The following is a 230686-nucleotide window of genomic DNA, read 5'->3' as shown; positions in this document are numbered from 1 at the left end:
TGGTGGCTGGTGGCTGGTGGCTGGTGGCCGGTGGCCGGGAACGGCCAGCGGGCGAGGCGGTTTGGGCGCAGGTGAGCCGGTGGCCAGTGGCGACGCGGCGGCCAGCGGGCTGCGCACCCGTCAGCGGGCTAGACGGTCGCCGACGGGCTAGGCACCCGCCGGTGGGCTGGGCTGTCGCCGGCGGGCTGGGCGGTTGTCGGCGGGCTGGGCGGTTGTCGGCCGGCTAGGCGGTCGCCAGCGAACTGGGCGGTGAGTGCGGTTGGGTCGAGGGTTGGGAGGCGGCGGATGGCGTTGCGGCACGCGGTGCTGGCGGTGCTGCTCGGTGGTGAGCTGAGCGGCTATCAGCTGGCCAAGGTGTTCGACACCGGGGTGTCCAACTTCTGGTTCGCGTCGCCGCAGCAGCTGTACACCGAGCTGACCAAGCTGGAGCAGGCCGGGTTGGTCGACGGTCGGCTGGTGATCCAGGTGAACCGGCCCAACAAGCGTGTGTACACCGTCACCGAGGACGGGGTGGCGGAGCTCGACCGGTTCGCGGCGGCGGACGCCAAGCCGGCGGTCATCCGGGACGACCTGTTGGTCAAGGTGCACGCGGTGGATCCGTCCAGGGCCCGGGCCGTGGTGGCGCGGATCGAGGAGCGGGCGGTGCAGGCCGCGGCCAAGGCCGAGTTGTTCGACGAAACGCTGCGAAACCTGCGCGGCGACCTCGACGAGGAGACGTTCCTGGCGACCGCCGAGCGCATCGGCCCCTACCTGACGTGCCTGCGCGGCAAGCGGTTCGAGGAGGAGAACCTGGACTGGTGCCGGCGCAGCGCCGACCTGATTCGGGCCCGGTGGGGTGCGGAGATGCGCGAGGAGTGAGGGCCGGAAGGTGACCAGGCACGCCGGCGGGAAGGCGTTGTGCCGGAACGTGCGCGGGGCGCACTGGTCGGAAGGCATTAGGCCCGAAGATTCGTGAGGCGCACTGGCGGAAGGCGTTGCGCCGCGAGGTGTGGGCCGCACCGGTGAGAGGCGTTGGGCCGGATGCTGTGTGGGATGCGCAGGCGGCCAGGCGTTGGGCCGAGGGTGTCTGGGGTGCCGAAATGCGCAAGGAGTGACGGCTGGAGGGTGACCGGACACGCCCGTCGGGAAGGCGTTGGGTCGGAAGGTGTGTGGGGCGCACCGTCGGGAAGGCGTTGGGTCGGAAGGTGTGTGGGGCGCACCGTCGGGAAGGCATTGGGCCCGGAGGCCAGTGCGGGTGTGGCGGGGAGACCGGCATGCGGGAGCCTGGAAAGCGATGGGGCCGCTGGCGAACATGCCGGCGGCCCCATCGGTGAGCTGGGCTCAGATCATCGCGGGGCGCTCCCACTTCTCGCCGAGGACGTGTTCGGCGAGGAAGGCGAGGACGGTCTCGTACCAGACCTTGGAATTGCCGGGGGTGAGGATCCAGTGGTTCTCGGTGGGGTAGTACAGGAACTTCGCGGGCACGCCGTGGCGGACCAAGTCGAAGTACAGGCGGATGCCCTCGCCGATGGGGACGCGGTAGTCCTTGTCGCCGTGGATGACGAGCATGGGCGTCCGGATGTCGGCGACGCGCAGGTGGGGTGAGTTGTCGAGGATGCGCTGGGTGGACTTGAGCGGGTCGGTCATCTCCCGCATCCAGTAGTACGACGCGTCGGTGGTGCCGGTGAAGGCATCCAGGTTCCACAGCGAAGCGTGGGTGACGATGGCGTCGAACCGCTCGGTCTGGGTGGCGATCCAGTTGGCCATGTAGCCGCCGAAGGAACCACCCATGGCGGCGGTGCGGCCCTCGTCGATGTCGGGGCGTTCGACGGTGACGTCGGTGATGGCCATGAGGTCGGTGTACGGCGCATTGCCCCACGAGCCCCAGCCGACCTGGATCATGTCCCGGCCGTAGCCGGTGGACAGCGCCGGGTCGGGGAGCAGGACGGCGTAGCCGCGGGCGACCATGACCCACGGGTTCCACCGCCAGGACCAGCCGTTCCAGCTCATCATGGGACCGCCGTGGACCCACAGCAGCAGCGGCGCGGGGGAGTCGGCGGAAGCGCCGGCGGGCAGGGCGAGCCAGGCGCGGACGGTGCGGCCGTCGGCGACGGTGGTGGAAACCTCGGCGAGGGTGCCGGGCAGCGACTCGATGACGCCGGGGGCGGGCAGGGCGACGGGGTCCTGCTCGGCGGCAACGGGGTCGAGCCGGACGGGCTGCGGCGGGTGGGCGATGGAATCCCGAAGGGCGTACAGCGCGGAGCCGTCGGCGGCGACGGACAGGTCGCTGTAGTGCCCCTCGCCGGTGAGCCGGGTGACCTCGCCCGACGCCAGGTCGAGCCGCCACACGGGGCGTCGGCCGGAGCGGTTGGAGAGGAAGTAGACGGCGGAGCCGTCGGGCGCGACGACGAACTCCTCGGGCCAGTCGGGGAAGCCGGGCAGGATCTCCCGCACGGCGCCGTCGGCGAGGGAGATCAGCACGAGCTCGACGTGCGGGCAGTCCTGCTCGGTGGACTCGGTGCCGCGAACGGCCACGACGCCGGAGGAGTCGGGCAGGAACACGGCGTGCGAGTAGCTGTGGCCGGCGTCGAGGGTGCGGTCGGCGGCCAGCTCGCGGTCGCCGGTGCCGTCGGTGCGCACGACGCGCAGGGTCTCGCGTTCCCCGTACGACGGGGCGAGCTCCACGTCGGCGCCGTAGACGACCCACTGGCCGTCGGGGCTGACGGCGGCGCCGCCGACCGGGTACGGCAGGTCGCGGGTGAGCTCGACGACGTCGGTGACCCGCTGCTCGCCGGTCACCGCTGGCGCGGACACCAGCCGGGGCCGGTCGGGCCCCAGGTCGTGGTCCCAGTACCGGACGGGGTAGGCCTCGTGCAGGATCGCGGTCACGCCGGCGTCCTCACGGGCCTTGCGGCGCTCCTTGTCCTCGTCGCCGACGGCCGCGCCGTACAGGGCACTGGTGGTGACGACGAGGGTGCCGGCGTCGCGGGCGACGGACACGCCGGCGACGCCACCGGGCGGGGCGTAGACCTGCCGCGCCTCGCCGCTGGGCGGCAGCAGCCACAGCGCGGCGGTCTCCTTGTCGTCGCCGGGCTTGGACTCGGCGTTGGCCCGCGTGGTCACGAACAGCACGGAGCCGTCGGGCGTGAACACGGGCGCGGACTCGCCCTTGGCGGCCCGGGTGAGCCGCCGCGCGGCCCGCGAGCCGGCGGGGTCGATCTCCCACAGCGCGGACTGCCAGCTCTTGCCGTCGGGCGCGAGCTCGGAGACGGTGGCGACCAGGCGCGTGCCGTCCGGGGACAGCGCGAGCGAGCCGATCCGCGGCAGCTTGGCCACCGCGTCCAGGTCGGTGAAGTCGGTCATGGTTCAGTCCCCCCGGCCCGCGGTGGCGAACGCCCACGCGTCGCCGACGATCGACGTCAGGTCCTCGCGCTTGGGCTGCCAGCCCAGCTCCTGCCGGGCCCGCTCGCTGGACGCGACCAGCACGGCCGGGTCGCCGGCGCGCCGCGGCGCGACCTCGGCCGGGATCTCGTGCCCGGTGACCTGCCGGCAGGTGTCGATGACCTGCTTGACGGAGAAGCCGAAGCCACTGCCCAGGTTGTAGATGGCGTGCCGGCCGGGCTTGGCGTTCTCCATGGCAAGCAGGTGCGCCTCGGCCAGGTCCAGCACGTGGATGTAGTCGCGGACGCAGGTGCCGTCCTCGGTCGGCCAGTCGTCGCCGAACATCTGCACCTTCTCGCGCTGGCCCAGGGCGACCTGGAGCACGATCGGGATCAGGTGCGTCTCGACGGTGTGCCGCTCGCCGAACTTCCCGTACGCCCCGGCCACGTTGAAGTAGCGCAGGCTCACGCCGGCCAGACCGTGCGCGGTGGCGAACGACGTGATGGCGTAGTCGATGGCGAGCTTGCTGGCGCCGTAGGTGTTGGTGGGCCGGGTCGGCGCGGTCTCGACGATCGGCACCTGCTCGGGCTCGCCGTAGGTGGCGGCGGTGGAGGAGAACACCAACCGCTGGGTGCCGTTGTCCCGCATGGCCTCCAGCAGCCGCAGCGAGGTGACCACGTTGCCCTGCCAGTACTTGGCGGGGTCCTGCATGGATTCGCCGACCAGCGACTTGGCCGCGCAGTGCAGCACGCCGTCGAAGCCCTCGGCCAGCAGCGGCCCGGCCACCTCGGCGATGTCGCCCTCGACGAAGCGCACTCCCTCCGGGACGGCGTCGGCGTGCCCGGTGGACAGGTCGTCCACCACGACCACCTCGTGGCCGGCCTCCACCAGCCGCGCGGCGCTCACACTTCCGACATAGCCAGCTCCGCCGGTGACGACCAGCTTCACGCGTCTCAGCCTCTCGATGTGTGGTTGTACTACTACGGGTTGGGGATCTACTCGTCCCGGCCGGCGCCCGGCGACGGCACGCCGACGAACAGCCGGGGCGGGGTCAGCGACCGCGCGGCGTAGGCGTCCAGCGCCGCCTGCTCGACGGCGGCGCGGTCGCCGGCGCGGACCAGGGCGATCGCCGAGCCGCCGAAGCCGCCGCCGATCATCCGGGCGCCCAGTGCGCCGGCGGCGAGCGCGGCGTCCACGGCGACGTCGAGCTCCAGGCACGACACCTGGTAGTCGTCGCGCAGGCTGACGTGCGAGGCGGTCAGTTCGGGGCCGATCTCGTCCAGCCGACCGGCCTTGAGCTTGGCCACCACGGACAGCACCCGGGCGTTCTCGGTGACGACGTGCCGCACCAGCGGCCGCAGCTCCTCGGGCAGCCGGGCCAGCGAGCCGTCCAGGTCCTCGACGTCCCGCAGGGACTCCAGGCCGAGCAGCTCGGCGGCCCGCTCGCAGCCGCGGCGGCGGTCGCCGTAGCCGGACTCGACCAGCGAGTGCTTGGCCCGGGTGTCGATGACCAGGACCTCCAGGCCGGCGGCATCGGCGTTGAACGGCACCTGCTCGGACTCGCCGGAGCGCACGTCCAGGAACAGCACGTGGCCGGCGACGCAGCACAGCGACGCGGTCTGGTCCAGCAGACCGGTCATGGCGCCGACGAACTCGTTCTCGGTGCGCTGGACCAGCCGGGCGATCTCCGGCCGGGTCGGCGACCCGGGCTGGTCGACCTCGCGGCCGGCCAGGCCCAGCAGCGCCAGCGCGGTGGCGCACTCCAGCGCGTGCGACGAGGACAGGCCGGCGCCGGTCGGCACGTTGCCGGAGACGACCAGGTCCGCGCCGGACAGCTCGACGCCGTGCTCCTGCAGCGCCCAGGCGACGCCGGCGGGGTAGGCGGCCCAGCCGCTGATCCGGCCGGGTGTCAGCTCGGCGATGACCACCGGGTCGGCGGTCTGGAGCTGGCCGTCGTCGCCGAGGGTGGACACCGTCAGCACGCCGTCGGTGCGCGGGGACGCGGCGACCGCGGCCCGGTGCGGCAGCGCGAAGGGCGCGACGAAGCCGTTGTTGTAGTCGGTGTGCTCGCCGATCAGGTTGACCCGGCCGGGCGCCGACCAGATCGCCTTGGGGGCCTGGCCGTGCAGCTCGGTGAACGCCTTCTCAGCTTTTTCGACCGGCGTCACCGCGCGGTGACCAGGACGGCGTGGGCGACGGCGGCGTCGATCTTGGCCACGGCGCCGAGGCCGTGCACCTCGATGACCGCGGCGGCGGCGGGGCCGCCCTGCACCTGCACGGTGTTGCCCGGGATCAGGCCGACCGTCTTCAACTCCGCCATCAGCTCCTCGTCGATCTGCACGTGCTCGGCGATGCGGCGGACCTCGACCGAGCCGCCGCCGCGCCGGGCCACCTCGTCCACCCGGACCAGTCCGGGCTCGGGTGACGGCGCGGGCTTGCCGCCCTCGCCCAGCTTGTCCAGCCCCGGGATGGGGTTGCCGTAGGGGGAGGTCGTGGGGTGGCCGAGCAGCGCCACCAGCTTGCGTTCGACGGCCTCGCTCATCACGTGCTCCCAGCGGCACGCCTCGGCGTGCACCTGTTCCCACTCCAGGCCGATCACGTCCACCAGCAGGCGCTCGGCCAGCCGGTGCTTGCGCATCACGGCGATGGCCAGCTCGCGGCCGGCGTCGGTGAGCTCGAGGTGGCGGTCGCCGGCGACGACGAGCAGGCCGTCGCGCTCCATGCGGGCCACGGTCTGGCTCACGGTGGGGCCGCTCTGCGCGAGCCGCTCGGCGATGCGGGCCCGCAGCGGGACCACGCCCTCTTCCTCGAGTTCGTAGATGGTGCGCAGGTACATCTCGGTGGTGTCGATGAGGTCGTTCACCAAGACTCCAATCGGCGGAGGCTGCGGCCTGCAGGCCGGGCAGGAGCCGATCCGATGGTAACTGGCCGCGGGCACGGCCGGGACTGTCGGTGGCTGCATCGGGTGTGCTCGGGTCGCGCGGTGGGGCGGCGGTCGGGCCTGGTCATCTGCCGCCTCCTGTCCGCTTGTCGGGCGTGGGCGCGCCCCCGTCGTCCGGGGTCGCGAGTGCGCCACAGCCGTTCCCGCACGTTTGTAACCAATGTTAGTAGGTAGCACTGACAACATCGGTGGCGTATCCGGCGCGTGACCTGGCCGTGGCGCACCGCGACCGGGCAGGATGGCGGGGTGCGCGCCTTGATCACCCCCACCGAGCTGGCCGGCCTCGCCGAGACGCCCGTGCTGCTGGACGTGCGCTGGCGGCTGGTCGGGCCGCCCGGCGTCGAGGACTACCGGGCCGGGCACCTGCCCGGCGCCGTGTTCGTGGACCTGGACCGCGACCTGGCGGCCGAGCCGGGCGCCGGCGGCCGGCACCCGCTGCCGACGCCGGAGAGCCTGCGGGCGGCGCTGCGGGCCGCCGGCGTGCGGCGAAATCACCCGGTCGTGGTGTACGACGCCGGCGACGGCTCGGTCGCGGCCCGGGCGTGGTGGCTGCTGCGCTGGGTCGGCCACGATCAGGTGGCGGTGCTCGACGGCGGCTACGCGGCGTGGACGGCGGAGGGCCGGCCGGTCAGCACCGAGGTCCCGACGCCGGAGCCGGGCGACATCGAGGTCGTGCCGGGGCACATGTCCGTGCTGGACGCCGACGAGGCGGCGGAGTTGGCCCGCGCCGGCGTGCTGCTGGACGCCCGCGCGCCGGAGCGGTACCGCGGCGACGTGGAGCCGGTCGATCCGCGGGCCGGGCACATCCCGGGCGCGGTCAACGCCCCGTTCACGGATCACATCGGACCGGACGGCCGCTGGCGCACGCCGGAGGAGCTGGCGAAGCGGTTCGCCGACCTGGGCGTGGAGGCCGGCAAGGTCGGCGCGTACTGCGGGTCGGGCGTGACGGCGTCGTCGGTGGTGCTGGCGCTGGAGGTGGCGGGTCTCGGTCAGGCGCCGCTGTACGCAGGCTCCTGGTCGCACTGGTGCACGGACCCGGAGCGCCCCGTGGAAACTGGTTGATAGTGCCTTTGCCGTGCCTTTGCCGCGCGTTCCGCGCGGGGCGAGGTCGCTCTGATCCGGTGCCTCGCCCTTGCTGGATTTCGAGCGCCGCATCGGCTCGGTGGTCGGTGCGTCGGGTGGCGGCGCTCGAAATCCAGCAACCGTGCGAAGCACCGGCGCGACCTCGCACCGAAACCGGTTGACCACCTCCGCACTATGAGGGTGTGAGCGGCTACAAGCGATTTCGACGCCCCTCGGTGACCCGGGGGCGTTGAGTCGCGCGTTCTGACGGGGTGCCGAGGGGGCTCGCGGCCACCTCCCAGCTCACGTCAGGACCCGAAGCCATGAACCTCATGACCGCCGACCAGGTGCGGGCGGCGCTGGCCGTCCGCGACCTCACCGACCCCCACCAGGGCCCGCACGCGATGCAGCTGCTGCTCGCCGAGATCGAGCAGCACGTGTCGGAGTGGGCCGGGCTGCCGGTGCGCCGGCACCGCGCGAACCCCGTGGTGCCGGTCGCCGACAACTACGACCGCCTCGGCTACCCGGCCGACGCCGCCGCCCGTGACGAGCGGTACTCCCGTTACCTCAGGCCGGATCTGATGCTCCGCGCGCACACGACCGCGATGATCCCGCCGCTGCTCGAGAACCTCGACGGCGACGCGCTGCTGAGCTGTCCCGGCCTGTGCTACCGGCGGGACGCCATCGACCGCCAGCATGTCGGTCAACCGCACCAACTCGACCTCTGGCTCGTCCGGGAAGGCTTGTCCGACAACGACTTGCGCGAGCTCGCCGAAACAGTCGCACGAGCGGCCGTGCCCGGCGCGACCACCACCCTGCTGCCGTCCGAGCATCCGTACACGGTGCGGGGCAAGGAAATCATCGTCGACGGCGTGGAGGTCGGCGAGTGCGGACTGGCCAGGCCGGACCTCTGCCACGGGCTGGCGATGGGCCTCGGCCTGGACCGGCTTCTCATGCTGCGCAAGGGAATCGACGACATCCGGCTGCTGCGCTCGGCCGAGCCGCGCATCGCGAGCCAGCTGCTGGACCTCCAGCCCTATCGGCCGGTGTCGATGAAGCCGCCGATCCGCCGCGACCTGTCGGTGGCGGTGGCCGCCGACATGGACGCCGAGCAGCTCGGCGCGGCGGTGCGGGAGGCGCTCGGCGCGGACGCGCACGTCGTAGAGGAGATCCAGGTGCTGGCCGAGACCGCGGGCGAGCTGCTGCCGCCGGTCGCCCGGGACCGGCTGGGCCTGCGCACCGGGGAGAAGAACGTGCTGCTCCGGGTGGTGCTGCGTGACCTGGAGCGGACGCTGACCGACGCCCGTGCGAACGCGCTGCGGGACGCCGTGCACCGGGCGGTGCACGGCGACCGCTGAGGGGGTGGCGCCGGCGGGCGCGGGCCCGCCGGCGCCGTCGGACTAGTCGCCGGACTGCTCCTGTGACCGTTCACGCAGGGCGAGCGGCGCGCCGGCCAGGTCTTCCTCGTTGCAGAGCAGCTTGACGTCGTAGTACGGCGCGCTGGGCGTGTCGTCGTAGTCCAGGTGGATGGCGATCACGTCGATCGGCTCGCCGAGCCACTCCTGCGCCTGCCGCAGCCAGGCCGCGGCCCGTTCCAATGCGGTTGGCAGATCGTCGTCCCGGAACTCGACGGGACGGTAGGGGACCCCTTGCACCTGGTCCTTCTGATCATTCGGGCGGGGCAGGTCGACACCGACGCCGGAGTCATCGAGATCCAGGCGGATCAGTTCCTCACTCACCCCTCAAGAGTCCACCAGGCAGGCACACCCGGGCAACCCCGGCGTCCAGCGCCTACCTTGGTCGTCATGGGCAAGCTTGCCGGAGTCGTGTGGGACGACACGCTGCTGGGCTACGACATGGGGGCCGACCACCCGCTCAACCCCGTCCGCCTGGACCTGACCATGGGCCTGGCGCGGGCGCTGGGCGTGCTGGAGGGGGTCGAGCCGATCCGGCCGGCGCCGGCCACCGAGCAGGAGGTGTTACGGGTTCACTCGGCCGAGTACATCGCCGCGGTGAAGGCGGCGCCGGAGTCGCCGCTGGGCGTCGGGCACGGCCTAGGGACCATGGACAACCCGGTGTTCCCGCACATGCACGAGGCGGCCAGCCTGGTGCTGGGCTCCTCGCTGGCCGCGGCCGAGCTGCTGCTGGCCGGGGAGACGGACCGCGTGGTCAACATCGGCGGCGGGCTGCATCACGCGATGCGCGACGAGGCAGCCGGCTTCTGCGTGTACAACGACTGCGTGGCGGCGATCGACCGGCTGCTGGACCGTGGCGTGGAGCGCGTGGCCTACGTCGACACGGACGTGCATCACGGCGACGGCGTGCAGGTGGCGTTCTACGACGACCCACGGGTGCTGACGATTTCCCTGCACCAACACCCGGCGACGCTGTGGCCCGGCACCGGTTACGCCCGCGAGCTGGGCGTCGGCGACGCGTACGGCACGTCCGTGAACCTGCCGCTGCCCCCGGGCACCACCGATGAGCACTGGCTGCGCGCGTTCCACGCCGTGGTGCCGTCGCTGCTGCGCGCCTTCCAGCCGCAGGCGCTGGTGACACAGTGCGGTGTGGACACGCACCGGGATGACCCGCTGGCGCACCTCGGGTTGACCGTTGACGGCCACCGCGCGATCTACCAGGCGCTGCGTGAGCTCGCCGTCGAGCACGGCGGCCGCTGGCTGGCCGTGGGCGGTGGCGGCTACCAGCTGCGGCGCGTGGTGCCGCGCTCGTGGACGCACCTGCTCGCCACGGCGCTGGACCGCGACATACCCGTACGCACGGAGCTGCCGAGCGACTGGGCGCAGCGCCTCGGCGTGCCGGACATGACCGACGGCGGCGGCACGTCGTTCCTGCCGTGGTCGGGCGGTGGCGGCGACCCCGTCGACATGGCGGTGCTGGGCACGCGCCGCGCTGTGTTCCCGTTGCACGGGCTCGACCCCGATGACCCGAGAGACTGAACGATGGACCCGTACGACTACCCCGGGCACTGGGAAGCCGACGTGGTGCTGTCCGACGGCGGCACCGTCCACCTGAGACCGATCACGCCGGACGACGCGGATCGGCTGGTGGCGTTCCACGGCCGGCTGTCCGAGCGCACGCGCTACTTCCGCTACTTCGGGCCGTATCCGCGGATGCCCCAGCGCGACCTGGAGCGGTTCACCACGGTCGACCACTGCGACCGCGTGGCGTTCGTGGCGCTGCTGGGCCACGACATCGTCGCCGTGGGCCGCTACGACCGGCTGGGCGAGGGCGACTCGGCGGAGGTCGCGTTCGTGGTGGCCGACGCGCACCAGGGCCGCGGGCTGGGCTCGATCCTGCTGGAGCACCTGGCCGCGGCGGCGCGGGAGAGCGGCCTGACGCGGTTCGTCGCCGAGGTACTGGCGGAGAACAGCCAGATGGTGCGCGTGTTCCGGGACGCCGGCTACCAGATCGCGCGCTCGTTCGACGAGGGGACGCTGCACCTGGAGTTCGCCATCGACCCGACCGAGCAGTCCGTGGCGGTGGCGCGCGCCCGTGAGCAGGCGGCGGAGGCGCGCAGCGTGCGCAACCTGCTCACGCCGCGGTCGGTGGCGCTGATCGGGGCGTCCACCGACCACGCCAAGATCGGGCACGCGGTGCTGACGAACCTGCTGGTGGCCGACTTCGCGGGGCCGGTGTACCCGGTCAACCCCGAGCACCGGTCGGTGCGGGGCGTGCGCGCGTACCCGTCGGTGCTGGACATTCCCGACGACGTGGATCTCGCCATCGTGGCGATCCCTGCCGCGGTCATCGACGAGGTGCTGGACGCGTGCCTCGCCAAGGGCGTGAAGACGCTGGTGGTGGTGTCGGCGGGCATGGGCCGCGACAGCGAGCGCCGACTCGTGGCGGAGGCCCGCGCGCACGGCATGCGGGTGGTGGGGCCGAACGCGCTCGGCGTCGTCAACACCGATCCCGAGGTCCGGTTGAACGCGACGCTCGCGCCGAAGCTGCCGGGCCGTGGCCGTACGGGCTTCTTCTGCCAGTCCGGCGCCCTGGGCACGGCGATTCTCGCCACGGCGGCGGCGCGTGGCCTCGGGTTGTCGACGTTCGTGTCGGCGGGCAACCGCGCCGACGTCTCCGGAAACGACCTGTTGCAGTACTGGGCGGACGACCCGGCGACCGACGTTGTGTTGCTGTACCTGGAATCCTTCGGCAACCCGCGCAAGTTCGCGCGGCTGGCGCGGCGGTTGGGGCGCAGCAAGCCGATCGTGGCCGTGAAGACCGGGCGGCACGCGGTGAATCCGGGGCTGGCGGTGTCGGTGCAGGTCGACGAGGCCAGCGTGCAGCAGCTGTTCGAGCAGACGGGCGTGATCCGCGTCGAGACGCTGGGGCAGTTGTTCGACACGGCGCTGCTGCTGGCGCACCAGCCGCTGCCGACGGGGCCGCGGGTGGCGGTCGTCGGCAACTCGACGGCGATCGGTCTGCTGGCCGCGGATGCCTTGCTGGCGCAGGGATTGGAGCTCGCGCGCGAGCCGGTGGACGTCGGGGCCCACGCCGGTCCGGAGGTGTTCGCCGAGGCGGTCCGGTCGACGGCGCAGTGCGAGGACGTCGACGCGCTGGTGGTCGTGTTCGTGCCGCCGATCGCCGTGCCGGCCGGCGCCTACGCCTCCGCGCTGCGCGAGGCCGGCGTCGAGAAGCCGATGGTGTCAACGTTTCTCGCCGTCGAGGGCGTGCCGGACGAGCTGGCGGTGCCGGGCCCGGACGGGTCGCCGCAGCGCGGTTCCGTGCCGTCGTACCCGAGCCCGGAGCGTGCGGTCTCCGCGTTGGCACGGGCGACCCGGTACGCGCAGTGGCGGTCACGGCCGCGCGGCGAGTTCGTACGGCCCGAGGGCATCGACGGCGAGCGGGCGCGCGAGCTGGTGCTGAAGACGTCCAGCGACGAGGACGTCGTTGCGCTGTTGGCCTGCTACGGCATCGAGGTGGTGCCGTTCCGAACTGTGTCCACTGTGGACGACGCGGTGTCGGCGTGTGCGGAGCTGGGCTACCCGGTGGTGCTGAAGTCGACCAGCGAGCAGCTGCGGCACCGTACGGATTTCCTTGGCGTACGGCTGGATCTGGGCAGCGAGGAGGCGGTGCGCTCCGCGTACCGCGATCTGCTGGAAGTCTCCGGGTCCAGCGAGATGTACGTGCAGCAGATGGCCCCCAAGGGCGTGTCGTGCCAGCTGGGGCTCCAGGACGACCCGTCGTTCGGCACGCTGGTGAGCTTCGGCCTCGGCGGCGTGGTCAGCGACCTGCTCGGCGACCGCGCGTACCGGTCCGTGCCGATGACCGACCAGGACGCGGCGGCGTTGGTGCGGGCGCCGAAGGCGGCGCCGCTGCTGGCCGGCTACCGCGGCGGGCATCCCGCCGACCTGTCCGCGCTGGAAGACCTGGCGCTGCGGCTGTCCGCGCTCGCCGAGGATCTGCCCGAGGTGCGGCGGTTGGTGCTGGAACCGGTGCTGGCCTCGGCGGCGGGGGCGTTCGTGAGCTCCGCGCGGATCACGGTCGGCGAGCCACCGTCGCAACCGGACGCCGGACCGCGCCGGCTGCGGCCGCTCGCCACGGACTGACTAAGCTCGAACCGTGTCCACGCCGCCACACCGCGCGGGGGAACCGGTCCGTGCGGGGATTCCGGAGCACGGCCGGGTGCCGCGGTACTACGCCGTCAAGGCGCGGCTGCTGACGCTGATCGAGGAACTCGGCGATGGCGTCGCGCTGCCGTCCGAACGTGAGCTGGCGGAACGGTTCGAGGTGTCCCGTGTGACGTTCCGGCAGGCGGTCAGCGAGCTCGTGCTGGAGGGGCGGCTGGTGCGCCGGCAGGGGGCCGGCACGTTCGTCGCCCCGCCGAAGCTGGTGCAGCCGCTGGCGCTGGTCAGCTACACGGAGGGCATGCGCAGCCAGGGCGTGGAGCCGAGCCGGTACCTGATCACCGGCGAGCACCTCGCCGCCGACGACCGGCTGGCCGCCGACCTCGGCATCGCGCCGGCCGACCCGGTGCTGCACATCGAGCGGGTGCTGCTGGCCGATTCGGAGCGGATCGGGCTGGAATCGACCTATCTGTCGGCTCGTCGTTTTCCCGATCTGTTGTCCGTCTTCGATCCGGCCACGTCGTTGTACGCGTATTTGACACGGCAGCTGGGTATCGTGCTCGCGCACGCCGAGGAACGGGTGGAGACGGTGCTCGCCACCCCGCGGGAAGCGCTGCTCATCGGCACCAATCCCGCGGTGCCGATGCTGTTGCTGCACCGTGTGACCAGGGACGATGCCGGCGTGCCGGTCGAACGCGTCCGTTCTCTCTATCGTGGTGACCGTTTCAGCTTCGTAACACAGCTCAATCTGTGACGTTGTTTCCCTAAGGTGGTTGGAAAGACCGTCAGGGGAGCATTGTGAGCAGAACGAGGACAACCGCGCCGGCGCGCGCGCCGCGGCGGCCGAAGAACTGGAAACCGGTCGGTACTCGCGCGATCGTGGCCTCCGCGCTGATCGCGCTCGTGCTCGTCACCGACATCGTCGAGACCGTCGCCGACGTGAACGGCATGACCGCGCTCGACGACGTGGTGCTGTGGGTCAACGCCGGCGCGCTGGTGGCCGCCGCCGTCGCGTTCATCGTGTGGCTGTGGCGGGCCCGGGCCAACGCCGAGCTGCTGGTCGGCCCGCACGGGCAGCGGCTCACCCGGGAGTGGGTGATCGGCGCCTGGTTCTGCCCGGTGGTCAACTTCTGGTTCCCGTACCAGGTCGTGGTCGACGTGTGGCGGGCCAGCGCGCACGGCCGGGACGGCCGCGAGGGCGTGGTCGTGTGGTGGTGGACGACCTTCGCGCTGTCCTGGGTGTTCACCCGGTTCATCTCGTTCGCAGGCATCGTCGACCCGACGCCGCTGATCGCCGCCTGTGTGCTCAACCTCGCCGCCGGCGTGCTCGCGCTGCTGGTCGTCCGCCGCATCACCGACTGGCAGGCGCTCGAGGTCTCGGCTCGGTAACCCGGGTGAGAACGTGACTGTTCGTCTGTACTGTCCCGCTCCGGGTCGGGGTGTGTCACCCGAAGGGGGAAGTGCAGATGGAGCAGAACCGTGGCATGCCGCCGCTCGGCGTGCCGATGCCGGGCGAGTACCGGTATTACGGCGACATGCGCCCGCGGCCGGTCGGCGGACTGGCGATCGCGGCGTCCGTGCTGGTGGGTCTCGCGGCCTTGTTCACCCTGCTGGAGTTGATCGCTGCCCTGGAAGGGGCCGTCCGACAGTCGGTGCTGTTGTCGGCGGGTTTCCTGTCCACGCTGCTCGCCGCGGGTGTGGTGTTCATCGTGTGGCTGTGGCGGGTGCGGTCGAACGTGGAGGCGATCGCCGGTCCGCAGACACAGCGGCTGGGCAAGGGGTGGGCCATCGGCTGCTGGGTGTGCCCGATCGTCAACTTCTGGTTCCCGTACCAGTACGTCGTGGACGTGTGGCGGGCCAGCAAGCCGAGCGACGGCTCCGGCGACGGTCTGGTGCTGGCCTGGTGGCTGACGTTCCTGGCCGCCGGCGTCGTCGGCCAGTTCCGGCGGAGCGACACCGACAGCGTGGCGGCCATCGCGGCCGGTTTGCTGCTCGTCGCCGCCGCGGTGTTCGCGGTGCTGGTGATCCGCCGGATCACCGAATGGCAGACGCGGGCCGCCGCTTGACGGAACCGTTCCTCCCCTGTGCCCGTCCCATCGGCACAGGGGAGGGGCTCCCATGGGCATACCGATTCCCGGGTGGCAGCAGCCGCCCTTCGTGGCCATCACCACGCAGGTGTTCATCGGGCTGACCGCCCTGCCGGATGTGCTGTACGAGATCCAGTACGCCACGGTGCCGGACAGCCCCTCGCCTTGGCACAACCGTGTGGTGTGGGCGGGCATGGCCGCCGTGACCTTCATGGCGTGGCTGTGGTCCGCTCGGAGACGGTCGGCCGGGCACGGTCGGCATCGGCGGGCCTTGGCGTGGGCGTTCGGCGCCTGGCTGGTGCCGGGGATCAACCTGGTATGGCCGTACCAGCTCGTCGCGGACGTGTGGCAGGCGGCCGGGTTCGGCCGGCCGACGATCGTGCGCTGGTGGTGGGCGACGTTCCTGTTCTCGTTCGTCCTCGGCCCGGCGGTGCTGTGGAATCTGCCGGTGCGCTGGCCGGTGCTGCTCTGTGCGGTGGCCGAAGCGGTGGCGGCGGTCCTCGCGGTCGTCATCGTCCGGCGGATCACCGCGGAGCTGTCGAGGTGGCTGCCCAATACTTAAGCCTTGACTTGAGTGTTGGGTGGGTGAATACTCAAGTGTGTGCTTAACGATGAGCTGGATCGGGTGTTCCAGGCGCTGGCCGACCCGACCCGGCGCGGGCTGGTCGACCGGCTGACCCGCGGCCCGGCGACGGTGAGCGAGCTGGCGGCGCCGCTGCCGATCACGCTCGCGGCGGTCGTGCAGCACCTCCAGGTGCTGGAGGCGTGTGGACTGGTCCGCACGGAGAAGGTCGGCCGCGTCCGCTCCTGCCAGGTCGACCCGGCGGGGCTGCGGGCGGCGGAGCAGTGGCTGCACGAGCGCCGCACGGCCTGGGAGCGATGGCTGGACCGGCTCGCCGAGGTACTGGACGAGGAGGGAACGACATGACCACGAAGCACTCGACGTTCACCATCGACCGGAACTACCCGCAGCCGCCCGGCAAGGTGTTCGCGGCCTTCGCCGACCCGGCGATGAAGGCCCGCTGGCTGACGGCCCCCGGCCATCACCACGAGCTGGATTTCCGGGTCGGCGGCAAGGAAGTCGCCAGCGGCGGACAGTTGCGGTTCGAGGCGACGTACCGGGACATCGTGCCCGGCGAGCGGATCGTCTACTGCGCGACCCTGCACGACGGCGACAAGCTGTCGACGGTCTCGCAGACGACCGTGGAGTTCGTCGCCGACGGCGACGGGACCCGGCTGGTGCTCACCGAGCAGGGTGCGTACCTGGACGACATGGAGCAGCCGCAGTGGCGCGAGCAGGGCACGAACAGCCAGCTCGACACGCTGGCGGAGGTGCTGTCATGACGCCCGAGGAGATCATCAAGGACCGGGTGCGGGCCGTCACCGAGAAGGACGCGCAGGCCCTGGCCGCGCCGCACGCCGAAGACGTCGTGCTGTTCGACGTGCTGGGTCCGTTGCACGCCAAGGGAAACGACGCCGAGGACGAGCGCGTCCGGTCCTGGCTCGGCGGCTACGACGGCCCGATCGACTACGAGATCACGGATCTGCGCGTGGTCTCCGGCGACGACGTGGCGTTCGCGCACTACCTGGTGCACCTCGCCGGCACGCTGCACAGCGGCGGCATCGTCGACATGTGGACCAGGGCGACCGTGTGCTTCGAGCGGCGCGACGGCGACTGGGTGATCACCCACGAGCACAACTCGGCCCCGCTGCCGATGTGACAGCGGGGCCGAGCCGAGGAAACTACTTGCCGAAGCCGGCGCGACGCAGCGCGTCCGCCATCGAACCGCTGGCCGGGCGCTCCTCGCGCCGCTGACCGCCACCGCCGCCGCGCTTGCCGCCACCACGGTTCTGGTCCTGCCGGCGCTGACCGCCGCCCTGCTGGCCACCCTTGGCCTGGGCGCCGCCGCCGCGCTCCGGCTCATCCTCCAGACGCAGCGTCAGCGAGATCCGCTTGCGCGGGATGTCGACGTCCAGCACCTTCACCCGCACCACGTCGCCGGACTTCACCACGTCCCGCGGGTCCTTGACGAAGGTTCGCGACATCGCCGAGACGTGCACGAGGCCGTCCTGGTGCACGCCGACGTCGATGAACGCGCCGAACGCCGCCACGTTGGTGACGACGCCCTCCAGCACCATGCCCGGCTTCAGGTCGGCGATCTTCTCGACGCCGTCGGCGAAGGTCGCCGTCTTGAACGCCGGTCGCGGGTCCCGGCCCGGCTTCTCCAGCTCCTTGAGGATGTCCGTGACGGTCGGCAGGCCGAACTTGTCGTCCACGAACTCCGCCGGCCTGATCGCCTTCAGCTTGGCCGAGTTGCCGATGAGCTCGGTCAGCGCCAGCTGGTTGGCGGTCAGGATGCGCCGCACCACCGGGTAGGCCTCGGGGTGCACGCTGGAGGAGTCGAGCGGGTCGTCGCCGCCGGGGATGCGCAGGAAGCCCGCGCACTGCTCGAACGCCTTGGGCCCCAGGCGCGGCACGCCCTTGAGCGCCTCGCGGCTGCGGAACGGGCCGTTGGCCTCGCGGTGCTGCACGATGTTCTCGGCCAGGCCGGCGCCGATGCCGGAGACCCGGGTCAGCAGCGGGGCGGAGGCGGTGTTCAGGTCGACGCCGACCGCGTTCACGCAGTCCTCGACCACCGCGTCCAGCGACCGCGACAGCTTGGTCTCGGCCAGGTCGTGCTGGTACTGGCCGACGCCGATGGACTTCGGGTCGATCTTGACGAGCTCGGCCAGCGGGTCCTGGAGCCGCCGCGCGATGGAGACCGCGCCGCGCAGCGACACGTCCATGTCGGGCAGCTCGGCCGAGGCGAACGCGGAGGCGGAGTACACCGACGCGCCGGCCTCGGAGACGACGATCTTGGTGAGCTTGAGCTCGGGCCGCAGCTTGATCAGGTCGGCGGCCAGCTTGTCGGTCTCGCGGGACGCGGTGCCGTTGCCGATGGAGATCAGCTCGACGTTGTGCTCGGCGCACAGCTTGCCCAGCGTCGCCAGCGACTCGTCCCAGCGGTTGGCCGGCTGGTGCGGGTAGATCGCGGTGGTGGCGACGACCTTGCCGGTGGCGTCCACGACCGCGACCTTGACGCCGGTGCGGAAGCCCGGGTCCAGGCCCATGGTGGCGCGGGTGCCGGCGGGCGCGGCCAGCAGCAGGTCGCGCAGGTTGGCCGCGAACACGCGCACGGCCTCGTCCTCGGCGTCGGCGCGCAGCCGGGCCCGCAGGTCCACGCCGAGGTGCACGAGGATGCGGGTGCGCCAGGCCCAGCGCACGGTGTCGGCCAGCCACTTGTCGGCCGGGCGGCCCTGGTTGTCGATGCCGAACCGGGAGGCGATGCGCACCTCGTAGTCGGACGGCTGGCCCTCGACCGGCTCCTCCGGCTCGAGGGTCAGGTCCAGCACCTCTTCCTTCTCGCCGCGGAACATGGCCAGGATGCGGTGCGAGGGGAGCTTGGTGAACGGCTCGGCGAAGTCGAAGTAGTCGCTGAACTTGGCGCCGGCTTCCTGCTGGCCGTCGCGGACCTTGGCGACCAGGCTGCCGCGGGTCCACATCTGTTCGCGCAGCGCGCCGATCAGGTCGGCGTCCTCGCCGAAGCGCTCGACCAGGATGGCCCGCGCGCCCTCCAGCGCGGCGGCCGCGTCGGCGACGCCCTTCTCGGCGTCCACGTAGCCGGCGGCGGTGGCCTGCGGGTCCAGCGTCGGGTCGGCGAGCAGGCCGTCGGCCAGCGGCTCGAGGCCGGCCTCGCGGGCGATCTGCGCCTTGGTGCGCCGCTTCGGCTTGTACGGCAGGTAGATGTCCTCGAGCCGCGCCTTGGAGTCGGCGGCCATGATCTGCTCGCGCAGGGCGTCGTCGAGCTTGCCCTGCTCGGCGATGGACTCGAGGATGGCGGTCCGGCGCTCCTCCAGCTCGCGCAGGTAGCGCAGCCGCTCCTCCAGCGTGCGCAGCTGGGCGTCGTCCAGTCCGTCGGTTGCTTCCTTGCGGTAGCGGGCGACGAACGGCACCGTCGCACCGCCGTCGAGCAGGCCGACGGCCGCGGTCACCTGCCCGTCCCGCACGCCGAGCTCGTCGGCGATCCTCTGCTCAATGGACATCACGACGACGATTCTGCCGCCTTGGTGTGGTCGCCTGTGCGGCGGCCTTTGATAACGAACTGATAACTGCTCTAGTCCATGGTACGGTCGGGTCGTGCGAGTGCTGGTCGTAGGCGGAGGCGTGCTCGGGACGATGCACGCATGGCAGGCCGTGTCACGCGGCCACGACGTGGTCCAGGTCGAGCGGGAACAGCAGGCCAGGGGCGCGTCCGTGCGGAACTTCGGGTTGGTCTGGGTGGGCGGCCGCGCCCCGGGCGAGGAGTTGGCGACTGCGCGGCGGGCGCGCGAGCTGTGGGAGGAGATCGGACGGCAGGTCGGCGGCATCGGCTTCCGTGCCAACGGTTCCCTCACTGCGCTGCGTACGCCGGCGGAGGTGGCCGTCGCCGAGGAGGTCGTCGCGCGGCCCGACGCGGCCGACCGTGGCCTCAAGTTCCTCACGCCCGACGAGGTGCGCGCCGTGAACCCCGCTCTGAGCGGGGCGATGGTTGCGGCGCTGCACTGCGAGCGCGACGCCGCCGTGGAGCCGCGCGTGGCACAACCCGCGTTGCGGCAACACCTTCTCGCCACCGGCCGCTACACCTGGCTGCCCGGGCGGGAGGTGCGGACGTTGCTGCCTCATGGCGTACGGGATGACCACGGCGACGTGCACGAGGCGGATCTGGTGCTGTTGTGCACTGGTGCCGCGCTGGGCGGCCTGGTGCGCGAGGTCGCGGGCGAGGTGCCCGTGCGACGGGTGCGGTTGCAGATGATGCAGACCGATCCGTTGGCGGAGCGGCTGACGACGTCCGTCGCCGACGGCGACAGCTTCCGCTACTACCCGGCCTACCGCGGCGACGCCCTCGACGCGCTCAACCGGAACCAGCCGCAGCCGGCCGTGGCGGCCGAGCACAAGATGCAGCTGCTGATGGTGCAGCGGCTCGACGGCTCGCTCACCATCGGCGACACCCACGAGTACGACGAGCCCTTCACCTTCGACGTCGACTCCGCGCCGTACGAGCACCTCGTCGAGGTGGCGGAATCCCTGCTGGGGCGGCCGCTGCCGCCGATCCGGCGGCGCTGGGCCGGCGTGTACGCCCAGCACACCGATCCGGCGGCGGTCGTGCACCGCGACCGGATCGCCGACAACGCCTGGCTGGTCACCGGACCCGGTGGCCGCGGCATGACCTGCTCGCCGGCGATCGCCGAGCGCACCGCGACGGAGGCTGGACTGTGACGATCACGTTGGCAGTGCTGGACATGGCCGGCACCACGGTGGCCGACGACGGTCTGGTGGAGCGCGCGTTCACCGACGCCATCGGTGCGGTCGGCGTGTCAGAGCGGGACGACCGGTTCCCGGCGATGCTGGACCACGTGCGCCGCACCATGGGCCAGTCCAAGATCGTCGTGTTCCGGGCCCTGCTGCCGGAAGCCGAGGCGCGGCAGGCCAATGCCGCCTTCGAGGCGGCGTACGGGCGGCTGGTGAAGGCCGGCCACTGCGAGCCGGTCCCCGGCGCCGAGCAGGCGATCAAGGACCTGCGCGCGGCCGGCGTCAAGGTCGCGCTGACCACCGGCTTCGCCCGGCCCACCCAGGACGCCATCATCGCCGCGCTGGGCTGGCAGGACCTCGCCGACATCGCCCTGACCCCGGCCGACGCCGGTCGCGGCCGGCCGTTCCCGGACATGGTGCTCACGGCCGTGCTGCGCCTCGGCGTCGACGACGTGCGCGAGGTGGCGGTCGTCGGCGACACGCCGTCGGACGTGGTCAGCGGCCTGCGCGCGGGCGCGTCCGTCGCCGCCGGCGTGCTCACCGGCGCGGGCGTCGCCGCCGACTTCGAGGCCGTCGGCGCCACCCACGTCCTGGAGTCCGTCCGCGACCTTCCGTCCCTGCTCACGCGGCTGTAGACGAGATGTAATCGCTCCCGCCTACCGTTGGATCCGTCACCACACGCGGTTCCGGTCAGGGGGGTTCGGAGCCGTGGCGGCGTCGGTGCCGACGGGATGGAGGGAGCCTGTCGGCGGCCGAGCCGGTTTGTCCGGGGAAGGACGCCTTACCCGCTGAAGGCGTCCTTCCCCGCACCGGAAACGGCTAGCCTGATCGTGTGCAGGGGGACGCGCCGACAACCGCGCGGCTGGAACGGATCCTGGCCCGCGCCGCGGAAGTGGTGATCGTCGAGGCGGGGCCGGACTCGCTCGACCGGCCCGAGGCCGCGCGGCTGGTCGTGTCCGGCGCGGAAATCGCCGACCTGGCGCGGGTGCTGGCCGTCGTGGACGGCGGCATCGGCGACCGATGCCGCTGCCTCGGCTGGCCGACGATCCTGGTCAACGGTGCGGACGGGAGCCGGATCGCCCAGTGGGCCCTGCACCACCAGCAGAATCTGGGCGGGCTGGGGTCGTGCGACGCCGAGTTGCGTGACGGCCCGGCGCTCACCGAGTGGCTGGCCGAGCGCGGCCTGACCGGGTCACGCGAGGTCGCGCGGCTGCTGGCCGAGCAGGAGGCGGAACGCGAGGCTCGTCGGGCCAGGTGGCTGGCGGCCGGGCCGAAGAAGCTGTTGTGGGCCGCTGACCTCACGTCGCGACGGGAGTTCGGCGCGGAGGAGCGGCTCGTCGCGCTGGTCGCCCGGCTGTACCCGGAACCGGTCGAGCGCATCCGGATGTTGTTGGCGTGGGCCGGCTTCCCGCCTCGGCAGGGCGACAGCGGCAGGCCGTGGCACGAACTCGCGCCGCAGCGGATGCTGCTGGCCGAGCCCGTCGAGTCGATCTTCGCTGCGCTGGCCGCCGAGCCGCCGACCGCGGCCCACCTCGACGGGGCGGCGGAGCTGTTCACCGATCTGGCGTGGAAGCACGAGATCCCCGAACCGCTGCGGTCCCGGCTCGTCGCGCACGTCGAGGCGTCCGGGAGCAAGCCGATGAAGTTCCGCATGCGCCACGGCTACGGCGCCGGAGTCACACCGCCTTGATCAGCGGGACCAGCACCTGATCGACGATCTCGGCGATGACCTCGTCGCCGATGGGGGCGCCGCAGCTGAGGAAGTGGTCCCGCATGAGGGCCGGCCCGACGGAGGCGATGCGCGGCGTCAGGGCGGTGGTCCGCGCCTCGCCGCGGGCGACGGCGCGGCGGATGAGCGCCAGCATCAGCTGGTTGCGGTGCTCGATGAAGCGGTCCCGGTGCATCTTCATCGTCTCCCGCTGGACGTCGAGGTCGGCCAGCATGGACCGGGCGGCGGCGCCGACCGGGCTGTTCAGGGCGTGGGCCATGGAGGTGAGCGCGGCGAGCAGGTCGCCGCGCAGCTCGCCGGTGTCGGCGAGGTCCTCGACGCTGGGGAAGACGTTCACGACGGCGTCGAGCATGAGCTCGGCCCGGCCGGGCCAGCGCCGGTACAGCGACGCCTTGCTGGTGCGGGCCCGCTCGGCGATCCGTTCCATGGTCAGCCGCTGGTAGCCGACCTCGACCAGCTCGTCCAGCGCGGCCTCGAAGATCGCGCGGTTGAGCTCGTCGCCGCGCCGTCGCGGCCCCTTGCGGTGATCCACGCCACCCATCCGTCTCGTTAGAGTCCGTTGCGTTCTCTAACGCCCGAGACTACCGTCGATATAGAAAACGCTTCGTTCTCTATGGGGGAGTTCTCGTGCGTGTTCTCGTAGTGTCGGCCCCCGGTGTGGGCCATGTCTTCCCGATGGTCCCGCTGACCTGGGCCTTACGCGCGTCCGGACACGACGTCCTGGTCGCGACCTCCAGTGACGCGCTGGCGGTGGCCGACGCCGGCCTGCCCGTCACCGACGCGCTGCCGGGTGTGGACATCCGGCAGCAGATGATGAAGATGAGGGAGGAGAACCCGGCCTACTTCCAGGAGCTTCTCAGCCGCCGCATCACCGACGTCCGCGAGATGGGCGCGTTCATGCCGGTGCTGAGCCGGCCGCTGCTGCCGGGCGTGCTGGCGGTGGCCGAGCGGTTCCGGCCGGACGTGATCGTGCAGGGCCTGCTCGGCGGCGTCGGCCTGATCGCCGCGGCCAAGCTGGGAACCCCGTGGGTCGGCCACGGCTTCGGCATGATCCGCGGCGACGGCGTGCCGGAGGCGTTCCGCGAGCACATGGCCGCCGAGTTCGAGGAGCACGGCGTCGAGCTGCCGGAGCGCCGCGCGTACGTCGACGTGGCCCCGCCGAGCATGCTCGCCGGCGAGCCCGAGGGCTGGTCCATGCGCTACGTCCCGTACAACGGCGGCGGCGTCGAGCCGGAGTGGCTGGGCGAGGTCGGCGACCGGCCGCGTGTCGCGGTCACGCTCGGCACGGTGGCGCCGCAGATGAACGGCCTCGGCCCGGTGGAGCGGGTCATCGAGGCGGCCCCGGACGTCGACGCCGACTTCGTGGTGGCGCTCGGCGACAAGGTCGACGTCAGCGGCCTGGGCACCCTGCCGTCCAACGTCCACGTGGCCGGCTGGATCCCGCTGAACTCGTTGCTGGCGACCAGTTCGCTGCTGATCCACCACGGCGGCGCCGGCACCGCGATGACGCCGCTGGCGATGGGCGTGCCGCAGCTGGTCGCGCCGAGCGGCGCGGACCGCTACGTCAACGCCGGCGCGGTGCACAACCGCGGCGTCGGCCTCCAGGTCGAGGAGGAGGAGCTGGACGCGAGGGTGATCCGACAGGTGCTGGAGGAGGACAAGTTCCGCACCAACGCGGCCGAGGTCGCCGCCGAGATCGCGGCCATGCCGTCGCCGGTGGACGTGGCCGCTCAGGTGGAGAAGTTCGTTCGGGGTTGAACCGAACGCCCGCGGCGCTCGTGTCACCGGCACTTGACCCAACGGCACGGGGGTGCGCGGGACATGTGTGAACGGCCGACACCGGGCAGGGTGGTCCCGGTCAGCACGCCACACGACGGAAAAGTGTGGCTGGTCACCGGATATCAGGACGTGCGCGCCGGACTTTCCGATCCACGGCTGAGCCGGGACACCCGTCCGGCGGGCCACCTGATCGACGGCGGCGACCTGGACGGCCAGGCGCTGCGCGAGCTGCCGATGGAGTTGGCGGATTCGTTGCTGAGCAACGAATCCGCCGATCGGCTGCGGCGGCGCGCGGCCGCCGTGTTCACCGCCGAACGGGTGGAGGCCCTGCGGCCGCGGGTGACCGAGCTGGCCGCCGGGCTGCTCGCGCCGCTGCGCCGGCAGCGGTCGGTGGACCTCGTCGCCGAGGTCGCCCGGCCGCTGCCGGCGTTGTTGCTGTGCGGGCTGTTGGGGTTGCCGGTGGAGGACAAACTCCGGTCGTGGCCGGAGATTCTGCTCGCTGTGCACGGTCGGGCGGGTATTTCCCTGCCGGCGTACGTGAAATCCGTCGCCGACAGCGACCTGGTCGCGGCGCTGGCCGCCGACGCGACCGCCGACGAGGTGCTGAACCTGGTGTCGATGCTGGTGATCGGCGGCGTTGACGTCGCCGGCGGGCAGTTGGCCAACGCCATGTCGGCGCTGCTGGAGAATTCCGGCCAGGTGGCGCTGGCCCGCCGCGAGCCGGCGATGGTGCCGGACCTGGTGGCCGATCTCGTCGGCGGCAGCGATCCCTTGCACGTAGGGGCTTTCCGGTACACCACTGCGGCGGTTCGGTTGGGTGGCACGGTGATTCCGGCCGGCGAGGTGGTGATGCTCGCCGGTACCGACTGCCCGTCCGAGCGGCGGGAGGCCGGCACGGTCGGGCACGGCATGCAGTACCGGATCGGCACGCTGCTCGGGCGGCTGATCGCCGAGACCGTGCTGGAGTTGCTGCTGGTGGACTTTCCCGAGGTGCGGCTGGCGGTGCCGGTGGAGCAGGTGGAGTGGCACTTCACCCGGCTCGCGCGGGCGGTGGAGAGCCTGCCGGTGGTGGTCGGGTCGATTTGATCATGGACCCCGTTGTGAGCAGCCCCCAGATCAATCCAAGCAGGGAACCCTGACAGTTCTCAGATAGTGGTCAGCCTGGGGCGGGCGGAGGTTGCCCAGTCGGCGAAGGTGTGCCAGCCGACCTCGGGGTGATCGGCGCGCAGCCGGCTGATGTCGACGTCCATGCCCACGCGCTCGAAGTACTCGAACATCGCGGCCAGGTCGGCGGAGTACTGCGCGACGTCGGCGACGCTGGCGGCGTCGTACTCGACGGCGCGGCCGATGACGGAGCCGAGGGTGCGGGCGATCTCCTTGCCGGTGCGCTCGTCGGACGCGATGTCGACGCGGCGGCGGAGGAACTCCTCGCGGCGGCCGATGACCAGCGCGGCGAACGCGCCGATGTCGGCGGCGGCGATCAGCTTGAGCGGGGTGCCGGGGGACAGCGGCAGCGAGTAGCGGCCCTGCCGGAGCGACCGGAGCGACCAGCCGCCGGCGATGTTGTCCATGAACGCGGCCGGCGCGATGACCGTCCAGCCGTCGGTGGCCTCGGCGAGATGCCGCTCGATGACCCACTTGCTGTCGAAGTGCGGGATGCCGGTGCCCCGGTCGGCGTTGGTGGCCGAGGTGAACACGATGTGCCCGACGCCGGCCCGCACGGCGGCGTCGACGGCGTCGATGCCCTGGCGGATCTCGGTGTCGAGGTCGGTGCCGAACGGCGTGGTGACCAGGAAGACCGAGTCGACGCCGGCGAAGGCGCGGTCCAGCGAGGACGGGTCGTCGAAGTCGGCGGCGACGACCTCGGCGCCGGGGATGTCGGCGGTCTCGGGGCGGCGGGTCAGGGCGCGGACACGGTGGCCGGCGGCGAGCAGCGCGCGGGCGGTCGCGCCGCCCTGCGTGCCGGTGGCGCCGGTGACCGCGACGGTGAGCGGTGAAGGTTTCATGCGCAAAGCTTGACTGTGAAAACGTTCCTCGGTCAAGCGTATTTCCGGCACGGTCACAGCTGTTGTTCATGTGACGCGTCTACGGTCCGCGCGTGTTGACCATCGCGGTGCTGGCGTTGCTGCTCGGCGCCTGTCTGCTCATCGCCGCCCTGACCTCGCTGCTGCTCAAGGCCGGCGGCACCGGTCAGCGCCGGCTCGTCGCGCGCACGCCGGTGACCCCGCTCGGTCGACTACGCGGCGGCATGTCCCGGGTCGCGGCCGTCGGCGCCACCGCGTACGGACCCGAGGGCCCGGTGACGGCCCCGGTCAGCGGCGAGCAGTGCGTGTGGTTCCGGGTGCGGCTGATCCGGTCGCCGTCCCGGCACAAGGACGAGGTCGGCGGCGAGGACGTCCTGCTCGAACGCCTCGCGCGCACGACCCCCGCGCTGACCGACGCCTCCGGGACCGTGCCGATCGACCCGCGCATCCTGACGGAGCCGCCGAACCTGGACGATCCGGTGGTCACCGAGCAGACCATGCGCCTGCTGAGCCGGGATTCCGCCGCCGAGTGGGCGTCGCTCATCCCGGCCAACCTGATCGAGGACAAGCGGAGCCACGAGACGCTGCAACTGTGGGAAACCCGCCTCCCGGCGGGGAAACAGGCCTACCTGCTGGCTCGAACGCGTCGCGGCCCGATCCTCGAACCGGGAACCTTCACCGTCTTCACCACCGACGACGCCGAGACGGTCCGTGGCCGCCGACAGGAGCGGGTCGCGTCGGCCACGCACCTCGTCCGCTTCCTCGGCGTCTCCGGGCTGGTGATCACCGCGCTGTCGGTCGGGGCGCTGTTCCTGCTGGTGTGAGGTGCAACTGTTGACAGTGGAAGTGTTCCGGCGTCAACTCTTGTCATGGCCGAGACCGACCCGCTGCTGGCGTGGCTGTACGTGCAACAAGGCGTGAAGGCGGTGGAGGAAGCGCTCAGTGCCACCATGGAGGAGCACTGCGGCTGCACCCTCAGCGAGCACTCGGCGCTCTACCGGCTGAAGTCCGCCGAGCAGGGGCGGCTGACCATGGCGGAGCTGTCCGAGCTGCTGTCGATCAGCCCCAGCGGCGTCACGCGGCTCGTCGACCGGCTGGTGCGACGGGGCTGGGTGGCGCGCCACCAGCCGCCGGACAACCGCCGGACGGTGTGGGCGGTGCTCACCGACGAGGGTCTTCGGGTGCTCACCGGCACCACGATGGTCGTCTACTGGCAGGCGGTGAACGAGCACTTCGAGTCCACCATGGACCCCGACGACATCGCCGCCGCGGCCCGCATCGGCCGGAAGATGCTGGAGGCCCACGGCCGCTGGGACGCCAAGCGGTTCGCGCCCGGCTCGCCGTGAGCCAGGTACCGTCGCGACCATGAGACGGTACGTCGCGCTGGGGGACAGCCTCACCGAGGGCATCGGCGACTTCGCCGCCGACGGCAGCCCGCGCGGCTGGGCCGACCGGTTCGCGCAGGGGCTCGCGACCCGGCGCGGCGAGTTGGAGTACGCGAATCTCGCCGTCCGAGGCATGACCACCGCGCAGGTGCTCGCCACCCAGTTACGGCCGGCGGTCGCCCTCGCGCCGGACCTGGCCAGCGTGATCGTCGGCATGAACGACCTGCTGCGGCCCCGGTTCGACGCCGGCGGCATCCGGCGGGACCTCGGTGCCATCTACCGAGACCTGGCGGCGACCGGCGCGGTCGTGCTGACGGCGACGCTGCCGGAGCCCGGGCTGGGCGTGCCGCTGCCGGCGCGGATGCGGGCCAGCTTCGTGCGCCGCGGCCGGCGTCTCAACGACGCCATCCGGCACGCCGCCGCCGAGCACGGCGTCCGCTGCCTCGACCTCGCGGCGTCGACGCCGACCGACCCGGCGATCTGGAGCTCCGACCGCCTGCACCCGAGTGCGCACGGGCATCAGCTGATCGCCGACGAGTTCCTGGCGTTCCTGCACGGTCTGCCGTCCGGTGTGGACGGTCGCGGGCCGGCGGCGGTGGCGGTGAAGCCGGTCGAGCAGGTGCGCTGGGTCGCCAGCCACGTCGGGCCGTGGCTGTGGCGGCGGATGACCAGCCGCGCGCCGGGCGAGGGCGTCTCGGCCAAGTTCCCCGCGTACCAGCTGCTCAGGGCCTGAACCCCAGAGAAGTCTGTGAGTTTTCGTCCGGGTCGCCGCGCGCCCGCTACTCTGTTCGCATCACGCATACGTGTGCGGAATGCGAACGGTGACAATCGGGAGGGACCTGTGACTTCCATCGAGGCATCCGAACGCAGCTGGGTGCTGCCGCTGTGCTGGTCGGCCGTCCTGCTGGACGGCTTCGACCTGGTCGTGCTCGGCACGGTCCTGCCGGTGCTGCTGGCCGGCCACGTCTGGGGCCTGGCGGCCGCGGACGCGGCCTTCGTCTCGACGATCGGCCTGGTCGGCATGACGATCGGGGCGCTGGCGCTGGGAACGGTGACCGAGGTGCTCGGCCGCCGCCGGGCGATGATCGTGTCCGTCACGGTGTTCTCGGTGTGCACGCTGCTGTGCGCGTTCGCGCCGTCGGTGGCCCTGTTCGGGCTGCTGCGCCTGCTCGCCGGCCTTGGTCTCGGCGGCTGCCTGCCGACGGCGATCACGCTGGTGAGCGAGCACTACGCGCGAACCGGCCGCCCCAGCACGGCGACGACCACGGTCATGACCGGCTATCACGTCGGTGCGATGGCCACCGCCCTGCTGGGCATCGCGCTGATCCCGTGGCTGGGCTGGCAGGCGATGTTCGTGGTCGGCGCGCTGCCGGCGATCGTGTTGGTGCCGCTGATGATCCGCCACCTGCCGGACTCGGCCGCGCCGGTCGCGAACCGGAGCTCGTCGATCAAGGACGCGCTGGCGGTGCTGTTCCGCGGCCGCATGATCTGGGTGACAGTCGCCTTCTGGATCACCTCCTTCATGGGACTGATCCTCGTCTACGGCCTGAACACCTGGCTGCCGGAGATCATGAGGCAGGCCGGCTACCCCCTCGGCGCGGCGCTGGGCCTGCTGCTGACGCTGAACTTCGGCGGCGTGGCCGGGCTGCTGGTGGCCGGCATGGTCGCGGACCGCGTCGGCATCAAGCCGGCCGCGCTGGGCTGGTTCGTCGCGGCGGCCGCGCTGCTGGCGCTGCTCAGCATCAAGCTGCCGGGATTCGCCTTGTATGTGGCGGTTTTCCTGTCCGGCGCGTTCGTGTTCAGCGCTCAGGTCCTGGTGTACGCCTACACCACGCGCGCGTATCCGGCCGACGCACGGGCTACCGGACTGGGCTGGACGGCCGGCATCGGACGGATCGGGGCCATCTGCGGACCGCTGCTCGGCGGCCTGCTGCTGACCGCCGGAATCGTCTATCCGTGGGGTTTCTACGCCTTCGCGGTGGTCGCCGCGCTCGCGGCGGTCGGCGTCGCGGCGCTCAACGCGGTCAGCCGCACCGATGCGACGACAGGTGCAGTCAAGCAACAGCAGTGAGTGCAAACACGTTGCTCTTCCACGGGTTCGCCTGCGATCTTGCCGTGTGACCGCCGCCACGGTTTTGACAGAACAGGCCAACCCCCTTGGAGAGCACGATGCTGCGTGGTCTGGTCCTGGTCACGGCGGCGGCTTCGGCCATCGCCGTGACCACAGCCGGTCCCACGGCGGCCGCACCGGCGCCGCCGACCCCCACTCCCACAGGCACTTCCGCATTAGGCGACGCGCTGAGGAGAACGACGCCGCCGACGGCCCAGCCGCCCAATGCCGTCCTCGTCGTCACCAACGGCACCGCGAAGTTCGGCGCGCACGTGGCCGACACGGGTCTGCCCAACACGGTTCGCGTGCCTGTCACCGGTGACGCGCAGAAGGCCGCCGACCAGATCCGCAACCAGCCGGGCGTCACCTTCGCCGAACCGGACCGCGCGGTGGGCAGCATGGCCACCGGCGCCGCACCGCTGCCGAACTGGGCCGGCACGCAGCCGGTCCAGGGTCCCGGCAACTACGGCGTCAGCTCGTCGTTGCAGAGCTACCTCAACGCCAACGGCGTCAACGCGATGGGCGCGTACGACATCCTCGCCGGCCGCGGCCAACTGCCCGGCGCCGGCGAGATCATCACCAACGTCTGCGTCGGCGACCTCAACGACCAGACCACCGTCGTCAAGGACGGCCAGCGCTACCTGGACATCCCGTCCATGCCGCTGATCCCCACCTACGTCGACGGCGACGGCGGGCTGAACCCGCTGGGCACCACCGCGAACCAGGACCCCAGCCTGGACGAGGTGCTGATGGACTTCGGTGTGATGGCCCCGCTGCCGCACGACAAGCAGCGGCCGGAGGCGCTCGGCAGCGGCCCGACCGACCTGCTCGGCATCGCCCCTGGCGCGCAGTACCGGCTGGTGGAGCCGCAGCAGGCGTCCACAGACGGCATCGCCGAGGCGCTGCTGGCGGCGGCCCGGCAGAACCCGCGGCCCAGCGTCATCAACGCCAGCCTGGGCTTCGGCACCGACCAGTTCGGCTTCCCGGGCCGGTACTTCGAGGACGACCCGATCATGCAGTCGGTGGTCGCGACGATCGTCCGCGACTACCACATCGTCGTCACCATCTCGGCCAACGACGGCACGCGGCTGTTCACGCCGGCCGCGGTCGGCCCGGACGGCGGCGCGACGCCGACCGACCTGACCCGCACCGCGTCCGACTCGACCGAGATCAACGACGACGCGACGACCACCATCCCCAGCAAGGTGGTGGACAGCGGGGCGATCGCCGTCGGCGGCACCACCCTCGACGACACCCTGTCGCAGCCGTCCGCTCCGAACGGGACGTATGCGACGACCCGCACCAACGGCGGCGCCCTGTACGCCACCGGGTTCGGCGACCGGATCGACGTTTCCGCGCCCGGTGACGGCATCGCCGTCTTCGAGCACACGAACGGCGGTGGGCCGCAGGCCGTGACGCCGGTGCTCAACGGCGGGACCTCGGCGTCCGCGCCGGAGGTGGCGGCGGCCGCGGCGGTCGTGTTGCAGGCCGCTCGTCTCGCCGGCAAGAGGCTCGACCCGGCCGATGTGCGCAAGATCCTCCAGAAGACCGGCCGTCCGGTGGCGACGCCGCCCCAGATCGACCGGCAGCTAAACATCGGTAACCAGATCGACGTCACCGCGGCGGTGAACTCCCTGCTGCCGCAGCAGAAGCCGACGATCCAGCGGATCTCGGTCGCGCACCGCGTGACCTTCGCCGACCTCGGCGGGGCGTTCATGGAGTCGTCCGACCCGAACCGGATCGACCTCCAGACCAACGGCACCGGCGAGGGCCTCGTCGGCCCAGTGACCATCGGCGCGGACGTCACCGGCCTGCCGAACGGCCGCAAGCTCGACTACGTGCTCACGGTCAACGGCAAGCAGTTCCACGCCGACAGGCCGGCGGTGCGGGTCACCCCGACCCAGCTGCTCCAGGCCGCGGGTCTGCCGGTGGTCTCGACGACCGATCGGAACGTGGACCTGACCTTCGACGTTCGCGACGGCCACAAAACCCTTGCCACGGCCAAGAAGACGCTGGCCATCGGCCCCACCGACGGCACCTACGCCGAGGCGGCGGCGCCGACCGCGCCGGCCACCGCCAAGGCGGGCGCGCCGGTCACCGTGCACTACGACCTGACCGGTGTCCGCAACGCGAAGTCGCCGCAGCTGGTGGTGTCCACGGTCGGCCACTGGAACCCGATCACCGGCCCGATCTTCTCGGCGGCGTACAAGGTTCCGCTCACCGGCGCCTCGGGCGATGTCACCATCCCGGCCAACGCCTTCGACGGCGGCGGTGGCCTCTACGGCGTCGGCATCATCCAGGACTCGACGGGAATCCGCCCGATCTACGGTGAATTCGGCACCATCCGGATCGACGGCGGCACCGCCGATCGCCGTGCGGCCGCGCCCACCTTCAACGACAACGTGCACACGCTGACGGTCACCCGCGCCAACCCGGCGTTCACGGTGAACTACGACGTGCGCAACATTCCCGGCGCGAGCGGCGCGGAGCTGGAGTTCTCCGCACCGGCGCCGTCGTTGTTCAAGTCCCTCAACACGGTCGCCAACGCCAACGGCACCCAGCCCGACAACGACGGCGTGGACGGCGCCTCGACGCTGGTGCGGAAACTGCCGTCCCGCAACGGCTCCGTGCACCTGGACGCCACCAAGATCGGCATCGGCTCGTCGGATTCCTACGACGTCCGGGTCATCGCGCTCGGCCGCGACGGCAAACCGGTGGGCCAGGCCGGCCCGACCTCGTTCCTGGAGTACGACGACGGCCTCGCCCCGGACAACAGCGCGGTGGTCGACTTCGCCGCGCAGGGGGCGGATTCCGTTGTGGTGACGGACGACGGCAACGGCAACCAGACCGTTCGCCGCTACGACCCGAGCACCGGCACCTACGGCACGGTGCTCACCACCGGCAGCGGTTTCCGGCTCGTGGGCGTGGATCCGTCCTCGCACCGGGTCGCAGTCCTGCACGGCGCCAATGTCGAGATCTACGACGTGCAGGCGGCGAAGCCCGTGGGCACGGCGGCGCTCGGCGACTACACGGCGATCGGCGGTCGCGTCGACACGACGAAACACCGTGCGGCGATTCTCCTGCACCACAACGGGGACAACGCCGACGCCGTGGTGGCGGTCGACCTCGTCACCGCGACCGCCGGGCAGCCGATCGCCGCCGACAACGGCGTCGCCAAGGGCACCTACCTGCTGATCGACGTGAACCAGAAGACCGGCCAGGTGTTCGTCGGCAAGGCCGGCGGCGGGCTGATCTGCTTCGCCGGCGGCGCCGGCCTGGTCGCCCGCGTCGACCTGGACGCGGCGACGGTCACTCCCGCCAAGCAGGCCGACGGCTGCGCCGGCGCGCTGGCCGTCGACGACGACACCGTGTACCAGCTGTCGTACCGGTCGTTCAGCGTCAACATCAACGGCACCGCCAACATCATCCCGCTCAACGGCGACACCCTCGTCCCGAGCACGGCCATGGCGGTGCGGCAGCAGCTGCCGCTGACGCTGTCGGTCGACGGCGTGCACCACCTCGCCCTGGTGGCGTTCCAGACGCCGCCCGTGGTGCCGCAGTTCGGCGCGGTCGGCGGTCTGCTGTTCGACAACAACGCCACCAGCCAGCTGGCGGTCGTCGACCTGACCACCGGCAGGACCGTCGGCACGGTGCGGGGCATGGACTTCTCCACCGGCCTCGTCGGCCCGGGACCGAGCCGGGGCGTGCAGCTGGATCCGGCCACCCGGACCGGCTGGACGTTCTCACCCGACGCCCACCAGGTGCAGCAGTTCTCGTACTGACACAACAGAAAGGGCCGGGCTCCGCGGAGCCCGGCCCTTCCCTCATCCCTCAACCTCAGCAAGCACCGTTGTCGGTCCACACGTTCTGGCTGTTGGCGCCCGGGACGTCGCCCTGGGTCCACCACTTCGCCGTCCACTTGTGGCCGTTGTAGGAAACGGTCGAGCCGCCCGTGTACGCCGTGCCGGACTGCCACGCGGCCGGGCAGGTGCCGCCGCCCGGCGGAGTCGTGCCGCCGCCGCAGGCGCCGTTGTCGGTCCACACGCCCTGGCTGTTGTTGCCGGGGATGTCGCCCTGGGTCCACCACTTGGCGGTCCACTGGTGGCCGTTGTAGGACACGACCGCGCCGCCGTTGTACGGGGTGGAGGCGTTCCACGCGGCGGCCGTGCAGCTACCGGGCGGGGTGGTCGTCGTCGTGGTGGTCGTGGTGGTCGTAGTAGTGGTGGTGGTCGTGGTCGTCGGCGGGGCCCCGCAGCTCGGCGTGCCGGCGCCCAGGCCGTTCACCACCGCGTTGAACAGCGTCGACGACGGGTCGAGGTCGTAGAGCGAGAACATCATCGCGCCGGCCAGGCCGTTGCAGTGGATGTAGTCGGTGCGAGCCTTGATCGACTGCGGCGACGAGCCGCCGTAGAAGTTGGTGCCGTCGTAGAACCAGGCCGACTGCGTGGTCGAGTCGAAGAACGTGTCGGCCGCGTTGTCCACGATCCCGGACAGTTCCTTGTACATCGCCACACCGGGCACGTTGCCGGACAGCGTCTTGCCCGCCGACGGCCCGGACGCGCTCTGGTACAGGCCGTGGTTGGAGCCGGCCGGCACGCCCGTCCAGCCCCGGTAGTAGAACGGGATGCCCAGGGTCAGCTTGTTCGCCGGGAAGCCGCCCGGGATGCCGTACGCGCTGTCGCCCTGGGTGTAGGCCTTGATCACGTTGTCGATGGTGTACTTCTCGGTGCCCGGCGGGATCGTGCCGGACGGGTCGCCCGCCGAGGGGTACAGCGGGTCCTGGAAGTTCGTCGGACCGGTGGCGTCCCACGCGCCGTGCATGTCGTAGGTCATCGCGTCCGCGAAGTCCATGTACTGACCGATCTTGTCGGTCTGGATCTTCGCGATCTTGTCCTGGCCGCCGGGCAGGGCCGCGGACAGCGAGTAGTGCTTGCCCAGCGCGTCCAACTCGGTGCGGAACTCCGACAGCAGCGAGGTGAAGTTCGCGGTGTCGTTCGGGCTGGTGTGGTTGCCCAGGTGCCCGCCGGTCGAGGCCGGGTACTCCCAGTCGATGTCGAAGCCGTCGAAGATGCCGGCCGCGGTGCCCGCGCCGCCGTAGCCGCCCTGCGAGGGCAGGTTGCCCTTGATGAACATGTCGATGCAGGAGCTGACGAACTTCTTGCGGGACGCGTCGGAGGCCGCCACGTCCGAGAAGTACTTCGAGTAGGTCCAGCCGCCCAGCGACAGCACGACCTTCAGGTTCGGGTGCTTCTTCTTCAGCTCCTGGAGCTGGTGGAAGTTGCCGACGATCGGCATGCCGAACGCGTCCGCGGTGCCGTCGACGCTGATGTCCGAGCCGAACGACTTCTGGTAGTCGGCGAACGAGTCGCCGGCGCCGTCACCGGCGTTCGGGTCGTTCTCGCCGGCCGGGTCCGGGTCGCTGGCCTTGGTCGCCTCGAAGCACGTCCCGTTGGCCGGGTCGATGTTCTCGAAGTCGTAGATCAGGTAGTCGAGGTTGTTGGCGATCGAGTCGACGTTCTTGAGGTAGTAGGCGTTCTGGTAGATCGACCACTGGTCGTAGTACGCCACGCGCAGGCCGCCGCTGGAGGCCGCGGCGGTCGCCGCCGCCGGGGTGACCGCCACCGTCTGGGGCTGCTGCTGGGCCGCGCCCGCGCCGACAGCGGTGATGCTGCCGACGACGACCGTCGCGGCCGCCGCCGCGATCAGAGCCGTTCTCGCCGATAACTTCATGTGCAGGGGCCTTCCGGATTCAGGGGGTGGAAGGGAGACGTTGGTGCTCGCCGGCGGGCCGGGTTCGGGGTCACCGACCCGCCGGCGAAAGCGTGGTCAGCAGGAGCCGTTGTCCGTCCAGACGTTCTGGCTGTTGGCGCCGGGGACGTCGCCCTGGGTCCACCACTTGGCGGTCCACTTGTGGCCGTTGTAGGAGACGACCGCGCCGCCGTTGTACGCGGTCGAGGCGTTCCACGCGGCCACGGTGCAGGTGCCGCCGCCGGGAGGATTCGTGGTGGTGGTTCCGCCGCCACCACCGGTGCACGCCCCGTTGTCGGTCCACACGCCCTGGCTGTTGTTGCCGGGGATGTCGCCCTGGGTCCACCACTTGGCGGTCCACTGGTGGCCGTTGTAGGACACCACGGCGCCGCCGTTGTACGGGGTGGAGGCGTTCCACGCCGCCGCCGTGCAGCTACCGCCGCCCGGAGGTGTGGTGGTCGTCGTCGTGGGCGGCGGGGACTGCGGCGGGGTCGCGCCGGCGAACTGGGCGGTGAACTTGGTGAAGTCCCAGTCGTTCTGCGTGACGTTGCTGCAGATGCCGTTGTCGGTGCTCGAGCCGCACTGCCGGTCGCGGTTGACCGACCAGAAGGTGAACCGGCCCAGGCCGTGGCTGGTCGCGTAGCTCAGAACGGTCTGGAAGTCGGACTGGTAGAACATCTCCGACGAATCGGACTTGCCGTTCATGCCGGAGAAGCCCTCATGGGCGTAGGCGGTCGTGCTGTCCCACCCCAGGTGGCTCTCCAGCAGCCCGTGGAACGCCTCCAGCGCGGACACCTGCGAGGAGCCGCCGGCGAAGCCGCCGTCGAACGGCATGATGGAGAAGTTGTTGGGGGAGAAGCCGATCGACTTGGCCTGGTCCAGCAGCTGGGTGCCGAACCAGCCGGTGCCGGCGGAGGTGCCGGGCATCGTCACCGAGACGAACAGGCCGGGGTTGTTCGTCTGCAGCGTCTTGGCCGCGCCGAGTTCGTTGGCGATCGCCGCGCTGTTCTCGTACTCCGGCTCCTCGAGGTCGAAGTCGATGGCGTGCAGCGAGTACTTGTCGATCACCTGCTGGTAGGCCGCGGCGGTGGCCGCCACGCTGCCGCAGTTCTGGCCCAGCTTGGTGCCGCCGTAGCCGCCGACCGACACGGAGACGTCACCGCCGGCGCCGCGGATCTTGCTGATCACGCCGGCGACCGCGGTGTCCGAGGAGACCGCGGAGGTGCCGTCCCAGGTGGGGCTGCAGCCGCCGCCGTTGGGGGCCAGGATGAAGGCGAGCTGGAACGCCTTCTGCCCGGTCGCCGCCATCACCACGGTGGGGTCCGGCGGGTTGTTGCTCTGGGGCATGAGGTACGGCGCCGAGGCGTACCAGTTGTTCGATAGAGCGTTGGAGCTCAGTGCGGCGGCGGAAGCAGCCGTCTGGACCTGAGCCGTGCTGGCGTTCGCGGCTATGGCCGCGCCCGCGGCGACACCCGCCACGGCCACCGCCGCCAACGCAGTCGCGGCGAGTCTGGCTCGCTGCATACGTCCTCCTCGTCGAAGGCACTGCATGTCATCTTTCGCCGGGCCCGGTGTTCAGAAATGTGGACTAGACCATTGAAGGTGTCAAGGTTTTGGCCTAGACCAATACGTGGACCGTGATCCGGCTACTCCGAACGGCCGCCGACGATGGTCGTAAAACGCCGCGGGCCCGCCGTTCGGCGAGCCCGCGGTATTGCCGATGTATCTCAGAGGTAGACCGTGAGCAGACGTGACGCGTGCGGGGCGAGCGTCGCCGAGAAGGTTTTCCACGCCGGTCCGAGATTCTTGTGCGTCCAGACGTCCCGGACGAATCCGAGGCTGCGGTGGGGCGTCAGATCGCTCCAGTTCGCCGTGACCGTCGCCGGTGTCTCGCCGAGGTTGAACAGCGCGACGGTGTAGCTGCCGTTGTGGTTGTCGGCCACCCACACCTGCTGCTTGGTCGCCTGCGAGACCGGGTGCGCCGGGTGGCCCGACTGGTCGACCCGGATCACCTCGTCATTGGTGATCATCTTGACGTCGTCGGGCACCAGCTTGGTCAGGTCGGTGCCCAGCAGCAGCGGCGAGGACTCGATCGCCCACAGCGTCATCACCGACTGCTTCTCGTCGGCGCTCAGCCCGTCGGTCTCGCCGTTGCCGATCTCCAGCGAGTCCAGGTCGTTCCAGTGACCTGGGCCGGCGAACGGCACCCACTTCGGCGCGTCGTCGAAGCGCAGCGACGCCCGCACCGCCCAGTTGGTCAGGCCGACGCAGTGCTTGTAGCACTCGATGTCGCCCTCGATGCGCCAGCCGTTGCTGTACTTCTGCCACACGGCGGCGTTGTCGAAGCTCAGCGAGTTGGACAGCTCCAGGTGGATCGGCCGGCGCGTGCGGTCCAGCGCCTGCCGCCACTGCTGCATGTCGACGCGGTTGTCGGTGGCCACGCGGCCGCCGCCGGGGCCGACGAAGTCCATCTTGATGTAGTCGACTCCCCACGACGCCAGCAGGTCCGCCTGCGACTGCACGTAGGCGGCGGCGCCCGGCTTGGTGAAGTCGAGCTTGCCCGAGCCGTCCGCGGCGGTGTTGCCGGGCAGCGTCGGGTCGACGACATCATTGACGTGGTACGGGGTTCCCTTGATCGGCGAGTTCGCGTCGAGGGCCGCCTTGGGAATGCCCGGCACCATGTAGATGCCGAACTTCAGCCCCAGCTTGTGCACGTACTGGGCGACCGCCGCCATGCCGTTCGGGAACTTGGTGGTGTTCCACGTGCTCCGGCCGTACTCGTCCACCCCGGCGGTCCAGCCGGCGTCGATGTTGACGTACTGGTAGCCGTGGCCGCGGAGCTGGTCGTGCATCACCTTGGCCTGCGCCTCGATGATCGATTCGGAGATGGTGCCGCGCAGCGAGCTCCAGCTGCTCCAGCCCATCGGCGGTGTTCTCGCGATGGTCACGGGGTGGTGTTGGTCCGCGTCCTCGGAATTCGACGCTGCCGTCGCCTGGCCGCCGGTCGCGAGCAGGGCGGCCGCGGCCGTGAGCAGTGCGGCACCGATCCGCCACCTGGTCATGCGCGCTCCTTTGTCGAGGGTGCCCGGCGGCGGACGGGTCATCGGGTGAATCCTGCGCCTTCATCGTTGTTTCGGCAAGATGTACGCGGTTTCATCCGATGTCTAGCCCGGCTGGCAGACTGCCGCCATGCGTATCGACCGGCTGGACCACCTCGTGCTGACGGTCGCCGACCTCGCGGCCACCGTCGACTTCTACACCCGGGTGCTGGGCATGGAGCTGGTCACGTTCGGCGACGGCCGGCGGGCCCTCGCCTTCGGCCCGCACAAGATCAACCTGCACCTGGCCGGGCGCGAGTTCGAGCCGAAGGCCGAGCGCCCGGAGCCGGGCTCGGCGGATTTGTGTCTGGTGGTGGCGGATCCGCTGCTCGACGTGGTTGAACACCTGGAGGCGTGCGGGGTTCCGATCGAGCAGGGACCGGTGTCCCGGACCGGCGCCCTCGGCCCGATCGTCAGCATCTACGTCCGCGACCCCGACCGGAATCTGATCGAGCTCTGCAACTACGTCGCGTGATTGCGTATTGACAGCCTGCCTACGCTGGGCCCTGTTCCGAATGAAACGATTCAACGCGGAATCGGGAGCCCTGCATGCGACTGCACCGCCGCGAGTTACCCCTGATCGCCGCCCTGGTCCTGGTGGCCGGCCTGGCCCCGCCGGCCGCCGCGGCCCCCTCATGGCAGCGTTACGTCGTCGGCCCGACCAGCCCGGACGTGCATCCCGTGCGGGTGCTGTCCAGCACCGGCGACGTGACCAACCCCGCCGGCCTGCTCGGCACGGGCGTCACCGTGCTGCGCCGGCCCACCCCGCCGGCCAAAACCGCCTGGCCGGCCGGCACGACGGCGACTGCCTCCAGCTCGCACGCCCCCAACAACGGCAACGACGGCAACCCCCGCACCTACGACGCCGCCAACGCCATCGACGGCAACACCGACACGTTCTGGAACGACGACACCATCGCCGCCTACCCGGACGTCCTGACCCTGACCACACCGTCGGCGGTCACCGAACCCGGCATCACGTTGCAGTTCAACGCAGACGGCGTGCCGCAGGACTTCACCGTGCAGAGCGCCGACGGCGCCACGCTCGCCACCGTCACCGGGAACACCCAGCTCCAACTGGCCGTCGCGTTCCCACAACCGGTGACCACGAACCAGTTCCGGATCACCGTCACCCGTGACCAGTCCACCGGCAAGGGCGAGTTCACCCGGATCAACGAGGTCTGGCCGGGGCTGGTGGCCGATCCCGTGGCGCCGTCCGTCGTCGTGGACTTCGGCAAGGTCGTCGTGGGCTACCCGAAGCTGGCCTTTGCCAACGCCTCCGCCAACCATCCCGGCGTCCGGCTGGCGTTCTCCGAGACCACGCAGTACCTGAGCGACCGGTCCGACTTCACGCGCTCCGACTTCGCCGGCGGGCCGGGCACCGACCAGCACGCCGTGCCGACCGGGGCCAGCACGTGGACGGACACCAAGGGCTGCCTCGCCGACGGCCGGGTCTGCGCCGACGGCCTGCACGGCTTCCGGTACGTCAGGATCAGCCTCGACGCGCTGCCCGGCGACGCCCCCGACGCCGAGCCCAGCGGCGAGGTCGACATCTCCGGCGTCTCGCTGGACTTCACCGGCTACATCGGCGCGTACACCGGCTGGTTCGAGTCCTCCGACCCGCAGCTCAACCAGTACTGGTACGACGCCGCGTACACCAACGAGCTGGTGATCGACACCTTCCGCCCGACGGACATCGAGCCGCGCGGCGCCGACAGCCCGACCCTGGACGGCAAGCTGGTGCTGCACGACGGCGCCAAGCGCGACCGCGATCCGTACGTCGGCGACATCGCGGTGTCCGGCCGCACTACCTACCTCACGCACGACGTCGCCGTCGCCGCCCGTGACGTGCTCGCCGACCTCGCCGACCACCAGCGTTCCGACGGCTGGATCCCGCCGGCGTCGATCAACGGCTACACGCTCCCGCTGTTCGACTATCCACTGTGGTGGGTCAACGCGAGCTGGGACTACGTCCTCTACACCGGCGACACCGCCTATGGCGCCCGCTACTACACGAACTTGGTCAAGGCGATCGACGGCTGGTACCCGTCGGTCACCGACTCGCGCGGCCTGCTGTCCCGGCCGAGTGGCTACGGCGACTACGCGTTCCTGCCCCGGGACGGCGAGGTCACGTACTACAACGCGCTCTATGTGCAGGCCCTGAAGGACGCGGCACAACTGGCGAAGTCGTTGGGGCACAACGCCGACGCCACGCGCTGGGGGCAGCGGGCGACCGCGGTGTCGGCGGCGGTCAACGCCAACCTCTGGGACGGCACCGCCTACGTCGACGCCGCCGGCACTTCCCGGCACGGCCAGGACGGCAACGGCATCGCGATCGTCGCCGGCGTGGCCCCGGCGGCCCGGGCCTCGCAGTCGCTGAACTACCTGGCGCAGAAGACCGCGCTGCCGTACGGGAACTCGTTCATGGACGACGACACGCTCGTCGGCGATGGGTCGCAGCGGGTGTACGCCTTCACCTCGTACCCCGAGATCGAGGCCAGATTCCTCACCGGGCAGGCGAATTCGGCGATCGACGAGATCAAGCGGCTGTACGGCTGGATGGCCGGCCACGACCCCGGGCCGACCGACTGGGAGGGCATCGGCGCTGGCGGCTCGCTCTACGAGGGCGCCTACACCTCCGCCGCGCACGGCTGGTCGACCGGCGTGCTGCCGGCGCTGACCAACGACCTGCTCGGCGCGTCGCCGACCAGCCCGGGCTTCGCGACCTGGACCGTCGCGCCGCATCCGGGCTCCGTGGCGTGGGCGCGCGGCCAGTTGCCCACGCCGCACGGACCGCTCGGCGTCAGCTGGCAGCAGTCCGGAGGGTCGATCACCCTGACCGTCACCGCGCCGCCCGGCACGCACGGCACCGTTCAGCTGGGCGGCCACACGTTCACCGTGGGCGGCGGCAGCCGGACGCTCACCGTCCGGTGAGATCAGGCCGCCAGCGCGGTCCGCAACAGGGACTCGCTGGCGGCCATCCACACCGGGCTCGGGAAACCGCCGTGCCGGAAGGCGAACCACCCCAGCGTGCGCAGCACGTTGTGCGCCGAGTACGCCCACAGCAGCTCTGGCTCCATGATCCGGCGCAGGTGCCGGCGCAGCGCGGTCGACGCCCGGGTCTGGTCGGTGCCGATGCGCAGCGCGAACCACAGCGTCACCAGGTCGGCGCGCCGGTCGCCGGGCCGCCAGCCGTCCCAGTCGATCACGCCGGACAGGCCGCCGGCGTGGAAGAGCATGTTGCCGAGCCCGAAGTCGCCGTGCACGACGTCGTCGGCGGGCAGCCGGGTCAGGTCGAGCCGGCAGGCCTGGCGCTCGATGCCGGCGACGAGGTCGGCCGCTCGTGGCGAATACGCCACCAGGGCCCGCTTTCGTGGCGTCCAGTGACCGGGGTCGGCGAGGTCCCGCAGGATCTGCTCGCCCCACGGCAGCGTGGCACCCGGCGAGGACAGCCCGCGCGCGGCGCCGGCGTGCAGGTCGACCAGCTCGATGAGCTGCTCCAACTGGTCCTCGTCCAGCTCGTCGGACGGCGAGCCCGGCAGCTTCTCCTGGACGTAGAAGGCGATCCCGTCGAGCCGGTCGGCGGCGATCACCCGCGGCGCCGGGTAGCGCAGCGACCGCAGGCGGGCGGTCACCTCGCCGACGTTGTGCGGCCACTGGTGCGGATGCCATGTCCACTTGACCACGTACCGGCCGCGGCCGGCGACGGTCGCCTCGACCGCCCCGTGCTCGCCGGACAGTGGCTTGACTCTGCTGAAGCCGAGTCCGCACGCCTCGGCGATCACCGGCAGGGCGCGGTCGGCATCGGTGCCGCCTCTCATGGGCGCACAGTGTCTCGGAAAAAGCTGAATCGGTCCACCTCCCGGGTTCGGGGTTCCCGGAAGGTGGACCGACGTGGCGGACTTCAGGACGCGGGAGTCCAGTAGTCGCCGGCCATCACGATGTAGACGAGCAGCTTGATCGTCTCGCCGTAGTAGGTGTCGCCGTAGGGGTTGGTGGCCAGGAAGTTCCACAGCGAGTCGGTCCAGGCCTGGTCGCCGGCGGCCATCGCGGCCACGCCCACCGGGTCGTTGGCGCACTCGCACTGGTCGCCGGTGTTGGTCGGGGTGCCGTCCAGCTTGGTGTGCGGGTAGATCTTGGCCGGGTTGCCGCCGGCCTTCGCCTTGTAGCTGTTGGACTCCTTGGTGGCGATGGCCTTGGCCACCGAGCCGCCGTAGACCAGCGCGTCGGTGCCCATGTGCCACGGCACGCGGACCGAGTTGTAGCCGACGATGTTGTCCGGCTGGTCCTCCTGGTAGTTGGCCGGCGCCGGCTTCGGGCTGGTGGTGTTGGCGTTGACCACGAAGTCCGACAGCAGGCCGGCGTTCGGCGAGTAGGCCGCGGTGAACTCGTTGATCACGGCCTCGGTGCGGGTGACGACCTTGTTCCAGTCGTGGGCGGTGTCGTAGGCCGCGAACGCGCGCAGGTGGTCCAGCATGAAGTCGGACGGCCGGGTGTCGTTGGTGGGGCCGTCGTCCTCGCACTTGAGGTGGCCGTCGGAGGCGACGTTGGCCGCGTAGAACTTGGCCAGCCAGTCCTTGGCCGCGGCGGTGTAGCCGCCCCACTGCTTGTCCGCCAGGATCAGGCCGTAGCCGACGTCCAGGTCACCGTCGGTGGCCCCGTCCGGGGTGCCGGAGTCGGCGTACTTGCAGCTGCTGCCGTCGATCTTCCACTCCATCATGCCCTGGCTGTCGCGGTGCGTCTGCACGACCTTCCACAGGCCGTCGAACTCGGCCTTGGCGTTGGCGTCGTAGCCGGCCATCAGCGGCACGATGTTCATGCCGTAGCCCTGGGCCTCGGACACCGTGCCCTTGTTGGGCGCGTCGCCGGTGGCGTAGATCAGGTAGCCGCCGCAGGCCGCCCGCAGGTAGGTCTTCTTCCACGAGTCGTACTGCTTCTTGACCGCCGCGTCCCGGTCGGCCGCGCTGGCCGACGGCATGACACCCGTCTTGTACGTGACGTGCGTGGGAAAGGGGTGGCTCTCGCCGGCGGCTGCGGCGGGAGTAGCCGTGGAGACCAGCACGGACAGGGAAATCGTCGCGGCAGCGGCGGCCACCGCCACCAGCCGACCGGATCGATCGCGCATCGCTCGCTCCTGTTAGGAAAGTTTCTTAACTAAACGGCGGCGTCAACAGAGTGACGTCCGGTTCGACCGGTGTCAAGGGAGGTCTAGACCTCTTTTCCGCGACCGCCCGGACGGACGATTCGGTCGAACGGGGCGTGAACCGTTGCGGCGTGCGATCGCGTGATGTCGACTGTGAGTAGCCGGGAGAACGGAACGCGCATGACCGCAGTCTCGCGACGCCGCCTGCTGGGCGCGGCCGGGGCGTCGGCGCTGGCCGCGGTCCTGCCGCCGAACCTGCGCCGGGCGCTGGCCGCCGAGCCCGTCAACCCCGGCAGCCTCCGCGACATCAAGCACATCGTCGTGCTCACCCAGGAGAACCGGTCGTTCGACCACTACTTCGGCACCATGCCGGGCGTGCGGGGATTCGACGACCCGCACGCGCTCACGCTGTCCACGGGTCGTTCCGTGTTCCACCAGCCCGATGTCAAGCACCCGGACGGCTACCTGCTGCCGTTCCACCTGGACACCCGGACCACCAGCGCGCAGGCGATCCCGTCCACCAGCCATGCCTTCACCGTGCAGCACGCCGCGGTCAACGGCGGCAAGATGGACAACTGGCTGCCGGCGCACCGCGCCGCCGACGGCGACGCCCACGGCCCGTACACGATGGGCTACTACACCGAGGACGACATCCCGTTCCAGTGGGCGCTGGCCCGCAACTTCACACTCTGCGACGCCTACTTCTGCTCAGTGCTGGGGCCCACCTGGCCCAACCGGCTGTACCTGTGGACCGGCACCGTCGACCCGGGCGGGCGGCACGGCGGCCCGATCGTCAGCAACATCGTGCCGTCGCCGTACACGTGGACCACCTACCCGGAGCGGCTGACCGCTGCCGGCGTCAGCTGGCACGTGTACCAGCAGGAGGACGACTACGGATGCAACCCGCTGGAGTACTTCAGGGCCTATCAGGACGCCCGCCCGAACTCCCCGCTGCACCAACACGGTCTGGCCATCGGGCCGGCCGACCAGTTCGAGTACGACGCCCTGCACGACCGGCTGCCCACCGTGTCGTGGATCGTGCCTTCGTCGCCGCAATGCGAGCACCCGGACTACATTCCCGCTGCCGGCGCGGACTTCGTCGCCGGCAAGCTGGATGCCATCGCGGCCAACCCGGACGTGTGGGCGAAGACCGTGGTTGTGTTGAACTACGACGAGAACGACGGCCTGTTCGACCATGTGCCGCCGCCCATGCCGCCCGCCGGCACGCCCGACGAGTTCGTCGACGGCATGTCCATCGGCGCCGGCATTCGCGTGCCGTGCACCATCGTCTCGCCGTGGACGCGCGGCGGGTACGTCGCCACCGAGCCGTTCGACCACACGTCCGTGCTGCGGCTGATGGAGACGATCACCGGCGTGCGGGAGCCCAACATCAGCGCCTGGCGGCGCAAGACCTTCGGCGACCTCACGTCCGCACTGGGCTTCGGTTCCGGCGCGTTGCCTTCTTTGCCCCCGACCAAGGCGCCGTTGTGGCAGGCGGAGTGGGGGATCGCCCACCTGCCGCCGGTCAAGATCCCCGGCGCCGAGCAGACGCCGCCGCATCAGGGCGTGCGCAGCCGTATCGAGGAGACCCTCACCTCGCACGCCTCCGACTTTCCCGCCGGCGTTGGCGGCAGCAGCTTCCCCGGCACGCAGCTGTTGGCGCGCAACAAGGTCGCCGGCGAGTTCGCGCCCACCGCCAAGAGGGTTTACGTCGCCGGGGTCGTCGCCTGCACCGTGTCCGTCATCGACTCCCGCACCGGTAATCTGATGTCCACTGTGGTCGGTCCGGCCAACCCGTACGGCATCGCCACGCCGGACGGGCAGGCGTTGTACATCACCGAATCCGGCAAGAGCAGGGTGTCCGTGTTCGACGTCACCGCCGGCCGCGTCATCGGCTCCATCCCCGTCGGCCTGTTCCCGCACGGCATCGCCGCCTCGCCGGACGGTCGGCTGCTCTACGTCGCCAACACCGGCCCGAACACCGGTGCCGGTGGCTCCAACTCCGTGTCGGTGATCGACGTCGGCACCAAGTCCGTGGTCGGCTCCGTCACCGTCGGCCTTGCGCCGCAGTCGGTGTCCGTCAGTCCCGACAGCTCGACCGTGTACGTGTCGTGCCAGGACGGGTTGTGGGTCGTCGACGCCGCCAGCCGCCGCGTACGGGCCTCGCTACCGGCTCTGGCCAAGGCTCACGGCGTCACCGCGTGTCCCGGCGGCCGGCATGTCTACGTCGCCAATTCCGGTCAGGACACCGTGTCCATTGTGGATGTAGGTAGCCACGAGGTGAGCGCCACCGTGCCCGTCGGCCGTTCGCCGTGGCACATCGCCTTCCGTTCCGACGGCGAGTTCGCCTACGTCACCAACGCCAACTCCGACACCGTGTCCGTGATCGACACCTCGCGGCGGTCGGTGACCGCCACCGTCCCGGTTGGACACATCCCGACCGGGATCACCGTCACCGAGCACCAGATCTGGGTCTCCAACAACGCGTCCAGCACCGTCAGCAAGATCGACGCCGGCTCGCTCAGGGTGGTCGCCACCACCGACCTCGGCCTGAGCACGGTGCCGGCGGGGGTTGTGGTGGCCTGAGATGATGTGTTGGTGCGAGCCGACATCGTCCTGGTGCGTCATGCCGTTCCCGTGTACCCGTATCCGGGCGGTCCCGACGACTATCACCGTCCGCTGACCGATGCCGGCCTTGCACAGGCCTCCGCCCTCGTCGACGAACTCGCCGCGCTGCGGCCGGATCTGATCGCCTCCAGCCCGTACCTGCGCGCGGTTCAGACGATCGAGCCCCTGGCCCGGGCGCTGGACCTGCCCGTGCACACCGATCATGAGCTGCGGGAATGGGATTCCGGCATCGGGCCGACGCCCGACTACGTCCGCTACTACGAGGAAAGCTGGGCCGACCCCGACTTCGCCCGCCCCGGCGCCGAATCCCTGAACCAGCTCACCACCCGTGCCCTCAAGGCCCTCGCCGAGTTCCGCGGCACCGTCGTGATCGGCAGCCACGGCACCTTCATCTCCCGGGTCCTCGCCGGACTCGGCCTCGCCGTGGACTGGCCCTTCAGCCGGGACATGCCGTCACCCGCGGTCTACCGCATCTGCGACCAGGGGATCGCCGGCCCAGGAATCTGAGCCGGCGACCCGGTCACCCCTTCACGCAGATGACCTGCTTCAGCTTGGCCACGATCTCGACCAGGTCGGACTGGTTCGCGATCACCTCGTTGATGTCCTTGTATGCCGACGGAATCTCGTCGATGACGCCGGAGTCCTTGCGGCACTCCACGCCCTTGGTCTGCTCGACGAGGTCCGAGCGCTTGAACATCTTGCGGGCCTTGTTCCGGGACATCCGGCGGCCGGCGCCGTGCGACGCCGACTCGAAGGACTCCGGGTTGCCCAGGCCGCGCACGATGTACGAGCCGGTGCCCATGGAACCCGGGATGATGCCCAGGTCCCCGTTGCCGGCCCGGATCGCGCCCTTGCGGGTCACCAGCACGTCCTCGCCGAAGTGCTTCTCCTCCGCCACGTAGTTGTGGTGGCAGCTGATCGGCTCGTCGAACCGGATGTGCCGGTACCGCTTGCGCAGCACGTCGCTGATCAGGCGCAGCATGACGGCGCGGTTGCGCCGCGCATAGTCCTGCGCCCAGTACAGGTCGTGCCGGTAGGCGGCCATCTCCGGCGTGCCGGCGAGGAACACCGCCAGCTCCGGGTCCGGCAGCTCGTCGTTGTGGGTCAGCCCGCGCGCCACCCCGATGTGGTGCTGCGCCAGCTCGTTGCCGATGTTGCGGGAGCCGGAGTGCAGCATCACCCAGACCCGCTTGGACGTGTCCAGGCAGATCTCGATGAAGTGGTTGCCGCCGCCGAGCGTGCCGATCTGGTTGACGGCCTTGTCCGCGCGGGCCTTCACCGCCGGGGTCAGGTCCTCGAACCGGGCCCAGAACTGCTTCCAGTCGCCCGCGTCGCGGTCGTCGAACGCCGCGTCGCGGTGCGCGCCGAAGCCGACCGGCACCGCCTTCTCGATCTCGGAGCGGATGCCGCCGAGGTCGCCGGGCAGGTCGTTCGCGGTCAGCGAGGTCCGGACCGCGGTCATGCCGCAGCCGATGTCCACGCCGACCGCGGCCGGCGACACCGCGTCCTTCATCGCGATGACCGAGCCGACGGTCGCGCCCTTGCCGAGGTGGACGTCGGGCATGACGGCGACGTGCTTGACCACCCACGGCAGCGACGAGATGTTGCGCAGCTGCTGCAACGCGGCGGGTTCGACCTCGTCGACCCGCGTCCACATCTTGATGTCCACGTGCTTCCCGGGCACGGTCGTGATCGCCATGCGGCAAGGCTAGGACGGGAGCCGCCCGAACACGATCGAGTTATCGCGCGGCGGAGCCCTGCGACCTGGGTCACACTTCCGGTGTTCACCCTGCGTCCGAACGCCGTCGCGGTACGTTCTGGCCGATCGACTGCTCTGACCGCATCCCGAACGGAACTGGAGCGTTCTTCTTGTTGACCACCAAGACTTTACGGCGCGGCAGCCTGGGGGCGGCGGCCACCACACTGCTGGGTGTGCTGCTCGCCGTCGCGCCCTCGAGCGCGTCGGCCGCGCCCGTCGGCCTGGCCGCCGAGTTCGCCTCGGCAGCGCACGAATTCGGTGTGCCCGAGCCGATTCTGCTCGCCGTGTCGTACAACATGACCAACTGGCAGCCCAGCGCCGCGCCGAACGAGGCCGGCGGCGTGGGCCCGATGGGCCTGATCAGCGAGGTCGGCTCGGCGGAATCGGGCAAGGGAAGCCAGGCTCACACGGCCACCGTGCGGTCGACGACCAGCCCGCTGGTCACCAGGGCCGCCGACGCGCTGCACACCAGCGCCGCTGCCGTTTTGACCGATCCCGCCCAGAACATCCGCGCCGCGGCCGCCGTGCTGGCCGCCGACGCCAAGTCGGCCGGTGGCACGCTCCCCACCGATACCTCCGCCTGGTATCCGGCGCTGGTCCGTTATGCCCAGGACAGCGGCACCAGCAGCAGCGCCGCCGGCTCGCAGGCGTTCGCCGACGACGTCTTCCGCACCCTGCGCACCGGCGTCGCGGCCAAGGCCGGTTCGCCGCTGTCGCTGCCGGCCGACCGGTCCATTCCGGTGACCCCCAAGCGGGCCAACGCGTCCACGCCGACGGCGAACTGCCCGTCCGACCTCGACTGCCGGTTCGTGCCGGCGGCGTACGACTGGTCCTCCGCCGACCATTCGGACCCGAACAATTACGGCAACTACGACCCGGCCGACCGACCCGCCGACGGCGACGGCATTCAGTACATCGTCATCCACGACACCGAGACCTCGTACGACAACGCCATCGCCGTGTTCCAGAACCCGGGCTGGTTCGCCTCCGCCAACTACGTGATCCGGGCGTCCGATGGTCAGGTCACGCAGATGGTGCGCAACCAGGACGTGAGCTGGGATGTCAACAACTGGACGATGAACCAGCACTCCATCAGCATCGAGCACGAGGGCGTCGCCGCCCAGGGCTCCTCGTACACGCCGCAGGAGTACCAGGCGTCGGCCAAGCTCGTGCGCTATCTCGCTGCCGAGTACAACATTCCGCTGGACCGGCAGCACATCATCGGGCACGACGAGGTTCCCGGTGAGCTCACCGCCAGCCAGGCCAAACAGCACTGGGACCCGGGGCCGTTCTGGAACTGGCAGCACTACATGGGCCTGCTCGACGCGCCGGCCCAAGCCGCCCGGGTGTCCGTCGGCAGCGTCGTCACCGTCAACCCCGACTTCGCCTCCAACCAGCCGCCCGTGACCACCTGCGACAGCTCCGGCACGTGCACGCCTCTGCCCGCACAGGGAGCCAACTTCGTCTACCTGCGGACCGGGCCGAGCGCCACCGCCCCGCTCATCGGCGATCCACTCCTGCACCCCGGCGGCGGGCCCGGCACCATGCAGGCCAGTGACTGGTCCGACAAGGCCGTCAGCGGGCGGCAGTACGTCGTCGCCGGCCAGCAGGGTGACTGGACCGCCATCTGGTACGACGGCCAGAAGGCGTGGTTCTCCAACCCTCACGGCGTCAACACCCTGCCCGCCTGCGCCGCCACCGTGCACGCCCCCGCCGGCGTCAGCACCGTCAACCTCTACGGCCGCGCCTTCCCCCAGGCGTCCGAGTACCCCGCCTCGATCCCGTTCGACCAGGGCTGGGCCCCCACGCCTCTGACCGGCTGGACGCTGCCCGCCGGCCAGTCCTACACCGTCCTGGGCACCGAGCAGGCCAGCAACTACTTCGCCCGCTTCGACCCCGCGGGCGTGGCCGGCAACCACACCCTGGTCACCGGCGCCGACCAGTACCTGCTGATCGACTTCAACCACCGCTACGTGATGGTGAAGGCCAGCGACGTCGTCCAGACGCCGGCCAGCTGAACCGTAGGTGACCGTGGCCGGCGACGCTGGCCACGGCCACCTTGTTCAGATCACTCGGCCAGGCCGGCATCTCGCAGATCTGTCAACGCGGCGAGAAAGTTCCTGAACTGGGCGGATCGCTTGGGCGCCACCGCCACGATGCTGTCGAACGGAGTGGCGTTGAAGCGGTCCACGAAGATCTGCACGATCGGGTCCAGCTGATCGATGGGCGTGTTCTCGAAGCTGGCCCGGCGCAGCAGGAACTGGGTTTCCGGATCCCGCTTGATGAGATGCCCCGGAACCATGTACAGGTCGACGTCGCTGAACTCGGCATTGGTGATGTCGAGAGCCCAGTCGACCTTTTCGTAGTAGGCCACCGCCCCGCTGGCAAAGGCCTCCTTGGCATCCCAGGAAAGGGACGGGTTGGCCGGTGTGGTGATTATCGGTCCGACCCGTCCCTTCAGTGTCACGCGGTTGAAGACGCACGCCTCCAGCTGTGTCGCCCGGTTCGTCGCAAGGTTGTCGACCGTGAGCCGCTCGAGGCAGATCCCGTGCGCAGAGCAGTTCGTCAGCTTGATGTCCGACAAACTGGCGTCTCGTACGACGATCCGGCCGTAGCTCGGGTCCTCGAACTGGGCGAGGGCGCAGCCGGTGAAGACTGCCCCCGCCAGCTCGAAGTCGGAGAAAACGGTCGCCCTGTTGACGATTTTCTGGGCGGTGATGCTGTGTCGTGCGGCCTTTGCCATCGTGCGCTCCGGGCTACTTGAATATGTCGTTCAGCTTCGCTTTCGGAATCGACGGATAGTCGATGATCTGACTCCTGTGGGTAATGTACGGGCGCTGGAGATGGCCGTTGACCGAGCTTTGACTGCCACCCGTGACATCAACGGGGAATTCCCCGTCGCCTGTGCTGATATGGAAGTCGGGGACCGACTGACCGGGCATGGACGTGCCCAAGTGGGTGATGTTCGGATCTGACAACACCGCCGGGTCGCTCGCGACCGCGTTCTCGATGTTGCTGCCGACGAACATCGATCGCAGCCAAGGCAGGGCCCGCCCGACGGCGAGCTGACCAGGAGTCAATGAGTTCCGAATGTCCTGTGCACTCCTCGAAGCCGCGCGGCCAACAGCGGACGTCAGTGTGTCATAGCTGGCCTTCGCTTCGGGGGCCAGGTCGTCCGCACCGCAGTTGTGGACGAGCACCGGCGCCGCGCCGGCAACCACGTAATAGGTGTGGAGACCGTCGATGGTGAGGTCGTAGGTGGTCTCGGTCTGGTGGTAGGCCCGGACCGAGGTGACCTCGGCGGCGCCGCCGTCGGCGGTTTGGAGTCGGTCGCCGGGGTGGAGGTCGACGGCGTCGACGAAGGCGGCCTGGGTGGTGTCGTAGAAGGGGTGGTGGAAGGTCGTGGTCAGAGTGGACGAGGTGTCGGCGGAGGCCGGGGCGGCGGACCCGAGCACGGCCGCGGTGGCGACAGCGAGGCCGGCGGCGGCCTTGCCGAGCTTGGTGGCCAGCTTCTTGATGGTCAGATTGACGAAGTCGTGGTCGGTCTGGGTGACGATGACCTTCTGCACGGTGTGCGTCTGGAGCGTTGTGTCACCCGGCACGGAGTCAGCGACCTTGTCCCCGACCTGCACCTGACTGATGGACTTGCTGGTGCCATCGCCCATAAGCACCTTGGTGCCCGGGACGAAGCTGTGGCAGGTGGTGTTGTCGCTCTTGCCGACGGCTTCGCCGGCCGCGCCGGCGATGCCACCGATCAAGCCGCCCCACAGGGCGCCGGAGCCGACGGCGGAGGCAGCACCGGACAACGAGCAGCCATCCTGGGAGGAACCGCAAGACATGCCGTAGCCGACGGCGGAGGTGATGGCGCCGGAAGCGGCGCCGGAGCCTAGGCCGACGAGGGCGGAGGCGGCGACCTTGGGCATGACGTCTTCGAGCGCGGTGGCCACCAGCTTGCCACCGAGGGGGCCGGCGAGACCGGCACCCAGGGCACCGCCGAGGGCGCCGAGGCCGACGGCTTCGACGGCGCCGCCGAGCGAGCAGGAGTGGCTCGCATGGCAGTCCATCGCGTAGGACACGGCGTTGCCGGCGGCGCCGGCCAACGCGGCGCAGCCGATGGCGCCGACGCCACCGGTGGCCACGGTGCAGGCCAGACCGACGCCGATGCCGACGGCGATGCCGGCGATGGTCGAGGCGTGAGCCTTGACGAAGTTGGTCGCGGTGGCGACGGCCTTCTTGGCTACGGATGCCACGGCCTTGGCGGCTGAGGTGACGGCGTTGCCGACGGCCTTGGCGGCTGTCTTCACTGCGGCCACGACATGGTGCACTGCTGTGGATACGGCGTGATAAGCGGTTTTCACCACGTGTACGGCGGCGTGGTAGACGACGCGGGCTACGCGGACGACGCGTTGGACGACACGGGCGGCGGCGCGGGCTACGGCGTGGTAAGCGTCGGCGACGGCGTGGACCACGACCTGCACGGCGTGCACGACGGGCTGGACGACGTGGACGGCGACGTAGTGGGTGACGGCCTGCACGACATGGGTGACGGCGTGGAAGGCGCTGGACACGAAGTCGGAGAACCAGCCGTGGCCGGACGGGTCGGTGCGGGTCAGCGGGTCGTCGTCGACGTAGGCGAACGGGTTCGCGGCGGCCGAGTTGGGCATGGGGTCGGGGGAGGCGGTGTCCCGGTTCATGAACTGGCCGGTCTGGGGTGAGTACCAGCGTGCGGCCATGTTCACCTTGCCGGTGGACGTGTCGGTCCAGCCGGACTGGAAGCCCAGACGCCCGGCCTGGTTGGACGTGGACGTCACGTTGCCCAGCGGGTCGTAGGTCGTCGAACCCGACAGCGACGTGCCGTTGGCGGTGAAGTCACCGACGACATCGGTGTGCTGATCGACGAACGCCAGGGTCGAGACGCCGCCCCCGCCGATGCCGACCAGGCCGCCGGACGGGTCGTAGCTGTAGGTGCTCACGCCGTCCGACGACGGAGTGTTGGTCATGCCGGAGTAGGAGAACGTGGTGCCGGTGTCGGTTAACGCCCGGCCGAGGGCGTCATAGGTGTAGGACTGGTTGTTCTGCGACGTCATCTGGCCGAAAGCGTCCGAAGTGGACCGTTGCGTGCCGGACGTGTTGGTCTGCGAGGACATGGTGCCCCGCGCGGTGTACGTGTACGAGTTGACGCCGTCGGAAGTCAGCTGGTCCCGGGCGTCATAGGTATAGACGTTCGACCCGACCTGCGTCCGGTTACCCGACGCGTCGTAGGCGTAGTTGACTGTGGACGAACCGTTGTTCCACGACGTCAGCCGGTTGGCCTGGTCATAGGTGTAGGTGTTGGCGGCCGCCCCGGCGAAACCGGTGGTCGTCTTGGAGGTCAGGTTCCCGTTGAGGTCGTAGCCGTAGCCGATCGACGCGACCGTCGCGCCGCCGGAGGTCTTCAGCGTGTCGCTGGCCAGGCGGTGCAACCCGTCGTAGCCGAAGGTGCGCTGATTGCCCGACCCGTACTTGACCTGGTTGACCTGGTCGAGCGAGTTGTAGCCGTAGGTCAGCTGGGTACCGGTGATGGAGTCCTGGATCGTGGACAGCCGATCGGCGGAGTCGTAGCCGTAGCTGCTGGTGCCCGACGCGTCGGTACGGGTGGTCATCAACCCGTCGGCGTTGTACCCGAACGACGACGAGCCGGCCGAGCCGCTAGCAGTCAGCAACTCGTCGCGGTCGTTGTAGGTGAACGTCTCATTCGACGCCGGCACGCTCGTGCCGATCGCGCTGGTGGCGGCGGAGGTCATCCGGCCCACCGAGTCATAACCGAAGGTGCGGGCGGCGGTCTGCCCATCCGCCCCGGACCCGTTCTGCGTCAGCAGGTTGCCGACCGCGTCGTAGGTGGCGGTGATCGTCACCCCACCCGGTTGGGTCTGCGACACCGGCTCGCCGTCGGCGTCATATGCGGTGGTGAACGTGGAATCGGCGGCGGTGCTGTAGGTCGCGGTAGTCGGTTCGATCACCGATTCCTTGAGGTTCCACGGGGTATACGTGTAGATCGTCGCGTTGCCACGGCCGTCGGTGAACCGGGTCCGGTTGCCGGCGGTGTCGTAGCCGAACGACGTGGTGATCGAGGAGGTCGCCGACGTCGGCTGCACTTCCTGGGTCACCGCACCGGTGGCGTCGTGCGTGAACCGGCTCGTGTGGCCCAACGCATCGGTGGTCGAGAGCTGGAAACCGTTGTCGTCGAAGGTCGCTGACGAGGTGGCCAGGACGGCCCCGCTCGGGTCCTTCTGCGCCACCGACACCGGGTTGCCCGAGGTGTCGTAGGTGGTGGCGGTGGACGAGCCGTCGGCCAGCGTTGTCGACGTCTTACGGCCCAGGAAGTCGTACGAGGACCGGGTGATGTTGCCGGCAGGGTCGGTGATCGACGTCTTCTCGCCCAGCGCGTCATACCCGTACTGGGTATTGGCCCCGCTCTGGGTGGTGGTCGACGCCAGGAACGCGTTGCCCGGCGAGCCGGCGTAGGAGTTCGTGGTGGTCGAAGTGATCGTGGACGGGTAGCGCTCCAGGGTGGTGGAGGTGATCTGGCGGCCCAGGTAGTCGTAGGTGGCCTGGGTCTGCGCGCCGGCCTGGTCGGTCACCGACAGCTTGTCGCCGTTGGTGTCGTACACGGTGTCGATGTTGTTGCCGGCCGGGTCAGTGGTGCGGACCTGGTCGCCGAGTTGGTCGTACACGTACTTGGTGACCCGGCTGAGCGGGTCCGACACCTGCACCAGGTTGCCGAGTTTGTCGTATGTCTTGACGGTGACCGCGGTGATCGGCGAGCCGCCGGGCGGGGTGTAGTTCGGCTGCGTGATCGACACCGGTCGGCCCGCCGCGTCGTACACCGTAGTGCTGACGTTGCCGTTCGGGTCGTCCCGCTCCGTCGCCTCGCCGAAGGTGTTATACCCGGTCATCGTCACCGGGTGCACCTGCGTGGCAGTGCCGCCGTTGTGTTCCACCGACACGACCGGTGAGGTGGTGACGGCCAGGTGGCCGGCCTCGTCGTAGGAGTAGTTGGTGGTGTTGCCGTCGGGGTCGGTGGCCGAGGTCGGCAGCCCCCGCTGGTCCAGCGTCCGCGTCATGGTGATCGCGTGCGAGGAGGCGGTGGTGCCGCCGGTCTGGCTGGCGGCCAGCGTGGAGATCTCCGCCGGCGTCAGAACCCGCTGGTACACCTGGACATTGCCGATCGAGCCCGGGAAGTAGTCGGCCGGGCCGGCGTTGTACTGGCCACGTCCGATGGTCAGCGGGCCGTTGGCCTTGTACGGGGTCGTGACGGTCGCGGTGCCGGCCAGGACCCCGTTGACGTACAACGACAACTGGCCGTTGGCGGCGGTGTAGGTGCCGACAAGGTGAGTCCAGGTGTTCAATGCCGGCGCGGCGGTGTCGTGTGCCCGGATGCCCGTGGCGTTGTTGACGTCGGCGTTGACCTTGGCGAAGGCCCAGGCGTTGTCGGTCGCGCTGTACTGGAGGAAGAAGCCCGAGCACTGGGTGGCGTCCTGGCCGACCACGGTGGCGAACTTGCCGGTGGAGCTCAGGTTCGCCCACGCAGACACGGTGAAGTTGCCGGTGGTGTCGAGCACCGGGCCATTGGTGGTGACGGTGGAGTTGGTGCCGTTGAACGTGCCGGCGCCGTTGGCCCAGCTGACGTTCGCGGCGGCCGCGGTGCCGCCGTTGCCGGACGAGTCCGGCACCGTCGCGCCGGTGGTCTGGTTGAGCTGCCACCAGCCGGCGGGACGGCCGGCGCCGTCGGTGAACAGGCTCTGCGAGGTCGGATTGCCCATCGGGTCATAGGTCGCGGTGGTGGTGCGCACCGCCCCGGTGGAGTCCGACATCGTGGTGACGGCCGGCTTGTCGTCCGGCGTGTAGGAGACGGTCGTCGTCCGGTTCAACCCACCCGGGTCCGTCACGGTCTGCGTGGTGCGGTCGGCGGCGTCCACAGTGGACGTCTCGACGGTGGCGAGGTTGTTGGTGACCTTCTTGATCTGGTTGCCGGCGGCGTCGTAGAAGTCCTGCTCCTCGATGAACGAGTTGGCGCCGGTCGGGTCGGTCCTGGTCTCCGTCGCCTTGAGACCGTTGTCGAAGTACGTGTACGACCTCTTGTTGCCCATGGAGTCCGTCTCGGACGCCACCCGGCCGGTCGGGTCGTAAGCGGTGGACTTCTCCACCAGCGGCGCCGCGGCATGCGGGTTGAGCGGGCTGCCGGTGTACTGGATCGACTGGGTCAGCTCGTGGCCGTCGGCGTCGTAGGTGAAGTCGGTCTCCGCCCCGTTCGGGTCCGTGTCCGATGCCTTGTGGCCATAGGCGTCGTAGGTGAACGTCGTGGTGTTCCCGCTGGGATCGGTGGAGGAAGCAAGCTCCCCCAACGTGTTGTACGTCGACGTCGACGTCCGCGAGGCGTCACCGCCGGTGCCGTCCGCCACGGTCTGCGAGGTGATGTTGCCGTCGGCGTCGTACACGCTGGTGGTGGTCGCGTTGTGCGTCGCGCCGGTGATCCGGTCGGTCACCACCGGATCGGCCTGTGACGTCACGTGATCCTGACCGTCGTAGCCGTAGGTGGTGACCAGGCCGTTCGGGTAGGAGTCCGAAACCTCGGTCTTGGTCGCCACCCGGCCCACGCCGTCGTAGGTGAACTTGGTGACCAGACCCTCCGCGTTCTGGGTCTGCTGAACGTCCCCACTGGTCGCGTACGTGATCGTGTTCTGGGTGCCGCCCGGCGAGGTCGTCACGGTCGGCAGACCGATAGCCGTGTACGCGATGGATGTGGTGCGCCCATTGGGGAAACCGGGAACCGGCGGCGTCGTGATGCTGGTCCGGTTGCCCTTCGCGTCATAGCCGTACGACGTGAGGTACGTGTTGTCAGTGGCGCTCGACGACCGTCCATCCCGGACGGTCAGCATCACGTCGTTGCGGGCATCCGGCGACAGCGTCTTGGTGGTGTCGTCAGGGAAGTAGGTGAAGTACGCAGTCGAGCAGATGCCGGCGGCCTGGTTCTGGCACGTCGTCTGCGACACCGTGTTGCCGCGCACGTCGTGGCCGGTCGTGTTGACCACGCCGTTCGGGTCGGTGACCGTGTTGAGGAAGCCGGCCGAGTCGTAGCCGTAACTGGTCTTGTTGCCCAGCCCGTCGGTCTCGGACACCTTGCGGTTGCCGTTGATCAGGTCGTACTGGTACGTCAGGGTCTTGCCGCCCGGGTCGGTGATCTTCACCGTGGAAACCGGCAGCAGGCCCTGGGAGTTCTTCGCCGCGTTGAAGTGCTGGGCGACCTGGGCCGAGGACAGCGCCGTCCGGTAGAACACCGCGTCCGCGATGGAACCCTTGAAGTACACCGGATTGTTGGCCGGCAGGCCGTTCCAGCCGAGACCGGGCGCGCCGGCGCCGAGGTAGGCGTAGTTGTAGCCGGTCATCGTGAGCGGCGAGGTCGTCTTGGTCTGCGCCGCGTCACCGTCGAGGTAGAGCGACTGGCTCGACGACGACGCCGAGATCACCGCGTGGTGCCAACCGCCGTCCGTCACCGTCTTCGACGACACCAGCTGCGGCGCGCCGCCGCTGGTGTAGAAGTTGCCGTACAGCTTGCCGTCGGTGCCGACCCACAGAATCGGTGTGCAGGCGGTGGCGTTGCACGGGCCGAGCTGGTTGGCGTTCGCGCCGACCAGGATTCCGCCGCCGGTGGTGGTGGAGAACCACAGCTCCGCCGACAGGTTCTGGGACGACGAGGACACGGTGTCGGCGGGCAGTTGTGCGTACGAGCTGGTGCCGTTGAAGGCGGCCGCGGTGGCGTCCTGGAACGGGCCGGTCGAGCCGAGGGTCGCGGCGTTGTAGGTGGCGGCCCCGTACTTCACCTCGCTGACCGCTTGTGCCGCACCGACATTGTCGCCGAGCCGGTAGTACGCGAGCGGGCCCGCGCCGAGCACCGCCGACCGGTAGACCTGGCTGGAGCCGGTCACCGTAGGGGCGCCGACCTTCCACACGCCGCCGTTCTCGTCGGTCAGCTGCTGCACCGCGCCGCTCACCGGGTCGTACGTGACCTGGGCGTGCACATTGCCCGACGGCCGGGTGACCGACGTCAGCAGCGTCGAGGCGTGCAGGCCCGCCTGGTACAGCTGCGGGTGGTAGACGCTGGACACCGGCTTGTCCCACAGGGCCACATCGGCGATGGAGCCGTTGAAGTAGCTGGCGTACCCGGTGTTGCTGGTGCTGGACTGGTGCGACTCGTCCGGCCAGGTGCCGCCGAGGAAGCCGGTGCCGATGTACCGGTAGAAGTTGGCCATCAGCGGGATGTTCGCGACCCGGTAGTCGACGAAGACGCCGTCCAGGTACAGGCCCTGGCTGTTGCCGGACTCCTGGAGCACCACGTGGTGCCACTGGTTGTCGTTGACCGCGGCCTTGGACACCATGGGTGTGCCGCCGCCGTACCAGAACTCGGCATTGAGCTTGCCGTCCGAGCCGACGTACAGCGCCGGCACGTAGTCACCGAGCGTGGTGTTGTTGGTGATGGCACTGCCGCTGTACGAGTACAGGACTCCGTTGGTGGCCGAGGTCTTGAACCACATGGAGATCGCGGAGCCGTTCCAGCCGCTGGACAGGGAGGTCGGCAGCTGGACGTAGGAGGAGGTGCCGTTGAACCCGGCCGACGTCGCCGTGGATCCCACCAGCGCTCCGGGCTGGCCGAGGGCGACGTTGTTGTAGGTGCCGTTGTCGTTGCCCTCGTTGGCGTGGATCGCGCTCACCGCGGTCGCCGCGCCCGGCTGCTCACCCAGCGGCCACAGCGAATGCGGCCCGATGTCCAGCGCCGTGGCCATGTACTGAGACGTGCTCTGGTAGCCGTAGGTCGTGCATGCGGTGCCGGCGCCCGGCGCGCACACGCTGGCCAGGTTGTCGCCGGTGTAGTTGTACGTCCAGGTCAGCGCCGTCGAGGACTGGCCGGCGGTGACCGGGTCGGTGACGACCGTCGCCACGTGCGCGGTGCTGGCGCCGGACGGCGTGGACCACGTGAAGTGCAGTGCCCGGCCCGATGTCGCCGAGGTGGCTGTGGTGATGTGCCCGCCTGCCCAGGTGAAGTTCTGCGCGCGGCCGTTGGCGTCGGTGATCGAGCTGATCCCGAAACCGCCCGTGCTCAGCGCCTGGCCGAACGTGTAGACCGTGTCGTTCTTGTCGGTCAGCGTGTAGCCGGTCTTGTTCGGCAACGCCCGCAACACCGCGAACCGGCCCTGCGGGGAGCTGAACGAACCGTCGGTGTTCAGGCCGAACCCGACCTCGGAACCGTCCGGATAGCTGATGACGGTGCTCACCAGGACCGGGTTGTTGTTGAAGTCGGTGGTGGTCAGCTCGGTCGCCTTGGCGTCGAACACGCTGGACCACCCCGCGCCGAAAGCCCCGCCGGTGCGGGGATCGCGGGAGTTGTAGTCACGGGTGACCGCCAGCGCCGGACCCGCGCTCTGCACCTCCGCGTCGGTGGCGCTGGTGGTGTAGTTGCCGATGCCCGGGTCGAAGCCGTGGTCGCCGTTGTTCTGCGACAGCGACGAGGTGACCACCGGCTGCGGCACCTGGATCGAGAGCGCCGTCCACGCCGACCAGTCCGACCACGCCTGCCCGTCCGACGTCGCGACCGTCCAGTAGTAGGTCTGCCCGAACTGCAGTTTGCCCGCCGGCACCTGCCAGCTCGCGCCGCCATGGACCGTGCCGGAGTCGATGACGGTCGTGTTGTTGGCGTCCACGACCTGGAAGTCGAAGTCCATCAGCGTGGAAATGGTGTGATCCGGGTCGTGCGCGGTGGCCTCCAGCCACGGCGTGGTCGTCGCGGCGAAGCCGTTGTTGGGCGGGTACACGGTGTCGATCTGCGGCGGCACGTTGCCGGCGGTGGTGACCGTCAGGTACGGCGCCTCCGGCCCCATGTTCGAGGACGCGAACTCCTTGCGCTGATTGGGGTCCGTGTAGCTCGCGGGCACGATCGCCACGCCGTAGTCGGGCTGACTGCCGTTGGACCAGGCGTTGAGCGCGTCGGTGGTCAGCGGGATGGTCACCCAGTCGCCGCGCGAGCGGTCGCCCTGCGGATTGGTGCAGGCGTTCGGCACGTTCGGCGCGACCGCGCCCATCACGTTCGCGCCGCCCGGCCCCGGGTACGTCACGGTGGTCGGAGTCCAGGGCTGCACCAGGTTGACGATGTTGACGGTGGTCGGCGTGCAGTTGGCGGCGTAGGTGTCGAACAGCGACAGGCTGGCCGACGTGACCTGGACGTGCTGGTTGTCGATGTCCTTGGGCATGGCCAGGAACGCCAGCGCGGAGTCGGCGCCGCCGTTGGTGGAGCCGACCTTGAGGGTCTGCTCCATCGAGTGGTCGCCCGGGCTGTCCTTCTGGACGTAGGTCGAGGTCGGGTTCAGGGTGAAGGTCGGGTCGACCGTCACCGGGAACACGCGCTTGCCGTCGGCGAGCCAGTTCTTGTCCAGGCTGACCTTCAGCGCCGGCACACCGTCCACGGTGGCCAGTTCGTAGCTGACGGCGTCGGTGGTGGCGTGCTTGGAGTCGAAGGCGTAGCCGTGCGGGACCCGCTCCCGCACGGCGCCGGCGGAGTCGACCAGATCGACCGAGCCGTCGGCGGCGAGCTTGGGGGTGAGGCCGGTGAGCTTGAGCGGGAACGTCCAGGTCGTCGGCGCGTGAGCATCCCGCAGGACGATGGATTCCTTGACGCCCGTGGCATTCGGCGCCAGTTGGAGGTCCGTGCTGGGCAGGATCGAGCCGTAGGTGACGTTCGAGCCGGACACCTTCGGGGTCACCGGGGCCGCGCCCTGCACCGAGTAGGCCACCGAGTGCGAGCCGTCCACGGCGAGGGAGGTGAGCGTCGGATCGGTTGCGGTGGGGGCGAAGTCGACCTTGGCGGAGTTGGCCTTCTCGTGCCAGCGGCCGTCCGCGCCGTGCTCGACGGTGGTGTCGATCGGCTGCCATGCCCCGGCGGCGTCCTGGTAGTTGACCGGCGTCTGGCTGTACTTCCGGGTGACGGTGCCGTCGGTGTTCTGGAAGTAGTTCATCGTCGCCGACGACTTCGCCGCGATGCGGACGCTGGTCGCGGCGTCGAATCCGGACGCGACGCGCTGGCTGGACCCGGGGCCGGTACGCGGCCGCGGCGGCCGGGGTTGGTACGGCGGGAGCTCACCGGCGCCCTTGCCGCGCGGATTGCCCGCCCCACCCGAGGCGTGTGTGGAAGCCGCGGACGCCGTGTGGCTGAGGCCGGCGGCGCTGCCGCCGGCCTGCTGCGGCAGCTTTCCCCAGTTCGGCGTGGTCAGCCACGCGCCGAGATCGGGGAACGCCGGCAGGTGCAGCGCCGGCAGGGCCAACTGCTCGGCCGAGGCGTTCTGGGTCGAGAAACCCAGTGCCATCAGCGTCAACGTCGTGACTGCCGCCAGTCTGCGGACACGCGTGGATACACGCAACGTAAAGCCCCCCTTACACACGCCAAACGAGCGTGAGATCTAGTTAAAGACAGCGCACCCCTCGCTGAAAACAACCAGTTGTGTCGGCGAAATCACGTAACGTTCACCGTGACCGGATCTATGGAACGAATGGGATGAAATGGCCTTCCCGCCGTTCTTGACACCGTCACGGACCGCGCTCACTGTGATCGGCATGAGTGACAGTGACGTGGCTCTCATTCGCACCCAGCGGCGGCGTGCCGCGATCGCGAGCACGATCGGGACGTCGATCGAGTGGTACGACTTCTTCCTCTACAACACGGCGGCGGCGCTGATCTTCCCGAAGCTGTTCTTCCCCAGCAGCAACCCGTTCGCCGGTCAGTTGGCGGCGTTCGGCGTGCAGTTCGTGGGATTCGCGGCGCGGCCGATCGGCGCGGCGCTGTTCGGCCACTTCGGGGATCGGATCGGCCGCCGGGGAACGCTGATCGGCACGCTGCTGACGATGGGTGTCGCCACCGCGCTGATCGGCTGCCTGCCGACCAACGCCTCGATCGGCGTGACGGCGGCCGTGCTGCTGACCATCCTGCGCATCGCGCAGGGCATCGGCGTGGGCGGCGAGTGGGGCGGCTCGGTGCTGCTCGCCATGGAGTGGGGTGACCAGCGCAAACGCGGCCTGATGGCCAGCATGCCGCAGCTGGGCGTGCCCATCGGGCTGTTGCTGTCCACGGGTGTGGTGCGGCTGGTGTCGGACTGGTCCGGCGCCGGGTTCCTGGTGTGGGCGTGGCGGATCCCGTTCCTGCTCAGCGTCGCGCTGATCGGCATCGGCCTGTACGTCCGGCTGCGGGTGCTGGAGTCGCCGCAGTTCGAGGCGGTGGTACACCGGGATGCCGTTGTGCGCCAACCGGTCTGGCGCGCGATCGTGGAGCACCCGCGGGAGATCCTCAGCTCGGCGTTCGTGCGGATGGCCGAGCAGGCCCCGTTCTATCTGTTCACCGTGTTCGTGCTGACCTACGGCACCAAGCAGCTCAAGCTGAACCAGGACGACCTGCTCGGCTACACGATGATCGCCGCGGCTGCCGGCGTGGTCTGCGTGCCGCTGTTCGGCTGGCTGTCCGACCGCATCGGCCGCAAGCTCATGTACGGCATCGGGATCGTCTGCGTCGGCCTCTACGCGTTCCCGTACTTCGGCCTGCTGGACACGAAAGCCGCCGGCCTGGTGGCGCTCGGCATCGTGATCTCCCTTGTGCTGCACGCCATGCAGTACGGGCCGCAGGCCGCGCTGATCGCGGAGTCGTTCGGCACCAACGTCCGCTACTCCGGCGCCGGCATCGGCTACCAGCTGGCCTCGGTGATCGCCGGCGGCCCCGCGCCGCTGATCGCCACCGCCATCCTGGCCGCCACGGCGTCCAGCACCTGGATCAGCGTGTACATCATGGGCTGCGCGGTGTTGGCCCTGTTGGCGCTCGTGGCATTGCCGCAGCGGGTGCCGGCGGAGGAGCCGCAGACGGTGTGATGCGCGAGGCCGCCGCCGGTGCCTGGACCGCCGCCGCATGTCGATCGAGTCTTTCCATCGATCGACATGCGGCAAGGGAAGGCACCGGCCTCGTGGGCGGCCTCGCCCCGCGCGGAACGCGCGGAAACTACGCTGTACCCAGGACCCCGTCGAAGCGGCGGGGGATGCCGAGCGGGTTGCCGGCCTGGAGCTCCGGCGGGAGGAGCTCCTCGGGCCAGCTCTGGTACGTCACCGGCACGAGCCACCGCCGGATCGCCGTCGACCCGACGGAGGTGTGCAGCGCGTTGGTGGTCGCCGGCCACGGGCCGCCGTGCTGCATGCCCCACGCCACGGCGACACCGGTCGGCCAGGCGTTGAAGATCAGCCGCCCGGCGACCGCCTGCAGTGCGGCCCCGATGCGACCGACCAGAGCGTGCTCGTCGGCGCCGGCGTGCACGGTGGCGGTCAGCGAGCCCGGCAGCTGGGGCAGAACCTCCAGCAGCTCCTCGGGATCGGTGTACGTGACGACCACGCCCGCCGGCCCGAAGTGCTCCTCGGTCAGCGTCCCGAGGTTGGCGGCGAAGGTCTTCAGCTCGGTGGTGAACAGCTTCGGCGCGACGCTGTAGCCCTGCTCCGGATCCGTGCCGGTGGCCGCCAGCTCGACGAGGTCGCTGCCGGCCAGTGAGTCCACGCCGGACCGGTAGCCCTGCTGCATCCGCTCGTTGAGCATCGGGCCGCCGGACGAGGCGGACACCGCTGCCGTCAACGCGTCCACCATCGACGCCGGCGCGAACGTCAGCCCCGGGTTGGTGCAGAACTGGCCCACGCCAAGGGTGAGCGACCCGGCGAAGCCGGCGGCGGTCTCCTCGGTGGCCGCGCCCGGCAGGATCACGGTGGGGTTGACGCTACCCAACTCGCCGTAGAACGGGATCGGGTCCGGCCGGCCGTTGGCCAGGTCGTACAGGGCCCGCCCGCCGCCGGTGGACCCGGTGAACCCGACCGCCTTGACCGACGGGTGCTGCACGAGCCGAGGACCGGCCTCCAGCCCGTGCACGATGCCGAAAACGCCGTCCGGCAAGGAGGCCGCCACGATCCGGGCGGTCTCCGCCGACGTCGTCGGGTGCGACGGGTGCGCCTTGACGATCACCGGCGAGCCGGCGGCCAGCGCGGACGCGGTGTCGCCGCCGGCGACCGAGAACGCGAACGGGAAGTTGCTGGCCGCGAACACGCCGACGACGCCGATCGGCCGCAGGATGCGGCGCAGCTCGGGCCGCGGCGGCACGGTGGTGGCGTCCGCGGTGTCGAGGGTGGCTTCGAGGTAGCTGCCCTCGCGCAGCACGGAGGCGAACAGCCGCAACTGGTTCGTGGTGCGCTTCAGCTCGCCGGACAGCCGCCCCTCGCCGAGCGCCGTCTCACTGTCCGCAATGGACACGAGCTCCGACGACGAGGCGTCCAGCGCGTCCGCGACCCGCTCCAGCGCCTCCGCCCGCACGGCGGAAGTCGTTGCGGACCAACCGGATGCTGCGGCCTTGGCGACGATGGCGTCCAGCTCGGCGTCCGAAGTGGACGGTATGGCCGAGCCGACGGGTTCCCCGGTGCGAGGGTTGTAGCCCTGCACAGCGGTCATTGAACAGCCTCCTTGACGGCGGTGTCCCAGGCGGAAGTGACCCAGACACCGCCAACGTAGTTCAGCTCGGGGCCGTCCGCGGCGGGCATGCCCTGCTCCGCGATGATCTCCTCGGCGAACTGCTCCGAGTTGTCCTCCGACTGATATCCCAACGCCTTGGCCTCGTCCAGGGATACCCAGCGGCGGGTGTTGTCGGACACACCCCAGATCACCCGGAAGCCGGGCGAAGGCGTGGCCAGGCAAGCCTCGAGGATGCGGGCGCAGTCGCCCGGCGACAGCCAGGTGGACAGCATGCGGACGTCGCGCGGCTTCTCGAAGCAGGAGCCGATCCGGACGGCGATCACGTCCAGGCCGTAGCGGTCGGAGTACAGCGCCCCCAACGCCTCCACGGCGACCTTGCTGACGCCGTAGTACGTGTCGGGGCGCGGGAACGCGTAGTCGGGCGTGTCCTCGGCGCCGCGCCGGTGGAAGCCGGCCGCGTGGTTGGAACTGGCCAGGATCACCCGCTTCACGCCGTTGCGGCGCGCGGCTTCCAGCACCGTGTGGGTGCCGTCGATGTTGACCGCCAGGATGTCCTTCCACGGCTGTTCGAGGCTGTGCCCGCCCAGGTGGATGACGGCGTCGACGCCGGCGCAGGCGGCGTCCATCGCCGCCTGGTCGGTCACCGAGCCGGTGAGCAGCTCGACGCGCTCACCCTCGCCGGCGGCCGGCAGCTCGCCGATGTCCAGCAGCCGAAGGACCCGGTCGGCGGCGGCGAGTCTCGGCCGCATCAGCGTGCCCACGCCGCCGGCGGCGCCAGTGATCAGGATGCGTTCGGTCACGGGCTGTGGCCTCCATCTTGCAAACGTTTACAATTGCTTCAGAACGGTACTCAGCGACCGAACTGACGCAAGACCTCGGTGATGGTCCGGGCGGCGGCGAGCAGCGCCCCGACGACCTGGCGCTCGTGGTCGGCGTCCAGCCGGCCGAGCGGCACCGAACAGCTCATCGCGTCGATGACCGGGTTGCGGTAGGGGAGCGCGACTGCGAAACAGCCCAGGCCGGGGGTGTTCTCCTCGCGCTCGTGCGCGTAGCCCTCGGCGTGGAAGGCGGCCAGCTGCGCGTGCAGCTCGCCGCGGTCGGTGATGGTGTTCGGGGTCAGCGCGTCCAGCTTCTCCGGCAGCAGCGCGTCCACCTCGGCCCGGCTGCGCTCGGCCAGCAGGGCCTTGCCCAGCGACGTGGCGTGCGCGGGCAGCCGGCGGCCGACGCGGGAGACGACCCGCAGGTGGTGCTCCGACTCGCGGCTGGCCAGGTAGACGACGTCCGCGCCGTCCAGTCGGGCCAGGTGCACGGTCTCGTTGATCTGCTGGCGCACCTGCTCCATCACTCGGATGGCCGTGCGGACGACCGGGTCGTGGTCCAGGTACGAGGTGCCGACCAGCAGCGCCCGCACGCCGATGCCGTAGCTGCCGCGCTGCGGGTCCACCTCCACCCAGCCGCGGCTGACCAGCGTCTGGAGCAGCATGTACAGGCTGGACTTGGGGTAGCTGAGCTCCTTGTGCAGCTCGGTGAGCGTGAGCTGGCGCTCCGAGCGGGACATGACCTCGAGCAGCTCGACGGTTCTGTCCGCGGATTTCACCGCCGCCGGCCTGGTCGGGGCCGTGCTGTCGACTGCCTCTGACATCTGATCGGCCTCCAGGACCTTGACACACGGTGGTTCTGATTCTTACAGTCCGTGCCAACGTTCACAAGTACGACCGGCATTCAGATACGTGAACCGCGAGGAGAGGGTCAATGGCAGCCCCGATCTCCAGGCAGACGGCCCCGGCGGCCGCGCCCGGGATCGCGGACGTCAGCCATGGCCACCCACCGCGGTGGACACCCTGGTGACGGTCGCGACAGGCGTGGGCTCGACGGCTAACGGCGGCGGTGTCGTTGAGTCCCACAAGCCCGCGAGGCGGTGCCCGACGCACCGCCTCGCGGGTACCCCCCGAGGGGTCCGGGGCAGACCGCGTCCTGGCGTGTAAACGTTTTCGCGAGCAACGATCGTCACGGATGTCGTCACAGGGCGCAGAGAGGTCTGGAATGCAACTCGATGGAGTGCTGTTCTTCCCGGTGACCCCGTTCACCCCGGACGGGGAGGTCGCGGAGGACGTGCTGGCCGAGCACGTCAAGCACGGCGTCGCCGCCGGCCCCGGCGGTGTGTTCGTGGCCTGCGGCACCGGCGAGTTCCACGCCCTGGAGCCCGAGGAGTTCGAGCGCGCGGTGCGCGTCGCCGTCGAGGCCACCGCCGGCCGCGTGCCGGTGTTCGCCGGCGCCGGCGGCTCCGTTCCGCTGGCCCGCCGGTTCGCCGCCGCCGCCCAGCGCGCCGGCGCGGACGGCATCCTGCTGCTGCCCCCGTACCTGGTCGGCTGCCCGGCGCCGGGCGTGGCCCGCTACGTCACCGAGGTCGCCGCCTCCACCGAGCTGCCGGTGATCGTCTACCAGCGCAACAACGCCGTCTTCACGCCCGAGGCCGCGGTCGAGGTGGCGAAGCTGCCCAACGTGATCGGCTTCAAGGACGGCATCGGCGACCTGGACCTGATGCAGCGCATCGTGCTGTCGGTGCGGGAGCACGTCGACAAGCCCTTCCAGTTCTTCAACGGCCTGCCCACGGCCGAGATGACCCAGCCGGCCTACCGGGGCATCGGCGTCGAGCTCTACAGCTCCGCGGTGTTCTGCTTCGCGCCGGAGATCTCGCTCGCCTTCTACAACGCCGTCTCCACCGGCGACACCGAGAAGGTCAACGCGCTCCTGCACGGCTTCTACAAGCCGCTGGTGGAGCTGCGGGACAAGGTGCCCGGCTACGCGGTGTCACTGGTCAAGGCGGCCGTCGTGCGCGGCGGCCTGGACGTGGGCGGCGTGCGGCCGCCGCTGCTGGACCCGACCGAGGAGCACCTGGCCGAGCTGGACCGGATCATCGACGCGGGCCGGAAGCTGATCGCCTGATGAAGATCACCGAGATCGTCCTGACCCCGATCGCGTTCCGCGACCCGCCGCTGCTGAACTCCGTCGGCGTGCACGAGCCGCTGGCGCTGCGCACGATCGTCGAGATCCACACCGACGAGGGGGTCAGCGGCCTCGGCGAGACCTACGGCGACGCCGGGCACCTGGAGCGCACCCGCAAGGTCGTGCCCGCGCTGGTCGGCCTGGACGTCTACGACCTCAACGGCCTGCACGCGGCGGTCGCCGGCGCGCTGGGCGGCGTGGTCGGCTCCGACCAGCACGGCCTGACCGGGCAGATGACCGGCATCGGCACCGTGGACCGGGTCTTCTCCCCGTTCGAGGTGGCGTGCCTGGACATCCAGGGCAAGCACCAGGGCCGCCCGGTGGTGGACCTGTTGGGCGGCAAGGTGCGCGACGCCGTCCCGTACAGCGCGTACCTGTTCTACAAGTGGGCTGGTCATCCTGTCACCGGAGACCTGCTTGCAGGGTCGAGCAATGTCACTGTGCCGGACCAGTGGGGCGAAGCGCTGGACCCGGCGGGAATCGTCGCCCAGGCCCGGAAACTGATCGACGAGTACGGCTTCGGCTCCATCAAGCTCAAGGGCGGCGTCTTTCCTCCGGAGGAGGAGATGGAGGCCATCCGGGCGCTGCGAACGGCGTTCCCGAACCACCCGCTGCGGCTGGACCCGAACGCGGTGTGGACGCCGGACACATCGGTGAAGGTCGCCGAGCAGCTCGACGGCGTGCTGGAGTATCTGGAGGACCCGACCTCCAGCATCGAGGGCATGGCCGAGGTGGCCGCCCGCGTGGACATTCCCTTGGCCACCAACATGTGTGTCGTCTCCTTCGACCACCTGCCGCCGGCGGTCCGGCAGAACGCCATCCAGGTGCTGCTGTCCGACCACCACTACTGGGGCGGCCTGACCCGGTCCCGGAGCCTCGCGCTGCTGTGCGAGACGTTCGGCATCGGGCTGTCCATGCACTCCAACTCGCACCTGGGCATCAGCCTGGCCGCGATGACGCATCTGGCCGCCGCCACCCCGAATCTGCGCTACGCCTGCGACACGCACTATCCGTGGAACAGCGAGGACGACATCGTCAAGCCGGGCGCACTGTCCTTCGTGGACGGCGCGGTGCCCGTGCCGAGCGGGCCCGGCCTGGGGGTCGAGCTCGATCGGGACGCGCTCGCCGTGGCGCATCAACGTTTCCTGGACACCGACATCCGCTCCCGTGACGACACGGGCTACATGCGGCGGGTCGAGCCGTCGTACGAGAGGAAGAACCCCCGGTGGTGACCACGCTCGCCCACGCCTACTCGTGGGACCTGATCGGCGACGACGCCGCGGCGGAGCGGATCGCCGGACTCGGCGTCGGCGCGGTCGCCCTGGCGGCGTCGTACCACACCACCCGGGCCGCCACCCCGCTGCACCCGCGGCACCGGATGGTCGACGCCCGGCACGCGGCGCTGTACGTCCCGGTGCGAACGGAAGCGTGGCAGGGCAAGCGACTCGTGCCGGCCGAACCGTCCTGGGTGGACAGCGGCTCGTTCGGTGCGGCGGCGGAACGGCTGCGTGCGGTCGGGTTGCCGGTGCACGCCTGGACCGTGCTGTCGCACTCCAGCCGGCTCGGCGACGCCAATCCGGATCTGGTTGTGCAGAACGCCTTCGGCGACCGCTACCCGTACGCACTGTGTCCGGCGCAGCAGGACGTCGTCGAGTACTGCGAAACTCTGGTCGACGAGATCGTCCAGAGTGGACCGTTGGACGGCGTCGTGCTGGAGGCCTGTGGGCCGCTGGGCTTCGTGCACGGTGGGCACCATGAGAAGACCGACGGCACCGACTGGTCGCCGGTCCAGCAGCAGCTGCTGTCCCTGTGCTTCTGCACCGCCTGCATCGGCCTCTACGGCGACGCCGGCATCGATGTGGTGGCCTTCCGGCAGGCCGTGAAGGCCGGTGTCGACGGCAGGGCCGACAGCGTCCGCGCGGCGCTGGGGGAGCACCTCGCCGACACCGTTTCCGGTGTCCGCACCGGGCTTTCCCGTGGCCTGCGACAGCTTCTCGTCGCCAAGATCAGGGCGACGCTGCCGGACGCGAAGATCGTCGCGCACGCGGCGGCCGACGAGTGGGCCACCGGCCCGTTCGCCACCGTCGCCGGCGGTGTCGACGCCGACGTGGACACCTGTACGTTCACCGCGTGGCCGGGGCCGGACGTGGCCCTGCCCGTGCTGAAGGCGCTCCAGGGCATCACCGACAAGGCGCTCGCCGCCTACGTCCTCGCGCTGCCGCCGCGCCCCGTCGACGGCGCGGCGTTGGCCGCCGAGTGGCAGCAGTACCTCGACGCCGGCGCGTCCGAGCTGCACGTGTACCACCCCGGGCTGGCCTCCCAGGGCCGCCTGGACGCGATCCGGGACGCACTCGGGCTTTTGGCGCCGCCTTCGGCGTCGCGGCTCGGCCCCTCCTAAGCCGGCGCCTCGCCCCCGACCGTGCGAAGCGCCGGCGGGGCCTCGCGCGGTTGTGACTCCCCGATGGCCGCCGATACTGCTCGGCGGCCATCGGGCGTCGTACACTTGCTCACCTGGGAGGTGACCACATGTCCGCTTCGGTCTCGTTCGACCCCCTCGTCGAGCTCGCCGGCATGTGGACGACGGAGCTGGCCGAGCGCTACCTCCCCGATCCCGGGCTGTTGCCGAGCAAGTACGAGTGCGTTGACGGGAACCTGATCTTGAGCCCGTACGAGGCCGGCCCGAACGTGTACGCCGCGGACGAGTTACGCGGCCTGTTCAAGGGGCCGGCCCGGGCCGTCGGCCTGCGCGTGTACACCACCGTCAACCTCCAGATGACCGCGCAGCGATGGATCCAGCCCGACTTCACGGTGATGCGCTCGCCGGTCGTGGGCACCTGGGCCCAGGCCGCCGACGCCGTCGTGGTCGGCGAGTTCGTGTCGCCCTCGTCGCGGCAGCGCGACCGCCTGGACAAGCCCGCGATGTGCGCCCGCGAGGGCATCCCGTACTACCTGCGCGGCGAGGTCGACCTGCGCACCGAGACCGCCACCCTGTGGTTCTTCCGCCTCGCCGACGGCGAGTACCAGGAGGTCGCGGTCGCGCACACCGGCGGCCTGTTCGAGATCGCCGAGCCGTTCCCGGTCTCGTTCGACCCGATCCAGCTGCTGGATCTCTAAACGGTCGCCCGGAGCTTCAGCGCCCGCTGCTGGGTGATGAAGCGCTGGATGCCCAGCGTCACCGCCAGGTAGAGCACGATCGTCGACGAACCGAGGCCGGCCGGCGCGCCCTGGCGCTCGGACAGGTAGTCGATGCCGAAGTGCAGGCCCACCGCGACGAGCCAGAGCACCAGCGTCAGCCACGTGCCCTGCCGCCACACGTCGTTCTCCGTGATCCACAACTTCGTCGTATACGCCCGAAGCGTGCCGAAAACGGCCCCCGACACCAGGCCCGCGGCCAGCAGCACCAGCACGATGCCGCCCAGCGACGTCTTCGACAGCACCGGATACGCCTGGAAGATACCGATCACCAGCAGGATCACGGTGAGCCGCAGGGCCCCGTCCTCCCGGACCCGCCGCGGCTGGAGCTGCCGCCACAGCAGCAGCGCCAGCACCACCACACCGACGGCCACATTCAGCAGTACCGACTGGTTCACGCCCGGATCATCGTCTCGGCCGGCCCGCGGCGCCATCCGATATGGGCGATGCAACCCGTCACGGTGGTCGCTCCGTCCCCACGGCATGAAGGGACTGACGACAGTGGTCGGCGTGGGCGCGCTGGTGTTGGCGTTGAGCGCCTGCGGCCAGACCCAGACGACGACACTGCCCGGCAGTGCTCCCACCAACGGCATCGCCCCCGCCGGTCAGGGCGGCAGCCTCCGCGACGTGCCGGCCGCCCAGGTCGACACGTCCAAGCTGCCCCAGGGGTACCCCGCGCGGGTCCAGTTGGACGACAACGGGGCCGTGCTGACTGTCCAGGGCGAGGAGGGCGGGTGCGAGCACACGAGCGCGCAGCCGACCGCTCAGGACGCGACCGCCGTGCATGTCCTGATCACGCGCGCCCTCGCCGGCGCCGACCAGGTCTGCACCAAGGAGCTGCGGCTCACCCAGCTGACCGTGCAGCTGGACAAGCCGCTCGCCGACCGCAAGGTTGTGCTGGAACAGAGGACGGTGCGGTCATGACGAAGCCAATCTCCGGGCGCCCGGCCGGCTTGCCCCAGCCGGCTGGGCGCCGCCCCTACCGCTGGCTGAGAGCGGCCGCGCTGGCGGCCGGCGCGCTCGCGCTGGCCGCGTGCGGGACGACGACGCCGACGAACGCCGCCCAGACCGGCGCCTCGACGCCGAGCTCGTCGCCTGCGACCAGCTCATCGTCACCGTCGCCGTCCGCTCCCGTGACGTCCACGGTGCGGCCGCCCGCTTCGAACCCGCCGCCGCCCACCTCGTCCGCGCCGCCCGTGCAGGCCACCGGCCAGCCCGTGCCGCCGGACCAGGTCAACTACGCCGCGGCGTCGGAGAACACGCCGCAGACCGTGTGGGAGCAGAACGGCGGCCGGACGCTGGTGCTGATGGCCGAGGAGGGCGGCTGTGTGAAGGTGGACGCCCAGGTGCCCAAGCAGACCGCCGACGAGGTCGACGTCGTGCTGCTCAGCGTGGCCGAGACGCACCGGGTCTGCCCGCTGTACGTCCGGAACGTCCCGGTCGCCGCGTACCTCGACGCACCCCTGGGCAATCGGAAGCTTGTTGTCTCGACCCAGACCGGCACGCAACATTAGGAGCGCCGCCGCCGAATACCACGTGTGGTCCCTGTCCGTCGGCAGGGGTCGGACAGGGACCACACGTGGCCCCTCGGCGGAAGGCTGGCGATGACTGCGCGTCTGATCGGATGCCTGCTGGTGTGCGGCATGGCCCTGGCCGCCGCCTTCCGCCCCGTCTCCTCCGTCGGCGAAGCCGTCGTGCTGGCCGCGCTGCTCCTGCCGTACCTCGGCGCCTTCCTCTACGGCAGAACGCACATCTCCGCCGTCGCCATGGGATTCGCCGCCGGCCTGCTGTGGCTCGACCTGGTCGTGATCCTGCCGCCGGTGCCCGATTCCATCGGCCTGGCCGTCGTTTTCACCGCCGCCGGCGCGGCCGGCACCGCCGCGATCACCCGCCGGCCCGCGCTGGCCCTGCACACCGCCGCCGCGGCCGCGGTGACCATCACCGCCCTGGCCTGGCTGCTGCTCACCCGCGGCCCGGCCCGCTTCGTGCCGCTGCACCCCGGCCCGCATCCCTTGGCGCAGAACAGGATCGAGGTTCCGGACCACTACTACTGGCTGTTGCTGATCGGCTCCGTGCTGTCGATCGGGCTCGTCGTCGCCACCCGCAGGGCCGCCGCCACCTCGTCCAAGAGCCTGGTCGGCAGCTCCACCTCGTAGCGGTCGGCCAGCACGGTCCAGCACCGGCGTCCCAACTCGAACGCCGCCGGCAGCGCGCGGCGAACGTCCTCCGCCGACGTGGTCGACGCCCGCAGCGCCCGCACGATCTCGGGCGGCAGCTCCCACTCAGCCCGCCGCGACGGCGTGAGCCAGTGTTCCGTTGCCCCATGGGCAAGACGGGCCATCCACACCAGGTGCCGCTGCACGTGTCCGAGGGCGTCCCAGGCGCGCAGCAGCTCGCCCCGGGACGTCAGATGGTGGGCCAGCACCAGCCAGTTCACGAACGGATCGCAGTACCGCGCAACGGCTTCGGGGCCTTCGACCGGTTCGTACCGCTGCGGCAGCGCCGCCAGCACGGGCGCCAGGGCTCCGCGCCGGTCCACCACGACCATCCGGTCCACCGCCGCGCCCCGCGCCGGCCACTCCGCCACGGCGGCGATGTCGGCGGTGGTGGCGAAGTGGAACTCGCCGCGGATCAGGCCCGGGAAGAAGACCACGTACGTGCCGAACTCGTTGACCAGCCCGTGGCTGATCGGCGCGATCGTCCCGCACCACCGGGCCGGGTCGACCTCGGCCCGTCGTGCCGGCGTGAAGAACAGCCAGAACTCGACGTCGCTGTGCTCGTCGGCCTCGTCCGCGGCGAACGAGCCGTACATCAGGGCGGCGTCCAGCCCTTCGTCGGCCAGGCACGCCGCGCGCACCCGTGCGATCAGCTCTTCCTGCACATTCCCCCCAACCGCGGCCGGGGCATCGCGCCCCGGCCGCGGAACCGCCTAGCGGCGGAACGAGATCTGGAGCGTCGGCGCGGAGGTCTCGGAGAAGAAGTCGTTGCCCTTGTCGTCCACCACGATGAAGGCGGGGAAGTCCTCGACCTCGATCTTCCAGACGGCTTCCATGCCCAGCTCCGGGTACTCCAGGACCTCGACCTTGCGGATGCAGTCCTTGGCCAGCCGGGCCGCCGGGCCGCCGATGGAGCCCAGGTAGAAGCCGCCGTGCGCCTGGCACGCGTCGGTGACCTGCTTGGAGCGGTTGCCCTTGGCCAGCATCACCAGCGAGCCGCCGGCCGCCTGGAACTGCTCGACGTAGGAGTCCATCCGGCCGGCCGTGGTGGGGCCGAAGGAGCCGGAGGCGTAGCCCTCCGGGGTCTTGGCCGGGCCCGCGTAGTAGACGGGGTGGTCGCGCAGGTACTGCGGCATCGGCTCGCCCGCGTCCAGCCGCTCCTTGATCTTGGCGTGGGCGATGTCGCGGGCCACCACCAGCGGGCCGGTCAGCGACAGCCGGGTCTTCACCGGCAGCGCGGCCAGCGTGCGGCGGATCTCGTCCATCGGCTGGTTGAGGTCGATGCGCACGACGTCGTCGGACAGCTGCTCGTCGTGCACCTCGGGCAGGAACTGGGCCGGGTCGCGCTCCAGCTGCTCCAGGAACACGCCCTCCGCGGTGATCTTCGCCTTGGCCTGGCGGTCGGCCGAGCAGGACACCGCGATGCCGACCGGGCAGGACGCGCCGTGCCGGGGCAGCCGGATCACGCGCACGTCGTGGCAGAAGTACTTGCCGCCGAACTGCGCGCCGATGCCGAACTCGCGGGTCATGGCCAGCACCTGCTGCTCCAGGTCGGTGTCCCGGAACGCGCGGCCCTCCGCGGAGCCCTCCGTCGGCAGGTTGTCCAGGTAGCGGGCCGAGGCCAGCTTCGCGACCTTGAGGTTGTACTCGGCCGAGGTGCCGCCGACGACGATCGCCAGGTGGTACGGCGGGCAGGCGGCGGTGCCCAGGGAGCGCAGCTTCTCGTCCAGGAAGCGGGCCAGCCGCGTCGGGTTCAGCAGCGCCTTCGTCTCCTGGTACAGGAAGGTCTTGTTGGCGCTGCCGCCGCCCTTGGCCATGAACAGGAACTCGTAGACCGGTTCCTGGCCCGGCTTGTGGTAGAGCTCGACCTGGGCCGGCAGGTTGGTGCCGGTGTTCTTCTCGTCCCAGAACGTCACCGGCGACATCTGCGAGTAGCGCAGGTTCAGCTGCTGGTAGGCGTCGTACACGCCCTCGGCCAGCGCCGCCTCGTCGTCACCGCCCGTGAGCACGGTCTCGGTGCGCTTGCCGATGACGATCGCCGTGCCCGTGTCCTGGCACATCGGCAGCACCCCGCCCGCGGACACACACGCGTTGCGCAGCAGATCGGTGGCCACGAACCGGTCGTTCCCGCTGGCCTCCGGGTCGTCGATGATCGCCCGCAGCTGCGCCAGGTGGCTCGTCCGCAGCAGGTGCTGGATGTCCTTGATCGCCTCACGTGCCAGCAGCTTCAGCGCCGCCGGCTCCACTTCGAGGAACTTCCGCCCCGCCACCTCCGTCACCCGGACCCCGTCCGGGCTGACCAGTCGGTACTCGGTGGCGGTGTCCTTGCCCAGCGGCAGCGGATCGACGTAGTGGAACGAGGTGGTGGACACGTTCGCGGGCTCCCTTGCACGCAACTCGGGTAACCCCTCACACGGTACTGCCGCCCAGCTCCACCCCCACGCCGTCCCCACTGTGACGCCGCACATCACACCCCAGCGAGACCCTCACCCCGCCCTACGCCCCCAGCCCCGGACAGCGCGAGGCCCCGCCGACGCTTCGCCCGGTTGCTGGATTTCGATCGCCCGCCACCCGACGCGCCCCACCACTCGGCCGATGCGGGCGATCGAAATCCAGCAAGGGCGAGGCATCGGCTCAGAAGGGGCCGAGCCGCGCGCGCCAGCGCGCCAAAAATACCGAGAGGCCGGGGTGGCCCCCGGCCACCCCGACCTCCCGCCGGGTGCGATCACGGACCTTCGGTCATCCGATGGTTCGCATCGCGAAGCTTTGTTGTGCGGAGAACTGTGCCGTGACACAGATCACAAGTCAAGACGTCTGTTCGGGCTAGACACCCTGGACGTCCGTCGCCGGTCAGCTCGCGTAGGCCCGCAGCCGCTCCGCCCGGTCGCCCTGGCGCAGCTTGGACATGACCTCCCGCTCGATCTGCCGCACCCGCTCCCGGGACAGCCCGAAGCGCTTGCCGATCTGGTCGAGGGTGCGGGGCTGACCGTCCTCCAGCCCGTAGCGCAGCCGGATCACCGACTGCTCCCGCTCGTCCAGCGTGGCCAGCACCCGCCGCAGGTCGTCGGACAGCAGCCCGGAGATGACGGCGCTCTCCGCGTCGGTGGCCTCGGCGTCCTCGATGAAGTCGCCGAGCGGGGCGTCCTCGTCGGTGCCGACCGGCATGTCCAGGCTCACCGGGTCGCGCGAGTGGTCGAGCAGGTCGGCGATCTTCCCCTCGGGGATGCCGGACTCGCGCGCCAGCTCCTCGTGGGTGGCCTCGCGGCCGAGCTGCTGGTGCAGGTCCCGCTTGATCCGGGCCAGCTTGTTGACCTGCTCGACGAGGTGGACGGGCAGCCGGATGGTGCGGCCCTGGTCGGCCATGCCGCGGGTGATGGCCTGCCGGATCCACCACGTGGCGTACGTGGAGAACTTGAAGCCCTTGGTGTAGTCGAATTTCTCGACGGCCCTGATCAGGCCGAGGTTGCCCTCCTGGATGAGGTCCAGCAGCGGCATGCCGCGGCCGGTGTAGCGCTTGGCCAGCGACACCACCAGCCGCAGGTTGGCCTCGAGCAGGTGGTTCTTGGCCCGCAGGCCGTCCCGCACCAGCTCGGTGAGCTCGGCCTTGCGGGTGGCGTCGAGCACCCGCGCGGTCTCCAGCATGTGCCGGGCGAAGACGCCGGCCTCGATGCGCTTGGCCAGGCCGACCTCCTGCTCGGCGGTGAGCAGCTTGGTCTTGCCGATGCCGTTCAGGTACACGCGCACCAGGTCGGCGGCGGGCCCCTGGGCGTCGAGATCTGCCTCGGGGCCGACCTCATGGGTGATGGTCTGTGGGACGGTCACGGTGCTCCCTCCCCGGTCGCGGGCTGGTGTGTTGTCGCGTCACACACCGGCGCTGCGCTGCGCGGCGAGCCTTTCGGGCGAGGCACCCGGGTCGGGAATGCCTTGCGCTTGCTGGCTGGACACTTGGGAAAACGCGAGCGATGGCGAAATCGTTCCCGTCTTCTCACACACCATGACGTCCCCAACGGCGAAGCGGTTGCCCTGAGAACCTGAGGTTTCCCTGAGAGAGGGCCACCTCCACCCGTTCAGCCCGCGACCGTCCCGGTGAAACGTGAAGTCCATGTTGGACGACTGAACCGAATCGGTCGTCCATACGTTTCCCAGGCGAGGAATCCGGGAATCATCACACTTCGACAAGGACCGTGAACGGGCCGTCGTTCACGCTTTCCACCGCCATGTCGGCGCCGAACCGTCCGGTGGCCACGGTGGCTCCCCGCGCGCGCAGCGCGGCGACGACCGCCTCCACCAACGGCTCGGCGACCGGACCCGGCGCGGCCTTCGTCCACGTTGGACGGCGGCCCTTGCGGGTGTCGCCGTACAACGTGAACTGGCTCACCACGAGCAGCGGAGCCCCTGTGCTGGCACAGGATTGCTCGTCGTGGAGTATCCGCAGCTCGTGCACCTTCCGGGCCATAGTGTCGGCCTGTTCGCGACCGTCCTCATGGGTGACGCCGAGCAGCACCAGCACCCCGGATTCCTTGATCTCACCGACGACTTCGTCGCCGACGGTGACGCTCGCCCTTGTCACCCGCATGACAACTGCCCTCACGCCGGAACCACCATTCCGTGCCGCACAAGGTCGCGCACGATCGGCAACGCCGCGACGACGAGGTCGTCGACCGACTGGCCGTGCCCGTACGCCAACAGGTGCAAGAGGTCACCGAGCGGCAGCGCCCCGCGACAGCCGGCGAGCAGCGCGGCCGCGAGCTCGTCGACCTCGTGCTGCCAGCCGGGTCCGTCGGTGCGGTGCAGCCGGCGCACGACCGCCTGCCAGCCCTCGTCGCCCGGCTCGGACACCTCCTCCAGCATCACGGTCGGCGGCACCAGGAACCGCGTCGCCAGCAGTTGCTCGGCGGACCCGTGCTCCCGCAACCAACTCACTCGATCCAGCCACGCCGCCGCCTCCGGCCCCAGCGGGTCGTCGAAGGCGTGCCGCAGGTCCTCACAGACGATCTCCGGGTGCAACGACGAGCTGCGACGCAGCGTGACGAAGCCGAAGCCGACACCGAGAACGTCGTTGGCCTCGAACCAGTCCAGCCACGCGGCGGCCTTCGCCCGCCCCTCCTCGGAGCGCGGGTCGATGCCGGCGTCCCGCAGCCAGGTGCCCACGTACAGCGTCGGTTCGGCCACATCGCGCTGCACGAACCACGCGTCCACGCCGCCGCGCGGCAGCCAGGAGGCGACCCGGTCGGTCCAGTCCTCGCCCTTGCGGTGCACCCACGACGCGAGCAGTTGGCCCACGCCGCCCTCGTTCAGGAACGCCGGCAACTGCCGTACCACCAGGGCACTCGCGTCGTCGCCGGCGAGCCCGGAGTCGCGGTAGGTGTAGTCGACGCGGGCCGGCCCGACGACGAACGGGGGATTGCACACGACCTGGTCGAAGCGGCGACCGGCGACCGGCTGGAACCACTCGCCGCGGGCCAGCTCCACGTCCAGCTCGTTGAGCCGAAACGTCGCGGAGGCAAGGGAAATCGCCCGTTCGGACAGATCGGTGGCGGTGATGCGCCGCGCGTGGCGGGCGGCGTGCAGCGCCTGGACACCGCAGCCGGTGCCCAGATCCAGCAGCGTCCCGACGGGTCGCCGCGCCGTTGCGCGAGCAAGGCTCAGAGACGCATGTCCGACGCCGAGCACGTGGTCCGGCCCGACGGGTGCGCCGCGCAGATCGGAGTCCTGGTCCGACACCACCCACCAGGAGCCCTGATCGTCTCCGTACGGTCGAACGTCCAGGTTCGCGCGAAGGTTCCCGTCGACCTCGCGCAGGAGCCCCGCGTCGACTGCCTCGGCCACGGACAGCGCCCCGAGCGCGGCCGCCGTTTCCGCGGCGGAAACGCCGTCGCCGAGCAGGAACAGCCGGATCAGGGTGCCGAGCGGACCGGCGTCGGCGCTGGCCCGCCGGGCGGGCTCGGGCTCGCCGCGGCCGAGCGCCGCGTGCGCCGGCGCGCCCAGCAGATCGACGACCGCGTCCGGCTCGTAGCGGGCCTCGCGGAAGGCGTCCCGCAGCTGGTCACAGAACTTGTCAGAAAACACGACCGGAATGTTTGCACGCCCTTGACGGCGTCTAGCATCTACGGGAGGAGGTGGTGTCGTGAAGGGCTCTGACCGGGACGACACACCGGTTCTGATCACGGCGGCCCAGCCCTCGTACGCCGAGGAGTCCCGGGCCCGCAGGCGCAAGTACACGGTCATGATGCTGATGCGGGTGCCGTGCCTGGTGCTGGCGGTGGTCTTCATCAACGTGTGGTGGCTGGCGCTGTTCTTCCTGGTGCTGTCGATCCCGCTGCCGTGGGTGGCCGTGCTGATCGCCAACGACCGGCCGCCACGCAAGGCGGAGGAGATCAACCGCTACAACGCGGAGAAGGCCGCCCGCCGGGCGCTGGCCCGCGAGGTGTCGCCGGACCAGGCCCCGCCGGACGACCCCGAGCCGCCGCGAGCCATCGAAGGCTAGAACTGGGCCGATTACCCCTGGGGTTGCGCCCCGACGTGGGACACGGCCTTCGAGCCGGCGGCGACGCCGGCTCGAAGCACGTCCAGGGGCGGCTTGCCGCTCAGCCACGCCGCCAGCAGGCCGGCGTCGAACGCGTCGCCGGCGCCGGTCGAGTCCACGCACTCCGCCGCCACCGCCGGCACGTCCCAGCGGCCGACCCGGTCGATCCAGCTCGCGCCGTCCGGGCCCGTCGTCACCGCGACCGCGCCGACGGCGTCCAGCAGCCCCGCCGCGGACGCCGGATCCCGCGACCCGGTCAGCGCCGCCAGCTCGTCGGCGTTCGGCAGCAACAGGTCCACACCTTTGACCATGGCCAGGAACGTCGCCGCCCCCTGCGCCGTGATGTGCAGAGCCGCCTGCGGGTCCACCGACGTCGTCAGCCCCGCCCCGCGCGCCGCCGCCAGCATCTCCAGCCCCGCGTCCCGCGACACCGGATCCAGCAGCACGTAGCCGGACAGGTGGAGATGACTGGCCGTCTCCAGCAGGTTCACGGTCAAATCCGCGCCCGCCAGTCGCGCGTTCGCGCCCCGGTCCGCCAGCATGCTGCGCTGTCCATCGCCGTCGACCAGCACGACCACGCAGCACGTCGGCGCCGCCGGGTCGATCGCCAGCGCGCACCGCACGCCGGCCGCCGTCAGCTCCGCCCGCACCTGCCGGCCCGCCATGTCGTCGCCGACCCGCCCGACCAGGACCGTGTCGACGCCGCACGCCGCCAGCCACGCCGCCGTGTTCGCCCCCGCACCGCCGACCGCCAGCGCGATGTCCGCCCGCGAGTCGCCGGCCGACACGATCGGGGAGTGGTGCCGGGCGACGACGTCCATCGCGGCGTCGCCCACCACGATGACCGTCATCGCGTCAGCTCCACGGCGACTTCCGCCGCCAGCTTCGCGTTCGACAGCACCAGCTGCTCGTTGGTGTCCAGGCTCACCCCGCCGCTGGCCGCGTGGAAGTGCTCCAGCAGCACCGGTGTCACGTCCTTGCCCCGCACGTCACGCTCCGCCAGCAGCCGCAGGCCGTCGGCCAGTAGCCGGTCGTGCAGCTCCCGGTCCATCTCGAACTCCACCGGCACCGGATTGGCCAGCAGCACCCCCGCCTGGCCCGGCGCGTACGCCCGGTGCGCCGCCACCGCCGCGGCCGCCTGCTTCGGGTCGTCCACCCGCCACGGCACGTCGAACTCCGATTCCCGCAGGTAGAACGCCGGGAACCGGTCCGTGCGGTAGCCCAGCACCGGCACCGAGCTCGTCTCCAGCAGCTCCAGCGTCGCGCCGATGTCCAGCACCGACTTCACGCCCGAGCACACCACCAGCACCGGCGTCTCCGCCAGGACGCCCAGGTCCGCCGACACGTCCCAGCTGTCCGCCGCCCCCCGGTGCACGCCGCCCAGGCCGCCCGTCGCGAACACCCCCACGCCGGCCCGCGCCGCGATCGAGGCCGTGCCCGCCACCGTCGTCGCCCCGTCCCGGCCCAGCGCGATCGCCGGCCCCAGATCCCGCCGCGACAGCTTCACCAGGCCGGCCGCCGGGTCGCACACCCGGTCCAGCTGCCGGTCGTCCAGGCCCACGACCGGCCGTCCGTCCAGCACCGCGATCGTCGCCGGCACCGCCCCGGCGTCCCGGACCACCTGCTCCACCCGGGCCGCGACCTCGCGGTTGCGGCCCGGCGGCAGCCCGTGGGCCAGGATCGTGCTCTCCAGCGCCACCACGGCCCGGCCCTCGGCGATCGCAGCGGCCACCTCCGGACTTACCTGTGGGTCGCTGACCTGCGGTTGTGTACCCATCGTCTCCCGTTCCTGCGTCCTGCGTGTATCAGGCATCATGAACGAGTGAGCCCGATGACCCAGACGCTGCCCGACACCGACACCCGGCCCGAGGGCACCGACACCACCGGCGACGACACGCCGAAGATGTTCCACTACGTGCGCAAGGACAAGATCGCCGAGAGCGCCGTGATGGGCACGCACGTGGTCGCGCTGTGCGGCGAGGTGTTCCCGGTCACGAAGTCCCCGAAGCCCGGCTCCCCGGTCTGCCCCGAGTGCAAGCGCATCTTCGAGGCAATGCCCCAGTAACCCCCCCGCCTTCCCTCGCCCCCCCAATGCAGGGAAGGACGCCTTACCCTCGCCCAATGCAGGTAAGGCGTCCTTCCCTGCATTGGTTGGGGCCACAGTCGGCGGCTACTTGCTCTGGCGCTCCGGTGAGGGGCGCTGGAGCTGCTCGGTGTCGTTGACGTCGGCGGGCGACGGGGCCTGCCACTTCCCGGTGGTCCCATCTGAGCCGTTGATCTTCGACTCCAGCTCCTGGGCCTCCGGCTGGGCCGCCAGCCAGGCCTTGGCCTGCTCGCCGGCGCGGATCTGCACGGCGGCGCGCTCCAGCTCCAGCCGCCGCCATCGTCGCCGCTGCCGCCGGGTCATCTTCGCCGGCCAGAACTCCTCGATGGCGCTGTTGAAGTGCGCGCCGACGATGATCGCCATGCCGAGGAAGAACGTGAACAACAGGAACGCGATCGGCGTGGCCAGCGCGCCGTAGGTGTAGCCGGTGGTGGTGATCCACCCGATGTACAGCCGCAGGCCCACGCTGGACAGCAGGAACAACACCATCGCCAGCCCCGCGCCGGGCAGCCCCCGGTGCCACGGCAGCTTCCGCGGCAGCGCCACCTTGTACAGCGTGGTCAGCGCCAGCACCAGCAGCACGGCCATGACCGGGTAGTAGAAGATGCTGAGCAGCTCCTGCACCACCGGCCGCCACTGGCTGGGCATCACGGCCGCCAGCAGATCCGGCCCCAGCGCCAGCAGCGGCAGCCCGATCACCGCCAGCACCAGCCCGACGACGTACATGAACAGCGCGAAGATCCGCTGCCACACCGGGTGCCGCACGTCGTGCTGCCCGTACGCCGCGGTGATCGCGTCCACGAACGAGGCCATCGCCGACGAGCCGGCCCACAGCGAGATCAGGAAGCCGATGGAGGCGACCTCGGTGTGCGCGCCGGTGAGAATGCTCACCACCGTCGGGGCGATGATTTGATCAACGACGTTCGGACTGAATATGGTGTGGCAGAACGAAAGGATCTTGGTCTGAACGGCGGTCACAATCTGTGGCCCGAACCAGTCGCCGACGAAGCTCAGGCACCCGAGCAGACCCAGCAGCAGCGGCGGCAGCGACAGCGTCTGCCAGAACGCGGCCTCGGCGGCCTCCGAGAAGATGTCGCCGTACCAGGCCTTGCCGACCGTGCGCACGACCAGCCGCCACGGCCCCCGCTTGACGGGTGCGACCGCGCCGGTGTCCTGCTCAGGCTGCTGACCCATGGCACCCCAAAGCATGGGGCATCAGGAGATCTTTGGCTGGACTGCCCCCCGAAACGTCACCTCGTGGCCATCCGCACACCGCGTCCGCGGGTGCGCGCGCAGCCGATTCGGTAAGCTGCGGGCAGCCCTCAGGGAACCCCACCGTGAGGGCATTCGCACGTCATCGGCAGGTTGTCGCAGCTAGGGAGGGTGAACGGCGTTGACGGACACCCTCAACCCGACGACAACCGCCGCACGGCCGCTGCGTGCCTGGCAGCGCCGCGCGCTGACCCGGTACCTGACGACCAAGCCGCAGGACTTCCTCGCGGTCGCCACCCCCGGCGCCGGCAAGACCACCTTCGGCCTGCGGGTCGCCGCCGAGCTGCTGGCCGACCGCACGATCGAGCGGGTCACGATCGTCACGCCGACGGAGCACCTCAAGCACCAGTGGGCCAAGGCGGCCGCCGAGGCCGGCATCGCGATCGACTCGAACTTCCGCAACGGCGCCGGCCAGACCTCCAACGACTACAACGGCGTCGCCGTCACCTACGCCCAGGTCGCCGCCCACCCCACGCTGCACCGCGTCCGCACGGAGAACCGCAAGACGCTGGTGATCCTGGACGAGGTGCACCACGGTGGCGACGCCAAGTCGTGGGGCGACGCGATCCGCGAGGCCTTCACGCCGGCGGTGCGCCGGCTGGCGCTGACCGGCACCCCGTTCCGCAGCGACGACAGCCCGATCCCGTTCGTCAACTACGAGCCCGACGGCGCCGGCCAGATGCGCAGCCGCGCGGATCACTCGTACGGGTACGCGGACGCGCTGCGCGACGGGGTGGTGCGGCCGGTGTTGTTCCTGGCCTACTCGGGCGAGGCGAGCTGGCGGACCGGCGCCGGCGAGGAATTCACCGCCCGACTGGGTGAACCGCTGACCCAGGAGCAGACCGCCCGCGCCTGGCGCACCGCGCTGGACCCGACCGGCGAGTGGATGCCGTCCGTGATCAGCGCCGCCGACCAGCGGCTGAACCAGGTGCGCCAGTCGATCCCGGACGCCGGCGCCATGGTGCTGGCCTCCGACCAGGAGTCGGCCAAGGCGTACGCGGCGATCATCAAGCAGCTCACCGGCGAGGAGCCGACGACCGTCCTGTCCGACGACCCCAAGGCCACCGGCAAGATCGCCGAGTACTCCGCCGGCCAGTCGCGCTGGCTGGTGGCGGTCCGGATGGTCAGTGAGGGCGTCGACGTGCCGCGGCTGGCCGTCGGCGTGTACGCGACGAGCTCCTCCACCCCGCTGTTCTTCGCGCAGGCGATCGGCCGCTTCGTGCGGTCCCGGCGGCCCGGCGAGACCGCGAGCGTGTTCCTGCCCAGCGTGCCGGTGCTGCTCCAGCTGGCCAGCGAGCTGGAGGCCGAGCGCGACCACGTGCTGGGCAAGCCGCACCGTGAGAACGACGGCTGGGACGACGAGCTGCTCAAGGACGCCAACCGGACCAAGGACGAGGACGGCGAGGAGGAGAAGGGCTACACCTCGCTGGGCGCCTCCGCCGAGCTGGACCAGCTGATCTTCGACGGCAACTCGTTCGGCACGGCGGCCGCGGTCGGCACCGCCGAGGAGCAGGACTACCTGGGCCTGCCCGGCCTGCTGGAGCCCGACCAGGTGCGGCAGCTGTTGCGGCAGCGGCAGGCCAAGCAGCTGGCCGACGTGTCGGCCCGCAAGGCCGCCGAGTCCGAGCCGGCGGCCCCGCAGCAGCCGGCCCGCGCGCGCACCACCCAGGAGCGGCTGGCCGAGCTGCGGCGCGAGCTGAACACCCTGGTGTCGATGCACCACCACCGGACCAAGAAGCCGCACGGCAAGATCCACAGCGAGCTGCGCGCCTACTGCGGCGGCCCGCCCACGGCGATGGCGTCGGTGGAACAACTAGAGGAACGCATCGCGACTCTGCGGTCCTGGTGACCGAGAGCGTGTAACCGACACGCGTGCGTGTGGTCCAGTGCACGCACCCGTATGGTCGCAGGGGCGCTTGGTAGCGCTCTCATACCTGTCCGTGATCGCGGCCGTGAACCTTTCGCCGCAGGCCCTGCGGCCAACGGTGCTGACCGTGCGGCGGAGTTCACTCCGATTTAGTCACAACGCGTAGTTGACAGGCGGCTGTTCGGTGTAGCGGCGTCCTTGTGGTTACCGGGTCGTTGCCGCATCGTGTCGCCAGAACCGAACTTAATCGCTTCAGTCACCTTCCGGCGGGGGTCCCGGGGGCATATGTTCTGCGCCACAACATTTTCGCGGGCTCTTGGAGTGACCCGCGCCACGATGAAGGGAACAGCCGGATGCGCAGCAGAACTCTCGCCGTGCTCGCCGCGAGCACCGGGCTCGCACTGGCGGTCACCGCGTGTGGAGCCAACAGCTCGAACAGCGGCTCCGGCGGCTCGTCGAGCAGCAACTCGGCCGGCAACGGCGCGAAGGTCGGCGTGATCCTGCCGGAGACCACCACCTCCGCCCGCTGGGAGGGCTTCGACCACCCGCTGCTGGAGAAGAAGCTCAAGGACCAGGGCTTCGACCCGATCATCCAGAACGCGCAGGGTGACGACCAGAAGGTCTCGCAGCTGGCCGACTCGATGCTCAGCCAGGGCGTCAAGGTGCTGATCCTGGCCTCCACCACCGGTGACGTGGGTGCCGCGGTGGAGAAGAAGGCCGCCGCCGCCGGCGTCCCGGTCATCGACTACGACCGCCTCAACGCGGGCGGCAGCGCCGACTACTACGTCTCGTTCGACAACGTGAAGGTCGGCACCCTCCAGGGCCAGGCCCTCGCGGACTCGCTCAAGGGCAAGCAGGGCGCGCAGGTCATCGAGATCGAGGGCGCGGCGACCGACAACAACGCGCTGCTCTTCTACCAGGGCCAGCAGCAGGTGCTGAAGCCGCTGTACGACGCCGGCACGCTGAAGCTCGTCAAGTCCCAGTACACCGACAAGTGGGACAACCAGACCGGTGGCACCAACTTCGAGAACTTCCTGACCGCCAACGGCGGCAAGGTCGACGGCGTGCTCGCGGCCAACGACGGCCTGGCCGGCGCGGTCATCGCCGTGCTGAAGAAGAACGGCCTCAACGGCAAGGTCCCGGTCACCGGCCAGGACGCCACCGCCGACGGCCTCAAGGCCATCCTGCGCGGCGACCAGTACATGACCGTGTTCAAGCCGATCGAGCAGGAGGCGGACGCCGCCGCGAAGCTCGCCACCGCGCTGCTGAAGAACAGCAAGTCCGACGCCGACAAGATCGCCACGCAGAAGGTCACGGACCCGAAGACCAAGCGTGAGGTCTCGTCCCTGCTGCTCGACCCGCAGTCCATCACCAAGGACAAGGTCAAGGACGTCATCTCGGCCGGCGCGGTCGCCAAGGCCGACGTCTGCACCGGCGACGTGGCTCCGCTCTGCGCGGCCGCTGGCATCAACTGATCGCCTGACGGCGCTTCCGAAGGCCGCCGCCGCGACCGACCCGGACCCCCGACCCGGGCCGGCCGCGGCGGCTTCCCATGCCCGACAACCCCCGCCGCCGACGGGACGGGCAGTGACAGTCTGGAGTACATCCCCATGACCGAGCCGATCCTCGAACTGCGCGGGATCAACAAGAGCTTCGGGCCCGTCCACGTCCTGCACGACGTGGACCTCGTGGTCCGGCCCGGCGAGGTGACCGCGCTCGTCGGCGACAACGGCGCCGGCAAGTCCACGGTGGTCAAGTGCATCGCGGGCATCCACGGCATCGACTCCGGCGAGGTTCTCTTCAACGGCGAGCCGGTGCACATCAACGGCCCGAGCGAGGCCGCCGCGCTGGGCATCGAGGTCGTCTACCAGGACCTCGCGCTGTGCGACAACCTCGACATCGTCCAGAACATGTTCCTGGGCCGCGAGCGCGGCAACTACGGCCTGCTCGACGAGTCGGACATGGAGCAGGCCGCCCGCGAGACGCTGGCGTCGCTGTCGGTCCGCACGGTCAAGTCGGTGCGCACGCTCGTCGCGTCGCTGTCCGGCGGCCAGCGGCAGACCGTCGCCATCGCCAAGGCCGTGCTGTGGAACAGCAAGGTCGTGCTGCTCGACGAGCCGACCGCCGCGCTGGGCGTGGCCCAGACCCGCCAGGTGCTCGACCTGGTGCGCCGGCTGGCCGACCAGGGCCTCGGCGTAGTGCTGATCAGCCACAACATGAACGACGTCTTCGAGGTCGCGGACACCATCTCGACCCTCTACCTGGGCCGCATGGTCGCCCAGCTGCCGACCAAGGACCTGACCAACACCCAGGTCGTCGAGCTGATCACCGCCGGCCGGTCCGGCGACATCGGCCTGGCCAAGCCCGAAGTCGCCACGGTCTGAACTGCAAGGGATCGCTTCCAATGACTGACACACCTGCCGCCGCCCCGCCGTCGGACCCCAAGCCCTCCAGCGACACGCCCGCCGAGGCCGTCAAGACCGCGGACAAGCAGGACGCCGCCATCGCCGACTTCGGCATCGACACCACCAGCCGGTCCACGGGCCAGGCCCTGCGCGACTACGTCGACCGCGTCCGCGGCGGCGAGCTGGGCTCGCTGCCGGCGCTGGCCGGCCTGATCGTGCTGGTCATCGTGTTCGCCGTCGCGTCGGACACGTTCCTCACCATGAACAACCTCTCCAACCTGCTCGCGCAGGCCGCCGGCATCACCATCATCGCGATGGGCCTGGTGTTCGTGCTGCTGCTCGGAGAGATCGACCTGTCCGCCGGCACCGCGTCCGGTGTGGCCGCCTCCGTCATGGCGCTGCACCTGGTCAAGGCCGGCAATCTCCAGGGCGGCATGGGCGACACCGTCTACTACGCCTTCATCGTCGGCGGCGTGCTGGCCATCGGCGTCGCCGTGTGGCAGCGGATCTGGCTCGGCGCCGCGCTGTCCGCGGTCGCGGTGCTGCTGCTCCTGAGCGGCGTGCCGGCCAACCCGTGGGTCGAGATGCTGCTCGCGATCTGCGTCGGCTCCGTCATCGGCTGCCTCACCGGCGTGCTGATCTCCAAGGTCGGCATCCCGTCCTTCGTCGTGACCCTCGCGCTGTTCCTGGCCTGGGGCGGCGTGATCCTGAAGCTGATCGGCGACGGCGGCACGCTGTCCATCAGCAACGACCCGGTGCTGTTCGGCGTGGCCAACAACAACCTGAACATCCTGGGCAGCTGGATCCTGTTCCTGATCTTCGCCGGCGGCTACGCCGCGGTCGTGCTGTCCCGCCACGCCGGCCGGGTCCGTCGCGGCCTGGTCGCCCAGCCGACGGTGCTGATCATGGCCAAGGTCGGCGCGGTGGTCGTGCTCGGCGCGGCGGCCACCTACCTGCTCACGCTGAACCGCTCGCCCAACCCGGACCGGATCACCATCGAGGGCGTGCCCTACGTGGTGCCGATCGTGCTGGTGCTGCTGGTGATCGGCACCTTCGTGCTGGACCGCACCAAGTACGGCCGGCACATCTACGCCGTCGGCGGCAGCGCCGAGGCGGCGCGGCGCGCCGGCATCAACGTGCCCAAGATCCGGATGAGCGTCTTCGTGATCGCCTCCACGGTCTCGGCCGTCGGCGCCATCGTCTACTCGTCCAAGGTCGGCTCCGTCGACCCGAACGCCGGTGGCGGCAACACGCTGCTGTTCGCCGTCGGCGCCGCGGTCATCGGCGGCACGTCGCTGTTCGGCGGCAAGGGCCGGCTGTCCAACGCCATCATCGGTGGTTTCGTGATCACGATCGTCAGCAACGGCCTGGGCCTGATCGGCGCGCCCGCGGCCGTGGTCAGCATCGTCACCGGTGCCGTCCTGCTGCTGGCCGCCAGCGTCGACGCGCTGTCGCGCCGGCGGGCCAAGGCGACCGGTCACTAGCAGCTCCACAGGGGCACGAGGGGGTGTGCGGTGAGCGGTCCGCCAACCGCGGGTACACGTCCCGACGAGGTCCGCAGGCACAACCGGACCGCCCTGCTGCGCAGGCTGCACGTCGGCGGGCCGTGCACCAGGGCGGAACTGGCCGCCGAGCTGGGGCTGAACCGGAGCACGATCAAGGCTCTGGTCGACGGCCTGGCCGACGCGGGTGTGGTGGTCGAGCAGGTCTCGGCCAAGCGCACCGGCGCCGGCCGGCCGTCCCTGCTGGTGCTGCCGCAGCCGCGGTCGCTGTGGGTGCTCGCCGTCGACGTCGGCGTCGAGCAGACCACCGTGGCGGCCGTCGGCTTCGGCGGCGAGGTGCTGGGCACGCGGGGCTGGACCCTGCCCCGGGGCGCCGGCACGCCGGACGACCTGCTGGCCAAGATCGGCACCGCCTGCCGGCGGCTGGCCGAGCGCATCGGCTCCGAGCCGGTCGGCGTCGGGGTGTCCGTGCCCGGCGTCGTCCGGCGCGACGGGTACGTGCACGAGGCGCCCAACCTGCACTGGGAGGGCGTGCCGGTGGGGGAGCGGCTGTCCGCCGCCCTGCACCGGCCGGTCCTGGTCGGCAACGACGCCGAGCTCGGCGCGCTGGCCGAGCACACGCGCGGCATCGCCAGCGACACCGCCGACATGGTGTTCGTGTCGGTGGACGTCGGCGTGGGCGGCGGGGTCATCTCCGAGCGGGCCGCGCTGCGCGGCAGCGGCGGCTACGTCGGCGAGCTGGGGCACATGGTGGTGCGGCCCGGCGGCCGGCCCTGCTACTGCGGGTGCCGGGGCTGCTGGGAGACCGAGATCGGCGAGGACGCCCTGTGCCGGGCCCTGGGACTGCCCGAGGGCTCGCCGCGGGAGGCCGTCGTCGGCGAGCTGCGGGCACTGGCCGGCGAGCCGCAGGCGGCGCTGAGCCGGCTGCGGGAGTTCACCGACTGGCTGGGCATCGGACTGATCAACATCGTCAACCTGCTCGGGCCGCAGCTGGTCGTGCTCGGCGACCTGCTGGCCGCGCTGCCGGAGGCCGTCGTCGACGAGGCCGCCGAGACCGTGCGGGAGCTCAGCCTGGTCAGCCGGGCCGTCGGCGGCATCCGGATCGTGGCCTCCCCGCTCGGCAAGGAAGCCAAGATCATCGGCGCCGCCGAGCTCGCCTTCCAGCAGGCCCTGGCCGGCTGACCCCGGCGTGATGCAGGGAAGGACGCCTTCCCTGCATCCAGCGAGGGTAAGGCGTCCTTCCCTGCGTCACTGACGTCGTTCGGGTAGTAGAGAGGCGCGGGCCCACACCTGGCCCGCGCCTCTGCTCGTCTATGAAGGTGGACTTCGTCTGCCCCTGAGCCCCGTGCCAATTGCCTTCGGGGGGCTCAGCCCTGCTGGATCTCGGCCGAGAGCTCACGCAGCTTGGCGCTGTGCTCGCGGGCGTGGTGTCCGCAGAAGAGGAGCTCGCCTCCGGACGGGAGAATGGCGCGTACCTGAGCGGCTGCGCCGCACCGGTCGCAGCGGTCGACAGCGGTCAGCTCGGGGCGGGTGAGCAAGGTCGTCATGGAAATCTCCCTCCGTCCCGGCACCAGATGCTTCCGGTGCCTACTCCAGCTGCGACCACCTACCTCCGGGTCGCCGCCCGTCGGCATCTGGTGCTCGCTGCCATCACTGTTGCAGACGCTCGGCGCCTCGGCGGTGTTCCCGACCGTCGTGGCGACTCCCGTCACGTGAGATGTACCCGGATGCAGCAAAGCCACACTCCGTGACATCCCACCCTGTCGATGGTCCGTGGCCGGAGCCGTCGACAGGTGCCGAGTCGGTTACGTTTTGTCGTCGGATCGGGTCCGACCTGACGCTGCGCAACGAACTCAGGTACTCAAGCTACGTCAGAGAACCACGACCGAGTTCGTATCACCACCCCAGTTGTGGGATGAGTCACAACACGGAGCGTGAGATTCGCTTCTGGCGAACAAGCCCCCGGCACCCGGTTTCGGCCCCCGTGAGCCTCCCGGCGGCCCTCACGCGATCGCCGACCCGCCGATCGCGTCACGGGCGTCCCACGGGCCAACTGAGGGCCACGAACGACCATCGGCGAGGTGAACACCCCACCTCTTGTCGATCACGGCCGCCGAAAACCGACGGCGCCCCGCCGGCCGGAAGGCCGAACGGGGCGCCGCGGGTAGCTCTGCGGAGACCGTCAGTCCAGGTAGTCCCGCAGGACCTGGGACCGGGACGGGTGACGGAGCTTGGACATGGTCTTCGACTCGATCTGGCGGATCCGCTCGCGGGTCACGCCGTAGACCTGGCCGATCTCGTCCAGGGTGCGGGGCTGGCCGTCGGTGAGGCCGAAGCGCAGCCGCACCACGCCCGCCTCCCGCTCGGACAGCGTCGCCAGCACCGACTGGAGCTGGTCCTGGAGCAGCGTGAACGACACCGCGTCCACGGCCACCACGGCCTCGGAGTCCTCGATGAAGTCGCCGAGCTGGCTGTCGCCCTCGTCGCCGATGGTCTGGTCCAGCGAGATGGGCTCCCGGGCGTACTGCTGGATCTCCAGCACCTTCTCCGGGGTGATGTCCATCTCCTTGGCCAGCTCCTCCGGCGTCGGCTCGCGGCCGAGGTCCTGGAGCAGCTCGCGCTGGATGCGGCCGAGCTTGTTGATCACTTCGACCATGTGCACCGGGATGCGGATGGTGCGGGCCTGGTCGGCCATGGCGCGGGTGATGGCCTGCCGGATCCACCAGGTGGCGTACGTGGAGAACTTGTAGCCCTTGGTGTAGTCGAACTTCTCCACCGCGCGGATCAGACCCAGGTTGCCCTCCTGGATCAGGTCCAGGAACGCCATGCCGCGGCCGGTGTAGCGCTTGGCCAGCGACACCACCAGGCGGAGGTTGGCCTCCAGCAGGTGGTTCTTGGCCCGCTCGCCGTCGCGCACGATCCAGCGCAGGTCCCGGCGCATCTGCGGGGCCAGCTTCTCGGTCTCGTCCTCGGCCTTGCGCACACGCTCGGCGGCGTAGAGCCCGGCCTCGATCCGCTTGGCCAGCTCCACCTCCTCCTCGGCGTTGAGCAGCGCCACCTTGCCGATCTGCTTGAGGTAGGCGCGAACCGAGTCGGCGGAGGCGGTCAGCTCGGCGTCCTTGCGGGCCTGCCGCAGCGCCTCGGACTCCTCCTCGTCCCAGACGAAGTCGGAGCTGTCCTTCGTCTCCTCCTCGTCGGGCTCCTCGACCACGTCCTCGACGACCACGTCCTCGAGCTCGGCCGCGTCGATCTCCGGCTCGCCCTCGATGTCCTCGGGGTCCTCGCCGTCCTTCTTCGCCTTGGCCGGGGCGGCCTTGCCGGCCGCTGTCTTCTTGGCCGCGGCGGTCCGGGGGCCCGCCGGCTTCTTGGCCGCGGTCTTCGCGGCGCCGGTCCTGGCCGCACCACGCGCAGGGGTGGCCTTCACGGCCTCCTCGCCGTCGACCGGCTGCTGTGCCTTCGCGGCGCTCGCGGGGGTGGCGGAGCGTCGGGTTGCGGTTTCTGCGGCTGCCACGTACGCCCTTTCGCGACGATCCTTCACGGCAGGCCGGAGGGCGCGAACCTCGGCCGCCAGGGGGTTTCGGGGGAGCGCCCGGCGGTTGCTGACCGTGGGCACCGTTCCATTGTAACGACGACGGCCGCGCCGCGTTGCCGCCACACGGCCGTCGTCGGGCCCTTTTCCCGTGTTCCCGCAGGTAGATCGCCGGAACACGATTCGGTCAGTTTTTTCGGCGTACCCCTAGTGGCCGATCCCGTGGGCGGCGGCGTGGGCCGCGCCGACGATGCCGGCGTCGTTCTTCAGCGCCGCGGGGACCACCTTCGTGCGGACCTTGAGCAGCGGCAGCCACTTGTCGGCCTTCTTGCTGACGCCGCCGCCGGCGATCACCAGGTCCGGCCAGATCAGGTCCTCCAGCGTGCGCAGGTAGCGGCTGACCCGGTGGGTCCACTCCTCCCACGACAGGTCCTTCTCGTCCTTCACCGACGCCGCGGCGCGCTTCTCCGCGTCGTGCCCGTCCACCTCGAGGTGGCCGAACTCGGTGTTGGGCACGAGCCTGCCGTCCAGGAACACGGCGCTGCCGATGCCGGTGCCGAAGGTCAGCAGCACCACCACGCCCGGCTGGTCCTTGCCGGCGCCGTAGCGGACCTCGGCCATGCCGGCCGCGTCGGCGTCGTTGAGCACCACGACCCCGCCGGGCTCCCGGCCCAGGCGGCGGGCGAACAGGGCGGCCGCGTCGGTGTCGACCCAGCCCTTGTCCACGTTGGCCGCGGTCAGCGCGACGCCACGCTTGACCACGCAGGGCAGGGTGACCCCGACCGGGCCGGTCCACCCGAACTTCTCGACGATCTCAGCGACCACGTCGGCCACCGCGTCCGGGGTGGACGGCTGCGGCGTGACGATGCGCAGCCGCTCGCCGTCCAGTTCGCCGGTCTCCAGGTCGACAAGTCCGCCCTTGATGCCGGATCCACCGATGTCGATCCCGAACCCGCGGGTTGTGCCCATCCGTCGGACCCTTCCTACTCGATTCAGTCCGCTGTCAGTCCTCGACCCAGCGCGCGGGTCTTCGGGAGTGTGCGCAGACCCTAACGTGTGTGGTTCGGTTGACGGCGTGCTAGCCGCAGAATCCGAGGAACTCGTCAGGATCGCTGTCACCGTCGCCACGGAGGCCGCCGAGCTGGTCCGCAACGCACGCAGCCACGCTGTCACCCAGGTGGACACCAAGTCCAGCGAAACCGACGTGGTGACCGCCGCGGACCGCGCTTCCGAACAACTGGTCCGCGACCGTCTGGCCCAACTGCGCCCCGGCGAACCGGTGCTGGGCGAGGAGGAGGGCGGCACGACGTCGCTGGGCGGCATGGTCTGGGTCGTCGACCCGATCGACGGCACCGTCAACTATCTCTACGGCCTGCCGTTCTACGCCGTCTCCATCGCGGCCCAGCTCGACGGCGTGTCCGTGGCCGGCGCGGTGGTGGAGCCCGTCTCCGGCCGCGTCTGGACCGCCGCCCGGGGCGGCGGCGCCTTTCTTGACGGGCAGCCGCTGCGTGCCGCGGCGACCACTCGGCTGGAGCTGTCCCTGCTCGGCACCGGCTTCTCCTACGACCACTCGCGCCGGCTGCGGCAGGCCGACGCCGTCAACCGGATGCTCGGTCGGGTGCGCGACATCCGCCGCTGCGGCGCTGCGTCGCTCGACCTGTGCGCGGTCGCCGCCGGCTGGGAGGACGCGTACGTGGAGCACGGCCTGCACCGCTGGGACTGGGCCGCCGGCGGCCTCATCGCCGAGGAGGCGGGCGCTGTAGTCCGATTCCCCGGCCCCGACGACGACGGTCTGGGCGAGGAGGCCACCTTCGCCGCCGCCCCCGGCATCGCCGACCAGCTCCGCGCGGCCCTGGTCGAAAGCGGCTTCGGCAAGGTCTGACCGGAGAAGTCCTCGCCGACTCCAGGCCCGGAGACCGCGAGGCCCCGCCGACGCTTCGCCCGGTTACTGGATTTCGATCGCCCGCCACCCGACGCGCCCCACCACTCGGCCGATGCGGGCGATCGAAATCCAGCAAGGGCGAGGCGTCGGCCCCAAAGGGGCCGAGCACGCGCGCGCCAGCGCGCCAACTAACAGTGCACCGCGCGGGCGGCGTTGATCAGGTCGGCGCTCACGGGCGGCTGGCCGGTGGGCTGCGACAGCTGGCCACCTTGCGCCGGTGGCTGCTTCTGGGCCCACGCGGCGAGCTGCTGGAGCACCTGCTTCGCGCTGGAGTTGACCTTGAACTCGTCGTACTTGGTGCCGACGGCCAGGTCGACGGTGCTGTCCTGGCGTTCGTCGCGCACCAGCTCGGCGCACGGCTCGACGATGCTCAGCGTGCGGGCGCCGGCGACGCCGTTGGGGCCGAACCGGATCTGGGCGCGGCACTTCATGTCGCCGGCCACGTAGACCGGGTCGTTGGCCGGGTCGCCGGCGGTGCCGAAGCCGGCGGCGGTGACCGCGGCGTTCACGATCGACGCCTGGTTGCGGGTGTTGCTGGCGTTGTAGACGCGCACCTGCACCTGGGCGGCCGGGGCGGGCGCGGTCTTGTCCAGGGCGTCGTGCGCGAGGACGGTGCCGAGCTTGGGTGCGGGCGTCGCCGGCGGGGTGGCGCCGGAGGGCGCCGGGCCCGGGTTGTTGCAGTGCACGGCGGCGTCGACGTCGTCGGTGGTGTTCATGACCTTGACCCAGATGAAGCCGGCCACCACCGCCAGGACGGCGAACAGGACCATGGCGGGCCACGGTCGCCGCTTCCGGTACAGCGGCTTGGCCTTCCCCCTGACCCCGCCAACGGCAGTCACGTCCCCGCCCTCCTCGACCCCGACCGACGCGACGCGTCGTGACTGGTGAACCCCGACGACACCCCGGCCGTCGCCTGTGATCAGCCTAGGCGTTGCCGACGAGTGGCGTCGGCCGGCACCGCCGTCCGTGTCCGGTCCGTGTCCGATCGCCGCCCGCCGTCGCGTAACGCGATCGACCGTGCGCGCACCGTCAGGTCCCACCTGCGCCGATCGCATCACGTGCGGGCCGTCGGGGCAAGGGGTTTCCCGCCGGAATTCCCCCGCCGTGCGGGTCGATCCCGCCAGCTAGGACCACGGATGGGTGAGTGTGTGCGTAGACCCTTGCGCGATGGGCTACCATCCACGCGCTCCGAGCCACTGAGGGTGCGGCTGGAATCGCTTGACGATCATGGGTGGCAGCCGGCCTGGAGCGAGACCTCCGTCACTCACGGCGGCGGGCACAAATTGGGGCCCTGGAACGTTGACCAGCGGCACGAACACAGTCTGAATTGTGACTGCAGGGGTGAAAGAAGTATGGCGACCGACTACGACGCTCCGCGCCGGAGCCAGGACGACGACCTGGCCGAGGACTCCCTCGAGGAGTTGAAGGCGCGGCGCAACGAGACGCAGTCCGGCGTGGTCGACGTCGATGTGGATGCGCCGGATGAGAACTTCGAGCTGCCAGGTGCCGACCTGTCGAACGAGGAACTCACTGTCAAGGTGCTGCCGAAGCAGGCTGACGAGTTCACCTGTTCCAGCTGTTTCCTGGTGCACCACCGGAGTCGACTGGCCGAGGAGCACAACGGGCAGTTGATCTGCCGGGACTGCGCCTGAGCTGGCGCGATCGGACGGCGCGCGGGAGGCACCTCGCGCCGCCGGCGCGGCACTCGGGCGTTCTGGGGGTCAGTTGTGCAGTATGGCGGCCAGCTTGTCCGCGTTGCGGACGCTGAACAGCCAGTACGGGGTCGGATCCGCCGGGTCGTTCAGGTAGACCCGGAGGACCGGCCCGACCCAGCCGCGGTGCGCGACGAACGCCGCGGGATCCAGGTCCGGGCCGAGCGCCTTGCGCTTGGCCTTGGCCGGGATCACCTCGACCTCGTCCACGAAGCGCAGCGGCACGTGGGCGTCGCCCACCCAGAGCTCGTCGTCGACGACCCTGACGGTGGCGCGGCCCAGCCACAGCATCACCCCGATCACCAGCGGCACGGTGATCAGGTAGGGCAGCCATGCCCGCACGCCGGGGTAGCCCATGTGCACCTCGGCCGCCATCAGCACGGCCGCGATCACCGGCAGCGGCCAGCCCCACCACGGCACGTACAGCCGCTCGGCGAACACCGGCTTGGTCTTTGCCACCGCACTCACGCTCTCGGTCACGGCACCAGGGTAGTGTCACGCGCCGTGTCGAGCGTGCAGGTCCTCCTCTCCCGAATCGATCCCGGCGTCCCGGTGCCGTCCTATGCCACGGCCGGCGACGCGGGCGTCGATCTGGTGACGACCTCGGACGTCGTCCTGGCGCCGGGCGAGCGGGCCGTGCTGGGCACCGGTGTGGCCATCGCGCTGCCGGTCGGCTACGCCGGCTTCGTGCACCCCCGCTCGGGCCTGGCCGCCCGGGTCGGCCTCAGCGTGGTGAACACGCCCGGGACCATCGACGCGGGCTACCGCGGCGAGATCAAGGTGTGCCTGATCAACCACGACCTCCGCGAGCCGATCGAGCTGCGCCGGGGGGACCGCATCGCGCAGCTCGTCGTGCAGCGCGTCGAGCACGTGGTCTTCGAGGAGGTCGACCAGCTGCCCGCCTCCGAGCGGGGCGCCGGCGGCTACGGATCCACCGGCGGGCACGCGGTGCTCGCGGCCGCGGCGGGAGCCGGGGCCCAGCAGGGGACGAAGGAGTAACGGGATGTTCGGCAAGCGCGGCAAGCGCGGGCGGCACCATGTCAGCAAGGACAGCGGCCGCCTGGGGGTACCGAACTACGACGTCGCCGAGGAGCCCGAGGACGAGGGCCCGCTGACGACCGGCCCCTTCGACGAGGAGGACGCGCCGCAGGACGGGCTGTCCCGGCTGGACCTGGGGTCCGTGCGGGTGCCCGTGCCCGACGGCGCCCAGCTCCAGGTCGAGGTGGACCCGTCCGGGCCGGTCCGGGCCGTGCACCTGGTGACGCCGATCGGGCAGGTCACCGTCAGCGCGTACGCCGCGCCCCGGGGCGGCGGCCTGTGGCCGGAGATCTGCGAGGAGCTGGTCACCCAGCTGCGCGCCGACGGGGCGCGGGTGATCAAGGAGTCCGGCGAGTGGGGGACCGAGCTCGCCGCCACCGCCAACAACGTCGTGCTGCGGTTCATCGGCGTGGACGGGCCGCGGTGGATGCTGCGCGGCGTCGTCGCCGGGCCCGGTGAGCACAACGTCATCGCCTCCGAGCTGCTGCGCAACGTCGTCCGGGGCACCGTGGTCGTCCGCGGCACCGGTCCACAGCCCGTGCGGACCCCGCTGCCCGTCGAGCTGCCGCCGGCGATCGCCCAGCACATCCAGGCCCAGCAACAGGGCTGACGTGCTCTCCCAGTCGACGGTCGACCGGCTTCGCGGCCGGTTCGGGCCGGAGGTCCAGCCGTGGCTCGACGGCGTGCCGACCCTGGTGGCGCGGCTGTCCGCGCGCTGGGGCCTGGAGGTCGCGGCCAGGATGACCGGCGGCACGTCCGTGACGTTCCGCTGCCGCCGGTCCGACGGCTCCGGCGCGTACCTCAAGCTCACGCCCGACCCCGACGTCTTCGCCACCGAGGCCGCCGCCCTGCGGGCCTGGTCCTCGTCGCCGGCCGTCGTGTCGCTGCTCGACGTCGCCGACGAGGACAACGCCCTGCTCATCGAGGCCCTGGAGCCCGGCACCCCGCTGGCCGACTGGCGGCCCGCCGCCGACCTGCTCGCCTCGCTCCGCGACGTGCCGCCGCCCACCGGCTTCCCCACCGTCGCCGACCGCGTCGACTTCATGTACGACCTGGCCCGCCGCCGCAATCCCGGTGTGCCCGGCGAGCTGCTCGACGGCTCCCACGCCGCCGCCCGCCGCCTCGCCGACACCGGCTCCGTCGTGCGGCTGGTGCACGGCGACCTCCACCCCGCCAACGTCCTGTTGGGCGCCCGCGGCTACGTCGCCATCGACCCCCGGCCCTGCCTCGGCGACCCCGACCTGGACGTCGTCGACTGGGCGTTCCTCGACGTCACCACCGTCGACCAGCTCCGGTCCCGCGTCGCCGGGCTCCGGGTCCTCGACGAGGACCGCGCCTTCGAGTGGTCGCGGGCGCTGGCCGTGCTCCTGCTGATGTCCCATGTCCGGCGCGGCATCGACGACGCCCAGACGCCCCTGTTCAGGCAGCTGGCGGAGACCCTCGTCTAGCCGCGGACGCCTGCCAGGCGGCGACGGCGGCTCGGCCCAGGGCGGAGCGGTCGGCGCCGAAGTCGGCGAACGAGAGGGAGCGGAGCTCGGCGCCGGGGATGGCGGCGGCCCACTCGGCGGCGATGGCGGTGGGGTGCAAGGGGTCGTCGCGGACGGCGACGACGCCGACGGGGATGTCCAAAACGGACAGCCGGGACAGGACCGGCGCGGGACGGTCGGCGGCGGCCAGCAGGGAGTCGGCGAGGCCGGCCCCGTGCCGGCGCCAGGCGCGGTTGAGCTCCGCGGCAAGCCACGGAGGAACGTCGGAAATGGCGGCCAGGGTGGCGTCGAGGCCGTCACGGCGGACGGCGGCAGCCGAGTAGCGGGCGGCGACGGCGGCGGGGCAGTCGCCGGGGGAGCCGTGCCAGCCGGGCATGGCGAGCAGCAGGCCGGCGCAGTGATCCGGATGTGCCAAAGCCCACTCGGCGGCGAGGTGCGCGCCGAAGGAGATGCCGCCGGCGAGGACCCGCCCGTGCAGAGCGGACGCGGCGTCCAGGCAAGCGAGGTGTGAAAGGCCCAAACCGGGCCCTGGAACCGGTTCCGGGGCGACCAGCGCCACACCGGCGGCGGCCAGTGGGGAGGCGAAGACCGAACGGATGAAAACGTCATCCGATCCGGTTCCGGGCAGCAGGACGGCCGTCTCGGTCACATCGCCAGATCTTGCCGGTTCGGACGCGGTTCGCCGACCCCGCGCACGGTTACCCTGGCGAGTGAACGGCCCGGCGTGGGGGCCAAAAGCGCATAGGAGCGCGGGAGATGGCGAGCACCAGGGGCGGTTACTGGAATCGTCTCGTACGCCGACTGACCAGCGACGTCACCGAGTTGGACGCCGACGATCTGTCGCGCGAGGTCGACGCCGTCGGCGCGCAGCGGGCGTGCGACTGCCAGTCCGGCGAGGAGGTCACCGTCCTCGGCCGGCTGCGCAGCGTGGAGCTGTGTCCCCGGGACGCGGCCGCGACGCTGGAAGCCGAGCTGTACGACGGCACCGAGGGCGTGACGCTAGTCTGGCTCGGCCGGCGCCGGATCGCCGGCATCGAGCCTGGGCGCACCATCAAGGCCCGGGGTCGGATCGCGGTCCGCGACGGCCGCAAGGTGCTCTACAACCCCTACTACGAGTTGCAGACGACTTCATGAGCGAACAGCCGGCCCCCACGTCCGGGGACGAGGCCGAAGACGACGGAAAACCGACGCCGACCCTGCTGGAGCAGATGGGCGGCATCAGCGGCCTCATCTACTCCTCGGTCCCCATCGTGGTCTTCGTGCTGGTCAACTACATCTTCGACTGGCAGCCCGCGCTGTGGGCGGCGGTCGGCGTCGCGGTGGCGATCGCCGTGCTGCGGCTGGTCCGCCGCGAGCCGCTCCAGCCGGCGATCTCGGGCCTGTTCGGCATCGCCGTGGCCGCCTTCATCACCATTCGCACCGGCTCGGCCAAGGGCTTCTTCGCCTTCGGCATCTGGAGCAGCCTGGTCTACTGCGGCGCCTTCCTGATCTCGGCGCTGGTCCGCTGGCCGCTGGCCGGCGTGATCTGGTCCACGCTGAACAACACCGGCTTCAAGTGGCGGTCCGACAAGACCGCCCGCCTGTACTACGACATCGCCACGCTGGTCTGGATCCTGGTCTTCGGCTCCAAGTTCGTCGTCCAGCAGTGGCTCTACGACCAGAACAACGTCGGCCTGCTGGGCCTGGCCCGCATCGCCATGGGCTACCCGCTGACGGCCATCGCCATCGCCGTCACGGTGTGGGCCGTGCGCAAGGCCGACAAGCGCCTGGCCGAGCTGAACGCCGGCGAACAGCCCCCTGGCGGGCAGCCGGAGCACCCGCCACGGCCGGCCCAGGAAGAACCCGCCACCTGAGCCGCCCCCGAACGCCGTGAAGGGGGCCTTCCTCGCATTCAACGCGAGGAAGGCCCCCTTCACCGCACAGAGCCTCAGGCGAGGCCGAGAGCCGTCCGGATCTCCTGCTCCACGTCCGCCGACGCCACGAACAGCAGCTCGTCGCCCTGCTCGAACGGGTCGTCCGGCTGCGGCACGATGACCCGCCCGCCGCGCAGGATGGTCACCAGCGCCGCGTCCCGGGGCAGCGCGAGCTCGCTGACGGCCTGCCCGGCCAGCGCGGTGTCGTGCGGCAGAGTGATCTCCACCAGGTTGGCCTGGCCCTGGCGCAGCGTCATCAGCCGCACCAGGTCGCCGACGGTCACGGCCTCCTCGACCATGGCGGCCAGCATGCGCGGCGTGGACACGGCCACGTCCACGCCCCACGCCTCGGTGAACAGCCACTCGTTGGTCGGGTCGTTGACCCGGGCCACCACGCGCCGGACCGCGAACTCCGTCTTGGCCAGCAGCGACACCACCAGGTTGACCTTGTCGTCGCCGGTGGCGGCGATGACCACGTCGCACAGCTGGATGCCGGCGTCCTCCAGCGAGGACAGCTCACACGCGTCGGCGTGCACCCACTCGGCCTGCTCGACGGTGCTGGGCTCGAAGTGCGCCGCGTCCCGCTCGATCAGCATCACCTCGTGGCTGCTGCCGAGCAGCTCCTGGGCGATGGACCGGCCGACGGCGCCGGCGCCCGCGATCGCGATCCGCATCAGTGGCTCTCCTCGGGTGCCTGGCCCGCCGCCGCGGTGACCTCGGTGATGGTGCCGGACAGGGCGGCGACGTAGATCTCGTCGTCGGCCTGCACGACGGTGCTCGGCTCGGGCAGCACGCCGGTGCCGAAGCGCATGATGAACGCCACCCGCGCGCCGACCGTCTCCTGGAGCTCCGCGACCTTGCGGCCGACCCAGCCCTCGTGCACCGGCAGCGGCAGCACCGCCACCGAGCCGGACGGGTCGCGCCAGGCCGCGGCCTGCCCCTCGGGCACGAGCATGCGCAGGAAGCGGTCGGTGGCCCACGGCACCGTCGCCACCGTCGGGATGCCCAGTCGCTCGTAGACGGCCGCCCGCTTGGGGTCGTAGATGCGGGCGACGACGTGCTGGACGCCGAACGTCTCGCGGGCCACCCGGGCCGCGATGATGTTCGAGTTGTCGCCGCTGGACACGGCGGCCAGCGCGCCGGCCCGCTCGATGCCGGCGGCGACCAGCACCTGCCGGTCGAATCCGTTGCCCACGACCTGCTGGCCGTGGAAATCGCTGCCGAGCCTGCGGAAGGCCTGGCCGTTCTTGTCGATGACGGCAACCTGGTTGCCCAGACGCTCGAGCGCCTTGGCCAGCGATGCCCCCACGCGGCCGCAGCCCATGACCACCACGTGCACGAATCGTCCTCCTCCGCGATGCGCGCTGCACGGTACCTGGCGGCGGTGACGGCGGTCCCCCGCAACCCCCCAATGCACCAATGGACCGGTTTGTTCCCCAACCTACAGACGACTGCTCCGAAGTGGTGACCGCCTCGCCTACGCTGTGCCGTTGTGTCCAAGATTGCGACCGCGGCCAAGCGCCTAGTCCTCGGCCGACCCTTCCGCAGCGACCGGCTGGCCCACACGCTGCTGCCGAAGCGGATCGCCCTGCCGGTGTTCGCGTCCGACGCGCTGTCCTCGGTGGCCTACGCCCCGGAGGAGATCTTCCTGACGCTGAGCGTGGCCGGCCTGTCGGCCTACGGCTTCGCGCCGTGGATCGGCGTCGTGGTCGCGCTGGTCATGCTGGTCGTGGTCGCCTCGTACCGGCAGAACGTGCACGCCTATCCCAGCGGCGGCGGCGACTACGAGGTGGCCACCACCAACCTCGGCCGCTACTTCGGCCTCACCGTGGCCAGCGCGCTGCTGGTGGACTACATCCTGACGGTGGCGGTGTCCACCGCCTCGGGCATCGCCAACATCGGCTCGGCGCTGCCGTTCGTCGGCGACCACAAGGTGCTGTTCTGCCTGCTGGTGGTCGGCCTGCTCACGGCGATGAACCTGAGAGGCATTCGCGAGTCGGGCGCCGCCTTCGCCATCCCGACCTACGGCTTCATGGTCGGCGTCATCGGCATGGTGATCTGGGGGGTCGTGCGCGCGATCAGCGGCGCCGACCTGCGGGCCGAGAGCGCGGGCTTCGAGCTGCACGCCGAGACGTCCATGACGGGCATCGCGTTCGCGTTCCTGATCCTGCGCTCGTTCTCCTCCGGCTGCGCCGCGCTGACCGGTGTGGAGGCGATCAGCAACGGCGTGCCGGCCTTCCGCAAGCCGAAGTCCCGCAACGCGGCGACCACGCTGCTGATGATGGGCGTGGTCGCGGTGGTGATGCTGATCGGCATCATCGGCCTGGCGATGCTCACGCACGTGAACTTCGCCGACGACCCGGCCACGCAGCTGGTCGGCGCGCCCGCCGGCTACCAGCAGAAGACCATCCTGGCCCAGATCGCGGCGGCGGTGTTCAGCAACTTCCCGCCGGCCTTCTACTACATCTCGTTCGTCACCGGCATCATCCTGGTGCTGGCGGCCAACACCGCGTTCAACGGCTTCCCGGTGCTGGGCTCGATCCTGGCCCAGGACCGCTACCTGCCGCGCCAGCTGCACACCCGCGGCGACCGGCTGGCGTTCAGCAACGGCATCATCTTCCTGGCCGCGCTGGCGGTGGTGCTGATCGTGGCGTTCGACGCCGAGGTCACCCGGCTGATCCAGCTCTACATCGTCGGCGTGTTCGTGTCGTTCACGTGCAGCCAGGCCGGCATGATCCGGCACTGGAACCGGCTGCTGGCCACCGAGCAGGACCGGAGCGTGCGGGCCCGGATGCGGCGCTCGCAGGTGATCAACACCATCGGCCTGGTCTGCACCGGCGCCGTGCTGATCGTCGTGCTGATCACCAAGTTCGCCGCCGGCGCCTGGATCGCGATCGCCGCGATGGCCGGGATCTTCGCCCTGATGACCGCGATCCGCAAGCACTACGACACGGTCGCCGCCGAGCTGAGGATGGCTCAGGACGAGAAGGACAAGTCGGACGCCAACTGGTCGGTCATGCCGTCCCGCAACCACGCCATCGTGCTGGTGTCCAAGCTGCACCTGCCCACGCTGCGGGCGCTGTCCTACGCCAAGGCGACCCGGCCGGACGTGCTGGAGGCGGTCACCGTCAACGTGGACGACGCCGACACCCGCGACCTGGTCGCCGAGTGGGACCGCAAGGGCTTCCGGACGCCGCTGAAGGTGATCGAGTCGCCGTACCGGGAGATCACCAAGCCGGTGCTGGACTACGTGAAGCGGGTCCGCACCGACAACCCGCGCGACGTGGTGACGGTGTTCCTGCCCGAGTACGTGGTCGGCCACTGGTGGGAGCAGTTGCTGCACAACCAGAGCGCGCTGCGGCTCAAGGGCCGGCTGCTGTTCCAGCCGGGCGTGATGGTCACCAGCGTGCCGTGGCAGCTCCAGTCGGCCAACCAGCGCGAGGAGTCCCGGCGGATCGTCACGCCCGGGCAGATCCGCCGCGGCCTGGACACCCCCGTCGAGCAGAGGAAGACCCGGACGTGACGCAGGCTCAGACATGGACCGGACGTCGGCTGGAGGTCGAGGTCGGCGCGGTCGCCCACGGCGGGCACTGCGTCGCCCGGGCCGACGGGCGGGTGGTGTTCGTGCGGCACGCGCTGCCGGGTGAGCGCGTGGTCGTCGAGGTCACCGAGGACAAGGGCGGGTCGTTCTGCCGCGCCGACGCCGTCGAGGTGTTGGAGCCGTCGCCGGATCGCGTGGCGGCCCCGTGCCCGCTGGCCCATCCCGGTGGCTGTGGCGGCTGCGACTGGCAGCACGCGTCGGCGGAGGCCCAGCGGTCGTTGAAGGCCACCGTCGTCGCCGAGCAGCTGCGCCGGCTGGCCGGCCTGGACCTGGACGTGGAGGTCGAGGCCCTGCCCGGCGGCCTGGGCGACTGGCGGACCCGGCTGCGTATGGTCGTCGACGGCAAGGGACGGGCCGGTTTCCGGGCCCACCGCAGCCACAAGGTCGTGCCCGCGCGGCGGTGCACCATCGCGTACCCGGACCTCGTCGAAGAGGTCGCCCAGCAGCACTGGACGCGGGGTGCGGAGCTCGACCTGACCGCCGACTCGATGGGCCAGATGCACATCGTGGAGCGGCCGCAGCGGGGACGTCCGCGCACGGTCTCCGGTGACGGCGTCGCCGTCGAGCGGGCCGGTGGCCGGGAGTGGCGCGTCGATGCGCACGGGTTCTGGCAGGTGCATCCCGAGGCCGCCGACCTGTACGCCGAGATCGTCGCCGAGTGGGCCGCCGCGCCCCTGGGTGGCACCGCCTGGGATCTCTACGGCGGCGCCGGCCTGTTCGCCGCCGTGCTGGCCGAGCAGGTGGGGCCGGACGGCCATGTGCTGGTCGTCGAGTCCTCGCGTGGAGCCGTCGCCGACGGCCGTGACAACCTCCGGGACCTGCCCCAGGTGCGGTTCAAGGCCGGCTTGGTGGAGGAGACCACCCTCACCGGCCGGCCCGACGTCGTCGTGCTCGACCCGCCCCGCAAGGGCGCCGGCAAGGCCGTCGTCGACGCCATCGCCGCCTGTGAGCCGTCGCGTGTGATTTACGTCGCCTGTGACCCCGCCGCCCTGGCCCGGGACGTCGCCGGCTTCGCCGCGCACGGCTACCGCCTGGAGCGCCTCCGGGCGTTCGACGCCTTCCCGATGACGCATCACGTGGAGTGCATTGGCCTTTTGGCCAGGTGATCCCGAAATTGTCGGGGGCTGGTGCCACGATGCCGGCATGGCGGTTCTGGATGACTACGACGTTGCTTCGGCCGAGGCCCGTCGCGTGGTGCGTGCCCTCACCCCGGATCAGCTCGGCGCGCCGTCCAAGTGCGCGGAGTGGGACGTCCGCGGCGTGCTCAGCCACCTGGTGACGGGGAGCCTGATGGCCGTGTCCGTGGTCCGCGGCGACCCGCCGCCGGACAGACAGACGGACCACCTCGGCGACCGGCCGCTGGAGGCGTTCGACGCGGCTCTGGACGACGTCAGGGCGGCGCTGAGCGAACCTGGCGTGCTGGAGAAGACCTATCCCACGCCGCTGGGCGAGCAGCCCGGCTCGTTCGTGGCGACGATGCGGATCAACGAACTGGTGGTGCACAGCTGGGACATCGCCGCCGCGACCGGGCAGTCCACCGACATCGCGCCCGAGCTGGCGGCCGCGGCGCTGGCGATGTGGCGCAGCCGACTCGGCGACGGGGCGCGGCCGGCAGGCATGCCGTTCGACGACCCGCAACCGGTTCCACCCGGCGCCACCGCGGCCGACGGACTGGCGGCTTACCTAGGGCGGAGGTGCTAGTCGCCAGTGAGTAAGACCTCAACGATGTGATGATGCTGTGGAGACTGCCAACCCGTCCGGCACACCGAGCGTCTTCCTGACCTGGGCCTCTACCGGCCGGCGGGGGGATGCCGGCTCCGCCGGCCGGGCGAGGACGCCGGTCGGTGACGGTACGTTGCGTCACTGGCTCGACAGGTGAAATCCCAAGATCTCCGTAGACTGACATGCGCCGCCCCGGCGGTGACGTTCCGCAGGACACGGCGACGAATCGACCCCGGCGCCAAAGGCGAGGTGAAGCGGTGACGCTGCTGGAATCCGTGCACGGACCCGTTGATGTGAAACGGATGGAGCAGGGGGAGCTGGAGCAGCTCGCGACCGAGATCCGGTCCTTCCTGGTGGAGAAGGTCGCCCGCTCGGGTGGCCACCTGGGTCCCAACCTGGGCATCGTGGAGCTGACGCTCGCGCTGCACCGGGTGTTCGACTCGCCCAGCGACGCGCTGCTCTACGACGTGGGCCACCAGTGCTACGTGCACAAGATGCTCACCGGCCGCTCCGGCGGCTTCGACCTGCTCAAGCAGACCGGCGGCGTGTCGGGCTACCCGAGCCGCGCCGAGAGCGAGCACGACTTCATCGAGAACAGCCACGCCTCCACGGCGCTGTCCTACGCCGACGGCATGGCCAAGGCGTTCCAGCTGGCCGGCAGCCGCCGCCACGTGGTGGCGGTGGTCGGCGACGGCGCGCTCACCGGCGGCATGTGCTGGGAGGCGCTGAACAACATCGCCGCCGACCAGACCCGCCCGGTGGTCATCGTCGTGAACGACAACGGCCGCTCCTACTCGCCGACGATCGGCGGCTTCGCCGACCACCTGGCCTCGCTGCGGCTCCAGCCCGGCTACGAGCGGGCCCTGGAGAGCGGCAAGCGCACCCTCCAGCGGACCCCCGTCGTCGGCCCCGCCGTCTACGCGGCGCTGCACGCCGCCAAGCGCGGCATCAAGGACGCGCTGGCCCCGCAGGCGATGTTCGAGGACCTCGGCCTGAAGTACCTGGGCCCGGTCGACGGGCACGACCTGGTGGCGCTGGAGGCGGCCCTCAAGCGGGCCAAGGCGTTCAACGGGCCGGTCATCGTGCACGCCGTGACCCGCAAGGGCAACGGCTACGCGCCGGCCGAGAACGACCCGGCCGACCAGATGCACCAGACCGGCGCGATCGACCCGGTCACCGGCAAGCCGCTCGGCCCGAAGGCGACCTCCTGGACGTCGATCTTCTCGGAGGAGCTGATCCGCGCGGGCGCCGAGCGCAAGGACGTGGTGGCCATCACCGCCGCCATGCTCGGCCCCACCGGCCTGGACAAGTTCGCCAAGGCCTACCCGGACCGCTGTTTCGACGTGGGCATCGCCGAGCAGCACGCGGTGACCTCGGCCGCCGGCATGGCCATGGCCGGCCTGCACCCGGTGGTGGCGATCTACTCGACGTTCCTCAACCGGGCCTTCGACCAGGTGCTGATGGACGTGGCGCTGCACCGCCAGCCGGTCACGCTGGTGCTGGACCGGGCCGGCATCACCGGCTCCGACGGCCCCAGCCACAACGGCATGTGGGACCTGTCGATCCTGGGCATCGTGCCGGGCATGCGGGTCGCCGCGCCGCGCGACGCCGTCACGCTGCGTGAGGAGTTCCGGGAGTCGCTGGCCATCGAGGACGGCCCGTCGGCGCTGCGGTTCTCCAAGGGCGCGGTCATCGAGCACGTGCCGGCGCTCGAGCGCGTGGGCACCGTCGACGTGCTCAGCAAGCCCGCCGCCTCGACCGGCTCCGACGTGCTGCTGGTGGCCGTCGGCGCGTTCGGCGAGCTCGGCGTGGCCGCCGCGCAGCGCCTGGACGACCAGGGCATCGGCGTCACCGTCGTCGACCCGCGCTGGGTGCTGCCGGTGCCGCACGAGCTGGTGGAGATGGCCGCCGACCACCGCCTGGTGGTCACTGTCGAGGACAGCGGCCGGCACGGCGGCTTCGGCTCGGCGCTGGCCGCCGCGCTGCGCGACGGCGGCGTGGACGTGCCGATGCGCGACCTGGCCGTGCCCCAGCAGTTCCTGGAGCACGGCTCCCGGTCCGAGGTGCTGGCCCAGGTCGGGCTGACCGCCCAGGACGTGGCCCGCCGGGTCACCGAATGGGTGGCCGGCCGGATCGGACAGCCGACGCCGGCCGACGCCGACGTCGCCGCCGAGGAACGAAAGCACGGCTGAGAAGTGTCTGGGATCCGCACCTCCCGACGAGTGCCCCGCCCCGGGGCTGTGGCACGGTGGTGAGGTGCGGATCCTGGTAGTCGAGGATGAACAGCCGCTGGCCGAGGCGATCGCCCGGGGCCTGCGGCGTGAGGGTATGGCCGTGGACGTCGCCTTCGACGGCGAGTCCGGCCACGAGAAGGTCACCGTCACCCGGTACGACGTGGTCGTGCTCGACCGCGACCTGCCGAAGATGTCGGGCGACGAGCTGTGCCAGGAGATCGTGCGGTCGGGCGCGCTGACCCGAGTGATCATGCTCACCGCGAGCTCGGCGATAGAGGACCGGGTCGAGGGCCTGTCCCTGGGCGCCGACGACTACCTCGCCAAGCCGTTCGCGTTCGCCGAGCTGGTGGCCCGCGTGCGCGCGCTGGCCCGCCGGGCGACGCCGGCCACGCCGCCGGTGCTGGTCGCCGCCGACGTGGAGCTGGATCCGGCCAAGCGCACCGTCACCCGGTCCGGCCAGCTGGTGGACCTGACCCGCAAGGAGTTCGGGGTCCTCGAGGTGCTGATGGCCGCCGGCGGGACCGTGGTGAGCAGCGAGGAGCTGCTGGAGCGGGTCTGGGACGAGAACGCCGACCCGTTCACCACGACCGTGCGGGTCACCGTGATGACGCTGCGCAAGAAGCTCGGGGAGCCGGGCATCATCGAGACCGTCGTCGGCTCGGGCTACCGTGTGCCTGCCGCCGGCCGGGGCACCGGGCCGGCACTGGACACGGCCTCGGGAGCCCGACCTGCTGACAGTTGACGTGCGCGCGCCCGGCGGCGGCAGACCCGTGCCGCGGCGGCGCGGTCCCGGCCTGAGGCTGCGGATCACCTTCGTCGCCGTGGTCATCGTTGCCGCGGTCAGCGCGCTGCTGCTGTGGCTGGGCTGGCTGCTGGTCGGGCTGGTGGCGCGGGGCGCCGTGCCGCAGATGCCGGCCGGCAGCAAGATCCTCGTCGACGGCGTCGAGGTGGACGCGGCCCGGCTCGGTGAGGTGCTCGAAGAGCACGCCCGGACGCAGGTGCTCAGCGTCGGCGTCGTCGCCTTCGTGCTGCTGCTCGTGGCCGCCGCCGTGCTCGCGTGGACGTTCACCGGCCGGGCGCTGCGGCCGCTGCACGAGGTGACCGGCACCGCCCGGCGGCTGTCGGCGGAGTCCCTGGGCGAGCGCATCGCCCTCAACGGGCCCGATGACGAGGTCGCCGAGCTGGCCGACACCTTCGACGCCATGCTGGACCGGCTCCAGGGCGCGTTCGACTCCCAGCGGCGGTTCGTGGCCAACGCCAGCCACGAGCTGCGCACGCCGCTGGCGGTGATCCGGACCGAGCTGGACGTCACCCTCTCCGACCCGAACGCCGACGTCGAGGAGCTGCGGCGGATGTCCGACGTCGTCGGCACCGCGGCCCTGCGCGCCGAGCAGCTGGTCGAGGCGCTGCTGCTGCTCGCCCGCACCGACGGCATCGGGCTCGCCGTCCATGATCCCGTCGACCTCGCCGCCGTCGCCGCCAGCGCCTGGCGCTCCGCCGGGCGCGAGGCGGCCGCACGCGGCGTACGGGCCAACTTCGCCACGCCACCCGCCCCGACCGTCGGCGATCCCGCGCTGCTCGAACGCGTCGCCGGCAACCTGCTGGAGAACGCCGTGCGGCACAACGTCGACGGCGGCTGGATCGAGGTCGCCACCGACAGCGGGCCGCAGTGGTCACACCTGCGGGTCAGCTCCAGCGGGCAGCTGATCGCGCCGGAGCTGGTGGCCGAGCTGTTCGAGCCGTTCCGTCGCGGCGGCGTCGACCGGACCGCCCGCACCGGCACCGGCCTGGGCCTGTCCATCGTCCGTGCGGCGGTGCTCGCGCACGGCGGGGCCGTGCACGCCGAGGCGGTGCCCGGCGGGGGCCTGGCGGTCACCGTGCGGCTGCCCAGCGGCCGCGGCGCCTGAGTTGCGAACTCTTGAGCCGGCTCGCAGGGTGGAGACATGCCTTTCGTACCCACCATCAAGCTGAACAACGGCGTCGAGATCCCGCAGCTCGGGTTCGGGGTGTTCCAGGTGCCCGACACCGAGACCGAGGAGGCCGTCACGCGCGCGCTGGCGGCCGGGTACCGCAGCATCGACACCGCCGCGGCCTACGGCAACGAGGCCGGCGTCGGCCAGGCGATCAAGGCGTCCGGCATCCCGCGTGACGACGTGTTCGTCACCACCAAGCTGTGGAACTCCGCGCAGGGCTACGACAGCGCGCTGAAGGCCTTCGACGCCAGCATGGCCAAGCTCGGGCTGGAGCAGCTGGACCTGTACCTGATCCACTGGCCGGTGCCGCGCGCCGGCAAGTTCGTGGAGACCTGGAAGGCGTTCGAGAAGCTGCTCGCCGACGGCCGCGTCCGCGCGATCGGCGTCTCCAACTTCCAGCCGGCGCACCTGCGGCGGCTGCTCGACGAGGGCCTCACCGTGCCGGCCGTCAACCAGATCGAGCTGCACCCGCTGCTCCAGCAGGCCACGCTGCGGGCGTTCCACACCGAGCACGGCATCGCCACCGAGGCCTGGAGCCCGCTGGCGCAGGGCGGGGTGCTCGACGCCCCGGAGATCACCAAGATCGCCGGCAAGCACGGCAAGACGCCGGCCCAGGTGGTGCTGCGCTGGCACCTCCAGCTGGCCAACGTCGTCATCCCGAAGTCGGTGACGCCGCAGCGGATCAAGGAAAACATCGAGGTGTTCGACTTCGAGCTGGACGGCGACGACCTGGCGGCGATCGCCGGCCTGGAGCGCGGCCACCGCACCGGCCCCGACCCGGACAAGTTCGGCTGAGGGGTTCACGACCGACGACGACATGAGTGGCTCGCTTGGCTCCGGGTGCCAAGTGAGCCACTCATGTGCGCGATGCCCGGAGCGCCCTCAGGGCCAGCCGTTGCCGTGCGAGGTCGGCGTCGGCCGGGCGGCCAGCTTCACGCAGGCTGGCTTCGCCTGTGCCTGCAACCAGTCCGGCGGCAGCGCGCCGCTGGACTGCTGCTTTCTGGCGTCGTCGATCAGCTTCTGCAACGCCTCGTACTGGTCGCCGTCCAGCCCCATCTCCTGGTAGTCCAGGCCGGTGTCCTTGGCGTTGGCGAGAATGTCCTTGGCCCAGTAGACGAGTTGCGTCACGCAGGTGGCCACCGGGTCCACTGTGGACGTCGTGGTGGTCGCCGGCGTCGGGGGAGCCTGGCCGCCACAGCTCGTCGCGGCGAGCGCCGATAGCGCGATCGCAACGACGAGCCGGCGTCTGGCCATGTTGTGCAGCCTAGAACGAATCCCCGCCGGAGAACTGCTCCTCCAGCGTGTCCACGGTGCCGGCCAGCAGGGTCAGCGGGTCGACGAACTCGTTGATGTCGAGGTTCTCCAGCGGCAGCGCGTGCCGCAGCACCACGTGCTCGCCCATGATCGCGACGCCGCCGACGACCGTGGTGTGCCCGACCTCCTTGAGCAGTGCCGGCAGGTTGACCTTGGCCGCCAGCCCGCACGGGGAGGCGATCTGCACCCAGTCCTCCTTGCCGTCCAGCACCTCGTGGCTGAGCCAGATCACCTGGCTGCGCTCGTCCTCGAACTCGACGTAGATGCTGATCTCGTCCGGCGTCTGGTCGACCACCTGGTACTCGCTGCGCACGAAGGCGACCAGATCGGCCCACTTGGCCATGACACGTCCTTTTCCGCCGGCTGAACAAGATCACTCGACCATAAGGCCTCGCCGTGTCCGGCGGATAGACCCTCGAGGGTGGTCACACCAGCCGAAGGTGCGCGGCGGGCCCACCCGGCAGCCGTAGGCCGCCGGGGCGGCCGGGCAGCGCCGTCACCACCAGCCCGAACACGATGTTGTTCAACTCGCGGGTGCTCAGCCGCAGGTCGGCCGCCAGCTCGTGCGGGGTGACGCCCTGCTCGCGCAGCGCCCGGAACACCTTGGCCAGCAGCTGCGAGGACTCCCGGGCCTGGTCGCTGTCGGCGTCCAGGCGCGCCAGTTCCGCGCACAGCGACCGGTAGACGTCGTCGCCGACCTGCCGCAGCTCGCGCAGCCGCCGGGTCAGCGCCAGCGGCGACACCCGCCAGCGCGGGCAGGCCCGCAGCACCTGGTCCTTGGACGGGTCGTCGGGGACGTAGGTCAGCACGTCGACGTCCGGCATCAACATGGCGCTGGCAAAGGTATCCGCCTCCGCCTCGACGTCCACGTGCTGGAGCGGCCGGCCGCCGCCGTGCAGGACGAGGTGGCCGAGTTCGTGGGCGGCGTCGAAGCGGCCGTGCTCGGCGGACTTGGCGGTGTTGAGGAAGACGAACGGCGTGCCCTCGTGCCAGAACGAGAACGCGTCCACGTCGGTGTGGTCGACGCCGAGCGAGAACACCCGAACCCCGTGTGCCTCCAACAGATGCACGAGATTCGGGGCCGGCCGGCTGCCCAGCTGCCACTGCTCGCGCACGGCGTCGGCGGCCGCGGACGGGGCGGCGTCCATGATCGGCACGTCGACCGCGGGCAGCGTGAAACGCCGCTCCAGGAAGGCGTCGAACTCGATGGCCAGCCGGCCGGCGGCCAGCGCGCCGGCCCGGCGGCGGGCCGGCAGCTTGGCCCGCGCCCGGAACGACACCACGTCCTCGGTCAGCTCGGCCGGCTCGGCGGCGGTGAAGAACTCGACCGGAAAGCCCAGCACGCGGGCGAGTTCGGCGAGATCGGCCGGCTCTCGCCGGCCGTTCTCGTAGTCCGACACCGAGCGCGGGCTCACGCCCAGCTCACGCGCGAGGGCCGCGGCGGTCAGCTGACGCCGCTGGCGGGCGAGCTTGAGTCGGGCGGGCGTGAACATCGAGATCATTCTTCCGGGTGCTCACCCGGTTGACGCAACAGACATCGCCGAGTGGAGTGATCCGTTTTCAGCCGAGCCGACTCGCCAGCGCGCGTCCGAGGGCCGTACCCGACAGCCACGCCGTCTGGACCCGCGGTGGTCCCCAAGCGTCGCCGCAGACGCCCACATTGTCCTCGTCCAGGTGAAACAGCTCCTCGGACGGGCGACCCGGACTGGCCTGGAGCCACTGGTGCGCGTAGCCGGTCACCGGCCTCGCCGGCAGGCCGAGCACCGCCCCGACCGCGTCCTCCACCTCGGCGATCACCCGATCGTGTGCGCCGAGACGGGCCGCCGTATAGGCCGGCGTCGTGTGCGCCACCAGCACCGGCGCCCGATCGCCGCGGCGATCGCCGTCGTCGCAGATCGTGGTGAGCACCTCGTGCCCGTTGACGAAGGCGCCGCGGAAGTCCGGCCAGGCCCGCTCCGGGTAGCGCAGCGTCACCGCGAACGAGGGCGCCCAGTCCTGGCCGTCGGCGGCCCGCCTCGCCGCTTGCAAACACGGGTCGAGCACGTCGAGCGCCTGGGGGCCGGGCATCGCCAGCACCACCGCGTCCACCGGCACGCCGTCCACCATCGGGCCCGGCTCCACGGCCGTCACCGCGTGCTGGAGTTTGACCGTGAGGCCGTCCGCGAGGTGCTCGGCCAGGCTTCGCAGGCCACCGGGCGCCGCCCAGCGCATCGGCCCCGGCCTTGGCTCCTCGTGGCCGTTTTCGATGGCGACGAGCGTGTCCGTCCACTCCCGGGCCAGGCCGGCCGCCTGCCAGGTTCGGGCGACGGCGTCGAATTCCGGGTCGCTCACCGTGAAGTAGGCCGCGCCGATGTCGGCCGGGCGGCCGTCGTAGCGCCGCGTGGCCAGGCGGCCGCCGACCACGGGAGCGCGTTCCAGCACTCGGACGTCGACGCCGGCGTCGACCAGGACCCGGGCACAGGCCAGGCCGGCGATGCCGGCGCCCACGACCACTACGCTCACGATCTCCACGGTAGGTGCGTCACTCCCAGACCTGGATCGCTCGTACTACGAATGGCGCATTCGGCACGTAGGTCCCGCCCTTGGGGTAGGTCGTGAACTCGGCTTCCGTCGAGCAGGTCGCCCCCTCGTAGGTCGTGACGTCCTTGGTCATCAGGTTCGCCCACGACTTCGCCACCAGGCCGTCCGGCAGCGCGACGCACTTGTTGGTCAACGTCGTCTCCAGCGAGAGTCTGGCGGCCTTGCCGCCGTAGTTCGCGGCTGCCCAGGCGCAGAACGAGCCCGCGTCGCAGCTCGGCGATGCCCGAACGACCGGCGCTGTGGCCAGCGACACCGCCGTCGTCAGAGCTGCCGCGACTACCAGCTTCGTGACCTTCACTACGACCCCTCTCCCCAGTTTTGCCTGCTAGCAGCCTCGTGACGGCTGCCGTCCGCGTCCGGCGAACGGGATCGCGTCACCCCTTCGTGGCGGTGATGCACACCGTCGTGAGCAAGCGCACTGCCCCTGCGTGTTCAAGGAAGATCAGTTGGGGGTAAGACAGGGCTGTGGCAACCACTCTTCTGACCCGTCCCGCCCCGCAGCTCCGTCGTGACCAGCGCGCGCTGGTGGAGGCGATCCGGCGCATGACGGACTTCGGGGCGGTCGCCGTGCTGCGTGGGTTCGACAAGACCAGCCGGGCCACCCGCGACGCCATCAACGAGGTCGTCCGCGAGCACGGCGGTCACCTCATCGACCTGACGCCCGTGCCCGGTCTCGGCGAGCTGGGCACCGTGCCCGCCGCCGACCTCGTCGTCGCCACCAGCCGGGCCCTCGCGCCGGCGGCCGAGCGCTGCGCCGCCTACTGGAACGTGCCCGCCGTCGTCCCCGGCGACGGTCCCGGCGGTCTCGTCCGCACCCGCCAGCCGGCGGTGTCCGTCACCCGTGACGGCGGCGGGCAGGATGTCGTCGTCCGCCAGCTCCGGCTGCTCGGTCCCGTCACCTGGTCCGACGGCACCGCGCCGTCCCGCCACGCCGAGGAACTCGTGCTCAAGCCCACCATCGAGGGCATGGTCGTCACCGCGCAGTACGGCGAGACGTCCGTGACCCGGCCGGTGGCGCGGCTCATCGAGGTGGAGATCACCGACGAGATCGTCGCCGAGATCGACGGCCACGCGGGACTGGTCGGCGCCGGCCGCTACGAGGCCCGGCCGACGACGCGACCGGTGTGCAGGTTGGCCGTCAACGGCTGATTGTTCCGGCGGGTTGAGGGTTGGGCTGGGCGGTGGGGTAGTTCCCGGCCTCGCCCTCTGAGCCAACGGTCCCCGCCGCCCCGCCGTCAGTACCAGCACCGGCGATCGCGCCCGGTGTTCGTGGGTTTCCCGCCCACCCCCACCTGAGTCCCGGCGCTGCTCGCCGACGGTGATTGCGTCCTTGGCGAGTTGGGTTACCCGCCTCGCCAGCCCCACCCTCACCACCGACATCGAAACCGGCGCACTGTTGCCGATCTGATCAGCCCGCTGGCGAAGCCGGAGGCCGGCGACACGCGGACCACTCCGCAGCGGCAGGGCGATGCCTTCGCGGACATCATCGAACTCGCGGCCGGCAGCGACACACTCCCCGACGAGGGCGGTGAGCGACCGCATCTGGCGATCACCATGAACGCGACGGAGTTCCTGCAGCAGATCGGCATGGCCGAGATCGAAGGGGGCGACGCCCTCGACGCGGAATTGGGCCGACGGAGGATGGACCAGCCTGGACAACCTCGTCCTGGTCTGCTCCGTGCACCACCGCATGATCCATCACGGCCAGTGGACGGTGGAGATCGTCGACCGGCAGCCGGTGTTCACGCCGCCCGCCGAACTCGGACCGCGATGACGGTGCCGAGCCATAGCTGAGACGCCGACCAGGCTCGTTCGGCAATGTGCCACGCCGCCTTGGGCCGGATCCGGTCGCGACGATCACGGCCACGCCACGCCACGGCGTGGCTAGGGGCGTCCGGCGATCGACTGCCGGATGCGGTTGGTGAGGTCGACCATCCGGGACACGCTGCCGTCGTTGGACAGTGCGGCGATGGTGATGCCGTGCTCCGGCAGCCGGACGGTCCGCGCGGTCCAGCCGCCGGACCAGCTGCCGCCGTGGCTGTGGACCAAAGCACCATCGACGCGGCTCACGGCGATGCCCCAGGCATAGCCGTACGGGTCGGGGGTGCCGATCAAGGCCCGGACACGGTCGTCGAGGGCGCTGCCGGGCATGAGGGCGTCGTTCCAGCGGCGGAGGTCGTCGGCGGTGGACCAAGCGCCGCCGTCGCCGATGCTGAGCGGCAGGGGCCAGTCGCCGGCCACGTCCGGGTGGCCGATGGCGGCGTCGGACGGTGGAGCGTCGGGGCAGAAACGGGTCTGTGCCATGCCGAAGGGCTCGAACAGGCGTTGCCGGGCGAGGTCGGGGAAGGGAGTGTCGGCGATGCGTGAGAGGACGGTGGCAAGGCAGATGTAGCCGGCGTTGCAGTACTCCTGCCGGCTGCCGGGCGGGAACTGGAGATCGGGGCAAGCGGCCAGGGCCCGCAGCACGGAAGGGCTGTCCCAGCGTGACTCGACGATGCGGTCCTGGAGCTCGGGATCGCCGGGGAGGCCGCTGGTGTGGTGGATCAAGTGCCGAATACGGACGGTCGCGGCCCACGCGGGCAACGACGGTAGCCATTGCCGCAGCGGGGATTCGACGTCCAGGAGACCCTCGACGACGAGCATCGCGGCGCAGACGCCGACCATCTGCTTCGCGACGGATCCCAGGTACGACAGCGTTCCCACGGTGAAGGGGGTGTCCGGCCGGGCCAGACCCGTTGCCGCGCAAAGAATCCCGGACGGGGAGCGGACGACCAGCGCGACGCCGGGGCCGTCGGCGGTGTAGCCGGCGGCCGCGATCAGGTCATCCAATGCCGAGCCTCGTCGACAGGCCGATGGCATCGACGGGCGCCCGCACCTTGGCGTCGTTGTCGAAGTAGACGTGCACATCGCCACGCCGATGCCATTCGCGGACCTTCTTCGCCCAGCGGTCCAAGGCCTCGTCGGTGTAGCCGCTGACGTACAGCTCCTCGTCGCCGTGCAGACGCGCGTACGCGAAGTCGGCGGTCAACTCCTCGAAGTACGGCCATTTCTTCGCGGTGTCGGCAACCACCAGCGCCACGTTGTGATCCCGCAGCAGCCGGAGGCACTTCTCTTCCTGGAAACTCGGGTGCCGGGGCTCCAACGCGTGCCGCAGCGGCCGGTCCTCGTCGATCCGCAGCCCCTCGTCGTCCTCGATACGGTCGTCGTGCCGCGCACCGAGCTCGGCGGCGGCCTTGGCACCGTGCGGCAGCAGGGCGAGGAACTCCGCCAGCACCTCGGCGTCGAACTGCAACGTCCCGGGCAGCTGCCACAGGATCGGGCCCAGCTTCGCGCCAAGGCGCAACACACCTGAAGCCAGGAAGTTCGCCACTGGCGTCTCGGCGTCCTTCAGGCGCTTCATGTGCGTGATGAACCTCGGCGCCTTCGTCGCGAACACGAAGTCCGCCGGCACCTGCTCCGCCCACGCCACGAAGCTCGCCGGCCGCTGCCGCCCGTAGAACGTGCCGTTGATCTCCACCGAGTTCAACCGCCCCGCCAGGTACGCCAGTTCGCGCTTCTGCGTGACGCCCTTGGGGTAGAACGTCCCGCGCCACGGCGGATACACCCACCCCGACGTCCCGATCCGGATCACGGCCTCATCTTGCGCCGCCTACGCCGATCGCGCACCAGGGCGGCCAGCGTCATGGCGTCGCGCGGGGCCCGGCCCCGCATGGTGTTGTCGAAGTACACGAACACGTCGTCCAGGTCGGCGACGCGGTCGGCCCAGGCGGCCAGTTCGTGGTCGCTGTAGCCGCTGATGTACAGCTCCTCCGCGCCGTGCAGACGGATGTAGCTGAAGTCGGCGGTCGTCACGTCGAACAGGGGCCAACGACCGCCGCCGTCGGAGTAGACGACGGCGACATTGTGCCGCCGCGCCAGCGCGAAGAAGTCGTCGCAGCGGAAGCTCTCGTGCCGGACCTCGAGGGCGTGCCGCATGGACGGATCGAGGAGGGCCAGGAAATCGGCGGTGGCGGTGGGATCGAACGCCGACCGAGACGGCAGCTGCCACAGGATGGGGCCGAGCCGAGGACCGAGCTCCCGCACGCCGGACTCGAAGAACCGGCGTAGCGACTCCTCGACGCCGCGCAGCCGGCGGACGTGCGTGACCTCGCGGATGCCCTTCACGGCGAAGACGAAGTCCGGCGGCGTCTGAGCCGCCCACGACCGGAAGTGCTCGGGCCGCCGCAGCGAGTAGAACGTGCCGTTGATCTCGATGGTGTCGACCCGGCCGGCGAGGAACTCGAGCTCACGGCGCTGGACCAGGCCCCGGGGATAGAAGTCGCCCCGCCACTCCGGGTACTTCCAGCCCGACGTGCCGATCCTGATCATCACTCCATGGTGGGACGGCCGGCGCGACCCCGCACGACGAGAGAGCCGGTCGCCCGCGCGGACGACCGGCTCTCTCGGTTCGACGACCTCAGGCGGGCACGGAGGCGACGCCCTGGGCCAGGAAACGCTTGCCGGTCACCCGCTCGGACACGCCGGCCCGGTCGAGGTACGGCGTGATGCCACCGAGCCAGAACGGCCAGCCGGCGCCCAGGATCAGGCACAGGTCGATGTCCTGGGCCTCGGCGACGACGCCCTCGTCGAGCATCAGCCGGATCTCCTCGGCCAGCGCGCCCTCGGCCCGGTCCCGGAGCTCCGCCGCGGTCAGCGGCGACGTGCCGGGCTGCCACAGGGCGGCGACCTCGGGGTCGACCTGCGGCTTGCCGGTGGCGTCCCAGGTGTACACGGCGGTCTTGCCGGCGGCGACGAAGCGCTTCATGTTCTCGCTGACGCCGAACCGGTCGGGGAACGCGTGGTGCATGGTCTCGGCCACGTGCAGCGCGACGGCGGGGCCGACGAGCTGGAGCAGGATCAGCGGGCTCATGGGCAGGCCCAGCGGGTCCAGCGCCTTGTCGGCGACCTCGAACGGGGTGCCCTCGTCGACGGCCCGGATGACCTCGCCCAGGAACCGGGTGAGCAGGCGGTTGACGACGAACGCCGGCGCGTCCTTGACGAGCACGCTGGACTTCTTCAGCTGCTTGCCGACGGAGAAGGCCGTGGCCAGCGTGGCGTCGTCGGTCTGCTCGCCGCGCACGATCTCCAGCAGCGGCAGCACGGCGACCGGGTTGAAGAAGTGGAAGCCGACGACCCGCTCGGGGTGCGAGAGCTTCGAGGCCATCTCGGTGATCGACAGCGACGAGGTGTTGGTGGCCAGCACGCACTCGGCCGACACGTGCTCCTCGACCTCGGCGAACACCTGCTGCTTGACCGACAGCTCCTCGAACACGGCCTCGATGACGAAGTCGGCGTCGGCGAAGGCGGCCTTGTCCAGCGAGCCGCTGACCAGCGCCTTGAGGCGGTTGGCGGCGTCGGGGGACAGGCGCTTGCGGCCCTGCAGCTTGTCGATCTCGCCGTGCACGTAGCCGACGCCCTTGTCCACCCGCGCCTGGTCGACGTCGGTGAGCACCACGGGCACCTTGAGCTGCCGCACGAACAGCAGCGCGAGCTGGCTGGCCATCAGGCCGGCGCCGACGATGCCCACCTTGGTGACGGGCCGCGCCAGCGACTTGTCGGGCGCGCCCGCGGGCTTGCGGGCCCGCTTCTGCACGAGGTTGAACGAGTACAGCCCGGCGCGCAGCTCGTCGGTCATGAGCAGCTCGGCCAGACCGTCGGTCTCGGCGGCGTACCCGGCGTCCAGGTCGTTCTTCCGGGCCAGTTCCAGCAGTTCCAGGGCCTTCGTGGCGCCGGGGGAGGCGCCGTGCGTCTTGGCCTCCACGAACGCCCGGCCACGGGCCAGCGCGGCGTCCCACGCCTCGCCCCGGTCGACCTCGGGCCGGGAGACCGTGATCTCGCCGTTGACGACCTTGGCCAGCCACGCCAGCGACTGCTCCAGGTAGTCCGCCGAGTCGAAGACCACGTCGACGATGCCGAGCTCGGCGGCCTGCGCCGGCTTGAGCATCTTGTTCTGGTTCAACGCGTTCTCGATGATCACGGTGACGGCGGCGTCCGCGCCGATCAGGTTCGGCAGCAGCTGCGTGCCGCCCCAGCCCGGGAACAGGCCGAGGAACACCTCGGGGAACGCGATGGCGGCCGCGTTGGACACCAGCGTCCGGTAGTGGCAGGACAGCGCCAGCTCCAGGCCGCCGCCCATGACCGCGCCGTTGACGAAGGCGAAGGTCGGGATGGACGACTCGGTGAAGCGCCGGAACACGTCGTGCCCGGTCTGCGCGATCTCCCGCGCGATCTCGGGCGCGGACACCTGCTCCACGCCGGACAGGTCGGCGCCGACGGCGAACACGAACGGCTTGCCGGTCACGGCGATCGCGGCCGGCTCGGCGGCCAGCGCCTCGTCGAAGGCGGCGTTGAGGCTCACCAGGCTCTGCGGCCCGAACGTCGACGGCCGGGTGTGGTCGAAGCCGTTGTCGATGGTGATCAGGGCGATCGGCTTGGCCAGCCCCGGCACGGGAACGAGCCGAGTGACGGCCTTGGTCACGACCTCGTCGGGGAAAGCGGCCTTGGCCTGCTCAAGGGTGGTGGTCACTTGTCCCCCTCGCTGTGCTGGTTGGAGCCCTCGCTGCGCTCGTAATGCGGGTTCTCCCAGATCACGGTGCCGCCCATGCCGATGCCGATGCACATGGTGGTGATGCCGTAGCGGACGTCGGGCCGCTCGGCGAACTGGTGCGCCAGCTGCGTCATCAGGCGCACGCCGGAGGAGGCCAGCGGGTGGCCGGTGGCGATCGCGCCGCCCCACTGGTTCACCCGGGGGTCGTCATCGGCGATGCCGAAGTGGTCGAGGAACGCCAGCACCTGCACGGCGAACGCCTCGTTGACCTCGAACAGGCCGATGTCGGAGATGCGGAGGCCCGTACGGGCCAGCGCCTTCTCGGTGGCCGGCACCGGGCCGACGCCCATCACCTCGGGCTCGACGCCGGCGAAGGAGTAGCCCACCAGGCGCATGCCGATCGGCAGGCCGAGCTCCACAGCGGTGGCCTCGTCGGCGAGCAGGCAGCCGGTGGCGCCGTCGTTGAGACCGGCGGCGTTGCCGGCGGTCACCCGGCCGTGCGGGCGGAACGGCGTCTTCAGCCCGGCCAGGTCCTCGACGGTCGTGCCGGGGCGCGGCGGCTCGTCGGCGGTGGCCAGGCCCCAGCCCTTGTCCGCGGAGCGGGTGGCGACCGAGACGAACTCGGGGCCGATCTTGCCGGCCTTCACCGCGGCGTCGTACTTGGCCTGGGAGGCGGCGGCGAAGGCGTCCGCGCGCTCCTTGGTGATGCCCGGGAACCGGTCGTGCAGGTTCTCCGCGGTCTGGCCCATGACCAGCGCGGACGTGTCGACCAGGCGGTCGGCCAGGAACCGCGGGTTCGGGTCGACGCCCTCGCCCATGGGGTGGCGGCCCATGTGCTCGACGCCGCCGGCGATCACGACGTCGTACGCGCCGAAGGCGATGCCGCTGGCCGCGGTGGTCACCGCGGTCATGGCGCCGGCGCACATCCGGTCGATGGCGTAGCCGGGCACCGACTTGGGCAGGCCGGCCAGCAGCGCGGCGGTCCGTCCGATGGTCAGGCCCTGGTCGCCGATCTGGGTGGTGGCCGCGATGGCGACCTCGTCCACCCGCTCGGGCGGCAGCTCGGGGTGTCGGCGCAGGAGCTCGCGGATGACCTTGACGACGAGGTCGTCGGCACGGGTCTCGGCGTAGATGCCCTTCGGGCCCGCCTTGCCGAACGGCGTGCGCACGCCGTCGACGAAGACCACATTGCGCACGGCCCGTTCCGTCATCGGCGCTACTGGTGCGGCCACGGCGTGCTCCTCCTCAGCTTTGAGTACGGGTTCGACCGGGGTCACTACCGGCCGGTAACCCGAACTCTAGTCTGAGTTACTGGCCGGTAACCAGCAGGGTGGCTGAACTCATGCTGCCGCAGCCCTCAGGGACTTGCTCAGCGGCTCGGCGGTGAGGTCGATCTGCCACGGCCGGGCGTTGCCGGCCCGCAGTGCCTCGGCCACCCCGGACGGGTCCAGGTCGGCCGGCGGCTCCCAGCAGGTGCGCCGCACCAGGTCCGGCAGCAGCAGGTTCTCCACCGGCAGCTTGAGGCTCTCGGCGATGGAGGTCAGCGCCGCCCGCGCGGCGGCCAGCCGGGCCGCGGCGTCCGGGTCGCGGTCGGCCCAGCGGTTGGGCGGCGGCGGCCCGTCGTGCGCGGGGGAGACCTCCGGCAGCTCCTTGCGCTGCAGCGACCGGGCCTTGGCCAGGGCGTCGGCCCATACCTTCACGGTCCGCCGCTGCGAGCGGCCGCGGAACACCGGCAGCGCCAGCAGGTCGGACTCGGTCGCCGGATCCGTCACGGCTGCGTCGATGATCGCGCTGTCCGGCAGCACCCGACCGGGTGCGATGTCACGCTGGCGGGCGAGCCCGTCCCGGGCCTCCCACAGCGCCCGCACGGCGGCCAGCTGGCGGGGATTGCGCAGCCGGTGGATGCCGGACGTGCGCCGCCACGGCTCGGCCCGCGGCTTGGGCGGCGGCGCGGTGCGCACCGCCTCGAACTCCTGGAGCGCCCACTCCAGCTTGCCCTGCTCACGGAGCTCGTGCTCCAGCACGTCGCGCAGCGGGACCAGCAGCTCCACGTCGAGAGCCGCGTACGTCAACCAGTCCTGCGGGAGCGGGCGTCGCGACCAGTCGGCCGCCCCGTGACCCTTCTCCAGGTGGTAGCCCAGCAGGCGCTCCACCATCGAGCCGAGCGCGACCCGGTCGAAGCCGGCCAGCCGGCCGGCGAGCTCGGTGTCGAACAGGACCGCCGGTTGCAGGCCCAGCTCGGCCAGGCACGGCAGATCCTGGGACGCGGCGTGCAACACCCATTCGGTGTTCGCGAGCGCGTCCACCAGCGGGTCGATCCGGCCGCCCAAGGCGACCGGATCGACCAGCACGGTGCCTGCCTGCTCTCGTCGCAACTGCACCAGGTAGGCGCGTTGCGAGTAGCGGTAGCCCGATGCCCTTTCGGTGTCCACCGCCACCGGACCCGTTCCCTCCGCCAGCGTTGCGGCCGCGCGCCGCAGCGTTGCCGGATCGGACACCACTGGCGGAACCCCCTCAGCGGGTTCGGTCAGCAGCACCGGGGTTTCTCCGGTCGGGTCCTTCGGTTCAGAGCAGGGTGCATCCACGGCGGAAGACCCTACGTCCTCCACGCCCCGCGCGGGCGTGGATCACGCTCTGCTCGGTCTTCGTGCCACTTCGCATCCGTTGTGCGTGCTCAGCGGATGACCCCGGCCCGCATGGCCAGCGCCACCATCTGAGCGCGATCCCCGGTGCCCAGCTTCCGGCCGATCCGCGACAGGTGAGACTTCACCGTGAGCGCGGACAGGTTCAGAGCCTCGCCGATCTCCTTGTTGGACTGGCCATCGGCGACCAGCTGGAGCACCTCGACCTCACGTGCGGAAAGCTCCCGCGGCGTGTTGTCGGTTCCGGGCACCCGGGTTCCCGCAGCGAGGACCGGGGCCACGCTCGGGTCCGCGTAGACGCCACCGTCGAGAACTCGGCGCACTCCGTCGGTGACCACCATCGGCGACGCGGACTTCAGCAGGTACGCCTGGGCGCCTGCCTGGAAGGCCGAGCGAACCGCATAGGGGTCGTCGGAGGACGCGAGCACCACGATGCGCGGCCAGCCCTGAGCACGGAGTTCCGTGACCAGGTCGATGCCGCTTCCGTCGGGCAGCCCGAGATCAAGGATCGCCAGGTCGCAGGGTCCCGTGGCCAGGGCTCGCGCCCTCGCCTCGGCCACCGATGCGGCCTCATGAACAGTGCCGGCACCCATCTGGGTAAGCCGAGCGGCTATCGCCTCCCTCAACAGTGGGTGGTCGTCAACCACCAGCACTGAAAACAGCTCTTCCCGCGGGTGCGGGACCATGTTCGCCGGCAACGAGCCGGCTGGCGTGGTACGAACGGCCTGACCTAAGCCGACGGCAGCCACGTCACTACCTCCCTGGAGTCGGTCGTGCCCCCCGACCGGCACCGGGACTTTCGTCCAATCAGCCGCGCCACTGATCGACCGAAAGTGGTGTCGACGGCAGCAGCGTAGCCGCCCAAGCGGGTCAGCGGGACGATCAAATGGGTATCTGTCCCGATCGAGTTGTCACCGCGGGCCAGGTTTGTCGCACGATCGAGGGACTCCTGGTGGAACGGCTAACGCGAGAAGGCTTCATAACGACATGAAGGAGTTGCACTCGTGACGATCGGCTCGGAACGCGCAGATGGACGTGCGGCTGCACGTGCAAACGCCCTACTGAGGCGGGTCCAACTGGCGGATGGGCACAACGACCTGCCGTGGGCCCTGCGCGAACTGGCCGGCGGAAGGGGCTGGTCGGCGGACTGGGCCTCGGCGGATCTGACGATTCGCCGGACAGATCTGCACACCGACCTCGTCCGGTTGCGGGAAGGGGCGCTGACCTTGCAGTTCTGGTCGGTCTACGTGCCCTGCCGGCTGGAAGGTCACAGTGCGGTAACGGCCACGCTGGAGCAGATCGAGGTCGTCCACGAGCTGGTCAACCGCTATCCGGACGATCTTCAGCTGGCGCGCACGGTTGACGAAGCGGAAACCGCGTTCGCGAACGGCCGGATCGCCTCGTTCCTGGGCGCCGAGGGCGGCCACAGCATCGCCAACTCGCTCGGCGCGCTGCGTGCGCTGTACCGGCTCGGCGTCCGGTACATGACGCTCACGCACAACAACAACACCGACTGGGCCGACTCGGCGACCGACGAACCCGTGCACAACGGCCTCACCGACTTCGGCCGGGAGGTGGTCCGCGAGATGAACCGGCTGGGCATGCTGGTGGACTTGTCGCACGTCGCACCGGCCACGATGCGTGACGCGCTGGCCGTCAGCGAGGCCCCGGTCATCTTCAGCCACTCCTCCTGCCGCGCGGTGGCCGACCATCCGCGCAACGTCCCCGACGACGTGCTCGCCGACCTGGCGGCCAAGGGCGGTGTGTGCATGGTCACATTTGTGCCGGCCTTCGTGTCGCAGGCCTACGCGGAGTGGGACGCGCGGCTGCGGGAGGCCATGGCCGCGGCCGGCGCCGACCACCGTGACCTGGGACAACGGCACGAGTTCGCGGCTTCCTGGCACGGCGCCGGGCCGAAACCCGAGGTGACGGTCGCCGACGTGGTCGCGCACCTGGAGCACGCCCGCGAGGTCGCCGGCGTAGACCACATCGGGCTCGGCGGCGACTACGACGGCGTGGACAAGCTGCCGGTCGGCCTGGAGGACGTCTCGACCTATCCGCGCCTGTTCGCCGAGCTCCTGGAGCGGGGGTGGAGCGAGGAGGACTGCGCCAAACTCGCCGGCGCGAACACGCTCCGCGTGCTGCGGGAGGCCGAGGAAGTCGCTCGCAAACTTCACTCGATCGAGTGATCAGAAATGGGCAAGTGCGGCGCGTCGCGGGCCCGAAGGGGCCCGTACGCGCTGCACGTGCACGCGAGAAGGCCGGATTACAGAGAGCTCTGGCGCTGACTGAAGAGGGTGACCCCGACCGGGGGAAGGCCGACGGTGCTGGACAGCAGCTCGCAGAAGGCCTCGCCGTGGGCGGTGAGCTCCGCGTCCAGCGCCGTCCAGGACGCCCGCAGCTCCAGGTCGTCGGTGCGAGCGGGGCCGGAGATGTCGCCGAAGCGGGCCGACGAGTTCTGGGTGACGGTGCCGCCGAGCGCCGTCCACTTCGCCGAGGATCCCTCGAGCGCGTCCGTCAGCCACGACCACGCGACGGCCGGGAGTAACGGGTCCACCGCGAGTTCCGCGTCCAGCTCGGCGCGGACGAAGGCGACCACCCGCAGCACGCCGCCCCAGGCCTCGCCGGCGTCCGGGTCGTGCAGCAGCACCAACTTCCCGGTCGCCACCTCGTCGGCAGGCCCGTCGGCTTCCGCGCTGAAGGCGAACGACCACGGCGCCAACCGCTGTGGCGCACGGACCTCGGCCAGTTCCACCTCGGGACGAGGACGGACCGACCTGAGCGCTTCCACTGCCTGCCGGAACAGCGCTGGCTCCTCCGACATCCCGGTCACGTCAGGTGACCTTACGGGCAACTCCGCGCCCAGTCCCGTACGACACGACGGATTCCGCGACGCTGAGACGACTCCGTGACAAACGATTCCGGCCGCGTGGCACGATGGAACGGCCATGACGAACACTGCTCCGGTCTCGGCCCGCCGCGACCTCTCAGACGCTCCCCTGCTGGTCGCGGCCCGGGGTGGCATGCCGTCCCGGACCCCCGTCTGGTTCATGCGGCAGGCCGGCCGGTCGCTGCCCGAGTACCGCAAGGTGCGCGAGGGCAACGCGATGCTGGAGTCCTGCCTCACACCGGACCTGGCCTTCGAGATCACCATGCAGCCGGTGCGCCGGCACGGCGTGGACGCGGCCATCCTGTACAGCGACATCGTGGTGCCGCTGTACGCCGCCGGCGTCGGCGTGGACATCGTGCCCGGCACGGGCCCGGTGGTGGCCCACCCGGTGCGGACGAAGGCCGACGTCGACGCGCTGCCCGACCTGGACGCCGAGCAGGTCGCGCCGGTGGCCGAGACGATCCGGCGGCTCACCGCGGCGCTGGGCGGGACGCCGCTGATCGGCTTCGCCGGCGCCCCGTTCACGCTGGCCTCGTACATGATCGAGGGCGGCCCGTCCAAGAACCACGAGCGCACGAAGGCCCTGATGCACAGCGAGCCGGACGTGTGGCACGCGCTGCTGGCCAAGCTGGCCGGCATCACGAGCGAGTTCCTGCGGGTGCAGGTCGCCGCCGGCGTGGACGCCGTGCAGCAGTTCGACTCGTGGGCGGGGGCGCTGTCCGAGCGTGACTACCGCGAGTACGTGCTGCCGCACTCCGCCCGGGTCTTCGAGAGCGTCGCCGACGCCGGCGTGCCCCGGATCCACTTCGGGGTCGGCACCGGCGAGCTGCTGGTGGCCATGCGGGACGCCGGGGCCGACGTCGTCGGCGTCGACTGGCGGATCCCGCTGGACGAGGCGGTGCGGCGGCTGACGGCGGCCCGTCCGGACGGGCCGGCACCGGTCGTGCAGGGCAACCTGGACCCGGCGCTGCTGTTCGCGGACTGGCCGGTGCTGGAGCGCGAGGTGCGCCGGATCGTCGCCGAGGGCAAGGCCGCCGGCGGCCACATCTTCAACCTCGGTCACGGCGTGCTGCCGGAGACCGACCCCGCGGTCGTCACCCGAGTCACAGAGCTGGTGCATTCGTTGTCATGACCGAGCCCCATGTGGCCGTCATCGGTGGCGGCGTGTCCGGCCTCGCGGCGGCCTACCGGCTGCGCAAGCTGCTCGGACCGCTGGCCACCATCACCGTCGTCGAGCAGACGGACCGGGTCGGCGGCAAGCTCCGCACGATCGAGCTGGGCGGCCGCTCCTACGACGTCGGCGCGGAGGCCTTCCTGGCCCGCCGCGGCGAGGCGACCGAGCTGATCACCGAGCTCGGCATGGCCGGTGACCTGGTCCATCCCACCTCGGCGTCGGCGACGGTCCGGGCCGGCGGGCGGATCAACCGGCTGCCAGGACACACGTTCCAGGGTGTGCCGGCGTCCGCCGAGGCGGTCCGCGGCGTGCTGTCCGACGCGGCGGTGGCGCGGGTGGCCCACGAGCCGGGCCTGCCGCCCGTCCACCTCGACGGCGAGGACATCGCCGTCGGCAAGCTGCTGCGGGAGCGGTTCGGGCCCGAGGTGACCAACCGGCTGGTGGATCCGCTGCTCGGCGGCGTCTACGCCGGTCACGCCGACGGCCTCAGCCTGCGCGCGACCATGGCGCCGCTGGCCGGGGCGCTGGACCGCGGCGCCGGCTCGCTCGTCTCCGCGGCGGCCTCGCTCGTGCCGGCGCCGCCGCAGCCGGGCGTGCCGCGGCCGCCCGTGTTCGGCACCCTGCGTGACGGCCTCGGCTCGCTCACCGACCGCCTGGCCAAGGCCTCCGACGCCACCATCGAGTACGGCCGACCGGTGCGGAAGCTGAGCCGCCGCGAGGCCGGCTGGACCGTCGAGTTCGGCGACCACGCCCTCGACGTGGACGGCGTGGTGCTGGCCGTGCCCGCACCGGCCGCCGCGAAGTTGCTGGCCGACGTCGCCCCGGTGGCCGCCGCCGCGTTCGGTGGCATCGAGCTGGCATCCATGGCCGTCATCGCGCTCGTGCTGCCGGCCGACGTGGCGTTGCCGGAGAACTCCGGCGTGCTGATCGCCGGCGACGACCGGTGGGCCGACGGCTCGCCGTTCACCGCGAAGGCGTTCACGTACTCCGGTCGCAAATGGGCCCACCTCGGCGGCGACGACACCCTCGTCATCCGGGGTTCCGTCGGCAAGGCCGGCGAGGTCGCGGCGCTTCAGGTCGACGACGAGGACCTGATCCGGGCCGTCCGCGCCGACCTGGCCGAGCTCACCGGCATCACCACCGCGCCGATCGACGCCGTCGTCACCCGCTGGGGCGGAGGGCTGCCGCAGTACGGCGTCGGGCACCTCAGCCGGGTGACCACCATCGAGACCGCCGTCGCCGACCTGCCGGGCCTCGCCGTGGCCGGCGCGAGCCTGCACGGCGTGGGCGTGCCGGCGTGCATAGCGACAAGTCAGGCAGCCGCGGCCCGTGTCGCTGCACACCTCCTGGGCAGGCACCGGGGGTCCGGTGGGACTATGGGTGCATGGCCCGCTTGAACTACAACGAGTTGAACGACACCATCCGCTACACCATGTGGTCGGTGTTCCGCGCCGAACCCGGACGGCTCGGCGAGGACCGCGGGCCGGCGGCGGCCGAGGCGCAGGAGTACCTGGACTCCCTGGAGAGCAAGGGCGTTGTCGTCCGCGGGGTGTACGACCTGGCCGGCCTGCGCGCCGACGCCGACTACATGATCTGGTGGCACGCCGAGGAGATCGAGCAGGTGCAGGCCGCCTACTCGAACTTCCGCCGCAGCACCGCCGTCGGCCGCGCCTCCACTCCGGTGTGGAGCCAGGTCGCGCTGCACCGGCCCGCCGAGTTCAACAAGAGCCACATCCCGGCCTTCCTGGCCGGCGAGGAGCCGAAGGGCTACCTCTGCGTGTACCCGTTCGTGCGGTCCTACGAGTGGTACCTGCTGCCCGACGACGAGCGCCGCAAGATGCTGGCCGACCACGGCAAGGAGGCCCGGGACTACCCGGACGTCCGGGCCAACACGGTCGCCTCGTTCGCGCTCGGCGACTACGAGTGGATCCTCGCCTTCGAGGCCGATGAGCTGCACCGGATCGTCGACCTGATGCGCCACCTGCGGGAGACCGAGGCCCGCCGGCACGTCCGCGTGGAGATCCCGTTCTACACCGGCACCCGCGTGCCGGCCGCGGAGCTGGTCACGAACCTGCCGTGAGGTTGCGGTCTGGATACCGGTAGGCACCGGTATCCAGACCAACCGCCGATCCCTCTTCTGTCCGACGCGCAAGATCACTAGCCTTCGTGCGAACGGCTTAGCGAGGTGTCGGTCATGACCACTGCCGGTGTTGTTCCGCCGCGCCCGTCCGAGTGCGACCTGGTGATGCAGGGCGGTATCACCAGCGGTGTCGCCTACCCGGCGGCGGTGCTCGAGCTGTGCAAGCAGTTCCGTTTCCGCTCCATCGGCGGGGCCTCGGCCGGCGCGATGGCCGCGGTGGTGACCGCCGCCGCGGAGTACGCCCGCGACAGCGGCGGCTTCGAGCGGCTGGAGGCGTTACGCCAGCAGCTGCGGGCGCCGGGGCTGATCCTCGAGCAGTTCCGGCCGAGCCGGCAGGCCGAGCCGCTGTTCCGGATCCTGCTCGCCGCCCAGGCCAAGCGCACCGCCGGCGCGCGGACGATCAGCTACGTGTGGGGCGTGCTGCGCTGGCTGTTCCTGCCGCTGCTGGTGTCGGCGGCCGTCGCGTTCGGACTCGGCTGGCTGCTGGTGTCCAGCGCCGGCGGCAGCCTCGGCGGCATCGGCGTGGCCGGCTGGATCGTGTTCGCCGTGGGCATGCTGATCACCGGCGGGCTGGGCCTCACCCTCGCGCTGGTGTTCTCCGTGGTGCGGCTGGTCAACCACCTGCCCGACAACTACTACGGCATGTGCATCGGCGCCAAGCAGCGTCCGCAGGATCCCGACGCGCTGGCCGACTGGCTGCACAAGCAGATCCAGATCATCGCCGGCAAGGACGTCGACGACCCGTTGACGTTCGCGGACCTGGCGGCCAAGGGCATCAACCTCCAGCTGATGACCACCGACGTCACCGGGCGGCGGCCGGTGCGGCTGCCCAACCAGTCGTACTCCGACGTCAGCTACCTGTTCAGCCTGGACGAGTGGCGGCGGCTGTTCCCGACCGCGGTGCTCGACCACCTCGGGCGGATCAGCTCCGTGGTCTATCCCGGCGCCGGCGACCTGCGCGCGCTGCCGACCGACGACCTGCCGGTGCTGGTGGCCACCCGGATGAGCCTGACCTTCCCGGTCCTGCTGTCCGCGGTGCCACTGTGGACGGTCGACGGCAAGCGGGTGGCCCGGCACTGGTTCGCCGACGGCGGCATCTCCAGCAACTTCCCGATCCAGTTCTTCGACGCGTGGCTGCCCACCCGGCCGACGTTCGGCCTGTACTTCGGCCCCAAGGTGCCGGCGGCGCAGGGGGAGCAGCCGCCGGTCGACCCGAACCTGGTCGGCGAGAACCCGTCGGTGCTGGGCTATCTCGGCGCGATCCTGAACGCCGGCCTGAACTGGCACGACACCATGCAGGCGCGGCTGCCGGGTTTCCGCGAGCGCGTGCAGCAGATCCAGCTCACCGACGGCGAGGGCGGCTTCAACCTGACCATGCCGCCGGAGGTCATCACGTCCATCGACGAAAAGGGCACGGCCGCCGGCAAGGCGCTGCTGGACTTCGACTTCCAGAAGCACTGGATCGAGCGGTACCTGATCGGGATGCGGATGCTCCAGCGCAATCTGGTCACCCCCGACGACGGTCACGTCAGCGTGCGGGAGGCGTATCCGGCGGCGTACCAGGAGTGGCTGGCCGCCGGCGCCCCCGGCACCGATGCCGGCAAGGCCCTCGGCGACACGTGGTGCGCCGAGGCGGCCGAGGCCACCAGCCATCTGCTCGACCACGCCCAGAACTGGCTGCCGTGCGGTGAGACCTTTGTGGACGGAGCCGACCCGAAGCCGTCCGTGGCCATGCGGATCATCCCGGACATCTGATGTTCGACCTGGCCGGCGTGACGGTCACCGGCGCGGATCCCGTGCTGCCTGGGCGGTTCCGGGTGGGGGAGCTGGCGGCCACCTGCGTCGGCGCGACGACCCTGGCCGCCGCTTCGCTGCTGCGTGAACGGTCCGGTGTGGACAGTTCGGTCGCCGTGGACATGGTGGAGGCGGCGGTCGCCTTTCGTAGCGAGCGGTATCTGCGGGTGAACGGCGTCGGCGCCAGCGACAGGTCGCCGCTTTCGGGCGACTACGAGGCGGCGGACGGGTGGGTGCGGTTGCAGTGCAATCTGCCGCACCTGCAACGGTTCGCGCTGGAGGCGTTGGGGGCGTCCGACCGGGATTCCCTCGCTGACCGGATCCGTGGCATGGCGGCGATCGACGTGGAAAGTCTTGTGCAGCAGGCAGGTGGGGCCGCCGGGGCGTTGCGGACTCGTTCGCAGTGGCTGGCTCACCCGCAGGCTCGGCTGTTGCAGGAGCTGCCGGTGGTGCGGCTGGAACGGTTCGCCGACGGGCCGGAAGTTGCCTTGCCTACCGCGGAAAGGCCGTTGCAGGGCGTGCGCGTGCTGGAGTTGACGCACGTCATCGCCGGCCCGGTGTGCGGGCGGACCCTCGCCGCGCACGGTGCCGACGTCCTGCACGTCGCCGCCGAGCACCGGCCGGTGATGCCGGCGACACTGCGGGACACGTCGTTCGGCAAGCGGACGTGTTGGCTGGATCTGCGCACCGAGGACGGCCGGCAGACGCTGCGGAACCTGGTCGCCGACGCCGATGTGTTCGTGCAGTCCTACCGCCCCGGCGCTTTGGCCAGGTACGGCTTCGGGCCGGAGGAACTGGCCGCCCTGCGCCCGGGGATCATCGCCGTTGACGTGTCGGCGTACGGGACGACCGGTCCCTGGGGCGGCCGGCGGGGCTTCGACAGCCTGGTGCAGATGGTTTCCGGCATCGCCGACGACAACGGCACGCCGCGATCACTGCCCGCGCAGGCCCTCGACCACGGCTCAGGCTGGCTGGCGGCCTGGGGCGCGATCACCGCGCTGCGCCGGCGTTCGTCCGAAGGCGGCTCGTGGCGGGTCTCGGTGTCGCTGGCGCGGACCGCGCTGTGGCTGGACAGCCTGGGCCGCACGGAGACGGCCGGCACCGAGCCCGAGGTTCGGGAATTCTTGGCCACGACGGGGGAGTTCACCCACGTCAAGGTCCCCGGCGCGCTGAGCGCCGCGCCGCCGTACTGGGCGCACGGGCCGCGTACGCCCGGCGGCGATCCTCCTAGCTGGTGGTGAGGAGTTGGTCCCGGACTCGGGCCAGGTGCGCGGCCATGACCTGGCCCGCGCGGTCGCCGTCGTGGGCGGTGATGGCCTCGATCAGGGCGTCGTGGTCGTCCAGGGACGCCCGTTCGTGCGAGAAGGCGACCTCCTTGGTGGCCCGCAGCAGGATGACCCGCTGCTGCGCGAGCCGTACCTGCTCGGCGACCAGGGGGCTGCGGGCGGCGTCGAGCAGCGTGCGGTGGAACGCCAGGTCCAGCCGGTACGGGAACTCGCCGGTGGCGAACGCCTCCCGCGAGGCGGCGCTGGCCTCCTTCATCGCGGCCAGGTCGGCGTCGGTGCGGCGCTCGGCGGCCAGCCGCGCGGCCGCGGACTCCAGCGCCGAGCGCAGCTCGAACAGGGCCCGCACGCCGTCGTTGTCGGTGACGGGCACGTGCGCGCCGCGGTTGGGGGTCAGCACCAGCAGGCCCTCGCTGGCCAGGTGCCGGATGGCCTCCCGCAGCGGGCCCCGGCTGATGCCGAGCCGCTGGGCCACGCCGACCTCGTTCACCCGCTCGCCGGCGGCGATCTCGCCGGTCAGCACCAGCTCCCGCAGCACGGCCACGGCCTGGCCGGCCAGGCCGGTGTGCACGAGGTCGACCATCATGTGACGAACATCCGCCTTTACAACGTCCACGAGCAAGTTGTTAACTGTCGACAGTTGGCAGTGTAACCCGTGGTGGAGGAGGCCGGATCATGCACGAGCTCGTCGCGGAGGTGTGGCGGGGCGACTTCCTCGAATCCGTGCACCACGGCACGGTCGCCGCGGTCGACGCCGACGGTCGCCTGGTGTTCGGCGTCGGGCAGCCCGAGGCGCTGGCCTACCCGCGCTCGTCCAACAAGCCGTTCCAGGCGCTGGCCATGGTCCGCAACGGCCTCGGCCTCGACGGCGAGCTGCTCGCGCTGGCCTGCGCGAGCCACTCCGGCGAGCCGTTCCACATCGAGGGCGTGCGCCGCATCCTCGCGGGCGCCGGCCTGACCGAGGACGCCCTCCAGTGCACCGCCGATCTGCCCCTCGGCGAGGCTGCGATGGCTGACCTGCTGGCCGCCGGCGGCCGGCGTGCCCCGGTCTACATGAACTGCTCCGGCAAGCACGCCGCCATGCTGGCCACCTGCGTCGCCAACGGCTGGTCGACCGAGGACTACCTGGATGTCGACCACCCGCTCCAGTTGGCCGCCCGCGCCGCCTTGGAGGACCTGTCCGGCGAGCGCGTCGGCTCGATCGGCGTCGACGGCTGCGGCGCCCCGCTGTTCGCGATCTCCCTGACCGGCCTGGCCCGAGCCTTCGGCCGGCTCGCCGCCGCCTCCGCCGGCACCCACGAGCGTCGCGTCGCCGACGCGATGAGCCGGCACCCCGAGTGGGTCGGCGGCACCGGCCGCGACGTCACGGACCTGATGCGCGGCCTGCCCGGCGCCGTTGCCAAGGACGGGGCCGAGGGCGTCTACGCGATCGGCCTGCCCGACGGTTCCGCCGTGGCCGTCAAGATCGCCGACGGCTCCACCCGCGCCCGGCCGGTCGTGCTGGTCGCGGCCCTGCGCCGGCTCGGTGTGGACGTCGACGCCGTCGCCGAGGTGGCGGACGTGCCGGTGCTGGGGCACGGGCAACGCGTAGGTGAGCTACGTCCTTCCTTCGTAATGGTCGCGGCCTGACTGAATCCATAAGCTGAGAAGCATGGAACCAGTCGTCGGAGCCACCCCCAAGGTCGTCAAGTCCGAGCAGGAATGGCGCGAGCAGCTCACCCCGCATGAGTACGCCGTCCTGCGCCAGGCGGCCACCGAACGGCCGTGGGTCGGCGAGTACACCGACACCAAGACCACCGGCGTCTACGAGTGCCGCGCCTGCGGCGCGGAGCTGTTCCGCAGCGACACCAAGTTCGACTCGCACTGCGGCTGGCCGTCGTTCTTCTCGCCGCTGGCCGGCGACCGGGTGATCCTGCGCGAGGACCGGGAGCTCGGTATGGTCCGCGTCGAGGTGCTGTGCGCGACCTGCCACAGCCACCTCGGGCACGTGTTCGAGGGCGAGGGCTACCCGACGCCGACGGACCAGAGGTATTGCATCAACAGCATTTCCCTCCGCCTTGTCCCCCAGACGGGCGAAGCCCAATAGGGCCACCCTAAGCCTTCCTCAAGAGGCCTTGTCTGCGCATTTCCACGCGCCCACGATGACACGCACCTGAAGTCGTCAGCGGCGACAGGGGCGACACGTCAAACGCCGCCGACACCTGGGGAGGAGTCGGCGGGACCGGGGGTGTCGCCGGGTGCTGCGACCGGCTGGGGGTCGGCCGCCGCACCCGGTGACCTCGGTGTTCGGCGCATTCGACAGGGTGCGTCGATCGGGGCTTTTCGAGCCTGCGGGGGTGGGAAATGGGACCGGATCCTTGGGGACTGACCGGCGCGCAGTTCCTGGAATGGTATTTCGTCGGAATCGGCGCGGCGATCGTACTCGCCCTGGTGATCAGAAATCTGCCGAAACTCGCTGGTGATCCGATTCACGGCGTCCGGCCGTCCGCCGTCGACGCGGGTTGGCTGGCGGGCGGACCGGGGCGGGCCGTGGAGGCGGCCATCGCGGGCATGCTGGCGTCCGGCGCGCTGCGCGCCGACAGCGGCGGCCTGCTCCGGTCCACCGGCGCCGTGACGGCCCGCGACGGGCTCACCGCCGACATCCTCGCGCGGACGCAGGCCGGGCACAGCTTCCCGGACGTCATCGAGTACCTGGGTCGGCGGACCGCGCTGTGGGAGGTCGGCGCCGGGCTGGCCGAACAGGGGCTGCTGCTGTCGCCACGGGCGGAGAAGCTCAACCGTCTCCTCGCGGCGGTGCCGACGCTGGGGGTGCTGATCGTGGGCATCGTCCGTCTGGTGAACGGCATCTCGCTGAGCCGGCCCGTCGGCTTCCTGTGGCTGTCGCTGATCGGGACGGTCATCCTGCTGTTCGTGCTGGTGGTCACCCGTCGTCGGAGCGTGTGCACCGGCACCGGTCGCCGAGTACTGCGCGAGCTGCGCCGCATGCCGTCGCCCGACGTCGCGACGACCGTCGCGCTGCGCGGGCTCCGCCACTACCCGGACGTCCGGATCGCCGAGGCGCTGCGGAGGTCCGAGGTGCTGGGCCGCCGGCAACGGACGATGGCCACCAGCAGCGGCGCGGCCGCCGGCTTCTTCATCGGTGGTGGCGGCGGGGGCGGCTGTGGCGGTGGCGGTGGCGGTGGGGGCTGTGGAGGTGGCGGCGGCGGAGGTGGCGGATGCGGCGGATGCGGCGGGTGAGCGCCGGTCCGCGGCTCGGGGTCGGCATCGGGTGGCGGCCGGAGATCGATCTGACCGTCGAGCGACTGTCCGATGTGGACTTCGTGGAGGTGGTCGCCGAGAACCTCATGGCCGGCGACCTGCCTTCGTCGCTGCGGCTGCTCCGGGGTCGCGGCGTGCCGGTGCTGCCGCACGCCGTGTCCCTCTCCCTCGGCGGGGCCGAGCCGCTGGACATGCGGCGGGTCGAGCACCTCGCCGCCGTCGCCGAGGCGCTGGACGCGCCGATGGTCAGCGACCATGTCTGTTTCGTCCGGGCCGGCGGGCTCGACGCCGGGCACCTCATGCCGCTGCCGCGCACCCGTGACGCGCTGGCCGTGTTGGTGGCCAATGTCCGGCAGGCGCAACGGGAACTGCCGGTGCCGCTGGCCCTGGAGAACGTGGCCGCGCTGTTCGACTGGCCCGACGCCGAGCTCACCGAGGGCCAGTTCCTCGCCGAGCTCGTCGAGCGCACCGACTGCCGGCTGCTGGTCGACGTCGCCAATCTCCACGCCAACGCGCGGAACATCGGTACCGACCCCGCTGCCTTCCTCGCCACGCTTCCCTTGGAGCGCCTGGCTTACGTGCACGTAGCCGGCGGCGTCGAGCGGGACGGTCTGTACCACGACACGCATGCCCACGCGATGCCCGACGTCGTCCTCGACCTGCTCGGCGACCTCTGCGCCCGCGTCGACCCGCCCGGCGTGCTGCTGGAGCGTGACGACGACTACCCCAGCGACGCCGACCTCGCCGCCGAGCTCGCCGCCATCCGGGCCGTGCTGTCATGACCCGGGAAGCTGTTGCCGCCCAACAGGCTTCGCTGCTCCAGGCGCTGCTCGCCGACGGTCCCACGCCCGCCGGTTTCGACGCCGACCGGATCCGCGTGCAGGCTCGCGCGCTGCTGGCCAAGCGTGGCCGGATCACCCGCAACCTGCGCCCCGACCTCGCCGACGAACTCGGCGACCGCTTCGGCCCCCTGTTCGCCGAGTACGCGCTCGGCCATCCCAAGCGCGACGACACGCGGGCGCGCCAGGACGCCGACAACTTCGGCGCTTGGCTCGTCTCGAACAATCACCTGGTGGCGCCGCGCCGACCGTGGTGGCGGCCGCGTCGTTGACAAAAGTCCTCAGTGGACAGTGATCCCGTTCCGGTGTGGATGCCTTGCCGTGTGGCAGGATCGCCGCCATGGTGGAGATCAGCCCCCTGGTCGCGTCCGACCGTGTCGAGTGGGAGACCCTGACCCGGGCCTTCAAGGATCACTTCAACGCTCCCGAACCCGACGACGCGTACGACCGTGTCTGGGGCCGTCTCCTGGCAGCCACGGAGATCCACGGCATCGCCGCCCGGATCGACGGCCGCATGGTCGGCATCGCCCACTACTACTTCCACGTCGGCGTCTGGCGGTCCACCGCCCTCTACCTCGCCGACCTGTTCGTGGACAAGGACATCCGGCGCCACGGCGTCGGACGGCAACTGCTCGACTGGCTCGCCCGGCACGCCGCCGACCAGGGCGCCGGCCGGTTCTACTGGAACACCCCCGAGTCCGACCCGATCTCCCGGCCCTTCTACGACAAGGTGTCCAAGTACGTGGAGATGGTCATGTACTCCTACCCCGTCAAACGCGAGCCGGCTATCGACGAGGGGCGAGGTCCTCGTCGATGAACGTCACCTTGGCGGTGCTCTGCTGGTAGAGCTTCAGCGCGGCGTCCAGTCTCAGCTGGCCGAGTTCGAGCTGAGTCTCCAGGTTGTCCAGTTCCGCGTTGGCCGTCTCGGCGATGCCGATCCGCGCGGCGGTGTTCTGCGAACGCGTCAGGTTCGTGCAGACCCCCGCGATCACCGAGGCCGCCAACGCGAGCAGGCACAACGTCCGCCAGATCGCCGATTCCTGGCCCAGGCCCAGCATTTTCTGCGCGGCGCCGGCCAGTTCGTCGCCGCCGACGGCCGGCGCGCCGGTCAGCACGGCGGCCAGCGCGCTGCTGACGACACTGGTCACCGCCAGCCGGGAATTGCGCGGACGAGCCCGGTCGAGGAAGGCGTCGATCTCCACCCGGCGAGCCCTGACCCGTTGCGCCAGCTGGGATTTGTGTGCCGACTCCTCGTTTCGGCCGCCGGCTTCGTCGACGTCTGTGGTGTCCATCGTGAGATGATTGCGGATGGCGGCGGACCTCGGCGCCGCGGTGCGACCTCGTGGACGTCAAATCATGCTCAACCGGACAGCGTGAGCCGGCCGTTGTCGATGACGACGGTGCCGGCGGCGGTGCTGGTGCGGAAGGCGATGCCGGAATCCTCCTGCCACGCCTCGACCACCAGCACGTCACCGGGGACGACGGGGGCGGTGAAGCGGCCGGCGATGGCCGAAACGCGGTGGGCGTCGCCGGCGCAGAAGGCGCCGACGAGCAGGCGGCAGGTGATGCCGTACGTGCAGAGCCCGTGCAGGATGGGCCGCTTCAAACCGCCGCGGGCGGCGAAGGCGGGGTCGCTGTGCAGGGGATTGCGGTCACCGGAGAGGCGATAGATCAGGGCCTGGTTGGCAGCGGTGGCGAACTCCAGGCGACGGTCGGGGGAGCGGGACGGCAGTGCGGCGCGAACAGAACTGCCGCGAGAGCCGCCGAAACCGCCCTCGTCGAGGAGGAAAGCCGATGACACCGCGGAGAAGACGGGCTCACCCGACAACGAGGCGTCGACCCGGCTGACGATCAACGCGCCGGTGCCCTTGTCGAAAATATCCGTGACCTGGCGGCGGACCTCGATCTCCCCGGCCACCGGCAGAGGGCGGTGCACGACGAGGGACTGCTCGGCGTGGAGCACCCGGGTCGTGTCGACGTCGCCGAAAACCTGTGCGGGCTCGGTGAAATGGGTCAGCGCCAGCGCCATGGTCGGCAGGGCCTGCAACACGACGCCGGCGGAGTTCTCCGTGGTGAAAGGGAGTTCGTCGGCGCCGACGCCGACGGCGTAGCGCAGGACGTCGTCGGGGGTCCACGACTTGCGCCACGCCTCGACGCGGCCCAGGATGCCGAAGTCGATCACCCGAGGTAGCCGCCGACCTTGGCATGCCCCTTGAGCAGGTTGCGCGCGATGGTCCGGCGCTGGATCTCGTCGGTGCCCTCGTAGATCCGCAGCAGCCGCAGCTCCCGGTACCACCGCTCGACCGGCAGCTCCCGGGTGTACCCCATGCCGCCGTGGATCTGGAGCACCCGGTCGACGATCTCGTTGGCCTTGACCCCGCCGTACAGCTTGGCCATCGACTGCGCCTGGCGGGAATCGACGCCCTGGTCGACCTGCCACGCGGCGTGCAGCACGAGCCAGCGCAGCGCCTCGATCTCCACGGCGGAGTCGGCGAGCATCCACTGGATGGCCTGACGCTCGGCGATGGGCTGCCCGAACGTCACCCGCGTCTTGCTCTGCTCGATGGCCATCTCGACGAGCCGCTCGGTGGCGCCGATGGCCCGCGCGGGCAGCAGGTACCGGCCCTGCCCGATCCACTGCATGGCCAGCCGGAAGCCCTGCCCGACCTCGCCGAGGATGTTCTCCTCGGGCACCCGCACGTCCTCGAAGATCAGCGACGCCGGGCCCCACTCGCCCATGGTGTCGATGTACTCGGACTTCCAGCCGGTGTCGCGGTCGGCGAGGAAGCAGGTGACGCCGCCGTCGGCTGCCCCCACAGAATTCAATGCTGCCTTGTCCGTCACGGCGAAGACCATCACGAAGTCGGCCTCGTTGCCGCCGGTGATGAACGTCTTCTCGCCGTTGATCACCCACTCCGTGCCCTCCTTGCGGGCGGAGGTGCGGATGTTGCGGGCGTCCGAGCCGGCGCCCGGCTCGGTGATCGCGAAGCACGACTTGCGGTCGCCCGCGATGGTCGGCAGCAGGTACCGCTCGCGCTGCTTGGCGTTGGCGTGGAACAGGATGTTGTCGGCCTTGCCGCCCAGGTAGAACGGCACGAACGAGCGGCCCAGCTCGGCCTCGATCAGGGCGGCGGTGACGGCGTCCAGGCCCATGCCGCCGTACTCCTGCGGCGTCAGCACGCCCCAGAACCCGGCCTCCTTGGCCTTGAGCTGAAGCGCCCGCGACTCCTCGGCGGTGAAGCCCCGCTGGCCGGCGCGCTCCCGCCGCAGCACCTCGGGTTCCAGCGGCATGACCTCCTTGCGCACGAAGGTGCGCACCCAGTCCCTGATCTCCCGCTGCTCGTCGCTGAGTGAGAAGTCCACCGGCACTCCCTGGCGTAAACCGAACGCTGTTAGTTTTAATGTACGCCCAGGAGGTGCCGATGCCAAGGCCACACACCCCGATCCTGAGCCCGGCGCGGATCCGCGCGGCGGCGCTCGCGCTGGTCGACGTCGACGGCCTGGAGGCGCTGTCGATGCGCCGGCTGGCGACCGAGCTCGGCGTCCGGGCGGCCTCCCTCTACAGCCACGTGCCGGCCAAGGACGACCTGCTCAACGACATCGCCAACGAGATCATCGGGCGCGTCGACGTCACGGGCTTCGCCGACGGCTGGCGGCCGGGACTGGCGGCCTGGGCCCGCTCGTACCGGGCCGTGCTGGCCGAGCACCCGAACATGGTTCCGTTCGTCGCACGTGGACCCGCCCGGCGGGACGCGTCGCTGCGGATGGCCGACGCCGTGCACGGCGCGCTGGTCGGCGCGGGCTGGCCGCCGCGCGAGGCGACGATGATCGGCGCGGCCGTGAAGTACATCGTCATCGGCGCCGCCACCAGCTCGTTCGCGGCCGGCTTCTCCGACGACGCCCAGCTCTACGTCGAGCGCTACCCGCACCTGAACCAGGCGCACCTGCTGCGGCAGCACGCCGAGGAGGTGGACAACGACAGCTTCGAGCTGACCCTGGAGGCGCTGCTGACGACATTGGACGCGAAGCACGCGGCGCTGTGAAAGAGTGCTGGCGTGGCCGAGGCGATCGAGTTGCAGGTGGGCGAGCGCACCGTCCGGGTGTCCAGCCCGGGCAAGGTCTACTTCCCGGACCGGGGCATCACCAAGCGTCAGGTCGTCGAGTACTACGTGACGGTGGCGGAGCCGCTGCTGCGGGCCGTGGGCGACCGGCCCACGACCCTGAAGCGGTACGTGGACGGCGTCACCGGGGAGGCGTTCTACGCCAAGCGGATCCCCAAGGGCGCGCCGGACTGGGTGCAGACCGCGCGCATCACCTTCCCCTCGGGCCGCACCGCCGACGAGGTGTGCCCGACGGAGCCGGCGGTGCTGGCCTGGGCGGCGAACCTCGGCACCTTCGACTTCCACCCGTGGCCGGTGCGGCGCGCGGACGTCGACCGCCCGGACGAGCTGCGCATCGACCTGGACCCGCAGCCGGGCACCGACTTCGCGGACGCCGTGACGGTGGCGCTGACGCTGCGGGAGGTCCTGGACGAGCTGGGGATGCGCGCCTTCCCGAAGACCTCCGGCGGCCGCGGCATCCACGTGCTGGTCCGCATCCGCCCGGAATGGGACTTCATCGACGTTCGGCACGCTGTGATCGCGCTGGGCCGCGAGGTGGAGCGGCGGATCCCGGACAAGGCGACCACCGCGTGGTGGAAGGAGGAGCGCGGCGAGCGCGTGTTCCTCGACTACAACCAGGCGGCGCGGGACCGGACGATCGCCTCGGCCTGGTCGGTCCGCGGCACGCCGCGGGCCACCGTCTCCATGCCGCTGAGCTGGGAGAAGCTGCCCACCGTCGATCCCAACGACTTCGACGTGCTGACCGCGCCGGGCTGGCTTGCCGAGCACGGCGACGCGCTCGAGGGCATCGACGACGAGGCGTACGGCATCGAGCGGCTGCTGGACTGGTACGCCGGCGACGAGCGGGGCGAAATGCCCTATCCGCCGGATTACCCGAAGATGGCCGGCGAGCCGAAGCGGGTGCAGCCGAGCAAGGCACGGCGCGATTGAATATCACCGTGCAATTCCATTGTGGACGATATGTGCCGGTGAAGGCGTATGATGTCCGGCCCGACTCTTGACAGTTGGGAACGGTCTCGTTCCAGCCGGTGACCTGCGGGGAAAATGTACTGAGACGTCAGTGTGATCGCTCTCCGCATCCCGGTGTCCGCCGTTTACCATGGTTGCGAGGGCACAAACCCGTCGAGCCGCGAGGAGGACCGGCCGTGACGATTCCGTATGTGGCTCGCTTCGTCGGCGGCCCGCTCGACGGCCGCGAGGAGATCTGGAGCAAGCCGATCGAGGAGCCCCGGCAGACGATCACCCACGTGCACCTGCACGACGGCCCCAAGATCGAGCACCACTACGACCTGCACCACGCCGACCAGTTCGGCTGGGAGTACCGGCTGCGCGAGTCGTAGCGGCCTCTTCGAACACGTGTGCTAATGTCTGCGTCGCCTGCCGGACGGAGCCGACGCGGGGCGCCCGCCCCCAGCTGCTAGGTTGCCGGGCGGTAGCACGCCGGGCAGCGCGTCGTCACGGTGTGTGCCACCCCGGTGCCCAGCCCTGCACGCATCGAGGAGAATTGAGATGGCGCAACCAGGCTCGCTGTCCGACGAGGACGTCGAGCACCTTCGTGACGAGCTCGTCCGGGGCCGGGAGCCGACCGTCTGGTTCACGGCCGAGGCGGTCGGGGTCGAGGCGGGCAAGTCGGCGAGGGTCGTGGCACTCAACGATCCGGACGAGGTCGACTACATCCAGGTCCGCCCGGCCGGCTCGCACGATGAGCTGTCCTTCTCGCCGAGCGAGCTGACGCTCGAACGGCCCGGACGCAAGCGTTCGCCAAACGACGTACGAGCGGTATCCCGTCCCTCCATGGAGCAGAGAATGTCGGAGATCGAGAACACCACCACCGAAGCGCCTGAGGAGGTCGCTGCGGGCGACGCCGTCGTGGAGGAGGCGCCTGCCAAGAAGCCCCGTCCGGCGGCCAGCACCGCGAAGAAGACCCGCGTCGCCGACGTGGTGATCACCATCAGCGGCAGCGTCGACGGGGACTGGACCGTGGACGTGGTGGCGGCCAAGAAGAAGGCGCTGCGCGCGCTGCCGGTCACGCCGGCGGTCGTCGGGCAGGCCGCCAAGGCCCTGCACCCCGAGGTCGCCGAGTCCATCGAGGCGATCCTGGAGCAGGCCCGCGAGCAGCAGAGCGCCAAGGTCGAGCAGCTGCGCGCCGAGCTCGAGGCGGCGCAGAAGGCGCTGGAGGAGCTGGCCGGCTGATTCGGCGGCATTAGCACAGAGTGGGGATTCCTTTCGGGGGGTCCCCACTTCTTTTTCGGTCACGTATCGCTGCACGTGAATCGATCGCGGACCGCGTTCGGGTGAGAGGGCGGTCGCTCGCGTAGCGGTGTCCCCGACCGGTCCCCCGGAAATACCGTCGTCAGGGCTGGTCCGTTCGAATTCCGGGGAGGTCCTGATGGACGACAAGACGCCTGAGCTGGGTGGATGCAGCTGCTGCGGAAGCTGCACGGGCCCGGGCTGCGGCTGCTGCTCCAGCTGTAGCTGACACCGCTACGGGGAGATGCTCACGGCGGGCAGGCGGTGCCGTCCGTCGGGACCTGGGCGTCGACCAGGAAATGCTGAACCGCGGCGGTGGCGCACGGCGACTGCGCGAGCGCGCCGTGCCCGCCGCCCTCCCAGCTGACCAGCACGCCCGAGGCCAGCTGGCGCGCCGTGCGCTGGGTGCCGGCCTCCGGCGTGACCGGGTCGTCGGCCGTGCTGAGCACGAGGATCGGCGGCGCGCCGTGCCCGCTCGGGGTCGGCAGCTGCTGCGCCGGCACCGGCCATGAGCTGCACAGCAGCAGCTGCTGCGCGAACAGGCCGCCGAACAGCGGGGCCTTCTTCGACCAGTCCGACACCATGCCGCTGATCTGCTCCGGGGGCAGCCGCATCTGGATGTCGTTGCAGCCGGTGATCAACTGCGTGTCCAGCAGCGGCGGATCGCCGTCCACCACGGTCGACAGCGGCACCGCGTACGCCCCGAGGGCGTCGACGTTGCCGGCGCGGGCCGCCGTGATCGCGTCCGCCAGGGCGGGCCAGCCGGCCCGGTCGGCCAGCCCGATCAGGATCGCGTGCAGGGCCTCGCCGGCCGACAGCGCGCCGGTCTTCGGGTGCTGGCGCAGCTGGTCCAGCAGCGCCAGCGTGGCCTGCTTGGGGTCCGGTCCCAGCGAGCAGCTGCGGGCCTTGCAGGCGTCGGCGAACGCGCCGAAGGCGGCCTCCGCGCCCATCGCCCCGGCCTGCGCCGCGCCCGGCGCGTCCAGGATCGGGTCCGGCGAGCCGTCCAGCACCAGCCGGCCGGTGTGCTTGGCGTAGCGGTCGGCGTAGATCGTCAGCACCCGCGAGCCCTCGCCGTGTCCGACCGCGTTGAGCCGGTCCACACCCAGCGCCCCGCGCAGCTGGTCCAGGTCGGCGGCGGTGCGCCAGCTGTCCAGGGCCTGGAGCCGGTCGTCGAGTTCGAGCACGCACTCCTGGCTGGCCCGGCGGGCCGCGGCGAGCAGGTCGTCCAGCTCGGTGCTGTCCGGGTCGTAGTTGGCGATCTGGGCGCGGGCCGCGCCCGGGATGCACTGCGCGGGGTCGGACGCCCCGGTGCCCCGGCGGTCCATGCCGATCAGCGAGAACGTCTTGAGCAGCGCCGGCGGCAGCTTGGTGGCCAGGTCGGCGGCGTAGAGCGTGCCGGGCTCGCCGGTGACGTCGTTCACCAGGACCAGCGGGATCGGGCCTTCGCCGGCCTTGAGCACGGCCACCGAGACGTCGCCGACGCCGGGCTGGTCGGGCGCGTCCAGCGGCGTGGTGATCCGCGCGCACTGGAACGACAGCGCGGTGGTCGTCTCCGGCATCCGCGCCTTGGTCGTGGTCGTGCAGTCCGACCAGCTGATCGACGCGTTCTGCGGCTTGTCCAGCGGCGGCAGCTGCCCCGCCGGGGCGGGAATGCTGCTCCCGGCCGGCTGGTTCCCGTCGTTGACCGCGATCACGGGGCGCACCGACGGGCCGACCGCGCAGGCGGCGGCCAGCAGCACCACGGGAACCAGCACGGCGAGCGTCCGGCCGGACTGGAAATGGCGCGGCAACGGCTGCTCCTCGCTCTCTGGTCGGTCGTGTCCAGCGTCGCACGGGCCGGGTGAGGCTCCGGTGAGCGGGACTGTCAGGGGTAACGCATATTTTGGGGGCATGGTCATGGTCTATGTGGACGGCACCTCCGGACGGCTTCCTCGGCGTGGTCTCGGCGACATCGCCGGGCGCATGCTGGGGTCGGTGCCGCCGACCGGCCTGCTGCTGGGCGGCATCATCAGCGTCCAGTTCGGCGCGGCGCTGGCCAAGGGCCTGTTTCCGCTCGTCGGGGCGGCCGGCTCGGCCGGCGTGCGGCTGTTCTTCGCGGCAGCGGTGCTGCTGGCGGTCTGGCGGCCCCGGACCCGGCTGACCCGTCGCCAGTGGGTTGTGACGCTCGGCTACGGCAGCGTGCTGGGGCTGATGAACCTCGCCTTCTACGAGGCGTTGCAGCGGTTACCCCTCGGCATCGCGGTGACCGTCGAGTTCCTCGGGCCGCTGGCCATCGCGCTGGCCGGGTCCCGGCGGTGGCTGGACGCGGTGTGGGCGCTGCTGGCCGGCGGGGGTGTGGTGCTGCTGGCCGATCTCGGCGGTGACATCTCGCTGCCGGGCATTCTGTTCGCGCTGGCCGCGGCGGTGTGCTGGGCGTCGTACATCCTGCTCGGCGCCAAGCTGGGCGAGGCCACCGCGGGCGGCTCGGGCCTGGCCATCGGCATGGCGGTCGGCGCGCTGGTGGTCGCCCCGTTCGGCGTGGCCGAGGCCGGCTCGGCGCTGCTCAACCCGACGATCCTGATCGTCGGCTTCGGGGTGGCCCTGCTGTCGTCGGTGATCCCGTACTCGCTGGAGCTGGAGGCGCTGCGCAAGATCCCGCCGCGGCTGTTCGGCGTGCTGATGAGTGTCGAGCCGGCGGTGGCCGCGCTGGCCGGGGTGCTGATCCTGCACGAGACCCTGCGGCCGGTGCAGTGGCTGGCGATCCTGTGCGTGGTCGCGGCCTCCGCCGGCGCCACGTGGATGGCTAAGAGGTGATGTCCTTACGCGCGAAGCGCCTGGCAGCCAGCGCCATGAAGATCGCGCCGTAGGCCAGCGAGGAGAACGCCCCGCGGGTCATGTCGCCCCAGTCGACGTCGGCGCTGAGCAGGTCGGACCACGCCGTCGCGTAGTGCGAGGGCAGGTAGTCGCGCAGGTCGCCCAGCGCGGTGATCGAGTCCAGGATCTGCGACACGATCGACACCAGCACCGCGCCGCCGACCGCGCCCAGCGGCGCGTCCGTGGACACCGAGAGCAGCAGCGCCAGGCCGGCGATCCAGACCAGGTACACGGCGAGGTAGACGACGGCCAGCGCGAGCCGGGCCAGGCCGGTGCCGAACGGCAGCGACTCGCCGGTGGTGCTGATCAGGTCGCCGCTGCCGTACCAGATCAGGCCGACGACCAGGGCCATCGCCGGCAGCACGACCAGCCCGATCAGCGACAGGATCCCGGACACGACGGCCTTCTGGCGCAGCAGCCGGCCGCGGGGGACGGGGATCGCGAGCAGGTACTTCAGACTGGACCAGGACGCCTCGGAGGCGATGGTGTCGCCGAAGAACAACGCGATCACCACCACCAGCAGGAAGCTGGCCGAGGCGAACAGCGCGAAGATCGCGAAGTTCAGGCCGCTGGACGTGGCCAGGTCGACGAACGCCGACGACGCCGACCGGCTGCCGCTGTTGCTGCTGGGCGCGGCCTTGAACGCGATCAGCAGCAGGAACGGCAGCACACCGAGAAATGCGACAGCGAACTGGGTGCGCCGGCGGCGCAGTTGGCGACGTAGTTCGACGCCCAGCCTCAACGTCCGCGACGCGCGGTAGCCGGCGACGGACCCGTCCGCCGCGACCTGGGCGTGCTCGCTCTCGGCGACGGCGACCAGTTCCGCGATCGCCGCCGGATCGGTGTGCACGCCGTGCTCGTCGGTCATGATCGCCTCCTAGTCGTTGCTCTCCACCAGCCGGAGGAACGCGTCCTCCAGCCGGCGGCGCGGCCCGGCCTGCTCGACCGCGATCCCGGCGTTGACCAGCGCGGTCACCGCCGCCGACCGCGACGTCGTGCCCAGATCGGCGTGCACCAGCCGGCCCTCGGCCGTCACGCCCGAGGTGCCGTTCAGGTCGCGCAGGACGCGGGCGGCGTCGGTGACGCGGTCCACCCGGAACGTCGCCTCGCCGCCGCCGGCGACGATGTCGTTCACCTCGCCGGCCGCGACCAGCCGGCCCTTGTGCATGACGACGACGTGGCTGCACGACTGCTCGACCTCGGACAGCAGGTGGCTGGACACCACCACGGTCCGGCCGGTCGCCGCGTACCGCTTGAGGACGTCGCGCATCTGGTGGATCTGCGGCGGGTCCAGCCCGTTGGTCGGCTCGTCGAGCACGAGCAGGTCCGGCAGGCCCAGCATGGCCTGGGCGATCGCCAGCCGTTGCCGCATGCCCTGGCTGTATGTGCCGACCCGCCGCCGCACGGCGTCGCCGAGGCCGGCGATCTCCAGCGCCTCGGCCAGGTGCGCCTCGTCCAGCGGACGCCCGGTCGACGCCCAGTACAGGCTCAGGTTCGCGGTGCCGGACAGGTGCGGCAGGAAGCCGGCGCCCTCCACGAACGACCCGATCCGCGACAGCACCGGCGCGCCGGCCTGCACCTTGTGGCCGAACACCCGGATCTCGCCGGCCGTGGGCCGGACCAGGCCCATCAGCATGCGCAGGGTGGTGGTCTTGCCCGCGCCGTTCGGTCCGAGCAGGCCCAGCACCTGGCCGTGCTCCACCCGGAAGGACAGCTCCTTCACGGCGGTCAGCCGCCCCGGGTAAGACTTGGTCAGGCCGGTGATCACCATCGGTACGTCGGCGAGCTCGGGGTCGGCGTCGTCGCTGCCGCGGCGGCGCAGCGCGGCGACGGTGGCCACGAGCACCGCAAGGCCGAGGATGATCGCGATGCCGATCACCGGCGTGGCCGGGATGCCGCTGCCGGAGGCGCTGCTGCCGGTGACGACCGGGACCTGGAGCGACATCGCGCCGGAGAGCGCGACCGTCCGCACCGATGGGGTCGTGGCGTTGGCATAGGCCTGGTCGGTGGTCGTGACGACGAGTTGCAGGCGGTGCCCGGCAGCGACCGGCCGGACGATCCCCGGCAGGCTGACGTTCACGTCCACCGCCGTCCCGTTGGTCGGCAGCTGCACCCGGAACGGCGCGACCGCCGCGCCCGGCAGCGTCCGCCGGCCGTCCGGGCCGACGTCGTACAACTTGGCGAACAGCTCGGTGTCGCCGGAGTCGGTGGCGTTCGGGACGGCGCCGATGCGCAGGGTCGTGAGCGTGGAGCCGGCGATCATCAGCGGCGCGTCCAGCGGGGCGCTCGTGAACACCGCGGACTGGCCGGGCAGGTCGATCGCGAGGCTGCCGGCCAGGCTGGACGCCGTCGACGAGCCGCCGAGCAGGGCCGTGCCGACGCCGGGCAGGCTGCTGATGGACGCCGGGCTGCCGCCCGGCGGTGTGACGACCGGCTGCGGCGGGCCGGACAGGCTCACGCGCTGCCGGGTCGTGCGGTCGCCGCGCAGGCCGGGGTAGTCCAGGGCGGTGATCGTCCGCGTGATCGGCGCGCCGCGGGCCCGGATCGTGCCCTGGACCTCGTAGGAGAAGCCGGTTCCGGGGTTGGGGGCGTCGCCCTTCATCAGGTAGAAGGCGAACCAGGCGGCGACGTCGCCGCGGACGTCGTCGCCGGGCGCGCCGCCGTCGTGGCCGCCGGGGTACCAGTCCACCTTGACCGGGATGTTGTTCCTGGCCAGCTGCTTCGCCGTGGCGTCGGCCTGGTCCAGCCCGAACAGCGTGTCCTGCTCGCCCTGCACCAGCAGCGTCGGCACGCTGATCTGGTCGGCGACGCTCACCGGCGAGTTCCGCCGCAGCAGGTCGACCGTCGCCTGGTCGGCCCGCCCGGTGGTGGCGACCTTCGTGTACGCGTCGCAGACGTCCTTGAGGAACCGGCCGCAGGAGGTCGGGGCCTTGGGGTTGATGCCGGGCCCCCCGATATTGCTCAGGGCCGTGCCGAAGAGGTTGCCGGCCCAGACCTTCTTGAACACGCCGTCCGCGCCGCCGACGCCCGTGCCCGGGGTCGAGCCGTCCAGCGGGGTGGTGCTCGCGGCGTTGGGCAGCAGGGCGTGGGAGAGGTCGTTGTACGTGATCAGCGAGGCGACGGCGTCGACCCGCTTCTTCTTGTCCAGGCCCGCCAGCATCAGGGCCAGCGCGCCGCCGTAGGAGCCGCCCATCACTCCGACGCGCGGGTTGTCCGGGCCGTCCTGGAGCACCTCCGGCTGCCGGGCCAGCCAGGAGATCAGCTGGTCGGCGTCCTGCACCTCGTAGTCCGGCGAGTTCAGCGCGATCTGGCCGGTGCTGCGGCCGAAGCCGCGGGCCGAGTACGTCAGCACGGCGAAGCCGCGGCGGGCGAGGTCGGTCGCGTCGTCGGCGAGGTTGGTCTTGGTCTGGCCGAAACCCGGCGACACCAGCACCGCCGGCGCGGGTGTGACCTGCGGGACGTAGAAGGTGGCGTCCAGTTCGACCGGCTGGTCGTGGTTCGGGCCGTCCACCACGTCGATCAGCACGTCGCGCGAGGCGACGGTGGGCTCCGGCGACGGCCGGTTGACCCACCACACGCCCGCCGCGACGAGCAGGAGCAGGACGACGACCCCGAACGCGGGCCACTTCTGCCTGGTCAAGACTCTCCCCGAGTGTCCAGCACCTCGCTGACGTGCTCGACCATCGGCGGCTCGTCGAAGTACTCGCTGACCGCGGTGCGCCAGTTGGCGAGGTGCTCGGAGTGGTAGAAGCGCTGGGTGTGGGCCTCGAGCGAGTCCCACTCGGTGATCACCAGGTACCGGCACGGGTCCTCGACGCTGCGGGTCAGCTTGGCCGACCGGCAGCCGGGGCTGGCCAGGATGTGCTCGATCGCGTCCCGCGCGGCGGCGGCGAAGTCGCCCTCGCAGCCGGCCCGGATCCGCATCTCGGCGATCGTGAGGATCACGGGATCAATCGTGTCACGCCGTGCCACGTCCCAGCACAACCCCCGCGAGTCGCGCTCTCGGACACACCGAATGCACCTCTCGGGCACACCCCCGCGAGTCCCGCCCAGCATCACACCGAACCCGTTCTTCCCACACACGCCGGCGAGTCTCGCCCCCAGACACACCCAATGTCGGCCTCAGGCAGATGTGAGACCCGAGGCTCGTTTCTGCATTTTCCCTACATCCGCCCTGTCCGAGAGCGCGACTCGCGGGGGTGGACTGGCATCGGGGAGCGGTCATAGGGGACAATGGGGAACGTTGGAGGGGAGTATTCCCCCGCGGCGGCGTCGTCAGCACGGTGTTCGACGAGGAGCACCCGGTACCGCCGGTCGACATCTCGGTGTCGGCGGAAGAGACCTCCGGTCGGTGGCGCATGCCCTAGGACCGGAGGTTTCGCGATGATCGTCCCACTGTGGTTGTGGGTGGCCACCCTCGGCGGACTCGCCGTCCTGCTGGCCCTCGACCTGGTGATCGTGGACCGCCACCCGCACGTGGTGAAGGTGGGCGAGGCCGCGCGCTGGGTCGTCTTCTACGTGCTGTGCGCGCTGGCGTTCGCCGGCGGCCTGTGGATCTTCGCCGGCGGGGCGCCCGCCAGCGAGTTCATCGCGGGCTATCTCACCGAGTACTCGCTGTCGGTGGACAACCTGTTCGTCTTCGTGATCATCATGACCGCGTTCGCGGTGCCCCGGATCCACCAGCACCGGGTGCTGCTGATCGGCGTCGTGCTGGCGCTGCTCATGCGCGGCCTGTTCATCGGCGTCGGCGCGGTGGTGATCAGCAAGTTCAGCGCGGTGTTCTACCTGTTCGGCGCGTTCCTGATCTACACCGCCGTGCAGATGGCCCGCTCCCAGGGCGAGTCGCACGAGGACGAGGAGTTCAAGGAGAACCTGCTGATCAGGATCTCCCGCAAGCTGCTGCCCGTCACCGACAGCTACCACGGCGCCAAGTCCTTCGTCCGGCACAACGGCCGCCGCATGGTGACGCCGATGCTGATCGTGATGATCGCCATCGGCACCACCGACCTGCTGTTCGCGCTGGACTCCATCCCGGCGATCTTCGGGCTCACCAAGGAGCCCTACCTGGTGTTCACCGCCAACGCGTTCGCGCTGATGGGCCTGCGGCAGCTGTACTTCCTGATCGGCGGCCTGCTGGACCGGCTGGTGTACCTGCCGATCGGGCTGTCGGTGCTGCTGGGCTTCATCGGCCTCAAGCTCATCCTGGAGGCCCTGCACGACAACGAGCTGCCGTTCATCAACGGCGGCGACGGCCTGGCGGTGCCGGTGATCAGCACCGGCGCCTCGCTCGGCGTGATCGGCGGCGTGTTGCTGGTCACGACCGTCGCGAGCCTGGTCAAGACGCACTTCTCCGGCAAGGCGAACACCGAGGCGGCCTGAAGGTACGGTCACCGGATGCGCCCTGAAGACGTCGCGCTGCTGCGCGTTCCCGGTTCCGTGACACTGCGCGGCGATCTGCTGCTGACCGACGTGGCCCGTCCGGACCTGGAGGCCGACAGCTACCGCGGCGGCGTCGTCCGTGTGCCGACCGACGGCGCCGAGCCGCGGCCGTGGACCACGGGCGAGCGGGACACCGCGCCGCGGATCTCGCCCGACGGCCGCTGGGTCGCCTTCCTGCGTGACAAGCAGCTGCACGTGATGCCGGCCGACGGCGGCGAGGCCCGCCGGGTGACCGACCTGCCCGGCGGCGCCGGCGCGCCCGTGTGGGCCCCGGACTCGCGCCGCGTCGCCTTCGCCGCGCGGGTGCCTGAGCAGGGCAGATACGGCATCGAGGGCGCGCCGGAGGCGGACAGCGAGGCCCCGCGCCGGATCACTGACCTGCGCTACCGGATGGACGGCGTCGGCTTCCTCCTCGACCGCGTCCAGCAGCTCTTCGTCGTGGACGTCCTCGACGACGAAGCGCCCCGACAGCTCACCACCAGCGACTTCGACCTCACCGCGCCGTCGTGGACCCCCGACGGCGAGCACGTGCTGGTCTACGGCGTGCGGCAGAGCGGCGACAGCCCGAGCGTGCACGACGACGTCTACGCCGTGCGGGCCGCCGGCGGGCCGCTCACGGTCGCCCTCCACGGCATGGGCGAGATCATCTCCATGAGCGCCGCCGAGGGGCGGATCTTCCTGATCAGCTCCGAATTCTCGGGGCGGGGCGCGGAGCCGCGGCCCGGCAGCCTGTGGGTCGCCGACTTCGACCCCGCCGGCTCCCCGCAGCCGCCCCGCCTCCTGACCGATCCGCGCACCGTCGACTGCGAAGGCACCCTCGTCGTCACCGCCGAGGGCGTGCTCGTCCAGGTCCGCAACCGTGGCGCCGTCGAGCTGCGCCGGGTGCCCCTCGACGCTGACCGCGCGCTGCTGGCCGACCTGCCCCTGATCGCCGGCGAACGGGCCGTCGTCAAGGCGTTCACCGAGGACGCCGGCCGCATCGCGGCGGTCATCGCCACGCCCGAGAGCGCCGGCGAGGTCGTTCTCGTCGGCACGGACGTCAAGACCGACTTCGGCGCTGACCTGCGCGCCGCCGGGATCCTGGCGCCCCGCGAGATCCACGGCACCGCCCCGGACGGCTACCCGGTGCACGGCTGGGTCGTGCTGCCGGAGGGTGAGGGCCCGCACCCGGTGATCCTCAGCGTGCATGGCGGTCCGTTCATGTACTACGGCTGGGGCCTGTTCGACGAGGCCCAGGTCTACGCGTCCGCCGGCTACGCCGTCGTGCTGGCGAACCCGCGCGGCTCCGCCGGCTACGGCTACGAGCACGGCATGGCCATCGTCAACAAGCTCGGCACCGTTGACGCTGACGACGTGCTGGCGCTCCTCGACGCCGCCCTCGACCTGCCCGAATGCGACGCCGACCGGGTGGGCGTGATGGGCGGCTCGTACGGCGGCTTCATGACGAGCTGGCTGTCCGCCCACCACGGGCACCGGTTCAGGGCGGCGTGGAGCGAGCGGGCCGTCAACGCCTGGGACTCGTTCGTCGGCTCCTCCGACATCGGCTGGTGGTTCGCCGACGTGTACTGCGGGCCCGATCCCGATGCCCAACGAGCCGTGAGTCCGCTCACCTACGCCGACAAGATCCGGATCCCGTTCGCGGTGGTGCACTCCGAGCAGGACTGGCGGTGTCCCCTCGAGCAGGCCCAGCGCATGTTCGTGGCCCTCAAGCGCAACGGCGTCGCCGCTGAGCTGCTCGTTTTCCCCGGCGAGGGGCACGAGCTGACCCGCTCCGGCCGGCCCGCGCACCGCCGGCAGCGCTTCGACGCGGTGCTGGAGTGGTGGGGCCGTCACCTGCCGAAATCCCAGGGCGGGGAATCCATTGGCACGGAGCACCGGTGATGGGGCACGCTCCCGTCATGACATGGACGGTGCGACGGGCCGGACCGGGTGACGTCGGCGAGCTGGCCAGGATCAACTGCGAATCCTGGCAACATTCCGCTCGCGGCGTCGTGCCGGACGTGTTGCTCGACCGGATGCTGCCGGAGAGCTACCTGAACGGTTGGCGGCGCTGGGTCCGCCTACCCGACCCCGACGGGGTCTTCGTGGCCGAGGACGAGGCCGGGCGGCTGGGCTCCTACTGCACGGTGGCCGAGGCCCGCGACGACGACGACATACACGCCGACCTGCGGACCGGCGAGCTGATAGGCGTGCACGCCGACCCCCTGCACATGGGCACCGGGGCCGGTCGGGCGGTGCACGACGCCGCCCTCGACCACCTGGCCGAGCAGGGCTTCCGCTACGCGGTGCTGTGGGTGCTCAAGGACGACTGGACCACCCGATCCTTCTACGCCCACCACGGCTGGCGGCACGACGGCGCCACCAAGGACCACGCGGCCGGCGACCAGCGGGTGCCCGTCGTCCGCTACGGCCGCTTCCTCAACGCCCGCAAGCGCAACCGGCCCCCGTCCGGCTTTCGCTTCCCCGCCTTCGGTTGAGGCGGGGTCAGCCCAGCATGATGTAGTTCAGCTCCTCGCAGATCCGGCTCAGCGGCAGGTCCAGGCCGGGGTGCTCGAGCGGCAGCAGCACGTCGGGGGCGTCCGGCATGGCGTTGCCGCCGGGCGGGTCCCACAGGCAGATCGCGGGGTCGCCGGCGTCCATCGACGACCGGTACCAGAGCCCGTCGAGCTCGGGGTAGGCGGCGCGGATGGTCCGCGCCCACGCCTGGGTGACGTCCTTGGGGCCGCTGCTGATCTCCTGGGACGCGCCGGCGCGGGTCGGCCACAGGCCGGCCAGGTCGAGCAGGCGCAGGGTGCGCTTCGGCCGGAAGACGACCAGGTGCGGCCGCCGCGTCCGGCGGTCGACGGTGGACGTGGCCTGGTACACCTCGGCGACGCTGGTCCGCACCGAGAGCCCGAAGTAGAGGACGCCGTTGCCGGGGTCGTCGGCCGGCGAGCCGGCCGGGTGCGGGTCGAAGCGGGCGTGCGGCAGCGGGCCGGTGTATCGGAAGGAGTTCCATCGCTGCGGGTGGCTGCCGCCTGCGGTGAAGATGCGGACGAGCCGGGTCGCACGGTGCACCGCCACCACATCCTCGGCGCGACGCAGTAGCGCCTGGAGCACCGCGGGTGCCGGCGGCTGGGGGAGCCGAGCCATTCAGATACGTCGTTTCGGTAGGGGACGAGGGATGCCGCCGGTCGCGGGCGACCCGATCCGGACGTGCGGAACGGGCCGGCGCGACAGGCCGGCGAAGCCGGTTCAGGCCGGGGTGCCCAGCATCGCGGCCAGGGCCGCGACCCGCCGCGGGTCGCCGCCGGCGAGCAGCCAGGCCCGCGGCGTCCCGGGGGCGTCGCCGAGCAGCAGGTCGGGCTGCGGCGTGGTCATGAAGCCGGCCAGCACGAGCGCCGGCTGGTCGTCGGGCATGGCCGCGAGCACGGTCTCCAGCCCGGGCAGCACCCCGTTCTCGGTGAACTGCCACGCGGGCAGCCGCCAGCTGCCCCGGTCCTTCCAGCCGGCGAGCCGGCCGGCGGCGAGGCGGTGCCGGATGCGGCTGGTGTCGACGTCGAGGACCCGGGCGGCGTCGCTGACGGTCAGCGCGCTGTCCAGCAGCACGGCGCGGGCGGCCAGTTCGCGGGCCCGCGGCTCGAAGTCGTCCTCGCGCAGCCCGCCGAGGTCGAGCCCGACGTCGGTGAGCGCGACCTGCTGCTCCGGTGTGAAGTATGTGGCCGGCTCGGGGTGTGCTGGGGCCAGACGCTTGGCGACGTCCTCGACCAGGGTCAGGAACTCGTCGGCGGTGACCCGTAGGCCCGCCTTGGCCAGCACAGTCTCCAACGCCAACGTCATAAGCACAGGGTAGCCTGCGCGTGCGCATTCGTGCGACGGTGTCACCCGAATCACCGGTGACACTACTCTACGTGAGTGATCAGGCCTCCTGGACGGTGGCGTTGCGTAGGCCGCGGAGCCGGAAGCCCATCAGGATCAGCGAAACGCCCCAGATCACGGCGAAGATCGCGATGGTCGTGACCAGGGCGAGCGCGCCGGCGCCGGGGTTGAACAGCAGCACCACGCCGAGCATCAGGGTCAGGGCGCCCGTCACGCCGAGGAACCAGGCGTGGGCGACGGCCCGGCGCAGCGCGATCGCCGCCACGATCTGCGTGACGCCGGCGATGATCGCCCAGACGGCGATGATCACGAGCAGCACCACGGCGGTCTCGCCCGGCAGCATGATGGCGACCAGACCGGCCACGATGCCGACGGCGCCGATCAACACGTTCGCCCACCGGTGCCCGGGCACGGCCGCGCCCAGCGCGATGGCGCTGATCCCGTCGATCAGGGCGTAGAAGCCCCAGAGCAGGATCAGCGCGAGCAGCGTCACGCCCGGCCATGCCAGCGTGAGGATGCCGAAGACCACGGCCAGCGCGCCGCGAAGGGCCACCAGCCACCAGTTGCGCGTCAACAGTTCGACCACGGCGGTAATGGTCACGCTCAACCTGATCGCCCGCAACGCGAGAGGTACTCGCGACGGGGGTTTTCTGCCGTTGTTCACCCCCGTGGCGGCCGCCCGTGACCGACGTTCGGCCCGCCGACGGTTGGGCTACGGCGGCGGGCCCGCCCGCTGCTCTGAATAGGGCACGGCCCCGGTCGTGTTTTCTCAGAATTGGCTTTGAAATCGATATGAGTACGATCGAAGCATCGCTCATCTGCTCGGTCGTTAAGTGTGGGCACGTTCTCGTTCTCGCTGTTGACGTGCCTGGTCGCGGGGCATTCGGTAATCCGATGGTCGCCCGTGAGTACGGTCCGAGCTGGGGTTTTTCGCAAACCTGGACAGCGGTGGCGGTTAACGGTCAACGGTGTCCCTACTCGCGAGTCGCTGGTCAGAATCGGCGCAACCGCCTGTCCTTCCACGCGCTTGGAGAGACCATGCGATTCCTGGAACAAGGAAAAGAATACGTCGTCTCGCTGTATCGGATCGTGATCGGCCTGCTGTTCGTCAGCCACGGCGCCGGCACGCTGTTCGGCGCGTTCGGCGCCAAGCAGGCGGCCGCGTTCGGCGCCTGGCCGGGGTGGTGGGCGGCCGCGATCCAGCTGGTGGCCGGCGGCCTGGTGCTGGTCGGCCTGTTCACGCGGGTGGCGGCGCTGCTGTGCTCGGGCTCCATGGCGTACGCCTACTTCACCGTGCACATGCCGAAATCGCTGTTCCCGATCCTCAACGGGGGCGAGGCGTCGGTGCAGTTCTGCTGGGCATTCCTGCTGGTCGCCTTCCTCGGCCCCGGCATCTGGTCGATCGACCACGTTCTCCGCCGTTCCGCCGCGGTTCGGGTCAGCGCGGACCCGCAACCGGCGACACGGTGAGTCACGGCGGGGGCGCCGACGTGCTCTCACGGTGGACCAGCACGGGCACGTGGTCCTCCATGTCGGCTCCCTCGCCACCGTCCAGCACGGCCAGCAGGGATCGGGCGGCCGTGGCGCCGAACGCGAACGTGTCGCGGGTGAGCGCGGTCAGCGGCGGGTGCAGCAGTTGGCAGAGCGGCGAGTCGTCCCAGGCCACCACCGACAGCGCGGCCGGCACGGGGACGCCCAGCTCGGTGGCCACGGCGACGCCGGCGACGGCCATCACGTCGTTGTCGTAGACGATCGCGGTCGGCGGCTGCGGTGAGCCGAGCAGCCCGCGCGTGGCGGCGGCGCCCTGCTCCCCGGAGTAGTCGGTCCACACGATCCGCGGCTCGTCGAGGCCGCGGGCGGCCGCCGCCGCGCGGAAGGCCTCGGTGCGGCGCTCGGTGTGCAGCAGGTCCGGCAGGCCGGCGACGCGGGCGATGCGCCGGTGGCCGAGCCCGGCGAGGTGGTCGACGATCTGGGTCATGGCCCGGGCGTCGTCGGCCCAGACGCTCGGCAGCCGCCCGTGGTGGCCGGGCCCGCCGATCACCAGGGCCGGCAGGCCCAGCTCCTCCAGCAGCGTGACGCGGGTGTCCTCGACCCGGAGGTCGATCAGGAGCACGGCGTCGACGCGGCGCTCCGACCACCACTGCCGGTAGACGGCGATCTCGGCCTCGTGGTCGGCGACCACCTGGAGCAGCAGGGCGATGCGCCGCCCGGACAGCTCGGCCTGCAGGCCGGAGATGAGCTGGAAGAAGAACGGCTCCACGCCGAGCGTGCGGGCTGGCCGGGCCAGCACCAGGCCGATGGCGTCCGAGCGGGCCGCGGACAGCGCCCGCGCCGCGTTGTTGGGATGCCAGTCCAGCTCGCGGGCCACCTCGAGGATGCGGCTCCGAGTCGCCTCGGACACGCCCGGCAGGCCGTTGAGCGCCATCGACACCGCGCCCTTGGACACGCCCGCGCGGCGGGCGATGTCCATGATCGTCGGTCGTTTCACGGGCTACCCCAAACGGCGAGAGCGCAGCAGCTAAACCGGTTCAGCCACATCGCTAAACCGGTTTATCTCGAAGGTAGGATCCGGCCGGACTCATGACATGTCAAGGGCTCTACCAGGACAAATTCGACTGTTGACAACGATGGCGAGGCTACGGCACATTCGTGCGCGTCACCCGGCGCTCGCGGATATGCATTGGACGGTTGTCATGCCGACGAATCCCCTGTCCAGGCGTGGTTTCCTGCTCGGCGTGGCCGCCACCGCGACCGCCATCGGCGTGTCCGGCTGCGGTCTCGGCGGATCGTCGGACAACCCGGACGACAGCAGCGGGCCGGTCACCGGGGACATCACCGGCGAGATCAAGTTCCAGACCTGGGCGCTGAAGCCGAAGTACACCGACTACATCAACGGCATGATCACGGCGTTCCAGAAGCAGCACAACGGCGTCAAGATCACCTGGATCGACCAGCCCGCCGACGGCTACCTCCAGAAGGTCACCGCGGACGCCGCCGCCGGCAACCTGCCCGACGTGGTCAACGTGCCGCCGGACCTGGCCTACCCGCTGGCCAAGAAGAAGCTGCTGCTCAACATCGACCAGGCCGCGCCGGGCACCGGCAAGGACTACCTGGACGCGTCGTGGGCGGCGTACGCGCTGCCGGGCCAGAGCGGCTCGTACGGCTATCCCTGGTACCTCAACACCGGCCCGACCTTCTACAACAAGGCGCTGTTCCGGCAGGTCGGCCTGGACGCCGAGCACCCGCCGACGAACTACGCCGAGCTCGAGGCGGCCGCGCTGGTGATGGCCCAGCGCAGCAACAAGCAGGTCGCCATGCTCGGCCTGACGCCGGTGATCGCCGACTTCGGCCTGTACGGCTGCCAGGTGATGAACGCCGACGGCACCAAGTTCACCTTCAACGAGCCCAAGGGCGTCGAGTTCGTCGAGATGTACAAGCGGCTGTACGACGCGGGCGCGCTCATCCCGGAGGCGCTGACCGCCAACTACACCGGCGCCGGCACGAAGTTCATGAACCAACAGATCGCCTGGGCCCCGGGGTCGGCCTACGACCTGGCCAACTTCAAGACCAACGCGCCCAGCCTGTACGCCAACGTCGGCATCACCAAGACGATCACCAACACCGGCAAGGCCGTCATGTACGTGCAGGGCCTGTCGGTGTCCGCGGCGAGCAAGAACAAGGCGACCGCGCTGGCGTTCGCGCACTTCGTGACCAACGCCCAGAACCAGATGGCGTTCGCCAAGCTGACGGCGATCTTCCCCAGCACCAAGGGTTCCATGTCGGATCCGTACTTCTCCAACGACGGCGGCACCGACGAGGGCAAGGTGCGGGTGGCGGCCGCGAAGCAGCTGGAGACGGCGGTGAACTACACGCCGGTGCAGTGGAGCGACCAGATGACCACCGCGCTCCAGCAGCAGCTCGCCGACGCGATGCAGGGCAAGACCTCGCCGAAGCAGGCGCTGGACGACACGGTGGCGAAGTGCAACAAGCTGCTGGCCGGCTAGCGGTGGGGGCAGTAGCCGGCGAAGGCTGCGCTGGAGGAGAGGGCGGCCGGCTGGCGGCGCGAACCGTTGGCGAAGCAGGCGGTGGCCGGCCAGTGGCAGCTGGCGCTGCCGAAGAGGGCGCTGGGCGAGTGCGTCGCTGGCTGGTGGTGGGGGCGGCAGCTGGCGAAGACGGCGCTCGCCGAGACGGCCGGTTGGTGGCGGGACTGCGGCCGAAGCCGGTGCCGGACGAGATGGTGGCCGGCTAGTGGCGGGGGTCGCTGCCGAAACTGGCGCTGGGCGAGTGGGAGACCGTCCGGCGCCGGGAACCGCTGCCGGTTGTGAGCCGAGTGGCGTCCGACCGCGACCGGCGAGGATTGCTCAGCAGCGGTGGTTCACTCCCTGGCTGTTCCTGCTCCCCGGCCTGGTCGTGGTGATCGGCTTCAGCCTGTTCCCGTTCCTGAACACGGTCGTGTTGGCGTTCACCGACGCCAAGGTCCTTGGCGGCAGCCACTTCACCGGCGCGGACAACTTCGTCCGCATGGTCGACGACCCGGCGTTCTGGACGGCGGTCGGCAACAGCGCGCTGTACGTCGTGGGCGTGGTGCCGCCGCTGGTGATCCTGCCGCTGTTGCTGGCGATGCTCGTGGAGCGCAAGCTGCCGGGCATCACCTTCTTCCGCACGGCCTTCTTCACGCCGGTGATCGCCTCGATCGTGGTGGTCGGCCTGATCTGGACCTGGCTGCTGGACACCCGCGGCCTGGTCAACGACGTGCTAGCGGCGCTAGGGGTGCTCAAGACGCCGATCCCGTTCCTCACCGACCGCTGGCTGCTGCTGGTCAGCGCCATGCTCGTGACGGTGTGGAAGGGCCTCGGCTACTACATGGTGATCTATCTGGCGGCGCTGGGAACGGTGCCGAAGGATCTGCACGAGGCAGCTCAGGTGGACGGAGCCGGCTGGTGGCGGCGGCTGCTGTCGGTGACGTTGCCGGCGCTGCGGCCGACGATGGTGCTGGTGGCGGTGCTGGCCACGGTGGCGGCCTTCCGTGTGTTCTCCGAGGTGTACCTGCTGGCCGGCCAGGCCGGCGGTCCCGGCGGCGCGGACACGACGCTGGTGATGTTGATCCAGCAGGTCGGCACCGGTCTTTCGGGCGAGCTCGGCTACTCGTCGGCGCTGAGCCTGGTGCTGTTCGTCCTCACGCTCGGGCTGCTGCTGGCGACGAACCGCCTCAACCGCCGGGAGGACCTGTGAGCGAGCTTGCGAGCGAACCATCGGGCACTGCGCCCTTGCTCGCAGGTGCGACGAGCGCCAGCGAGGAGGGCCTGTGAGTCGGATCGTCGGTCGGTACGCGCTGCTGCTCCTGGTCCTGGTGATCACGGTCGGCCCGTTCCTGTGGCAGCTGTCGACCTCGCTCAAGGGCGTCACCGAGGACATCTACTCGACGCCGCCTCAGCTCTTCCCGCTGCACCCGACGCCCGGCAACTACGCCCGCGTGGCCGACGCGGTGCCGATCTGGTCGTTCGCGCTGAACTCGCTGATCGTGGCGTCGGCCAACGTGCTGGGCAACTGCCTCGGCGCCAGCATGGCCGGCTACGCCCTGGCCCGCCTGCGTTTCCGCGGCCGGACGGCGGCGACGACGGTGTTCCTGGCCAGCCTGCTCGTCCCGTTCGAGGCGATCATGGTGGCGCTGTTCCTGGTGATGCGGTCGCTGCACCTGAGCAACACTCTGGCCGCGGTGGTGCTGCCGGGCGCGATCGGCGCGCTGAACGTGATGCTGATGCGCAACGCCTTCCTGGCGCTGCCCTCGGCCGTCGAGGAGGCCGCCGTCATCGACGGCGCAAACGCTTGGCAGCGGTTCACCCGGATCGCGCTGCCCTCGGCGCGGGGGACCGTGGTCGTGGTGGCGGTGTTCTCGTTCATGTTCAGCTGGGACGACTTCCTGTGGCCGCTGATCGTGCTGAGCGATCCGGCCAAGTACACGCTGACCATCGGCCTGAGTTACCTCCAGGGCACCTTCGTCAACGACCAGAGGCTCGTCGCGGCTGGCACGATGATTGCGGTGGCGCCGCTGGTGCTGCTGTTCGTGGCCGCGCAGAAGCACTTCTTCCGCGGGGTCGGGGAAGGCGCCGTAAAGGGTTGAGTACCACACGGGGACACGGAGCGACCGATGCACGATGATCGCAGCCTGCTCGACGAGCGGCTGACCAGGACCGTCCGCCAGCGCATCCGGCCGGAGGTCTACGGCGCGGCCGTGCCGCTGCGGCTGGAGGTCTGGGCCGCGCCCGGCGAGCCGGTGCCGGTCGCCGAGGCGCTGGCCGCCGAGTACGGGCCGGCGCAGGTCGGCGACGCGTGGGGCGCGCCGTGGGCGACGACCTGGTTCCGGATGTCCGGCACCGTGCCCGCGGAGTGGGCCGGCCGGCACGTGGAGGCCGTCGTCGACCTCGGCTTCACCCACCCCGGGCCGGGTTTCCAGTGCGAGGGCCTCGCGTACACGCCGGAGGGCAAGCCGATCAAGGGCCTGGCCCCGCGCAGCACGCACGTCCCGGTCGGCGTCTCGGTGGCCGGCGGCGAGGACGTGCTGTTCTACGTGGAGGCCGCGGCCAACCCGGTGATCCTGGACGTCCTGCCGTTCCAGCCGACCCAGCTGGGCCTGAAGGAGACCGCCGGCGCCGAGCCGATCTACCACGTGGTGCGGGCGGAGCTGGCCGTCTTCAACCGGGACGTCTGGGATCTGCTGCTGGACATCGAGGTGCTGGGCAGCCTGAAGAACGAGCTCGGCGACCGTGAGCCGCGGCGCTGGGAGATCCAGCGGCAGCTGGACCGGGCGCTGGATCAGCTGGACTTCGAGGACGTCCCCGGCACCGCCGCGGCGGCCCGCGCCGAGCTGGCCGAGGTGCTGGCCCGGCCGGCGCACGCCAGCGCGCACCGGATCACCGCCGCCGGCCACGCCCACATCGATTCGGCGTGGCTGTGGCCGCTGCGGGAGACCGTCCGCAAGTGCGCCCGCACGTTCTCCAACGTGACGGCGTTGATGGAGGACTACCCCGAGTTCGTGTTCGCCTGCTCGCAGGCGCAGCAGTACGCGTGGATGAAGGAGAAGCACCCGGACGTCTGGGAGCGGGTGAAGGCCAAGGTCGCCGGCGGCCAGTTCGTGCCGGTCGGCGGCATGTGGGTGGAGTCCGACACCAACATGCCCGGCGGCGAGGCGATGGCGCGGCAGTTCGTCCACGGCAAGCGTTTCTTCCTCGACGAGTTCGGCATCGAGACGCAGGAGGTGTGGCTGCCGGACTCCTTCGGCTACAGCGCGGCCATGCCGCAGCTGGTGAAGCTGTCCGGCTCGCGCTGGTTCCTCACCCAGAAGCTGTCGTGGAACCAGATCAACCGGTTCCCGCACCACAGCTTCTACTGGGAGGGCATCGACGGCAGCCAGGTGTTCACCCACTTCCCGCCGGTCGACACGTACAACTCCGACCTGCTCGGCGCCGACCTGGCGCGGGCCAGCCGGCAGTTCTCCGAGCACGGCAAGGCGACGCGCTCGCTGGTGCCGTTCGGCTACGGCGACGGCGGTGGCGGGCCCACCCGGGAGATGATCGAGACGGCCCGGCGGTCGGCGGATCTGGAGGGCTCGCCGCGGGTGGCCATCGAGCCGCCGTCCGCCTTCTTCGCCGCGGCGGAGGCCGAGTACACCGATGCGCCGGTGTGGTCGGGCGAGCTGTACCTGGAGAAGCACCGCGCCACCTACACCACGCAGGCCCGTACCAAGCAGGGCAACCGCCGCAGCGAACACCTGCTGCGCGAGGCCGAGCTGTGGGCGACCGCGGCGCTGCTCGAGGGTGGCTTCGAGTATCCGTACGAGCAGCTGGACCGGTTGTGGAAAACCGTGCTGCTGCACCAGTTCCACGACATCCTGCCGGGCAGTTCCATCGCCTGGGTGCACCGCGAGGCCGAGGCGAGGTACGCGGAGGTCGCCGCGGAGCTGGAGGGAATCATCTCCGGGGCATTGTCGGCGCTGGCCGGCTCCGGTGAGCAGACCGTCGTCTTCAACGCCGCCCCGCACTCGCGTTCCGGGGTGCCCGGACTCGGCGCCGGGGCGGTGGATTCCGGCTCCGAGCAGCCGGTGACCGTCGACGGTTTGGTGCTGGACAACGGTTTGCTCCGGGTGACCGTCGACGAGCAGGGCCTCATCACGTCCGTCCGCGACCTGGTCGCCGACCGCGAGGTGCTGGCCCCCGGCGCCGTCGGCAACCTGCTCCAGCTGCACGTGGACGTCCCGAACCAGTGGGACGCGTGGGACGTGGATCCCTTCTACCGCAACAATGTCCGCGACCTGGTCGAGGCCGACGAGGTCGTCGCCGTCGACGAGGGCAAGGACGTCGGCGCGATCCGGATCCGGCGCACGTTCAACCGGTCCACGCTGACCCAGGTGCTGCGGCTGCGGGCCGGCGAGCGGCGGCTCGACGTGGAGACCGAGGTCGACTGGCAGGAGACCGAGAAGTTCCTCAAGGTCGCATTTCCCGTTGATGTCCACGCCGACCGCTCGACGTCGGAGATCCAGTTCGGGCATCTCCACCGCCCCACCCACGTCAACACCTCCTGGGACGCGGCGAAGTTCGAGATCTGCGCCCACCGCTGGGTGCACGTCGCAGAGCCCGGCTACGGCGTCGCCGTCGTCAACGACTCGACGTACGGGCACGACATCACCCGCCGGGCTCGGTCCGAGGGCGGCACCACCACGACCGTCCGCCTGTCGCTGCTGCGGGCGCCGCGATTCCCGGATCCGCTGACGGACCAGGGTTTGCACAAGCTGAACTACTCCCTGGTGCCGGGTGCGGCCATCGCCGACGCCGTTCGTGAGGGCTACCGGATCAACCTGCCGGAGCGTCAGGTTTCCGGGGCCGGCTCGGTCGCCCCCGTCGTCACCGTCGACCACCCGGGCGTGGTGGTCGAGGCGGTCAAGGCCGCCGACGACCGCTCCGGCGACATCGTCGTCCGCCTCTACGAGGCGCTCGGCGGTCGGGCGAAGGCGGTGGTCACGCCGTCGTTCGCGGCGTCCGGGGTTCGGGAGACCGACCTGCTGGAGCGGACGCTGGCCGACCGGGAGCTGGCGGACAACGCGGTGACGGTGGAGCTGCGGCCGTTCCAGGTGCTGACGCTGCGCTTCAGCCGCTGACGTGCGCGAGGAGCTGTGCGCTCAGGCGTACAGCTCCTCGATCTCCGCGGCGTAGCGCTCGGCGATGGGGCCGCGGCGAAGTTTCAACGTGTGCGTGAGCTCGGGGCAGCCGGGCTCCCACCAGGTCGGCAGGATGGCGAACCGCTTGACCTGCTCCACCCGGGACAGCCGCTGGTTGCCGGCGTCGATGCCCTCGGCGACGGCGGCCCGCACGGCCTCGGATCCGGCCAGTTCGGACAGCTCGGCCCCGGCGAGGCCGTTGGCGGTGGCGAAGCCTTGCGCCACAGCGGGTTCCAGCAGCACCAGGGCCACGTTGTACGGCCGGTTGTCGCCGATCACCACGAGCTGGCCGATGAGCGGACACCCGGCCCTGATGGTGTTCTCGATGGTGCTCGGCGACATGTTCTTGCCGCTGGCGTTGATGATCAGTTCCTTCTTGCGGTCGATGATCCGCACGTACCCGTCGGGATCCATGGTCGCGACGTCGCCGGTGTGCAGCCAGCCCTCGGCGTCGACGGCGGCCGCGGCGTGGGCGGTGTCGTGCCGGTAGCCCTTCATCACGAGCTCCCCGCGCACGAGCAGCTCGCCGTCGGGCGCCAGCAGCAGCTCGACGCCGGGGATGGCGGGGCCGCAGGTGCCGTAACGGTTGGCGTGCGGGGGATTCAGCGTCGCCAGCCCGCACACCTCGGACATGCCCCAGCCCTCGGACAGCGGAATGCCCAGCGCGTTGATGAACTCGACGGCGTCGGCGGTGATCGGGGCGGCCCCGCACAGCGCGTACCGGATCTGGTCGAAGCCGATCATCGCCCGCAGCGGGGCCAGCATCCGCTCGTCGGCCGACTTGTGGCGGGCGCGCAGCTGCTCGTCGGGCGCCGCGCTGCGCACGTAGTCGAGGCCGAGCCGGATCGCCTGGGTGAGCGCGTTCTTGCGGGCCGGGTCGATCTCGCCGGCGATCATGGCCTCGACGCCGGCGCGGATGTTGTACCAGACCTGCGGCACGGCGCCGAAGATCGTCGGCCGGGTCTCCACCACGGCGGCGAGCACCGCGCGCCGGTTGGCCACGCACGTGACCTGAAGTCCGGTCACGATCTGCGTGTAATGAGTGCCCCATCGGTCGGCGACGTGCGCGTGCGGCAGGAACGAGATGATCCGGTCGTTGTGGTCGGCCGGCAGCACGGTCGCGGCCGCGGTGACCGCGGCGAGCATGTTGCGGTGGCTGAGTTCCACCCCTTTGGGCGGCCCGGTCGTCCCGGAGGTGTAGATCAGCGTGAGCACGTCGTCCGGTTCGACGGCCCGCCAGGTCGCCTCGAAGTCGAAGTCCGGGTCGGCCATGGCCTCCAGCTCGGCCAGGCCGATGGTGCCCTCGGGCGCGTCGTCGAGGCAGACGACGTGCTCCACGGCGGTGCCGTCGCGGCCGGCCAGCACGGTCGGCAGGAACTGCTCCTCGCAGACCACCACGCGGTTGCCGGCGTTGCCGACCTGGAACTGGAGCTGCTCCGGTGAGGACGTGTTGTACAGCGAGAACGGCGTCGCGCCGAGGTGGAAGACGGCGGTGTCGATCAGGTGGAACTCGGGGCGGTTGACCATCATCAGGGCCACGGTGTCGCCCCGGCGCACGCCCAGCGCGGCCAGCCCGGTCGCGATCCGCCGCACCCGTTCGGCGTACTCGCGCCAGGTCACGGTGACCCCGTCGGCGGGGGTGCGGAGCGCGACCAGGTCGGGGTGCTGGGCCGCCGTCGCCTGGAACACGGCGCACAGCGTGCTCATCGGTCCTCCTCCCCGGCCGCCCGAAATCGTGCTGACGCTAACAGTTCCCCTGATTGGTGCCAATCAACCCGGCACCCATCCGTGATACAAAGAGAGGGAATCGTCTCACCGTTTCGGGAGGTGACGATGGACCTGGCCGGACCGGGCTCGCTGCACTGGCGGCACGCCGGTGACAACCGCGTCCTGCTGCTGCTCGTGCGGGTCGGCCTGATGCAGCTGATGCATCCGGGGCTGGGTGCCGGCGTGCGCGATCATTCGGACTTCTTCGGCGAGCCGTGGGAGCGGATCATCCGTTCGGTGCCGCAGATCCAGGGCGTCACGTTCGACTGGCCGGACGCGGCCGCCACGGCGCGGAAGATCACCGCCTATCACGTCGACATCACAGGCGTGGACGAGCAGGGCCGGCGCTATCACGCCCTCGACCCGGAAACGTATTTCTGGGCCCATCTGACCATTTTCGACACGATGATCCGCGCCATCGAGCTGTTCGACCACGAACTCTCGCCGACCGAGCGGGAACGGTTCTACGCCGAATCACTGGACGCGTTCCGACTCTACGGCGTCAGCGACCGGTTCGCCCCGCCGGACTGGGCCGGCTACGAGCGCTACCTGGACCGGATGTGCCGGGAGAACCTGGAGCTGACGCCGGTGGCCCAAGGGCTGCTCGCTTTTGTGGAGGAACCGCCGGAACGATTCCCTCTCGTGCCGCAGCCGATCTACCGGCTGCTGAAAAGGCCCTTCGGGAAGTTCCTGTGGTGGGTGAACCGCGGCACCCTGCATCCCGCCATCCGGCAGCGAATCGGCGTCACCTGGACGGCGGTGGACGAGCGCCGGCTGCGGATCTTCGCCAAGATCGTGCACGGGGCGTGGCCGCTGGTGCCGTACCGGCTGCGGTACTCGCCGAGGTCCCGATCCGCGATGAAAAGGGTGGCCGGTGCCCGTTGACGACGACCTGATCCTCGACGCCGCCGTCGAGGAGCTGCGCGCCTACGGCCTGCGCCGCACCAGCGTCGACAACGTCGCCAGGCGCGCCGGGCTGTCGCGGGCGACCGTCTACCGGCGGTTCGAGAGCAAGAACGCGCTGGTCCAGGCGGCGCTGGTGCGGGAAAGCTCCCGGTTCTTCGGCGAGATCGTCGCCGCGATCGGCCCGCTGCCGACCGCCAACGAGCGCCTGGTGGAGGGCTTCGTCGTCGGCCTGCGCAAGGTGCGCACGGACGCGCTGCTGGCCCGGCTGCTGGTCAGCGACCCTGAGGAGCTGCTGCCGTATCTGACGCTGCGCGGGGCCGGCGTGATCGCCGCGGCCAGCGAGTTCCTGGTCGACCAGTACCGCGCGGTGGTGCGGCCGCGGCCCGGTGGGCGGGACCCGCGGGTGCTGGCGGAGATGTTGGTGCGGCTGGCGATCTCGTTCACGCTCACGCCGGACGGCGCGATCGCCGTGCACGACGACGATGCCGTCCGGGAGTTCGCCCAGTCCTATCTGGCGCCGCTGCTCCCGTGACATGTTACCGTCCAGTAAGTTGACTGGCGGTGGGAGCTGAGATGGCCGATCTGGATCAGTTGGTGTCGCTGGGCGTCAAGGTGACCGGGCACGTCGCCGAGGTGACGCTCCTCGGCCCGGGCAAGGGCAACGCGATGGGCCCGGACTTCTGGCGCGAGCTGCCGGTCGTCTTCGGCGCCCTGGACGCCGACCCGCAGGTCCGCGCGATCGTGCTGACCGGCAGCGGCGCCAACTTCTCGTACGGGCTGGACCTGCCGGCGATGATGCCCAGCTGGGCCGAGCTGCTCGGCGCCGACCCGGCGCTGGCCGAGCCCCGCACCCGCTTCCTGCACGACCTGCGCCGGCTCCAGGACGCGGTGACCTCGGTGGCGGCCTGCCGCAAGCCGGTGATCGCGGCCGTCTCCGGCTGGTGCATCGGCGGCGGCGTGGACGTCATCGCCGCCGCGGACATCCGGGTGGCCAGCGCGGACGCCAAGTTCAGCGTGCGCGAGGTGAAGGTCGCCATCGTCGCCGACCTGGGCAGCCTCCAGCGGCTGGTCGGCATCATCGGCGAGGGCCACCTGCGCGAGCTGGCGTTCAGCGGTCGCGACATCGACGCCCGCCGTGCCGAGCGGATCGGCCTGGTCAACGACGTCTACGACAGCCAGGACGAGGTGCTCGACGCCGCCCGCCGGCTCGCCGAGGAGATCGCGGCCAACCCGCCGCTGGTCGTCCAGGGCGTCAAGGACGTCCTCGACACCGCCCGCGCCCCGCAGGTCGCGGCCGGCCTGCGCTACGTCGGCGCCTGGAACTCCGCGTTCCTGCCGAGCAAGGACCTCGGCGAGGCGGCGCAGGCCTTCTTCGAGCGCCGCCCGCCGGAGTTCCGGGGACAGTGACCATGCAGGGAAGGACGCCTTACCCGCGTTGACCGAGGGTAAGGCGTCCTTCCCTGCATCAAGTCCTCAGCCGTTGCGGTCCGGACCGGCCTTGGCGATGTCGATCCGGACCAGCACGCGCTTGTCCCGGACCATGGCGGCCCGGTAGTCGTCCCAGTCCGGGTGCTCGCCCGACACCCGCCGGTAGTACTCGACCAGCCCGTCCATCGCCTCGGGCAGGTGCACCACCGACGCCGTGCCCTCGACCTGGATCCAGCGGCCGAAGAACTCGTCGGGCAGCACACACACCGCCACCTGCGGATTCCGCAGGATGTGCTTGAGCTTGTACGCGGTCTCCCGGGTGCTGATCACCACGTAGCCCTCGGGGTCGACGTCCACCGTCACCGGCGACATCTGCGTCGAGCCGTCGGCACGGGTGGTGGCCAGCACCGCGCGGTGCTGGCTCCGGATGACTTCCCTGGCAGCGTCCAGATCCATGTCCGCTGCAACCACCGTGTCCGGGACCACATTCCCCTAGGCGAGCGCCTGCGACACGACCTCCCGGGCCTCCTGCTGGATCCGGGCCAGGTGGTCGGGGCCCTGGAAGCTCTCGGCGTAGATCTTGTACACGTCCTCGGTGCCCGACGGCCGCGCCGCGAACCACCCCGATCGGGTGGTGACCTTGAGTCCGCCCAGCGCCGCGCCGTTGCCGGGGGCCTCGGTCAGCCGCTGCTCGATCGGCTCGCCGGCCAGTTCGGTCGCGGTGACGGCGTCGGGGGAGAGCTTGGCCAGCTTGGCCTTCTCCCCACGGGTGGCCGGCGCGTCGACCCGGGCGTAGCTGGGATCGCCGAACTCGCCGACCAGCTCCGCGTAGCGCTGGCTCGGGGTCTTGCCGGTGCTCGCGGTGATCTCCGCCGCCAGCAGGCAGAGCAGCAGCCCGTCCTTGTCGGTGGTCCACACGCTGCCGTCCAGGCGCAGGAACGAGGCCCCGGCGCTCTCCTCGCCGCCGAAGGCGACGCTGCCGTCCAGCAGGCCCGGCACGAACCACTTGAAGCCGACCGGCACCTCCACCAGCCGCCGGCCCAGGCTCGCGGTCACCCGGTCGATCATGGACGAGCTGACCAGCGTCTTGCCGACGGCGGCGTCCGCGGCCCAGCCGTCGCGGTGCCGATAGAGGTAGTCCACGGCGACGGCCAGGAAGTGGTTGGGGTTGAGCAGGCCGGCGTCGGGAGTGACGATGCCGTGCCGGTCGGCGTCCGCGTCGTTGCCGGTGGCCAGGTCGAACTCGGCGCGGCGGCCGATCAGCGAGGCCATCGCGTTCGGCGACGAGCAGTCCATCCGGATCTTGCCGTCCCAGTCCAGCGTCATGAACCGGAAGGTGGCGTCCACCAACGGGTTCACCACGGTCATCTGGAGCTTGTACCGGTCGGCGATCTCCGCCCAGTAGGCGACCGAGGCGCCGCCCAGCGGGTCCGCGCCGATGCGAAGCCCGGACTCCCGGATCACGTCCATGTCCACGGCCGTCGGCAACGCGCCCACGTACGCGTCGAGGAAGTCGTAGCGGCCGGTGGTCTCCGCGGCGAGAGCCTTCGCGTACGTCACCCGCTTCACGCCGTCCAGTCCGGCGGCCAGCAACTCGTTGGCGCGGTCCTGGATCCAGCGCGTCACGTCGGTGTCGGCCGGGCCACCGTTGGGCGGGTTGTACTTGAAACCACCATCGCGTGGGGGATTGTGCGACGGCGTGATGACCACGCCGTCGGCCCGGTCGCCGGGGTTCTCGTTGTACGCGAGGATCGCGCGGGACAGCGCCGGCGTCGGCGTGTAGCCGTCGCGGCTGTCGATCAGCACCCGCACGCCGTTGGCCGCGAACACCTCCAGCGCGCTCACGAACGCCGGCTCGGACAGGGCGTGCGTGTCCTTGCCCATGAACAGCGGGCCGGTGATGCCCCGACCCGCGCGGTACTCGCAGATCGCCTGGCTGGTGGCCAGGATGTGGTCCTCGTTGAAGGCCGTCGACAGCGCCGAGCCGCGGTGTCCGGAGGTGCCGAAGGCGACCCGCTGCTCGGGCACCGACGGGTCCGGGTGCTCGGCGTAGTAGGCCGTGACGAGCTTGGCCAGGTCGACCAGATCGGACGGCTGTGCGGGCTGGCCGGCCCTGGGGTCCACCGACATCCGGGCTCCTCCTCGTGACGCGCTGTGGGCGGTAGGCATCCTCTCACCCTGACGGCGGTTTTCCGTCGGCCCCGGATGGAATCAGGTAGCGGGTAGTGATCCGAGCGAGGAAGGGCAAATGAACACACCAGGACGCCGGGGCCGAGCGACCATCGAGGACGTCGCGAGACTGGCGGGGGTGTCGCGGCAGACCGTCTCCCGGGCGGTCAACGACATGGCCGAGATAACGCCGTCCACCAAGCAGCGGGTGCTGGAGGCGGTGCGCACCCTGGGCTACCGGCCCAGCCGCTTCGCCCGGGGACTGGTCAAGCAGGACACCACCACCATCGGCCTGATCATCTCCGACCTGGTCAACCCGTTCTTCCCGGAGGTCTGCGCCGGCGTGCTGGCCGCCGCCGAGCACCGCGGCTGGCACGTGGTCGTGTGCGACACCCAGTACTCGCTGGAGCGCGAGCTGACGGCGCTGGAGGTGCTGTCGCACCAGGCCGACGCGATCGTCGGCTACCTCGGCAATACCGACGACGAGCTGGAGCGGCACGCCGGCGGGGTGCCGCTGGTGCTGCTGGAGCGGCCCAGCACGTCGCCGCGGCTGGGGTCGGTGCGGATCGACATCGAGGGCGGTGTGCTGGCCGGCATGCGGCACCTCGTGTCGTCCGGGCACAACCGGATCGGCATGCTGGACGGCGCCCCGTACCCGTCGCAGAGCGGCCGCCGGCAGCACTACCTGTCGGTGTCCCAGGAGCTGGGGCTGGCCGTCGACGAGGGGTGGATCTTCGACTGCGACCAGTCGGTCGCCGGCGGCGCGGCCGCGATGGAGGCCCTGCTCGGGGCCCACCCCGATCTGACGGCCGTGTTCGCCTTCAACGACCTGATTGCGGTGGGCGCGGTGCAGGCGGCGCGAGGGCTGGGCCGGGAGGTGCCGTCGGACTGCGCGGTGATCGGCTTCGACGGGTTGCAGCTCGGCGAGCTGGTCGACCCGCCGCTGACCACTCTGCACATCGACAAGCGCCGGATCGGCGAGCTGGCGGTCGAGCAGGTGGGGCTGATCCTGGCCGAGCAGACCTCGGCGGCGACGCACTGGCCGGTGGTGCGCCCCAAGCTGGTGATCCGCCGCTCCGCGTAGCGTGCCGGCATGGACCTGGTGCTGCGGGCGCTCGACGACGCCGATCTCGACCGGATCTTCGAGTGGGAGCGGGATCCGACCGCGGTCGCGATGGCGGCCTTCACCCGGGCCGATCCGTCGGACCGGGCGGCGTTCGACGCCCACTACGCGCGCATTCGAAGCAATCCGGACGTGCTCGTTCGGGCGATAGCCGACGGGGACGGCCTGGTCGGCACGATCGGGAGCTTCACCATGGAGGGGGAGCGGGAGATCACCTACTGGATCGCCCCCTCCCGGTGGGGCCGCGGGCTCGCCTCCGCCGCCCTCGGCGCGTTTCTGCTGGTCGAGGCGACGAGGCCGCTGTACGCGCGGGTCGCCGAGCACAACATCGGCTCGGCCCGGGTGCTCGCGAAGGCGGGCTTCGCGCGGATCGGCACCGAGACGTCCTATGCCGACGGGGTGGGGCGGGACGTGGTCGAGCACATCTACCGACTCACCGCCTGACCACCGCGTACGGCATAGTCGTCAGCCTATGAGGCACGTGTTCGACGCCGTGCTCGATCGGTTCGCCGCGGCCGATCCGGGCACGCTCCGGCTCCGGCAGGCGATCCGCACGGCGGCCAGCGTGGTGCTGGCGATCGCGGCGCTCGCGCTGCTCGGCCTGCCCATCACCGCGATCATGCTCGGCACGATCGTGGCGATGATGTCGGCGATGTCGGTCAACGACAAGACCGCGCGGGCCAAGGCCGGCACGTTCCTGCTGCTGCCGGTGTCGGCCGGGGTGTCGATCACCACCAGCGCGCTGCTGGCGCCGTGGCGGGGGATCGCCGACGGCGCCTTCCTCGTGATCATCTTCGTGGCCGTCTACCTGCGGCGATACGCCCCGCGCGGGTTCGCCGTCGGCATGGTCGCGTTCATGACGTTCTTCTTCTCGCTGTTCATCCACGCCACCGTGCCGCAGCTGCCGCAGCTGCTGTTCGCGGTGGTGGTGGCGCTGTGCTGCTCGGCGTTCTCGCACTTCGTGCTGGTGCCCCGGCGGCCGCGGCTGAACCTGCGGCGGATCGTGGTGGCTTTCCGAGCGAGGCTCGCACAGCTGGTCGACGCCGCCGCGCACCTGGTCGAGGAGCCGGACGACCGCCGTCAGGAGCAGCTGCGCAAGCGGGTGGCGCGGCTGCACGAGTGCGCGCTGATGGTGGAGACCGAACTGGCGGACCTGGTCGAGCCGACCCAGTTCGACCAGTGGCAGATGGACGTCGTGGACATCGAGCTCACCGGCGAGCGGCTGGCCATCGCGGCGCGGCGGCTGGTGGCCGGCGGGGCCGTTCCCGACGATCTTCGTGCCGGGCTGGTCGGCGAGCTGAGGGAGCTGCGCGTGCTGGCGGGGCGCGATCCGCGGCCGGCGCTGGCGTACGAGGACGACGACTCGATGACCCGGCTCGCGGCGATCGGCCGGCAGCTGGACGCCGTGGACAATCCGCCGCACGTGACGCGGTTGCGGCGCGCCGTGCGGGAGCTGGCCGTCAGCATCACCTCGGCGCGGGCCGAGCTGGAGTCGGACCTGCCCGCCGTCGTGATGGACGATCACCCCGGGCGGCACCGCCAGCCGGACGACGAGCCCCCGGCGTCGCCGACCGCGCCGCCGGCGCAGACCGGGCTGCGGTTGACCACGCGGCAGGCGATCCAGGCGGTGATCGGCGCCGGGCTGGCGATCCTCGGCGGCGAGTTCGTGTCGACCCAGCGCTGGTACTGGGCGGTGATCACGGCCTTCCTGGTGTTCGCCAACACGACCTCGCGCGGCGACATCCTGATCCGCGGTTTCCGGCGCACGGTGGGCACATTGCTCGGCATTCTCGCCGGCATGGTCGCCGCGTCGCTGGTGTCCGGCCAGAACGTGCTGATCCTGATTCTGATCATCGGCTGCATCTCGCTCGGCGTGTACGTCGTGCAGGTCTCGTACGGCCTCATGACGTTCTTCATGACGATGATGCTGGCGCTGCTGTACAGCCTGATCGGCACGTTCACGCCCGAGGTTCTGGTGCTGCGGCTGGAAGAGACGATGATCGGCGCGTTCGCCGGCGGGATCGCGGCCGTGCTGGTGCTGCCGACGAAGACCCGGGCGTTGATCAAGGAAGACATCGCCGCCGTGCTGGAGGCGTTGCGGCGCTTCATTTCCGACGCCACCGGGCTGCTGCGCGACGCCGACACCGTGGACCTCATCGACCAGTCGCGGGAGATCGACAAGAAGCTGGCCGACCTGCGCAAGGCCGCGGAGCCGATGACGCATGTGATCAGCCCGTACCGGAATCAGCGCAGCGAGCTCCGGCATCTGTTGGCGTTGCTGGGAAGCAGCGCCTACTACGCGCGGAGCCTGGCCGCCAATGCCGAGCCGGCGCTGCTGGCGTCCGATGATCGGCTGCCACGGACCAGCAGTCGTATCGTCGAGAACCTGGGGCGGTTGATCGCCGCCGTCGGCGGCGCGGACGGTGACCGGAAGCAGGTCGTCGCCGGCGACGCCTTGTCGTCGCACGTGCGGCCCCGGCATCTCGCTGAGGGCGGCGAGCCCGATGACGCCGTCGCGCGGCGGATCATGGCCAGTTTCGACCACCTGGACGAGTTGATCGTCGCGCTGGCCCGGCCGCTGGGGCTGTCCGACGACACCGACACCGAGCCCAGCGACGAGGTCGACGCCGTGACGTCCCGGCTGCTGGGCCAGGTCCGCGACGCCGACGGGTCGCCGCTGGCCGATGCCGCGCTGACGCTGGTGGACGGGAAGGGCCGGCAGGTCGGCCGGTCCGTGCCCGCCGACGACGGGCGGTTCCGGATCGAGGTGCCGCAGAGCGGGACGTACCTGCTGATCGCCTCCAGCCCCGGCCGGCATCCCAGCGCCGACCTGGTCACCGTGCCGGCCGGGCCGGTGACCAAGGACGTGGTGCTCGAGGCGGAGCGGGACGCCTGGCGTTGAAATCGCGGTCAACCGGGTAAGGTTTTCGCGACCGGCGGCCGTAATGTGTACCTGGGGTCGCCTGATGACGTTCGGCGTAGCGCAGTGTCGACGTTTTGGTCCGGTCGCCGGAGCCGAAAGCCTGATTCCCGTGGCGATCGCGGACAGTGGAATTTGCATACCGGATAGTTCTGCGTGCGGTGACCGCGGCCGGGTCGGCGTCCGCCTCCGTCGCGATCAACGCCGGCATCGTCAAGGACTCCGCGCACTTCGCTTTTGCGGACTTCACGTTCCGGGACAACGAAAGGCTGCGGCTCACAACGCCTGGCGGTGACAGCGGGACGGCCTCGCAGGTCTTCTTCAAGGGGCCCGTCGTGAAGGTGTCACTCTGCTCCGGCCTCTTCGATGGCAGGAATGCCGAACATTGCGACACCTCCTTTCCTGCGATTCCGTGATTTCATGCCCGATGGCATCGGGTCAATTCGGGGCCTTCTCGCCGCGGGCCAGTTCCAGCTGCTCGGTGATCGCGTCCATGATCCGCCGGGTCGCCTCCGCGACCACGTCACGGGTCTGCTCCCGGCCGAGCAGGTCCGACAGGTCGACGGGCGGCCCGGTGCGGATCACCACCCGCTTGCGCGGCAGCAGCCTGGGCAGCTTTGCCTTCTGCGGCAACACGTTCTGCGTGCCCCAGTGGCCGATCGGCACCACCGGCACCCCGGTGGCCAGCGCCAGCCGGGCGATGCCGCTCTTGGCCTGCTTCACCGACGGCCAGCCGTCCGGATCCGCCGTGAACGTCCCCTCGGGGAACACCAGCACGCATTCCCCGCTCTCCAGGGACTTCACGGCGTCCCGGTACGCGTCCGTCGCCTTCGACGTGCCCCGGTGCACGGGGATGTGCCTGCCGCCAGCCAGCACGCTGCGCACCACCGGGATCTGCCACAGCCCGGCCTTGGCCAGGTAGCGGGGAATGCGGCCGTGCGCCAGCACATACGCGGTCACCGTCACCGGATCCGCGAACGACACGTGGTTGCTGGCGATCAGCACCGGCCCCTCGGCGGGGATGTTCGACCCGCCGAACCAGCCGGACCGGGTGAAGACCATCACGAACGGCCACAGCACGTCGATGGCCAGGCCGTACCAGAAGCCGCGGCCCCGCTTGGGGGTGCGCAGGGTCAGTCGGATCTTCGCGAGCGGGCCGCGTGGCGCGGTGCCGGCGTCGTGGGTCGCCTCCGGGATGAGCACGCTAAGACTTTCGCACGATCGGGTGGCCCGGTTCTGGCTCACGTCGCGGATCGGGCGAGATCGTGGTGAGACCGTCCGCTGTCGGCGACCCGCCCGCCGGTGATCCGGTCGGCGGCCAGCCGCCCCGAGATCAGCACCGGCGGCACGCCGACGCCCGGCGTGGTCCCGCAGCCGGCCAGCACCACGTTGTCGATGCCCCGCAGCAGGTTGCGCGGCCGGAACGGCCCGGTCTGCGCAAACGTGTGCGCGGCGGCGAACGGCGTGCCGGCGGCCAGGCCCTGCCGGGCCCAGTCGGCCGGCGACAGCACCCGCTCCACCGTCACCGAGTCGTCGAGTCCGGTCAGCCCGCGGGATTCCAGCACCCCCACCAGCTCGTCCCGGTACGCCGGCGCAACGCGGTCCCAGTCGATCGGGGCCAGCTCCAGGTTCGGCGTCGGCGCCAGCACGGACAGCAGCTGGCGGCCCTCCGGCGCCAGCGTGGGATCCGTCGCCGTCGGCCGCGTGATCAGCAGCGACGGGTCGGTCATCAGCCGGCCGGTCGAGGTGAGCTCCTGGAAGGTGCGCCGCCAGGCCGCCCCGAACGAGATCGTGTGGTGGCCGAGTTCCGGCCAGGACCGGTCGACGCCGGCGTGCAGCACGAACGCCGACGGCGACCACCGCAGCGGCACTATCCGCCGCGGCAGGTGCCCCAGCAGCCGGTACGCGGCCGGCAGATCCGGCGTCAGAACGACGGCGTCGCAAGCGATCCGCTCGCCGTGAGTCGTACGCACGGCCGCCACGCGGGAACCGATGCGCTCCAGCCAGGCGACGGTCGTGCCGTAGCGGAGCTCCGCCCCGGCGCGGGCCGCCGACGCCGCCATCGCCTCCGGCACGGCGCGCATCCCGCCGCGCGGGAACCACACGCCGGCGACGGTGTCCATGTAGGCGATCACCGCGTACGCCGCGAGCGCCTGCTCCGGCGGCACGCCGGCGTACAGCGCCTGGAACGAGAAGATCCGGCGCAGGCGGCGGTCCTTGACGAAACCGCCGACCTTCGCGCCGAGGCTGCCGAACGCACCCATCGCCGCCAGCCGGGCCAGCGCCGGGCCGACCAGGTCCAGCGGGGAGTCGAAGTTGGCGCCGATGAACCGGTCGCGCTCGGCCGCGTACAGGTCGGTCAGCCAGCGGCGCAGCCGCCGGTAGCCGGCGGCCTCGGCCGGGCCGGCCACCCGCCGCACCTCGGCCTCCATGGCGTCGGCGTCGCTGTGCACGTCGATCGTGCTGCCGTCGGGGAAGTGCGCCACGTACGCGGGGTGCAGCGGCACCAGGTCCAGGCGGTTGGCCAGCGAGTCGCCGACCGCGTCGAACGCCTCGTCCAGCAGCTCGGGCATGGTCAGCACGGTCGGGCCGGTGTCCAGCCGGTAGCCGTCGACGTCGAGCTGTCCCGCCCGGCCGCCGGGCACCCGGTCCCGCTCGACGACCGTCACCCGTCGGCCCGCGCCGAGCAGGTGCAGCGCCGTCGACAGCCCGGCCAGCCCGGCGCCGACCACCACAACGTGGTCCGTGCGCCCCTTCATGGCCTTCATCTCAGTGGTTACGCCTTGTTGCGGCAACCGCGAGGCGCGCCAGCTCGGACGCGGCCGGCTCGGCGACCGGCGTCGCGGCCAGCGTGGCCAGCGCCTGGTCCCGCAGCTCGTCGATGCGGGCCTCGACCGCCGCGACCGCGCCCAGGTCCACCAGCAGCTCGCGGATCACGTCCACGGCAGGCTCGTCCAGGTCGTGCCGGCCGATCGCGGACCGCAGGCGGGCCGCGTCCGCGTCCCGGCCCGACCGCTCCGCGTGCTCCAGGCCCAGCGACACCAGCAGCGTGCGCTTGCCCTCACGGAGGTCGTCACCGGCCGGCTTGCCCGTCACGGCCGGGTCGCCGAAGACGCCCAGCAGGTCGTCCCGCAGCTGGAAGGCCAGGCCGATGTCCACGCCGAACTGCCGCAGGCCCTGCACCAGGCCGTCGCCCGCGCCCGCGAGCACTGCCCCGAGGTGCAGCGGCCGCTCCACCGTGTACGCCGCCGTCTTCAGCCGGTCCACGCGCAGCGGCGCGGCCGCCGACTCGTCGGCGCGCGCCTGCGTCAGCACGTCCAGGTACTGTCCGGCGAGCATCTCCGTGCGCATCGCCCGCCACGGCTCGAACGCCCGGTTCAGCTGGCCCACGCCCAGGCCGGACTCGCGCAGCATGTCGTCGGCCCAGGCCAGCGCCAGGTCGCCGAGCAGCACCGCCGAGGCCTGCCCGAACCGCTCCGCCGTGCCGGCCCACTGCTCCGCGCGGTGCAGGTCGGCGAACGCCACGTGCACCGTCGGCGAGCCCCGGCGCACCGCCGAGGCGTCCATCAGGTCGTCGTGCACGAGCGCGCACGCCTGGATCAGCTCCAGCGCGCTCACCGCCATGACCACGGCCTCGGTGTCGGCGCCCCGCGGGTCGCCGCCCGCGCCCCGCCAGCCCCACCAGGCGAACGTCGGCCGGATCCGCTTGCCGCCGCCGAGCACGAAGTCGGCCAGCGCGTCCACGGCCACCGCGAAGTTCTCGTCCACCAGCGCCGCCTCGGTGCGGCGGCGGTTCAGGTAGTCGGTCAGCGCCCGCTCGACCAGGCCGAGGAAGCCGGTGTCGCAGGGGTGCAACGCCGTGAGGTCGTCGCTGGGCTGGTCCGGCCAAAGCTCGGCCAGAGTGCCCGGCTTGCTCATGCCAACCTCCGTCGTGCGCCCAACGCGTGCATGCCAACAGTACGTTGCCGCACCGAGGGACCTGCTCAGAGGTTGCTGCCCGTAATCTGAGGCCATGACGTCGGTGGTCGAACGGCTCCGCGGGCCGCGCCCGGTGTTCTCGGTGGAGTTCTTCCCACCCCGCGACGCTGCCGACGAGCAGCGGCTTTGGCTGGCCATCAGGCAGTTGGAGGGCTGCGAGCCGGCCTTCGTGTCGGTCACCTACGGGGCCGGCGGCTCCAGCCGGGACCGGACGATCCGGACCACGGGGCGGGTGGTGCAGGAGACCTCGCTGTTGCCGATGGCACACCTGACGGCGGTCAACCACTCGGTGGCGGAGTTGCGCAACGTCATCGGCTGGTACGCGGCGGTGGGCGTGCACAACGTGCTCGCGGTGCGGGGCGACCCGCCCGGCGACCCCAACGGCGAGTGGGTCCGGCACCCCAAGGGCCTCACCTACGCGGAGGAGCTGGTGACGCTCATCCGGCAGCTCGGGGACTTCTGCGTGGGGGTGGCCGCGTTCCCGTACGGGCACCCGCGGTCCACGGACCTGGACGCCGACACGGAGAACCTGGTCCGCAAGTTCCGGGCCGGTGCCAGCTTCGCCATCGCGCAGCTGTTCTTCGAGGCCGAGGACTTCCTGCGGCTGCGGGACCGGGTGGCCGCGCGCGGCTGCGACGCGCCGCTGCTGCCGGGCATCCTGCCGCTGACCACGGTCCGCACCCTGCACAAGACGGCGGAGTTGGCCGGCGCGCCGGTGCCGCCGTCGGTGGCCAGCCGGCTGGACCGGTTCGCCGACGACCCGAAGGCGTTCCGCGCGGCGGGCATCGACGTGGTCACCGAGCTGTCCCAGCGGCTGATCGACGAGGGCGTGCCGGGGGTGCACTTCTACACGTTCAACATGTCGAAGGCCACCACCGAGGTGGTCGCCCGGCTGGGGCTGCTGCCGGCCCGAGCATGATCGTTCGGCCGGGTGAACCCGCTCACCCGTCGGGCAGGTGAACGGGCTGGTCAAACCGGGTGCCAAGGGCGACACGCCGCGTGCTCGCGCTGTCACTCAATGGGGTCGTCACCCTGCGAAGTTGCTCCGAATGGCGGTAGTTTCCACGCCTGCACGGCTTCGGTGTTCCACGCCGGTGCGGTGCCTTCATGAAGAGCGGTGCAACTCAAGGAGTGTGGAGTCCGTGCTGAAGAAAGCCGGAATGATCGCTGGCGTCGCGGCCGGTCTGATGATCGTCGGCTCGCCGGCGTTCGCGGGCACCTCGACCGACCTGGTCATGCACGACGGCGGCGACACGCAGGTCACGCACTACGTGCCGATCCAGATCGTCGACAACCACGTGCCGGTGTCCAGCGAGGAGTACGTGGACGGCGGCGCCAGCCACACCAACGCCTCCAACGTGCTGGGCGGCGGTGGCGATCTCCAGGAGACCGACTACCTGCCGATCCAGTTCGCGGGCAACACGCTGCCGATCAGCAGCTACCTCGAGTACCTCGGCTCCAACGCCGACAACAGCTCGAACACCGCCGGCTGATCGCAGCCGTCGAGAAACGGGGCGCGCCCACCAGGGTGCGCCCCGTTTCGTCTGTCCGGGGATCCCTCAGCGGCGGGAGCGCGACCGCAGGCTGCGGCGGTGCGCCCGCAGCGCCAGCACGCTGATCGCCAGCACCGAGCCGCACAGCAGGGCGGCCACCAGCACGCTCCACCGCATCCACGCGGCGTCGGCCAGCATGGACAGGTCGGAGGTGGCCGACAGCGACGTGATCGTCCCGGGCTTCGGGTTCCACGTGACGGTCTGGTCGCTGACGGCGCCGGTCGCGCTGGTGATGTCGGCCGGGAAGGTGATCTTCAGCTGGACGTCGGCGTGGTCGGCGGGCATCGTCCGCAGGTCCACCGAGCCGGTGAAGTACACGAGGTCGCCGACCCGGCGCAGCAGCAGTTGGTAGTCGCTGCTGGCGGCGCTGGACCCGCCGACCAGCGTGGTGAACTGGTCGAAGTCCATGTTGGTGAAGGAGAGCTCGGTGCCCACGTAGCCGTCCGCGGCGTAGGGCTGCACCAGCACCTGGTCGCCGAGGTCGGACGGGATGGACAGCTGCGGCCCGTGGTCGGCCGGCGAGGACGGCACCGTCGCCGCGATCATCGTGCCGGACACCTTGTAGTCGCCGGACACGGTCAGATCGGCGTGGGCGCGCACACAGCCCGTCAACATCGCGGCGGCGGCCGCGAATGCCAGCGACAGCCCCGCGATTCGCGGGTACGACCTGGCCACGGTCTTCAGCACCGGGCCATCGTGCCAGTCGAAACCGTGCCCACGGTGGATCACCGCCCGAAGGAGCTACAGGGCGTGGTGGGGGCCGAGGTAGCGTGCCCGACATGTCATCCACCCCACGAGGCGTGCACCAACTGAGCGACGAGTTCGTCGCCGACTACGCCGCACTCGACCCCAACGCGGCGACCCACCTCGGCATCACGGGGTACGACGAGGAACTGACCGACTACTCGCCCGAGGGCCACGAGAGCCGGGCCGAGCTGACCGCGCGGGCCCTGCGCGAGATCGAGGCGGCCGAGCCCGCCGACGAGTCCGAACGCGCCGCCAAGGCCGTGTTCCTGGAGCGCAACGGGCTGTCCCAGGAGTTCCGCGAGGCGGGCCTGGACCTGTCCTCGCTGAACGTGATCGCGAGCCCGGTGCAGGACCTGCGCCAGCTGTTCGACCTGATGCCGACCGAGACCCCCGAGCAGTGGGCGACCGTCGCGACCCGGCTGACCAAGGTGCCGCAGGCCCTGGCCGGCCTGCGGGCGTCGCTGTCCCTGGCCGCCGACCGCGGGGTCGTGTCGGCGCTGCGGCAGGTGACCCGGGTCGCCGAGCAGTGCGAGACGTGGTCGGGACAGCGCGGCGGCTCGTCGTTCTTCGCGCGGCTGATCGCCGGCGCGGACGTCGACGACTCGCTGCGGACCCACCTGGAGACCGGCGCGAACGCGGCCGCCCAGGGCTACGCCGACCTGGCCGTGTTCCTGCGCGAGGAGCTGGCCGGCCGGGCGCCCGAGAAGGACGCCGTCGGCGCGGACGTGTACCGGCTGACGTCGCGCTACTTCACCGGCGCCCGGCTCGACCTCCAGGAGGCCTACGAGTGGGGCTGGGCGGAGTTCGCCCGCATCGAGGCCGAGATGAAGGAGGTCGCCGGCCGCATCCGCGCCGGCTCGACGCTGGCCGAGGCCGCGGCGGTGCTGGACGCCGACCCGCGCTACCAGCTGCACGGCCAGGACGCGCTGCGGGACTGGATGCAGCAGCTGTCCGACAAGGCGCTGGCCGACATGCGGGGCGTGCACTTCGACATCCCGGACCCGCTGATGACGCTGGACTGCAAGATCGCGCCGCCCGGCGGCGGCGTCGGCGCGTACTACATCGGCCCCACCGACGACTTCAGCCGGCCGGGCGCGATGTGGTGGTCGGTGCCGGAGGACCGGGAGGAGTTCTCCACCTGGCGGGAGACCACCACCGTCTACCACGAGGGCGTGCCCGGCCATCACCTCCAGTACGCCACCGCGGTGTACAAGGCCGACCAGCTCAACCGGTTCCAGCGGCTGATGTGCTGGGTGTCCGGCCACGGCGAGGGCTGGGCGCTGTACGCGGAGCGGCTGGTGCGCGAGCTCGGCTACCTGGACGACGACGGCGACCTGCTCGGCATGCTCGACGGCCACCTGTTCCGGGCCGCGCGGGTCATCGTCGACCTTGGCATGCACCTGGAGCTGGAGATCCCGGCCGGCACCGGCTTCCACGAGGGCGAGCGGTGGACGCCGGAGCTGGGCCTGGAGTTCATGCTGACCCGGACCATCACCGACCCGGCGCACGTGCGCGACGAGATCGACCGCTACCTGGGCTGGCCGGGGCAGGCGCCGTCGTACAAGCTCGGCGAGCGGCTGTGGCTGGCGGCCCGGGACGAGGCCCGCGCCCGGCACGGGGACGCGTTCGACCTGAAGGCGTTCCACAAGCAGGCGCTGGAGATGGGCTCGATGGGCCTGGACACGCTGCGCGAGCGGCTCGCCCGGATCTGACCCGATGCAGGGAAGGACGCCTTACCCTCGCTCAACGCGGGTAAGGCGTCCTTCCCTGCATAAAGGGGAGTCAGGCCGGGTCGAGCGGGAGGGTGCGGCCCAGCACCGCGAACGGCCGCGGGTCGCCGGCGAACTGGTAGTGCCGCAGCACATCCTCGAAGCCGACCCGCCGGTACAGCCGCCACGCGCGGGACGGGCCCTCCGGCGTGGACAGCAGGACCCGCTCGGATCCGATGCCGTCGAGCAGGCCGCGCAGCAGCCGCTCGCCGATGCCGCGGCCCTGGGCGTCCGGCAGCACGTGCAGCTCGGTCAGCTCGAAGTAGTCGCGCATCCACTCGTCGACGATGGTCGGCGTGGACAGCGCCGTGAGGCCGCGGCGGACCTGCTCGTGCCACCACTGGCCGGCGGCGCCGCGATAGCCGTAGCAGATGCCGACGAGCGCGCCGTCCTGGTCGAGCGCGCCCACGCAGCGCCAGCCCGCCCGGATCATGTGCGCCAGCCACATGGGCGCGCGCTGCTGGGCGGTGCCGCTGGGGTAGCGCATCGCCGTCACGTACAGGTTGAGCGCCTCGGGCAGGCGGGCGCGCAGCGTCTCGGCGCTGAACTCGACCAGCCGCTCGGTCTGTGGCGACGCAGTCATCGCTGGTCTCCGGCCACGGTCGCAGGGGTGCCGCCGGTGACGGCGACCAACTCGTCGAAGGTCGTCGGGTACACCGCGTTCGGGTGCCCGGCGGCGGCCCAGACGACGTCGTACTCGGCGAGGTGCACGTCCACCAGGGTACGGATCGGCGCGGGGTGGCCGACGGGGGAGACGCCGCCGATCACCTGACCGGTGTGCGTGCGCACCGCGTCCGGGTCGGCCCGCGACACCTTGCGCACGCCCACGAGCTCGGCGAGGCGCTTGGTGTCGGCGCGGTGCGCGCCGGACGTCAGCACGAGCAGCGGCTCGCCGTCGGCCAGGAAGAACAGGCTGTTGGCGATCGCGCCGACCGGCACCTCGACCGCCTCGGCGGCCGCGGCGGCGGTGCGGACCGCGTCGTCGAGCACCCGAATCCCCGCGGCGGCCCCGGTCGCGCCCTTCGACTCCAGCACGCCGCGCACCGTGCTCACCCCTGGGTGCTCCTGATCCCTCACGCAGGCAATGACACCACGACTCGGCAAGTGGCCCCCAACGGGGTTGAACGCGCCGCCCCCGACGCGCTATTCTCGAACTATCGAACAGATGTTCGATCCGAGCCGCCGGCTTCCCCACGGCGGAGACGTCGAGCCACGACGCCGCGAGGAGGCCGCTGATGTCTGTGCCCGTTCGTCTTCCCGAGTCCTTCCTGGTGTCCACGCCGCCCAGGTCGCGACTTCGCGCGGTTCCCTCGCCCGGCGCGTCGCCCTCGGCGCGGACCCTGCTCGCGCAGGCCCGGCAGGGGCTGCTGCAGGCCGAGCACGAGGCGGACCCGGCCGAGCGCTACGTGCGCGCGCACCTCGCGGCGCTGCGCGGCGCGGCCGCGGTGCTCGCGCTTCGCGGGCGGCCGCACCGGACCCGCACCAAGCCCATGAGCGCCTGGGTGCTGCTCACCAAGGTGGCGCCCGAACTCGCCGAGTGGGCCGCCTTCTTCCAGTCCTGCGCCGCCACGCGGCACGCCGTGGAGTCGGGCATCACCCGGCTGGTGTCGCCGCGCAGCGCCGACGACCTGGTCCGGCAGGCCGGCCAGTTCCTGGAGCTGGTCGACCGGGCCGTGCACGGGGCGGGGAGGTGACCGGGCGGGCCCTCATCGACCACGACAGGTTGCTCGAAGTCCTCGGTGCCGAGGGAGAGCTGATGGCCGACACGGCCGACGGCGCTCCACCGGGGCTGACCATCCCGAGCCGGCCGACCAGCACGCTGGCCGACACCATTCGGCACGTCGGCGGCGTGTTCCGGATGGTCGCCGCGCGGCTGCGCGGCGGCAACGGGCCGGTGCGGTGGGAGAGCACGCCGCCGCCCGGCGGCGCGCTGGTGGAGTTCCTGCGCGGCGGGCTGCACGACCTGGTCGATGAGTTGGCGGCGCATCCCGCCGACGAGGTGTGCGACACCTGGTGGACGCTGGACCGGACGTACGGGTTCTGGCGGCGTCGGATGGCGCACGAGGCGACCATGCACCGGATCGACGTGCAGTCCGCGGTCGGCGTCGAGGTGCTGTCGGTCGACGAAGGCGTTGCCGCGGACGGCATCGACGAGGCGCTGACCCTGTGGTTCGCGCACCGGCTGTCGGTGATCGGGGTGTCCGGCAGCGCGGAGTTCAGGGTCGCCGTGCGCTCCGGCGACCGCGTCTGGCTCGTGTCGTCGCACGGCGACAACAAGGCCGCGTGGCGGGCGTCGCCGGCCGACGCCGAGAAGGCGCAGGCCACCGTGTCCGGTGATCCCATGGTCGTCTACCTGTGGCTGTGGGGGCGGTCGCCGTTCAGCGCCGTCCGCATCACCGGCGACACCGACGCCGTCGCCGCGCTCTGGGCGTTGCTGCGCCTGGCCACCCACTGAGGAGCGGATCGGACGGGGATCCCTGCGCCGTCCGATCTCCTTCTGGCCCGATCTCCCGCTGGCCGGTCCTCAGTGGATTCGCTCCACCGCGTCCTTGGCCTCCTTCAGACCGACGCCCGTGAGCTCCCGGTAGCGCTTGATCGCCTCGATCTTCCGGCCCGCGCGGGCCAGCAGCACGACGTCCTGGTCCGGACCCGGCTCCGCCACGTCCAGGTGGCGCATCACCAGGTCCAGCTTGGACTCCAGCCGTTCCAGCCGCCGTTCCAGCTGCCTGGTCGAGCCGCCCCGGCCGACCAGCGCCGCCAGCAGCACCAGCACGGCCGCGGCGAGCAGCAACGCGTTCAGTGTCGGGTCCATGCGCGCACGGTAAGCCTTGACGTGGAGGTTCCCGCCGGTCACGCTACTGAAATGCAATATATTAGTCGCCTGGACCGGCCGCTGCTGCGGGATCGCGCGCTCGAGATGATCCGGCAGGCCATCGTCTCCGGCGACCTCGTGCCCGGCGAGGCCATCCGCGACCTGGAGCTCGCCGAGCGCCTGGGGCTGTCGCGTACGCCCGTCCGGGAGGCGTTGAGCCACCTCACCGAGGAGGGCCTGGTCGAGTCCAAGCCGCACAGCTACACGCGGGTCACCCCCATCGACCCGGTGGCCGTGCGGGATGCGTTGCAGGTCGTGCAGGCCATGCACGGCTTGGCCCTCCGGTTGGCGATGCCGCTGCTGACCCCCGACGATCTGGCCCGCATGCGTGCCGCCAATGCCCGCTTCGGGGCCGCCCTGGCCGCGGGCGACATCGCCGAGGCCCTGGCGGCCGACGACGACTTCCACCGCGTGCCGGTGGAAGTCTGTGGCAACTTCGCCGTCGCCGCGACGATCCAGCGCTACACGCCGCTCGTGCGACGCCTTGAGTATCAACGGTTCTCGTCCAGCTGTGGGGTCGACTCGGTGGCCATGCACGAGGAGATCGTGTTGGCGTGCGAGCAGGGCGACGCGGAGTTGGCCGCCGGGCTGACGGAACGCAACTGGGCGACGCTCGCCGCGGAGCTGACGGAATCCGCTGACCCCGCCATGCAGTCCGACTCGATCGCATCCGAGCCGCCCGGTTCCGCCGAGTGAGCCATTCCTGACTATTCCTCGTTTTCCTCGACCTGATGGGAGTTTCGCCGTGGCACTTGAGGACTTCGCGCGCTATCCGCTGATGTTCGGGCCGTCGCCGGTGCATGCGCTGGAGCGGCTGAGCGACCATCTGGGCGGGGCACGGGTGTGGGCCAAGCGGGAGGACTGCAACAGCGGCATCGCCTACGGCGGCAACAAGACCCGGAAGCTGGAGTACCTGGTCGCGGACGCGCTGGCGCAGGGGTGCGACACGCTGGTGTCGATCGGCGGCGTCCAGTCGAACCACACCCGGCAGGTGGCGGGGGCGGCGGCGCGGGCGGGGCTGAAGTGCGTGCTGGTGCAGGAGAGTTGGGTGGAGTGGGCGGACCCGGGCTACGACCGGGTGGGCAATATCCAGCTGAGCCGCCTGATGGGCGCGGACGTCCGCCTGGTGGACTCGACGTTCGGCATCGAGTTCAAGCGCAGCTGGCAGGACGCGATCGAGGAGATCGAGGCGGCGGGCGGCCGGCCGTACGCGATCCCGGCGGGCGCCTCGGACCACCGGCTGGGCGGGCTGGGCTTCGCGGGCTGGTCCCGCGAGCTGGAGCAGCAGGAGCGCGAGCTCGGGGTCTTCTTCGACACGATCATCGTGTGCTCGGTGACCGGCGGCACGCACGCGGGCATGGTCGCCGGCTTCACGGACCGCGGCCGCGAGCGCCGGGTGATCGGCATCGACGCGTCGGCCAAGCCGAAGGAGACCTTCGACCAGGTGACGCGGATCGCCAACAACACGGCGGAGCTGATCGGCGCGGACGAGCCGCTGGAGATCGTGCTCGACGACCGCTACCACGCCGGCGTCTACGGCGTGCCGGACGAGCGGACGCTGGACGCCATGCGGGTCGCGGCCCGGACCGAGGGCATGATCACCGACCCGGTCTACGAGGGCAAGTCCATGGCCGGCCTGATCGACCTGGTGGCCCGGAAGGAGATCCCCGCGGACAGCACCGTGCTCTACGTCCACCTGGGCGGACAGCCGGCGCTGAGCGCGTACAGCTCCCTCGGTTGACAAGGGATCCCTCTCCCGCTTAATCTCTCATCAAGTAAGAGACTTGAATGGCAAGTCACTTGCGATGCGAGGTAGTTGCCCGATTCCTGGGAGGGGAAGACCGAGATGGACACCACGCAGATCAACCTGGGCGAGACCGAACAGATCCACGCCCACTACACGCCGGTGAAGAAGCTGGGCCACTGGACGACGGCGACCCGGTTCCACGTCAAGGCCCGCCGCGGCCTGGTCGTGCTGGACCTGCGCTCGCCGCGGATCCCGGACGGCGACATCGACATCGAGCTGGACGGCGACCACTCGCTGGTCAAGCTCCTGGTCGCGGAGAACGACGTCGTCGACCACTGGGACCTGTGCTGGCTGGGCCGCGGCAAGGTCAAGGACCACGAGGGCACGGCCACCGACGGCCGGCGCATCCGCGTGCACGGCGAGGTCCGGCACGGGGAGATCCGGGTCCGCCGCGGCGGCACGGCCCAGCTCACGGCGATGTTCTCCCGCGAGTACGTCGACGACGTGCGGCGGGCGCACCGCGAGGGCGGCATGCCGACGGTGGACGACCCGACCCGGGTCGCCTGAGCCGGCACATTTCCGAAGCGCCGCGCGTTCGTTCGGGGGAGCGAGTGCGCGGCGCTTCCTATGCCCGCAGACGGAGGCCCTTCGGGGTCGCGCGGAAGCCGGCGTCCTGGAGGACCACCGACAGCTTGGAGCCCAGGGCGCCCTCGCCGTCGGCGCGTTGCACGGCCAGCTGCCCGAGCCAGCCCTCACGCACCGACCGGGCCAGCGCCTCGGCGGCGAGGCGGAGCTCCGGCTCGGACTCGGTGAACGACAGCAGCGACTTGCCGCCGCGTTCGACGTACAGGGTCGGGACGCCGTCGACCAGCACCGCCAGGGCGCCGGCCTTGCGCGCCGGCCGGTGCTTGCCGTCGCCGACGGGATCGGGCCAGGGCAGGGCCGCCCCGTACGGCTGGGCGGGATCGGCGGCGGCGAGGACCAAGGCGGTGCCGTCCAAGGATGTCTCGCCGGGACGGGACAGCGCCCGCAGCTGGTCGACGGCCCCACGCGCGGCGAACTGGGCCGCGCCGAGGCCCTCGACGACGTAACCCCGGATGACCTGCCCCGAGTCCTCCATTGCGCGCAGAACCCGGTACACGCCGCTGAAGCCGCCGGACACGCGCTCGGTGTCCAGGGCTCCCCGCGTCAGAACTCCGTGCCGCTCAAGGAAAACCTCGGCACGGGCGTGGGCGCGCCGGGTGGGATCCGCCTCGCGGGCCGGCGCCAGCGACCACCGCCCGGACACCGTCGGAGGGCCGGTGCGGCTGGGCATCTGGGCCCGGCCGAGCCGCGCGTACCGGCCGCGCGGCGACGGACGGCGGGGCTTGTGCGCCGCGCCGCGACCGGAGACGAGGGAACGCAGCGGCGCCAACGTGTCGTTGGTGACGAGCCCGGCCCACACGAGGTCCCACAGCGCGGTGACCACGGCCTGGTCGTCGACCGGATCCTCGACGAGACCGATGACCCGGTCGGTGACCTGCCGGAAGAACAACGCGCCGCCGTCCAACGCCGTCAGCACGGCCGAGTGCAGCGGCGACTCGGGCGCGGTCTCCTCGAGATCGGGCAGCACGAGGTCGGCGACGTCGGCGGGGGCCAGCGCGATCCAGCCGTCGCCGCCGGCCAGCGCCCCGCATCCGGCCCAGGTGACCTCGCCGGTCGCGGTGAGCTCGTCCAGCAGCGCGGGGTAGTAGCCGGGCAGGCGGGACGGCAGGATCAGCGACTCCAGGCCGCTGGCCGGCAGCGGCGCGCCGGCGAGCTGCTCGACGACCGACAGCACGTCGTCGACGGTCGGCGCGGTCCGCAGCCGCCGGGAGACGCCGTGCCAACTGGGCAGAAATCGGCCGTACGCGGCCTGCTCGACGGGCTCGACCTCGGCGCGAATCCGGGCCAGCGATGCCCGGCGGAGCCGCCGCAGCACCTCGGCGTCGCAGTACTCCGTTGTTCCAGCCCCGCCGATGCTCGGGTGCGGGTGTCCCGCAAGAGGTCTGAGCTCGCCGCGCACCAGCCGCCCGGCGCCGGTCAGCCGGTCCAGGACCCCGTGCACGACGGCGACGCCGAGCCCGAAGCGGGCGGCGGCCTGCGCGGCGGGGAACGGCCCTCGCGTACGGGCGTAGCGGGTGAGCAGGTCGCCGAGCGGATCGGCCACCGGCTCGGTGAAAACCTCCGGCACGCCAACGGGAAGCGCCGCGCCGAGGGCGTCCCGCACCCGACCGGCGTCCTCGATGGCCAGGTAGCGCTCGGCGCCGGCGATCCGCACCTGGATCGCCCGCCGCTCGGCCACCAGCTGCGCCAGCCACTCCGCCTTGGCGCCGCGCTCGGCGGCCTCCTCGACGGTGAGATCTCCCAGCAGCCGCAACAGGTCCGCGGTCTCCTCGACGTTGCGGGCGTGCCGATCGGGGGCCAGCCGCTGGAGCTGCTGTTCGATCTCCTCCAGCACTTCGGGGTCGAGCAGCTCGCGGATCGCCTCGGAGCCGAGGAGTTCGGCCAGCAGCGTCGTGTCCAGCGACAGCGCCGCCGCCCGGCGCTCGGCCAGCGGCGTGTCCGTCTCGTACAGGAACATGCCGACGTAGCCGAAGAGCAGGCTGCGCGCGAACGGAGACGCCTGCGGGGTCTGCACCTCGACGACCCGCACCCGCCGCGACCGCACGTCGCCCATGAGCTCCCGCAGCCCGGGCAGGTCGTAGACGTCCTGGAGGCACTCCCGCATCGCCTCCAGCACCACCGGGAACTGCTCGTACTGGGACGCCACGGCCAGCAGCTGCGCCGACCGCTGGCGCTGCTGCCACAGCGGCTGCCGCTTGCGGGGATCCCTGCGCGGCAACAACAACGACCGCGCGGCGCACTCGCGGAACCGGGCGGCGAACAGCGCCGAGCCGCCGACCTCGGCGACCACGATCTGCTCGACCTCCTCCGGGTCGAGCAGCATTTCCTCGGCGGCCGGCAGCACGTCGGCGCCGGTGTCGTCGAACGCCTCCGGCAGCCGCACCACGATGCCGTCGTCGGAGTGCGCGACCTGCGGGTCCAGGCCGCGGCGCTCCCGCAGCCGGGCCCCGATGGCCAGCGCCCACGGCGCGTTCACCTGCGCCCCGAACGGCGAGTGCACGACGATCCGCCAGTCGCCCAGCTCGTCCCGGAACCGTTCCACCACAATGGTTCGGTCGTCCGGCACGTGCCGGGTGGCCTGCTTCTGCTCGTCCAGGTACGTCAGCAGGTTGTCGCACGCCCACTCGTCCAGGCCCGCGTCCACCGCCCGCTCGCGCGCCTTCGCGGCGTCCATTCCGGACACTTCCCGGACGAACTTCCCCAGCGCACGGCCGAGTTCCAGCGGACGGCCGACGGTGTCGCCCTTCCAGAACGGCAGCCGCGCCGGCTCGCCGGGGGCCGGCCGCACGATCACGCGGTCGTGGGTGATGTCCTCGATGCGCCAGGAACTGGTGCCCAGCAGGATGTTGTCGCCGACCCGCGACTCGTACACCATCTCCTCGTCCAACTCGCCGACCCGCGAGCCGGGGCGGCCGTCCTCGCCGCCCGGCGTCATGACGGTGAACAGCCCGCGGTCGGGGATGGTGCCGCCGGAGGTGACCGCCAGCCGCTGCGCGCCGGGCCGGCCGCGCAGCTCGCCGGCGATCCGGTCCCACACCACGCGCGGCCGCAGCTCGCCGAACTCCTCGCTGGGATAGCGGCCGGCCAGCATGTCCAGCACGGAGTTGAGCGCCGAGTCCGGCAGTCCGGCGAACGGCGCCGCGCGCCGCACGACCGACGCCAGGTCGGTCACCGACCACGGCTCCATCGCCACCATGGACACGATGTGCTGGGCCAGCACGTCCAGCGGATTACGGGGATAGCGCACGGATTCGATGGCGCCGACGGACATCCGCTCCGCGACCACCGCGCACGCCACCAGGTCGCCGCGGAACTTCGGGAACACCACGCCCTTGGACACCGCGCCGACCTGGTGCCCCGCGCGGCCGACCCGCTGGAGCCCGGACGCGACCGTCGGCGGCGCCTCGACCTGCACGACCAGGTCCACCGCGCCCATGTCGATGCCCAACTCCAGCGACGACGTCGCCACCACGCACGGCAGCCGGCCGGACTTGAGCTCCTCCTCCACGAGCGTGCGCTGATCCCGTGACATGGAGCCGTGATGCGCCTTGGCGATCACCGGCGAGGCCCCGGTGGTTATCCCCGAACCACCGACGGCCTCGGCCGGAAATCGCTCCATCTCCACGGGTTCCGCTGTATCGATCCTCTCGGCGCTGAGTTCATTCAGCCGAGCGGTCATCCGCTCGGCCAGCCGCCGCGAGTTGGCGAACACGATCGTCGACCGGTGCTGGCGCACCAGCTCCAGCACCCGCTGCTCCACCGACGGCCAGATCGACGTGCGCTGCTCCGGCCCGGAGGCCGCGCCGCTGACCTCGCCGGTCGGCTCGCCGAGGGTGGCCATGTCCGCGACCGGCACCTCGACGCTGACCTCGATGGTCTTGCTCGCCGGTGGCTGCACGACCTTGATCGGCCGGCCGCCGGCCAGGAACGCGCCGACCTCCTCGACCGGCCGCACCGTCGCCGACAGCCCGATCCGCTGCGCCGGCTTCGGCAGCAGCGCGTCGAGCCGCTCCAGCGACAGCGCGAGGTGCGCCCCGCGCTTGGTGCCGGCGACGGCGTGCACCTCGTCCACGATCACGGTCTGGACGCCGCGCAGCGACTCGCGCGCCGCCGACGTCAGGATCAGGAACAGCGACTCGGGTGTGGTCACGAGGATGTCCGGCGGCGTGCGGGCGAAGGCGCGGCGCTCCTCTGCGGGCGTGTCGCCGGTCCGCATGCCCACGGTGATCGCCGGGTCCGGCAGCCCGAGCCGGTGCGTCGCCTGCCGGATGCCGGCCAGCGGCGCCCGCAGGTTGCGCTCCACGTCCACGGCCAGGGCCTTCAGCGGCGACACGTACAGCACGCGGCAGCGGTGCTGCTTCTCGGCCGGCGGCGGCTCCGACGCCAGCCGGTCGAGTGCCCAGAGGAAGGCCGCGAGCGTCTTGCCGGAGCCGGTGGGCGCGACGACCAGGGCATGCTCGCCGGCCGACACCGCCGTCCAGGCCCCCTGCTGGGCGGCGGTGGGCGCGGCGAAGGCCCCCGTGAACCAGTCCCTGGTCGCGGGGGAGAACACCGACAGTGCTTCCGCCATGGACCCATCATGACAAGCGGGTCTGACACTTCCGGCACCAGTGCCTCTGACCTGCGGAAACGTGACTTTCTCTTGACACCGGGAAATGGTCTAGTCCATTTTCATCAGCACGTGTGTGCGTCACTCGATGCCCAGGCCGCCACCCCTGCGCATGGAGGTAGCAGCTATGTCACGGAAGTGGACACGCTGGTTAGCCGGAGCGGTCGCCGCCGCCACGGTCGTGCTGGGCACCACCGCCACCGCGGCGGCCGCCTCGAACCTGCTCGCCAACCCGGGCTTCGAAGCCGGCAACACGAGCGGCTGGACGTGCAGCGGCGCCACCACGGTGAGCAGCCCGGTGCACAGCGGCTCGTACGCGCTCGCCGCCACCCCGGCCGGCCAGGACTACGCCCAGTGCAGCCAGAAGGTCACCGTGCTGCCGAACTCGGCGTACACGCTGTCCGCGTACGTGCAGGGCAGCTACATCTACCTCGGCGCGACCGGCACCGGCGGCACCGACCCGCAGACGTGGACGGTCTCCGGCAGCTACACGCAGCTGTCGACCAGCTTCACCACCGGCGCCAACACCACGAGCGTCACCGTCTACATCCACGGCTGGTACGGCCAGCCCACGTACTACGCGGACGACTTCGTGCTCAGCGGCCCCGGCGGCGGTGGCGGAACCCCGACCGCACCGGCCGCCCCCACGGGGCTGACCGCCCCCAGCACCACGTCGTCGAGCGTGTCGCTGGCCTGGACGGCCCCGTCCGGTGACGTCACCGGCTACAACGTGTACCAGAACGGCACGAAGGTCGGCACGGCGTCAGGCACCTCCTACACCGCCACCGGGCTGTCCGCCTCGACCACCTACTCCTACGCCGTGACGGCGTACAACTCGGTCGGCGAGTCGCCCAAGTCCAGCACCGTCAGCGCCACCACCACGGCCAGCGGCGGTGGCAACCCGGGCGGCTCGCTGCCCGCGCACGTGCTCACCGGCTACTGGCAGAACTTCGTGAACAGCGCCAAGGCGTTGAAGCTGGCCGACGTGCCCACCAGCTACGACCTGGTCGCGGTGGCCTTCGCCGACGCCACGGGCACCCCCGGCGCCATCTCGTTCACGCTGGACTCGGGCCTGTCCAGCGCGGTCGGCGGCTACTCCGACGCGCAGTTCACCGCGGACATCGCCACCCTGCACTCCCGCGGCCAGAAGGTGATTCTGTCGGTCGGCGGCCAGAACGGCACCATCAGCGTCGGCGACTCGTCCTCGGCGACCAACTTCGCCAACAGCGCCTACTCCCTGATCCAGAAGTACGGCTTCGACGGCGTCGACATCGACCTGGAGAACGGGGTCAACGCCACCTACATGGCGCAGGCGCTGCACTCGCTGGCCGGCAAGGTGGGCTCCAGCATGATCGTGACGATGGCGCCGCAGACCATCGACATGCAGTCCACCGGCATGGCGTACTTCCAGCTGGCGCTGAACATCAAGGACATCCTGACCATCGTCAACACCCAGTACTACAACTCCGGCACCATGAACGGCTGCGACCAGGGCGTCTACGCCGAGAGCACGGAGAACTTCGTCACCGCGCTGGCCTGCATCCAGCTCCAGGGCGGCCTGCGGGCCGACCAGGTCGGCCTGGGCCTGCCGGCCACCAGCGGGGCCGCGCCCAGCGGCGGCTACCTGGCGCCGAGCACGGTCAACGCCGCGCTGGACTGCCTGGCCAAGGGCACCAGCTGCGGCAGCTTCAAGCCGTCGGCCACGTACCCGACGCTGCGGGGCGCGATGACCTGGTCCATCAACTGGGACGCGTCCAGCGGCTACGCCTTCGCGAACACCGTTCACCCGCACCTCGCCGGCATGTAAGACGTGCGACACCGTACTTGCGGTAACCCTTAACTGCTGTCGAATGTCACGTGCGGCCCATTCCTGCCGGGAATGGGCCGCACGCGTTTCTATTCACTCGATCGGGTGGGTATGCCGGGGCAATGTGCCCGCGTATTGATTACCAATGGGTAGTAGAAAAGCTTTTCTACTCAATTTTAGGGAGACGGCAACAGCGGGTGTTCGGCTGACTTCGCTGTGCGGACGGGTGGTTGTGATGGCAACGGACGGTCGTTACCGTGACGTGTCCGGACGGCGCGCCGGGCCGCCAGGTCACGGTTGCGTTTCGTGTTCTCCCTGGTAGGCGGGAGTGTCCGGCGGCCGGGCGGTGCACGTTTTCCTGGTGTGTCTGCACGAGCCACCCTGGACCATGCGGCCGATGGCTGCGTACTCCTCACGGTCGGTAGCGGCGTGTTCACCAGTGCGGATCCATTCCCGGGAATTTTCCCAGGGTGCTTGTGAGGGCGGCCACGCAGCGTTAGCGTTCTCTCTGCGTCCAGGAAGTCGGTGGGACGACTGCCGGGACGTAAGTCGCGCCGAAGGGCTTTGGGAATGGTTCTCCAGGGGCGACGAAGCACGGGGCAAGGGGTGTCGGGGGTGTATCGGGTCGCCGGCCGTGGCGGAGACGACCTGATTTACCCGGCGCGTGGGGTGCACAACCGTAGTTGGTAAGCCGATTCGCCGGAGATTCTCCAGTCGAGGGCGGGTCACCACCCAAATTCACGTGCGGGGACAGATGAATAACTTGGCACAGGTGCTACCTGTGGGGACCGACAACGCGCCGGCGCCGAAGCCGGTGGCCGCGTACGGTCCGCAGGACGAGCAGTTCAGACGGCTCGTCGACGCGGCGGTCAACCGTGATCCGGTGGCCACGCAACGGGTGTTGGAGTCGATCAGGCCGGTCGTGCTGCGGTACTGCCGGGCCCGGATCGGTCGACTGGACCGGTCGTTCGCGTCGGCGGACGACGTGGTGCAGGAAGTGTGTCTGTCGGTGATCTCCGCGTTGCCGTCCTATCGGGACCAGGGTCAGCCGTTCCTGGCCTTCGTGTACGGCATCGCCCAGCACAAGGTCGCGGACGCGCACCGGGCGGCGGCCCGCAACCGGTCGCTGCCGGTGCCCGAGGTGCCGGACCGCGCCGAGACGGTGGCGGGCCCGGAGCAGCGGGTGCTCCAGGACGAGTTGCGCGGCTCGATGGACCGGCTGTTGGCGGTCCTGTCCGACAAGCAGCGCGAGATCGTGGTGCTGCGGGTGGTCGTCGGCCTGTCGGCCGAGGAGACCGCCGACCTGGTGGGGTCCACTCCCGGAGCGGTTCGGGTGGCCCAGCACCGGGCGCTGACCAGGCTGCGCAAGCTGGTCGGCAACACGAAGGAATTCTGAAGGTCGGGCACCCGATGGGGTGAGGGAGTGTCATCCCATCGGGCTCGTGACGGGCTCGGTCAACCGGCGCACCCGGCGCCGTGCCGTGTGGCAGCATCTGCGCGAAGCCAGAGTTGAGGGGGCCGCGTGCGGGTGCTGTCGATCGACGTGGGGACGTCGAACACGGTGGCGGTGTTGGCGGTGTCGGGGCAGCAACCCCGCGTCGTCGAGGTCGACGGCGCGGCGACCATGCCCACGGCTGTCTACGCCGACGAGGCGGGCGTGATCCTCGTCGGCCATGACGCTGTCCGCCAGTCCCGTGTGGACCCCGCGCGCTTCGAGGCGAATCCGAGGCGCCGTATCGACGACGGTGTGCTGAAGCTGGGTGGCAGCGTCGTCCCGGTCACCGACGCGCTCGCCGCCGTGCTGCGGCGGGTCCTCGACGAGACGGTGCGCCAGCTCGGCGGCGCGCTGCCCGACGAGTTCCGGCTCACGCATCCCGCCGGCTGGGCCGAACCCCGTCGCAACACCCTGCTGTCGGCCGCGCGGCTCGCGGGCGTGACCGGCGAGATCGTCCTCGTGCCGGCCCCCGTCGCCGCGGCCGCCCACTTCTTGGCCACGCGCCGGGTCACCCCGGGCGCCGCCATCGCCGTGTACGACCTGGGCGCGGGCAGTTTCGACGTCGCCGTCGTCGCCGCGACGCCGCCGGGATTCACCGTGCTCGCCGAGGACGCGCTGCCCGATCTCGGCGGCGCGGGCGTGGACCAGGTGCTGCTGGAGTACGTGGGGCGGCAGGTCTCCAACCGTGACGCCGCGAAGTGGCAGCAGCTCCAGTCCACCGAGCTCATCGAGCCGGTGCGGGCGGCCAAGGAGACGCTGTCCCGGCAGCCGCAGGCCGAGATCCCGATGCCCGAGCCGTTCCCGGACGTGCTGGTCACGCGGCCGGAGCTGGAGGCGCTGGTCCGGCCGAGCCTGTCGCGGAGCGTGGAGCTGCTGACGTCGACGATCGCGGCCGGCGGCGTGCAGCCGGGAGCGGTCTACCTGGTCGGCGGGGCGAGCCGGATGCCACTGGTGGCCGCGCTGATCGGGGAGCGGCTGCGGTCCGTGCCCGTGCTGGACCAGCCCGAAACCGCCGTCGCCCTGGGCGCACACCTGGTGCCGCACAACGGCGTGACGATCCGGACGCCGGCGCCGCAGCACCATTCCGTTTCGCAGCAGCAGTACCCGAGTGCCGGCGACTTCATGGCTTCGGCGCAGTTCCCGCAGCTGCCCGCGCCTCAGGCTCCTCCCGTTCGCAAGGCCGCGCCGAAGGGGACATTGGTGGCGCTGGGCGCGATCATGGTGGTCGCGCTCCTGGTGCTCGGCGGGTTCCTGGTGTTCGGGCGGCACTCGTTCCCCAGCGCGGCGGACTGCTCGGGCCAGCCGGGATCGCCGGACGACAAGGGCTTCACCAGCTGTACGCGCCAGCTCGCCGGGCCCGTCGCCGACCAGGGCGACTGCCACGGCGGCTACGACGGCAGCGGCGTCACCGTGCCGGGGCTGGCCGGCAGCACCGTCACCTGTCACACATCGGGGCAGACCGTGGTCTATATCCAGGCAGGGTCGCTCGATGAGGTGAACAAGGAGGTGGCCGCGATGATGGACGCTTATCCCGACAGCGCCAAGGTGAAGGCGTCGTGGAAGGGCAACGGACTGTCCGGCGACTACGAGGCGCTCGCGGCCAGCGGCGTGGGCGTCGTCGTGTTCACGGTGTCGGACCGCCCGCTCGTCGGCGTGCTCACCGCGCCGGCCACGTCCGCGCCGGGCTCACTGACCGCTGCCAAGGCGGCGGGCGCGTTCGAACGTTCGGTGCAGCCCGGTACCTGATTGGTGGTCAACGGCGATGTCCGCCGCATGTGACGATCGATCGGTGGACCGCAGCCATCCCGCGCAGCGCCGGGTGCTCGGATTTCTCATGGGCACACAGGCCGTCGGCTCGATCGGTGTCGGCACCGGCATCACGCTCGGCGCCCTCACCGCGACCACGCTCTCCGGGTCGGTGGCGGTCGGCGGCCTCGGGGCGACCGCGATCGCCTTCGGCGCCGCGCTGCTTGCGGTGCCGGTGGCGCTGCTGGCCGGTCGGTTCGGACGCCGTCGGGCGTTGGCTTCCGCTTACGGCGTCGGGGTTGTGGGCGCTGTCGGGTGTTTCGTGTCTACGGCTGTTGGCTCGTGGCCGTTGCTGTTGGTGGCGTTGACGGTCTTCGGCGGCGGCACCGCGGCGACGCTGTCCGCCCGGTACGCGGCCGCCGACCTGGCCCATCCGGGCCGGCGGGCCGGCGCGATGTCGACCGTGGTGTGGGCGACGACGGTCGGTGTGATCGCCGCGCCGAACCTGGCCGCGCCGGCCTCGGCCTTCGGCGCCGGCGGGCCGTTCCTGGTGTCCGCCGCGGCGTTTCTGCTTGCCGGCTGCGGAGTTCTGATCGGTCTGCGGCCGGATCCGTTGCTGGCCGGCCGGGTTGCCGTCGTCGTCGGCGACAGCTGTTGCGGTGTGGGCGCTTCCGAGCTGCCCCGCCGGCACACGCGCGCCGAGGTGTGGCAGGTGATCGGCCCGAACGTGCGGCTAGCGTTGCTAGGGGTGGCCCTGTGCAACACGGCGATGACCGGGATGATGTCGATGATGCCGGTGCAGATGACCGGCGGCGGTTCGACGCTGACGGTCGTCGGCATCGTGGTGAGCGTGCACGTCACCGGCATGTACGCGGCGAGTCCGCTGTTCGGCGCGCTGGCCGACCGGATCGGGCGTGTACCGGTGCTAGCTCTCGGAGCGGCGTTAGTTGTTGCCGGGGCCGGCGTCTGCGGCATGGCGTCGGCGCACGACGCTCCGCAGATGGCCGTCGGCATGATCATGCTCGGTTGCGGGTGGTCGGCCGGCGTCGTCGCGGGTTCCGCGCTGCTCACCGAGTCCGTGCCCGCCGGGCTGCGGCCGTCCACCCAGGGGCTCGCCGACCTGGTGCTCAACGTCGGCGGCGTGCTCGGTGGCCTGCTCGCCGGCCTGATCATGAGCGCCTGGTCGTTCACCGTGCTGGGGCTGGTCGTCGGGTTCGCCGCGCTGCCGCTGCTGATGGCGTGCATGGGGACGACCCTGCGGCCGGTGGCCCCGGATGCGGAGCCACCGGCCGGTGCTCAGGACGTCGGCACCGCGCGGATGAGCCGGGTCTCGCCCGGGCGCAGCGTCGCGCTGTAGCTGCCGCTGACCGTGCCCTTCGCCTTCTGCGCCCACAGATCCGTCACCGCGACGCTGCCGGTGGTGATGCCGACCTGCGACCAGGTCACCGTGATCGTGGCGTTGCCGCTCGTGCCCGTGTTGAACAGGGCCACCACGTAGGCGCCGGACGGTTCCTTCTTCACCCACACCTGGTTGTTGCCGCTCTTGACGATGCGCTTGGCCGCGATGGCGTCCTGGTCGACGCTCAGCACGGAGTCGTTGGTCAGCATCGCCTTGTCGGTGGCGTCGATGGCGGTGAGGTCGGTGCCCAGCAGCAGCGGGGCCGAGGCCATCGCCCACAGCGTCAGGTGGCTGCGGCGCTGGTCACTGGTCAGGCCGGTGTTGTCGCCGTTGCCGATCTCCAGCGAGTCCAGGTCGTTCCAGCCGCCCGGGCCGGCGTACTGCTGCCAGTTCGACGCCGTGTCGAACCTCGCCGACACGTGTTTCCAGTCCGTGAGCGGGAAACTGGCGCCTCCTGTGCCGCAGTAGCACTCGACGTCGCCCTGTGTGCGCCAGCCGTTCGCGTACTGCTGCCACGTCGTGGCGTCCGCGATGGACAGATTGTTCGACAGCTCGAAGTGGATCGGCCGGCCCGAGTTCCTCAGCGCCTGCGACCACGCCTTGACGTCCGGGATGTCCGGGCTGCCGACGCCGTCGATCTTGAGGTAGTCGACGCCCCAGTCCGCGAACTGCTTGGCCCAGGAGTCGATGAACGCCTGCGCGCCCGGCTTGCTGTAGTCGATGCCGTACATGTGCTTGCAGTTGTAGTTCTTCTCCTGGGTCGAGGTCACCGCGATGTCCTGCGCGTGAAAGCTCGTGCCCGCGATGGGGGAGTTGTTCTTGACGGCGTTGGCCGCGATGCCCGGCGTCACGTACAGCCCGAACTTCAGGCCGTCCGCGTGCACGTGGTCGGCCACCGCCTTGATCCCGCCGGGAAACTTGCCGGTGTCCGCGACCCATCGCCCGTTGCCGTCCACCGTCGGGCCGTTGCTGTCGCACTTCATCCAGAAGTCGTCCAGGTTGACGTACTGGAATCCGTGCTGGGCCAGCCCGCTGGACTTGATCGCGTCCGCCTGGGCGTCGATCTTCGCCGCCGTCGGCGCCTTGCGGATGAAGCTCCAGCTGCTCCACCCCATCGGCGGCTTCGCCGCCAGCCCGTTGTTCTCGGCGTTCGCCACGGGCGTTGTCGCCACTACGCTTCCTAGCACTGCTAGCACCACGATCGGTAAGCCAAACCGGCGCACGAGGTCCTCCTCGACAGTTCGTGCGGCGGCGGGTGCAACATGATGGAAACGTTTGCAGCGTACGCCGTGACAGAGGTCTGGACCAGAGGGAGTTCAGCCCCAGGAGTTCAGGCCAGCGGTCGGCCCGTCTCGCGGACGGTCCACCGGCCGGGTCCGCCGGTCAGCTGGGTGACGGTCAGCGGCGCGATGTCCACCCGCCAGAACGCGGACGCCGGTGCCCCTAGCGCCGCTAGGACCGCTGCCCTTGCTACGGCCGGCGAGGTGACCACGCCCAGCCGGCCGACGTCGGCCTGGCGGTCCAGCCACGCGGCCACCCGCTTGAGCACGGCGCTGACCGGTTCGCCGCCGTGCGGGGCGGCGTCCGGATCGGTCATCCACGCCATCAGTTCGTGCTGGTCGACCTCCGCCAATGACCGTCCCCGCCACGAGCCGTGGTCGAGGTCGGCCAGGGCGTCGTCGACCACGGCGTCCCAGCCGAGGGCCTCGGCGGTCTGCGCGCAGCGCAGCTCCGGCCCGCGGCCGAGACCGTCCGGTCTGGACGGTCCGGCCAGCGGCGCCAACGGCCGCGACAACGGCTCGTCGGCGGGAAAGCGTGCCTGCTTCACGGCGTCGGTGGCGCCGTGGCAGACGAGGAAGATCCGGTTCACATCGCCAGCTGCTGCGCCGGTTTCGGCGCCAGCAGCCGCTCGGCCAGCGGCGCGAACACCAGGCCCAGGGTCGCCCACAGGATCGCCTGCGCGGCGATCGAGTAGAAGCGGAAGTCCCACAGCACGTCGGCCGGGAATCCGGGGTAGACGATCTGGCCGGCCGGGTTCTTCAGCGGCAGCGGTGTCTCGGTCGCCTGCGGGCCGTAGTCGCGAACATTCGCGGCCAGCTCACCCAGCGACGGCAGCAGCGCCATCGCAACGCCGATCACCACTACGAAAGCTAGCGTCGCTAGCAACGTGGCGTTCCAGTTGCCGAACCGCTTGGCCAGGCGCTTGCCCAGCACCACCGCGCCGATCAGGAACGCCACCGAGCACACCATCATCAGCACGTACAGCGCACCGCGCGGCGCGATCGTCTCCTGGTGGCCGATCGACGGCGGGTTGGCCGGGTACTTGATGAACGGCACCAGGTAGATGCCCAGGAAGCCGCCGCCGGCGACCAGCATCGACAACGTGCGCGGCCGCAGATTGCCGACCCGTCCCAGGCACACCGCGTACGCCACGGCGAACAGCGCGCCCATCGCGACGCCGAACAGCACCATGCCGACGCCGATACCGACGTTGGCCTGGATCGCCCGGCTGAAGATCTCCGGGCCCTCGTCGCCCGCGGGCAGGCCGGCGGCCTTGTCCAGGGCCGCCTGCGCCTGGTCGCGGCCGCTCTCGTAGTCGATCGCGGCCTGGATCTGCGGCTCCGCGAAGATCCGCGCGAAGACGAACGCCAGCAGTCCGGCGAGGGCGCCGACCAGCACGCCCCGCAGGATGATTCGCTTCTCCATGTTCGGTTGTCCCGCCCAGGTGATCAGTGGCAGGGGAAACCGAGGAAGTGCCGCGCGTCGTGCACGAACTCGTGGATGTACATGTTGTCGCCGAAGACCGAGGTCGCGCCCTGGTCGATGCCGATGAAGTAGTACAGGGCCAGGGCGAACAGCACGGTGCCGCCCAGCCACAGCATCGCCTTGGGCAGCGGCAGGACGACCGGCGTCGCAACGGCGGTGGTCGCGGGAATCGTGCTCAACGGAGCCTCCTTCGGGGATCGTGCGTCCCGTTCGTCAGTGGGGCAGGCGATGGGGTGGTGTCTGGCTCGCCCACGTCCGCGAGGACCCGGGCACACAGTGGCGCGACCGCGCCGGAATCTCACCGGCTTACGCACACCATCACTCAGCGCGGCACATTACGGACACCCGTCGGGGCACGTCAATCGGCCGAGCAGGCACTATGAAGTCAGTGTGAGGCAGCCGTCACAACGTTGCGCAGCAGCAGCGCCGTCGTCACCGGCCCGACACCTCCCGGCACGGGCGTGATCGCCTCCGCGATCGGCTCCACCGCCGCAGTGTCCACGTCGCCGACGAGGCCGCCGTCCGTGGTGGGGTTCGTGCCGACGTCGATCACCACCGCGCCCGGGCGGATGTGCGCCGCGCCGAGCACGTGCGCGCTGCCGACGCAGGCGACGACCACGTCCGCACGGCTCGTCTGCACCGCCAGGTCCTTGGTCCGGGAGTGGCACACCGTCACCGTGGCGTTCTCCGCGAGCAGCAGCAGCGCCGCCGGCTTGCCGACCACCGCGCTGCGGCCGACAACCACAACGTCCGCGCCGGCCAGCGTCGTGCCGTGGGCGTGCAGCAGCTCCACCACCGCCTGCGCCGTCGCCGGCGCGAACGCCGGCAGGCCCACCGCCAGCCGGCCGAGGCTGCTCGGGTTCGCGCCGTCCACGTCCTTGGCCGGGTCGATGTGCACGGCTATGTCGTCGCGGACGACGCCCGGCGGCAGCGGCGCCTGGCACATCACGCCGTGCACCGTCGGGTCCGCGGACAGCTCCGCCAGGCACGGTCCCAACAGCTCGCGCTCCTCGACCACCCGCACGGCGACGCCGATCTTCTCGCCGGTGCGCACGATCGAGCGCACGTACCAGGCCGTCGCCTCGTCGTCGGTGGGGACGACGATCGCCAGCGTCGGCGTGGTGCCGGCGGCCAGCAGCCGGGCCGCGTCCTCGGCGACCCGGGCACGGATGGTGGCGGCCACCGCGCGGCCGTCGATGAGGGTCATGCCAGCTCCTCGATGAACTTCTCGGCCACGGCGATCCGGTCGCCGATACTGGCCAGTTCCGCTTCCAGTCGGGCTCGGGCGACTACGTCGGTCATCGCCGCCCGGTTCACCTCGACGTTGACCGCCGCCGCCTGCATCGCCGCCCGTGCCGACACCGCGGCCACCGCCACGTCCGACAGCACGTTCACGTTGGCCCCCGCCCGGATCCGCATCGCCAGCTCCAGGATCTCCCCGGCCAGCGTCGCCGTCCGCACCGGCACCGCCGCCGCTCCCACCAGCGCCTGCTGGATCGCCGCGGTCCGCGCCGCCTTCTCCTCGTCGGTGCCCTTCGGCAGCCGATAGGCCTCCGTCACCCCCGTGAACGCCTTCGCGTCGGCGTCCGCCAACTCCACCGCTTCCCGCCGCCGGTCCCCGGCCTCGGTCAGGACCGCCCGCATCGTCGCCTCGTGCTCGGCGTATTTCGGTCGTCCCACTGTCAGCTCGCACACCATCGACACCAGCCCCGCCGCCATCGCCGCGTGCATCGCCGCCACCGCCCCACCCCCAGGAGCCGGCGCCCCCGAGGCCAACGAGTCCAGCCAGTCCCCCAAGCTCTGCTCCCGCATGGATCAAGCCTAGGACCAGCAGCACTTTCCGCGGCCCCCAACGCCACGAACGCGGACTTGGTAGCCCCACCCGCCACCAACGCGCCCCCAGTAGCCCCCACGCACCAAACTTCCACGGCACTTCCACGGCTGGTCTTCCGCCCCCACCCCCGGAGAGCGCTCGGCCCCGCCGATGCTTGGCCCGGTTGGCAGATTTTTCGAGCGCCGCCACCCGACGCGCCCCACCAGGAAGCCGATGCGGCGCTCGAAAAATCTGGCAAGGGCCAGGCATCGGCTTGGAAGGGGCCGAGCCGCCCCGCCGAAGGCGGGGCAAAACAAAGAGGAGCGCCGCAGCCCTGGGGGTCGACTGCGGCGCTCCGCCGTGAGTTTCCAACTGCTGAGGTCGGGGGGATCACGGGCCCGCCCCAAGGATAGCGTGTTTCCGGGGGCAGGGAAGCCCTCGGTCCCCACTTTCTGCAATTTGCTGTCGGCGTAGGGTTGACCACGATGCGTATCACTGCCTTCCGGGCCCTGATGGCCGAGGAGTTCGGGCGGGTCCGGTCCGAGACGATCGCCCGCGACCACGTGTTTTCCGACCTGGACGGGTTGACCGTCGACCAGGCGCTGGAGGCCGGCGTGCCGACGAGGACGATCTGGCGGGTGGTGTGCGAGGCGTTCGACGTGCCGGTCGAGCGGCGCTGAGAAGTGCGGACGGCGTGTCGGTTTTCCCTCGAACAGGTGTTCGGCTAGCCTGGGGATCCGCGGGTCGCCGAAATTGTCAGACCCTCCCCGTAGCGTCCTCGGTGACGACAACCGGCGGCGGCCCTGGGCGAGTGGGCCAGCCAGACAGACAGAGGTGAACTTCCCATGGCACCAGCAGCACCGGACAAGGACAAGGCGCTCGAACTGGCCCTGGCCCAGATCGACAAGAACTTCGGCAAGGGCTCGGTGATGCGCCTGGGCCAGGAGGGCCGGGCGCCCATCGAGGTGATCCCGACCGGCTCCATCGCGCTCGACGTGGCGCTGGGCATCGGCGGCCTGCCGCGCGGCCGGGTGATCGAGGTCTACGGCCCGGAGTCCTCCGGTAAGACGACGGTGGCGCTGCACGCGGTGGCCAACGCGCAGCGCAACGGCGGCATCGCGGCGTTCATCGACGCCGAGCACGCGCTGGACCCGGACTACGCGAAGGCGCTGGGCGTGGACACCGACGGCCTGCTGGTGTCCCAGCCGGACACCGGCGAGCAGGCGCTGGAGATCGCGGACATGCTGGTCCGCTCGGGCGCGCTGGACATCCTGGTGATCGACTCGGTGGCCGCGCTGGTGCCGCGGGCCGAGATCGAGGGCGAGATGGGCGACAACCACGTGGGTCTCCAGGCCCGGTTGATGAGCCAGGCGCTGCGCAAGATGACCAGCGCGCTGAACAACTCGAACACCACCGCGATCTTCATCAACCAGCTGCGCGAGAAGATCGGCGTCATGTTCGGCTCGCCGGAGACCACGACCGGTGGCAAGGCGCTGAAGTTCTACGCCTCGGTGCGCCTGGACGTGCGCCGGATCGAGACGCTCAAGGACAGCGGCGACGCGGTCGGCAACCGGACCCGGGTCAAGGTCGTGAAGAACAAGGTGGCCCCGCCGTTCAAGCAGGCCGAGTTCGACATCCTGTACGGCCACGGCATCAGCCGCGAGGGCTCGCTCATCGACATGGGTGTGGAGCAGGGCATCCTGCGCAAGTCCGGCGCCTGGTACACCTACGACGGCGACCAGCTGGGCCAGGGCAAGGAGAACGCCCGCAAGTTCCTGCTGGAGAACCCGGACGTCGCCAACGACATCGAGAAGAAGATCAAGGAGAAGCTGGGCATCGGCGCCAAGCTGGACGCCGAGGACGCGCCGGCGCCGGTCGACTTCTGACGGTCGTGGAGCGGGAAGAGGCATCGTCGGGTGAGACCCCGGCGGTGCGGGACGCGCCGGAGGTGCGTCGGGCGCAGGATCTGTGTGTGCGGCTGCTGAGCGTGCGGGCCCGGTCCCGCACCGAGCTGCGGCAGGCCATGGCGCGCAAGGAGATCGAGGAGGAGGTGGCCGAGCTGGTGCTCGGCCGCCTGGACCGGGCGGGCCTGATCGACGACGAGGCGTTCGCCCACGAGTGGGTGGCGTCCCGGCACGGTCACAAGGGCCTGTCCCGGCGGGCGCTCGTGAACGAGTTGCGCCGCAAGGGTGTCGACGATTCGGTGGCCGCCCAGGCGGCCGCCGCCGTCGGCGAGGACAGCGAGCTGGAGCGGGCGCGCGAGCTGGTGCGCCGGAAGCTGCCGTCCGTGGCCAGGGTCGACGACACCACCAAGCTGCGCCGCCTGGTCGGCGTGCTCGCCCGCAAGGGCTACGCCGAGGGCATGGCGATCCGCGTGGTGCGCGAAGAACTCGCCAGCGCAGGATCCGGCCTCCCCGATGAGGACTGCTGACCGGGCCGAATTCCGTGTGGCCGGGCGGTGCACGCCTGACCGAGTCCCGGGGGACCGGTGTGGCGGGGCCGCCGACGTTGTGTGGCCGGCGATCTCAGTCAGGTGCGGCCCGGTGTACTCGCCCCTAACCGGGGCCGTGGTGGGTCAGCGGTGCCAGTTGAACTCGTGCATGGCCTGGTGACGCCCGCCGCGCATCATGGTCATGGTCTCGGTGTCCTGGAGCATCTGGTCCACCGTCACGCCGAAGAACCGCGCCTGGGCCTCGATCTCCTCGCCCTCCTCGGGCGGCACGAAGCGGTTGAAGCGGATGGTGTCGGGGTCATCGCTGCTCATGCTGTTCATCTACGCGGCGACGGCCCGATGTGCTCAGCGCCACCACGAATCGGTTCGCGGAAAGTCCCGGACTTCACTCGAAGGGATGAGAGAAACTGGGACTTATGTCCGAGTCACGCGAGGCCGCACGCCGAGAGCTGGCGCTGATCCGACGGGACGCGATGCAGCCATGGCGGTTGTGGCCGAGGCGAGTGGGCGAGGCCATCGCGGCGGCGGTTCGGGCGGTGGGGGAGTTCCTCAAGGACCTCGTCCTCGAAGCCGTTGGCGAGCTGTTTCTGGCGACGGTCTCGTTCGGACTGCTGGCGGTCGTCGTGACATTGGTGACGTGGGGCTGGGGACGCAGCCCGGCGGCGACGGTGGGGTTGCTGGCGGGGATCGCGGGCTTCCTGGCCTACGGCGGCTATGAGTTGTTCGGCCGCACCACGAGGAGGCGCGGACGGCTTGCGGCGACGGCGGCCGGGGCGACGGTGTTCACGGCTCTGTGGGCGACGTACCTGGCGACGTATTACGTAGGCTGAGCCGGTGACGAAGCTGCGGGCACGCCATGTGGTCTGGGACTGGAACGGAACGCTCCTGGACGACAATCACGCAGTGTTAGCGGCGGTCAACACGGTGTGCGCGATGTACGAGTCCGCGCCGGTGACGCTGGACGAGTGGCGCGCGGTGTTCAGCCGGCCCATCCTCGCCTGCTACGAGAAGGTGCTGAGCCGGGCGCTCACCGAGGCCGACTGGGACGTCATCGACCAGCAGTACCACCGGGCCTACCGGCTGGAACTGGAGACCTGCGGCCTGGCGGTCGGCGTGCCGGACCTGCTGCACGAGTGGCGGGCCGCGGGCCGCAGCCAGTCGCTGCTGTCGATGTGGTTCCACGACGAGCTGGTGCCGCTGGTCGGCAAGATGAGCCTGACCGGCCTGTTCGATCGAGTCGACGGCCTGCGTGGCTACAACATGGGCGGCTCGAAGGCGGAGCACCTGGTCGAGCACCTCGAGGCGCAGCGGCTGGACCCGGCCGACGTCGTCATGATCGGTGATGTCGTGGATGACGCCCTGGCGGCCAGGCAGGTCGGCGCGCAGTGCGTGCTGGTGACCACCGGCATGATGCCGCGGGACCGTCTGGAGACCGCGGGAGTGCCGGTCACCGACTCGATTCCGGAAGCCCTGGCACTGATCGACGCGTAGCGCGCCGCCACGACAGAGCCGTGGGCACGCCCACGGCTATGCCCCCGAGGCCGGCGATCCCGATGGTCAACGGTGTCCCGATCGCGTCGGCGAGCACGCCCGCGAGCAGAACGCCCACACCCTGCACGGTCACGAGACCGCTGACCACGATCCCCATCACCTGCGCCCGACCGGCGCTCGGCACCGCGCGGGCGAGCGAGGCGGTGTCCTGCGTCTGGTACGCCTGCGCCAACGCTCCCGAAACCGCTAGCGCCGCTAGCGAAACGAGCAGTCCGGGCTGGAGTGCGCACACGAGCAGCGGCAGCCCGGCTAGCACAGCTAGCAAGCCGAGCAGGCGTGGCCGCAGGTGCTCGGGAATCCACCGGGCCAGGGCGAAGGCGCCGATGACCGATCCGGCGGGATCGGCCGCCATCAGTAGGCCGACGCCGACCGTGCCGGTGCCGATCGCGGCGGCGTAGGGAGCGGCCAGACCCTCCGGGACGACGTAGAAGCCGGCGAGCCAACTCAGGATGGCCAGCGCCCGCACGGCCGGATCGCCGAACACCACGCGGAGACCCGCGAGCACCGAGCCGCCGGCCGACCGCTGGGCAGACACCGGCGATCCGGCCGGCAGCCGAGCAGATGGCGACGATGCACCGCCGGCCGACCGCGGGGCAGACGACGGCGATTCACCAGCCGAAGTCCACGCCGTCGGGGGCGACACCGCCGCGGGGTGGCGGACGCCGGAACCGACCAGCAGCGCGGACGCCAGGAACGTGCCGGCGTCGACGGCCAGCGCCCAATACGGCGTCAGCGCGGCGACCAGCACGCCGCCACACGCGAAGCCGGCGAGTTGGGCGCCCTGGATCGTCATGCCGCGCAGCGCCAGACCGGAGACGTAGAGCTCGCCGTCGAGAACGTCCGGGAGCAGGGCCTGTTGGGCGGCCCGGAACGGACCGCCCAACAGGGTCACGCCGATCAGCAGGACGTACAGCACGGGCAGCGGCATGCCGGGAATCGCGAGTGCGCCGACGAGCACTGCTCGGAGCAGGTCGCAGGCGACCATGACGGTCCGGCGCGCCACGCGGTCGGCGACCCAGCCGAGCAGGGCGCCGCCGACCAGGGTGGGCACGAAGGTCAGGGCGTAGGACAACGCGGTCAGCGCGGGCGATGACGTCCGCTGGTACACGAGCACGGCCAGCGCCACCCGGGCCAGCTGGTCGCCGGCCTGGGACAGCGCCTCGCCGGCCCACAGCCAGCGGAAGTCCGGCACCGCCAGCACCGCCCGGAACATCAGCCAACCGTAGCGGCTTCCGCCCGTCGCCGCGCCGCTTTGATCGCAACGCCGACCGCGACCATCAGCACGCAGGTCCCGACCGCGGTCTGCACCAGGAAACCGGTCAGCTGGCCGGCCTCCAGGTAACCGCCGAGGGCCAACGCCACCAGGGCGCACACCGCTCGGTCGATGATGGACTCGATGGACAACAGCGTTGCGCGGTAACGGGAATCGGTGATCGCGGCGTTCAACAGCGCCCGCTGGATCGGGAACGACAGCCCGCACGCCAGCGAGAACACGCACAACGCAACCACCGCGCCCACGACTCCGAGCAGCCCGGCCAACGCCAGCGTCACCGCCATCGCCACGGTCAGCAGGAACACCGACCGCACATCGCTCACCCGCCTACGCAACCAGTTGGGCCGGGCCGCGCCGAGCGCCTCGAACACGGTCATCAGCGCCATCACGACCCCGTACAGGACGACCGGGGTGTGCTTGCTGTCCAGGATCGGCTGGAACAGGTTGACCGAGCAGATCCGGGCCAGCGTGAAGATGGCCACGCCCTGGACCATGAGCAGCACCAACAGCCGGGACGACCGCAGCTGGTGGAAGGCACCGCGGAGCGCGACGGAGATGGGTGGCGGCGAGGGGCGGTCGGAAGGAGCGGCGATGGCGGAATCCAACTGCCTCGAAGAACGTCCCGGTATCGCCGGTAGGGCGACGGCGGCGACCACTGCGATGGCGGCGTTGACGGCGCTGAGCCAGTACGGCGACGGCATGTTCCACTGCATGAGCAGGCCCACGACCGGCCAGCACACGACCTTGCCGATGAGGCTGTACGAGCGGCCGTAGCCCTCGGCCTGGGGGTAGTCCGCGCCGGCGCCGGCGGCGTGCATGTACTCGTACAGGTAAGCGCTTGCTGCGCCGGAGACGAGGGAGCGGGCCAGGGCGATGAGGAGGAAGTGCACCAGGAAGCCGGTGTACGAGGCGAGCACCACGGGGGTGAGGTTGGCCGCGATGAGCACGACGCCGCCGGCCACCAGGCAGTGGCGGTAGTCGAAGCGGTCGGCGACCATGCCGGTGGGGATCTCGAGCAGGCAGAAGGCGATGTAGTAGATGCTCTGGATGCCGAAGATCTGGGTGTCGGACAGGCCGAGCTGGCGCTGGTACTCGTAGAACACGGGCAGCCAGAGCAGCAGGCCGAAGAAGAACTGGAAGGTGTAGCTGAGCCACACCGCCCGCCGCACGGCGCTCACGAGCTGTACGGCCGGAGCTGGACGACGGTGATCCGCCGCTGGTCGGCGATCCACTCGACGTCGACCGGCGAGTCGAAGGTGTAGTCGGGCGAGAAGTGGGCCTGGAGCAGGCGGCCGGCGATGGCGAGGCGCTGGAGTTGTTGGCGCGTCGAGACATCCAGGTCCTCGTCGGCGTCGCCGAGCGAGACGGTGCGGCCGTCGCCCTCGACGGTGCTGTAGAGGTACTGGATGGGCAGCTCGGAACCGGACACGACGTCGATCACCGACTTGGCCGAGACGTTGATGTACACGTTGCGGAAGTCGTTGCGGTTCAACGGGTTCGTCGTGACCATGACGCCGCCGACGGCGCCGTCGACCTGCTCCTGCACGATCACGCCCATGTAGCTGTCGTCGAGCGAGATGCCGGCCTGCTGGCGCAGCCGCACGCTGCGCGGCGACACCAGCGACGCCCAGACCTCCTTGATGGAGGCGAAGATCCGGTCGGCGGTGGTCACGTGGTTGATCGACTCGTAGATGCCGGCCGCGGAGAATCCGGCCAGGTCCTCGGCGTTGGACGAACTGCGCACGACGAAGGTGCGGACGCCGCCGAGCTCGGACACGAGAGCGGCGTCCACGGCGTCGCGCAGGTCGCCGGGGATCCGAGTGGCGCGGATGAGGCGTTGCAGCTCGAGGCAGAGCCGGTCGACGTCGGGAACATCCAGTTCCAGCGCCATCTTCAGCTTGCCGATGGCCTGCTGCACCCGAGGCGAGGACTCCAGGAAGCGCCGCTGCACGGAGAACGGCAGGGCGATTCCGCGCGGCACCTCGATGTTGTCCCGCAGCAGTCGGACGGCCGCGTCGCCGAGGTCGGCGTCGGACGGCACGTCGAGCAACTTTGCCAGGTACGGCAACAGGTTCTCCCGCGGCGGCCGGCGCACCTGGTAGAAGCCCAGCAGCCGGCCGGAACCGTTGGCGAGCACGTGGTGCAGCTCGCCCAGGTTGGCGGCCTTGGTGCCGTAGCGATGCCGGTCGTGCAGCCGGAGCCGGTCGAGGCCGGCGATCGGCGAGGTCTGGGATTCCGGCTCCTCCAACACGATTCGCTGCGCGTACCAGGCCGGCTTGCGGGTGACGTCAACGGGATCCTCGGTCGCGACCAGGGTGATCTCCTCGGCGGCGGGATCGACCTCGTAGCGGACCCATCGGCCGTTCAGCTGTTCGGCGTCGATGCGGTCGAAAACACCCAGTTGCACGGCATTCGGCACCTGCCAGCCCGACGCCAGCACATTGGTGTGCGACAACGGCGTGGTGTGGTGTGCATTCACGATTCCGGCCAGGCGTGGCACATCGTCGGGCACGCGGTGCATGACGATGATGTCGTACCACTCAAGGGAATCCGCCGCGGCGCGATAGTCGGCCTCGGTGTGGAACGCCCGCAGCCGGCCGTGCGCGGAGCCGGGATTCAACGGGACGAATCGTGCCGAGGAGAACAGCTCGTGCGCCCGGATCCGCGGCACCTCGGCGGCGGGAATCTCGGCCAGCAGCTGTTCCTGGCTGTGGTTGGCCGGTTTCAGCAGCACCGGCAGCGCCGGGTCGACCGCGGCCCGCACGGCCAGGTAGAAATACGCCAGCATCGGGCCGGACATGGTGTCCACCTCGACCGTCTCCAGCGAGAGCACGCGCCGGTCGTCGGTGGTGTGCAGGGCCAGGATGCCGAGATAGAAGCGCCGGTCATCGGCGTGGTAGACGCTGTGATTGAACGCGTCGATGCCGGACTCGAGTTCGGTCCTGCTGATGCCGAGGATCTCCGCGGCGATGTACTCGGCGTGGAAGGAGTACCGCGCGTCGTTGACGAAATGGATGTGCCCGCCGGGCCGGTCGACGACCACCTTCACGAACGGATAACCGCCCAGTCTGCCCGCTAACTGGGTGAAGGCGGTCATCGTCAGTTGGGCGTCGATCAGCGCGGGTGCGTCCACTTCGTCTCCCCAGATGTCGTCGAACGGCGAGCGAAACTACCATGGGGGACAAAAAGGATCCGCTCCGACAACAAGCGGAATGCTCGACTTTCGCCGGTAATCGACCCCTGGACACGAGAAACGGGGACCCCACCCGCCCGGGAGGTCCCCGTTTCCGCCAGCCACGCGCTAGTTCAGCTGCACGTGGAAGATCGCGTCCTTGCTGTTGTTCGGCGTGCTGTCCTTGTCACCGCTGGAATTGGTGAGCCACAGGCCGCCGTCCGGCGCCGGCTCCACGGTGCGCAGCCGGCCGTAGGTGCCGTCGAAGTAGGCCACCGGCTTGGTGGTGCTGTCGCCGGTGATCTGCATGCGGTACAGCCGCTGGCCGCGCAGCGCGGCCATGAACAGCACGTCGTGCACGATCGCCAGGCCGCTGGGCGAGGCGTTGGCCACCGGCCAGGTCTGGACCGGCTTGACGAACTTGGAGTTGCCGCAGCCGCTGCCCGAGGTGCCCTCGCACGACGGCCAGCCGTAGTCGCCGCCCTTCTGGATCAGGTTCAGCTCGTCCATGATCGAGTTGCCGAGCTCGGCCTCCCAGAGCCGGCCCTTCGAGTCGAAGGCCAGGCCCTCGACGTTGCGGTGGCCGTAGCTCCACACGTACTTGCCGGGGAACGGGTTGTCCGACGGGACGCTGCCGTCCGGGTTGAGCCGCAGGATCTTTCCGTTGAGGGAGTTGAGGTCCTGCGCGTTGTTGCCGTTCTCGCCGTCACCGACGCCGGCGTACAGCTTGCCGTCCGGGCCGAAGCGCAGCCGGCCACCGTTGTGGAACTGGTTGCGCAGAATCCCCTTCAGCAGCACCTGTTGGCTGCTCGCGTCGAGCTTTCCGTTCGTGTACTTGAACCTCGCGATGCGGTTGTCCGAGGCGGTGGTGAAGTACGCGTAGATCCAGCTGTCCGACGTGAAGGTGGGGGAGAGCTCCAGGCCGAGCAGGCCACCCTCGCCGTTCGTGCCGGAGACGCCGGGAACCGTGCCGGCGGTTGTCTTCGTGCCGGTCTTCGGGTCCAGGTGGATCAGGTTGTGCGTGTCGCGCTCGTTGAACAGGATCGTCCCGTCCGGCAGCGTCACCAGGCCCCACGGCACGTCCGAGTCGTCGGCGACCTTGGTGACCTGGCCGGGCGTGGTGCCGCTGCCGCCGCCCCCGCCGGAGGTCTTGCCGGTGACCGCGGCGCTCGGCTTCGACGCGTTGCCGGCCGCGTCGCGCGCGGTGACCGTGTACGTGTGCGAGGAGTTCGGCGCGAGGCCCTGCACGGTGAAGGAGTTCGTGGTGGCCAGGCCCACCTGCGAGGATCCCTCGAGCACGGTGTAGCCGGTGACGCCGACGTTGTCGGTGGACTTCGTCCACGTCAGGGAGATGGAGTTCGCCGTCACGCCTGCGACCTTGAGGCCGGTCGGCGCGGTCGGAGGCGTGTTGTCGCTGGACTTCTTGGTCGTCACCTGGACCGTGTTGCTGGCCTGGGAGACGCCGCCCTTGGTGTCGCGGGCATTGATGTAGAAGCCGTAGCTGGTGTTCTGGGTCAGGCCGGTGACGGTGGCCTTCAGCGTCTTGCCGTCGACCGACTTGGTCAGCTGGCCGTCGTGGTAGATGTCGTACGCGGCCAGGCCGACACTGCTGGTGGACGCGTTCCAGGCCAGGTCGACCGTGGTCTCGGTGATGTTGCTGGCCTTGAGGTTCGACGGCGGCGTCGGAACCGCTGCCGGGGCCTGCGTCGACGCCAGGGCCGGCTCGACGGCGGTCAGGGTGAGCCCGGCGGCGAGTGCCCCGGCCAACAGGGCGCCGGCCACGGCCAGCGACCGCCGTGTGCGTGGTGCCACGGATACCTCCCACTGGTTCGGTATCGCGGCGGCGGGTCACAAACGTTTTCATAAAGTTGCAGTCGGGTCAACCGCCGGTGTCGGGAGCGTACGAGTTGTCGTAAAACCCCGCCCGCCGAGCGATCCTCACCAGCGACGCACCCGATCGAACCCCCGCGAGTCGCGCCCACGGACAGGGCGAACGCACGAAAAAAGCAGAACTGAGCCCGGAGGCTCAGTTCTGCCCGACACCTACATTCGGTCTGTCTGAGAGCGCGACTCGCGGGGGTTAGCGGAGGCGGGAGGCGGCGGTGGCCAACTGCTCGATGCGCTGCCAGTCACCGGCGGCCAAGACGTCCTTGGGGGTGAGCCAGGAGCCGCCGACGCAGCCGACGTTGGGCAGCGCCAGGTACTTCGGGGCGCTCTCCACGGTGATGCCGCCGGTGGGGCAGAAGCGAAGCCCCGGCAACGGGCCGTGGACGGACTTCAGGTACGCCGCCCCGCCGGCGGCCTCGGCCGGGAAGAACTTCAGCACGGTGCATCCCCGCTCGGCGGCCCACATCGCCTCGGACACGGTGCTGACGCCGGGCAGGAACGGCAGCCCGGTGGCGGCGACGGCGTCCAGCACCGCGTCCGTCGAGCCGGGGGTGACGATGAAGCGCGAGCCGGCGTCCAAAGCCTGCTTGGCGTGCTCGGGCGCGGTGACGGTGCCGGCGCCGACCACCAGGTCCGGCACGGCGGCGGCGATCCGCTCGATCGACGCCAGCGCGGCGGGCGTCCGCAGCGTCACCTCGATGACCCGGATGCCGCCGCGCAGCAGCGCCTCGGCGACCGGCACGGCCTGCGCCACGTCGTCCAGCACGACGACGGGCATCACGGGGGACAGTTCCAGCAGGTCTGCCGGCGTAGTCATGATCCTCACTTCCAGGCGGTCACGGGGGCGGTGAACTTCTCCGGCGTCAGCGTGCTGCCGAACACGCTGGCGCCCTCGTCGGCGGGACCGATCGCGCGGCGCAGCGCCCCGAAGAGCTCGCGCCCGGTGCCCATCCACTCCAACTCGTGCGGCGGCCCGTCCACCAGCCGCCGCCCCATCAGCTCGGCGTCGTCGACGAACACCTCGATGCTGCCACGCTGGGCGTCCAGCCGAATGACGTCTCCGTCACGCACCCGCGCCAGCGGCCCGCCGGTCGCGGCCTCCGGCGTCAGCTGGATCGCGGCGGGGATCTTGCCGGACGCGCCGGACATGCGGCCGTCGGTGACGAGCGCGACGCGGTGCCCCCGGTCCATCAGCACGCCCAGCGCGGCGGTGAGCTTGTGCAGCTCGGGCATGCCGTTGGCCTGCGGCCCCTGGTTGCGGACCACCACCACCACGTCCCGGTCCAGCTCGCCGGCCTTGAACGCCGCGCTGAACCCCTCCTGCGTGGTGAACACCCGCGCCGGCGCCTGCACGACGCGGTGCTCGGCAGCCACCGCCGACACCTTGATCACGGCCCGGCCCAGGTTGCCGGACAGCATGCGCAGGCCGCCGTCGGCGGAGAACGGGTCGGTGGCCGGCCGCAGCACGGCGGGATCCAGCGACTCGCGGGCGCCGTCCCGCCACACCACGCGGTCGCCGTCGAGGAACGGCTCCTGCCGGTAGCGGTCCAGACCCGGCCCGGCGACGGTGTTCACGTCCGGGTGCAGCAGGCCGGCGTCGAGCAGCTCGCCGACGAGGAACGGCACCCCGCCGGCCGCCTGGAAGTGGTTGATGTCGGCGCTGCCGTTCGGGTACACGCGGGCCATCAGCGGCACCACCGCCGACAGCTCGGCGAAGTCGTCCCACCCGAGCTGGATGCCGGCGGCGGCGGCGATCGCCGGCAGGTGCAGCGTCAGGTTGGTGGACCCGCCGGTCGCCAGCAGCGCCACCACGCCGTTCACCACGGCCTTGACGTCCACCATCTCGGCCAGCGACGTCGACCGGGCCAGCCCGACGACCCGCCGCCCGGCCTCCTCGGTCAGTGCCTTGCGCAGCGGCGTGTTCGGCGGCACGAAGGACGCGCCGGGCAGGTGCAGGCCCATCACCTCGACGACCATCTGGTTGGAGTTGGCCGTGCCGTAGAACGTGCAGGTGCCGGGGCCGTGGTAGGACGCCGACTCGGCCTCCAGCAGCTCCTCGCGGGTGGCCTTGCCCTCGGCGTAGAGCTGCCGGATCCGGGCCTTCTCCTTGTTGGGCAGGCCCGACGACATCGGCCCGGCCGGCACCAGCACGGCCGGCAGGTGGCCGAAGGCCAGCGCGCCGATCAGCAGCCCGGGCACGATCTTGTCGCAGACGCCCAGCAGCAGCGAGGCGTCGAACATCTCGTGCGAGAGCGCGATGCCGGTGGCCATCGCGATCACCTCGCGGCTGAACAGCGACAGCTCCATGCCGGGCTGGCCCTGGGTGATGCCGTCGCACATGGCCGGCACGCCGCCGGCGAACTGGGCGACGCCGCCGGCCTCGCGCACCGAGTCCTTCAGCCACGCCGGGTACTCGTGCAGCGGCTGGTGCGCCGACAGCAGGTCGTTGTACGAGGAGATGATCGCGACGCCGGGCTTGGTCAGCTGCTTGACCGCCAGGCGGTCCTCGCCGAAGCAGGCGGCGAAGCCGTGCGCGAGGTTGCTGCACGCCATGCCGGCGCGTGCCGGCCGCTCGCTCGCGGCGGCGCGCATCCGCTGTACGTAGTCGGCGCGGGTGTGCGCACTTCGTTCCTCGATCCGCGCGGTGACCTGGGCAACCACGGGGTGAATCGCCATAGCCGGTGACTCCTGTCCTGCTCACGGGCCGCCTCTGCGGCCCGGCTGGACGACGGCACTGGCGTCGCTTCACGGGCAACGTGACGGGACCCACACTAAGACATGTCACCCGAGGGAATCAAAACCGATTCAGTGAAACGCCTAGTCACCGTGATCTCCACCACTTCTCTAGTCGTTTGCTGGTCCCTGTCCATCGTGCTCCGCAGGTCCGAACATGTGGCGCCGACGCTGGAAGAACTGGCGTGCAGACGCGATTGCCAAGATCGCTTGTGGCACTTGTCACAGGCTTGTGGTTCAGGCAGAGTGCATTGCGAGGGCGCGATGTGGCGCCGAACACGTTGACGCCTGATCAAGTCTTGGGAGGTGCCGAAATGTCGACTTCGGAGATCGCGAACCTGCGGCGTGCCATCGGACAGCTTCGGCAGTGCATCACCGCGTTGGAGACCCAGTACGGGGACGCGACGGTGGTGAAGCGGCTGGTCAACGACCTGGAGCGGCTGGACATCGACGCCGAGGACCTCGGCTCGTCCCGCCCCGCGCCGGCCCCGCGGGCCGCGGCGCCGGTGGAAGTCGTTGTGGTCCCCGACACACCCTACGATCCGGCCCTGTGGCATGGTGCTGACGACGAGGGGGTCGGCGGCTACCAGGCCCACCGCGGATAACCACGCGGGCGTGCCCGACCCACAACTTCATCGCAAAGAGGCGAAGAGGTCTTCATGACGGCTGGCACCACTGCCCCGGGTCGGGCACAGATATCCGCGCGCACACTGCGTACCGACCGGTGGTGGGTCCAGCCCGCCGTCACGGTCGCGGTGCTGGTCGCGTTCATCATCTACGCGACCATCCGGGCATTCCAGAACGCCGACTACTACTCGGCCCCCTACATCTCGCCGTTCTACTCGCCGTGCCTGGCCACGAACTGTGTGCCGGGCTCGAGCGAGGTCGCCGTCTTCGGCGGCTGGTGGGCGCTGTCCCCGGCGCTGATCATCCTGATCTTCCCGCTCGGCTTCCGGCTGACCTGCTACTACTACCGCAAGGCCTACTACCGCGGCTTCTGGTCCTCGCCGCCGGCCTGCGCGGTCGCCGAACCGCACGGCAAGTACACCGGTGAGCGCCGCTTCCCGCTGGTGCTCAACAACATCCACCGGTACTTCTTCTACATCGGGCTGATCTTCAACGTCATCCTGACCTACGACGCCGTGATCGCCTTCCGCGACTCCACCGGCGCGTGGGGCCACATGGGCCTGGGCACCCTGGTGCTGCTGGCCAACGCGACCCTGCTGTGGCTGTACTCCGCGTCCTGCCACTCCTGCCGGCACGTGATGGGCGGGCGGCTGACGCACTTCTCGAAGCACCCGGTGCGGTACAAGGCGTGGACGCTGGTGTCCAAGCTCAACACCCGGCACATGTTCTTCGCCTGGGCCTCGCTGATCGGGGTCGCGCTCGCCGACCTCTACGTCGCGCTCGTCGCCGGCGGAACCATCACCGACCTCCGGTTCTTCTGAGCCCGACAACGGCAGTAGTGGAGCTTTCATCATGACCGAGTTGGAACGCCACGACTACGACGTCGTGGTCATCGGCGCGGGCGGCGCGGGCCTGCGCGCCGCGATCGAGGCCCGGCAACAGGGCAAGCGCGTCGCCGTGGTGTGCAAGTCGCTGTTCGGCAAGGCGCACACCGTGATGGCCGAGGGCGGCATCGCCGCCTCCATGGGCAACGTCAACAGCGACGACAACTGGCAGGTGCACTTCCGCGACACCATGCGCGGCGGCAAGTTCCTGAACAACTGGCGGATGGCCGAACTGCACGCCAAGGAGGCCCCGGACCGGGTCTGGGAGCTGGAGACCTACGGCGCGCTGTTCGACCGCACCAAGGACGGCAAGATCAGCCAGCGCAACTTCGGCGGGCACGAGTACCCGCGGCTGGCGCACGTCGGCGACCGCACCGGCCTGGAACTGATCCGCAGCCTCCAGCAGAAGATCGTGTCGTTGCAGCAGGAGGACAAGCGCGAGACCGGCGACTACGAGTCCCGGCTCAAGGTGTTCGCCGAGTGCACGGTGACCGAGCTGCTGCGCGACGGCGACCGGATCGCCGGCGCGTTCGGCTACTGGCGCGAGAGCGGCCGGTTCGTGCTGTTCGGCGCGCCCGCGGTGGTGCTGGCCACCGGCGGCATCGGCAAGTCGTTCAAGGTGACGTCGAACTCCTGGGAGTACACGGGCGACGGCCACGCGCTCGCCCTGCGCGCGGGGGCGTCCCTGATCAACATGGAGTTCGTCCAGTTCCACCCGACCGGCATGGTGTGGCCGCCCAGCGTCAAGGGCATCCTGGTCACCGAGTCGGTCCGCGGCGACGGCGGCGTGCTGCGCAACAGCGACGGCAAGCGCTTCATGTTCGACTACATCCCGGACGTCTTCAAGGACAAGTACGCCGACAACGAGGACGAGGCCGACCGCTGGTACACCGACCAGGGCAACAACCGGCGCCCGCCGGAGCTGCTGCCCCGGGACGAGGTCGCCCGCGCGATCAACTCCGAGGTCAAGGCGGGGCGGGGATCGCCCCACGGCGGCGTGTTCCTGGACGTGTCGTCCCGGCTGCCGGCCGAGGAGATCATCCGGCGGCTGCCGTCGATGCACCACCAGTTCAAGGAGCTGGCCGACGTCGACATCACCAAGGAGCCGATGGAGGTCGGGCCGACCTGCCACTACGTGATGGGCGGCGTCGAGGTCGAGCCGGACACCGCGGCCTCCAGCGTGGCCGGCCTGTTCGCCTGCGGCGAGGTGGCCGGCGGCATGCACGGCTCCAACCGGCTCGGCGGCAACTCGCTGTCCGACCTGCTGGTGTTCGGCCGGCGGGCCGGCACGGGCGCGTCGGAGTACGTGGACGGGCTCGGTGACAAGAAGCCGGTCATCGCGGAGTCCGATGTGGACGCCGCGTCCCGGCGGGCGGTGGCCGAGTTCGACGGCGGCGAGGCCGGCGCGCAGGAGAACCCGTACACCGTGCACACCCAGCTCCAGCAGACGATGAACGACCTGGTCGGCATCATCCGCCGCGGCGGCGAGGTGGAGCAGGCGCTGGTGGCGCTGGAGGAGCTCAAGCAGCGGGCCCGCAACATCGTGGTCGAGGGCCACCGGCAGTTCAACCCGGGCTGGCACCTGGCGCTGGACCTGCGCAACATGCTGCTGGTCAGCGAGTGCGTGGCCAAGGCGGCGCTGCTGCGCACCGAGAGCCGCGGCGGCCACACCCGCGAGGACCACCCGGCGATGGACGCCGACTGGCGCAAGCAGCTGCTGGTCTGCGTGCTCAACGCCGCCGGCGACGGCGTCGACGTCACGTCCAAGGACCAGATTCCGCTGCGGCCCGACCTGATGGGCCTGTTCGAGTACACGGAGCTGGCGAAGTACTTCACCCCCGGCGAGCTCGCCGATGTCCCCGCGAAGGAGAGCTGACATGGGGTACAAGGCGAAGTTCAAGGTGTGGCGCGGCGACGCCGAGGGCGGCGACCTCCAGGACTTCACCGTGGAGGTGAACGAGGGCGAGGTCGTGCTGGACGTGATCCACCGGCTCCAGGCCACCCAGGCGCCGGACATGGCCGTGCGGTGGAACTGCAAGGCCGGCAAGTGCGGCTCCTGCTCGGCGGAGATCAACGGCCGGCCGCGGCTGATGTGCATGACCCGGATGTCGGTGTTCAGCGAGGACGAGACCGTCACGGTGACGCCGATGCGGACGTTCCCGGTCATCCGCGACCTGGTCACCGACGTCTCGTACAACTACGAGAAGGCCCGCGAGGTGCCGGCGTTCGCGCCGCCGGAGGGCGTGGCGCCGGGCGAGTACCGCATGGAGCAGGTGGACGTCGAGCGCTCGCAGGAGTTCCGCAAGTGCATCGAGTGCTTCCTGTGCCAGAACACCTGCCACGTCGTCCGTGACCACGAGGACAACAAGACCAACTTCTCCGGGCCGCGCTTCCTGATGCGCATCGCCGAACTGGACATGCACCCGCTCGACGCGCACGAGAACCGCGCGCAGGAGGCCAAGACCGATCACGGCCTGGGCTTCTGCAACATCACCAAGTGCTGCACCGAGGTGTGCCCGGAGCACATCAAGATCACCGACAACGCGCTGATCCCCATGAAGGAACGGGTCGCCGACCACTACTACGACCCGATTCTCCGGTTGTTCAAGCGCACCAACAAATAGGTTGCTGTGCCCTCTCGGCGCGTTCCGCGCCGGGCGGATTCGCCTCTGAGCCGCCGCCTTCCCTCGGCAGAGTCGGATCGCTGGAAAGACGCGATCCGACTCTGCCCGCGGTCCAGGTAGCGGCGCGAATCCGCGATCTCTTCGATGCCTCGACGGCTCTCCGGTCGACAGGGTCCCCGTCGGTAGGCACGATGGGGATCGTGAACCAGCGAGTCACCGGCCTCGCCGCGCTGGTGGCGGCGGTGTCGGTGCTGGTGGCCGCGTGCGACGGCCCCGGCGAGCCGGCTCCGACCACGTCCTCGCGGCCGGCCGAGTCGTCGACCCTGAAACGGATCACGGCCCGCGGCAAGATCATTGTGGGAATTCGGGCCGACACGCCCGGATTGGCCCACCGCGACCCCGTTTCCGGGGTGTTCAGCGGTTTCGAGGTCTCACTGGTCCAACTCGTCGCCGCCGGTCTCGGGCTCAGCCCGCAGCAGATCGCCTTCACCCAGCTGACGCCCGACACCTCGCTGCCGTCCGTCGAGGCCGGCACCGTCGACATCTACCTCGGCGGCACGACCGCCGCCCAGGCCAGGCAGGCCGGGTTGCTGACCGCGGGGCCGTATCTGACGGCCGGGTTGGGGCTGCTGTACCGGAAGTCGGGGCCGACGGTGTCGGACGCGTCGACCGCCGCCGGGCGCAAGGTCTGCACGGTGGCGAACTCGGCGCCGCAGGGCCTGGCCCGGGACGCCAGGCTCACCGACCCCGACAAGCTCGTCGCCAGCACGTCGGCGAGGGACTGCGTGGACGAGCTGGGATCCGGCTCGGTGGACGCCGTCGCGGACTTCCTGCCCGTGGTCAGCGGCTACGCGTCGGCGGACCCCTCGAACCTGGCCGTGTCGGCGCTGGCTGCCCCGAAGCCCGTGGACTACGTCATCGCGCTGCCGGGTGGGGACGCCGACCTGCGGGACCGCCTCACCCGGATCATCCGCACCGCCGTCACCGACGGCACCTGGCAGCGTGACTACGACGCCGCCCTCGGCGCCACCAGCCCCAAACCCGCGCCCCCGAGCATCCCCAGCTGACGAACCCCCAGATGCAGGGAAGGACGCCTTCCCTGCATCCAGTGCGGGTAAGGCGTCCTTCCCTGCGTCAAAAAAAGGGGGTCAGACCGTCGGCATGTCGGCTACGGGGACGGCGGTGGTGCTGGCGGCGGCGGTGGGGCGGGCGGTGCTGCGGCCCCGTCGGGAGAGGCGGCGCTCCAGCATGGCCGCCAGGCGCGTGACCACCCAGTTGACCACCACGTAGATCAGGCCGATGACGACCAGCGTGGGAATGGTGTTGCCGTAGTTGGCGGGCAGGATCCGGTAGTTGGACAGCAGGTCCGAGAACGACAGGATGGTGCTGCCCAGGGCGGTGTCCTTCACGACGACCACGAGCTGGCTGACGATGGCCGGCAGCATCACGGTGACGGCCTGCGGCAGCAGGATCGTCAGCATGGTCTGGGTCTTGCGCAGCCCCAGCGCGTACGCCGCCTCGGACTGCCCCTTCGGCAGCGACTCGATGCCGGCGCGGAACACCTCGGCCAGCACGGACCCGTTGTACAGCACCAGGCCGGTCACCACGGCGAACAGCGGCCGGACGTCGGAGTCGATGTCGGTGTACCAGTCGTAGAAGAAGTTCGCGAACAGCATGAGCATCAGCACCGGGATGGCCCGGAACAGCTCCACCAGCACGCCGGCCGGCACCCGGATCCACACGTGGTCGGACAGCCGGGCGATGCCGAAGACCGCGCCGACCGGTAGCGCGATGACGATGGCCAGCACGGCCGCCAGCAGCGTCGTGCCCAGGCCCGGCAGCAGGTACACGGTCCAGGTGTCGCCCTGCACGAACGGGCTCCACATGGCCGACGTGAACTGGCCCTTGTCGTCGAGCGCGACGAACACGAACCAGGCCACGGCCGCCAGCAGCGCGAGGAACACCACGCTGTAGACCAGGTTGCGGACCTTGGCCTTGGGCCCCGGCGCGTCGTAGAGAACGGAGGGCGCGCCGCTCATCGCTTCACCGCCACCTTCTTGGACAGCCAGCCCAGCAGCAGGCCGACGGGGAGGGTCAGGATCACGAAGCCGATCGCGAAGACGGCGAACACCAGCGTGCCGGCCTGGCCCTCGTTCTCCAGCATGGTCTTCATCAGCACCGCGGCCTCGGCCACGCCGATGGCGCTCGCGACGGTGGTGTTCTTGGTCAGCGCGATCAGCACGCTGGCCAGCGGCGCCACCACCGAGCGCAAGGCCTGCGGCAGCACGATCAGCGTGAGCGTCTGGAAGAAGCCGAGCCCGAGCGCGCGGGCGGCCTCGGCCTGCCCGACCGGCACGGTGTTGATGCCCGACCGCACGGCCTCGGCCACGAACGTGCCGGTGTAGAGCACGAACGCCAGCACCGCGAGCCGGAAGTTGGTGATGGCCAGCGCCGCCGTCGTCTTGTCGGTGGTCAGCGAGACGCCCAGCGCCTGGTACAGGCCCAGCGACGAGGCGACCACGATCAGCGTCAGCGGCGTGTTGCGCACGATGTTGACGTACGCGGTGGCGAAGGCGCGCATCAGCCACACCGGGCTGACCCGCATGCCGGCCAGCACGATGCCCCAGACCAGCGCGCCGATCGCGGACCAGAAGGTGAGCTGCACGGTGGTCCAGAACGCACCGAGCAGGTCGTAGTTGCTCAGGAAGTCCACCTGCAGCTCCTTGTTTTCTCCGTGCGTTCCGCGCGGGCTCGGCCGCCCACGAGGCCGGTACCTTCCCTTGCGGTTTCTCGATCGATGGACAGACTCGATCGAGAAACCGCCGCGGTCCAGGCACCGGCGGCGGCCTCGCGGATCAGGTGGCGATCGTCACTTCTCGGTGATCGGGGGCTCCGACGGCACCTTGTAGTCGCTGCCGAAGTTCTTCTGCAGCGCGGCCTTCCAGGAGCCGTCCTGCTCCATGGCCTGGATGTACTCGTCCAGCGCCTGCTGGGTCTTGGTGTCGCCCTTCTTGAAGCCGATGCCGTACGGCTCCGTGGTGAACGGCTTGCCCACGACCTTGAGCTTGCCCTGGTTGGCGGCGGCGTAGCCCTGCAGGATGATGTCGTCGGTGCTGATCGCGTCGATCGCGCCGTTGAGCAGACCCGTGATGCACTCCGAGTACCCGCCGTAGTTCTGCAGCGAGACCTGGTTGGCGTACTTGGTCTGGAGCGTCTGCGCCGACGTGGAGCCGGTCACCGAGCAGAGCTTCTTGCCGTTGAGGCTGTCCGGCCCGGTGATGCTGGTGTTGTCGGCCTTGACCAGCAGGTCCTGCCCGGCGACGAAGTACGGGCCGGCGAAGGAGACCTTCTGCTTGCGCTTGTCGTTGATCGTGTACGTCGCGATCACCAGGTCCACGTCGCCCTGGGCGATGAGGTCCTCGCGCTGGGCCGAGGGGGCCTGCTTGAAGGTGATGTTGTTCTCGTCGACGCCCAGCTTCTTGGCGATGTACTTGGCGACGTCCACGTCGAAGCCGGTGTAGCCGTTGGCCGTCTTCAGCCCGAGGCCGGGCTGGTCGAACTTGATGCCGACGGTCAGCTTGTTGTCCGCCTTGGCGCGGTCCACCAGCGAGGAGCTGGAGTTGACCTGCTGGCTCTTCCCCCCGCAGGCGGTCACGGCCAGCGCGAGCGTGGCCACCAGCGCGCCGGCGCGCAGAACCGGGCTCAACCGCATGATGTCTCGTTTCCTCTCGGACGATGGTTACGTCAGTGGCTCAGGATCTTGCCGAGGAAGTCGCGGGCGCGCTCCGACTTCGGCGAAGTGAAGAACTCCTCGGTCGCGGCGTCCTCGACGATCTCGCCGTCGGCCATGAAGACCACGCGGTCGGACGCGCGGCGGGCGAAGCCCATCTCGTGCGTGACCACCAGCATCGTCATGCCGTCGCGGGCCAGCGACGTCATCACGTCCAGCACCTCGTTGACGACCTCGGGGTCCAGCGCGGAGGTCGGCTCGTCGAACAGCATCACCTTGGGCCGCATGTTCAGCGCGCGGGCGATGGCCGCGCGCTGCTGCTGGCCGCCGGACAGCTGCGCCGGGTACTTCTCGGCCTGGTTGGCGATGCCGACCCGGTCCAGCAGCTCCATGCCGTGCTTGCGGGCCTCGGCGGAGGCGACGCCGCGCACCTTCACCGGAGCCAGCATCACGTTCTCGATGATCGTCTTGTGCGCGAACAGGTTGAACGACTGGAAAACCATGCCCACATCGGCACGCAGCCGGGCCAGCGCCTTGCCCTCGGCCGGCACGGGCTGGCCGTCGACCTCGATCACGCCGGAGTCGATCGGCTCCAGGCGGTTGATGGTGCGGCACAGGGTGGACTTGCCGGATCCGGACGGGCCGAGGACCACGACGACCTGCCCCTTCGGCACTTCCAGGTCGATGCCCTTGAGCACGTGGAGCGGCCCGAAGAACTTGTCCACGCCCGCCATCCTGATCATCGGCGGCGTGGCGCCGGCAGCAGACATCGTTCCTCCAGCGACGCATGACTTAGGGGGGCGGGTGTTGGCGGAAACCTAGGTGGCAGCGTCGACACCAGTCCAGGCGGCTTGACCAAGACTTAGGGTCTCAGCTCCGTCACGCAGCCTAGCGGCCGTCCGCCCCGGCTGTGACGGACGCTCGACATCGGCGGAGGGGTCCACAGTGGAGTGATCGACCCGCCGGCTGTCAATCCACCGAGTGTAAAGACTTGGCAAACTCTGCGCGGGCGAACGGGTCGGTGTCACCCGTTCGGAGCAACGCGCTTCGGGGTCGCCGGACATCCGTGTGACCCCAGCCACCTAGAGTTGTCGCCGGACCCGCGGCACGGAGCGGGGGACACGCGGGGAGGTGTCAGAGGTGCGGGTGCTGCTCGTCGAGGACGACGACCGGGTCGCCGACGCGCTGCTGCCGGCGTTGGCCAGGCGCGGGCTGACCGTGGAGCGGCTGGCCCAGGGCCGCGGCGTGCTCGATCGCCTGACCGGCGTCGACGTCGTGCTGCTCGACCTGGGCCTGCCCGACATCGACGGGGTCACGCTGTGCCGGCAGATCCGGGCGGCCAGCGACGTGGCGATCATCGTGGTGTCGGCGCGGGGCGAGGTGGACGACCGGATCCTGGGGCTGCACGCCGGCGCCGACGACTACCTGGTCAAGCCGTACGACGTGGGCGAGCTGGTGGCGCGGGTGCACGCGGTGCGCCGCCGCCGCGGCGACGCGGTGCCCGGCGCCGGCGGCGGCACCGCCGGCGTGGTGCAGGTCGGCGACGTGCACATCGACCTGGTGCGCCACCAGGTGACTGTGGCGGACGAGCCGATCACCTTGTCCCGCAAGGAGTTCCAGGTGCTGGCGCTGGTCGTGGGCGCGGGTGGCGCGGTATGCACCCGGGAGCGGATCATCGCCGAGGTGTGGGGCCGCAGCTGGGCCGGCGCCAACCGGACGCTGGACGTGCACGTGGCCACCCTGCGCACCAAGCTGGGCCGGCCGGCGCTGGTGGAGACCGTGCGCGGCGTCGGCTACCGGCTGACCGCGGACGGACACGCCGGCGCCGGGACCACCTGAGGTGCGCACCCGGCTGCTCGGCAGCTTCGTCACCGTCGTCGCGATCCTGGTGCTGGGCCTGGGCATTCCGCTGGCGCTGACGTTCGCGCAGAACCTCCAGAGCGTGCTGTTCGCGGACCGCTCCGCCGACACCAGCCGGTACGCCTCGCTGTCGCAGCGGCTGCTGGAGCAGGGCGGCACCGATTCCGGGCTGCTGGACCAGTTGCGCAGCTACTACGAGGTGTACGGCATCTCCATCGCCGTGTTCGACCGCGGCGACCAGGACCCCGGCGGCGCGTTCCAGACCCAGGAGGCCTCGCCGGGGCCGGGCATCGACCCGTCCGACGCCGTGGTGCACCGGGACCTGGTGAACGCCCGTGCCGGCCGCGGCACCCAGCAGGGCGCGCTGCTGATGCCCTGGGACGGCGACCCGATGGTGGTCGCCGAGCCCGTGCTGGTCAACGGCGAGGTGCGCGGTGTGGTCGTCACGTCCTCGCCGACCGAGCACACCCGCACGCTGATCTGGCTGTCCTGGGCGGCGATCCTGGTCGGCGGCGTGCTCGCGGTCGGGCTGGCGGTGCTCGTGGCGCTGCCGCTGGTGCGCTGGATGCTGCGCCCGGTTCTGTTGCTGGACAACGCGACCGCCGCACTGCTGCCCGCAATCGTCAACGGGCGCAAGGTGGATCCGGTCGGCGGCGACATCGGCCCGCCCGAGCTGCGGCGGCTCACCCGCTCCTTCGACCAGATGGCCGTCAGCGTGAGCGACGTGCTCGCCGCGCAGCGGGCGTTCGTCGCCGACGCCTCGCACCAGCTGCGGAACCCGTTGACGGCACTGCGAATTCGACTGTCCAACCTGGAGGGTCACGTCGATCCGGACGTGCAGGAGCAGCAGTCCGCCGCGCTGGAGGAAGCCGACCGCCTCAACCGGATCCTGGACGAGCTGCTGTCGATGGCCCGTGCCGAGTCGAGCTCCGTCGATCCCATTGCGGTGGACGTGGATCAGGCGGTCTCCGCCCGGCTGCGGGCATGGCAGGCCGTCGCGACGGCCAAGGGCGTGGCGCTCGTGCTGGACGGCGAGCCCGGCGGCACCGCGCTCGCCCCGCCGCGTGGCGTGGAGACCGTGCTGGACGCGTTGCTGGACAACGCCTTGAAGTTCACCGGCGACGACACCATCGTCACGGTCGAGGTGCACCGCCGGGACGGTCGGGTGCGGCTGGCCGTGCGAGACCACGGGCCGGGGCTGCAGGAGGACGAGCTGGAGCGGGCGACCGACCGGTTCTGGCGCAGCGCCGCCCACCAGAACGTGCGTGGCTCGGGGCTGGGCCTCGCGATCGTGCGGCTGCTCGTGGAGCGGGTCGGCGGCGCCATAATGCTGGACCTGCCCGAGGGCGGCGGCCTGCGGGTGACCTTCGACCTGCCGGCGCTCTAGGGGGTGTCCCGTGGATCGTGGTCGATGAGAGTCGGGATCGAGGTGGTTCCGGGCGGCGCGGCGAAAACGGCCTCATACCGGGCGTATTCGGACGTTTTCGCGGTGTCGTCAGGGGCCGCGTCGGCGCGGCTGTCGCGGTTGTGATTCACGGGACCCCCTAGACCTTCGCCGACTTGTAGTACTCCAGCGCGCCGTCGTGCAGCGTGATCGGCAGCGTCTCGATGGCCGACCGCTGGTCGATCAGCTGCGACGCCTGCGCCACCACCGGGTTCGAGTCCGCCGCCAGCTCCGGCAGCGCGTCGAACAAGGTCCGCACCAGCGCCTCGGCCTCGTCGGCGGACATGTTCTCGCGCACCATCAGCAGGTTGTGCACGGCCAGCGTGCTCACCGGCTTGTCGCCCTGCGCCAGCTGCGGGTACGCCGTCGCGGGCACCGTCTCCACGTTGTAGAAGGGCAGCGACTTCCGGTCGATCGTGGACAGGTCCAGCATCCGCAGCCTGCCGGGGTTCTGCTTCACGGTGGCGGTGATGTCCGGCGTGGGCAGGCCGCCGGACCAGAACAGCGCGTCGCGCTTGCCGGCGACCAGGTTGGCGAGCGAGTCGTGCAGGCTGTCCTCGTGGTAGTCCGGGCTGGTCGCGTCCAGCCCGGCGGCCTTGAGCAGGTTGAGCGCCACGACCTTCACGCCGGAGTTCTGGCTGCCGATGGACACCGCGTGCCCGCGCAGGTCCTTCAGCTTGGTCAGCGCCGAGTCCTTGCGCACCAGGACCTGGATGTAGTCGTCGTAGATGCGGGCCAGCGCCCGCAGCCCGGACGGGTTGGCCGCGGCGGCGTCGGCGGCGACGAAGGCCACGTCGGCGGCGTTGTTGCGCAGCGCGACGAGGTTGTCCACGGACCCGTTGGTCTTCCTGACCTCGGTGTTCATGCCGAGCTGGTCGCGCCACACCGCGGCCAGCCGGGAGCCGAGCGTGTAGTAGACGCCGCCGGTGCCGCCGGTGGCCACCCGCAGCGGCGTGCCGGACAGGCTGGAGCCGCATGCGCCCAGGCCGGGGGCGGCCAGAGCGGCGGCCCCTAGCACGATCAGGACCCGTCGTGTTAGTGGCACCTGTCCATCCTGCCAGCAGGGGGTTCTACGCTGGGACCGAGCGGGCCGTCGGGAAGAGGTAGGGCAGTGACACGGAGTTACGAAATTCGCACGTTCGGTTGCCAGATGAACGTGCACGACTCCGAGCGGCTGGCCGGCATGCTCGAGGACGCCGGGTACGCGCCCGCGGCCGAGGGCGCCGCGCCGGACCTCGTCGTCTTCAACACCTGCGCGGTCCGCGAGAACGCCGACAACAAGCTCTACGGCACGCTCGGCCACATGCGGCCGCTGAAGACGGCCAACCCGGACATGCAGGTCGCGGTCGGCGGCTGCCTGGCGCAGAAGGACCGCAGCACCATCGTGCAGCGCGCGCCGTGGGTGGACGTCGTGTTCGGCACGCACAACATCGGCTCGCTGCCCACGCTGCTGGAGCGGGCCCGGCACAACAACGAGGCCCAGGTCGAGATCCTGGAGTCGCTGGAGACGTTCCCGTCCACGCTGCCGGCCCGCCGCGACTCCGCCTACTCCGGCTGGGTGTCGATCTCCGTGGGCTGCAACAACACCTGCACCTTCTGCATCGTGCCGTCGCTGCGCGGCAAGGAGAAGGACCGCCGCCCCGGCGACGTGCTGGCCGAGGTGCAGGCGCTGGTCGACGAGGGCGTGCTGGAGGTGACGCTGCTCGGCCAGAACGTCAACTCCTACGGCGTCGAGTTCGGCGACCGGCTGGCGTTCGGCAAGCTGCTGCGGGCCGCCGGCGAGATCGACGGGCTGGAGCGGATCCGGTTCACCTCGCCGCACCCCAAGGACTTCACCGACGACGTGATCGCCGCGATGGCCGAGACGCCGGCCGTCTGCCACCAGCTGCACATGCCGCTCCAGTCCGGCTCGGACCGGCTGCTGCGCGAGATGCGCCGCTCGTACCGCACCGACAAGTACCTGGGCATCCTGGACAAGGTGCGGGCGGCCATGCCCGACGCCGCGATCACCACCGACATCATCGTCGGCTTCCCCGGCGAGACCGAGGAGGACTTCCAGGGCACGCTGGACGTGGTGCGGCGGGCCCGGTTCGCCAGCGCCTTCACCTTCCAGTACTCCAAGCGCCCCGGCACGCCCGCCGCCGAGATGGACGGCCAGCTGCCCAAGGAGGTCGTGCAGGAGCGCTTCGACCGGCTGATCGCCGTGCAGGAGGAGAACTCGCTCGCCGGCAACCGCGAGCAGATCGGCCGCGAGGTCGAGGTGCTCGTCGCGCAGGGTGAGGGGCGCCGGGACGGGGAGACGCAGCGGATGAGCGGCCGCGCCCGCGACGGGCGGCTCGTGCACTTCGCGTCGACGCCGGGCGTGCGCCCGGGCGACGTCGTGCGCACCGTCGTCACGTACGCCGCGCCGCACTACCTGGTCGCCGACGGCGCCGTGGTCAGCCACCGGCGCACCAGGGCGGGGGACAACACCGAGGCCGGTTTGCGGCCCAAGACCTCGGGGGTCAGCCTGGGGCTGCCCTCGTTCGGCACGCCGGCCCCGCTAGCGCCGGCCGAAGGATGTGCGACCCAGTGACTGACGACTTGTCCGACCTCCAGGTCGAGGTGCCCAAGGCCCCGCGCCGCGCGTTCCGTCAGATCGACCCCGGCGCCCGTGCGCTCGTGGTCGCCGTCTGCGTGATGGTGATGCTGGTGGCGGCGCTGCTGCCGTGGGTGGACGGCGCCAGCGGCTGGCAGATCCTGTTCGGCCTCGCGCCCGCCGGCACGGTCATCGGCCTGGTGCCGATCATCTACGCCGTCTGCTCCACGCTGTTCGGCGTCGTGGTGTCCGCCGCCGCGCTCGTGACCCGGCTCTGGGCGCTCGCCTTCGCCGGCGCCGCCGGCTGCGGTTTCAGCACCCTGACGTCGCTGCTGGCCATCTGGTCGCAGCAGTCGACCTCCAGCCACGAGCCCGGCCCCGGCCCGGGCCTCGGCCTCATCCTCGGCGCGCTCACCCTGATCGTGCTGACCTTCCAGTGGGTAAAGCTCACCTTCACCCGGGACTGAGATTCCTCCTCAAGAGTGAGGCCCCGCCGGATGATCCGGCGGGGCCTTCCCATTTCCGGTAACGCAGGAGATCGCTCGGCCGCGCCGGTGCCTGGACCGTCGCCGGATTTCACCCGCCGCCACTCGACGCAACCCACCACTCAAGCTGATGCGGCGGGTTAAGTCCGGCCAGGGAAGGCACCGGTCACGAGCGGCCCAGCCGCGACGCCGAAGGCGGCGCCAAAATCACCGCGTGGCGACGGCCTGCTCGGCGGCGGCCAGCCACTCGCGCCACTGCGCCGCCTGGGCCTCGGCCTGCTCGGCGCGGCGCTTGTCGCCGGCCGACCGGGCCTTGGCCGCCTGGG

The 230686-nt window shown here is 70.9% G+C and carries 208 protein-coding genes (1 of these 208 running past the window's edge); 116 read left to right on the top strand and 92 right to left on the bottom strand.

All coding sequences use genetic code 11. The features are described 5' to 3' along the window. Nucleotides 1-285: 285 nt before the first annotated feature. A complete protein-coding gene (locus BCF44_RS10265) occupies nucleotides 286-858 on the top strand; it encodes a PadR family transcriptional regulator (RefSeq protein ID WP_116173948.1) in 573 nt (190 codons plus the stop codon). A gap of 462 nt (nucleotides 859-1320) precedes the next feature. Here the strand turns inward: BCF44_RS10265 and BCF44_RS10260 are convergent, their stop codons facing one another. From BCF44_RS10260 to BCF44_RS10245, 4 genes are read right to left on the bottom strand one after another with little or no spacing between them, the layout of a single operon-like run. Then, entirely contained in the window at nucleotides 1321-3342 is a 2022-nt protein-coding gene (locus BCF44_RS10260; RefSeq protein WP_116173947.1) for an alpha/beta hydrolase family protein, read from the bottom strand. A 3-nt stretch (nucleotides 3343-3345) separates the two neighbouring features. Further along, nucleotides 3346-4308, bottom strand: coding sequence for a UDP-glucose 4-epimerase GalE (galE, locus tag BCF44_RS10255; RefSeq protein ID WP_116173946.1), 963 nt, complete (start codon nucleotides 4306-4308; stop codon nucleotides 3346-3348). Nucleotides 4309-4355: 47 nt separating this feature from the next. Then, entirely contained in the window at nucleotides 4356-5528 is a 1173-nt protein-coding gene (gene galK / locus BCF44_RS10250; protein ID WP_116173945.1) for a galactokinase, read from the bottom strand. Next, nucleotides 5525-6223, bottom strand: a complete 699-nt coding sequence (locus tag BCF44_RS10245; RefSeq protein WP_170217455.1) for an iron-dependent transcriptional repressor DtxR — start codon at nucleotides 6221-6223, stop codon at nucleotides 5525-5527. The genes galK and BCF44_RS10245 overlap by 4 nt, the downstream gene beginning before the upstream one ends. 324 nt (nucleotides 6224-6547) lie before the next feature. On the opposite strand from BCF44_RS10245, the gene BCF44_RS10240 reads away from it, so the two are divergent. Next, nucleotides 6548-7363 (top strand): sulfurtransferase, encoded by an 816-nt coding sequence (locus BCF44_RS10240; RefSeq protein ID WP_116174280.1) that lies wholly within the window; start codon nucleotides 6548-6550, stop codon nucleotides 7361-7363. Between the two features lie 323 nt (nucleotides 7364-7686). Further along, nucleotides 7687-8721 (top strand): PheS-related mystery ligase SrmL, encoded by a 1035-nt coding sequence (gene srmL / locus BCF44_RS10235; RefSeq protein WP_116173943.1) that lies wholly within the window; start codon nucleotides 7687-7689, stop codon nucleotides 8719-8721. Nucleotides 8722-8763: 42 nt separating this feature from the next. Here srmL and BCF44_RS10230 read toward each other — a convergent pair whose 3' ends face one another. Continuing rightward, on the bottom strand, nucleotides 8764-9102 hold the full coding sequence (locus BCF44_RS10230) for a hypothetical protein (RefSeq protein ID WP_116173942.1): 339 nt from the start codon (nucleotides 9100-9102) through the stop codon (nucleotides 8764-8766). A gap of 66 nt (nucleotides 9103-9168) precedes the next feature. On the opposite strand from BCF44_RS10230, the gene BCF44_RS10225 reads away from it, so the two are divergent. The 9 genes from BCF44_RS10225 to BCF44_RS10185 all read left to right on the top strand — a co-directional run bounded on the left by BCF44_RS10225 (nucleotide 9169) and on the right by BCF44_RS10185 (nucleotide 16753). Continuing rightward, entirely contained in the window at nucleotides 9169-10317 is a 1149-nt protein-coding gene (locus BCF44_RS10225) for an acetoin utilization protein AcuC (RefSeq protein WP_116173941.1), read from the top strand. A gap of 3 nt (nucleotides 10318-10320) precedes the next feature. Beyond that, nucleotides 10321-12927: a bifunctional acetate--CoA ligase family protein/GNAT family N-acetyltransferase gene (locus BCF44_RS10220; RefSeq protein ID WP_116173940.1), complete on the top strand. Its 2607-nt coding sequence runs from the start codon at nucleotides 10321-10323 to the stop codon at nucleotides 12925-12927. Between the two features lie 13 nt (nucleotides 12928-12940). After that, the gene (locus tag BCF44_RS10215; protein WP_116173939.1) at nucleotides 12941-13699 is read left to right on the top strand and encodes a GntR family transcriptional regulator; all 759 of its coding nucleotides are present in this window, start codon (nucleotides 12941-12943) and stop codon (nucleotides 13697-13699) included. A 125-nt stretch (nucleotides 13700-13824) separates the two neighbouring features. Further along, a complete protein-coding gene (locus tag BCF44_RS10210; RefSeq protein ID WP_116173938.1) occupies nucleotides 13825-14334 on the top strand; it encodes a DUF4328 domain-containing protein in 510 nt (169 codons plus the stop codon). Between the two features lie 77 nt (nucleotides 14335-14411). After that, a complete protein-coding gene (locus BCF44_RS10205; protein ID WP_116173937.1) occupies nucleotides 14412-15011 on the top strand; it encodes a DUF4328 domain-containing protein in 600 nt (199 codons plus the stop codon). Between the two features lie 52 nt (nucleotides 15012-15063). Further along, complete coding sequence (locus BCF44_RS10200) at nucleotides 15064-15594, top strand: DUF4328 domain-containing protein (RefSeq protein WP_116173936.1); 531 nt, start codon at nucleotides 15064-15066, stop codon at nucleotides 15592-15594. 39 nt (nucleotides 15595-15633) lie between these two features. Then, nucleotides 15634-15960 carry an ArsR/SmtB family transcription factor gene (locus tag BCF44_RS10195; protein ID WP_116173935.1) on the top strand — a complete coding sequence of 109 codons (327 nt, stop codon included), beginning with the start codon at nucleotides 15634-15636 and terminating at the stop codon, nucleotides 15958-15960. After that, the gene (locus BCF44_RS10190) at nucleotides 15957-16376 is read left to right on the top strand and encodes an SRPBCC family protein (RefSeq protein WP_116173934.1); all 420 of its coding nucleotides are present in this window, start codon (nucleotides 15957-15959) and stop codon (nucleotides 16374-16376) included. Before BCF44_RS10195 ends, BCF44_RS10190 begins: the two co-directional genes overlap by 4 nt. Next, nucleotides 16373-16753 carry a YybH family protein gene (locus BCF44_RS10185; protein ID WP_116173933.1) on the top strand — a complete coding sequence of 127 codons (381 nt, stop codon included), beginning with the start codon at nucleotides 16373-16375 and terminating at the stop codon, nucleotides 16751-16753. Before BCF44_RS10190 ends, BCF44_RS10185 begins: the two co-directional genes overlap by 4 nt. A gap of 22 nt (nucleotides 16754-16775) precedes the next feature. Here BCF44_RS10185 and BCF44_RS10180 read toward each other — a convergent pair whose 3' ends face one another. Then, the gene (locus BCF44_RS10180; protein ID WP_116173932.1) at nucleotides 16776-19115 is read right to left on the bottom strand and encodes a Tex family protein; all 2340 of its coding nucleotides are present in this window, start codon (nucleotides 19113-19115) and stop codon (nucleotides 16776-16778) included. Between the two features lie 94 nt (nucleotides 19116-19209). On the opposite strand from BCF44_RS10180, the gene BCF44_RS10175 reads away from it, so the two are divergent. From BCF44_RS10175 to BCF44_RS10165, 3 genes are all read left to right on the top strand, one after another. Beyond that, a complete protein-coding gene (locus BCF44_RS10175) occupies nucleotides 19210-20328 on the top strand; it encodes a TIGR03364 family FAD-dependent oxidoreductase (protein WP_116173931.1) in 1119 nt (372 codons plus the stop codon). Further along, entirely contained in the window at nucleotides 20325-20996 is a 672-nt protein-coding gene (locus BCF44_RS10170; RefSeq protein ID WP_116173930.1) for a phosphonatase-like hydrolase, read from the top strand. Before BCF44_RS10175 ends, BCF44_RS10170 begins: the two co-directional genes overlap by 4 nt. Nucleotides 20997-21193: 197 nt before the next feature. Next, nucleotides 21194-22051, top strand: a complete 858-nt coding sequence (locus tag BCF44_RS10165; RefSeq protein WP_116173929.1) for a hypothetical protein — start codon at nucleotides 21194-21196, stop codon at nucleotides 22049-22051. On the opposite strand, the gene BCF44_RS10160 is transcribed toward BCF44_RS10165, so the two are convergent. Further along, nucleotides 22038-22622, bottom strand: a complete 585-nt coding sequence (locus BCF44_RS10160) for a TetR/AcrR family transcriptional regulator (RefSeq protein ID WP_246014924.1) — start codon at nucleotides 22620-22622, stop codon at nucleotides 22038-22040. The two genes, BCF44_RS10165 and BCF44_RS10160, sit on opposite strands and share 14 nt — an antisense overlap. A 95-nt stretch (nucleotides 22623-22717) precedes the next feature. Here BCF44_RS10160 and BCF44_RS10155 point away from each other — a divergent pair, with 95 nt between their 5' ends. After that, nucleotides 22718-23848 (top strand): nucleotide disphospho-sugar-binding domain-containing protein, encoded by a 1131-nt coding sequence (locus tag BCF44_RS10155; RefSeq protein WP_147328452.1) that lies wholly within the window; start codon nucleotides 22718-22720, stop codon nucleotides 23846-23848. 123 nt (nucleotides 23849-23971) lie between these two features. Then, the gene (locus BCF44_RS10150; RefSeq protein ID WP_116173926.1) at nucleotides 23972-24955 is read left to right on the top strand and encodes a cytochrome P450 family protein; all 984 of its coding nucleotides are present in this window, start codon (nucleotides 23972-23974) and stop codon (nucleotides 24953-24955) included. 59 nt (nucleotides 24956-25014) lie between these two features. Here BCF44_RS10150 and BCF44_RS10145 read toward each other — a convergent pair whose 3' ends face one another. Beyond that, nucleotides 25015-25875: an NmrA/HSCARG family protein gene (locus tag BCF44_RS10145; RefSeq protein ID WP_116173925.1), complete on the bottom strand. Its 861-nt coding sequence runs from the start codon at nucleotides 25873-25875 to the stop codon at nucleotides 25015-25017. Nucleotides 25876-25967: 92 nt separating this feature from the next. Between BCF44_RS10145 and BCF44_RS10140 the strand changes: the two genes are divergently transcribed. From BCF44_RS10140 to BCF44_RS10120, 5 genes are all read left to right on the top strand, one after another. Then, nucleotides 25968-26717: a hypothetical protein gene (locus BCF44_RS10140; RefSeq protein ID WP_116173924.1), complete on the top strand. Its 750-nt coding sequence runs from the start codon at nucleotides 25968-25970 to the stop codon at nucleotides 26715-26717. A 45-nt stretch (nucleotides 26718-26762) separates the two neighbouring features. Further along, the gene (locus tag BCF44_RS10135; RefSeq protein WP_116173923.1) at nucleotides 26763-27239 is read left to right on the top strand and encodes a MarR family winged helix-turn-helix transcriptional regulator; all 477 of its coding nucleotides are present in this window, start codon (nucleotides 26763-26765) and stop codon (nucleotides 27237-27239) included. Nucleotides 27240-27258: 19 nt separating this feature from the next. Next, nucleotides 27259-28011: an SGNH/GDSL hydrolase family protein gene (locus tag BCF44_RS10130; RefSeq protein WP_116173922.1), complete on the top strand. Its 753-nt coding sequence runs from the start codon at nucleotides 27259-27261 to the stop codon at nucleotides 28009-28011. A 108-nt stretch (nucleotides 28012-28119) separates the two neighbouring features. After that, nucleotides 28120-29349 (top strand): MFS transporter, encoded by a 1230-nt coding sequence (locus BCF44_RS10125; RefSeq protein WP_246014923.1) that lies wholly within the window; start codon nucleotides 28120-28122, stop codon nucleotides 29347-29349. A gap of 98 nt (nucleotides 29350-29447) precedes the next feature. Next, nucleotides 29448-33170 carry a S8 family serine peptidase gene (locus BCF44_RS10120; protein WP_116173921.1) on the top strand — a complete coding sequence of 1241 codons (3723 nt, stop codon included), beginning with the start codon at nucleotides 29448-29450 and terminating at the stop codon, nucleotides 33168-33170. 55 nt (nucleotides 33171-33225) lie between these two features. Here the strand turns inward: BCF44_RS10120 and BCF44_RS10115 are convergent, their stop codons facing one another. The 3 genes from BCF44_RS10115 to BCF44_RS10105 form a co-directional block, all read right to left on the bottom strand. After that, the gene (locus BCF44_RS10115; protein ID WP_116173920.1) at nucleotides 33226-35118 is read right to left on the bottom strand and encodes a glycosyl hydrolase family 18 protein; all 1893 of its coding nucleotides are present in this window, start codon (nucleotides 35116-35118) and stop codon (nucleotides 33226-33228) included. A 96-nt stretch (nucleotides 35119-35214) separates the two neighbouring features. Continuing rightward, on the bottom strand, nucleotides 35215-36660 hold the full coding sequence (locus tag BCF44_RS58940) for a carbohydrate-binding protein (RefSeq protein ID WP_116173919.1): 1446 nt from the start codon (nucleotides 36658-36660) through the stop codon (nucleotides 35215-35217). A 203-nt stretch (nucleotides 36661-36863) separates the two neighbouring features. Then, nucleotides 36864-38198 carry a glycoside hydrolase family 27 protein gene (locus BCF44_RS10105; RefSeq protein ID WP_211352967.1) on the bottom strand — a complete coding sequence of 445 codons (1335 nt, stop codon included), beginning with the start codon at nucleotides 38196-38198 and terminating at the stop codon, nucleotides 36864-36866. Between the two features lie 127 nt (nucleotides 38199-38325). On the opposite strand from BCF44_RS10105, the gene BCF44_RS10100 reads away from it, so the two are divergent. Then, complete coding sequence (locus tag BCF44_RS10100) at nucleotides 38326-38709, top strand: VOC family protein (RefSeq protein ID WP_116173917.1); 384 nt, start codon at nucleotides 38326-38328, stop codon at nucleotides 38707-38709. 74 nt (nucleotides 38710-38783) lie between these two features. Beyond that, nucleotides 38784-41168: an alpha-L-rhamnosidase-related protein gene (locus tag BCF44_RS10095; protein WP_116173916.1), complete on the top strand. Its 2385-nt coding sequence runs from the start codon at nucleotides 38784-38786 to the stop codon at nucleotides 41166-41168. Between the two features lie 2 nt (nucleotides 41169-41170). On the opposite strand, the gene BCF44_RS10090 is transcribed toward BCF44_RS10095, so the two are convergent. Both BCF44_RS10090 and BCF44_RS10085 read right to left on the bottom strand, forming a co-directional pair. Then, entirely contained in the window at nucleotides 41171-42055 is an 885-nt protein-coding gene (locus BCF44_RS10090) for a phosphotransferase enzyme family protein (RefSeq protein WP_116173915.1), read from the bottom strand. 83 nt (nucleotides 42056-42138) lie between these two features. Then, entirely contained in the window at nucleotides 42139-43359 is a 1221-nt protein-coding gene (locus tag BCF44_RS10085) for a glycosyl hydrolase family 8 (RefSeq protein WP_246014922.1), read from the bottom strand. A gap of 198 nt (nucleotides 43360-43557) precedes the next feature. Between BCF44_RS10085 and BCF44_RS10080 the strand changes: the two genes are divergently transcribed. Both BCF44_RS10080 and BCF44_RS10075 read left to right on the top strand, forming a co-directional pair. After that, nucleotides 43558-45963, top strand: a complete 2406-nt coding sequence (locus tag BCF44_RS10080; RefSeq protein ID WP_116173914.1) for an alkaline phosphatase family protein — start codon at nucleotides 43558-43560, stop codon at nucleotides 45961-45963. A gap of 12 nt (nucleotides 45964-45975) precedes the next feature. After that, nucleotides 45976-46512: a histidine phosphatase family protein gene (locus BCF44_RS10075; RefSeq protein ID WP_116174277.1), complete on the top strand. Its 537-nt coding sequence runs from the start codon at nucleotides 45976-45978 to the stop codon at nucleotides 46510-46512. 13 nt (nucleotides 46513-46525) lie between these two features. Here the strand turns inward: BCF44_RS10075 and BCF44_RS10070 are convergent, their stop codons facing one another. Beyond that, entirely contained in the window at nucleotides 46526-47704 is a 1179-nt protein-coding gene (locus BCF44_RS10070; protein WP_116173913.1) for an RtcB family protein, read from the bottom strand. Nucleotides 47705-47877: 173 nt separating this feature from the next. Between BCF44_RS10070 and BCF44_RS10065 the strand changes: the two genes are divergently transcribed. Then, entirely contained in the window at nucleotides 47878-49782 is a 1905-nt protein-coding gene (locus BCF44_RS10065; RefSeq protein ID WP_246014921.1) for an N-acetylmuramoyl-L-alanine amidase, read from the top strand. Between the two features lie 50 nt (nucleotides 49783-49832). Here BCF44_RS10065 and BCF44_RS10060 read toward each other — a convergent pair whose 3' ends face one another. Next, a complete protein-coding gene (locus BCF44_RS10060; RefSeq protein ID WP_116173912.1) occupies nucleotides 49833-50507 on the bottom strand; it encodes a hypothetical protein in 675 nt (224 codons plus the stop codon). 13 nt (nucleotides 50508-50520) lie between these two features. Further along, entirely contained in the window at nucleotides 50521-61155 is a 10635-nt protein-coding gene (locus tag BCF44_RS10055; RefSeq protein WP_116173911.1) for a LamG-like jellyroll fold domain-containing protein, read from the bottom strand. Between the two features lie 247 nt (nucleotides 61156-61402). Here BCF44_RS10055 and BCF44_RS10050 point away from each other — a divergent pair, with 247 nt between their 5' ends. Further along, nucleotides 61403-62701, top strand: coding sequence for an MFS transporter (locus BCF44_RS10050; RefSeq protein WP_116174275.1), 1299 nt, complete (start codon nucleotides 61403-61405; stop codon nucleotides 62699-62701). A gap of 127 nt (nucleotides 62702-62828) precedes the next feature. On the opposite strand, the gene BCF44_RS10045 is transcribed toward BCF44_RS10050, so the two are convergent. The 3 genes from BCF44_RS10045 to BCF44_RS10035 are packed head-to-tail and all read right to left on the bottom strand — an operon-like array spanning nucleotide 62829 to nucleotide 65970. After that, the gene (locus tag BCF44_RS10045) at nucleotides 62829-64307 is read right to left on the bottom strand and encodes an aldehyde dehydrogenase (NADP(+)) (protein ID WP_116173910.1); all 1479 of its coding nucleotides are present in this window, start codon (nucleotides 64305-64307) and stop codon (nucleotides 62829-62831) included. Continuing rightward, nucleotides 64304-65128 carry an NAD-dependent epimerase/dehydratase family protein gene (locus BCF44_RS10040; protein ID WP_116173909.1) on the bottom strand — a complete coding sequence of 275 codons (825 nt, stop codon included), beginning with the start codon at nucleotides 65126-65128 and terminating at the stop codon, nucleotides 64304-64306. Before BCF44_RS10040 ends, BCF44_RS10045 begins: the two co-directional genes overlap by 4 nt. A gap of 50 nt (nucleotides 65129-65178) precedes the next feature. After that, nucleotides 65179-65970 (bottom strand): IclR family transcriptional regulator, encoded by a 792-nt coding sequence (locus BCF44_RS10035; protein WP_116173908.1) that lies wholly within the window; start codon nucleotides 65968-65970, stop codon nucleotides 65179-65181. 401 nt (nucleotides 65971-66371) lie between these two features. Here BCF44_RS10035 and BCF44_RS10030 point away from each other — a divergent pair, with 401 nt between their 5' ends. The 4 genes from BCF44_RS10030 (at nucleotide 66372) to BCF44_RS10015 (ending at nucleotide 70448) form a co-directional block, all read left to right on the top strand. Further along, the gene (locus tag BCF44_RS10030; protein WP_116173907.1) at nucleotides 66372-67274 is read left to right on the top strand and encodes a 5-dehydro-4-deoxyglucarate dehydratase; all 903 of its coding nucleotides are present in this window, start codon (nucleotides 66372-66374) and stop codon (nucleotides 67272-67274) included. After that, nucleotides 67274-68566, top strand: a complete 1293-nt coding sequence (locus BCF44_RS10025; protein WP_116173906.1) for a glucarate dehydratase family protein — start codon at nucleotides 67274-67276, stop codon at nucleotides 68564-68566. Before BCF44_RS10030 ends, BCF44_RS10025 begins: the two co-directional genes overlap by 1 nt. Next, nucleotides 68560-69732: a hypothetical protein gene (locus tag BCF44_RS10020; protein ID WP_116173905.1), complete on the top strand. Its 1173-nt coding sequence runs from the start codon at nucleotides 68560-68562 to the stop codon at nucleotides 69730-69732. Before BCF44_RS10025 ends, BCF44_RS10020 begins: the two co-directional genes overlap by 7 nt. Nucleotides 69733-69860: 128 nt before the next feature. Continuing rightward, nucleotides 69861-70448: a Uma2 family endonuclease gene (locus tag BCF44_RS10015; protein WP_116173904.1), complete on the top strand. Its 588-nt coding sequence runs from the start codon at nucleotides 69861-69863 to the stop codon at nucleotides 70446-70448. Here BCF44_RS10015 and BCF44_RS10010 read toward each other — a convergent pair. Continuing rightward, nucleotides 70445-70924, bottom strand: coding sequence for a hypothetical protein (locus tag BCF44_RS10010; protein WP_116173903.1), 480 nt, complete (start codon nucleotides 70922-70924; stop codon nucleotides 70445-70447). The two genes, BCF44_RS10015 and BCF44_RS10010, sit on opposite strands and share 4 nt — an antisense overlap. 85 nt (nucleotides 70925-71009) lie before the next feature. On the opposite strand from BCF44_RS10010, the gene BCF44_RS10005 reads away from it, so the two are divergent. Further along, nucleotides 71010-71450 (top strand): hypothetical protein, encoded by a 441-nt coding sequence (locus tag BCF44_RS10005; RefSeq protein WP_147328451.1) that lies wholly within the window; start codon nucleotides 71010-71012, stop codon nucleotides 71448-71450. A 55-nt stretch (nucleotides 71451-71505) separates the two neighbouring features. Here BCF44_RS10005 and BCF44_RS55390 read toward each other — a convergent pair whose 3' ends face one another. Then, nucleotides 71506-71670, bottom strand: a complete 165-nt coding sequence (locus BCF44_RS55390; protein WP_170217453.1) for a hypothetical protein — start codon at nucleotides 71668-71670, stop codon at nucleotides 71506-71508. Between BCF44_RS55390 and BCF44_RS09995 the strand changes: the two genes are divergently transcribed. Together BCF44_RS09995 and BCF44_RS54700 are read left to right on the top strand one after the other, a co-directional pair. Then, complete coding sequence (locus BCF44_RS09995) at nucleotides 71660-72040, top strand: hypothetical protein (RefSeq protein ID WP_147328450.1); 381 nt, start codon at nucleotides 71660-71662, stop codon at nucleotides 72038-72040. The genes BCF44_RS55390 and BCF44_RS09995 overlap by 11 nt on opposite strands. Before the next feature lie 90 nt (nucleotides 72041-72130). Further along, complete coding sequence (locus BCF44_RS54700; RefSeq protein WP_147328449.1) at nucleotides 72131-72682, top strand: hypothetical protein; 552 nt, start codon at nucleotides 72131-72133, stop codon at nucleotides 72680-72682. On the opposite strand, the gene BCF44_RS09985 is transcribed toward BCF44_RS54700, so the two are convergent. The 5 genes from BCF44_RS09985 to BCF44_RS09965 form a co-directional block, all read right to left on the bottom strand. Then, nucleotides 72574-73407 (bottom strand): hypothetical protein, encoded by an 834-nt coding sequence (locus BCF44_RS09985; RefSeq protein WP_116173898.1) that lies wholly within the window; start codon nucleotides 73405-73407, stop codon nucleotides 72574-72576. The two genes, BCF44_RS54700 and BCF44_RS09985, sit on opposite strands and share 109 nt — an antisense overlap. 48 nt (nucleotides 73408-73455) lie before the next feature. Beyond that, nucleotides 73456-75114 (bottom strand): fumarate hydratase, encoded by a 1659-nt coding sequence (locus BCF44_RS09980; protein ID WP_211352966.1) that lies wholly within the window; start codon nucleotides 75112-75114, stop codon nucleotides 73456-73458. A 478-nt stretch (nucleotides 75115-75592) separates the two neighbouring features. Further along, nucleotides 75593-76564 (bottom strand): sigma-70 family RNA polymerase sigma factor, encoded by a 972-nt coding sequence (locus BCF44_RS09975; RefSeq protein ID WP_116173896.1) that lies wholly within the window; start codon nucleotides 76562-76564, stop codon nucleotides 75593-75595. A 343-nt stretch (nucleotides 76565-76907) separates the two neighbouring features. After that, on the bottom strand, nucleotides 76908-77333 hold the full coding sequence (gene dtd / locus BCF44_RS09970) for a D-aminoacyl-tRNA deacylase (protein ID WP_116173895.1): 426 nt from the start codon (nucleotides 77331-77333) through the stop codon (nucleotides 76908-76910). Beyond that, entirely contained in the window at nucleotides 77330-78811 is a 1482-nt protein-coding gene (locus tag BCF44_RS09965; RefSeq protein ID WP_379797996.1) for a DUF7782 domain-containing protein, read from the bottom strand. Before BCF44_RS09965 ends, dtd begins: the two co-directional genes overlap by 4 nt. 58 nt (nucleotides 78812-78869) lie before the next feature. Between BCF44_RS09965 and BCF44_RS09960 the strand changes: the two genes are divergently transcribed. Further along, nucleotides 78870-79229 carry a DUF3099 domain-containing protein gene (locus BCF44_RS09960; RefSeq protein WP_116174273.1) on the top strand — a complete coding sequence of 120 codons (360 nt, stop codon included), beginning with the start codon at nucleotides 78870-78872 and terminating at the stop codon, nucleotides 79227-79229. 11 nt (nucleotides 79230-79240) lie between these two features. Here BCF44_RS09960 and BCF44_RS09955 read toward each other — a convergent pair whose 3' ends face one another. Then, entirely contained in the window at nucleotides 79241-80119 is an 879-nt protein-coding gene (locus BCF44_RS09955) for a carbohydrate kinase family protein (protein WP_116173894.1), read from the bottom strand. Next, nucleotides 80116-81045 carry a pseudouridine-5'-phosphate glycosidase gene (locus BCF44_RS09950; protein ID WP_116173893.1) on the bottom strand — a complete coding sequence of 310 codons (930 nt, stop codon included), beginning with the start codon at nucleotides 81043-81045 and terminating at the stop codon, nucleotides 80116-80118. The genes BCF44_RS09955 and BCF44_RS09950 overlap by 4 nt, the downstream gene beginning before the upstream one ends. Nucleotides 81046-81099: 54 nt before the next feature. On the opposite strand from BCF44_RS09950, the gene BCF44_RS09945 reads away from it, so the two are divergent. After that, entirely contained in the window at nucleotides 81100-81333 is a 234-nt protein-coding gene (locus BCF44_RS09945) for a DUF3039 domain-containing protein (RefSeq protein WP_116173892.1), read from the top strand. Nucleotides 81334-81438: 105 nt separating this feature from the next. Here the strand turns inward: BCF44_RS09945 and BCF44_RS09940 are convergent, their stop codons facing one another. Beyond that, on the bottom strand, nucleotides 81439-82566 hold the full coding sequence (locus tag BCF44_RS09940) for a YihY/virulence factor BrkB family protein (RefSeq protein ID WP_116173891.1): 1128 nt from the start codon (nucleotides 82564-82566) through the stop codon (nucleotides 81439-81441). A gap of 199 nt (nucleotides 82567-82765) precedes the next feature. On the opposite strand from BCF44_RS09940, the gene BCF44_RS09935 reads away from it, so the two are divergent. The 5 genes from BCF44_RS09935 to BCF44_RS09915 all read left to right on the top strand — a co-directional run bounded on the left by BCF44_RS09935 (nucleotide 82766) and on the right by BCF44_RS09915 (nucleotide 89600). Then, the gene (locus BCF44_RS09935; RefSeq protein WP_116173890.1) at nucleotides 82766-84493 is read left to right on the top strand and encodes a DEAD/DEAH box helicase; all 1728 of its coding nucleotides are present in this window, start codon (nucleotides 82766-82768) and stop codon (nucleotides 84491-84493) included. Nucleotides 84494-84864: 371 nt separating this feature from the next. Next, the gene (locus BCF44_RS09930) at nucleotides 84865-85986 is read left to right on the top strand and encodes a sugar ABC transporter substrate-binding protein (RefSeq protein ID WP_116173889.1); all 1122 of its coding nucleotides are present in this window, start codon (nucleotides 84865-84867) and stop codon (nucleotides 85984-85986) included. A 135-nt stretch (nucleotides 85987-86121) separates the two neighbouring features. Then, on the top strand, nucleotides 86122-86895 hold the full coding sequence (locus BCF44_RS09925) for an ATP-binding cassette domain-containing protein (RefSeq protein WP_116173888.1): 774 nt from the start codon (nucleotides 86122-86124) through the stop codon (nucleotides 86893-86895). A 20-nt stretch (nucleotides 86896-86915) separates the two neighbouring features. Continuing rightward, nucleotides 86916-88400, top strand: coding sequence for a sugar ABC transporter permease (locus BCF44_RS09920; protein WP_116173887.1), 1485 nt, complete (start codon nucleotides 86916-86918; stop codon nucleotides 88398-88400). A gap of 30 nt (nucleotides 88401-88430) precedes the next feature. Next, a complete protein-coding gene (locus tag BCF44_RS09915; RefSeq protein WP_116173886.1) occupies nucleotides 88431-89600 on the top strand; it encodes an ROK family protein in 1170 nt (389 codons plus the stop codon). 185 nt (nucleotides 89601-89785) lie between these two features. Here BCF44_RS09915 and BCF44_RS09910 read toward each other — a convergent pair whose 3' ends face one another. From BCF44_RS09910 to ppgK, 3 genes are all read right to left on the bottom strand, one after another. Then, nucleotides 89786-89965 (bottom strand): DUF7455 domain-containing protein, encoded by a 180-nt coding sequence (locus BCF44_RS09910; RefSeq protein ID WP_116174272.1) that lies wholly within the window; start codon nucleotides 89963-89965, stop codon nucleotides 89786-89788. Between the two features lie 635 nt (nucleotides 89966-90600). Continuing rightward, complete coding sequence (locus BCF44_RS09905; RefSeq protein WP_116174271.1) at nucleotides 90601-91989, bottom strand: RNA polymerase sigma factor; 1389 nt, start codon at nucleotides 91987-91989, stop codon at nucleotides 90601-90603. A gap of 165 nt (nucleotides 91990-92154) precedes the next feature. After that, entirely contained in the window at nucleotides 92155-92916 is a 762-nt protein-coding gene (gene ppgK / locus BCF44_RS09900) for a polyphosphate--glucose phosphotransferase (RefSeq protein ID WP_116173885.1), read from the bottom strand. Nucleotides 92917-93022: 106 nt separating this feature from the next. Between ppgK and BCF44_RS09895 the strand changes: the two genes are divergently transcribed. After that, on the top strand, nucleotides 93023-93829 hold the full coding sequence (locus BCF44_RS09895) for an inositol monophosphatase family protein (protein WP_246014920.1): 807 nt from the start codon (nucleotides 93023-93025) through the stop codon (nucleotides 93827-93829). Between the two features lie 188 nt (nucleotides 93830-94017). Here the strand turns inward: BCF44_RS09895 and cei are convergent, their stop codons facing one another. Continuing rightward, nucleotides 94018-94728, bottom strand: a complete 711-nt coding sequence (cei, locus tag BCF44_RS09890; protein ID WP_246014919.1) for an envelope integrity protein Cei — start codon at nucleotides 94726-94728, stop codon at nucleotides 94018-94020. Nucleotides 94729-95241: 513 nt separating this feature from the next. Here cei and BCF44_RS09885 point away from each other — a divergent pair. After that, nucleotides 95242-95541 carry a DUF4193 domain-containing protein gene (locus BCF44_RS09885; RefSeq protein ID WP_116173883.1) on the top strand — a complete coding sequence of 100 codons (300 nt, stop codon included), beginning with the start codon at nucleotides 95242-95244 and terminating at the stop codon, nucleotides 95539-95541. A gap of 69 nt (nucleotides 95542-95610) precedes the next feature. Here the strand turns inward: BCF44_RS09885 and BCF44_RS09880 are convergent, their stop codons facing one another. Further along, complete coding sequence (locus BCF44_RS09880) at nucleotides 95611-96081, bottom strand: DUF3093 domain-containing protein (protein WP_342775583.1); 471 nt, start codon at nucleotides 96079-96081, stop codon at nucleotides 95611-95613. Between the two features lie 24 nt (nucleotides 96082-96105). Between BCF44_RS09880 and dut the strand changes: the two genes are divergently transcribed. From dut to BCF44_RS09865, 3 genes are read left to right on the top strand one after another with little or no spacing between them, the layout of a single operon-like run. Further along, entirely contained in the window at nucleotides 96106-96600 is a 495-nt protein-coding gene (gene dut, locus BCF44_RS09875; RefSeq protein ID WP_116173882.1) for a dUTP diphosphatase, read from the top strand. 4 nt (nucleotides 96601-96604) lie between these two features. Beyond that, entirely contained in the window at nucleotides 96605-97249 is a 645-nt protein-coding gene (locus tag BCF44_RS09870) for a DUF3710 domain-containing protein (protein WP_116173881.1), read from the top strand. 1 nt (nucleotide 97250) lies between these two features. Continuing rightward, nucleotides 97251-98087: an aminoglycoside phosphotransferase family protein gene (locus tag BCF44_RS09865; RefSeq protein WP_116173880.1), complete on the top strand. Its 837-nt coding sequence runs from the start codon at nucleotides 97251-97253 to the stop codon at nucleotides 98085-98087. Here the strand turns inward: BCF44_RS09865 and BCF44_RS09860 are convergent. After that, nucleotides 98059-98775 carry an alpha/beta hydrolase gene (locus BCF44_RS09860; RefSeq protein ID WP_116173879.1) on the bottom strand — a complete coding sequence of 239 codons (717 nt, stop codon included), beginning with the start codon at nucleotides 98773-98775 and terminating at the stop codon, nucleotides 98059-98061. The two genes, BCF44_RS09865 and BCF44_RS09860, sit on opposite strands and share 29 nt — an antisense overlap. A gap of 107 nt (nucleotides 98776-98882) precedes the next feature. Between BCF44_RS09860 and BCF44_RS09855 the strand changes: the two genes are divergently transcribed. Together BCF44_RS09855 and BCF44_RS09850 are read left to right on the top strand one after the other, a co-directional pair. Further along, nucleotides 98883-99260: an OB-fold nucleic acid binding domain-containing protein gene (locus BCF44_RS09855; RefSeq protein WP_116173878.1), complete on the top strand. Its 378-nt coding sequence runs from the start codon at nucleotides 98883-98885 to the stop codon at nucleotides 99258-99260. Continuing rightward, nucleotides 99257-99979: a DUF3159 domain-containing protein gene (locus tag BCF44_RS09850; RefSeq protein WP_116173877.1), complete on the top strand. Its 723-nt coding sequence runs from the start codon at nucleotides 99257-99259 to the stop codon at nucleotides 99977-99979. Before BCF44_RS09855 ends, BCF44_RS09850 begins: the two co-directional genes overlap by 4 nt. Nucleotides 99980-100053: 74 nt before the next feature. Here the strand turns inward: BCF44_RS09850 and BCF44_RS09845 are convergent, their stop codons facing one another. Continuing rightward, a complete protein-coding gene (locus BCF44_RS09845; protein WP_116173876.1) occupies nucleotides 100054-100713 on the bottom strand; it encodes a potassium channel family protein in 660 nt (219 codons plus the stop codon). Then, nucleotides 100713-101378 carry a potassium channel family protein gene (locus tag BCF44_RS09840; protein WP_116173875.1) on the bottom strand — a complete coding sequence of 222 codons (666 nt, stop codon included), beginning with the start codon at nucleotides 101376-101378 and terminating at the stop codon, nucleotides 100713-100715. The genes BCF44_RS09845 and BCF44_RS09840 overlap by 1 nt, the downstream gene beginning before the upstream one ends. A 153-nt stretch (nucleotides 101379-101531) precedes the next feature. Between BCF44_RS09840 and BCF44_RS09835 the strand changes: the two genes are divergently transcribed. The 7 genes from BCF44_RS09835 to BCF44_RS09805 all read left to right on the top strand — a co-directional run bounded on the left by BCF44_RS09835 (nucleotide 101532) and on the right by BCF44_RS09805 (nucleotide 110364). Continuing rightward, complete coding sequence (locus tag BCF44_RS09835; RefSeq protein WP_116173874.1) at nucleotides 101532-103562, top strand: APC family permease; 2031 nt, start codon at nucleotides 101532-101534, stop codon at nucleotides 103560-103562. Continuing rightward, entirely contained in the window at nucleotides 103559-104746 is a 1188-nt protein-coding gene (locus BCF44_RS09830; protein WP_116173873.1) for a class I SAM-dependent RNA methyltransferase, read from the top strand. Before BCF44_RS09835 ends, BCF44_RS09830 begins: the two co-directional genes overlap by 4 nt. Before the next feature lie 37 nt (nucleotides 104747-104783). Next, nucleotides 104784-105341: a TIGR03086 family metal-binding protein gene (locus BCF44_RS09825; RefSeq protein ID WP_116173872.1), complete on the top strand. Its 558-nt coding sequence runs from the start codon at nucleotides 104784-104786 to the stop codon at nucleotides 105339-105341. A gap of 278 nt (nucleotides 105342-105619) precedes the next feature. Then, the gene (dxs, locus tag BCF44_RS09820) at nucleotides 105620-107554 is read left to right on the top strand and encodes a 1-deoxy-D-xylulose-5-phosphate synthase (RefSeq protein WP_116173871.1); all 1935 of its coding nucleotides are present in this window, start codon (nucleotides 105620-105622) and stop codon (nucleotides 107552-107554) included. Nucleotides 107555-107618: 64 nt separating this feature from the next. Then, nucleotides 107619-108338 (top strand): response regulator transcription factor, encoded by a 720-nt coding sequence (locus BCF44_RS09815; protein WP_116173870.1) that lies wholly within the window; start codon nucleotides 107619-107621, stop codon nucleotides 108336-108338. A 1-nt stretch (nucleotide 108339) separates the two neighbouring features. Continuing rightward, nucleotides 108340-109503, top strand: coding sequence for a HAMP domain-containing sensor histidine kinase (locus tag BCF44_RS09810; protein WP_246014918.1), 1164 nt, complete (start codon nucleotides 108340-108342; stop codon nucleotides 109501-109503). Between the two features lie 36 nt (nucleotides 109504-109539). Next, nucleotides 109540-110364, top strand: a complete 825-nt coding sequence (locus BCF44_RS09805) for an aldo/keto reductase (protein ID WP_116173869.1) — start codon at nucleotides 109540-109542, stop codon at nucleotides 110362-110364. Between the two features lie 87 nt (nucleotides 110365-110451). On the opposite strand, the gene BCF44_RS09800 is transcribed toward BCF44_RS09805, so the two are convergent. The 5 genes from BCF44_RS09800 to BCF44_RS09780 all read right to left on the bottom strand — a co-directional run bounded on the left by BCF44_RS09800 (nucleotide 110452) and on the right by BCF44_RS09780 (nucleotide 113761). Further along, on the bottom strand, nucleotides 110452-110823 hold the full coding sequence (locus BCF44_RS09800) for a hypothetical protein (RefSeq protein WP_147328448.1): 372 nt from the start codon (nucleotides 110821-110823) through the stop codon (nucleotides 110452-110454). 10 nt (nucleotides 110824-110833) lie between these two features. Beyond that, on the bottom strand, nucleotides 110834-111226 hold the full coding sequence (locus tag BCF44_RS09795) for a type III secretion system chaperone family protein (protein WP_116173867.1): 393 nt from the start codon (nucleotides 111224-111226) through the stop codon (nucleotides 110834-110836). An 82-nt stretch (nucleotides 111227-111308) separates the two neighbouring features. Next, nucleotides 111309-112376, bottom strand: coding sequence for a helix-turn-helix domain-containing protein (locus tag BCF44_RS09790; RefSeq protein WP_116174267.1), 1068 nt, complete (start codon nucleotides 112374-112376; stop codon nucleotides 111309-111311). A gap of 67 nt (nucleotides 112377-112443) precedes the next feature. Beyond that, on the bottom strand, nucleotides 112444-113385 hold the full coding sequence (locus tag BCF44_RS09785) for an NAD(P)/FAD-dependent oxidoreductase (RefSeq protein ID WP_116174266.1): 942 nt from the start codon (nucleotides 113383-113385) through the stop codon (nucleotides 112444-112446). A gap of 19 nt (nucleotides 113386-113404) precedes the next feature. Continuing rightward, nucleotides 113405-113761 carry a peptidase inhibitor family I36 protein gene (locus BCF44_RS09780; RefSeq protein WP_170217451.1) on the bottom strand — a complete coding sequence of 119 codons (357 nt, stop codon included), beginning with the start codon at nucleotides 113759-113761 and terminating at the stop codon, nucleotides 113405-113407. A gap of 167 nt (nucleotides 113762-113928) precedes the next feature. Here BCF44_RS09780 and BCF44_RS09775 point away from each other — a divergent pair, with 167 nt between their 5' ends. Together BCF44_RS09775 and BCF44_RS59130 are read left to right on the top strand one after the other, a co-directional pair. After that, nucleotides 113929-114612 carry a hypothetical protein gene (locus tag BCF44_RS09775; RefSeq protein WP_116173866.1) on the top strand — a complete coding sequence of 228 codons (684 nt, stop codon included), beginning with the start codon at nucleotides 113929-113931 and terminating at the stop codon, nucleotides 114610-114612. A 189-nt stretch (nucleotides 114613-114801) separates the two neighbouring features. Continuing rightward, nucleotides 114802-115257: a DUF222 domain-containing protein gene (locus BCF44_RS59130; RefSeq protein ID WP_170217449.1), complete on the top strand. Its 456-nt coding sequence runs from the start codon at nucleotides 114802-114804 to the stop codon at nucleotides 115255-115257. A gap of 90 nt (nucleotides 115258-115347) precedes the next feature. Here the strand turns inward: BCF44_RS59130 and BCF44_RS09765 are convergent, their stop codons facing one another. From BCF44_RS09765 to BCF44_RS09735, 7 genes are all read right to left on the bottom strand, one after another. Beyond that, the gene (locus BCF44_RS09765; RefSeq protein ID WP_170217447.1) at nucleotides 115348-116292 is read right to left on the bottom strand and encodes a serine hydrolase domain-containing protein; all 945 of its coding nucleotides are present in this window, start codon (nucleotides 116290-116292) and stop codon (nucleotides 115348-115350) included. Then, nucleotides 116285-117085, bottom strand: coding sequence for a DUF72 domain-containing protein (locus tag BCF44_RS09760; RefSeq protein WP_116174264.1), 801 nt, complete (start codon nucleotides 117083-117085; stop codon nucleotides 116285-116287). Before BCF44_RS09760 ends, BCF44_RS09765 begins: the two co-directional genes overlap by 8 nt. A 5-nt stretch (nucleotides 117086-117090) precedes the next feature. Then, nucleotides 117091-117831, bottom strand: a complete 741-nt coding sequence (locus tag BCF44_RS09755; RefSeq protein ID WP_116173863.1) for a DUF72 domain-containing protein — start codon at nucleotides 117829-117831, stop codon at nucleotides 117091-117093. An 88-nt stretch (nucleotides 117832-117919) separates the two neighbouring features. Next, entirely contained in the window at nucleotides 117920-120028 is a 2109-nt protein-coding gene (locus tag BCF44_RS09750; protein WP_116173862.1) for a 3-hydroxyacyl-CoA dehydrogenase NAD-binding domain-containing protein, read from the bottom strand. Continuing rightward, the gene (locus BCF44_RS09745; protein WP_116174263.1) at nucleotides 120025-121245 is read right to left on the bottom strand and encodes a thiolase family protein; all 1221 of its coding nucleotides are present in this window, start codon (nucleotides 121243-121245) and stop codon (nucleotides 120025-120027) included. The genes BCF44_RS09750 and BCF44_RS09745 overlap by 4 nt, the downstream gene beginning before the upstream one ends. 144 nt (nucleotides 121246-121389) lie before the next feature. Continuing rightward, nucleotides 121390-122634 carry a ribonuclease D gene (locus BCF44_RS09740; protein ID WP_116173861.1) on the bottom strand — a complete coding sequence of 415 codons (1245 nt, stop codon included), beginning with the start codon at nucleotides 122632-122634 and terminating at the stop codon, nucleotides 121390-121392. Between the two features lie 89 nt (nucleotides 122635-122723). Further along, nucleotides 122724-123440, bottom strand: a complete 717-nt coding sequence (locus BCF44_RS09735) for a response regulator (protein WP_035969312.1) — start codon at nucleotides 123438-123440, stop codon at nucleotides 122724-122726. 255 nt (nucleotides 123441-123695) lie between these two features. Between BCF44_RS09735 and BCF44_RS09730 the strand changes: the two genes are divergently transcribed. Continuing rightward, nucleotides 123696-124880, top strand: a complete 1185-nt coding sequence (locus BCF44_RS09730; protein WP_246014917.1) for a dipeptidase — start codon at nucleotides 123696-123698, stop codon at nucleotides 124878-124880. 77 nt (nucleotides 124881-124957) lie between these two features. Here the strand turns inward: BCF44_RS09730 and BCF44_RS09725 are convergent, their stop codons facing one another. Then, nucleotides 124958-125515 (bottom strand): DUF3000 domain-containing protein, encoded by a 558-nt coding sequence (locus BCF44_RS09725; RefSeq protein ID WP_116173860.1) that lies wholly within the window; start codon nucleotides 125513-125515, stop codon nucleotides 124958-124960. A gap of 124 nt (nucleotides 125516-125639) precedes the next feature. Between BCF44_RS09725 and hemE the strand changes: the two genes are divergently transcribed. The 5 genes from hemE (at nucleotide 125640) to BCF44_RS09700 (ending at nucleotide 131930) form a co-directional block, all read left to right on the top strand. After that, on the top strand, nucleotides 125640-126713 hold the full coding sequence (gene hemE / locus BCF44_RS09720; protein ID WP_116173859.1) for a uroporphyrinogen decarboxylase: 1074 nt from the start codon (nucleotides 125640-125642) through the stop codon (nucleotides 126711-126713). Continuing rightward, nucleotides 126710-128152, top strand: coding sequence for a protoporphyrinogen oxidase (gene hemG / locus BCF44_RS09715; protein WP_116173858.1), 1443 nt, complete (start codon nucleotides 126710-126712; stop codon nucleotides 128150-128152). The genes hemE and hemG overlap by 4 nt, the downstream gene beginning before the upstream one ends. After that, the gene (hemQ, locus tag BCF44_RS09710) at nucleotides 128140-128835 is read left to right on the top strand and encodes a hydrogen peroxide-dependent heme synthase (protein WP_116173857.1); all 696 of its coding nucleotides are present in this window, start codon (nucleotides 128140-128142) and stop codon (nucleotides 128833-128835) included. Before hemG ends, hemQ begins: the two co-directional genes overlap by 13 nt. A 114-nt stretch (nucleotides 128836-128949) precedes the next feature. Beyond that, entirely contained in the window at nucleotides 128950-130650 is a 1701-nt protein-coding gene (locus BCF44_RS09705; protein ID WP_116173856.1) for a patatin-like phospholipase domain-containing protein, read from the top strand. Then, complete coding sequence (locus BCF44_RS09700; RefSeq protein ID WP_116173855.1) at nucleotides 130650-131930, top strand: CoA transferase; 1281 nt, start codon at nucleotides 130650-130652, stop codon at nucleotides 131928-131930. Before BCF44_RS09705 ends, BCF44_RS09700 begins: the two co-directional genes overlap by 1 nt. Here the strand turns inward: BCF44_RS09700 and BCF44_RS09695 are convergent. Further along, a complete protein-coding gene (locus tag BCF44_RS09695; RefSeq protein WP_246014916.1) occupies nucleotides 131917-132558 on the bottom strand; it encodes a GntR family transcriptional regulator in 642 nt (213 codons plus the stop codon). The two genes, BCF44_RS09700 and BCF44_RS09695, sit on opposite strands and share 14 nt — an antisense overlap. Before the next feature lie 86 nt (nucleotides 132559-132644). Here BCF44_RS09695 and BCF44_RS09690 point away from each other — a divergent pair, with 86 nt between their 5' ends. The 6 genes from BCF44_RS09690 to BCF44_RS09665 all read left to right on the top strand — a co-directional run bounded on the left by BCF44_RS09690 (nucleotide 132645) and on the right by BCF44_RS09665 (nucleotide 136886). Continuing rightward, nucleotides 132645-133601, top strand: coding sequence for an asparaginase (locus BCF44_RS09690; RefSeq protein ID WP_211352994.1), 957 nt, complete (start codon nucleotides 132645-132647; stop codon nucleotides 133599-133601). Between the two features lie 22 nt (nucleotides 133602-133623). Continuing rightward, nucleotides 133624-134058, top strand: coding sequence for a peptide-methionine (R)-S-oxide reductase MsrB (msrB, locus tag BCF44_RS09685; protein WP_116173853.1), 435 nt, complete (start codon nucleotides 133624-133626; stop codon nucleotides 134056-134058). A gap of 257 nt (nucleotides 134059-134315) precedes the next feature. Continuing rightward, entirely contained in the window at nucleotides 134316-135209 is an 894-nt protein-coding gene (locus tag BCF44_RS09680; RefSeq protein ID WP_116173852.1) for a TIGR04222 domain-containing membrane protein, read from the top strand. Then, nucleotides 135197-136012: an MbnB/TglH/ChrH family RiPP precursor modification enzyme gene (locus BCF44_RS09675; protein ID WP_116174260.1), complete on the top strand. Its 816-nt coding sequence runs from the start codon at nucleotides 135197-135199 to the stop codon at nucleotides 136010-136012. The genes BCF44_RS09680 and BCF44_RS09675 overlap by 13 nt, the downstream gene beginning before the upstream one ends. Next, nucleotides 136009-136341: an SCO6045 C-terminal-like domain-containing protein gene (locus BCF44_RS09670; protein WP_116173851.1), complete on the top strand. Its 333-nt coding sequence runs from the start codon at nucleotides 136009-136011 to the stop codon at nucleotides 136339-136341. Before BCF44_RS09675 ends, BCF44_RS09670 begins: the two co-directional genes overlap by 4 nt. 68 nt (nucleotides 136342-136409) lie before the next feature. After that, nucleotides 136410-136886, top strand: a complete 477-nt coding sequence (locus tag BCF44_RS09665; RefSeq protein WP_116173850.1) for a GNAT family N-acetyltransferase — start codon at nucleotides 136410-136412, stop codon at nucleotides 136884-136886. Here the strand turns inward: BCF44_RS09665 and BCF44_RS09660 are convergent. From BCF44_RS09660 to BCF44_RS09650, 3 genes are all read right to left on the bottom strand, one after another. Then, on the bottom strand, nucleotides 136855-137361 hold the full coding sequence (locus tag BCF44_RS09660) for an exodeoxyribonuclease VII small subunit (RefSeq protein ID WP_116173849.1): 507 nt from the start codon (nucleotides 137359-137361) through the stop codon (nucleotides 136855-136857). The two genes, BCF44_RS09665 and BCF44_RS09660, sit on opposite strands and share 32 nt — an antisense overlap. 68 nt (nucleotides 137362-137429) lie before the next feature. After that, on the bottom strand, nucleotides 137430-138251 hold the full coding sequence (locus BCF44_RS09655; RefSeq protein ID WP_116173848.1) for a MaoC family dehydratase: 822 nt from the start codon (nucleotides 138249-138251) through the stop codon (nucleotides 137430-137432). Next, complete coding sequence (locus BCF44_RS09650; protein WP_116174259.1) at nucleotides 138248-139432, bottom strand: acyl-CoA dehydrogenase family protein; 1185 nt, start codon at nucleotides 139430-139432, stop codon at nucleotides 138248-138250. The genes BCF44_RS09655 and BCF44_RS09650 overlap by 4 nt, the downstream gene beginning before the upstream one ends. A gap of 59 nt (nucleotides 139433-139491) precedes the next feature. Between BCF44_RS09650 and BCF44_RS09645 the strand changes: the two genes are divergently transcribed. From BCF44_RS09645 to BCF44_RS09630, 4 genes are all read left to right on the top strand, one after another. Beyond that, nucleotides 139492-140112 carry a TetR/AcrR family transcriptional regulator gene (locus BCF44_RS09645; protein WP_116174258.1) on the top strand — a complete coding sequence of 207 codons (621 nt, stop codon included), beginning with the start codon at nucleotides 139492-139494 and terminating at the stop codon, nucleotides 140110-140112. 12 nt (nucleotides 140113-140124) lie between these two features. Beyond that, on the top strand, nucleotides 140125-141120 hold the full coding sequence (gene ligD / locus BCF44_RS09640) for a non-homologous end-joining DNA ligase (protein WP_116173847.1): 996 nt from the start codon (nucleotides 140125-140127) through the stop codon (nucleotides 141118-141120). Between the two features lie 215 nt (nucleotides 141121-141335). Beyond that, on the top strand, nucleotides 141336-141530 hold the full coding sequence (locus tag BCF44_RS09635; RefSeq protein ID WP_116173846.1) for a hypothetical protein: 195 nt from the start codon (nucleotides 141336-141338) through the stop codon (nucleotides 141528-141530). A 169-nt stretch (nucleotides 141531-141699) separates the two neighbouring features. Further along, nucleotides 141700-142383: a DUF6319 family protein gene (locus BCF44_RS09630; protein ID WP_116173845.1), complete on the top strand. Its 684-nt coding sequence runs from the start codon at nucleotides 141700-141702 to the stop codon at nucleotides 142381-142383. A 305-nt stretch (nucleotides 142384-142688) separates the two neighbouring features. Here the strand turns inward: BCF44_RS09630 and BCF44_RS09625 are convergent, their stop codons facing one another. Then, nucleotides 142689-144230 (bottom strand): alpha/beta hydrolase, encoded by a 1542-nt coding sequence (locus BCF44_RS09625; RefSeq protein WP_246014915.1) that lies wholly within the window; start codon nucleotides 144228-144230, stop codon nucleotides 142689-142691. 100 nt (nucleotides 144231-144330) lie between these two features. Between BCF44_RS09625 and BCF44_RS09620 the strand changes: the two genes are divergently transcribed. After that, a complete protein-coding gene (locus BCF44_RS09620; RefSeq protein WP_116173844.1) occupies nucleotides 144331-145233 on the top strand; it encodes an EamA family transporter in 903 nt (300 codons plus the stop codon). Here the strand turns inward: BCF44_RS09620 and BCF44_RS09615 are convergent. From BCF44_RS09615 to BCF44_RS09605, 3 genes are read right to left on the bottom strand one after another with little or no spacing between them, the layout of a single operon-like run. After that, on the bottom strand, nucleotides 145223-146161 hold the full coding sequence (locus BCF44_RS09615; RefSeq protein ID WP_116173843.1) for an ABC transporter permease: 939 nt from the start codon (nucleotides 146159-146161) through the stop codon (nucleotides 145223-145225). The genes BCF44_RS09620 and BCF44_RS09615 overlap by 11 nt on opposite strands. 9 nt (nucleotides 146162-146170) lie before the next feature. Continuing rightward, a complete protein-coding gene (locus BCF44_RS09610; RefSeq protein ID WP_116173842.1) occupies nucleotides 146171-148933 on the bottom strand; it encodes an alpha/beta fold hydrolase in 2763 nt (920 codons plus the stop codon). Further along, complete coding sequence (locus tag BCF44_RS09605) at nucleotides 148930-149238, bottom strand: antibiotic biosynthesis monooxygenase family protein (protein ID WP_170217443.1); 309 nt, start codon at nucleotides 149236-149238, stop codon at nucleotides 148930-148932. Before BCF44_RS09605 ends, BCF44_RS09610 begins: the two co-directional genes overlap by 4 nt. Nucleotides 149239-149676: 438 nt before the next feature. Between BCF44_RS09605 and BCF44_RS09600 the strand changes: the two genes are divergently transcribed. From BCF44_RS09600 to BCF44_RS09590, 3 genes are read left to right on the top strand one after another with little or no spacing between them, the layout of a single operon-like run. After that, a complete protein-coding gene (locus BCF44_RS09600) occupies nucleotides 149677-150672 on the top strand; it encodes a TerC family protein (protein WP_116173840.1) in 996 nt (331 codons plus the stop codon). 15 nt (nucleotides 150673-150687) lie between these two features. Further along, nucleotides 150688-152613 (top strand): S9 family peptidase, encoded by a 1926-nt coding sequence (locus BCF44_RS09595; protein WP_116173839.1) that lies wholly within the window; start codon nucleotides 150688-150690, stop codon nucleotides 152611-152613. 17 nt (nucleotides 152614-152630) lie between these two features. Beyond that, nucleotides 152631-153209, top strand: coding sequence for a GNAT family N-acetyltransferase (locus tag BCF44_RS09590; RefSeq protein WP_116173838.1), 579 nt, complete (start codon nucleotides 152631-152633; stop codon nucleotides 153207-153209). Nucleotides 153210-153216: 7 nt separating this feature from the next. On the opposite strand, the gene BCF44_RS09585 is transcribed toward BCF44_RS09590, so the two are convergent. From BCF44_RS09585 to BCF44_RS09575, 3 genes are all read right to left on the bottom strand, one after another. Further along, nucleotides 153217-153864, bottom strand: a complete 648-nt coding sequence (locus BCF44_RS09585; RefSeq protein WP_116173837.1) for an RES family NAD+ phosphorylase — start codon at nucleotides 153862-153864, stop codon at nucleotides 153217-153219. Between the two features lie 102 nt (nucleotides 153865-153966). Continuing rightward, on the bottom strand, nucleotides 153967-154551 hold the full coding sequence (locus BCF44_RS09580) for a DNA-binding protein (RefSeq protein WP_116173836.1): 585 nt from the start codon (nucleotides 154549-154551) through the stop codon (nucleotides 153967-153969). Nucleotides 154552-154630: 79 nt separating this feature from the next. Next, a complete protein-coding gene (locus BCF44_RS09575) occupies nucleotides 154631-155176 on the bottom strand; it encodes an HdeD family acid-resistance protein (protein ID WP_170217441.1) in 546 nt (181 codons plus the stop codon). Nucleotides 155177-155628: 452 nt separating this feature from the next. Between BCF44_RS09575 and BCF44_RS09570 the strand changes: the two genes are divergently transcribed. After that, on the top strand, nucleotides 155629-156060 hold the full coding sequence (locus BCF44_RS09570) for a DoxX family protein (protein ID WP_116173834.1): 432 nt from the start codon (nucleotides 155629-155631) through the stop codon (nucleotides 156058-156060). 1 nt (nucleotide 156061) lies between these two features. On the opposite strand, the gene BCF44_RS09565 is transcribed toward BCF44_RS09570, so the two are convergent. Further along, a complete protein-coding gene (locus BCF44_RS09565) occupies nucleotides 156062-157078 on the bottom strand; it encodes a LacI family DNA-binding transcriptional regulator (RefSeq protein ID WP_116173833.1) in 1017 nt (338 codons plus the stop codon). A gap of 205 nt (nucleotides 157079-157283) precedes the next feature. Between BCF44_RS09565 and BCF44_RS09560 the strand changes: the two genes are divergently transcribed. The 4 genes from BCF44_RS09560 to BCF44_RS09545 all read left to right on the top strand — a co-directional run bounded on the left by BCF44_RS09560 (nucleotide 157284) and on the right by BCF44_RS09545 (nucleotide 163741). Next, nucleotides 157284-158594: an ABC transporter substrate-binding protein gene (locus BCF44_RS09560; RefSeq protein WP_116173832.1), complete on the top strand. Its 1311-nt coding sequence runs from the start codon at nucleotides 157284-157286 to the stop codon at nucleotides 158592-158594. Nucleotides 158595-159003: 409 nt separating this feature from the next. Beyond that, nucleotides 159004-159822: a carbohydrate ABC transporter permease gene (locus BCF44_RS09555; RefSeq protein WP_211352965.1), complete on the top strand. Its 819-nt coding sequence runs from the start codon at nucleotides 159004-159006 to the stop codon at nucleotides 159820-159822. Nucleotides 159823-159895: 73 nt separating this feature from the next. Next, nucleotides 159896-160711, top strand: a complete 816-nt coding sequence (locus BCF44_RS09550) for a carbohydrate ABC transporter permease (protein ID WP_211352964.1) — start codon at nucleotides 159896-159898, stop codon at nucleotides 160709-160711. 27 nt (nucleotides 160712-160738) lie between these two features. Then, nucleotides 160739-163741: an alpha-mannosidase gene (locus BCF44_RS09545; protein ID WP_116173829.1), complete on the top strand. Its 3003-nt coding sequence runs from the start codon at nucleotides 160739-160741 to the stop codon at nucleotides 163739-163741. A gap of 21 nt (nucleotides 163742-163762) precedes the next feature. Here the strand turns inward: BCF44_RS09545 and BCF44_RS09540 are convergent, their stop codons facing one another. Further along, nucleotides 163763-165508: an AMP-dependent synthetase/ligase gene (locus BCF44_RS09540; protein WP_116173828.1), complete on the bottom strand. Its 1746-nt coding sequence runs from the start codon at nucleotides 165506-165508 to the stop codon at nucleotides 163763-163765. Nucleotides 165509-165634: 126 nt separating this feature from the next. Here BCF44_RS09540 and BCF44_RS09535 point away from each other — a divergent pair, with 126 nt between their 5' ends. From BCF44_RS09535 to BCF44_RS09525, 3 genes are read left to right on the top strand one after another with little or no spacing between them, the layout of a single operon-like run. Further along, nucleotides 165635-166453, top strand: a complete 819-nt coding sequence (locus tag BCF44_RS09535) for an oxygenase MpaB family protein (protein WP_116173827.1) — start codon at nucleotides 165635-165637, stop codon at nucleotides 166451-166453. After that, nucleotides 166443-167006 carry a TetR/AcrR family transcriptional regulator gene (locus tag BCF44_RS09530; RefSeq protein WP_116173826.1) on the top strand — a complete coding sequence of 188 codons (564 nt, stop codon included), beginning with the start codon at nucleotides 166443-166445 and terminating at the stop codon, nucleotides 167004-167006. Before BCF44_RS09535 ends, BCF44_RS09530 begins: the two co-directional genes overlap by 11 nt. A gap of 41 nt (nucleotides 167007-167047) precedes the next feature. Next, nucleotides 167048-167881, top strand: a complete 834-nt coding sequence (locus BCF44_RS09525) for a crotonase/enoyl-CoA hydratase family protein (protein WP_116173825.1) — start codon at nucleotides 167048-167050, stop codon at nucleotides 167879-167881. Nucleotides 167882-167947: 66 nt separating this feature from the next. On the opposite strand, the gene BCF44_RS09520 is transcribed toward BCF44_RS09525, so the two are convergent. Together BCF44_RS09520 and pgm are read right to left on the bottom strand one after the other, a co-directional pair. Then, nucleotides 167948-168358 (bottom strand): PPOX class F420-dependent oxidoreductase, encoded by a 411-nt coding sequence (locus BCF44_RS09520; RefSeq protein ID WP_116173824.1) that lies wholly within the window; start codon nucleotides 168356-168358, stop codon nucleotides 167948-167950. Between the two features lie 36 nt (nucleotides 168359-168394). Then, nucleotides 168395-170032 (bottom strand): phosphoglucomutase (alpha-D-glucose-1,6-bisphosphate-dependent), encoded by a 1638-nt coding sequence (gene pgm, locus BCF44_RS09515; protein WP_116173823.1) that lies wholly within the window; start codon nucleotides 170030-170032, stop codon nucleotides 168395-168397. Nucleotides 170033-170150: 118 nt separating this feature from the next. Between pgm and BCF44_RS09510 the strand changes: the two genes are divergently transcribed. From BCF44_RS09510 to BCF44_RS09495, 4 genes are all read left to right on the top strand, one after another. Further along, nucleotides 170151-171155, top strand: a complete 1005-nt coding sequence (locus BCF44_RS09510; protein ID WP_116173822.1) for a LacI family DNA-binding transcriptional regulator — start codon at nucleotides 170151-170153, stop codon at nucleotides 171153-171155. A 9-nt stretch (nucleotides 171156-171164) separates the two neighbouring features. Further along, entirely contained in the window at nucleotides 171165-171638 is a 474-nt protein-coding gene (locus tag BCF44_RS09505) for a GNAT family N-acetyltransferase (protein ID WP_116173821.1), read from the top strand. A gap of 28 nt (nucleotides 171639-171666) precedes the next feature. Then, entirely contained in the window at nucleotides 171667-174096 is a 2430-nt protein-coding gene (locus tag BCF44_RS09500) for an FUSC family protein (RefSeq protein WP_170217440.1), read from the top strand. A gap of 179 nt (nucleotides 174097-174275) precedes the next feature. After that, entirely contained in the window at nucleotides 174276-174530 is a 255-nt protein-coding gene (locus BCF44_RS09495; protein WP_116173819.1) for a hypothetical protein, read from the top strand. Nucleotides 174531-174552: 22 nt separating this feature from the next. Here BCF44_RS09495 and BCF44_RS09490 read toward each other — a convergent pair whose 3' ends face one another. Genes BCF44_RS09490 through BCF44_RS09480 form a run of 3 tightly spaced genes read right to left on the bottom strand, consistent with a single transcriptional unit; the run spans nucleotide 174553 to nucleotide 177969 of the window. Beyond that, on the bottom strand, nucleotides 174553-175317 hold the full coding sequence (locus tag BCF44_RS09490) for a lysophospholipid acyltransferase family protein (protein WP_246014914.1): 765 nt from the start codon (nucleotides 175315-175317) through the stop codon (nucleotides 174553-174555). Between the two features lie 38 nt (nucleotides 175318-175355). Next, nucleotides 175356-176882, bottom strand: a complete 1527-nt coding sequence (crtI, locus tag BCF44_RS09485) for a phytoene desaturase family protein (RefSeq protein WP_116173818.1) — start codon at nucleotides 176880-176882, stop codon at nucleotides 175356-175358. A 1-nt stretch (nucleotide 176883) separates the two neighbouring features. Beyond that, nucleotides 176884-177969 (bottom strand): polyprenyl synthetase family protein, encoded by a 1086-nt coding sequence (locus tag BCF44_RS09480; protein ID WP_379798225.1) that lies wholly within the window; start codon nucleotides 177967-177969, stop codon nucleotides 176884-176886. Between the two features lie 157 nt (nucleotides 177970-178126). Here BCF44_RS09480 and BCF44_RS09475 point away from each other — a divergent pair, with 157 nt between their 5' ends. Both BCF44_RS09475 and BCF44_RS09470 read left to right on the top strand, forming a co-directional pair. Further along, complete coding sequence (locus BCF44_RS09475; RefSeq protein WP_116173816.1) at nucleotides 178127-179011, top strand: methylenetetrahydrofolate reductase; 885 nt, start codon at nucleotides 178127-178129, stop codon at nucleotides 179009-179011. 223 nt (nucleotides 179012-179234) lie between these two features. Then, complete coding sequence (locus BCF44_RS09470; RefSeq protein WP_147328445.1) at nucleotides 179235-179585, top strand: hypothetical protein; 351 nt, start codon at nucleotides 179235-179237, stop codon at nucleotides 179583-179585. 66 nt (nucleotides 179586-179651) lie between these two features. On the opposite strand, the gene BCF44_RS09465 is transcribed toward BCF44_RS09470, so the two are convergent. Next, nucleotides 179652-180332 carry a DUF3153 domain-containing protein gene (locus BCF44_RS09465; RefSeq protein WP_116173814.1) on the bottom strand — a complete coding sequence of 227 codons (681 nt, stop codon included), beginning with the start codon at nucleotides 180330-180332 and terminating at the stop codon, nucleotides 179652-179654. A 92-nt stretch (nucleotides 180333-180424) separates the two neighbouring features. Here BCF44_RS09465 and BCF44_RS09460 point away from each other — a divergent pair, with 92 nt between their 5' ends. Next, the gene (locus tag BCF44_RS09460; protein ID WP_116174255.1) at nucleotides 180425-182104 is read left to right on the top strand and encodes a DUF885 domain-containing protein; all 1680 of its coding nucleotides are present in this window, start codon (nucleotides 180425-180427) and stop codon (nucleotides 182102-182104) included. Between the two features lie 70 nt (nucleotides 182105-182174). Here the strand turns inward: BCF44_RS09460 and BCF44_RS09455 are convergent, their stop codons facing one another. Continuing rightward, complete coding sequence (locus BCF44_RS09455; protein WP_116173813.1) at nucleotides 182175-182744, bottom strand: GNAT family N-acetyltransferase; 570 nt, start codon at nucleotides 182742-182744, stop codon at nucleotides 182175-182177. Then, on the bottom strand, nucleotides 182741-183214 hold the full coding sequence (locus BCF44_RS09450) for a YbaK/EbsC family protein (protein WP_246014913.1): 474 nt from the start codon (nucleotides 183212-183214) through the stop codon (nucleotides 182741-182743). The genes BCF44_RS09455 and BCF44_RS09450 overlap by 4 nt, the downstream gene beginning before the upstream one ends. 182 nt (nucleotides 183215-183396) lie before the next feature. Between BCF44_RS09450 and BCF44_RS09445 the strand changes: the two genes are divergently transcribed. Together BCF44_RS09445 and BCF44_RS09440 are read left to right on the top strand one after the other, a co-directional pair. Continuing rightward, the gene (locus BCF44_RS09445) at nucleotides 183397-183855 is read left to right on the top strand and encodes an SAV_6107 family HEPN domain-containing protein (RefSeq protein ID WP_170217438.1); all 459 of its coding nucleotides are present in this window, start codon (nucleotides 183397-183399) and stop codon (nucleotides 183853-183855) included. Between the two features lie 62 nt (nucleotides 183856-183917). Beyond that, nucleotides 183918-184616 carry a maleylpyruvate isomerase family mycothiol-dependent enzyme gene (locus tag BCF44_RS09440; protein WP_116174253.1) on the top strand — a complete coding sequence of 233 codons (699 nt, stop codon included), beginning with the start codon at nucleotides 183918-183920 and terminating at the stop codon, nucleotides 184614-184616. Between the two features lie 69 nt (nucleotides 184617-184685). On the opposite strand, the gene BCF44_RS09435 is transcribed toward BCF44_RS09440, so the two are convergent. Beyond that, nucleotides 184686-184973 carry a ribosomal protein bL12 gene (locus BCF44_RS09435; RefSeq protein ID WP_116173811.1) on the bottom strand — a complete coding sequence of 96 codons (288 nt, stop codon included), beginning with the start codon at nucleotides 184971-184973 and terminating at the stop codon, nucleotides 184686-184688. Nucleotides 184974-185024: 51 nt separating this feature from the next. On the opposite strand from BCF44_RS09435, the gene BCF44_RS09430 reads away from it, so the two are divergent. The 3 genes from BCF44_RS09430 (at nucleotide 185025) to BCF44_RS09420 (ending at nucleotide 187347) form a co-directional block, all read left to right on the top strand. Continuing rightward, the gene (locus BCF44_RS09430; RefSeq protein WP_116173810.1) at nucleotides 185025-185729 is read left to right on the top strand and encodes a GntR family transcriptional regulator; all 705 of its coding nucleotides are present in this window, start codon (nucleotides 185025-185027) and stop codon (nucleotides 185727-185729) included. A gap of 49 nt (nucleotides 185730-185778) precedes the next feature. Continuing rightward, nucleotides 185779-186774, top strand: a complete 996-nt coding sequence (locus BCF44_RS09425) for a 1-aminocyclopropane-1-carboxylate deaminase (RefSeq protein WP_116173809.1) — start codon at nucleotides 185779-185781, stop codon at nucleotides 186772-186774. A 105-nt stretch (nucleotides 186775-186879) separates the two neighbouring features. Beyond that, nucleotides 186880-187347 carry a hypothetical protein gene (locus BCF44_RS09420; RefSeq protein ID WP_116173808.1) on the top strand — a complete coding sequence of 156 codons (468 nt, stop codon included), beginning with the start codon at nucleotides 186880-186882 and terminating at the stop codon, nucleotides 187345-187347. 58 nt (nucleotides 187348-187405) lie between these two features. Here BCF44_RS09420 and BCF44_RS09415 read toward each other — a convergent pair whose 3' ends face one another. After that, nucleotides 187406-191995, bottom strand: a complete 4590-nt coding sequence (locus tag BCF44_RS09415) for an ATP-dependent helicase (RefSeq protein ID WP_116173807.1) — start codon at nucleotides 191993-191995, stop codon at nucleotides 187406-187408. A 166-nt stretch (nucleotides 191996-192161) separates the two neighbouring features. On the opposite strand from BCF44_RS09415, the gene BCF44_RS09410 reads away from it, so the two are divergent. The 4 genes from BCF44_RS09410 (at nucleotide 192162) to BCF44_RS09395 (ending at nucleotide 198439) form a co-directional block, all read left to right on the top strand. After that, entirely contained in the window at nucleotides 192162-193841 is a 1680-nt protein-coding gene (locus BCF44_RS09410) for a chitinase (RefSeq protein WP_116173806.1), read from the top strand. Nucleotides 193842-194655: 814 nt separating this feature from the next. Then, a complete protein-coding gene (locus BCF44_RS09405; RefSeq protein ID WP_281283099.1) occupies nucleotides 194656-195237 on the top strand; it encodes a sigma-70 family RNA polymerase sigma factor in 582 nt (193 codons plus the stop codon). Between the two features lie 126 nt (nucleotides 195238-195363). Next, a complete protein-coding gene (locus tag BCF44_RS09400) occupies nucleotides 195364-197082 on the top strand; it encodes an Hsp70 family protein (RefSeq protein ID WP_116173804.1) in 1719 nt (572 codons plus the stop codon). A 43-nt stretch (nucleotides 197083-197125) separates the two neighbouring features. Then, nucleotides 197126-198439: an MFS transporter gene (locus BCF44_RS09395; RefSeq protein ID WP_246014912.1), complete on the top strand. Its 1314-nt coding sequence runs from the start codon at nucleotides 197126-197128 to the stop codon at nucleotides 198437-198439. Here BCF44_RS09395 and BCF44_RS09390 read toward each other — a convergent pair. The 6 genes from BCF44_RS09390 to BCF44_RS09365 all read right to left on the bottom strand — a co-directional run bounded on the left by BCF44_RS09390 (nucleotide 198379) and on the right by BCF44_RS09365 (nucleotide 203059). Next, nucleotides 198379-199653 (bottom strand): glycoside hydrolase family 27 protein, encoded by a 1275-nt coding sequence (locus BCF44_RS09390; protein WP_211352963.1) that lies wholly within the window; start codon nucleotides 199651-199653, stop codon nucleotides 198379-198381. The genes BCF44_RS09395 and BCF44_RS09390 overlap by 61 nt on opposite strands. A gap of 158 nt (nucleotides 199654-199811) precedes the next feature. Beyond that, nucleotides 199812-200351, bottom strand: coding sequence for a histidine phosphatase family protein (locus tag BCF44_RS09385; RefSeq protein ID WP_116173802.1), 540 nt, complete (start codon nucleotides 200349-200351; stop codon nucleotides 199812-199814). Beyond that, nucleotides 200348-201187, bottom strand: coding sequence for a CbtA family protein (locus BCF44_RS09380; RefSeq protein ID WP_116173801.1), 840 nt, complete (start codon nucleotides 201185-201187; stop codon nucleotides 200348-200350). The genes BCF44_RS09385 and BCF44_RS09380 overlap by 4 nt, the downstream gene beginning before the upstream one ends. 23 nt (nucleotides 201188-201210) lie before the next feature. Then, nucleotides 201211-201426, bottom strand: coding sequence for a CbtB domain-containing protein (locus tag BCF44_RS09375; RefSeq protein WP_116173800.1), 216 nt, complete (start codon nucleotides 201424-201426; stop codon nucleotides 201211-201213). A gap of 206 nt (nucleotides 201427-201632) precedes the next feature. Next, on the bottom strand, nucleotides 201633-202454 hold the full coding sequence (locus BCF44_RS09370; protein ID WP_116173799.1) for a bifunctional 5,10-methylenetetrahydrofolate dehydrogenase/5,10-methenyltetrahydrofolate cyclohydrolase: 822 nt from the start codon (nucleotides 202452-202454) through the stop codon (nucleotides 201633-201635). Further along, nucleotides 202451-203059: a cyclodeaminase/cyclohydrolase family protein gene (locus BCF44_RS09365; protein ID WP_116173798.1), complete on the bottom strand. Its 609-nt coding sequence runs from the start codon at nucleotides 203057-203059 to the stop codon at nucleotides 202451-202453. The genes BCF44_RS09370 and BCF44_RS09365 overlap by 4 nt, the downstream gene beginning before the upstream one ends. A gap of 486 nt (nucleotides 203060-203545) precedes the next feature. Here BCF44_RS09365 and BCF44_RS09360 point away from each other — a divergent pair, with 486 nt between their 5' ends. The 3 genes from BCF44_RS09360 (at nucleotide 203546) to BCF44_RS09350 (ending at nucleotide 205491) form a co-directional block, all read left to right on the top strand. Further along, nucleotides 203546-203740, top strand: coding sequence for a DUF3046 domain-containing protein (locus tag BCF44_RS09360; RefSeq protein WP_116173797.1), 195 nt, complete (start codon nucleotides 203546-203548; stop codon nucleotides 203738-203740). A 165-nt stretch (nucleotides 203741-203905) separates the two neighbouring features. Further along, on the top strand, nucleotides 203906-204946 hold the full coding sequence (recA, locus tag BCF44_RS09355) for a recombinase RecA (protein WP_116173796.1): 1041 nt from the start codon (nucleotides 203906-203908) through the stop codon (nucleotides 204944-204946). Between the two features lie 80 nt (nucleotides 204947-205026). Further along, nucleotides 205027-205491 carry a regulatory protein RecX gene (locus BCF44_RS09350; RefSeq protein ID WP_379798228.1) on the top strand — a complete coding sequence of 155 codons (465 nt, stop codon included), beginning with the start codon at nucleotides 205027-205029 and terminating at the stop codon, nucleotides 205489-205491. Between the two features lie 144 nt (nucleotides 205492-205635). Here BCF44_RS09350 and BCF44_RS09345 read toward each other — a convergent pair whose 3' ends face one another. Then, a complete protein-coding gene (locus BCF44_RS09345; RefSeq protein WP_147328444.1) occupies nucleotides 205636-205824 on the bottom strand; it encodes a hypothetical protein in 189 nt (62 codons plus the stop codon). A 104-nt stretch (nucleotides 205825-205928) separates the two neighbouring features. Between BCF44_RS09345 and BCF44_RS09340 the strand changes: the two genes are divergently transcribed. Together BCF44_RS09340 and BCF44_RS09335 are read left to right on the top strand one after the other, a co-directional pair. Then, a complete protein-coding gene (locus BCF44_RS09340; RefSeq protein WP_116173794.1) occupies nucleotides 205929-206342 on the top strand; it encodes a hypothetical protein in 414 nt (137 codons plus the stop codon). A gap of 4 nt (nucleotides 206343-206346) precedes the next feature. Further along, nucleotides 206347-207003: an HAD family hydrolase gene (locus tag BCF44_RS09335; RefSeq protein WP_116173793.1), complete on the top strand. Its 657-nt coding sequence runs from the start codon at nucleotides 206347-206349 to the stop codon at nucleotides 207001-207003. On the opposite strand, the gene BCF44_RS09330 is transcribed toward BCF44_RS09335, so the two are convergent. The 6 genes from BCF44_RS09330 to edd all read right to left on the bottom strand — a co-directional run bounded on the left by BCF44_RS09330 (nucleotide 206960) and on the right by edd (nucleotide 216071). After that, nucleotides 206960-208276, bottom strand: a complete 1317-nt coding sequence (locus BCF44_RS09330; RefSeq protein WP_116173792.1) for an MFS transporter — start codon at nucleotides 208274-208276, stop codon at nucleotides 206960-206962. The two genes, BCF44_RS09335 and BCF44_RS09330, sit on opposite strands and share 44 nt — an antisense overlap. Continuing rightward, nucleotides 208276-209514, bottom strand: a complete 1239-nt coding sequence (locus BCF44_RS09325; RefSeq protein WP_116173791.1) for an MFS transporter — start codon at nucleotides 209512-209514, stop codon at nucleotides 208276-208278. Before BCF44_RS09325 ends, BCF44_RS09330 begins: the two co-directional genes overlap by 1 nt. Beyond that, a complete protein-coding gene (locus BCF44_RS09320) occupies nucleotides 209511-211469 on the bottom strand; it encodes a PEP/pyruvate-binding domain-containing protein (protein ID WP_246014910.1) in 1959 nt (652 codons plus the stop codon). Before BCF44_RS09320 ends, BCF44_RS09325 begins: the two co-directional genes overlap by 4 nt. 168 nt (nucleotides 211470-211637) lie before the next feature. Next, nucleotides 211638-213320: a PQQ-dependent sugar dehydrogenase gene (locus tag BCF44_RS09315; protein WP_116173790.1), complete on the bottom strand. Its 1683-nt coding sequence runs from the start codon at nucleotides 213318-213320 to the stop codon at nucleotides 211638-211640. Between the two features lie 268 nt (nucleotides 213321-213588). Further along, entirely contained in the window at nucleotides 213589-214212 is a 624-nt protein-coding gene (gene eda, locus BCF44_RS09310; RefSeq protein ID WP_116173789.1) for a bifunctional 4-hydroxy-2-oxoglutarate aldolase/2-dehydro-3-deoxy-phosphogluconate aldolase, read from the bottom strand. Between the two features lie 5 nt (nucleotides 214213-214217). Then, the gene (gene edd, locus BCF44_RS09305; protein ID WP_170217434.1) at nucleotides 214218-216071 is read right to left on the bottom strand and encodes a phosphogluconate dehydratase; all 1854 of its coding nucleotides are present in this window, start codon (nucleotides 216069-216071) and stop codon (nucleotides 214218-214220) included. A 371-nt stretch (nucleotides 216072-216442) separates the two neighbouring features. Here edd and BCF44_RS09300 point away from each other — a divergent pair, with 371 nt between their 5' ends. The 5 genes from BCF44_RS09300 (at nucleotide 216443) to BCF44_RS09280 (ending at nucleotide 221330) form a co-directional block, all read left to right on the top strand. Next, on the top strand, nucleotides 216443-216733 hold the full coding sequence (locus tag BCF44_RS09300; protein ID WP_116173788.1) for a hypothetical protein: 291 nt from the start codon (nucleotides 216443-216445) through the stop codon (nucleotides 216731-216733). A 54-nt stretch (nucleotides 216734-216787) separates the two neighbouring features. Continuing rightward, nucleotides 216788-217576: a hypothetical protein gene (locus BCF44_RS09295; protein ID WP_116173787.1), complete on the top strand. Its 789-nt coding sequence runs from the start codon at nucleotides 216788-216790 to the stop codon at nucleotides 217574-217576. A 31-nt stretch (nucleotides 217577-217607) separates the two neighbouring features. Then, the gene (locus BCF44_RS09290) at nucleotides 217608-219515 is read left to right on the top strand and encodes a fumarate reductase/succinate dehydrogenase flavoprotein subunit (RefSeq protein ID WP_116173786.1); all 1908 of its coding nucleotides are present in this window, start codon (nucleotides 217608-217610) and stop codon (nucleotides 219513-219515) included. A 1-nt stretch (nucleotide 219516) separates the two neighbouring features. Then, nucleotides 219517-220263, top strand: coding sequence for a succinate dehydrogenase/fumarate reductase iron-sulfur subunit (locus BCF44_RS09285; RefSeq protein ID WP_116173785.1), 747 nt, complete (start codon nucleotides 219517-219519; stop codon nucleotides 220261-220263). Between the two features lie 200 nt (nucleotides 220264-220463). Beyond that, nucleotides 220464-221330, top strand: coding sequence for a transporter substrate-binding domain-containing protein (locus BCF44_RS09280; protein WP_170217433.1), 867 nt, complete (start codon nucleotides 220464-220466; stop codon nucleotides 221328-221330). Nucleotides 221331-221411: 81 nt separating this feature from the next. On the opposite strand, the gene BCF44_RS09275 is transcribed toward BCF44_RS09280, so the two are convergent. The 4 genes from BCF44_RS09275 to BCF44_RS09260 all read right to left on the bottom strand — a co-directional run bounded on the left by BCF44_RS09275 (nucleotide 221412) and on the right by BCF44_RS09260 (nucleotide 224736). Then, nucleotides 221412-222302 carry an amino acid ABC transporter permease gene (locus tag BCF44_RS09275; protein ID WP_116173783.1) on the bottom strand — a complete coding sequence of 297 codons (891 nt, stop codon included), beginning with the start codon at nucleotides 222300-222302 and terminating at the stop codon, nucleotides 221412-221414. Beyond that, nucleotides 222299-222976 (bottom strand): amino acid ABC transporter permease, encoded by a 678-nt coding sequence (locus BCF44_RS09270; RefSeq protein ID WP_116173782.1) that lies wholly within the window; start codon nucleotides 222974-222976, stop codon nucleotides 222299-222301. The genes BCF44_RS09275 and BCF44_RS09270 overlap by 4 nt, the downstream gene beginning before the upstream one ends. Nucleotides 222977-223132: 156 nt before the next feature. Next, nucleotides 223133-223975 carry a glutamate ABC transporter substrate-binding protein gene (locus BCF44_RS09265; RefSeq protein ID WP_116173781.1) on the bottom strand — a complete coding sequence of 281 codons (843 nt, stop codon included), beginning with the start codon at nucleotides 223973-223975 and terminating at the stop codon, nucleotides 223133-223135. 32 nt (nucleotides 223976-224007) lie between these two features. Continuing rightward, complete coding sequence (locus BCF44_RS09260) at nucleotides 224008-224736, bottom strand: amino acid ABC transporter ATP-binding protein (protein ID WP_211352991.1); 729 nt, start codon at nucleotides 224734-224736, stop codon at nucleotides 224008-224010. 397 nt (nucleotides 224737-225133) lie between these two features. Between BCF44_RS09260 and BCF44_RS09255 the strand changes: the two genes are divergently transcribed. Both BCF44_RS09255 and BCF44_RS09250 read left to right on the top strand, forming a co-directional pair. After that, complete coding sequence (locus BCF44_RS09255; RefSeq protein WP_116173779.1) at nucleotides 225134-225832, top strand: response regulator transcription factor; 699 nt, start codon at nucleotides 225134-225136, stop codon at nucleotides 225830-225832. A gap of 1 nt (nucleotide 225833) precedes the next feature. Beyond that, on the top strand, nucleotides 225834-227240 hold the full coding sequence (locus BCF44_RS09250) for a sensor histidine kinase (RefSeq protein WP_116173778.1): 1407 nt from the start codon (nucleotides 225834-225836) through the stop codon (nucleotides 227238-227240). Nucleotides 227241-227397: 157 nt separating this feature from the next. Here BCF44_RS09250 and BCF44_RS09245 read toward each other — a convergent pair whose 3' ends face one another. Next, nucleotides 227398-228342, bottom strand: a complete 945-nt coding sequence (locus BCF44_RS09245; RefSeq protein ID WP_170217431.1) for a TAXI family TRAP transporter solute-binding subunit — start codon at nucleotides 228340-228342, stop codon at nucleotides 227398-227400. Between the two features lie 66 nt (nucleotides 228343-228408). On the opposite strand from BCF44_RS09245, the gene miaB reads away from it, so the two are divergent. Both miaB and BCF44_RS09235 read left to right on the top strand, forming a co-directional pair. Then, the gene (gene miaB, locus BCF44_RS09240) at nucleotides 228409-229872 is read left to right on the top strand and encodes a tRNA (N6-isopentenyl adenosine(37)-C2)-methylthiotransferase MiaB (RefSeq protein WP_116173777.1); all 1464 of its coding nucleotides are present in this window, start codon (nucleotides 228409-228411) and stop codon (nucleotides 229870-229872) included. Beyond that, entirely contained in the window at nucleotides 229869-230342 is a 474-nt protein-coding gene (locus tag BCF44_RS09235) for an Rv2732c family membrane protein (RefSeq protein ID WP_116173776.1), read from the top strand. Before miaB ends, BCF44_RS09235 begins: the two co-directional genes overlap by 4 nt. Before the next feature lie 225 nt (nucleotides 230343-230567). Here BCF44_RS09235 and BCF44_RS09230 read toward each other — a convergent pair whose 3' ends face one another. Next, nucleotides 230568-230686: the end of a DUF349 domain-containing protein gene (locus tag BCF44_RS09230; RefSeq protein ID WP_116173775.1), read on the bottom strand. 1243 nt of this gene lie beyond the right edge of the window; the window shows 119 of its 1362 coding nt (coding positions 1244-1362); the start codon falls outside the window, past its right edge — the gene reads right to left on this strand; it ends in the stop codon at nucleotides 230568-230570.

Source organism: Kutzneria buriramensis (genome assembly GCF_003387475.1).
Taxonomy (GTDB): Bacteria; Actinomycetota; Actinomycetes; order Mycobacteriales; family Pseudonocardiaceae; genus Kutzneria; species Kutzneria buriramensis.
The sequence above is the reverse complement of the archived record's forward strand: the minus strand, read 5'-3'. Positions and strand labels throughout refer to the sequence as shown.

Coding starts and splice junctions, on each gene's coding strand:
- BCF44_RS09870 (WP_116173881.1), top strand. CDS start 96,605: ATGTTCGGCAAGCGCGGCAAGCGCGGGCGGCACCATGTCAGCAAGGAC.
- BCF44_RS09925 (WP_116173888.1), top strand. CDS start 86,122: ATGACCGAGCCGATCCTCGAACTGCGCGGGATCAACAAGAGCTTCGGG.
- BCF44_RS10015 (WP_116173904.1), top strand. CDS start 69,861: ATGTCCGCTTCGGTCTCGTTCGACCCCCTCGTCGAGCTCGCCGGCATG.
- msrB (WP_116173853.1), top strand. CDS start 133,624: ATGGAACCAGTCGTCGGAGCCACCCCCAAGGTCGTCAAGTCCGAGCAG.
- BCF44_RS09950 (WP_116173893.1), bottom strand. CDS start 81,045: ATGGGTACACAACCGCAGGTCAGCGACCCACAGGTAAGTCCGGAGGTG.
- BCF44_RS09330 (WP_116173792.1), bottom strand. CDS start 208,276: ATGTTCCGGGCGGTGCTGGCGGTGCCGGACTTCCGCTGGCTGTGGGCC.
- crtI (WP_116173818.1), bottom strand. CDS start 176,882: ATGAAGGCCATGAAGGGGCGCACGGACCACGTTGTGGTGGTCGGCGCC.
- BCF44_RS09910 (WP_116174272.1), bottom strand. CDS start 89,965: ATGACGACCTTGCTCACCCGCCCCGAGCTGACCGCTGTCGACCGCTGC.
- BCF44_RS09805 (WP_116173869.1), top strand. CDS start 109,540: ATGCCTTTCGTACCCACCATCAAGCTGAACAACGGCGTCGAGATCCCG.
- BCF44_RS09415 (WP_116173807.1), bottom strand. CDS start 191,995: ATGGCGGAAGCACTGTCGGTGTTCTCCCCCGCGACCAGGGACTGGTTC.
- BCF44_RS10085 (WP_246014922.1), bottom strand. CDS start 43,359: ATGCGCGATCGATCCGGTCGGCTGGTGGCGGTGGCCGCCGCTGCCGCG.
- hemQ (WP_116173857.1), top strand. CDS start 128,140: ATGGCCCGCTTGAACTACAACGAGTTGAACGACACCATCCGCTACACC.
- BCF44_RS09615 (WP_116173843.1), bottom strand. CDS start 146,161: ATGACCGACGAGCACGGCGTGCACACCGATCCGGCGGCGATCGCGGAA.
- BCF44_RS10070 (WP_116173913.1), bottom strand. CDS start 47,704: ATGGCGATCACGACCGTGCCCGGGAAGCACGTGGACATCAAGATGTGG.
- BCF44_RS10055 (WP_116173911.1), bottom strand. CDS start 61,155: ATGGCACTGGGTTTCTCGACCCAGAACGCCTCGGCCGAGCAGTTGGCC.
- BCF44_RS09500 (WP_170217440.1), top strand. CDS start 171,667: ATGAGGCACGTGTTCGACGCCGTGCTCGATCGGTTCGCCGCGGCCGAT.
- BCF44_RS09445 (WP_170217438.1), top strand. CDS start 183,397: ATGTCTGTGCCCGTTCGTCTTCCCGAGTCCTTCCTGGTGTCCACGCCG.
- BCF44_RS09275 (WP_116173783.1), bottom strand. CDS start 222,302: ATGAGCGGCGCGCCCTCCGTTCTCTACGACGCGCCGGGGCCCAAGGCC.
- BCF44_RS09725 (WP_116173860.1), bottom strand. CDS start 125,515: ATGTCGGAGGAGCCAGCGCTGTTCCGGCAGGCAGTGGAAGCGCTCAGG.
- BCF44_RS09660 (WP_116173849.1), bottom strand. CDS start 137,361: ATGGACACCACAGACGTCGACGAAGCCGGCGGCCGAAACGAGGAGTCG.
- BCF44_RS09800 (WP_147328448.1), bottom strand. CDS start 110,823: ATGGCCAGACGCCGGCTCGTCGTTGCGATCGCGCTATCGGCGCTCGCC.
- BCF44_RS10100 (WP_116173917.1), top strand. CDS start 38,326: ATGCGTATCGACCGGCTGGACCACCTCGTGCTGACGGTCGCCGACCTC.
- BCF44_RS10135 (WP_116173923.1), top strand. CDS start 26,763: ATGGCCGAGACCGACCCGCTGCTGGCGTGGCTGTACGTGCAACAAGGC.
- BCF44_RS10200 (WP_116173936.1), top strand. CDS start 15,064: ATGGGCATACCGATTCCCGGGTGGCAGCAGCCGCCCTTCGTGGCCATC.
- BCF44_RS09535 (WP_116173827.1), top strand. CDS start 165,635: ATGGACCTGGCCGGACCGGGCTCGCTGCACTGGCGGCACGCCGGTGAC.
- BCF44_RS09435 (WP_116173811.1), bottom strand. CDS start 184,973: ATGGACCCGACACTGAACGCGTTGCTGCTCGCCGCGGCCGTGCTGGTG.
- BCF44_RS09290 (WP_116173786.1), top strand. CDS start 217,608: ATGACCGAGTTGGAACGCCACGACTACGACGTCGTGGTCATCGGCGCG.
- BCF44_RS10095 (WP_116173916.1), top strand. CDS start 38,784: ATGCGACTGCACCGCCGCGAGTTACCCCTGATCGCCGCCCTGGTCCTG.
- eda (WP_116173789.1), bottom strand. CDS start 214,212: ATGACTACGCCGGCAGACCTGCTGGAACTGTCCCCCGTGATGCCCGTC.
- edd (WP_170217434.1), bottom strand. CDS start 216,071: ATGGCGATTCACCCCGTGGTTGCCCAGGTCACCGCGCGGATCGAGGAA.
- BCF44_RS09670 (WP_116173851.1), top strand. CDS start 136,009: ATGACCCGGGAAGCTGTTGCCGCCCAACAGGCTTCGCTGCTCCAGGCG.
- BCF44_RS10205 (WP_116173937.1), top strand. CDS start 14,412: ATGGAGCAGAACCGTGGCATGCCGCCGCTCGGCGTGCCGATGCCGGGC.
- BCF44_RS09885 (WP_116173883.1), top strand. CDS start 95,242: ATGGCGACCGACTACGACGCTCCGCGCCGGAGCCAGGACGACGACCTG.
- BCF44_RS09665 (WP_116173850.1), top strand. CDS start 136,410: ATGGTGGAGATCAGCCCCCTGGTCGCGTCCGACCGTGTCGAGTGGGAG.
- BCF44_RS09380 (WP_116173801.1), bottom strand. CDS start 201,187: ATGGAGAAGCGAATCATCCTGCGGGGCGTGCTGGTCGGCGCCCTCGCC.
- BCF44_RS09705 (WP_116173856.1), top strand. CDS start 128,950: ATGACCACTGCCGGTGTTGTTCCGCCGCGCCCGTCCGAGTGCGACCTG.
- BCF44_RS10030 (WP_116173907.1), top strand. CDS start 66,372: ATGCAACTCGATGGAGTGCTGTTCTTCCCGGTGACCCCGTTCACCCCG.
- BCF44_RS10005 (WP_147328451.1), top strand. CDS start 71,010: ATGAAGGGACTGACGACAGTGGTCGGCGTGGGCGCGCTGGTGTTGGCG.
- BCF44_RS10220 (WP_116173940.1), top strand. CDS start 10,321: ATGGACCCGTACGACTACCCCGGGCACTGGGAAGCCGACGTGGTGCTG.
- BCF44_RS09260 (WP_211352991.1), bottom strand. CDS start 224,736: ATGATCAGGATGGCGGGCGTGGACAAGTTCTTCGGGCCGCTCCACGTG.
- BCF44_RS09440 (WP_116174253.1), top strand. CDS start 183,918: ATGGCCGACACGGCCGACGGCGCTCCACCGGGGCTGACCATCCCGAGC.
- BCF44_RS09595 (WP_116173839.1), top strand. CDS start 150,688: ATGCGCCCTGAAGACGTCGCGCTGCTGCGCGTTCCCGGTTCCGTGACA.
- BCF44_RS09345 (WP_147328444.1), bottom strand. CDS start 205,824: ATGAGCAGCGATGACCCCGACACCATCCGCTTCAACCGCTTCGTGCCG.
- BCF44_RS10130 (WP_116173922.1), top strand. CDS start 27,259: ATGAGACGGTACGTCGCGCTGGGGGACAGCCTCACCGAGGGCATCGGC.
- BCF44_RS09460 (WP_116174255.1), top strand. CDS start 180,425: ATGTCATCCACCCCACGAGGCGTGCACCAACTGAGCGACGAGTTCGTC.
- BCF44_RS09300 (WP_116173788.1), top strand. CDS start 216,443: ATGTCGACTTCGGAGATCGCGAACCTGCGGCGTGCCATCGGACAGCTT.
- BCF44_RS09630 (WP_116173845.1), top strand. CDS start 141,700: ATGGCGCAACCAGGCTCGCTGTCCGACGAGGACGTCGAGCACCTTCGT.
- BCF44_RS09920 (WP_116173887.1), top strand. CDS start 86,916: ATGACTGACACACCTGCCGCCGCCCCGCCGTCGGACCCCAAGCCCTCC.
- BCF44_RS09795 (WP_116173867.1), bottom strand. CDS start 111,226: ATGGCCAAGTGGGCCGATCTGGTCGCCTTCGTGCGCAGCGAGTACCAG.
- BCF44_RS09790 (WP_116174267.1), bottom strand. CDS start 112,376: ATGTTCACGCCCGCCCGACTCAAGCTCGCCCGCCAGCGGCGTCAGCTG.
- BCF44_RS09940 (WP_116173891.1), bottom strand. CDS start 82,566: ATGGGTCAGCAGCCTGAGCAGGACACCGGCGCGGTCGCACCCGTCAAG.
- BCF44_RS10105 (WP_211352967.1), bottom strand. CDS start 38,198: ATGACCAGGTGGCGGATCGGTGCCGCACTGCTCACGGCCGCGGCCGCC.
- BCF44_RS09945 (WP_116173892.1), top strand. CDS start 81,100: ATGACCCAGACGCTGCCCGACACCGACACCCGGCCCGAGGGCACCGAC.
- BCF44_RS58940 (WP_116173919.1), bottom strand. CDS start 36,660: ATGCAGCGAGCCAGACTCGCCGCGACTGCGTTGGCGGCGGTGGCCGTG.
- BCF44_RS09560 (WP_116173832.1), top strand. CDS start 157,284: ATGCCGACGAATCCCCTGTCCAGGCGTGGTTTCCTGCTCGGCGTGGCC.
- BCF44_RS10180 (WP_116173932.1), bottom strand. CDS start 19,115: ATGTCCATTGAGCAGAGGATCGCCGACGAGCTCGGCGTGCGGGACGGG.
- BCF44_RS09695 (WP_246014916.1), bottom strand. CDS start 132,558: ATGATGGTCGACCTCGTGCACACCGGCCTGGCCGGCCAGGCCGTGGCC.
- ppgK (WP_116173885.1), bottom strand. CDS start 92,916: ATGGGCACAACCCGCGGGTTCGGGATCGACATCGGTGGATCCGGCATC.
- hemE (WP_116173859.1), top strand. CDS start 125,640: ATGACGAACACTGCTCCGGTCTCGGCCCGCCGCGACCTCTCAGACGCT.
- BCF44_RS09370 (WP_116173799.1), bottom strand. CDS start 202,454: ATGACCCTCATCGACGGCCGCGCGGTGGCCGCCACCATCCGTGCCCGG.
- BCF44_RS09570 (WP_116173834.1), top strand. CDS start 155,629: ATGCGATTCCTGGAACAAGGAAAAGAATACGTCGTCTCGCTGTATCGG.
- BCF44_RS09755 (WP_116173863.1), bottom strand. CDS start 117,831: ATGATCAGGATCGGCACGTCGGGCTGGAAGTACCCGGAGTGGCGGGGC.
- BCF44_RS09285 (WP_116173785.1), top strand. CDS start 219,517: ATGGGGTACAAGGCGAAGTTCAAGGTGTGGCGCGGCGACGCCGAGGGC.
- BCF44_RS10260 (WP_116173947.1), bottom strand. CDS start 3,342: ATGACCGACTTCACCGACCTGGACGCGGTGGCCAAGCTGCCGCGGATC.
- BCF44_RS10225 (WP_116173941.1), top strand. CDS start 9,169: ATGGGCAAGCTTGCCGGAGTCGTGTGGGACGACACGCTGCTGGGCTAC.
- BCF44_RS10045 (WP_116173910.1), bottom strand. CDS start 64,307: ATGACCGCTGTGCAGGGCTACAACCCTCGCACCGGGGAACCCGTCGGC.
- BCF44_RS54700 (WP_147328449.1), top strand. CDS start 72,131: ATGACTGCGCGTCTGATCGGATGCCTGCTGGTGTGCGGCATGGCCCTG.
- BCF44_RS09265 (WP_116173781.1), bottom strand. CDS start 223,975: ATGCGGTTGAGCCCGGTTCTGCGCGCCGGCGCGCTGGTGGCCACGCTC.
- BCF44_RS09510 (WP_116173822.1), top strand. CDS start 170,151: ATGAACACACCAGGACGCCGGGGCCGAGCGACCATCGAGGACGTCGCG.
- BCF44_RS09525 (WP_116173825.1), top strand. CDS start 167,048: ATGGCCGATCTGGATCAGTTGGTGTCGCTGGGCGTCAAGGTGACCGGG.
- BCF44_RS09645 (WP_116174258.1), top strand. CDS start 139,492: ATGCCAAGGCCACACACCCCGATCCTGAGCCCGGCGCGGATCCGCGCG.
- BCF44_RS10190 (WP_116173934.1), top strand. CDS start 15,957: ATGACCACGAAGCACTCGACGTTCACCATCGACCGGAACTACCCGCAG.
- BCF44_RS09545 (WP_116173829.1), top strand. CDS start 160,739: ATGCACGATGATCGCAGCCTGCTCGACGAGCGGCTGACCAGGACCGTC.
- BCF44_RS10145 (WP_116173925.1), bottom strand. CDS start 25,875: ATGAAACCTTCACCGCTCACCGTCGCGGTCACCGGCGCCACCGGCACG.
- BCF44_RS09680 (WP_116173852.1), top strand. CDS start 134,316: ATGGGACCGGATCCTTGGGGACTGACCGGCGCGCAGTTCCTGGAATGG.
- BCF44_RS09930 (WP_116173889.1), top strand. CDS start 84,865: ATGCGCAGCAGAACTCTCGCCGTGCTCGCCGCGAGCACCGGGCTCGCA.
- BCF44_RS10090 (WP_116173915.1), bottom strand. CDS start 42,055: ATGAGAGGCGGCACCGATGCCGACCGCGCCCTGCCGGTGATCGCCGAG.
- BCF44_RS09540 (WP_116173828.1), bottom strand. CDS start 165,508: ATGAGCACGCTGTGCGCCGTGTTCCAGGCGACGGCGGCCCAGCACCCC.
- BCF44_RS10025 (WP_116173906.1), top strand. CDS start 67,274: ATGAAGATCACCGAGATCGTCCTGACCCCGATCGCGTTCCGCGACCCG.
- BCF44_RS09505 (WP_116173821.1), top strand. CDS start 171,165: ATGGACCTGGTGCTGCGGGCGCTCGACGACGCCGATCTCGACCGGATC.
- BCF44_RS10080 (WP_116173914.1), top strand. CDS start 43,558: ATGACCGCAGTCTCGCGACGCCGCCTGCTGGGCGCGGCCGGGGCGTCG.
- BCF44_RS10185 (WP_116173933.1), top strand. CDS start 16,373: ATGACGCCCGAGGAGATCATCAAGGACCGGGTGCGGGCCGTCACCGAG.
- BCF44_RS09675 (WP_116174260.1), top strand. CDS start 135,197: ATGCGGCGGGTGAGCGCCGGTCCGCGGCTCGGGGTCGGCATCGGGTGG.
- BCF44_RS09430 (WP_116173810.1), top strand. CDS start 185,025: ATGCAATATATTAGTCGCCTGGACCGGCCGCTGCTGCGGGATCGCGCG.
- BCF44_RS09955 (WP_116173894.1), bottom strand. CDS start 80,119: ATGACGGTCATCGTGGTGGGCGACGCCGCGATGGACGTCGTCGCCCGG.
- BCF44_RS09455 (WP_116173813.1), bottom strand. CDS start 182,744: ATGACTGCGTCGCCACAGACCGAGCGGCTGGTCGAGTTCAGCGCCGAG.
- BCF44_RS09295 (WP_116173787.1), top strand. CDS start 216,788: ATGACGGCTGGCACCACTGCCCCGGGTCGGGCACAGATATCCGCGCGC.
- BCF44_RS09600 (WP_116173840.1), top strand. CDS start 149,677: ATGATCGTCCCACTGTGGTTGTGGGTGGCCACCCTCGGCGGACTCGCC.
- BCF44_RS10050 (WP_116174275.1), top strand. CDS start 61,403: ATGAGTGACAGTGACGTGGCTCTCATTCGCACCCAGCGGCGGCGTGCC.
- recA (WP_116173796.1), top strand. CDS start 203,906: ATGGCACCAGCAGCACCGGACAAGGACAAGGCGCTCGAACTGGCCCTG.
- BCF44_RS10265 (WP_116173948.1), top strand. CDS start 286: ATGGCGTTGCGGCACGCGGTGCTGGCGGTGCTGCTCGGTGGTGAGCTG.
- BCF44_RS09845 (WP_116173876.1), bottom strand. CDS start 100,713: ATGCGGATCGCGATCGCGGGCGCCGGCGCCGTCGGCCGGTCCATCGCC.
- BCF44_RS09855 (WP_116173878.1), top strand. CDS start 98,883: ATGGCGAGCACCAGGGGCGGTTACTGGAATCGTCTCGTACGCCGACTG.
- BCF44_RS09620 (WP_116173844.1), top strand. CDS start 144,331: ATGGTCATGGTCTATGTGGACGGCACCTCCGGACGGCTTCCTCGGCGT.
- hemG (WP_116173858.1), top strand. CDS start 126,710: ATGACCGAGCCCCATGTGGCCGTCATCGGTGGCGGCGTGTCCGGCCTC.
- pgm (WP_116173823.1), bottom strand. CDS start 170,032: ATGTCGGTGGACCCCAGGGCCGGCCAGCCCGCACAGCCGTCCGATCTG.
- BCF44_RS09590 (WP_116173838.1), top strand. CDS start 152,631: ATGACATGGACGGTGCGACGGGCCGGACCGGGTGACGTCGGCGAGCTG.
- BCF44_RS10035 (WP_116173908.1), bottom strand. CDS start 65,970: ATGTCAGAGGCAGTCGACAGCACGGCCCCGACCAGGCCGGCGGCGGTG.
- BCF44_RS10115 (WP_116173920.1), bottom strand. CDS start 35,118: ATGAAGTTATCGGCGAGAACGGCTCTGATCGCGGCGGCGGCCGCGACG.
- BCF44_RS09420 (WP_116173808.1), top strand. CDS start 186,880: ATGGACACCACGCAGATCAACCTGGGCGAGACCGAACAGATCCACGCC.
- BCF44_RS09825 (WP_116173872.1), top strand. CDS start 104,784: ATGGCGGTTCTGGATGACTACGACGTTGCTTCGGCCGAGGCCCGTCGC.
- BCF44_RS09585 (WP_116173837.1), bottom strand. CDS start 153,864: ATGGCTCGGCTCCCCCAGCCGCCGGCACCCGCGGTGCTCCAGGCGCTA.
- srmL (WP_116173943.1), top strand. CDS start 7,687: ATGAACCTCATGACCGCCGACCAGGTGCGGGCGGCGCTGGCCGTCCGC.
- BCF44_RS09365 (WP_116173798.1), bottom strand. CDS start 203,059: ATGCGGGAGCAGAGCTTGGGGGACTGGCTGGACTCGTTGGCCTCGGGG.
- BCF44_RS09340 (WP_116173794.1), top strand. CDS start 205,929: ATGTCCGAGTCACGCGAGGCCGCACGCCGAGAGCTGGCGCTGATCCGA.
- BCF44_RS10060 (WP_116173912.1), bottom strand. CDS start 50,507: ATGGCAAAGGCCGCACGACACAGCATCACCGCCCAGAAAATCGTCAAC.
- BCF44_RS09410 (WP_116173806.1), top strand. CDS start 192,162: ATGTCACGGAAGTGGACACGCTGGTTAGCCGGAGCGGTCGCCGCCGCC.
- BCF44_RS09475 (WP_116173816.1), top strand. CDS start 178,127: ATGACGTCGGTGGTCGAACGGCTCCGCGGGCCGCGCCCGGTGTTCTCG.
- BCF44_RS09520 (WP_116173824.1), bottom strand. CDS start 168,358: ATGGATCTGGACGCTGCCAGGGAAGTCATCCGGAGCCAGCACCGCGCG.
- BCF44_RS10120 (WP_116173921.1), top strand. CDS start 29,448: ATGCTGCGTGGTCTGGTCCTGGTCACGGCGGCGGCTTCGGCCATCGCC.
- BCF44_RS09580 (WP_116173836.1), bottom strand. CDS start 154,551: ATGACGTTGGCGTTGGAGACTGTGCTGGCCAAGGCGGGCCTACGGGTC.
- BCF44_RS09700 (WP_116173855.1), top strand. CDS start 130,650: ATGTTCGACCTGGCCGGCGTGACGGTCACCGGCGCGGATCCCGTGCTG.
- BCF44_RS09360 (WP_116173797.1), top strand. CDS start 203,546: ATGCGTATCACTGCCTTCCGGGCCCTGATGGCCGAGGAGTTCGGGCGG.
- BCF44_RS09850 (WP_116173877.1), top strand. CDS start 99,257: ATGAGCGAACAGCCGGCCCCCACGTCCGGGGACGAGGCCGAAGACGAC.